This window comes from Pseudomonas sp. MF6751 (genome assembly GCF_016613265.1).
Classification (GTDB): Bacteria; Pseudomonadota; Gammaproteobacteria; order Pseudomonadales; family Pseudomonadaceae; genus Aquipseudomonas; species Aquipseudomonas fluorescens_BV.
On record NZ_JAENSV010000001.1, the window covers coordinates 1 to 229481 of the forward strand.

Genomic DNA, 229481 nt, shown 5'->3' on the forward strand with positions numbered 1-229481 from the left:
CAACTCAAGCCCTGGTCATCATCGCCCGCAAGTTAGCGCGTATCGCCTTTTCGCTCATGAAAAACCAGAGCGAGTACCAATCAAAAGCGGGTTTAGGGGCTTCCCCCCAACCATAGAATCTCCCACATTGGATCGCAGGGCATCAGTTATATCTGTGTCGGCTGCCAGGCCGTCACGGGAGCAAGCTCCCTCGCCACAGATTTAGCGTCGTGCCGAAGTTGTGTAGATACCTATGCTCATCGCAGGCAAGCCAGCTCCCACATTTGAATGCGTTCACACATCAAAATGTGGGCTTGCCTGCGATAGCAATCTCAAGGGCGACGCCAATCACAACTTGGCAATCGACACCTCAGTGGATTTCACGAAGGCAATCACTTCACTGCCGATCACCAGCTCCAACTCCTTGACCGAACGGGTGGTGATTACCGAGGTGACAATGCCGGACGCGGTCTGCACGTCAATTTCCGACAGCACGTCGCCGACCACGATTTCCTTGATGGTGCCTTTGAACTGGTTACGCACGTTGATGGCTTTAATAGTCATGGTGTTTTTCCTGTGTGAGTTATTGAGCCCAACGCAATTGCGTCGGCAGCGGTGAAACAGGTTCGGGTTCCGGTGGGGAACCGGGTAGCGACAGCACGCGGTTGAGCACTTCGGCTTCCAGCGCGGCCAGGCGGTGTGAGCCACGGGCCCGTGGGCGTGGCAGGTCGATGTTCAGGTCGAGGCCGATTTCGCCGTTTTCAATCAGAATCACGCGGTCGGCAATCGCCACGGCTTCGCTGACGTCGTGGGTCACCAGCAACACCGTGAAACCGTGCTTGCGCCACAGGTTTTCGATCAGTTGCTGCATCTCGATGCGGGTCAGGGCATCCAGTGCGCCCAGCGGCTCATCAAGCAGCAACAGGCGCGGCTGATGGATCAACGCCCGTGCGAGTGCCACGCGCTGTTTCTGGCCACCGGACAACGCCGCCGGCCATTCATTGGCGCGCTCGGCCAGGCCAACCGCTTCCAGCGCATCCAGCGCTTTGGGCCGCCAGTCGCCCTTGAGGCCCAGGCCGACGTTATCGATGATCTTCTTCCATGGCAGCAAGCGCGCTTCTTGGAACATCAACCGCGTATCTTCAATCGCTTCGTGCAGTGGCGCGGAGCCGGCCAGCAGCTCGCCGCCACTGGCTTTGTCCAGCCCCGCCAACAGGCGCAGCAAGGTACTTTTGCCGCAACCACTGCGACCGACCACGGCCACGAACTGCCCCGCGGGAATATGCAGGTCAATCTCTTTGAGCACTTGGCGGGTACCAAAGGCCTTGCGCAATTTGCGCACCGCCAGCGGGATACCCTTCAACAGACGCGGAGGTTGTTGAGCCGTCATGCTGCACCTCCTTTGACTTGATACGCCGGGTGCCAGCGCAGCCACACACGCTCCAGCCCGCGGGCTGCCAGGTCGGCCAGTTTGCCGAGGATGGCGTACATGACGATGGCCAGCACCACCACGTCGGTTTGCAGGAATTCACGGGCATTCATCGCCAGGTAACCGATGCCGGAGCTGGCCGAGATGGTTTCCGCCACAATCAGCGTCAGCCACATGAAGCCCAGGGCAAAGCGCACCCCCACCAGGATCGACGGCAGCGCGCCCGGCAGGATCACTTGCCAGAACAGGCTGAAACCGGACAAGCCATAGCTGCGCGACATTTCCACCAGTGCCGGGTCGACATTGCGGATGCCGTGGTAAGTGTTCAGGTAGATCGGGAACAAGGTACCCAGGGCCACCAGGAAAATTTTCGCGGTCTCATCAATGCCGAACCACAGGATCACCAGCGGAATCAGCGCCAGGTGCGGCACGTTGCGGATCATCTGCACCGAGCTGTCGAGCAAGCGTTCGCCCCACTTCGACAAGCCGGTGATAAAGCCCAGGGCCAGACCGATGCTGCCACCGATCACAAAGCCCAGACCGGCGCGCCAGCCGCTGATGGCCAGGTGCGTCCAGATTTCGCCGCTGACCACCAGGTTCACCCCGGCTTCGATCACCGCACTCGGCGCTGGCAGAATGCGCGTCGACAACCAACCCGCCGACACCGACAACTGCCACACCGCCAGCAATAAGATCGGCAGCACCCAAGGCGCCACGCGATGGCTGATTTTTTCTAAGTCCATAACGGCGCCTCAGCTCTGCGACGCAGCTTTGGGAAGGATGTCGTTGGCCACCATCTCGCCAAACGGGCTGACGTAGCCGGCGCTTTTTGGCAGCTCGGGACGTTCGATATCCAGGTGCGGGAACAACAGCTCGGCGACCCGATACGACTCTTCCAGGTGTGGATAACCGGAGAAGATAAAGGTATCGATACCCAGGTCCGCGTACTCCTTGACCCGCGCCGCAACCGTTGGGCCATCGCCCACCAGCGCCGTCCCTGCGCCGCCACGTACCAGGCCGACGCCAGCCCACAGGTTGGGGCTGACTTCCAGGTTGTCACGGCTACCGCCGTGCAAGGCTGCCATGCGTTGCTGGCCCACCGAATCGAAGCGCGCCAAGGACGCCTGGGCGCGGGCGATGGTCTCGTCGTCCAGGTGGGAGATCAGTTTGTCGGCGGCTTTCCAGGCTTCGTCGTTGGTCTCGCGCACGATCACATGCAAACGAATACCAAAGCGCACCGTGCGCCCCAGTTTTGCGGCCTTGGCGCGTACCTGCGCGATCTTTTCCGCCACGGCTGCCGGCGGCTCGCCCCAGGTCAGCACCATCTCGACCTGTTCGGCCGCCAGGTCCTGGGCGGCTTCGGAGGAACCCCCGAAATACAGCGGCGGGCGTGGCTGTTGAATCGGTGGGTAGAGCAATTTTGCGCCTTTGACGCTGATGTGCTCGCCGTCGTAGTCCACGGTCTCGCCTTCCAGCACACGGCGCCAGATGCGGGTGAATTCCACCGACGCCTGGTAGCGCTCTTCATGGCTTAAGAACAATCCGTCGCCAGCCAGTTCTTCCGGATCGCCACCGGTGACCAGGTTGAACAGCGCACGGCCACCAGACAGGCGATCCAGGGTCGCGGCCTGACGCGCGGCCACGGTCGGGGAGATGATCCCAGGGCGCAGGGCAACCAGGAATTTCAAGCGCTGGGTCACGGGGATCAGCGAGGCGGCCACCAACCACGAGTCTTCGCAAGAGCGACCTGTAGGGATCAACACCCCGCCGAAACCCAGGCGGTCGGCAGCCTGGGCCACCTGTTGCAGGTAACCGTGGTCGACAGCGCGGGCGCCTTCGGCGGTACCAAGGTAATGACCGTCGCCGTGGGTGGGCAGGAACCAGAAAATATTGAGGCTCATGGAGTTGTCTCCTGAATGAAGTCGGATTACGGCGCTTTGGCAACCGCGGCGGGTGGCGTCCAGATCACGTCCTTGATGCTCAAGGGCTTGGGGATCAATTTGAGTTGGTAGAAGGTGTCTGCGATTTTCTGCTGGGCGGCGACCACTTCCGGGGTCAGGAACAGCGCGCCGTAGCCCTGGCGTTTCACCGACGTGAGGGTGATATCTGCTGGCAGGCCGAGCAGTGGGGCGACCTGCTCAGTCACTTCCTGCGGGTTGGCCTTGGACCATTCGCCTACCGCACGCACCTCTTCCACCAACGCCTTGATCACTTGCGGGTGCTGTTCGGCGTAGGGTTTGGTGGCCAGGTAAAACTGATGGTTGTCGGCAATCCCGGTGCCGTCTCGCAGGGTGCGCGCTTGTAGTTGCTTCTCGGCGGCGGCCTGGTACGGGTCCCAGATCACCCAGGCGTCCACGCTGCCACGCTCGAACGCAGCACGGGCATCGGCGGGCGGCAGGAACACGGTCTTCACGTCGGTGTAGTTGAGGCCGGCGTCTTCCAAGGCACGCACCAGCAGGTAGTGCACGTTGGAGCCTTTGTTGAGCACGACCTTTTTACCCTTGAGCTCGGCCACCGATTTGATCGGCGAATCCTTGGGCACCAGGATCGCTTCGCTGGCAGGCGCGGGTGGTTCGTAGGCGACGTAGAGCAGATCGGCGCCAGCCGCCTGGGCAAACACCGGTGGGGTTTCGCCAGTAACGCCGAAGTCGATGGAGCCGACGTTCAGGCCCTCGAGCAATTGCGGGCCACCGGGAAACTCGGTCCACTGCACCTGCACGCCTTGGTCGGCCAAGCGCTTTTCCAGGGTGCCCTTGGCCTTGAGCAGCACCAGGGTGCCGTACTTCTGATAACCGATCCGCAAGGTCTCGGCGGCTTGGGCTTGAACGATGGCGCCGAAGGACACAGCCGCAGCAAAGAGTGCGACCAGACCACGACGCAAGATGACAGTGCGCATGGCGCTCTCTCCAACTGTGCGATTAAGGTTTTGGCTGCACCTGCTTGGCCGTTGTCGGCTGAGTAAGGTGAGTGTTTCCAGGTTTCTGGGGTGAGGCTCAAATGCTCCAGCGAGCACTCAACAAACGTTCATTCAATACGTCAGGGTCCAGCGGTTTTGGCCGGCGCGCCATGGCGCTGTAGAGCTGCTCCAGGGCTTCGTGCAGACGCTGTTCGAGTACCGGCACCAACTGCGCCTGGACACTGCCCTCGCCATAGGCGATCTGGCTGTCTTCGGCAAAAATACCGTGGAGCAATTCCTGGGCCTTGAGGGCCGACAGCACCGGCTTCAGGGCGTAGTCCACCGCCAGCATGTGGGCGATGCTGCCGCCGGTCGCCATCGGCAACACCACCTTATGGGCCAGCGCACGCTCCGGCAGCAGGTCCAGTACGGTTTTCAACGCCCCGGAAAACGACGCCTTGTACACCGGCGTGGCGATCACCAGGCCGTCGGCATTGGCGACTTGTTGCAGCAGGTCAATGACCTTGGGGCTGTCGAAGCGTGCGTGCAGCAAGTCTTCAGCCGGGAAGTCCCGTACCTGGTAACTCACTACTTCCACGCCCTGCTGTTGCAGCCACTGACGGGTTTTATCCAGCAAGACCCCGGAGCGGGAACGCTGGCTGGGACTGCCTCCAAGTGTTACGACCAGCATGCAGGAGATTCCTTGAGCAAGTGTCGGCGGTTCGCTGTACGGCGATGGCGCCAAGATGGGATAGACCTTATCAGCAGATTTATATATCTATAAATCTTATTTATTCATTTGTTTATTCCATAAATACATAAGCGTTTAACCAATCGCCAGGCGAAAAAAAAGGCCGTCGAAACGGCCTGAAAACCCCTGCTGTGTGAGACGGTTTGCAACTTGAAGCCTGTGCTGTTCATGAGGCCGCCATCGCGGGCAAGCCCCGCTCCCACAGGGGAATGCGGTCAACTGTGGGAGCCGGGCTTGCCCGCGATGGCGATATAAGCCTTAACGATTGGGTTGTGGGGTAAGACGCAGGTACGGCTTCACCGCGCGATAGCCCTTGGGAAAGCGTTTCTTGATCTCTTCCTCGTCCTTGAGTGACGGCACGATGACCACCTCATCCCCATCCTGCCAGTTGGCCGGTGTTGCCACCTTGTGGTTGTCGGTCAGCTGCAGCGAGTCGATCACCCGCAGGATTTCATGGAAATTACGCCCGGTGCTGGCCGGGTAGGTGATGGTCAGGCGGATCTTCTTGTTCGGGTCGATCACGAACAAGGAGCGCACGGTGAGAGTATCGCTGGCATTCGGGTGGATCAGGTCGTAGAGGTCCGAGACCTTGCGGTCTGCATCGGCCAGGATCGGGAAGTTGACCACGGTGTTCTGGGTCTCGTTGATGTCGTCGATCCACTTGTGATGCGAGTCCACCGGATCTACCGACAGGGCGATGGCCTTGACGCCACGTTTGGCGAATTCATCCTTGAGCTTGGCGGTAAAACCCAGCTCGGTGGTGCACACCGGGGTGAAGTCCGCAGGGTGGGAAAACAGCACACCCCAGCTGTCGCCCAGCCATTCGTGGAAGCGAATCTTGCCGGCGCTGGAATCCTGTTCGAAGTCGGGGGCGATGTCGCCCAGTCTTAGGCTCATGGTGTGGCTCCTGTTGAGTGCTTATGGAGCCCACTGTGCATGGATTTTTTGTGATTTAAAAAGAATAAATATCGATTTATCTAGACGATAAAGGAATATTAAAAATCAGTTCATTGGACTTGGGAACGGCCTGAGGCCAACATCGCCTTCAAGGTTCGAGAAGGCCTTGAGACGCTGCAAAAAAGAGGGATTCAGGAAGGGCTTGCAGGGGTTGAGCCCGACTTGAACAGCAAGACACCTTGCCCGGCATTGCGCCGGGCAAGGTTTTACAGTCTTACAACAGCGGGATCGAGTAGCTGACGATCAAGCGGTTTTCGTCCTGGTTACGCGCGTTGGCGATGTCGCTGCGCCACATAGCGTTTTTCCACGCCACGCCGACGTTCTTCAGCGGACCTTCCGGTACGACGTAGGCGACAGTGATGTCACGCTCCCACTCGGACTGGCCGGTGAACTCGGTACGGTTGCTGGAGACGGTGTCGATATGATCACCTTTCAGGTAAACCACACCGGCGGTCAGGCCAGGTACGCCGACTTTGGCGAAGTCATAGGAGTAGCGAGCTTGCCAGGTACGCTCGCCGGCACGGGCGAACTTCTGGATTTGCATGTCGGTTGTGATGTAAGCCGACGAGCCGTCACCCTGGTTCAGCCAAGGGAAATCGCTGCTACCGTTACTGACCTGATAACCGCCACCAAAGGTGTGACCGGCGACCGAGTACAGGAACAGGCCGCTGTACAGGTTGTTGTCGACTTTGCCACGACCGGAGTTCACGCCGCCGTAGTTGCCCGTCGAGAAGTAAGCGGACTGGTTACCGTTGTTGCCATCGTCGGAGCTGTTGAAGTAGCGCAGGTCAGACTTCAACACGCCAGGGCCGATAGCCCAGTTGTGGGTCAGGCCCAGGAAGTGTTGCTTGTAGAAATCTTCCAGGTTGCCGTAGTAGTACTGGGCGGTCAGATCCTTGGTGATCTTGTAGTCGCCACCGGCGTAGTAGAACTTGTTGCTCGAACGCCAGTTCACACCGCGGCTGTTGGCGCCGGAAATGGACAGGCTTTCGTTGTTGCTGGAGTTACGGCCCTTGGCCTTTTCGATCTGGCCAGCAACCAGGGTCAGGTCCTTGATGTCGCTAGAGGTGATCTGGCCACCTTGGAAGGTTTGCGGCAGCATACGACCATCGTTGGTGACGATGACCGGCAGCTTGGGCTGCAAGGTACCCAACTTCAGTTCGGTTTGAGAGATCTTGGCTTTGGCAGTGAGGCCCAGGCTGGAGTAGTTATCAACGGCTTCGCCATTGGACTTGCTCGGGAAGATCGTGCCGCCGTAGGAGCTGGCAGTCGCGCCGTTGGTGCCACCGCCGGAATCCAGGCGAACACCCAGCAGGCCGATAGCGTCCAGACCGAAGCCGACGGTGCCTTGGGTGTAACCGGAGATGAAACGCAGATCGAAGCCTTGGCCCCACTCTTCGTTCTTGTTCGCACCAGCGCCTTCGCGGTTATCGGTGTTGATGTAGAAGTTACGCAGGCCCAGTGTGGCCTTGCTGTCTTCGATGAAACCGGCAGCGCCTGCTTGCTGGGCGATTGCGCCCAACGTTACAGCCACAGCCAAGGTGGACTTCTTCATGTACCGCTCCTCTCATTTCTAATTTTTGTATTTCTTTGGTCTCGGGTCTGACGCCCTAGATCCACAGATGCGCGATTAGCGCCAGATAGTGACCACCAAGTCAATCGTAACCTTGTGTGTCTACTACCTTCGTCTAATCGCAGTTGATTTGGTCCCTGCAGGGTAATGAGTTTTTCATACACCCAAAAAGAATTATTTCATTCTTTTTCATACGATCCAGGAATAAGGCTTTCCGTGAAGCTGGCCGGTCAGGATAGACGCGCCGCTCCATAAGCTAATTCCTAAAGGGTATTTACTGGTGCTTTTTTAGATCGATTAGTGTGGCCGTACGGTTGCATACGTCACTCACGATCAAAAAGGCGACGCCATCATGGCCAAACGCACATCCTCCCGTCAATTTGTTACAGTTTTTGTATCGCTATTACTTTCTTTTGGTGTCAATGCCGCCGACCTGACGGTGGGCTACCAGACCGGCATTGATCCCAGCAAGGTTCCCCAGGCCGACGGCCTCTACGAAAAAGCCATTGGCGAGAAAATCGCCTGGCGCCGCTTCAACAGCGGGCCGGAGGTGGTCACGGCCATCGCTTCGGGTGATGTACAAATCGGCAACCTCGGCTCCAGCCCGCTCGCGGCGGCGGCCTCGCGCAACCTGCCGATTGTGGCGTTTATCGTATCGGCACAGATCAACGCTTCTGAAGCCCTGGTGGTGCGCAACGGTAGTGGCATCGATAACCCCCAGGACTTGATCGGCAAAACCATCGCCACTCCGTTCGTCTCGACCTCCCATTACAGCCTGCTCGGCGCGCTGAAACACTGGGGTCTGAACACCCAGCAAGTCAAAGTGGTGAACCTGCAACCGGCCGAAATCGCCGCTGCGTGGAAACGCGGCGATATTGATGGGGCTTTTGTGTGGTCCCCGGCCTTGGGCGAAATCCGCAAGAGCGGCAAGACTCTGACAGACGCGGCGCAGGTGGGCCAATGGGGTGCACCCACATTTGAGGTGTGGGTGGCGCGCAAGGATTTTGCGCAAAAACATCCTGACGTAGTGGCCAAGTTCGCCAAAGTTACCCTGGATGCCTTTGCCGACTATGCCGCCCACAAAGACAGCTGGACGGTGGATTCCGAGCCAGTGCAAAAAATCGCCAAACTGACAGGTTCAAATGCCGACGACATTCCGCAGCTCTTGGCCGGTACGACGTTTCCGGATGCGCAGGCACAGCAAACCGCTGCGCTGCTCAAGGGTGGCACGGCGAAGGCGATTGAGGAGACGGCGAAGTTCTTGAAGGAACAGGGGAAGGTGGAGACGGTGCTGCCGGATTATTCGGCCTATGTGACCGACAAATTCATCACACAATAAATACAGTCTTTGGTGGGAGCTGGCTTGCCTGCGATGCCAGCAACTCGGTCCTTCAGATAAACCGAGGCGCCGCTATCGCAGGCAAGCCAGCTCCCACACAGAGCAGTACTCTTTTACAGGGCCTTCTCGAAAATCTTCGAATTGCGCTGATAGTTGTACAGCGACGCGCGCGCCGACGGCAGGCGGTCCACGCTGCTGGGTACAAAGCCGCGTTCGCGGAACCAATGGGCCGTACGCGTGGTGAGTACAAAGAGGGTTTTCAAGCCCTGGGCGCGTGCCCGGGTCTGGATGCGTTCGAGCAACACATCGCCTCGCGCGCCGTGGCGGTACTCCGGGTTCACTGCCAGGCACGCCAACTCCCCCGCATCCGAATCCGCGATCTGATACAGCGCCGCGCAGGCGATGATCATGCCTTCGCGCTCGACCACGCTGAACTGCTCGATCTCACGCTCCAGCACTTCCCGCGAACGGCGCACCAGAATGCCCTGCTCTTCCAGCGGGCTGATCAGGTCCAGCAAGCCGCCGACGTCTTCAATCGCCGCTTCGCGCACCAGTTCGAATTGCTCCTGGGCCACCAGCGTACCGCCACCATCGCGGGTGAACAGTTCGGTAAGCAAAGCACCATCTTCGGCGTAGCTGACGATATGGCTGCGCCCTACTCCACCCCGGCAGGCTTCGGCAGCGGCATCGAGCAGTTCGGCTTGATAGTTGCTGCCCAGGCGTTGCAGGTGCGCGGGTACTTGTTGTGGGCGCAATTCACGCACCAGGCGGCCGTTCTCATCGATCAGACCGGGATCGGCGCCGAACAGCAGCAACTTGTCGGCGCCCAGGTCGATGGCGGCGCGGGTGGCGACGTCTTCGCAGGCCAGGTTGAAGATCTCGCCGGTGGGCGAATACCCCAACGGCGACAGCAGCACGATAGAGCGCTCATCCAACAGACGGTTGATGCCCTTGCGGTCGACCCGGCGCACTTCGCCGGTGTGGTGGTAGTCCACGCCTTCAAGCACGCCGATTGGCCGTGCGGTGACCAGGTTGCCGCTGGCCACACGCAGGCGCGAACCCTGCATCGGCGAGGACGCCATGTCCATGGACAAGCGCGCCTCGATGGCAATGCGCAAATGACCCACCGCGTCGATCACACACTCCAGCGTCGCAGCATCGGTGATGCGCAGGCCTTCGTGGTAAGCCGGGGTAAGGCCGCGTGCTTCAAGGCGGGTTTCGATTTGCGGGCGCGAGCCGTGCACCAGCACCAGGCGAACTCCCAGGCTGTGAAGCAGCACCAGGTCGTGGACGATATTGCCGAAGTTGGGGTGGTCCACACCATCGCCGGGCAGCATGACCACAAAAGTGCAGTCGCGGTGGGCGTTGATGTAGGGCGAAGCGTGACGAAGCCAGTTGACGTATTCGGGCATAACACCTGGGCCTGTAATAAAAAGCAGCCAAATAAAGGATCAATCGTGAAAGCGCACAGCGGCTGATGGTTATCGTCGGAACAGGCTTGGCGACACGCTCACTCTCCTTATGTACGAATGGGCAGGGGTTAATTTATGCAGGTTTCAGGCAGTAGTGTTCGATCAGTTCCCGCAATAGACGCACTGTAGGCGTCAAGCGTGACATTTCAAGGTACTCGCCAGGCTGGTGGGCGCAGGCAATGTCGCCAGGGCCGAGCACCAGGGTTTCGCAACCAAGGCGCTGAAGATAAGGCGCTTCGGTGCCGAACGCTACTGCTTCGGCACGATGACCGGTCAAACGCTCCGCCACCCGCACCAACTCGGCGTCTTCGGGCTGCTCAAAGGGTGGCACTTCGGGGAACAACGGCGCGTAGTCGATCTTGACCTTATGCCGCTCGGCCAGGGGTTCGAGCTTCTGGCGGATCGCGGCGCGCAGCACCTCGGGGTCCATGCCCGGAAGGGGGCGCAGGTCGAACTCCAGGGAGCACTGGCCGCAGATGCGGTTGGGGTTGTCGCCGCCGTGAATGCAGCCGAAGTTCATCGTCGGCTGCGGCACGCTGAATTGCGCGTTGCGGTACTCGCGCTGCCAGGCCAGGCGCAGGCCGCGCAATTCGCCGATGGCGTCATGCATGGCTTCCAGGGCGCTGTGGCCCAGGCTGGGGTCCGACGAGTGGCCACTGCGCCCGAGGATCTCGATGCGTTCCATCATCACGCCCTTGTGCAGGCGGATCGGCTTGAGCCCGGTCGGCTCGCCGATCACAGCTGCACGACCTAATGGGCGCCCCGCCTCGGCCAGCGCACGGGCACCGGACATAGAGCTTTCCTCGTCACAGGTGGCAAGGATCAACAGCGGTTGCTTGAAGGGTTGGTCCAGCAGCGGCAACACCGCGTCGATAACCAGTGCGAAGAACCCCTTCATGTCACAACTGCCCAGCCCTACCCAGCGGCCGTCGACTTCCGTCAGCTTGAGCGGGTCGGTGTTCCACAGCGCCGCGTCATACGGCACGGTATCGCTATGCCCCGCCAACACCAAGCCACCGGGGCCGCTGCCGAAACTGGCCAACAGGTTGAACTTGCCGGGGCTGACTTGTTGGATATCGATGGCAAAGCCCAGGTCGCCCAGCCAAGCGGCGAGCAGGTCAATCACCGGGCGGTTGCTCTGGTCGAGAGACGCCTGGGTGCAGCTCACCGACGGCGCGGCGATCAAGGCGGCGAACTGCTCTTTCATGGACGGTAACGGCATGCGCGGTCTCCCAACTTCCCGGATGAACCTCACTATAGAGGCATCTGCGCAACACAATAAACCGTTGCGGCACGTTGCCGGGCTCACTCCTGTACACTGCACGACCTTGGCAGCCACACTTTTCCCCGGCTGCGCTCCCGATCCTGGATTTTCCGGCCATGCAGAAAGAAACCGAAATCAAGCTACGCGTCAGCCGCGAAACACTCGCCGCGCTGCGTGAGCACCCGTTACTGAAAAAACGCAACAAAAGTGGCTGGGAACGCCGTGAGTTGATGAACCAGTACTTCGACACCCCCGAGCGAGACCTGGCCCAGGCCAAGGTTGCCCTGCGCCTGCGCAAGGACGGTGACGACATCATCCAGACCCTCAAGACCCGCGGCCAAAGCGTCGCCGGCTTGTCGGAACGCAACGAATACAACTGGGACCTGCCCAAAGCCAAGCTCGATGTGAAGAAACTCGATGGCGAGTGCTGGCCCGAGCAACTGGCCGAGCTGGACAAAAAGACCCTCAAGCCGATCTTCACCACCGACTTCGTGCGTGAACGCGCCGAGATCGCCTGGGGCCGTGGCAAGGCCAAGGTGGTGATCGAAGCCGCCCTGGACCTGGGCCACGTGGTAGTCGGCAAGCAGAAAGAAGAAATCTGCGAGCTGGAGCTGGAACTGCGCGAAGGCGAACCGGCGGCCCTGCTGGAGCTGGCCGCCGAGCTGGCCGCAACCCTGGCCCTGATGCCGTGCGACATCAGCAAGGCCGAACGCGGCTATCGCCTGTATGACGCCAGCAGCTACTCCCTGAGCCTGCCGGCGCCACAGATCCACGCCGAAATGCCATTGGACGACGCCTTCGCCGCGATCCTGTGGCACCTGCTGGGCAGCAGCCAGCGCCTGGCCGAGCAATACCGCTTCAATGGCCACTGGCGCCTGCTGCAAGACTGGGTCGAGAACCTCGGTGAATTGCGCGCCCTGATCGGCAGCCTCGGCCAGGCCGCGCCACGCCAATCCACCAGCGAACTGCGCAGCGCCCTGGATGCGTTGCTGGAAGACTGGCGCCCGCTGGTCCAGGCCGGTGACGACGATGAAGACATTCGCAAAGCCGCGCCGGAACAGTTCATCGAAGAGCTGCAAGACGTGCGCTGGGGCCTATTCTCACTCAACCTCTCGCGCTGGCTGCTGGCCCGCGCCTGGACGGCCGAACGTAACGTGCGTGGCAACCGTCAGGGCGCTGCACAAATTACCAACTGGCTGCCACGCCTGCTGGCCGACGACGCCGTCGCCTTGCAATTGCAGCGCTACCAGCAACAGCCGGAAGACCTGGCCGAGCAACTGCCGCGCATCGAACGCATCCAGGCCTGGCTGCACCATGCGCGCCATGTGGTGGACATTCCTGAACTGGACCGTTTGTACGGCGAGCTGAACAAGCTGGCGCACTTGGCAAACCAGCCGATTACCGATGAATCGCTGGATGCGCGTATGCACCAGGCGATTGCGGTTTATCAGAATCGTGCCTGGAAGACCCTTCTGCGCCTGTAATCGCTATCGCGGGCAAGCCCGCTCCCACATTTGCTGTGGGAGCGGGCTTGCCCGCGATGAGGCCCTCCCTGTCAGCGCAATACTGGCAGGCTGGTGGTGGACTTGATCTCCGACAGCGCCACAATCGAGTTGACCTCCTGAATCCCCGGCACCATCGACAACTTCTCAAAGAAAAACCGCTCGTACGCCTCGATATCCGAGGTGACGATACGCAGCAGAAAATCCACCGCCCCCATCAGCACATAGCACTCCAACACTTCCGGGAACCCGCGAATCGCCTCGGTGAACTCGGTGAAATTGGAACGACCGTGGGCGTTGAGTTTGACTTCGGCGAAAATCTGCGTGTTGAGCCCGATTTTCTTGCGGTCCAGCAGGGTGACCTGGCCGCGGATCACGCCCTCCTCCTTGAGCCGCTGAATACGCCGCCAGCATGGCGACTGCGACAGGCCGACCTGTTCGGCAATCTGTGCACTGGAGAGCGAGGCATCCTCTTGCAGCAAGGCCAGGATGCGGCGGTCGTAGGCGTCCAACTCATTGTGCATAAAAGTACCCATGAATAGGCTTATCTTGAATCGTTTTGGTCTATTTATCGCCAAAAAGGCTTATTTTAGATAAGAAATCTCCCGAGGCGAATGTAAAAATTTCTCCAGTCGAAACTGGAGAGTCAGCATGCATGCCGTCGAAACCGCCTACCCCGCCACCCGCGTCGATGCGTGGGCCGCCAATAGCAGCCACTGCCAGGCGCACTATCGCATCGTCGCCGAGGCTGAACCGGACGTGCTGTGCCGGGTACTGAACTACTTCGCGCTGCAATTGCTCACGCCCACCCAGGTCAGCATGAACCGGGAAGCCGACCTGCTGAGCATTGATATCGTGATGACCGGCCTGAGCTGGCACCGCGCCCAGGTGATCGGTGAAAAGATTCGAAACCTGATCAGCGTCTGCACCCTGGAGCTGTGGTCGGCTGATTCCGAGCGGCCTCAAGCGTTGGCAGCGATGGCCCAGTAAAAACCGGCAATACACGCGCCAGCAGGATCTTCAGCAACTGGCTAGCCTGGGATTACCCCCCAAGCCCCAGGAAAACCTGCATGTCCGTCGCCGCTCACGATCACCCCTTGAAACTGCAGCAATTGTTGCCGGCGTTGGTCGAGCAAGGGCTGATCACGGCGCAGGCGGCGCAAAAGGTAGCGCCAGCATCCGGCAGCCAGCATCCCTTGGAATGCATCGCAGCCCAGGGCCCTTGCCTGGAGACCTTGACCCAATGGCTGGCCCGGCAGGTAGGCCAACCTTACCTGCGCATCGACCCGTTGAAGATTGATGTGGCAGCCGTGGTGCCGTTGATGTCCTACGCCTTTGCCCAGCGCCACGGCATTCTTGCAGTCGCCGTCGATACCCACAGCGTGACGATCGCCAGTGCCCAACCCCATGTCACCACCTGGGAAGCCGGACTGTCCCAGGTGCTCAGACGCACGATCAAGCGCGTGGTTGCCAACCCCAGCGATATCCAGCGCTGTATCAACGAGTTTTACCGTTTAGCCAAGTCCGTCAGCGGTGCGGATGAAAAGATGACGACGCCTGGCAATCTCGACTTGCTCAGCCTCGGCGCCAGCGACAAGGAGCCGGATGCCAACGACGCGCATATCGTCAACATCGTCGACTGGCTGCTGCAATACGCCTTTGGCCAACGAGCCAGCGATATCCATATCGAGCCCTGCCGCGACCAGGGCCGGGTGCGCTTTCGCATTGACGGGCTGCTGCATGACGTCTATCAATTTCCCCCACAGGTCACCATGGCCGTGGTCAGCCGCCTGAAAAGCCTGGGGCGAATGAACGTGGCCGAAAAACGCAAACCCCAGGATGGCCGCGTCAAAACCAGGAACCCTGCGGGTGTCGAAGTGGAATTGCGGCTTTCGACCCTGCCCACGGCATTCGGCGAAAAACTGGTGATGCGAATTTTCGACCCACAGGTGCTGCTCAAGGATTTTGACCAGTTGGGTTTGTCCAACGCCGACCAGCAGCGCTGGCACGCCATGACGCGACGCAGCCACGGCATCATCCTCGTCACCGGCCCCACCGGCTCGGGCAAGACAAGCACCCTCTACACCACCCTCAGGCAACTGGCGACCCGGGAGGTCAACCTGTGCACGGTGGAAGACCCGATTGAAATGGTCGAGCCGGCCTTCAACCAGATGCAGGTCCAGCACAACATCGACCTCACGTTCGCCAGCGGCATCCGCGCCCTGCTGCGCCAGGACCCGGACATCATCATGATCGGCGAAATTCGCGACCAGGAGACCGCAGAGATGGCTATCCAGGCCGCGCTGACCGGTCACCTGGTTTTCTCGACCTTGCACACCAACGATGCACCCAGCGCCATCAGCCGCCTGCAGGAATTGGGCGTTGCTCACTATTTGATCAAAGCCACGCTCATAGGTGTGATGGCGCAGCGCCTGGTGCGGCTGCTGTGCAGCCACTGCAAGCGCCCGCTGGGCCAGGCGGACGTTGACGGCTGCGAAGCCGTCGGCTGTGCGCAATGCCGTGACAGCGGTTATCGAGGCAGGGCCGGGCTGTATGAAATCATGCTCATGGACCCGGCACTCCAAGCGCTGGTCACCCCGGGTGCGGACGTACAAGCGCTGCGCCGTGAGGCACTGGCGCAGGGCATGAGCAGCCTGCGCATGGCCGGCGTCGAGAAAGTGAAGGCCGGCCTGACCACGATGACGGAGGTATTGCGGGTCACGCCAGGGGATTCAGAAACAAATCCTTTGTTTGTTGGGCCATGAAACCGTCTTTATCCGTGTCCAGACCGTTACAATCGGCCTAATGTCATTCACTGACACCTTCAGATAGGGAATCGCTATGCAGATCGGAACCGTACTGCTTCTTTTTGTGGGCTTGGCCATCGCCATCCTGTTCATGGGGTTCAAAGTGGTGCCCCAGGGCTACCAATGGACCGTCGAGCGTTTCGGCCGCTACACCAATACTTTAAAACCCGGCCTGAATATCATCATCCCGGTCATGGACCGCATCGGTCGCAAGATCAACGTGATGGAAAGCGTGCTGGATATCCCGCCTCAAGAAGTCATCACCGCCGACAATGCCACCGTGCAGATCGATGCCGTGTGCTTCTTCCAGGTGGTCAACACCGCCCAGGCCGCCTATGAGGTCAACAACCTCGAACATGCTATCCGCAACCTGCTGCAGACCAATATCCGCACCGTGCTCGGCTCCATGGAACTGGACGCCATGCTGAGCCAGCGTGACGGCATCAATGAAAAACTGCTGCGCACCGTGGATGAAGCCACCGCGCCATGGGGCATCAAGATCACTCGTATCGAGATCAAGGACATCAGCCCGCCCGCCGACCTGATGGCCGCCATGTCCGGCCAAATGAAAGCCGAGCGGATCAAACGTGCGCAAATCCTCGAAGCCGAAGGCCTGCGGGCGTCGGCGATCCTGACAGCCGAAGGCAAGAAGCAGGCGCAGATCCTTGAGGCCGAAGGTAGCCGCCAGGCCGCGTTCCTGGAGTCCGAGGCACGCGAGCGTCAGGCCGAAGCCGAAGCACGGGCGACACAAGTGGTGTCCGAAGCCATTGCGTCGGGCAACGTGCAGGCGGTGAACTACTTCGTCGCGCAAAAATACATCGACGCCCTGGGCAAGCTTGCATCGGCCAACAACAGCAAGGTCATCCTGATGCCGCTGGAAGCCAGCCAGGTGATTGGCGCCGTAGGCGGTATCGGCGAAATCGTCAAGGCAACCTTCGGCAACCAGAAAGGCTGAGGCCAACACCATGTGGGACTTTTTGCTGCATTTGTCGTTCTGGGACTGGCTGGCGCTGGGCACCGTGCTGTTGATTCTCGAGGTGTTCGGTGCCGGAGGCTACCTGCTCTGGATGGGCATCGCCGCCGCCGCCGTGGGCGTGATCAAGTTCCTGTTCCCACCGCTGGGGCTGGAATGGCAACTGCTGCTGTTTGCAGTGTTGTCGATACTGACCGCCGTGTACTGGTGGAAACGCCAACGCAGCAGTGCCAAGGCCAGCGATCAACCGGGGTTGAACGAGCGCGGTTCGGAGTTGGTGGGGCGCACTTTCGTGGTGCATCAAGCCATTGTGGATGGCCGCGGCAAAGTCAAAGTCGGCGATGGCGTGTGGATGGTCACCGGTGCAGACGCGCCCGTGGGCGCTCAAGTCCGCGTGGTTGGGCAGGATGGGGTGATTTTAAAGGTTGAAACTGTTTAGTCAGTGATGGAACTGGATCGGGTTAACTACAATCAAAACGTACAGATAACCCACCGGAGTCACCCATCATGCGTCTCAAATATGCTGTCGCAACCCTCGCTGTGCTTTCCCTACCTGTCGGCTCAGCCATGGCCGATAGCTTCTGGCGTAATGTCATCTCGTCGGGCGCCACCACTGGTTCGACTTACCTGACGTTCAAGGACCACAAGCTGGTAGTCGCCGCCCAGGACGACGCGGGCAGCTTCGTCGCCAGCGACGGCGGCATTCGCGGCCCGTATCTGGAAGCGGCCATGCAGAAGGTCCGCGCCGATAACCCTGGCCTCCAAGCCACGGACATGGAACTGGCTAACGCCATCCTGGCGAAGAATGCTGTGACCGAGTAACAACTGCCTTCATAAAAAATGCCGCTTTCTCAAGCGGCATTTTTTTGCCTGCTGCATGACGAATCGTTCATGGATGACAGGCTATATTCAGTCTCGGCGTGCAACCATGCCCTACTGACACGTCTATTTTTCATTGCCTACCTGAAACGGATGCCTTCTTCGTCATGAGCCAACAGCCCTTCCTGCCGTTTTCCAAACCGACCATTGATGAAGCCACCATTTCGGCGGTCGGCGATGTTCTGCGTTCCGGCTGGATCACCAGCGGGCCACAGGTGCAGGCGTTCGAAGCACAGCTGTCGGACTATTTTGGCGGCCGTCCGGTGCGCACCTTCAACTCGGGCACCTGCACCATGGAGATCGCCTTGCGCATCGCCGGGATCGGGCCTGGGGATGAAGTCATCACCACCCCAATTTCCTGGGTTGCCACGGCTAACGTGATTCTCGAAGTCGGCGCCACTCCCGTCTTTGCCGACATCGACCCGGTGACACGCAATATCGACCTGGCCCAGGTAGAAGCTGCCATTACCCCGCGCACCAAGGCGATCATCCCGGTCTACCTGGCCGGCTTGCCCCTGGATATGCCGATGCTCTACGCGCTGGCCAACAAGTACAACCTGCGTATTGTCGAAGATGCTGCCCAGGCCCTGGGGTCCAGCTGGGATGGAGAACGCATCGGCGCAACCGGCGACTTCGTGTCCTTCAGCTTCCAGGCGAACAAGAACATCACGTCGTCCGAAGGCGGCTGCCTGGTGTTGAATAATGCCGAGGAGGCCCGTCTGGCAGAGAAGTACCGCCTGCAAGGCGTCACCCGCAGCGGCTTCGATGGCCTGGATGTGGATGTGCTGGGTGGCAAGTTCAACATGACCGACATTGCCGCCGCCATCGGCCTGGGGCAATTTGCGCACATCGAGAAGATCACCGCCCATCGTCAGAACCTGGCACGGCACTACTTCAAATGCTTTGGCAGCGATTTCGAAGCCCAATACGGTGCGCAACTGCCGCCGGCCGACTTCGAAAACAGCAACTGGCACCTGTTCCAACTGGTATTGCCGGAGCGCCAGGATGGCCTGCCAGCCCGCGCCACGTTCATGGAACAGATGCAGGCCCACGGCGTGGGTATCGGCTATCACTACCCGCCGATCCACCTGCTGAGCCTGTATCGGGCACAGGGTTTCAAGGAAGGCATGTTCCCGGTGGCGGAGCGTGTTGGGCGTTTGATCGTGTCGTTGCCGATGTTCACGGCGATGACAGAGGCGGATGTGGAGCGGGCTGTAGCGGCGGTTAAAGCCGTATTGAAAAGAGCCTGATCACAACCAGCAGACACCCCCCAATCAACTGTGGGAGCTGGCTTGCCTGCGATGCTGGCACCTCGGTGTATCGGTGATACCCGGGTGACCCAATCGCAGGCAAGCCAGCTCCCACATTGATTTGTGTCGTTGTAACTATGGGGTTTATTCGCCGATGGCGGCTTTGTAGCCGGCGGCATCCAGCAGATTGTCCAGCTCGGCCTTGTCGCTTGGCTTGAGCTTGAAGATCCAGGCGCCGTAAGGGTCAGAGTTCAACAGTTCAGGATTGCCACCCAACTCGTCGTTGACAGCAATCACTTCGCCCGCAATCGGCGAGTAGATGTCCGAGGCGGCCTTGACCGACTCCACCACCCCCGCCTGGTCTTCAGCGGCAAACACCTTGCCCACTTCGGTCAGTTCAACAAACACCACATCACCCAAAGCTTCCTGTGCATGGTCGGAGATCCCGACGGTCACGGTGCCGTCAGCTTCCAGACGGGCCCATTCGTGACTTTCGGCAAAACGCAGGTCGGCAGGGATATTGCTCATAGTCTGTGTCCTCAAGATGAAATGTCAGCGGCCATTGGCCTGCCGGAATTGGTTAGATCAGGGTTTTGCCATGACGCACGAAGGTCGGCTTGACCACTCGAACCGGATACCACTTGCCGCGGATTTCCACTTCGGCCCGGTCGGCAGTCGCCGTCGGCACACGCGCCAGCGCAATGGATTTGCTTAGCGTAGGCGAGAAACTACCACTGGTGATCTCTCCTTCGCCAACATTGGCGATACGAACCACCTGATGAGCACGTAGCACGCCACGCTCTTCGAGGACGAGCCCCACCAGTTTGAACTGCACGCCGGCCGCTTTTTCTGCTTCCAGCGCAGCGCGGCCAATGAAATGACGCTCGAGAGGTTCCCAGGCGATGCTCCAGGACATGTTGGCCGCCAGGGGCGAGACGGCCTGGTGAATATCCTGGCCATACAGGTTCATGCCGGCCTCAAGGCGCAAGGTGTCGCGCGCACCGAGGCCGATGGGGGAAATGCCCGCGCCCACCAGATCGTTGAAAAAGCCCGGTGCCTGATCGGCCGGCAACACGATTTCGAGGCCGTCTTCGCCGGTATAGCCGGTGCGGGCGATGAACCAGTCGCCGTCGGCCCGGCCTTCGAACGGTTTGAGCTGATGGATCAGGGTGCCACGGGACTGGGTCACCAGTTCGGCGATTTTCTGCCGGGCGTGTGGGCCTTGGATGGCGAGCATGGCCAACTCTGACCGTTCATGCAGTTGCACTGAGTAGGTGCCCAGTTGCTCCTGCATCCAGGCCATGTCCTGGTCGCGGGTGGCGGCGTTGACCACCAGGCGGTAACCGGCTTCGGTGCGGTAGACGATCATGTCGTCCACTACCCCGCCCTGCTCGTTGAGCATGGCGCTGTATAACGCACGGCCACAGCCGTGCAGTCGGTCGACATCATTGGCCAGCAGGTACTGGAGCCATTCCTTGGCCTGGGGGCCGGTGACATCGATTACGGTCATATGAGATACATCGAAGACCCCGCAGTCGCGCCGCACCTGGTGGTGTTCTTCAACTTGCGAGCCGTAATGCAAAGGCATATCCCAACCGCCAAAATCGACCATTTTCGCGCCGAGGGCGAGATGCAGGTCATACAGAGGCGTACGCTGTCCCATGGGTTTCTCCTTCCGGGCTTGGCGAAGGCGCGCAGAGCTGCCACTTGCGCCGAACACCTTGTACTACAAGGCCCGCAGCCACATACAGCAGGTCGATCCGAAAGACGGAGCGCACCGAATGCCGCGCATTGTAGCCTCAAGCCGTAGGACTGGCACCTAACCGATTTGCCGAGCCGAGCGACGAATCAGCCCGATGACCGGCAACAAGCCAACCAGCACAAGGGTCAGCGCCGGCAAAGACGCCCGCGCCCATTCGCCTTCACTGGTCATTTCAAAGATGCGGACCGCCAGGGTGTCCCAACCAAACGGGCGCATCAGCAAGGTGGCGGGCATTTCCTTGAGCACATCCACAAACACCAGCAGCGCTGCGCTCAACGTGCCCGGCAGCAATAACGGCAGATACACTTTGCAAAACAGTCGTGGGCCGCTCACGCCAAGGCTGCGTGCCGCTTCGGGCAGTGACGGACGGATTCGCGCCAGGCTGTTTTCCAGCGGCCCGTAGGCCACCGCCAGGAACCGCACCAGGTACGCCAGCACCAGTGCCGACAGGCTGCCCAGCAGCAAAGGCTTGCCCGCCCCGCCCAGCCATCCGGAGAGCGGCACCACCAACTCGCGGTCCAGGTAACTGAACGCCAGCATGATCGACACCGCCAGCACCGAGCCTGGCAAGGCATAGCCGACATTGGCCAGGCTGATACCGGAGCGAATCGCCCGGGTGGGCGCCAGACGGTTGGCAAAGGCCAGTATCAGCGCCACGCTGACCGTGATCAGCGCTGCGATACCGCCCAGGTAAAGGGTATGCACGATCAGCCCGGTGTAACGTTCATCCAGGTCGAAGCGGCCACGCTGCCAGAACCACGCCACCAGTTGCAGCATCGGAATCACGAACGCACAGGCGAAGACCAGGCTGCACCAAGCGCTGGCCGCCACGGCTTTGAACCCGCGCAGGTGGTACAACGCCTTGCCCCGTGGGCGCTCATTGCTCGGTCGGCTGGCCCCGCGCGCACGTCGCTCGCCATACAGCACCAGCATCACTACCAGCAGCAGCAGGCTGGCCAGTTGCGCGGCACTGGACAGGCTGAAAAAGCCGTACCAGGTTTTATAGATTGCGGTGGTAAAGGTGTCGAAATTGAACACCGAGACCGCGCCAAAATCCGCGAGCGTCTCCATCAGCGCCAAGGCCACACCGGCACCAATTGCTGGTCGCGCCATTGGCAATGCCACGCGCCAGAACGCTTGCCATGGCGATTGCCCCAGCACCCGCGCCGCTTCCATCAAGCCTTTGCCCTGGGCCAGGAACGCGCTGCGCGCCAGCAGGTAGACATAGGGATAGAACACCAGCACCAACACAATGACCACGCCGCTGGTAGAGCGTACCCGCGGCAAACGCAGCCCGGTGCCGAACCACTCGCGCAGCAGGGTTTGCACCGGGCCGGCGAAATCCAGCAGGCCCACAAACACGAAGGCCAGCACATAGGCAGGGATTGCAAAGGGCAACATCAGTGCCCAATCGAGCCAGCGCCGCCCGGGGAACTCGCACAGGCTGGTCAGCCAGGCCAGGCTGACGCCGAGCAGCGTCACGCCCAGGCCGACACCGAGCACCAGGGTCAAGGTGTTGCCCAGCAAGCGGGGCATCTGAGTGTCCCAAAGGTGCGACCAGATCTGTGGGTCAATGCTTTGCCAGGACAGCAGCAGCACGCTCAGCGGCAACAGCACCAGGGCGGCGACGCTGAAAACCGGTAGGTACCAGCGACGTTGGGCGGGGTGGGCCAAGGAAAAGCTCTCAGAAAAATAAAGATGTTGAAGCGGCCACTAACCAATGTGGGAGCTGGCTTGCCTGCGATACAAGCACCTCGGTGTATCAGTGATACCGAAGTGATGCAATCGCGGGCAAGCCAGCTCCCACAGTTAAGCGGCGCAGCTTCAGTTCCAGCCAGCGCGATCCATCAGGCGAATCGCTTCGGCCTGGCGCTTGCCTGCCACTTCCACTGGCAAGGTATCGGCCACGAACTTGCCCCAGGTCGCCACTTCCGCCGATGGCGGTACCGCTGGGTTGGCAGGGAACTCCTGGTTGACGTCGGCGAAGATCTTCTGTGCCTCAGGCGTGGTCATCCACTCCACCAGCGCCTTGGCCGCTTCCGGGTGCGGTGCGTGCTGGGTCAGGCCGATGCCGGAGAGATTCACATGCACGCCGCGGTCGCCCTGGTTCGGCCAGAACAACTTCACCGCCAGCTCTGGCTTCTGCTTGTGCAGGCGACCGTAGTAATAGGTATTGACGATACCCACGTCGCATTGCCCGGCGTTGATGGCCTCCAGCACGGCGATGTCATCGGAGAACACGTCAGTGGAGAGGTTATTCACCCAACCCTTGATGATTTCTTCGGTCTTGGCCGCGCCATGGGTTTCGATCAACGTGGCGGTCAGCGACTGGTTGTAGACTTTTTTCGCCGTGCGCAGGCACAGGCGGCCTTCCCACTGCTTGTCGGCCAGGGCTTCGTAGGTGGTCAGGTCGCCCGGTTTTACCCGGTCGGTGGAATAGGCGATCGTTCGCGCACGCAGGCTCAAACCGGTCCAGGCGTGGGCCGATGAGCGATATTGCAGAGGAATGTTCTTGTCGATGACAGGAGAGGTGAACGGTTGCAGGATGCCCATCTGCTCGGCCTGCCAGAGGTTACCGGCGTCAACGGTGAGCAGCAGGTCGGCGGTGGCGTTCTCGCCCTCTGCCTTGATGCGCTGCATCAACGGGGCTTCCTTGTCGGTGATGAACTTGACCTGTACGCCGGTCTTTTTGGTATAGGCGTCGAAGACGGGCTTGATCAGTTCGTCGATACGCGAGGAGTAGACCACGACTTCGTCGGCCGCCTGCACGGTGGTGCTGCCGATCAGGGTGAGTGCCAGGGCAGTCAGGAGGCGCTTGGGTGCCAACATGGGTGCGGTCTCTCATTTGCAAATGGAGGGCAAATGATAAGGACTCACATTTGGTAACGCTTGGTTGAGGCGTTACCAGATGTTGCAGGTGCTTTTATTCACCTTTGTGGGAGCGGGCTTGCTCGCGAAAACGGAGTGTCAGTTATAGAAATATCAACTGAACCACTGCATTCGCGAGCAAGCCCGCTCCCACACAAGCCCGAACGGACGCATTTCAGTTCAGGGTTTGGCGAGTTCGGGGAGATCGCCAGTCAATCCCAGTGCCTGGCGCACAAACACGGCTTTGGCTTCGGGCATCTGGTCGACGATTTTCAAACCCGCGTTGCGCAACCAGCGCAGCGGCAGTTGATCGGCCTGGAACAAGCGCTCAAAGCCTTCCATCGCCGCCATCAGCGCCAGGTTATGGGGCATGCGGCGCCGCTCGTAACGGCTCAGCACTTTCACATCGGCCAAGCGCTCGCCGCGCTCGGTCGCCGCCAACAGCACTTCGGCCAGCACGGCTGCATCGAGGAAACCCAGGTTGACGCCCTGCCCCGCCAACGGGTGAATGACGTGGGCGGCGTCGCCGATCAACGCCAGGCCTTCGGCCACATAACGTTTGGCATGGCGCTGGCGCAACGGTACGCACACACGCGGGTCGGCACTGACCACAGTGCCCAAGCGCCCCTCGAAGGCACGTTCCAGTTCCCGACAGAAGCGTTCATCATCCAGCGCCATCAAGCGCTCGGACTCCGCGGGCGTGGTCGACCAGACAATCGAGCACCAGTCTTCCTGCCCATCGCGCACCAGCGGCAGGAACGCCAGCGGGCCGGTGTCGGTGAAACGTTGCCACGCGGTGCGCTGGTGCGGCTGGCTGCTGCGCACGCTGGTGACGATGGCGTTGTGCAGGTAATCCCATTCGCGGGTAGGTGTACCGGTCAGGCGGCGTACAGCGGAGTTGGCACCGTCGGCTGCCACCACCAGCGGCGCGCGCAGCTTGCGGCCGTCGGCCAGGGTCAACAACCAGTCATCGCCGGATCGGCGCATCTGTTCCAGGCGCGCATTGGCCAGCAGGCCGAGGTCGCAGTCATGCAGGCGATCAAGCAAGGCATCCTGCACCACGCGGTTCTCGACGATATGCCCAAGCACCTCCGCATGCACACTGGCCGCCGAGAAGTGGATCTGCCCGGTACCGCTGCCGTCCCATACCTGCATTTCGCCATAGGGGCTGGCACGCCGCTCTACGATGCCGTCCCACACGCCCAGGCGCTCAAGAATGCGCTGGCTGGCCGCCGACAACGCACTCACCCGTGGTTCAAACGCCGCCGCCGGCTCAAACGGCTTGACGCTCAACGGGCTGCCGTCGAGCAGCAGCACCTGCAGGCCACTGCCCTGCAACGCCAGCGCCAGGGCGCTTCCGACCATTCCGGCCCCGACAATCAGCACATCTGCGCGCATGTCCATATTCAAGCCTGTCTCGCTGGCGACTTGCGCCGCACATAAAGGGTTTTGTCGACCCGCGCCACCAGAGTGCCGGAGCCGTCATGAATCTCGACCTTGAGGTGGGGCAGATATTTCTCGCCACCTGCGGTCTGGCGCCGGATTTCATCGAGCAAAGCGTCGTCGATGGAGAATTCGGCATACACCGGGCCTTTGCCCGGCGAGATGAAGTCGATACTCGCGGCCTTGTCCCACACGATGTAGTCGCGCCCCAGGTTCTCCATCAACAGCAACATATAGAACGGATCGACCATCGAATACAGGCTGCCGCCAAATTGCGTACCGACGTAATTGCGGTTGTACCAACCCAGGCCCATGCGCACCTTGGCATGCCGAAAATCGGCACTCAATGCTTGCACCCGCACCCCGGCGCCGAGATACGGCGGGTACAGGGTGAGGAACCAGCGCAACAGGCGCGCCTTGCCCACGCGTTGGGTTAGCCACTTACGCATCGGAACGCGTACCCAGGCCCATGGCCTGGCGGGCGAACCAGCGTTTGGCCGGTGGCAACAGGTCGAGGCCGAGCAAGCCCATATTGCGGCCCAGCGCCACCAACGGTTGGGCACTGCCAAACAGGCGCGTGACCTGGTCGGAGAAGCCTACGGTGAGTTGCTGGTCCAGGCGCTGGCGCTCGCGATAGCCTTGCAAAGTCGCCAGGTCACCCGGCACAGCAGGCCCGGCCAGCAGCGCTTCGGCCAAGGCATTGGCATCGCGCAGAGACAGGTTGAACCCCTGCCCGGCAATCGGGTGCAGGCTATGGGCAGCATTGCCGAGGACCGCCAGGTGCGAGCGCACTTGCTCTTCGGCTTCCACCAGGGTCAACGGGTATAGGTGGCGGGCGCCCACTTGCTTGAGGGTGCCCAGGCGATACCCGAACACACCCTGCAGTTCGCTCAGGAAGCTACGCTCGTCAAGGCTGGCCAGGCGCTGGGCGTCCATGCCGATGCGGGTCCAGACCAGCGCGCAACGGTTGTCCGGCAGCGGCAGCAAGGCCATGGGGCCGTCATCGGTAAAACGCTCGAACGCCTCGCCATTGTGGGCTTCGCTCGGGGTGATGTTGGCGATCAGGGCGCTCTGGTTGTAGGGCCGGGTTTTCACGCCAATGCCCAGTTGCTCACGCAAGCCGGAACGGCCGCCATCGGCCAGTACCGCAAGGTCGCATTCCAGCACGGTTTCATCGTTGAGGGTCAGGCGATAGCCATCGGGCAGCGGCTCCATGCGCGTGACTTCCGCCGGGCAGCGCCAGCTCACCACGTCCTTGTCCAAGCCTTGCCACAGGCATTGGCCGAGCCAGGCGTTTTCTACCACATAACCCAGGGCCGGCACGCCCTCCTCCATCGCAGACAGACGCGCGGTGGAGAAACGCCCACGGTCCGACACGTGGATCTGCTTGATCGGCTCTGCACGTCGGGAAATGGCTTGCCACAGGCCCAGCCGCTGGTAAATCTGGCGCGCGCCAAACGACAGCGCGGAAGAGCGCGCATCGTAGCTCGGTTGGTAGCTGTCGCCCGGTGCAAAGGGCTCGATCAGCACGATCTTCCAACCCCGCGCCTTGGCCCCCGCTTGCAACGCCAGGGCCAGGCTGGCGCCCACCAGGCCACCGCCGATAATCGCCAGGTTGACCCGGCTCATCGGGCAGCCGCCATCAACGCTTCGATCTCGGCAACGGTCTTGGGCACGCCGCCAGTCAGGATTTCACAGCCTTGCTTGGTCACTACCACGTCGTCCTCGATGCGCACGCCAATGCCACGCCATTTTTTTGCCACGTTCTGGTTGTCCGGGGAAATATAGATGCCCGGCTCCACGGTCAAGGCCATGCCCACTTCCAACACGCGCCATTCACCGCCCACTTTGTACTCGCCCACATCATGCACATCCATGCCCAGCCAGTGGCCGGCACGGTGCATGTAGAAGGCGCGGTAGGCTTCGCTGGCGATCAACTCGTCAACGTCACCTTGCAACAACCCCAGCTTCACCAGGCCGGCGGTGATGACCTGCACGGTCGCCTCATGGGCCTGGTTCCAATGCTTGTTCGGTGCGATCTGCTTGAAGGCGGCTTCCTGGGAGGCCAGCACAATCTCGTAGATCGCCTTCTGCTCCGGCGAAAACTTGCCGTTGACCGGCCAGGTACGGGTGATATCGCTGGCGTAGCAATCGATCTCACACCCGGCGTCGATCAGCACCAGATCGCCGTCCTTGAGCACCGCATCATTCTGCTGGTAATGCAGGATGCAGCTGTTGCGCCCAGCAGCGACGATGGAGCCATAGGCCGGCATCTTCGCGCCGCCTTTGCGAAACTCGTAATCCAGCTCGGCTTCCAGGCTGAACTCATGCAGGCCGGCACGGCTGGCCTGCATCGCCCGCACATGGGCCGCACAGGAAATTCGCGCTGCCTCGCGCATCACCTTCACTTCTGCCGCCGATTTATACAGGCGCATATCGTGGAGCAAATGATCCAGGGCAACGAATTCGTTCGGCGGCTGGGCGCCCAGGTGCGCTTTGGAACGGATCACGTTGATCCACTCCATCACGTGCCGGTCGAACTCGGCATTGCTGCCCATGGCCGAGTACACGCGGTCGCGACCTTCGATCAGGCCGGGCAGGATGTCGTCGATATCGGTAATGGGGAAGGCGTCATCCGCGCCAAAGTCGCGAATCGCGCCCTCGGTGCCCGCACGCAGGCCGTCCCACAATTCGCGCTCGGCATTGCGCTCGCGGCAGAACAGCACGTACTCGCCGTGTTGGCGACCGGGCATCAGCACGATCACCGCTTCGGGCTCGGGGAAACCGCTCAGGTACTGGAAATCGCTGTCCTGGCGGTAAACATGCTCGACATCGCGGTTGCGGATGGCCACGGCGGCGGCCGGCAGGATCGCGATGCTGTTGGGTTCCATCTGCGCCATGAGCGCCTTGCGGCGACGGGTGTATTCCGCTTTGGGGATATGAATCATGGGCAGATGGGCTTCCTTTCTCAGTGCAACGACGGCTTGGGAGCAGCGGGCTCAGCGGACTTGCGGGTCTCGGTGAACAGCAGCAACGGCGCGACGCGCAGGTATTCCATGACTTCCATGTAGTCGCCTTCGCCATCTTCGGACTCTTCCAGGGCATCTTGCACCTGTGAGATGGCCGCCAGGTCCTGCAGCACTTCCTTGGCGTCGGTGCTCAGCTCCAGGCCGCCGGCATTCACGCCGAAACCGTGGAGGAAACCCTGGCACCACTGGCCCAGGGCAGCAGCGCGCTCGGTGAGCGGCGCGTCATCGGTCGGCAGCAGCAGGACCACGGTGACGTCGTCACCGGTCAACTCGCCCTTGACCATCTCTTGCAGGCCGATCAACGCATTGCGCACGTTCTCGGTGGGTTCGGTTTCCAGCAGCTCGGCCACATCGGCCAGCCAGTTGTCGGCATCAAAGCCGACACCGGTGCAACTGCGGCCCAACAGCACGCCGTGCAGTTCAGCAGGCGAGCATGGATGGCCGCTGGTGCTCAGCAGTTTGGAAAAAGCATCGTACGGGGAGTTCTGAATGGGCATGGTGAGCTAGGCGCCAGACGGCGCAATGTCTAGAATGGAGCGCTGTATCCTAGCACCGGCAGACGTACCAAGACTATCGAGGGCGTCAGATCGTTTATCCTGCAGTTGCCATTCATCAGACAAATCCAGTGGAACCCAATGGAAGACACCGACCTGCAAGCGCTGATGGCCAGACTCGAACTGCTAATTGATCGGGTCGAGCAACTTAAGAGTCAAAACGGACTCCTATTAGCTCAGGAAAAGACCTGGCGCGAGGAACGCGCTCACCTCATTGAAAAAAACGAAATCGCCCGGCGTAAGGTCGAATCTATGATTTCGCGCCTGAAGGCCCTGGAGCAAGACTCATGAGTTCAAGCAATAGCGTTACCGTGCAGATCCTCGACAAAGAATATTCGATCATCTGCCCCCAGGAAGAACGCAGCAACCTGGTGAGCGCTGCCCGCTACCTGGACGGCAAGATGCGCGAAATCCGCAGCAGCGGCAAAGTGATCGGCGCCGACCGCATCGCTGTGATGGCCGCGCTGAATATCACCCACGACCTGCTGCATAAGCAGGAGCGCCCTGACGTACAGGCAAGTGGCTCGACGCGCGAGCAGGTGCGTGACCTGCTCGATCGCGTGGATCTGGCGCTTTCCACCGATTCAGACACACCCAAGGGCTGATTGCCGAGCGGGTTTAAGGTATACTCGCCCCACTCCCTGGCGTGTTTGCCAGTCGGCGATGTCCCTGAGCCGATTCGCACTACCCTGGAAGTTGCACGTTGGGCTGGTGTGCATGTCCGCTAGACGGAAAGCCTTAAAGCCTACTGCTTCTTCCACCTTGAACTTTCGGGTTCAAGGGCTAAGTCGACAGCGGCTCTGTCGGGGAGCCTGAATTCCCAAACTCAATGCCAGTCCCCGGACTGGCATTGTTTTATGAGCCGAAAATCATGACCGAACCTGCGCCGCTATCTCGTCCGCAACTTCGACGCATGTTGCGCAAGGCCCGCCGCGCCCTCACGCCAAGCGAGCAGCGCCAGGCCGCTCAGGGTCTGTACCGACAACTGGCACAGCACCCGCTGTTTCGCCGGGCCAAACATATCTCTTTATATCTGCCCACGGACGGTGAAATCGATCCGCGCCTGCTGCTGCGTGCGGCCCAGCGCCGCGGCAAAGCCACTTACCTGCCGGTGCTCAGCGCCTGGCCGCGCACCAAGATGGTGTTCCAGCGCGTACGTCCTGGGGATAAGTTGTTGCCCAACCGCTTTCGCATTCTTGAGCCACGGGTCAATGCCCATCACCAGCGCCAGGTCTGGGCGCTGGACCTGGTGTTGTTGCCGTTGGTGGGGTTCGATGATGTGGGCGGGCGCCTGGGCATGGGCGGCGGGTTCTACGATCGCAGCCTGGCTTATCTTGCCCGCCGCCAGAGCTGGCGCAAGCCAACGCTGCTGGGGCTGGCCCATGAATGCCAGAAAGTCGAACGCCTGGCGCAGGCAAGCTGGGATGTGCCGTTGGCGGGTACGGTGACTGATAAGCAGTGGTATGTCGCGCAAACGCCACTGGAAACAGCGGCGCCTTAGTGAATGCTTGAGTTAACGCTTGAACGGTTGTGGCTGCTGCTGAGCCAGTTCAACCGGTGCATCGGTCTTGTTCGACCACAGGCTCTGGGCATAACCGGTGGTCACGACGCCCAGACCAAACAAAATAACCAAAATCCATAGTAAATCCGGCTTACGTTGCATCGATTGCCCCCCTTTCAGGCACCTCGTACACGATGACAACAACGTTCCAAAGTAGTCCGTTGCAGCTGCGTCAAGCTTAAAAGCGCGCATTCTGCGGTAACGTGAACCAACACGCAAACCTTGACGCCAACCGACTGTCGGTTTGTCATGCAATTGCCCGACAACTTGCCCAATGCCTTTTTCAGGAGCCCAACAATGGCCTACTGGCTGATGAAATCCGAGCCCGACGAACTCTCCATCAACGGCCTGGAAAAGCTCGGCGAAGCGCGCTGGGACGGGGTACGCAACTATCAGGCCCGCAACTTTTTGCGTGCCATGGCCGTGGGCGACGAGTTTTTCTTCTATCACTCCAGTTGCCCGGAGCCTGGGATTGCCGGCACCGGCAAAATTATCCGCGCCGCCTACCCGGACCCCACCGCACTGGAACCAGAAAGCCACTATTTCGACGCCAAGGCCACCCCGGAGAAAAACCCGTGGAGCGCGATCGATGTCGCCCATGCGCAGACCTTCCCCAAGGTGCTAAGCCTTGGCTATCTGAAGCAGCAAACTGCACTGGCTGAAATGCCGCTGGTGCAAAAGGGCAGCCGGCTTTCTGTCATGGCAGTCACGCCTGAACAATGGGCGGCCATCCTTTCTCTGCTTTAACTGACCGATATCAACCCCCCCATGGGCTAAACCCATCACACTGGGACGCTAACGCCGCAGGATGCAGCCATGTCTACGAACCACCATACGTCCCGTCTGTTCGCCATCGCCCTGATCGTCCTGTTGCTGGGGGCCGGGGCCTTTGGTTACTGGCGTTCGACCCAGGACCGCCTGCCCGAAGGCTTGAGCATGGGCAATGGGCGCCTGGAATCCACCGAAGTGCAGATCGCCGCCAAGATTCCCGGGCGCCTGGCCGAAGTGCACGTGGATGAAGGCGACAAAGTGCTCAAGGGCCAGTTGCTGGCGCGCATGGACACCCGCACCCTGCAAGCCCAACGCGCCCAGGCCGAAGCAGAGGTGTTGCGCGCCAAGGAAAACTTCGCCGCCGCCCAAGCCAACGTGCAATTGCGCCAAAGCGAGCAACTGCTGGCCAGCCAGGAACTCAAGCGTACCCAAGAGCTGTACCGGCGCGGCTTCGCCAGCAGCCAATTGATCGACCAGCAGCAAGCGCGCCAGAACACCGGCAACGCGGCAGTGATCGCCGCCCAAGCCCAGGTCAACGCGGTGAAGGCCGCCATCGGCGCGGCCCAGGCCCAAGTGGCCCAGCTCACCAGTGAAATCGACGACAGCAGCCTGCGAGCGCCCATCGACGGTATCATCCAATTGCGCCTGGCCGAGCCGGGCGAAGTGCTCGGCGCGGGCGGGCGCGTGTTGCTGCTGATTGACCCCAATGACCAGTACATGAATCTCTACCTGCCCGCCTCCGTTACCGGCCGTCTGACCGTCGGCAGTGAAGCGCGTATCCTGCTCGACGCCCTGCCCCAGCAAGCGCTGCCGGCCAGAATCAGTTTTGTCGCGGCCAAATCCCAGTTCACTCCCAAGGAAGTCGAAACCCGCGATGAGCGGCAGAAACTGGTGTTCCGCGTCAAATTGCGCCTGACTCAGCCAAGCGCCGTGCCACAAGCCAAACCGGGCATGCCCGGCGCGGGCTATGTACGCACGGCCGATGTCGACTGGCCGGCCAACCTGCAATGAGCGGCTTGGCGCTGCACGCCACGGGGATCAACCACCGCTACGGCAAGCAACATGCACTGCTCGACATTGCCTTCAGCCTGCCGGCCGGTACCCGCTGCGGGTTGATCGGCCCGGACGGCGCCGGCAAGTCGAGCCTGCTGGGTTTGATCGCGGGGGTTAAAAAACTGCAGGACGGCCAGTTGCAGGTGCTCGGCGGTTCCATCCAAGACCGTCGCCACCGCAACAGCCTGTACCCGCGCATCGCCTTTATGCCTCAGGGCCTGGGCGGCAACCTATACCCCGAGCTGTCCATCAGCGAGAACATCCGTTTCTTCGCTACTTTGTTCGGCCTGTCGAAAGCCGATTGCGACCAGCGCATGCACAACCTGCTGCTCGCCACCGACCTTGCACGCTTTGCCGAGCGCCCGGCAGGCAAGCTCTCCGGCGGCATGAAACAGAAGCTCGGCCTGTGCTGCGCACTGATCCATGATCCGGACCTGTTGATCCTCGACGAGCCCACCACCGGCGTCGACCCACTGTCACGCAGGCGTTTCTGGGAGCTGGTAGACAGCGTACGCAGTGAGCGCCCGCAACTGACACTGCTGGTGGCCACCGCCTACATGGAAGAGGCCGAGCAATTTGAGCATTGCCTGATGCTCGACCGTGGCAGGTTAATCGCCGATGGGCTGAGCCGCGAACTGGCGACGATCACGCCCAGCGGCAAACTGGATGAAGCCTTCACCCACTTCCAGGGCGACAGTGCCCACAACAACCAACCACTGGTCATTCCACCGCGTACAGGCGGCAACGCCGATATCGCCATCCAAGCCCACAACCTGACCCTGCGCTTTGGCGATTTCACTGCGGTGAACAACGTCAGCTTTGCCATTGGCCGCGGCGAGATCTTCGGCTTCCTCGGTTCCAACGGCTGCGGCAAGACCACCACCATGAAAGTCCTGACCGGGCTGATGCCGGCCACCGAGGGCAATGCAATCCTGCTGGGCAAACCGGTGGACGCCAAGGACCTGGCGACCCGCAAACGCGTAGGCTTCATGTCGCAGAGCTTCTCGCTGTATGGCGAGCTGAGCGTGCGCCAGAACTTGGTGCTGCATGCGCAACTGTTCGACTTGCCCAAGGCCGACAGCGGCCCGCGCATTGATGAACTGATCCAACGTTTCGACCTTGGTGAAGTGGCCGAACAGCCCTCCGGCGAGTTACCCCTTGGCCTGCGCCAGCGTTTGTCCTTGGCGGTTGCGGTGCTGCATCGCCCGGAAGTGCTGATCCTCGATGAACCCACCTCGGGCGTCGACCCTGCGGCGCGGGATGATTTCTGGCGATTGCTGATCGAGTTGTCACGGGAACAGGGCGTGACCATCTTCCTGTCCACCCACTTTATGAACGAAGCCCAGCGCTGCGACCGCATCTCCTTGATGCATGCCGGCAAGGTGTTGGCCTGCGACACGCCCGAGGCGCTGCAACAGCAGTTCCACGGTGACACCCTGGAAGCCGCGTTCGTCACCTGCCTGGAACAGGCACAGGGCGAACCGGAACCCACCACTCCCCCTGCAACCGTCAACGAAACCCACGCGCCGCCCGCGAGCAAACGCGGCTTCAGCCTGGCGCGGTGGTTGGCGGTGGCCAGCCGCGAAGGCAAGGAACTGCTGCGCGATAAGGTACGTATGGCCTTTGCTTTGCTCGGGGCGCTGTTCATGATGGTGATCTTCGGCTACGGCATATCCCTGGACGTGGAAAACCTCGCCTTCGCCGTCTACGACCAGGACCAGACCCCGCAAAGCCGTAGCTACCTGGAAGCGTTTCGCAGTTCGCGCTATTTCGCTGAACGAGCCCCCATCAGCGACGCCAACGAACTGCATCGGCGCCTGCAGCGCTCGGAAATCAAACTGGCCCTGGAGATCCCGCCCGGCTTTGGTCGCGACCTCTACGCCGGCCGCCAGCCCACTGTCGCGGCCTGGCTCGACGGGGGCATGCCGTTTCGCGCTGAAACCAGCCGCAACTACGTGGAGGCCGTGCACCAGAGCAACCTTGCGCAACTGGCTGAACTCAGTAGCCTGCCCTTGAATAACCAGGCGGCCGCCAAACTGGAAACCCGCTTTCGCTACAACCAGGACGTGGTCAGCGTGAACGCTATCGGCCCTGGCGTGATGGCGCTGATCCTGGCGTTCATTCCGGCCATGCTCACCGCCCTCGGCATCGTGCGCGAGAAGGAGCTGGGGTCGATTACCAACTTCTATGCCACGCCGCTGACACGCCTGGAGTTCCTGTTGGGCAAACAGGCGCCCTACCTCGCCGTCAGCCTGATCAACCTGGCGCTGCTGGTGGCGATGAACCGCTGGTTGTTCAGTGTACCGTTCAAAGGCAGCGGCCTGACCCTGGCCTTCGGCGGCCTGTTGTATGTGCTGGCGACGACGAGCATGGGCCTGCTGATCTCGGCGTTCACCCGCACCCAGATCGCAGCGATCCTCGGCACCATGATCATCACCAGCCTGCCGACCATCCAGTTTTCCGGGCTGATCGTGCCACGTTCGTCCCTGGAGGGGGCGGCGGGGCTGATGGGCATGCTGTTTCCGGCCGGGCACTTTCTGGATATTGCGGTGGGCACCTTCACCAAGGCCCTGGACCTGCGTCAGTTGTGGCCTCAATGCCTGGCGTTGTTCGGGTTTTTCGTCGGTTTTACCGGGCTGAGCCTGGTGATGCTCAAGAAGCAGGAGGCTTGATGCACAAGCTCACTCACATCCTGCGCCTGGGGCTCAAGGAACTCACCAGCCTGCGCCACGACAGCGTGTTGCTGCTGTTTCTGTTCTACGCCTTTACCGTGGCGATTTATATGCCCGCAGCCGGCTCGGTAATTGGCGTGCACAACGCCAGCGTGGCCTTTGTCGATGAAGACCACAGCGCGCTCTCGCGGCAAATGGCCCAGGCCCTGCAACCTCCAGAGTTCCAGGCGCCAGCGCCACTGCCTTACGACCAGATGGACAAGGTCATGGACAGCGGCCAATACACCTTCGTGATCAATGTACCGGCGAATTTCCAGGCCGACCTGCTAGCGGGGCGCCAGCCGGGTGTGCAAGTGAACGTCGATGCCACGGCGATGAGCCAGGCATTCATGGGGGCGGGTTACATCGGGCGAATTTTTCAACGCGAGCTGCTGACCTACAGCGGTCAGGCCGACGCTGCTAGCAAAGCCCCGGCCCTGCTGACCACCCGGGCACTGTTCAATACCAACCTGGAAGGCGGCTGGTTCCTGGCGGTGATCCAGATCGTCAACAACATCACCATCCTCGCCATCGTGTTGACCGGCACCGCCCTGTTGCGCGAACGCGAGCACGGCACTCTCGATCACCTGCTGGTGCTGCCTCTGACCGCGCTGGAGATTATGCTGGCGAAAATCTGGAGCAACATGCTGGTGGTGGTGTTGTGTACGTGGCTGTCCCTGGAACTGGTGGTCAAAGGTTTGCTCGGCGTGCCGTTAGCCGGTTCGTTGAGCCTGTTCCTGCTGGTGACGGCGCTGTATCTGTTTGCGAGTACCGCGCTGGGGATCTTCCTCGCCACCCTCGCCCGCTCGACGCCGCAGTTCGGCCTGCTGGCGATCCCGGTGATCATCCCGATGCTGTTGCTCTCTGGCGGCAGCACGCCGCTGGACAGCATGCCCGAATGGTTGCAGTGGGTGATGCAGGGCTCACCATCGACGCATTTTGTGAGCTTGAGTGCAGCGATTCTATTCAGGGATGCAGGGCTGAGCGTAGTGTGGCCAGACTTGCTGGCACTGGCGGGGATTGGCCTGGTATTTTTTGCGGTGGCGTTGGCGCGGTTTCGCAAAAGCCTGGCTTCCTGAGGAAGCCTGGCAGGACCTCGCGAATGGCGCGAAGCGCCGGCTTTACTGGATGATCAGATTGTTGAAGAGCAGGTCTTCGACCATCGGCTTGCCGGTCTCGTCATTCATCACTTGCTGGGTTTGTTTCAGGGCTTCCTGACGCAGCTTTTCCTTGCCTTCGACCGTACTCATGGCCTCGCTGGTCTGCTGGGTAAACAGCGCCACCAGCTGGTTGCGGATCAACGGATCGTTGGCCTTGACCGCCGCGGCTGCTTCGGTGCCGGTCACACGCAGGGCGATGTCGGCCTTGTACACCTTGAGTTTGGCCGTGCCATCCAGGCCGTAATTGCCCACGAACGGCGGGCTCAGGCTGATATAGCTGACCTTCGGCGCCTCGCCCTCTTTGGCCTCTTCGGCCTGGGCTGCCATCGGCAAGGTCAGGGCCAGCATCAACAGGATCCACGCTTTCACAGTTCATTCCTCGAATTCGGTTGCCGGGTAGCATAACGCTAGCAAGGCTGAGCACAAGCTTATGGGGGCTTATCAGGCGCGGGCATGCTCGTTGACCCACGGGCGTACCCTCCTACACTTATCGGCCACGACGCCAAAAGGAATAGTCCGATGAAAGCTGTGCTGTGCAAAGCCTTCGGCCCCGCCGAAACCCTGGTGCTGGAAGAGATCGCCAGCCCGGCGATCAAGAAGAATGAAATCCTGTTGGACGTGCATGCGGCCGGGGTGAATTTCCCGGATACGCTGATCATCGAAGGCAAATACCAGTTCAAGCCGCCCTTTCCGTTCTCACCCGGTGGTGAAGCGGCAGGCGTGGTCTGCGAGGTGGGTGAGAAAGTCAGCCACCTGCAAGTCGGCGACCGTGTGATGGCGTTGACCGGCTGGGGCAGCTTTGCCGAGCAGGTCGCAGTGCCCGGCTATAACGTGCTGCCGATCCCGCCGAGCATGGACTTCAACACCGCCGCCGCCTTCAGCATGACCTACGGCACCTCCATGCACGCGCTGAAACAACGCGCCAACCTGCAACCCGGCGAGACCTTGCTGGTGCTTGGTGCGTCCGGCGGCGTGGGCCTGGCCGCCGTGGAGATCGGCAAGGCCATGGGCGCCCGGGTGATTGCCGCCGCCAGCAGCGCCGACAAGCTCGCAGTAGCCAAGGCGGCCGGCGCCGATGAGTTGATCAACTACAGCGAAGCCAGCCTCAAGGATGAGGTCAAGCGCCTGACCGATGGCAAAGGCGCCGATGTTATCTACGACCCGGTGGGTGGCGACCTGTTTGACCAGGCCATTCGTTCGATCGCCTGGAATGGTCGGCTGCTGGTGGTGGGGTTCGCCAGCGGGCGTATTCCTGAACTGCCGGTGAATCTGGCGCTGCTCAAGGGCGCAGCGGTGGTCGGGGTGTTCTGGGGCTCGTTTGCCCAGCGCCAGCCGCAGGATAACGCGGCGAATTTTCAGCAGTTGTTCACCTGGTATGGCGAGGGCAAGTTGAAGCCGTTGGTGTCACAGGTGTATCCGCTGGAACAGGCAGCACAGGCGATCAATGATCTGGGGCAGCGCAAGGCAGTGGGTAAAATAGTTGTCCAAACCCGATAACACACCTGAAATGCAATCCATGTGGGAGCTGGCTTGCCTGCGACAGCGGTGAGTCAGCTGCTACAGATGAAGCTGAAAGACCGTCATCGCAGGCCAGCCAGCTCCCACAGTAGTTACTTCGCGGTCTTAGGACCTAACCACGACCATCACTTATCTATAGGCGACATGTTCGTAAAAGAACATGCAATTGCTCTCGTTTCCTGTGTTTGCAGATAAGAGGCGATGCTATTTTCGGTAACGAAACTGTAACATTCGCATCCGCAGTCAAAACAAGAAATTTGGAGCTCTTGAATGTTTGCTTTCTTTCGTCCTGCCGCACACCAGGCGCCCCTGCCTGAAGAAAAAATAGACAGTACCTACCGACGGCTGCGCTGGCAGATCTTCGCGGGTATTTTCTTTGGTTACGCCGGTTACTACCTGCTGCGTAAAAACTTCTCCCTGGCCATGCCCTACCTGATCGACGAGGGTTACACCCGCGGTGAACTGGGCCTGGCGATGTCGGCGATCGCGATTGCCTACGGCTTGTCCAAATTCCTGATGGGCCTGGTGTCAGACCGCTCTAACCCACGCTACTTCCTGCCCTTCGGCCTGCTGGTTTCGGCGGGGGTGATGTTCATTTTCGGTTTCGCGCCTTGGGCAACGTCCAGCGTGACCATGATGTTCATTTTGCTGTTCATCAACGGCTGGGCCCAGGGCATGGGTTGGCCGCCAAGTGGGCGGACCATGGTGCACTGGTGGTCGCAGAAAGAGCGCGGCGGCGTGGTGTCCGTATGGAACGTGGCGCATAACGTCGGCGGTGGCTTGATCGGCCCGCTGTTCCTGCTGGGCATGGCGTGGTTCAACGACTGGCATGCGGCGTTCTATGTACCGGCCACCGTGGCCCTGGCGGTGGCGGCGTTTGCCTTCATCACCATGCGCGACACCCCGCAATCGGTGGGCCTGCCGCCTATCGAGAAGTACAAGAACGACTATCCGGAAGGCTACGACGCCAGCCACGAAGACGAATTCAGCGCCAAGGAAATCTTCGTCAAGTACGTGCTGCGCAACAAAATGCTCTGGTACATCGCCTTCGCCAACGTGTTTGTCTATCTGCTGCGCTACGGCGTACTGGACTGGGCGCCGACCTACTTGAAAGAAGCCAAGCACTTCACGGTCGATAAGTCGTCCTGGGCGTACTTCTTCTACGAATGGGCAGGTATTCCGGGCACGCTGCTGTGCGGCTGGATGTCGGACAAGATCTTCCGTGGCAACCGCGGCCTGACCGGTATCGTGTTCATGGCTCTGGTGACAGTGGCCACCCTGGTTTACTGGCTCAACCCGCCGGGCAACCCGATGATCGACATGATTGCGCTGTTCTCCATCGGCTTCCTGATCTACGGCCCGGTGATGCTGATCGGCCTGCAGGCACTGGAACTGGCTCCGAAGAAGGCCGCCGGCACCGCAGCGGGCTTCACCGGTCTGTTCGGTTATCTGGGCGGTTCGGTAGCGGCAAGTGCGGCCATGGGCTACACGGTTGACCATTTCGGCTGGGACGGTGGTTTCGTGCTGCTGATCAGCGCCTGTGTACTGGCGATCGCGTTCCTGATCCCTACGCTGTGGCACACCAACAGCGTCAGCTCGGCGCGTTAATCGCCCGGGCAACCCTTGGCACAACGCTTGAGCCGCGCCTCCAGGTTTTTATCTGGCATGGCGTGGCTACGCAGGGCGTTCACGGTCTGCTCGACATAATCGCGAGTGGTACCGTAACGCCCGCAAGCGCTTTGCAGTACATGGTTAAGCACGATATCGGGCAAGTTGCCGGCATAGCTGGGCAAATGCCGCTCCAACACAAACCCCAACGCCTGCACGGTACTGCCATCCTGTAACCGACAGCTGAGCCAGTGCGGCCGGTAAGAGGGGTAAGGCATTTCGCGCTGCCACAGGGCGTAAAGCGAAGCCTCCAGCTGATCTTCCGGCAAGCGGTAGGCGAATCCGCTGCAGGAACCACCGCGATCCAGGCCGAACACCAACCCCGGCAACTCCGGCGTACCCCGATGCTCATGGGACCACAGGTACAAGCCCCGGTGATAACCGTGGACCCGCGCCCGTACGCGTTCGGTGGATGAACATTCAGGGCGCCAGATCAGTGAACCATAAGCAAATAGCCACACCGGCCCGCCCTTATGCCGCGCCATGGTGGCTTGCATCGAGCTCATTAACTGTTCGTGTGTGAGTTGCGGCCCAAGATCGAGGCGCGGAGGGTAAGCCAATTGCAGAAGATCGGTTTCAATGGCGGTCATGGCGAAATGCGGTGCGCCTCCTGAGTGTTACCAGTTGTGAGCGACTTTACCGTAATAAAACGCAGCGCTGTAACCGTACGGCGAAAAAGCTCCACTGGGCATTAATCAACGCCGCCACTCGTCAGGATCTGGACGGTTAATCCCGCTACTGTCAGCCCCGGTTCAGCCTGGGCGGGCGCCATGCCGTCAAACTAGCGCGCACATAACGACCCACTTAGCCGTTCATTACATCGACTATCGAGGTCGCCCCATGAAAAAATTTAGATTGCCTGGGCTGTTGTTCCTGGCCCAAGCCACCACCGCGCTGGCGGGCGAAACCCCACCCGCCAACGACGACAAAGGCTTCTGGTACGCCCAGACCAGCGTCTACACCCGGCACTTCGCCCCCGACCCCGAGCACAACAACAAGCAGGACTTGATCGGCCTGGAACGCAACGAGGCGTCGGGCCTGTTGTACGGCGGGGTGACTTTTCGCAACTCGTTCCGCCAGCGCTCGTACTACGCCTATGCGGGCAAGCGCTATGACCTGGCCGAGTATCCGGTGTATGCAAAATTGACCGGCGGGCTGCTTCAGGGCTATCGCGGCGAGTACCGCGACAAGATCCCGTTGAACCGATTCGGTGTGGCGCCGGTGATCATTCCGTCGGTGGGCGCGCATTACGGGCCGGTGGCGGCGGAGTTGGTGTTGCTCGGGTTCAACGCGGCAATGGTGACAACTGGCGTGCGCTTCTGACACGACACTGTCCCCTGTGAGAGCTGACTTGCCTGCTCCTACATTATTCAGCGCAAGGCTTCAGGGCCTTGGGGCGTAGGCGAAGACGTCGGCGCGCATCCGGTGCGCATCCATGCCGGCGTTGACCAGTGCGTCCAGCGTGCCGTAGATCATCGCCGGCGAACCGCTGGCGTAAACGTGCACGCTATTGAGGTCGGCAATGTCTTCGCACACTGCCTCATGCAGCAAACCACAGCGCCCTTCCCAGCCACACAGGTCGCTGACGACTTTGTGCAGGAACAGGTTGGGTAATTGCCGCCATTGATCCCAATGCTCGATTTCGTAGAAATCTTCCGGCAGACGCACGCCCCAATACAGATGCACCGGGTGCTTGAAGCCTGAAGCGCGGCAATGCTCGATCAGGCTGTTCATCTGCGCCATGCCGGTGCCAGCGGCCATCAGTACCAGTGGTCCGTCTGGCAGTTCAGCCAGATGAGTGTCGCCAAACGGCAGCTCGACGCGCGCCATCTGGTTACGCTGCAACTGCTCGATGAGGCTGCGCGCACTGGCTTCCCGCGCCAGTACATGCAACTCCAACTCACGCCCGGCATGGGGCGCCGAGGCCAGGGAAAACGCTGACTTTTCGCCGTTGTCCCGCTCGATCATCAGGTATTGCCCGGCGTGGTAACGCACCGCCTTGCCAGCCGGGGCGCGCAGGCGCACACGCCACACATCGCCACCCACTTGCACACACTCGATCAATTGGCACGACAATTTGCGCAACGGCAACTCTCCCGGCGCCAGAACGCCATCCCACAGCACCACACAATCCTCCAGGGGCTCGGCGATACAGGTGTAGAACTCACCATGATCGCGCACTTCCCCGGCTTGCTGTACGCGGCCCTCCACCAGCAACGCCGCGCAGACATGGCACACGCCATTGCGACAGGCTTGGGGGCACTCATAGCCCAGGCGGCGTGCGCCTTCAAGGATTCGCTCGCCAGGAGCCAGCTCCAGCACAGCACCGGAAGGTTGCAGGGTTACACGCATCAATCTATTCCCAATTCTTTCCAGATCGCATCGACCCGCGCAGTGACGGCTTCATCCTTGACGATCACCCGGCCCCACTCACGCGTGGTTTCGCCCGGCCATTTATGCGTGGCATCCAGGCCCATCTTTGAGCCAAGGCCCGATACCGGCGACGCGAAGTCGAGGTAGTCGATGGGCGTGTTGTCGATCATCACCGTATCGCGCTTGGGGTCCATGCGCGTGGTGATGGCCCAGATCACGTCGTTCCAGTCCCGGGCATTGATGTCGTCGTCGGTGACGATAACGAACTTGGTGTACATGAACTGTCGCAAAAACGACCACACACCGAGCATTACCCGCTTGGCATGCCCCGGATACGACTTCTTCATGGTCACGATGGCCATGCGGTACGAACAGCCCTCGGGCGGCAGGTAGAAGTCGGTGATTTCCGGGAATTGCTTTTGCAGGATCGGCACGAACACTTCGTTGAGCGCCACGCCGAGGATGGCGGGCTCATCGGGCGGACGACCCGTGTAGGTGCTGTGGTAGATAGGCTTGACCCGATGGGTGATGCGCTCGACGGTGAACACCGGGAAGCTGTCGACTTCGTTGTAGTAACCGGTGTGGTCGCCGTAGGGGCCTTCATCGGCCATTTCACCTGGGTGAATCACGCCTTCAAGGATGATTTCGGCGGTGGCCGGCACTTGCAGGTCATTACCGCGGCACTTCACCAGCTCCGTGCGATTACCGCGCAACAAACCGGCGAAAGCGTACTCGGAGAGGCTGTCAGGTACGGGCGTGACCGCGCCGAGGATGGTCGCCGGGTCGGCACCCAGGGCCACGGATACCGGGAACGGCTTGCCGGGATGCTTTTCGCACCACTCACGGAAGTCGAGGGCGCCGCCACGGTGGCTCAGCCAGCGCATGATCACTTTGTTACGGCCAATGACTTGCTGACGGTAGATACCGAGGTTCTGGCGGTCCTTGTTCGGGCCTTTGGTGACGGTCAGGCCCCAGGTGATCAACGGGCCGACGTCGCCGGGCCAGCAGGTTTGCACCGGGAGCATGGCCAGGTCGACATCATCGCCCTCAATGACCACTTCCTGGCACACCGCGTCCTTGACCACCTTAGGGGCCATGGCAATGATCTTGCGGAAGATCGGCAGCTTGGACCAGGCGTCCTTCAAGCCCTTGGGCGGCTCGGGCTCCTTGAGAAAAGCCAGCAGCTTGCCGATCTCGCGCAGTTCGCTGACGGACTCGGCGCCCATGCCAAAGGCCACGCGCTCGGGAGTGCCGAACAGGTTGCCCAGCACCGGAATATCGAAGCCGGTCGGGTTTTCGAACAACAGCGCCGGGCCCTTGTTGCGCAAGGTGCGGTCGCAAATCTCAGTCATTTCCAGCACCGGAGAAATCGGCATCTGGATACGTTTCAACTCTCCGCGCTGCTCAAGTTGCTGCACGAAATCCCGAAGATCCTTGAATTTCATTAACCATGCCACCCGTAAAATAGGCGTACATCCTACCTGCTCTGAGGGCGGCTGGCAGCTTAATTGGCCGTCAATCCGCGTGATTGCAACGAACTGAACAACGGCTCCAGGAAGGCTTCGATGTGTCGCGCGCCGACGTCTGAAAGGTGGTTATCGTCGGTATACAGCGCTCGGCCATTGAGTTCGACCCGGCATAGACCGTCGGTGCCACACAGCAAAGGTGCAGGGTCCAGCACCGCGACACCGCTGTCGGCCGCCGCCAACTCATCAAACAAGTGCGTGATAAAAGCCTGGCGCTTTACATGCTCGGCCACGGCGAGCCCTTCACCGTCCACGGGGCGGTTCATCATGGCCAGGCGGCTGAGACGGTAAGGTACGATGATTTCCTGCAGCGGCACTTCCTTGACCAGCCAGACCTTGTGCCCGGCAGCGCGCAAGCCCTGGATGCGCTCGCGCAGGCCCTGGGCAAAGCGTTGTTCGGCGACGGCACGCACATACTGGCCGGTGCCCGGGTCTTTGAGCGCATGCTCCTTGTCGCCGGACATTTGCCCGTACACATACAGGCTCCAGCGGGCGGCCAACACCACATCGCTGAAAGTCTGCTCGGACATGGCCTTCTCGACGCGACGATTGAAATGCGCGCAGCGGGCAATATTCTCCAGGCCATCGAGGGGAATACAGCCGGCAAAACTGGCTTCGACCAGGCTGATATCGTGGCGATCAGCGCCCTCTTTAAGTGCAGGTATCAGCGCAGTGGCGTGACTGTCGCCCCATACCAGCGCTGAAACAGATTGGCCTTTCGGGCCGAAATGGCAGAACAAGCGTTCATCGGGCGTATCTTTGTCGGCCATGCACGCCAGCAGGTCAGGGCTCCACTTCTTGGCCTGGGCAAAACGCAACGCCTGTTCGGACAAGCGCGAAGGCACGCCGTCAGCTTCGCGTATCGCAAGGCCAGTGAAGCCCAGCCCCAGAATGCCGACCATGGCTGACGCCAGAATCGCCTTACGCGAAGCCAGCAAACGCTTTTCCCGGAACGGCGTTTCCACGAAGCGCCAGGACAGATAGCCCAGCACCAGCGAAAGCAGCATCAGCCCCGCCAGCTCCAGCGCGCTCAAGCCATCTACCGCGGCATAGTTGGCGTACACGAACACCGGCCAGTGCCAGAGGTACCAGGAATAAGAGATCAGCCCGATACCCACCATGATCCGTGTGCCCAACAGGCGAGCGACCCAGGTCTGTTGCTGACCGTTGGCCCAGATCAACCCGACCACCCCCAGCACGGGCAACAACGCGGTCGCACCTGGGAACGGCGTTTTCGCGTCGTAGCCCAGCACAGCGATGAGGATCAATGCCAGGGAAGCCAGGCTGACCCCTTGAGCCAAGGCCGGCGAGGCGCGCCATTCACGCTTGGGCTGCACCGCCAGCATTGCACCGGCCAGTAGTTCCCAGGCCCGCAGGTGCAACAGGAAGAAGGCTTTCTGCGGCTCATGCTGAACCGCCCAGACGCTCATGCCAAACGACACCAACAGTACCGCGAACAATGCCAGGCGCCAGTGCTTCAACCGACTGGAAAGCAACGTCAGCAGCAATGGGAAGAAAATATAGAACTGCTCTTCTACTGCAAGCGACCAGGTATGCAGCAAGGGCTTGATGTCGGATGAGGCATCAAAGTAGCCATGCTGACGCGAGAACAACAGGTTCGACGTAAAGGTCACCTGATAGTGCGCAGACCGCCCTAACTCCTCATAGTCCTTGGGCGCCAACAGAAACCAACCCACTGCCAGTGTCGCGGCGATCATCACAAACAGGGCCGGCAAGATACGCCGGGCTCGACGAGCCCAGAAGTCGATGAAGCTGAAGCGCCCAGCTTGACGCTCACGCCAGATAATTGACGTGATCAGGAAACCTGAGATGACGAAGAAGACGTCAACGCCAACAAAACCGCCAGTAATGCCAGGGACACCAAAGTGGAACAACACGACTGCAAGGACAGCAATGGCACGCAGGCCATCGATGTCTCTGCGGTAAGCAAGGGTGGTCATAAGAATGTGGTCAGTCTGCGACGAAAGGGATGAGCGAAGTCACGCGTCAATTTTTGTTACTTAACGGATACTTATGCCACAAAAATCGCAGAATCTCGACGCAAAAAAAATGGCGCCCCATTAAGGACGCCATTTTTTTGGACCTGAAACGCTGTATTACTTGCGTTTCATCGACAGGAAGAACTCGTCGTTGGTCTTGGTGGTTTTCAGCTTGTCGATCAGAAACTCGATGGCCGCGACTTCGTCCATCGGGTGCAGCAGCTTGCGCAGGATCCACATACGCTGCAGTTCGTCGTCTGCGGTCAGCAACTCTTCGCGGCGGGTGCCGGAGCGGTTGATGTTGATCGCCGGGAACACACGCTTTTCAGCGATGCGGCGGTCCAAAGGCAGTTCCATGTTGCCGGTACCCTTGAACTCTTCGTAGATCACTTCGTCCATCTTCGAGCCGGTTTCAACCAGCGCGGTGGCGATAATGGTCAGCGAGCCGCCTTCTTCGATGTTCCGCGCAGCGCCGAAGAAACGCTTTGGTTTCTCCAGGGCGTGGGCATCGACACCACCGGTCAGCACCTTGCCGGAGCTCGGGATCACGGTGTTGTAGGCACGGGCCAGACGCGTGATGGAATCGAGCAGGATCACCACGTCTTTCTTGTGCTCGACCAGGCGCTTGGCCTTTTCGATCACCATTTCGGCAACCTGCACGTGGCGGGTTGGCGGCTCATCGAACGTCGAGGCAACCACTTCGCCGCGCACGGTGCGCTGCATTTCGGTCACTTCTTCCGGACGCTCATCGATCAACAGCACGATCAGATGAACTTCAGGGTTGTTACGTGCAATGTTCGCGGCGATGTTCTGCAGCATGATGGTCTTGCCGGCTTTCGGCGGTGCGACGATCAGGCCACGCTGGCCTTTGCCGATCGGAGCGCAGAGATCGATCACACGACCGGTCAAGTCTTCGGTGGAGCCGTTACCGGCTTCCATCTTCATGCGCACAGTCGGGAACAGCGGGGTCAGGTTCTCGAAGAGAATCTTGTTTTTCGCGTTCTCTGGGCGGTCGAAGTTGATCGTGTCGACCTTGAGCAGGGCGAAGTAACGCTCGCCTTCCTTCGGAGGACGGATCTTGCCAACGATGGTGTCACCAGTGCGCAAGTTGAAGCGACGGATCTGGCTCGGCGAGACGTAGATATCGTCTGGGCCGGCGAGATAGGACGCGTCTGCAGAGCGGAGGAAGCCGAAGCCGTCCTGGAGGATCTCCAGCACGCCATCACCGGAGATTTCCTCGCCGCTTTTCGCGTGCTTCTTGAGCAGGGAGAAAATCACGTCCTGCTTGCGCGAACGGGCCATATTTTCTATGCCCATTTCTTCGGCCAATTGGAGCAGGTCGGTAATCGGCTTTTGCTTGAGTTCAGTCAGATTCATATAGGAATGACGTAATCATTTATGGAGGGGGGAAATTAAGCTTTTGGCTTAATGAGGCCGCGCCGCAGAGAAGGCGACAGGATCGCGTACTAATCGAAAAGGAATGCGTCGGCGACGGCTTGCAGGGGGCAGTGGAGAAACCACTGCGGGGCCGAATGTACCACCTGGATTTCGGAGCGTCTAGCCCTGCTTTACGAAAAAGCCCCGCTATTTGCGGGGCTTTTTTGACGACGCTTAGATGTTCGCGTCGAGGAAAGCTTGCAACTGGGACTTCGACAGCGCGCCCACTTTAGTCGCTTCAACATTGCCGTTCTTGAACAGCATCAGCGTAGGAATACCACGTACGCCATGCTTGGCCGGAGTTTCCTGGTTGTCGTCGATGTTCAGCTTGGCAACGGTCAGCTTGCCTTCGTAGGTGGTTGCAATGTCGTCCAGGACCGGAGCGATCATTTTGCAAGGGCCGCACCATTCAGCCCAGTAGTCAACCAGCACCGGGCCGGCAGCCTTGAGTACTTCGGCCTCAAAGGTCGCGTCGGTGACGTGCTTGATAAGATCGTTGCTCATGGATGTCTCCGGATTGTAAGCAAAAAAAACGTTGCCCATCATAGCCGCCCTTCCCCTGTTCAGGAAGCCGCGTCTGATTGAGTCTTGCTATGAAGTTGAATGAGTGTGGGTATGACCCCACTCACGACGTAACGGGCGTCACGAACGCAATGCCCGTGCGCAACGCAGCATTACGTATATGTTCCTGCATGGTTTTCTGCGCCGTCGTACTGTTGCGGCGGGCCAGGGCACGCAGGATCCTGCGATGTTCCTGCCAGGTTTCCATGGCCCGCTCCGGCCGGATGAACGGTAGTTTCTGACTCTCCAAAAACACCTCGGCACTGGCACTGAGGATACTCACCATTGCCTGGTTACCGCTGGCCAGCAGAATGCACTGGTGAAATTCGAAGTCCAGGCGAGCGGCCGCTTCGAAGTCACCCGCCTTGAGCACTCTGTGCATGGCTTCGACATTATCCTCCAGGCTGTCCAGCGCCTCGATGGTCAGTGTCATTGCTGCCAACCCCGCCGCAAACCCCTCCAATGCGTAGCGCAGTTGGAAGATATCCGGCGGCGTAACCTGCGCCGCGAAGGGCCAGGCAAACCCTGGCGCTTCTTGCACGTCCTGCACGAACACGCCCTTGCCCGGCTGCACACTGACCACGCCCAAGGCGCTAAGCGATGACAGCGCCTCACGCAACGAAGCCCGGCTCACCCCCAATTGCAGGGCCAGGTCGCGCTGGGACGGTAACGCATCGCCCGGCCCGAAGCCTTGCTCCTTGATGAGTTTGCGGATGGCCTGCAAGGCCGCTTCCGGTACGGCTTGGGCAATGGAATTCATAAAAAGCACAGGTTCCCGATAGCTGCGTGACCCGTTGTAAAACTATTTATGGCCGGCTGCAAGCCACGCCCCAAAGGGGCTCGCAGCTTTTTGTCAGCGCTCGAAAAGGGTGCGAAAACCCTGGTAACTGTTCAGACCAGTAAGACCTGTGCATCTCAATAAACATCAGCCTTGCAGACGATCCGAACGGTGCTGGCATGGGCTGTGCACTGGGCAAACTCAGAAAATTCCTTCGCCTTTTTCGGAGAGTTGCCATGACCAAGCGCTACAGCGCCCTGCTCACTGCCCTGTTTGCCAGCCTGATGCTGAGCCAGGCACCCGCCCAGGCGAATGGTCTGGATGACATCGTCGCTCGTGGCACCCTGAAGGTTGCCGTCCCCCAGGACTTTCCGCCGTTTGGCTCGGTCGGCCCTGACATGCAACCCCGTGGCCTGGACATCGACACCGCAAAGCTGCTGGCCGACCAACTCAAGGTCAAGCTGGAACTGACCCCGGTGAACAGCACCAACCGCATCCCGTTCCTCACCACCGGCAAGGTCGACCTGGTGATTTCCAGCCTGGGCAAGAACCCCGAGCGCGCAAAGGTCATCGACTTCTCCAACGCCTACGCGCCGTTCTACCTAGCCGTGTTTGGGCCGCCTGACTCCGCCATCACCAGCCTCGACGACCTCAAGGGCAAGACCATCAGCGTGACCCGTGGCGCCATCGAGGACATCGAGCTTACAGCGGTCGCGCCCAAGGAAGCCACGATCAAGCGCTTTGAAGACAACAATTCCACCATCGCCGCCTACCTGGCCGGCCAGGTCGACCTGATCGCCAGCGGCAACGTGGTCATGGTGGCCATCAGCGAACGCAACCCCAAACGCGTACCCGCGCTGAAGGTGAAGCTCAAGGACTCGCCGGTGTACGTGGGCGTGAACAAGAACGAGCCGGCGCTGTTGGAAAAGGTCAACCAGATCCTGGTCGCGGCCAAGGCTGACGGTAGCCTGGAGAAAAACGCCATGCAGTGGCTCAAAGAACCGCTGCCTGCCGACCTCTGACGCGGAGCTCAACGATGGCCTATCAATTCGACTTTGTGCCGGTGCTGGCCAATACCGACCTGCTCCTGCGTGGCGCGCTGTTCACCCTTGAGCTGACGGCCATTGGCGCCCTCCTCGGCGTGGCACTGGGAACCGTCGGCGCCGTGGTAAGGGCGTGGAAGATCCAGCCGTTCGCGTGGCTCTTTGGTGTGTATGTCGAGTTGATCCGCAACACGCCGTTCCTGGTGCAACTGTTCTTTATCTTCTTCGGTCTACCGTCCCTGGGGTTGAAAATCACTGAATGGCAAGCCGCCGTGCTGGCGATGGTGATCAACCTGGGGGCGTACTCCACCGAGATCATCCGTGCGGGTATCCAGGCCATCCCTCGAGGGCAACTGGAGGCGGCCGCGGCGCTGGCAATGACGCGCTTTGAAGCGTTTCGCCATGTGGTGCTGCTGCCGGCCCTGGGCAAGGTGTGGCCAGCCCTGAGCAGCCAGATCATCATCGTGATGCTCGGCTCGGCGGTGTGTTCGCAGATCGCGACTGAAGAGCTGAGCTTTGCCGCCAACTTTATCCAGTCGCGTAATTTCCGTGCCTTTGAAACCTATGCCCTGACCACCCTGGTGTACCTGTGCATGGCGCTGATGATTCGCCAGTTGCTCAACTGGATCGGCCGACGGTTTGTCATGAGGAACAGCCGATGAGTGATTTTTCGTTCTGGGACATCGTGCGCAACCTGCTTACCGGCCTGCAATGGACGCTGCTGCTGTCGCTAGTGGCGTTTGTGGGCGGCGGCCTGATCGGCTTACTGGTGATGACCCTGCGCATCAGCCGCAAAGCGTTCCCACGCAACATTGCCCGCACCTATATCGAACTGTTCCAGGGCACGCCACTGCTGATGCAGCTGTTCCTGGTGTTTTTCGGCGTTGCCCTGCTCGGCGTGGACATATCGCCCTGGCTGGCAGCGGCGATTGCGTTGACCCTGTTTACCAGCGCTTACCTGGCTGAAATATGGCGCGGCTGCGTCGACTCAATTGCCCACGGCCAATGGGAAGCCTCGGCCAGCCTGGCCCTCAACCCGCTTGAACAACTGCGCTACGTGATCTTGCCCCAGGCGCTACGTATTGCTGTCGCGCCGACAGTGGGCTTCTCGGTGCAGGTGGTCAAAGGCACCGCCGTGACCTCGATCATCGGCTTCACCGAACTGACCAAGACGGGCGGCATGCTCGCCAACGCCACCTTCGAACCCTTCATGGTCTATGGCCTGGTGGCCCTCGGTTACTTCCTGCTTTGCTACCCCTTGTCCCTCAGTGCGCGCTACCTGGAAAGGAGACTGCATGCCTCTGCTTAGAATTTCCGCCCTACATAAGTATTACGGCGATCACCACGTGCTCAAGGGCATCGACCTGACGGTGGACGAAGGCCAGGTGGTGGCAATCATCGGCCGCAGCGGCTCGGGCAAGTCCACCTTGCTGCGCACCCTCAATGGTCTGGAGTCGATCAACGACGGCGTCATCGAAGTCGATGGTGAATACCTCGACGCGGCCCGCGCCGACCTGCGCAGCCTGCGGCAGAAGGTCGGCATGGTGTTCCAGCAATTCAATCTGTTCCCGCACCTGACCGTGGGCGAGAACGTGATGCTGGCGCCGCAAGTGGTGCAGAAGGTGCCAAAGGCCAAAGCGGTGGAGTTGGCAAAGCAGATGCTGGAACGGGTAGGCCTGGGCGAGAAGTTCGACGCTTTCCCTGATCGACTGTCCGGTGGCCAGCAACAGCGAGTCGCCATTGCCCGCGCACTGGCCATGTCACCCAAAGTGCTGCTGTGCGATGAAATCACATCGGCCCTGGACCCGGAGTTGGTCAATGAAGTGCTCAGCGTGGTGCGCCAACTGGCTAAAGACGGCATGACCCTGATCATGGTGACCCACGAAATGCGTTTTGCCCGGGAGGTTGGGGATAAGCTGGTGTTCATGCACCAGGGTAAGGTGCATGAAGTGGGCGATCCGAAAGTGCTGTTTGCACATCCGCAATCTGCCGAGCTGGCAAACTTCATCGGCAGCCATGGATCACCTGCCTGAGGACTCAGCCACCGGACACCAGCTCGAAACGCCCATTGCCCTCGTATGTGGTTTTATTGCCAACAGCAGTGGCTGCGCTCGATAGCCAGGTGTCTACTTGCACCTGCGCCGAAAAAGCGTGGCCTCTGGCAGGAACTCCGCCGACCAGCACTACCAGAGATTGGCCTGGGCGTAGCTGGGCGTCCCGTTCGGTAGGGTTGTGCCATTGCGCTAACTCGATGGGTTTACCGTCGAGTTGAGGATGCTGAAGCGTCAGGTTGAAAAAACCCTGGCGGCCAAACCTGTAGCCAGTCTCATTGGCCGGCACGCCTTGAAAACGTAGCGCAATCACCGCAGCCTCCACGCAGATCACGTTCAGACGTACCATACGCTTTCCCAGCGAAGCACCCCGATTTTCGAGCTGTTCGCCTGGGCGAAGCAGGCCGTAATCGATGATGGGCTGGCTCAGGGACAGGCGGCAGTTCGCAGCACTTGCCGGCGCTGCCAGTAAAAGGCAGCTCAACAACAGCCCCAAGCCTTTGAGACACCCGATACGCCACTCGTTCATGCGGGCCATCTCACCGACAGACCGCCGAAGCGGTTTCGTAGAATTTGCCATTATAGGTTTGCTCCGGAAGGTCGAGTTGCAGCGCGCAGGACACTGTGCTGGAAGAGACTTTAAGGGCCTGGGGCGCGTCGACGTTGCTGAGAAAAATCATCCCATCCCCAACCACCGTGGTCAGCAATGCATTTTCTGGCCCCAGCACGGCAGCGCCCTGAGGCAATGGTTTGCCGTGTATATCCGTAGCGCGCAGCAGTACCCGGCGCACATTGATTACTTCGAAATCGACCCTGTTGAAGGACCCACGGCCCGCTTCCAGGACCTTGGTACCGTTCTTGATATCCATCTGGCGAGGTAGGCTTTTGCCTTCCAACTCCAACACACTCGACTGATAAGCCGGCAAACTGGCGATCACAGCCTTACCCCACGGGTCGGTCCACACCGGCCCTTGAGGTGTGGTAAGACGAGCACCGGCAACCTCGCCCACCGAGACCACGCCAAACGTGTCCTCAACCCGATACGGCGACAATGTGAAACCTTCAGAATGGGCGACCACCGCCCCTTGCAATTGCCCGGAGTAACTGGTGCTGGACGAGTCACGATTCAGCCCCAGCCCCACTTGCGCGTAACGAGAAGACGCGTTGAGCGTGCCGCCCAGGGTGTGCTCACGATGCCCTGCGAAGTCTCTGTCGCTGCGTATCTGGTAGTTCAGCGTCTCGTCGACACGCTCATCATAGGCAGTGCCGATACTGGAGCGCTCTCCCTGACGTCGAGCGAATGCGCTGAGGCTCCGATCACGGCCCAAGGGAACACTGACCTGCAATCGAATACCCAGTCCGTCATCGTTCCGGTCATCGGCACTGTTGGACTGGCCAATCTGAGAGTCCACGGTCACACCGACGCTGGCATATCTGAAGCTCTTGTTCCACGTGCCGTAGATATTCTGGGTAATCCGGCTCTTGAAATCGGCCCCCCGGTTATAACCGATTGAGAAGCCACCCAACTGAGGGTCCGCCCAACTGAATCCTACGGTGTAGTGGTTCTTGAATCGCGAGCCATCCACATCGTTTACATGAGGCGTCACTGTATCGATGACGTCACGATAGCCCGGTGTCTGCGCAGTGGCACTCAAGGACATCTGTACATTCGCAGGCAGGCCGACGCTCACAGACACACTGTTGCGCGCGCCTTGTACGTTTGTTGAATGATCCCGGGACAAGTTGTTACGCACCCCCAGAGAAAAGCGCTGGGAAAAGCTGCTGTCCAGGGCAAGCCCTACCGCATTGTAGCTATCGGTACTTTGTACCCCTGCGCTGACCGCGCTGTCCTTGCCCACAGCCCACGTACCACTGGCCATGGCCAGCAGGGGCTCTTTGGCCCCACTCCCCTCCACCTCGCGGACCTTGCCCAAAGAAGCTGTATATCCAGACTTCACGGGGACCACTGCGCGGAACGTAGCAGCCGGCACGACAAAACTGCGCTGCCCGCCCTGAGTCTCTATCACCGTGACCTGAAGGTCGCTGGTGCCGTTGAGCAAGGGCAGATTGGTCAGCGTAAAAGGCCCCTCAGGAACGACCGTGGTATAGATCAACGCGCCGGATTGCCGTACTTCCACCCGTGATTGGCTCAGGGCTCGCCCCTCGACTACCACGCCATTGTGACTGCCACCACTTTCAATACCATCGGGGAAAATCTGCGCGCCCGTCAGTTGTACTCCCCCAAACACCGGGTTATTGCTCGATATCTGACCGACCTGGAAGGTCGAAGCCAAAGGCAAGAAATCCCGTTGTGCATAGGCGAAAAGGTGTTCGGCCGTTGTGCGGCGATCGTTGGAAATATAAAGCTGGCGGCTGCGGGCAATCCAATCGCCAAAATTGAAGCCCACCTCTGTGGAGGCTGAAAGATACCGATAGGTATCCGCCCTGGAATGACTGTTGATTGCCTGGACGTCGTAATTGAGTAGCGCTGCCGTGCCTCCGCGCGCATAGCTGCCGGAGTCTCGCTGAACGTCTCGCAGCGCTTGCGTAGGCACCACCAACGACACCTCTTCGTTGCCAGGGCGCAATGTCGTTACTGTCTCAGGGTATTCGGCTTTGAAGTCATGACAGGCTTGCTCGGGGGGGACACTTTTGTCGATCACCGAGGAAGGTACCCGCAAGCTGCCACGATCAAGCAAACTACGGGTAAAGCATAGCTCACCTTCTTTATCGAACCGAGCATCCGTCAAGCCTATCCGCTCACCGTTGACGTGCAGGTCCACGACCCTCACACCCTCACTGAAACGTGGCGCATGACGAAAATAGTGGGCAACCGAAGGGCTGATACCCCGCGCCTGCAGCGTTTCCAAGTCGAACCCGGAGATGCTCGATACACGGGCGGCAGAAGCATCCGTGACCACCACCGCCATCATTGCCATGCACACCGACAGGCTCAGCCCGCTTCGCCTGAAAAGCGCCTCACGCTTTTGTACATGATTCAAGTCGTCGGGAACTGCACCGAAATTGCCATTGGTTGTGTTCATGAACGGTCACGGCGCATTCGTGATGAGCAGCGCATCGTAGCTATCGACAGCGAAGCCGTAGACGGTCGCGGGTTCGAGGGTGACCGAGGTCGCACCGGGTACAGGCTTGTCCAAGGCCACCTGCAACACTTCGCCAGGCAGCACGTAGGTACGAGCAAGGCTGGCCGTCACTCGTTGCGGATTAAGACGGACGTCTGCCGCCAAGCGAACTACGTAGGGGCTGTCGTTGCGCACACTCAAGACGTTGGCCTGAAGATGCCAGGTCAGTAGTTCCCAAGGCGCATCGTTTTTTGGCAAGCCTTTGGGATGCAGGATCAGCGGAAGGTTCTGCCGAAGGCTGATACCAATGGTCGCACCGGAACCAGGTTGTGCCTGAGGAATTCCTTCGAAGGACACACGCTTCAGGCGCTGGGTCTTGAGTGGTTCGGTGCCTATTGAAAGAAACCGCACCATCTGACGCTCTCCTGCATCCACGCGTGTGACCGGTGGGGTGACAACAATCAGTTGCTCGGTATCTTCCGGGACATCCTCGATAACCGAGTGCAGCAGTGCCGGACTGCTATCCGTATTGGTGACGTTAATGCTGACTTCACCTTCTGCCTCATGTAGCACAATGACGGTGGTATCAGGACGCATACCGTCGGCGAACAGCACCGCCGGCAAGAAAAAACCTATTAACAAGCATGATTTAAGAAATCTTTTAACCATCACTTCACTACCCACTTGTGCGCACAGGCTTTGCGAAAGAAATATTGGCCGACACAAAGCCCGCTTAATAAAGCGTGGCTCTGCTCGGCCCCTTTCCGCACCTAGTTATAGATAGCGCAGTTCTAAAGTAGCCTGACCGTCCAGATTAATCTGATTACTCATATTTAACTCTGACGTTTTATTGATAACAGGCAACACTTCAATTTGGCCTGCCACTGTATTAAGCTTGATAGGTGCGTAGACATTGCCTGCCCGCCAAGCCGTAAGGTTGGAGGTATGGCCGACGGCTTGGGTGCTATTCGTATGCCAATATCCGCCATTATTCTCGGAACCAACAATCCCCACCGCTACACCGTCCGCCACAGAATTACGTAGGTGGATCAGATACCCACCAATCTTTTGCCCCTGGGACGTAGCACCCAATCCGAAGTTATAAATATCTTTATAATTACTGCCAAAAAGACTGAGCATCATGCCGGGAATTCGAGAGCTTGCACGATTGTCCGACGCCCTGATCGCCACCGTTGTCTTGACATTGCTGGCACACTTGATCGAATAAGGCGTTGTCTTTTTAGCCAACTGTGTATAACGCGTCGGACTCAGGGAATTCGGGTCAATTCTTCCGTAGTCAAAAACCGAATTGGTTATCGTGAAACTGCAGCTGACGGGGGCAATCGTTCCTTTCACACTCAGGTCAGCAGCTTGAGCATGAAAACCAAGGGACGCCAAGCACGCGACACTCATTACAAACATCGTCTTATTCATTTTTAGCACTCTCAACATAACGATAAATATCAGATCAAACCCGATGACTATTAGGCCTGCGCTATCCCCCACACACCGATGCGAATTATCTGATCAAGGAAGTACGAATAGGAGCCTAGAGGTAACGAAGCTCCAAGGTTGCGTGACCGTCCAACTCGATTTTACTGCCCACATCGAGCGCGGACTTTTTATTAATAAAGGTGATAATCTGAATATTCCCCGATACCGAATTAACCTTAAGTGGTGTTTGCGCTCCTGAACCACCCCACCAGGCAATGACATCGCCGCCTTGACCCAACGCGTTGCTTCGATAGTTCGTCCATGTATTGCCATTGTCTGCGGAAGTCAATGTACGGACGGTTCGCCCATCAGCAATAGAGTTTTGAACATGTACGGCATAACCCCCTATTTTTTGTCCTTTGGACGACACACCCAATCCATAGTTGTAGTTATCAGTGTAGCCTTGGTCTATTGAGCTAACGATACCTGGCACTTTGCTGGATGAACGATTATCCACTGCCTTGAGCCCAACCGCAGTGAGTGCAGTTCCCTCGCATTTAACAGCGAACGGCGTAGACTTCGCCGTCAAACGCGTATACTGAGTTTCGCTTAGGCTCGACGGCCGGATATCACCATAATCGAAAACAGCATTAGTCATTGTAAAACTGCAACTGGCAGGAACAATGGCCCCCTTTACGCGCAACTCTGAGGCCTGAGCACTCAGACTAGCCACCGAAAGCACCATACCTGCCACCAAAACAAACTTTACTTTCATGATCTTACATCCTGCATAGACATAGAAATGGATTCGCTAGCAAAAAACCAATATCGCTCATCACTAAAACTGCCGACACAACAACTATCGGAAATAACACAGCTCTAGCGCAGGCTGCTTGCCATCGAACTCATAGTGTTAAACTGCAACGGGCGGAGCCATTAATACCCTTCACTCGTAGATTGGCTGCTTCGACGCTTAAATCTACAGCAGCCAGAAGCAGTCCCGCCGGCACTGACACTTTGCTCTTCATCTGAGCGCCTTAATTTCCTGAATATGTAAAAACAGCACCTATAGTCAGCGATGTGAGGTGTTCACTTGTTTAACCCCACACGCATAACTACCCCCTTGCACAAGCCCTGAGCGACAAATAATTACCGCCACGGCTTAATTGCCGACCGGCAGTATCGGCGCCACACATAAATAATTAAGCCGGAAAAATACCTCAATCAACGTAAGACAGCTCTGCGAAAACGGCTCACATTTAGATTGTTTACTGTAGGAGCAAACACAAAAAACCAAGACAAATATGCATACACATGTAGGACTAAGTTGACCATCCAGAAATTACGCACACTGCAAGTTATGAACTACAGCGACTCCTGACCCAATAACACAGCTATCGCAACCACCTCCTACAAGCGGCATTCACAATTTCTGATGAGTGATTGGGGAAAATTCCTCTGGCACTACGCGTTGGCGCCAGCCGTCGATCGTGGCACGATGGCGAGGTTATCGACCGAGACCCCCAAACCATGCCGCAATCCCAAGCCAAGAATCTGTCCTTGATCGCCGCCATCGACCTGGGCTCCAACAGCTTTCATATGGTCGTGGCCAAGGCCCAGAACGGCGAGATCCGCATCCTTGAGCGGCTCGGCGAGAAGGTGCAACTGGCCGCCGGGATCGACGACGAGCGCAAGCTCAATGAAGAATCCATGCAGCGCGGGCTCGATTGCCTCAAGCGTTTCGCGCAACTGATCAACGGCATGCCCCCTGGCGCGGTGCGTATCGTTGGTACCAACGCCTTGCGCGAAGCGCGCAACCGCAACGAATTCATCCATCGCGCCGAGGAAATCCTCGGGCATCCGGTGGAAGTCATCTCGGGCCGTGAAGAGGCACGCCTGATCTACCTCGGCGTGTCCCACACCCTTGCCGACACGCCCGGCAAACGCCTGGTGGCGGACATTGGCGGTGGCAGCACCGAGTTCATCATCGGCCAGCGTTTCGAACCGCTACTGCGTGAAAGCCTGCAGATGGGATGCGTGAGCTTCACCCAGCGTTATTTCAAGGATGGCAAGATCACCCCGGCGCGTTATGCCCAGGCCTACACCGCAGCGCGCCTGGAAATCATGAGCATTGAACATGCCTTGCACCGCCTGACCTGGGATGAAGCCATCGGCTCGTCCGGCACCATCCGTGCCATTGGCCTGGCCTTGAAGGCCGGTGGCCATGGCACCGGTGAGGTGAACGCCGAAGGCCTGGCGTGGCTCAAGCGCAAGCTGTTCAAGCTGGGGGATGCAGAGAAAATCGACTTCGACGGCATCAAGCCCGACCGTCGCGCCATTTTCCCTGCGGGCCTGGCGATTCTCGAAGCCATCTTTGACGCCCTCGAACTGCAACGCATGGACCACTGTGACGGCGCCCTGCGCGAAGGTGTGCTCTACGACCTGCTGGGCCGGCACCACCATGAAGACGTGCGAGAGCGCACCCTCAGCTCGCTGATGGAGCGTTATCACGTCGACCTGGAGCAAGCCGCCCGCGTCGAGCGCAAAGCCTTGCACGCCTTCGACCAGGTGGCCGAGGACTGGGACCTGGAGGACGGCGTCTGGCGCGAGTTACTCGGCTGGGCAGCCAAGGTGCATGAAGTCGGCCTGGACATCGCCCACTACCATTATCACAAGCACGGCGCGTACCTGATCGAACACTCGGACCTGGCCGGTTTCTCCCGGGAAGACCAACAGATGCTCGCGCTGCTGGTACGCGGCCATCGTCGCAATATTCCCAAGGACAAGTTTGCCGAGTTCGGTAAAGACGGCATCAAGCTGATCCGCCTGTGTGCGCTGCTGCGCTTTGCAATCCTGTTCCACCACATCCGCGGCACCCAGGAAATGCCCCAGGTCAAACTGCACGCCGATGGCGATAGCCTGGAAGTGATGTTCCCCAAAGGCTGGCTGGATGAAAACCAGCTGACCCAGGCGGACTTCGCCCAGGAAGCGGAATGGCTGACGCGGGTAGGGTTCAGCCTGAACCTGCGCTAAGCAAATCTAAAAGCATTCTGCAAAACAAATGTGGGAGCGGGCTTGCCCGCTCCCACATGGAATTGCGTATGCCTGGGCTAGTTCACCGTCAGAATCGGGCTACCCAACTTCTCCAGCAACGTCGCCTGCGCGCTGCGCGGGTTCTGGTTGCCGGTCGGGGTGTTACGCACGTAGCGCCCATCCGACTGCAGGCTCCAGCTATGGGTGTTGTCGGTCAGGTAGCTTTCCAGCTCCTTCTTGACCCGCATGATCAGCTTCTTGCCTTCCACCGGGAAGCAGGTCTCCACGCGCTTGTCGAGGTTGCGCTCCATCCAGTCGGCACTGGAGAGGAACATCTGCTCTTCGCCGCCGTTGAGGAAGTAGAACACGCGTGTGTGCTCCAGGAAGCGGCCGATGATCGAGCGCACGTGGATGTTATGCGACACGCCCACAATGCCGGGGCGCAGGCAGCACATGCCACGCACCACCAGGTCGATGCGCACACCGGACTGGCTGGCCTTGTACAGCGCGCGGATGATCTTCGGGTCGGTCAGCGAGTTGAACTTGGCGATGATGTGCGCCGGTTTACCGTCGAGAGCGAACTGGGTCTCGCGGGCAATCATGTCGAGCATGCCCTTCTTGAGGGTGAACGGCGCGTGCAACAGCTTCTTCATGCGCAGAGTCTTGCCCATGCCGATCAACTGGCTGAACAACTTGCCGACGTCTTCGCACAGCGCGTCGTCGGACGTCAGCAAGCTGTAATCGGTGTAGAGCTTGGCGTTGCCGGCGTGATAGTTGCCGGTACCCAAGTGGGCGTAGCGCACGATCTCACCGGCTTCACGGCGCAGGATCAGCATCATCTTGGCATGGGTCTTGAAGCCGACCACGCCGTAGATCACCACCGCACCGGCCGCTTGCAGGCGGCTGGCCAGTTGCAGGTTGGACTCTTCGTCGAAACGCGCACGCAACTCGATCACCGCGGTGACTTCCTTGCCATTACGCGCCGCATCCACCAGCGCATCGACGATTTCCGAGTTGGCACCGCTGCGGTACAGAGTCTGGCGCACGGCCAGGACATGCGGGTCTTTGGCGGCCTGGCGCAACAGGTCGACCACCGGGGTGAACGACTCGAAGGGGTGCAGCAGCAGGATGTCCTGCTTGCTCACCACGCTGAAGATGTTCTCGCTGTTTTGCAAAAGTTTCGGGATCTGCGGGGTGAACGGCTTGTATTGCAGTTCAGGATGGCTGTCCAAGCCGGTGATGCTGAACAGGCGCGTCAGGTTCACAGGGCCGTTGACCTGGTACAGCTCCGACTCGGCCAGGTTGAACTGCTTGAGCAGGTAGTCCGACAGATGTTTCGGGCAGGTGTCCGCCACTTCCAGGCGCACCGCATCGCCATAGCGCCGCGAGAACAGTTCGCCGCGCAGGGCACGGGCCAAGTCTTCGACGTCTTCGGAGTCCAACGCCAGGTCGGCGTTACGAGTCAGGCGGAACTGGTAGCAGCCCTTGACCTTCATGCCCTGGAACAGGTCATCGGCGTGCGCGTGGATCATCGACGACAGGAATACATAGTTGTCGCCAGCGCCCCCTACCTCTTCCGGTACCTTGATGATCCGAGGCAACAGACGCGGCGCTGGAATGATCGCCAGGCCCGAATCGCGGCCGAAAGCGTCGATACCTTCGAGTTCGACGATGAAGTTGAGGCTCTTGTTCACCAGCAAGGGGAACGGGTGCGTCGGGTCGAGGCCGATAGGCGTGATGATCGGCGAAATCTCGTCCCGGAAGTAACGGCGCACCCAGGTCTTGATCTTGGCGGTCCAGTGACGACGACGAATGAAGCGGACCTGATGCTTTTCCAGCTCCGGCAGCAGGATGTCATTGAGGATCGCGTACTGGCGGTCCACATGGCCGTGTACCAGCTCACTGATGCGCGCCAGGGCCTGGTGCGGTTGCAGGCCGTCGGCACCGGCTTGTTCACGGGCGAAGGTGATCTGCTTCTTGAGGCCGGCAACACGGATCTCGAAGAACTCGTCCAGGTTGCTGGAGAAAATCAGCAGGAATTTCAGCCGTTCCAGCAAGGGGTAGGACTCATCCAGCGCCTGCTCGAGCACGCGGATGTTGAATTGCAGTTGTGACAACTCGCGGTGGATGTACAGGCTGCTGTCATCCAGGTTGGTGACCACTGGCACTGGCGCCGGCGCAGGTGCTTCGGCCACCACCGCAGGCGGTGCAGGCTCCAGCTCCGGCGGGGTCTGGGCGACTTGTTCAACCACCGGGTGAGCGTCTTTTACGGCAACTTCTGAGAGTCCTTCGGTATTCATCGAGTGTTCCTGTGAGGGCTATTGTTGCTCTCTAAGCAATTGGGCGGCGCGGGCGGCGAAGTAGGTCAGAATGCCATCAGCGCCGGCACGTTTAAAGGCAGTCAGGGATTCGAGGATCACCCCTTCACTCAACCAACCATTCTGGATTGCCGCCATGTGCATGGCGTATTCACCGCTGACCTGATAGACAAAGGTCGGCACTTTGAATTCCTCTTTGACCCGGTAAAGAATGTCCAGGTAAGGCATCCCCGGCTTGACCATCACCATATCGGCGCCTTCGGCCAGGTCGGCGGCCACTTCGTGCAGGGCTTCCTGGCTGTTGGCCGGGTCCATCTGGTACGAGGCCTTGTTGGCCTTGCCCAGGTTCAGCGCCGAGCCTACCGCATCGCGGAATGGGCCGTAGTAGGCGCTGGCGTATTTGGCCGAGTAGGCCATGATCCGCACATTGACGTGACCGGCCAGCTCAAGGGCTTCGCGAATCGCCTGGATGCGCCCGTCCATCATGTCCGACGGTGCAACCACCTGGGCGCCCGCAGCCGCGTGGGACAACGCCTGCTTAACCAGTGCATCGACGGTGATGTCGTTCTGAACATAACCGTCTTCGTCAAGAATGCCATCCTGGCCGTGGGTGGTGAAAGGGTCCAGGGCCACGTCGGTGATCACGCCCAGCTCCGGGAAACGCTCGCGCAGGGCACGGGTGGCACGCTGGGCAATCCCCTGGGGGTTCCAGGCTTCGGCGGCGTCCAGGGTCTTGAGTTCGGCCGGGGTCACCGGGAACAGCGCCAGCGCCGGGATGCCCAATTCGACCCACTTCGCCGCCTCTTCAAGCAACAGGTCAATGGTCAGACGCTCCACACCCGGCATCGACGCCACCGCTTCCCGGCGATTTTCACCGTCGAGCACGAAAACCGGCAGGATCAGATCATTCGTGGTCAGTACATTTTCACGTACCAGGCGACGAGAAAAATCATCACGACGATTGCGACGCAGACGGGTGGCGGGGAACAGGCGATTGGCAGGGGTAAAGCTCACGACAGACTCCTGAGCCCGTGTTTACGGGCGAGCGTTGCAGTTATAAGCGGCCATTATGACGAATGAATGACAGTTGTGCTTATCGACACGACCTGTAGTCCCATTCGTCATTTGCGTAGGAATTGTTCACTTCGTGACACATCTCGATACTTTCATGAATCTTCGTGAAGGCGTAGGCTGCGCGTTCATTTCGCCAGCACCCTAGACCATGCTTCAACAATTTCTGCATGACTTCGGCTACTTTGCCCTCTTTCTCGGCACGTTCTTTGAAGGCGAGACCATCCTTGTACTCGCAGGCTTCCTGGCGTTCCGTGGCTACATGGATATCAACCTGGTGGTGGTCGTTGCCTTTTTTGGCAGCTACGCCGGCGACCAGCTCTGGTACTACATGGGGCGCAAGCACGGCCGCAAGTTGCTGGCGCGCAAACCGCGCTGGCAACTGATGGGCGACAAGGCACTGGAACATATCCGCAAGCATCCGGATATCTGGGTATTGAGTTTCCGCTTCGTATACGGCTTGCGCACGGTGATGCCCGTGGCGATTGGCCTGTCCGGCTACCCACCGTTGCGCTACCTGGTTCTGAACGGTATTGGCGCGGCGATCTGGGCCGCGGCACTGGGGGCGGCAGCCTATCACTTCGGCGCGGTGCTGGAAGGGATGCTCGGCAGCGTCAAGAAATACGAGTTGTGGGTATTGGGCGCCTTGCTGGTGCTGGGCTTTGGCCTGTGGCTGCGCCGTCGCTTCAAGAATGCCCGCATCGCCCGCCAAGCCTGTGCCGAGGCCAAGGCTCGGCTGGCTAACGAGCCAGCCTCGGTCGAAACGCCTAAGACACCAGCCGAGTAAGCCGGCTTCTGCAACAGTAGAGGCCGATGATGCTGAGCAGGCTGTAACTCGCCAGGCCCAGCCAGCCCAGGTTGCTGGCGGGCCACAACCCCACCAGCGGCGCCAGCCATACCAACGGAACATTCAGCGCCAGGCGCGCCAGCTCGGCCTTCAGCGCCCATGGGCGATTCTCCAGCGCCACGCCCAGGGTAAACAACCCCAGCGCCATCGTGCCCCAGCCAAGGACCAGCGCCGTGGAGGGCAAGCCCTCACCGAAATTCATCAGATAACTGCCAAACCCTACATAGGCCGCAAACTGCAAGGCGATGTAGACCTGTTGGCGCACATCCAGCGGGACCTCGAATTTGCGGAACTGACTCAGGTCCGGCTTGGCCATCGGGTACTTGGCCTTGACGTCCGCCGGGCGCCAGCCGGTGCGCATGAACCAGATACGCAGCTTGTCCCACCAACGCTCAGTACGCCGGGCGTCACTCCAGAGTTGCGCATAAAACTGCAGGTTGGCCCACAGCGGGTTCCAGCTGGCCAGGGGTGTGGTCACACCGAAAATCACCGGTTCGTTGTCGTCTTCCTCCTGGAAGGTGCCGAACAGTCGGTCCCAAATAATGAACACCCCGCCGTAGTTGCGATCCATGTAGAGAGCGTTCTGCGCATGGTGGGCCCGATGATTGGACGGTGTGACGAAAAACCATTCGAACCAGCCAAGCTTGGGAACATGGCGTGTATGGACCCAGAATTGATAAAGCAGGTTGAGCGACGCCACGCTGATAAACACCACCAGCGGCACACCAACCACCGCCAGGGGCAAGTAGAAGATCCAGCTCAGCAGGAAACCGGTGCTGGTCTGGCGCAAAGCGGTGCTGAGGTTGTAGTCCTCGCTCTGGTGATGCACCGAATGCGCGGCCCACAGGATGTTGCGCTCATGACCCATGCGGTGCAGCCAGTAGTAGCAGAAGTCATAGAACACAAAGGCAAACACCCAGGTCCAGGCACTCTGGGCCGACAATTCGAACAGCGCCAGGTGCTTGAGGGCGAACGCGTATGTCAGCAGGCCCACGCCCTTGGTGAGCAAGCCTGTGGTGGTGGACAGCACTCCGGTGCTAAGGCTGTTGATGGCATCCGCCACTCGGTAGTTGCGCACGCCACGCCAACGGTCGGCCAGCAACTCCACCACGATCAGGGCAATAAAAAACGGTACTGCGTAAGGCACAAAGTCCATGGGCTAGTCCGGTCTATTTTTGTTACATCAAGATTAGGTGCAGCGACGTGAGTTCCCATTGGCAAGAGGTTACAAATTAGTAGACATTTAACGCCATGAATCAGGAGAAATGCCCATGAGCAAAAAGATTGCAGTGATCCTTTCCGGCTGTGGCGTGTACGACGGCGCAGAGATCCATGAAAGCGTGATCACCCTGCTGCGCCTGGACCAGCGCGGCGCTCAAGTGGAATGCTTTGCACCCGACGTAGCGCAGTTGCACGTGATCAACCACCTCACGGGCGAGGAAATGCCCGAATCGCGCAATGTGCTGGTGGAATCCGCGCGCATCGCTCGAGGCGCCGTGAAGGATATTGGCCAAGCCAACGCCGCAGACTTTGACGCGCTGATCGTGCCGGGCGGTTTTGGCGCGGCCAAGAACCTGTCGAACTTTGCCGTGGAAGGCGCCGGCTGCAGCATCAACCCCCAGGTACTGGCACTGGCTGAAGCCTTTGCCGAAGCGGGCAAGCCGGTGGGTTTGATCTGCATTTCGCCGGCCCTGGCCGCCAAGATCTACGGCCCTGGCGTGACCTGCACCATCGGCAACGATGCCAGCACCGCCGCAGCCCTGGACAAGATGGGCGCCACCCACGTCGAATGCACCGTGGAGGACATCGTCGAGGACCAGGCGCGCAAGCTGGTGAGTACACCGGCCTACATGCTGGGCAAGAACATCAGCGAGGTGGCGTCCGGCATCAACAAGCTGGTGGATCGGGTGCTGGAGTTGACCCACGAGAACGACTGATGGGGATGCGGCTGTGGCGAGGGAGCTTGCTCCCGCTGGGTGGCGAAGCCACCCCATCTAAGCTGACGCGGTGATTCAGATAAAACACTGACGACGGCTTTGGGGCTGCTACGCAGCCCAGCGGGAGCAAGCTCCCTCGCCACAGGTCAGGCTGGCTTCATCAAGCGGGTAAGGATTCGGTCCAGCGCATTGGCAAACGCCTGCTTGTCCTTTTCGCTGTGGGGCGGCGGGCCGCCGCCCATCTGGCCTTGCTCGCGCAGGTCGGTAAACAGGTTACGCACCGCCAACCGCTCGCTCATGTTCGCCGGGCTGAATTCCTTGCCACGCGGGTCAAGGGCCGTCACGCCCTTCTTCACCAGGCGGTCGGCCAAGGGCACGTCGCTGCAAATCACCAGTTCGCCAGGCACGGCGTGCTCCACCAGGTAATCATCTGCGGCATCCGGCCCGCTGGGCACTACGATCAACTTCACACAGGCAAAGCTCGGTTTGATCTGGCTTTGCCCTGCCACCAGTACCACCTCAAACTGGCGCTTGAGAGCGAACTTCACCACTTGGTCCTTGGCCGCCCGAGGGCAGGCGTCGGCGTCGATCCACACGCGCATGCTACGCCGCCGCCCGGCGCTTTTCGGTCAGGCGGCTACGGCCATACAACACCACAATCGCCAGGATCGCCACGGCCTGTGCCCCCAACGAGTACGCATCGGCGTGGATGCCCAGCCAGTCGAAGTCAAAGAACGCCACCGGCCGCGTGCCGAAAATGCCCGCTTCCTGCAAGGCTTTCACACCGTGCCCGGCGAACACCACCGACAGCGCACACAGCAACGCGGCGTTGATGCCGAAGAACAGCGCCAGGGGCAACTTCGCCGAACCGCGCAGGATCACCCAGGCCAGGCCCACCAGCAGCACCAGCGCCGTGGCACCACCGGCCAGCACCGCGTTGTGCCCGGCAGGGCCGGCCTGCAGCCACAGGGTTTCGTAAAACAGGATCACTTCGAACAGCTCGCGATACACCGAGAAGAACGCCAGCACGGCAAAACCGAAACGCCCACCGCCGCCTACCAGGCTGCTCTTGATGTAGTCCTGCCAAGCCGCCGCGTGACGCCGGTCGTGCATCCACACGCCGAGCCATAGCACCATCACACTGGCAAACAACGCCGTGCAGCCCTCAAGCAACTCACGCTGGGCGCCGCTGACGTCAATGACATAGGCCGCCAAGGCCCAGGTACCCAAACCTGCCAACAGCGCCAGGCCCCAGCCGACGTTGACGCTGCGCACCGCCGATTGCTGGCCGGTGTTACGCAGGAAGGCGAGGATCGCGGCCAGCACCAGAATCGCTTCCAGGCCTTCACGCAGCAGGATCAGCAAGCCGGAGATATAGCTCAACGACCAGCTCAGGCCATCGCCGCCCAGCAAACCAGCCGATTCAGTGAGTTTGCCTTTGGCTGCATCCAAGCGCTGCTGCACCTGCTCGATAGGCAAGCCGTCCTGCAACGATTGCCGATAGGCCATCAGGGCCTTCTCGGTGTCTTTGCGCACATTGGCATCGACGTTATCCAGGGAGCTTTCCACCAGCTCGAAGCCTTCCAGGTAGGCAGCGACGGATAGATCGTAAGCCTGCTCGTGGTCGCCGTTGCGGAACGCCGCGAGGCTCTTGTCCAGGGTGGCGGCAGTGTAGTCGAGCAACTGCGCGGGGCCACGCTGAACCTGCGGCGGCTGTGCACGCTGGGCGCGGAACGTCGCCGCAGCGCCAGGGCCGTCAGCGGCGAGCACTTCATTGGGGGTCTGGCGCGCCAGGTCGGCAAGGTTGAACGTCTGCTCGCCTTTGGCAGCGGCCGGGTCGGCCGTGAAGCCGGCGATATAGGTTGCCAGGTCCCAACGCTGGCGGTCGTCCAGTTGGTCAGCGAACGACGGCATGTCGGTGCCTTCAACGCCCAGGCCGAGGGTGTTGTAGATCGCGTAGAGGCTCAGGCGGTCCAGGCGCGTTGCATCGCGCAGGTTAGCGGGGGGCGGCGTCATGCCCATGCCTGCCGGGCCATCGCCGGCGCCCGCTGTGCCGTGGCACACGGAACAATGCTGGGCGTAGAGCGGCGCGCCGCGCGTCGGGTCCGGCGTGATGGCCGGCGCCTGGCTGACTTCATACGCCACGGCCAGCTTGGCACCCAATTGACGAGCCTGGCGGGCAACGCTCGCGCCGTCCTGGTGGGCAGTGACCGCGGCCAGCAGTTCATCAACGCCCTTTATCAGCTCGGCGCGCTCGGGTTTGTCTGGCAAATCAGCCACCAGCCCCTGCAACACCCCGAGAAACTCCACTTGTTCACGGTATTCAGAGTCATCCACCACCTTGCCCGCCTCTACCGTCGGTGGGTAGTCGGCGCCAATGTAGTCGAGCAAATGCAGGGCTTGCGGCGCGCCCTCGGCGGTCGCGGCCGACAGATTGAGGCTGCACGACAGCAATGCCGGCAACAGCAGCCAGGCGAGAAAGCGGAAAGGGGCGGTCATGAATGAATCTCAAGTGGAAATACGAAGTAACACTATTGTTGAGCTTTAATGGATTCGACTCAAGGTGTTATTTCATATCACCCTAAAACCAATATGGGAGCGGGCTTGCTCGCGAATGCGGTGCTTCAGTCACTATTTTCTTTGACTGATATACCGTATTCGCGAGCAAGCCCGCTCCCACATTTTTGAGCCAGTCGCTTGGTCAGGCCGTGGCGCGATGCAGGCTGGCAAGGAAACCGGCAGCGCCGACAAACAAGCCAGCAAAGGTGCGGTTTACACGTTTCTGTTGTTTAGGCGTACGCAACAGGCGCAAGACTTTCGAGGCCAAACCTGTGTAGCCCGCCATCACGATCATATCGACGCTGATCATGGTTGCACCGAGAATCAGGTACTGGACCAACAACGGCGCCTGCGGGTTCACGAACTGCGGCAGCACCGCCAGCATGAATACCAGCGCCTTGGGGTTGCTGGCGTTGACCAGAAAGCCGCGGAACATCATCGCCATCGGTTTGCCTATCGGGCGTACGGCGGCGTCATCGGTCATGTCCATGGGCAACGCGCGCCATTGCTTGATGGCCAGGTACACAAGGTAGGCCACGCCGAACCATTTGATCGCATAGAACGCAGTAGACGAGGCCGCCAGAATGGCCCCCAAACCACCGGCGACCACAGCAATCTGCATCGCCAGGCCAAGTTGCAGGCCGATGGCGTTCCAGTAGCCACGCACAAAACCGTACTGTAGGCCGCTAGACATCGAGGCGATGGCACCGGCGCCAGGAGAAAGGGAGATGATCCAACTGGCCAGGAAAAAGGCCAGCCATGTATCGAGAGCCATTGCACACCTCGTAAGGGAGTTAGCGGTTGTGCCTTAAGCTAACTCCAGCGACCAAAGGCTGGCTATAGATATTTACAAGATGTAAACGCTAGCGGTCGCCCGGAAATACGTGGGTTCCCGGCCAACGTCGCACCGAACGCTGGAAGAACAGACTATTGGGCACCTGCACCATCGCGCTGTTGGTCCCGGCTTCCTCGACTTCGATCAGCGTGGTGTAGAGCAAGTTGATCGCCACGACTCGGCCCTTCACGCCCGGCTTGTCGACGGTGTCCACCAACTCGACGATATCACCCAGGCGAAACGGCCCGACGGTAAAGATCAGGATCGCGCACAGCAAGTTGGACAGCACCGACCACATGGCGAAGAACGCCACGGCCGCCACCGCGACAAAGCCGGACAGGGCCGTCCACAACACCGTGGCCGACACACCCAGGCGGCCCAATACAAAGATCAGTGCACTGCCCATGATCAGCCAGCGCAAGCCACCGCGCAGGGGCATCAACAATTGCGGCGGAAACGGGTAGCGCTCACCCAGGCGTGTCAGGCCTTTGGCGACAAAGCGCTGGGCCAGGTAGCCGGCCAGCAGGATCAGCAGGATTTGCACGCCAATCCAGATGGGCTCGATCCATTGCACCGGTACTGGCAATTGCAACGCTTCCATCAGGACAGCGCCTCCAGCTCCGCTTGCAGGGTTTCGAGCAATTCGAGGGCCTCCATCCAGGTTTCCTCCAATTGCCCCTCGCGCACCTTGAGCTTGGCCTGTTCGGCCAGCAGGTCACGCAGCTCGTCCTTGCGCGCCGCCTCGTACACGGCGCTGTCGCCCAGGCTGGCTTCGATCTTGGCCAGGCGCTCATGCACCTTGCCCAGTTCGGCTTCCAGCTTGTCGGCCTCACGCTTGTGCGGCGCCAACTGCTGGCGCAGCGCGGCGGCGGCCTGGCGCTGGGCTTTCTTGTCGGTCTTGTCCGGGTTGACCGGCGTGTTGCTGGCCGGCGCATTGCGCAGACGGTATTCCGTCAGCCAGCGCGCGTAGTCGTCCAGGTCGCCGTCGAACTCTTCGACCTTGCCGTCGGCCACCAGCAGGAAATTGTCGGTAGTGCTCTTGAGCAGGTGACGGTCGTGAGACACCACCAATACCGCACCGCTGAATTCCTGCAGGGCCATGGTCAGCGCCAGGCGCATTTCCAGGTCCAAGTGGTTGGTCGGTTCGTCGAGCAGCAACAGGTTCGGGCGATCCCACGCGATCAGGGCCAGGGCCAGTCGGGCTTTTTCGCCACCGGAGAAATTCAGCACAGGTTCGTCAATGCGCGCGCCACGGAAGTCGAAACCGCCGAGGAAGTCGCGCAGGGTTTGCTCGCGCTCTGTCGGCGCCAGGCGTTGCAGGTGCAACAGTGGGCTTGCCTTGGCGTCCAGGGAGTCCAGTTGGTGCTGGGCGAAGTAACCCACCACCGTGTTCTCGCCACGGGTCAGGCGGCCGGCCAGCGGCTCAAGCTCACCCGAAAGGTTCTTGATCAGTGTCGACTTGCCTGCGCCGTTCGGGCCGAGCAAACCGATGCGTGCGCCCGGCGTAAGCTGCAGCTTGACCTTCTCCAGGATGGTTTTGTCGCCATAGCCCAGGCGAGCATCCGAGAGGTCCAACAGCGGGCTGGAGATCTTCACCGACTCACGGAAGACAAAGTCGAACGGCGAATCGACGTGGGCCGCCGACAGCTCTTCCATGCGCTCCAGGGCCTTGATCCGGCTCTGGGCCTGGCGGGCCTTGGTGGCCTGGGCCTTGAACCTTGCGATGTAGCTTTCCATGTGCGCACGTTGCGCCTGTTGCTTTTCAAAGGCCTGTTGCTGCTGGGCCAGGCGTTCGGCGCGAGCGCGTTCGAACGCGGTATAGCCGCCACGGTACAGAGTGATTTTCTTCTGTTCGACATGGGCGATGTTATCGACCACGGCGTCGAGGAAATCCCGGTCGTGGGAAATCAGCAGCAAGGTGCCCTGGTAACTCTTGAGGAAGTCTTCCAGCCACAGGATCGCATCGAGATCCAAGTGGTTGGTCGGCTCGTCGAGCAGCAACAGGTCCGAGGGGCACATCAGCGCTTGGGCCAGGTTCAGACGCATACGCCAGCCACCGGAGAAGTCGGCGACCGGACGGTCCATCTGTTCGTTGGTAAACCCAAGGCCAGCGAGCATCTTGCGAGCACGGGCGTCGGCGGTATAGCCGTCGGCGCTGTCCAGCTCCGAGTGCAGGCGCGCCTGTGCGGCACCGTCCTGGGCTTTTTCGGCCTCAGCCAGATCGTGCTGCACCTGGCGCAGGCGCAGGTCGCCATCGAGCACGTAGTCGATGGCGATACGGTCCAGGGTGTCGATCTCCTGGCGCATATGGGCAATGCGCCAGTCGGCCGGCAGCAGGCAGTCCCCCGAATCCGGGGTCAGCTCACCCAGCAACAAGGCGAACAACGTGGATTTGCCGGCGCCGTTGGCACCGATCAGGCCGGCTTTGTGACCGGCGTGCAGGGTCAGCTCGGCGTCTTCAAGAAGACGTTGCGGGCCACGCTGTAATGTTAGGCTTTGAAGTCGGATCATAATGGCGGCGGAGTCTACCAGCTTCGTTGGCCGCTGGCTTGGGTGTGAATATGTGCGCTGACCTGTGGAGCTTTGCCCTTTCGACCTATGCCCGCCCGGGCGTGGAGGCCGCTTGCCTGCGCGTGCAGGAGCAAGGGGCAGACGTGTGCCTGTTGTTGTGTGGTGCGTGGCTGGAATGGCGAGGTGTGGCATATAAGCCCGGACGCGTTCAGGCACTGCAACAGATTGCCCAGCCGTGGCGGGTGCAGGTTGTCGAACCCTTGCGACAAATGCGCGTGCAATGGCGGGCCTTGGCCCAGCAGGATGCGCAATTGGCATTGCTACGAGAGCAGGTCAAGACACTGGAACTGGAGGCCGAAAGAACGCTGCTGGCGCGCTTGGAAGCGCTGGCGCAGGCATGGCCGATCAATGAGGTGCCGGGTCAGCAAGAATGGCTTGAAGGCCTGGCGACCGAAGCCGCCAACCTTGACCACGACGCGCTGCTGCAATTGCGCGCCATGGCCACCAACACTTAGGAAGCGCTGGTTGGGTTGGTGCTTGGCGCTACCGGTGCAGGGGTGCTGCTGGCCGATGCAGTTGGAGCGGAGGCTGCTGCCGGAGTGGCAGTGGGTGCTGCTGGAGTAGCTGGCATTGCGGGCGCTGGCTTGGCAGCGGGCTTCGCGGCCGGTTTGGCGGCAGCAGGTTTAGCAACTGGCTTCGCGGCTGGTTTGGCGGCAGCAGGTTTAGCAGCTGGCTTAGCGGCTGGTTTGGCAGCAGCGGGTTTAGCAGCTGGCTTTGCAGCCGGTTTGGCAGCAGCAGGTTTAGCGGCCGGTTTGGCAACTGCCGTTTTAGCGACTGGCTTGGCAGCTGGTTTGGCAGCAGCAGTTTTAGCAGCTGGCTTCGCGGCTGGCTTGGCAGCAGCAGTTTTAGCGGCTGGCTTAGCGGCTGGCTTGGCAGCAGCAGTTTTAGCGGCTGGCTTAGCGGCTGGTTTGGCAGCAGCAGTTTTAGCAGCTGGCTTAGCGGCTGGTTTGGCAGCAGCAGTTTTAGCAGCTGGCTTAGCGGCTGGTTTGGCAGCAGCAGTTTTAGCAGCTGGCTTAGCGGCTGGTTTGGCAGCAGCAGTTTTAGCAGCTGGCTTGGCGGCTGGTTTGGCAGCAGCAGTTTTAGCAACCGGCTTCGCGGCTGGTTTCGCAGCAGCGGTTTTAGCGACTGGCTTAGCGGCTACTTTTGCAGGCGTACGAGCGCCCAGTGCCTTAGCTACGGCTTCCTTCACACGGCCAACGCCTTGGGCCAGTTTCAGGCTTTCTTGAGCGTCTTTTTTGAGTTGGGAAATGTAGCTGCGGGTTTCGGCTTGGCGATCCTTGAGAGCATCCAGCAGCTCTTCAAGTTCTTTGACCGCGCCTTTGGCTTTGGCTTGCGCCTTGGACTTGCCGGCAGTGGCGGCGTCTTGCAGTTTGGTGCGGGACTTGTGCAGTTTTTCTTGCGCTTTACCGCGTTGCTTTTCCAGTTTGGCGAGCAGTTTTTCTGCATCAGCCAAGGCTTGGGAGCACGCGCTTTCCAGATGTTCGAGCAGGCTGCCCGAAAGTTGTTGGAGCAAGTGCAACGGGGTATTTACAGGCTTCTGTTTGGCCGACATGGTTTACCTCCTGGCTGACGTGGGTGCGGCTCATACTAGCCCTCTGCTCTTACCGCCGCTAGGGCATCTTGACAGTATCGTTTGCGTTGCGTTGCAACGTGCGAAAATTCTTATCGATATAACGGAAAACCACGTCACTTTTTACGCAGCCGCACTGGCATAATCCGTCGCACTTTCGCCGGGAGAATGCCCATGTCGCGTTACCTTTTTCTAGTGTTCGGCTTGGCGATCTGCGTGGCCGAAGCAAGCGAGCAACCCTCTTCAAACACCACCGCCGCAACCCCGCACGATCTTGCCTATAGCCTGGGCGCAAGCCTTGGCGAACGGTTGCGCCAGGAAGTCCCCGACCTGCAGATACAGGCCCTGCTCGACGGACTCAAGCAAGCCTACCAAGGCAAGCCACTGGCGCTGGATAACGCGCGCATCGAACAGATCCTCGCGCAGCACGAAGCGCATAACGCCGCCGACGCCCAACGACCTCAAAGCGAAAAAGCACTCGCTGCCGAGCAGCAATTTCTCTCAAAGGAAAAAGCCACCGTCGGCGTTCGTCAGTTGGCCGATGGGATCCTGCTCACCGAGCTGGCACCGGGCACTGGCAACAAGCCGTTGGCCAGCGATGAAGTGCAGGTGAAATACGTGGGCCGACTGCCTGACGGAACTGTCTTCGACAAAAGTACGCAACCGCAATGGTTTCGCCTCAACAGCGTGATCAGCGGTTGGAGCAGTGCATTGCAACAGATGCCGGTGGGTGCGAAATGGCGGCTGGTGATTCCTTCAGCCCAGGCCTATGGCGCAGACGGCGCAGGTGAGTTGATCCCCCCCTACACGCCGCTGGTGTTCGAAATTGAACTGCTCGGTACTCGCCACTGACCCATAAAAAAACGGTGCGACATGCGCACCGTTTTTTATCTCGCCGCCAAGGGTCAGGCCTGGACAGCAGCCTTTTGTTTGTGGGCCGTGTGCAACACTTCGATCAGGCAATCTTCCAACTCGAAACGCTCATGGAGCAGACCGCCGAGCTCCTTGAATTTTTCAGCAACACACTTGCCTTCATCACACAGATCATTGAAGGCCAGCAGCTTCTCGGTGATCACATCAATGCGCGGGTAAAGGGTTTCGGCCAATTCCAATCCGCGCTTGTCATTGAAGGCTTTCGCTTCGCCGGTCAGTTGCTCATAAACCTCAAAATGACCCGCAGACACGTAGTCCACCAAAGACCCGCAGAATTCTTGCAGAGGCTTTTGCTTCTCAGCCAATGCATCGGGATGGGCACCAAGAGTGTCATAGGCCTGAATCAGTTCGTGGCGCTCCAACAGCCATCTATCGATCAGCTTATGCACCCCACCCCAGCGTTCCTGAGCATTCTGACAACTTTCCAACATGATGATCTCTCTTCCCTATTGGGGCGCCGCAGCTCTGTACCTGCGCAACACTTCAAGGATGAAGCAGCAGACGGACAAGGCCGCGTCTGACAAGCGGTTTGGATAACGCGTGCGGGCCAGATTATGCCCGCATGACTATGGCTTCAAGGTACGCAGGAGAGAATGTTCATACAAGTGTTTAATCCGCTCCTACAACCTGAGTCTAGTTTTCAAGGCGTTGCGAGGCGCAAATGCCTGCCGAACAACAACCGTGACACCTGCATGAACCCCAGGATCAGCATCGCCACGAAGAACAACAGGCTCCACTCAGGCAGGCTCAGGTCAAACAGCGTCCAGTTGATTTCGACACAATCGACCGTGCCATTGAACACCGAGCGCATTGCCTGCCAGACAGACAGGTTTTCAAGCATATGCTGCAGGCTGGGCCAGCAATCCCCGACCTGACTTGCCGGCCTGTTCTGCAACAGCACTTGCCTGCCTGCGGTGATGGCGCCCAGCGACGCACAGGCCATGCTCGCCAGCCCGTAGAGGCAATGGCCGGAACGCCCAGGTCTGTGAAGCGCGGCAATCAGGTTGATCAAGGCAAAAGACGCGAGGAACAGGCGCTGTACCTGGCATAGAAAACAAGGTCGTAGCAGCGCGCCGTATTGAAGGTAGAAAGACGCGCCCAACGTCAGCGCACCCGCCATGAACGCCAGGAAAAACAAAGAGCGTAAAGGGGCCAAAGACATTGTTTATCCGCACTGCAAGAGATAGGTCGCTACGGTAGAGGAAAGGCCCGACCCCTTTCAATACGCCCTAGAGCAGACATTTCCTCGAAAACATAAAGACATCCCGCCACGGGCCCGAGGAAATTCAGTTACAACAAGTAGGAATTAGTAACAAGGCCAGTTAAACCGAGTGTTTTCAAGCTTTGAAGGAGCGGGTGTCGGATCGGTCCGAGCCAATCCACTCACCCTTTCCTACTTCAAGCTCGCGCAGGCACCGGCAGCGGCGAAGACAGCAGGCGATTGTCGAGCAACCCCAAGCCTTCCTGAAACAGCTGGTTGCTGCGCTCGGTGTCGCCCAATTGGGCAAGCAGGCGAGCCAATTCGGCGCAGGCTTCGGGATTGCGCTGCACTTGCAGGCTGCTTTCCAGATAATCCCGCGCCTTGCCCCACAGACTGTTTTGCAGGCACAGACGGCCCAGCGTCAGCAACAGGCTGGCATCGCCTGGGTGGTCCTTGAGCCAGCCTTCGGCAAACTTCAATTGGCGCGCAGGATCACTGCCGCGCAACAGGCCGTACAACCGGATCAAGTGGCTGTCATAACCGCGCTTGAGAGCACCACGCAGCACTTCTTCGGCCTTGGCATCCGCGCCCAATCGACGCAGTTGGTCGGCATACGCCAACACCAGTTGTGGCTGTTGGCGCTGGGCAGCGGTCAGTTGCTCCCATGCGCGTTCCAAGGACTGCAACCCGGCTTCGCCTTGCTCTTCACGCTGGGCCGCCAGGCTCAGGTTCTCGCCCCAGGCGCGACGCTCCAGCTCGGCCAGTTCATTGGCGGGCAAGACTTTGTCCTTGCGCAGCTCAGGCAGCAGGCGAATCACAGACGACCAATCGCCACGCTGCTGATGCAGGCGTTGCAGTTGTCGCAGCACTTGCGCGTTATGCGGGTGACGCTCATGCATCGCCTGAAGAGTGACCAGCGCGCCTTCCGTATCACCTCGATCCATCTGCAATTGCGCGTGGCTCAAGGCAATGGCCAGTTCGGCCTGGGGCTGGCGCTCCAGAGCGCGCTCCAGCAAGCCGTCGGATTCCTCATAACGGCCCTGTTCATTAGCCGCACGGGCGGCACCGATGTAATACAGCAGCGGCTGACGCTCTGCTTCGGCGGCGCGGTGCAAGTGGCGCTCCGCACTGGCCCAACGTCCCTCGGCGAGGTCCATCTGGCCTTGCTCGATAGCGATCTGAACACGGCGGCTGCGATTGCGCCGTGACCAGGGGTTGACCACGCCACCGGATGTGGTGACCAGGCCCCACAACACGCGGACCAGATAAATCGCCAGGCCGATGGCAAACACCGCCACCAATGTCGCCCACAGGCTTGATTCGTAATGCAGCAGGTGAGGATAGGTAATCAACACGTAGCCGGTGTGCTTCGAAATGCCTACACCCAGGGCCAGGGCGAGCGCAATTGCGAGCACCAGGATCACATAGAAACGCTTCATCAGCTCTACTCCTGGGTCGCCGGTTTGCCAGCCGCGGCCTTGGCTTCGTCGGCCGACAGATGACGACGCTCAAGGTACGCCTGCACAGCGGCCAGGCTCGCGGCCAGGTCAGGCGTGACCACGGACACGGCCTTGGGCTCAAGCTCGGCAATGCGCGCCAGCATCGCCTTGCTCTGCGGGTTGTCCTGGTTGAAGTTGTCCTGCAACACGCTGCGCGCTTCCCCCAACGAGCGGCTGTAGACGGCCGCCTCGCCGTTAAGCGCAGCCCATTGGGCTTGCTCCAGTGCCAGGCTCAAGGCCAGGCGCACTTGGTTCAGGCCTTGGCCTGCCAGCAAGGGACGGATGTTGTCATCCGGGTTGAAGTCGATGCGGAAATAACGGGAGATCTGCTCCCACCACTGGCTCAACTGGTTCTGCGTATCGCTGGTGGGGCGCCCCTGGGAAGCAGGCTCCGTGAGCTGATACTCCGGGGCAATCGCCGCCAGTTGCACCACCTGGTCACGCAAGGCAGCCAATTGCAGGTACAGGCCGGTACGGTCCGGTTGCTCGGTGCTGCGCAGCGCGGCCAGGCTCTTGGCCAATTGCTCCCGTGCGGCGAAAGCCCCTGGGTCGCTCTGTTCGCGAAGAATCTCGTCGGCACCCTGGACCAGCGACTGGGCGCTGTTGATGTCTTGCAAGGCGGACAAACGCAAGCTGGCCAGACGGATCAGATGCTCGGCCTCGGCCAGGCGCCAGTCCTTGCGGCTGGCACCCAACACGGTTTCCAGACGCTGGTTGAGGCGCTGCTGATCTCCCTGCAACTGCGTGACCAGGCGGCGACGCTCTTCCAGCTCATCCGCACCCGGCAATTGCGCCAGGCGGGCGGCCAGCTGTTGCTGGCCTTGCTTGAGGCTCTGGGACTGGTCATCCAGGGTCTGCACCTGGCCCAGCTGGTGCTGGCTGCTGGCTTGCAGGGCACGGACCTGCCAGATCCCCCAGCCGCCGGCGGCTACGCCCGCAGCGCCCAACAGCAAGGCGACGACTGCCAGGCCATTGCCACGGCGTGGCGCGCTGACCGGTGTCTCGACCGGCGCATCAAGCGCGGGCTGAGCTTCATCTTTAGGCAAGGCTGTTTCGCTCACGTATCCGTCCTTTGCGTATCAGAGAGTGGGAACGGGATAGCTCCCTAACGCCACTAACAAAGCCGCGGCACTCGCGCCGCGACAATCCACAACTTTTTCTGCACCCGCGGCCCGCGCCATTTCACATACACGCGGGCTGGGCACGAACAACGGCAGCTGTGCCACCTCTGGCCAATCGGGGCCGGCTGACGCGTGCAGGTGTAAAAAACCCTGCCCACTGCTGACCACCAGGCCGTTCAAGCGTTCCAACTGGATGCGTTGCATCAACGCGCCCTTCTCATACACCGGAAGAAAACGCCGATACAATTCCAGGTAATCGACACTAGCACCTTGCTCGCGTAAACGCTCTGCCAGCAACTCACGCCCGCCCTCGCCGCGCAGGATCAACACCCGGCCGCCAGGCTGTGCAATAGCCTCGCGCAAGGCGGGCAGTTCAAGCAAGGCCTCGCTGTCGTCGCCAGTGGCGGGATAGTGAACCTTGAGGCCATGATCGGCCAGTATCTGTGCCGTCGCCGCGCCGACACTGAACCAGGGCATTGGCGGCACCCAGCCCCCCAACCGCTGCAACGCCAGGCGTGCAGCCGGCTTGCTCACCACGATGACGGCGCAATAGCGCGGCAGCGCGCCGAACACCGCGCGTTGCTCAGCGGTCACCGGCAACGCTTCGGTCTCCAGCAAAGGCAGGCAGCAGCTGTGAATGCCGCTCTTGGCCAATAACGCCGCCACGGCCGTCGACTCCTCGGCGGGCCGCGTCAGCAGCACTCGCCATTTGGTCACTGCGGGCCGGCCTCGCCATAGACTTTTTGCAAAATGGCACCCGCGCCTTTTTCCAGCAGTTCCTCGGCGACCTGAATCCCCAGGGCCGTGGCATCACGCTGCGGCCCACGCACCTCGGCGGTCAGCAGATTACCGCCGTCCGGATCACCGACCAGGCCACGCAGCCACAGGTTCTCACCTTCGAGTACGGCATAGCAGGCGATGGGCACTTGGCAGCCACCGTTGAGGTGTTTGTTCAAGGCACGCTCGGCGGTAACACGCACTTCGGTGTCCGCGTGATCGAGAGGCTTGAGCAGTGCGTGAATTTCGCTGTCGGCGGTGCGACATTCGATGCCGACTGCGCCCTGCCCGCCAGCGGGCAGGCTGTCTTCGACGCTGATGGCCGAGGTGATGCGGTCTTCGAAGCCCAGGCGGATCAGGCCGGCAGCGGCGAGGATGATCGCGTCGTATTCCCCGGCGTCCAGCTTGGCCAGGCGCGTGTTGACGTTGCCACGCAAAAAGCGGATCTGCAGGTCGGGACGCCGCGTCAGCAATTGGGCCTGGCGACGCAGGCTGGAGGTGCCGACGATACTGCCCAGCGGCAGCTCGTCCAGGGACGCGAAGGTGTTGGAAACGAAGGCGTCGCGCGGGTCTTCGCGCTCGCAGATACAAAAAAGGCCCAGGCCTTCAGGGAAGTCCATGGGCACGTCTTTCATCGAATGCACGGCGATGTCGGCTTCGTTGTCCAGCAGCGCAGTTTCCAATTCCTTGACGAACAGGCCCTTGCCGCCGATTTTCGACAGTGGCGAGTCCAGCAGCTTGTCGCCGCGACTGACCATGGGCACCAGGGAGACCTTGAGGCCGGGATGGGCCTGCTCAAGGCGTGCTTTGACGTATTCGGCCTGCCACAAGGCCAAGGCGCTTTTACGGGTGGCGATGCGGATTTCGCGAGAGGACATGGATCAATCCGTACTGAATAGATACGGCGGATAATAACAGCTCAGGCAAATACGCTTTGATTTGAATCAGCAAGTGCGGGGCCTCCCTGGCCACGTCGCACCGGCATAAGGAATGCAGACCGCGCCGCAGCCCTTGGGCTAAAGCTGCTGCATCATTTTGCGCACGCCAGCGACATGGCGTCGGCTGACAATCAACGCATCGCCATTGAGCCCCTTCAGGAATAGCTGAAAGTGCCCCAGGGGCGTGCGCTGCAGGCGCTCGATGCGTTCACGGGCGACCAGCGCGTTGCGATGAATGCGCACGAAACGCTCGCCAAACTCGTCTTCAAGCGCCTTGAGCGGCTCATCGAGCAACACCTCACCGGTCTCGTGGCGCAAGGTCACGTATTTGTGATCGGCAATAAAGTAGACCACCTGGCCGAGTGGGATCAGTTCGATGCCCTTGCGGGTACGCGCGCTGATATGGCTGCGTGGCCCGTTACCACTTTGCGCAGCCGGTTGCGTCAAGGCAGCCAGTTGGGCGCGGCTGGGACGCTCGGCTTTTTTCAAGGCTTTGAGCAAGGCTTCGGCAGTGGCCGGTTTGACGAGAAAACTGACACCGCTGTCTTCCAGCGCCTGTGCAGAAAACTCATCCTGCGCCGCACACAACACCACGGCAGGCGGCGATTCGCGTTCGCTCAAGCGGGCGGCGACCTGCAGGCCATCAAAGCCCGGCATGCGGATATCGAGCAGCACTACATCGGGCTTGTGGCTGTCGATCAGCGTCAACGCCTCCTCGCCGCTGGTGGCACTCGGTTCAAGGACTGTATAACCCTCGAGTTCACTGACCAGACGGCTCAGTCGCTCGCGGGCTTGGGGTTCGTCATCAACGATCAGGACATTCATATTGCGCTGGATTCCTGCGTGAGTCTCGCACAAGGATAGCGTAGACAGGTGCGGTGACTGACGTCACAGCGATCCACGCTAAGACTAGCGCGAGCGGCAAAAAGTGCCCTGAGAATGGCACCCAAATTTACCCGGACCTGTTCAATAGCGCCCAAGACCCGCTGCATTCGGGCATCGTCGTAGGGTTCACTGATAAACAATCCGAATACCCCCCTGTTTAATGGATAGTCTGGTTATGACCGCATCACCCGACTTTGGTGCATTCACACACTATCAGTCCAACTGTAGACGCTCACTGAGGCGACATTGCTCAATCGTCAAATATCGTTTCAATAAGTACCTGTCACCAGTCTCGTCCCGGATGCGATCGGCGGCAAGGCACTTAGCCATCTCTTACACAAATAAAATTGCCGACCACCCGCAGCACCGCCTCCACGGGCAACCCTGTTATGATCGCCGGCACACCTTCATGCCTCTTTTAAGCAGATCACGAGCGAATCCATGAGCACCGACAAGACCAACCAGTCCTGGGGCGGCCGCTTCAGTGAACCCGTCGACGCCTTCGTCGCGCGCTTCACCGCCTCCGTCACCTTCGATCAACGCCTGTACCGCCACGACATCATGGGCTCCATAGCCCACGCCACGATGCTGGCCAAGGTCGGCGTACTGACCGACGCCGAGCGTGACAGCATCATCGACGGCCTGACCACCATCCGCGGTGAGATCGAGGCAGGGACGTTCGACTGGCGCGTCGACCTCGAAGACGTGCACATGAACATCGAGGCACGTCTCACTGATCGCATCGGCGTGACCGGCAAAAAACTGCACACCGGCCGTAGCCGTAACGACCAGGTCGCCACCGATATCCGCCTGTGGCTGCGCGATGAGATCGACCTGATCCTGGGCGAAATCACCCGCCTGCAAAAAGGCTTGCTGGAGCAGGCCGAGCGTGAATCGGACACCATCATGCCCGGCTTCACCCACCTGCAGACCGCACAACCCGTGACCTTCGGCCACCACCTGCTGGCCTGGTTCGAAATGCTCAGCCGCGACTACGAACGCCTGGTCGATTGCCGCAAGCGCGCCAACCGCATGCCGCTGGGCAGCGCTGCACTGGCCGGCACCACCTACCCGATCGACCGTGAGTACACCGCACAACTGCTGGGCTTTGACGCCGTGGGCGGCAATTCTTTGGACGGCGTGTCGGACCGTGACTTCGCCATTGAATTCTGCGCCGCCGCCAGCATCGCGATGATGCACCTGTCGCGCTTCTCCGAAGAGCTGGTGCTATGGACCAGCGCGCAATTCCAGTTCATCGACCTGCCGGACCGCTTCTGCACCGGCAGCTCGATCATGCCGCAAAAGAAAAACCCCGACGTGCCAGAACTGGTGCGTGGCAAGAGCGGCCGTGTGTTTGGCGCGCTGATGGGCCTGCTGACCCTGATGAAAGGTCAACCACTGGCCTACAACAAGGACAACCAGGAAGACAAGGAACCGCTCTTCGACGCCGCCGACACCCTGCGCGACTCGCTGCGCGCCTTTGCCGACATGATCCCGGCGATCAAGCCCAAGCACGCGATCATGCGTGAAGCAGCACTGCGCGGGTTCTCCACCGCGACCGACCTGGCGGATTACCTGGTGCGCCGTGGCCTGCCGTTCCGTGACTGCCACGAAATCGTTGGCCACGCCGTGAAGTACGGCGTGGACACCGGCAAGGACCTTGCGGAAATGAGCCTGGAAGAACTGCGCCAGTTCAGCGACCAGATCGAGCAGGATGTGTTTGCCGTGCTGACCCTGGAAGGCTCGGTGAATGCCCGTAACCATGTGGGTGGCACTGCGCCGGCACAGGTCAAGGCGGCGGTCGTGCGCGGCAAAGAATTGCTCGCCAGCCGCTAAAAGCATCGCAGGCAAGCCAGCTCCCACACTTGATTGGGTTCACACATCAAAATGTGGGAGCGGGCTTGCCCGCGATGGCGCCCTTACAGATGCCAAAGGTTTATTTCTTGGCCGCAATCATCGCCATGAACGCCGGCATCGCCGCCTGCCTGTCCGCCTCTACCTTCTGCGCATTGGGCATCTCATTCAGGCGTGCCAACAATGCCTTCGCCTTCGGCAACTGCTCCAGCAGGTCCAGCCCAAACAGCTTCTCGCCCACACCGCAGGCCAGGTTCAGGCTGTACATGAAATACAGGTCCGCGAGGGTAAAGCTCTCCCCTCCCACATAAGGCGCAAACTTACCGTGCCGGCCTAACGTACCAATCCCAAGCAACAGCTCGGCCCTGGATTTTTCCTTGATCGCCTCCGGCACCGTCATGCCGAAAAAAGCCTCGGCGAAACACGCCCGCGCAGGCAGTTCGATGTACAGCTCGATCTCACGGCACAACGCCAACACCTGAGCCCGCGCAAACGGGTCGGCGGGCAACAGCGCCGGGCCTTCCTGGCTCTGCTCGAGGTATTCGAGGATGACGCTGGTTTCGTTGATGAACCCCTGCTTCACACCCAGCACCGGCACTTTGCCGCGGGGGCTTACCGCCAAAGCTTCGGGGGTTTGACCGGCATAAAAAGGCACCTCTTCGAAGGGCAGTCCTTTCTCCAACAGCGCCAGCTTGACCATGTTGTAGTAGTTGCTGACCGAAAATCCGTAAAGCTTGAGCATCACAAAGCCTCCAGGCCGGGTGTGGGGTTGGCTGCAAGAGTTATAGATCCTTGAGGTCACCCTGACCAGCAGCATCACCCACCTGAATGGGGGTAGACTGACGCCCTTTCCTTGAGGAGCCTGCCATGAGCGAGCCGACCGATATCGACAACGACGAAGAAGAATTCACCGAGACCACGCTGATCGAAGCCATCGAGAACCAGATAGAGAGCGATAACCCGCCAGCGGCCAAGGCTACGTTCAACAAACTGACCCTGGTGGGTTACGAGCGCGAAGATATCCTGAATCTGATGGCTCACGTGCTGGCGTTCGAGATCGATGCCATGCTCGAAGATGACCGCGCCTTCAATACCGAGTGGTATGAAACGGCACTGCGGGCACTGCCCGAGCTGCCGCCGGAAAAGGAATAACCCCGGCACGCAGCAACACGCTGGACAGTTCGGCAAAGTGCGTTCACCTTATGGCCTGCTAGCCTCTAATAAATTTTAGAAAGTCTGGAGTCCTTATGTCGTATACCCCTGAGTTGGTTGCCGAACTGGAAATCCTTGTACTCTTTCCCTTGGACAGCACCAAGGAAGGCTTGAAAGTCCATCAGACTGCCGCCCCTACTGCCATCGCCGCTGCCAAGCGCCTCCATGCCAAAGGGCTGATCGACCAACCGGACGGGGGCTACCTGACGAGCCTTGGCCGGGACGCTGCCGAGCAAGCCCAAACCCTGCTGACCATCCTCACCACTGCCAGCACCAAAGAAGCCGCCTGATACCTGATACGGCCCATGGAGTCCGCCGCCTGCGGATTCCGCGGGCATTGCTGTGCGGCATACAGAATTCTGACGCCAAAAAGCCATTTCCCTCTAAAACTCCTACGCTACTGTCTGTAAACTCCTGCATGGCCGCCCGCGTCGGGCCCTGCGAGCCAACGAGTTCGACATGACCCCCACCCATGAAATCCGCCCCGATCTGGACGAAGGCATCGACCGCAAGGTGCTGACCCAACTGCGCGCGCGTTTCATGACCCTCAATCAAGGCCGCATGTCCCGGGCCGTCGAGGGGCTGACGCCACGTCAGCAAAGCGTGCTGGCCTTGTTGCCGCTGTTTTTCCACGTCAATCACCCGCTCTTGCCGGGCTATGTCTCTAGCAGCACGCCGGCCGGGCTGTCGAATTTCGAACCGGACGCCCAGGCCCTGGCCGATGCCCAGCGCCTGACCCGTTCGTTCTCCTATAAACCGCGCCACGGCAACCCGCCTACGCCGATCCACGGCTTATTCCTGATGGGCAGCCTTGGCACCCTGGCCCAGGCCGATCAAAGCGATATGGACGTGTGGGTGTGCCACGCTCCCGACCTGAGCGAAACCGAGCTGGCCGAGCTGCGCAAAAAGTGCCAACTGCTGGAAACCTGGGCCTTGGGCATGGGCGCCGAAGCGCATTTCTTCCTGATCGACCCGACGCGCTTTGTGTTGGGTGATCGCGATACGCAACTGAGTTCCGACGACTGCGGCACCACCCAGCACTACCTGTTGTTGGATGAGTTCTATCGCACCGCGATCTGGCTGGCCGGACGCACGCCCATCTGGTGGCTGGTGCCGGTCTACGAAGAAAGCCGCTACGCCGAATTTACTCACACCCTGGTGTCCAAGCGTTTTATCCGCACCGATGAAACCCTCGACCTCGGCCATCTGGCTCATATTCCTCCGGGGGAGTTTATTGGTGCCGGGCTGTGGCAACTGTTCAAGGGCATCGAGTCGCCCTACAAGTCGGTGCTCAAGCTGCTGCTGACCGAGGTCTATGCCAGCGAACACCCGAACGTGCACTGCCTGAGCCTGCGCTTCAAACAGGCGGTGTTCAGCCATCAGGTAGACCTGGATGAGCTGGACCCGTACATCATGGTCTACCGCCGTATCGAGGAGTACCTCAAGGCCCGCAACGAGCTGGAGCGCCTGGAATTGGTGCGGCGCAGCCTGTACCTGAAGGTCAACCGCAAGCTCAGCGCCGGCCAGCGCACCGCCGGTTGGCAACGGCAGCTGCTGGAACGCCTGGCGCATGAGTGGGGCTGGGACACGCGTCAACTGGCCCTGCTGGACAGCCGCAGCCAATGGAAAGTGCGCCAGGTCGCCTCCGAGCGCCGTGCTCTGGTCAATGAGTTGAACTACAGCTACCGCTTCCTCACCCAGTTCACCCGCAGCGAACAGACCGCCAGCGCGGTCAATAAGCGCGAACTCAATGTACTGGGCCGCCGCTTGTACGCGGCGTTCGAGCGCAAGGCCGGCAAGGTCGAGTTCATCAACCCTGGCATCGCCCCTGACCTGGCCGAAGATACCTTGACTCTGGTGCAGTCGCCCAACCGCAAGGAGCCGGGCCAACACCATTGGGGCCTGTATAACGGCAACCTTACCGCTCTCGAATGGGAACACTTTGCACCGATCAAACGCAGCCGCGACCTGCTGGAAATGCTCACCTGGTGCCATCGCAACGGCGTGATCGACAGCAGCACCCGCCTGGCGCTGCACCCCGGCACCAGTGACATGACCGAGTTCGAGCTGTTCAACCTGCTGGGCAGCCTGCAACAGACCATCACCCTGCCCCTGGCCAGTGTCGACGAGGTCCGCTTGCTGCGCCCGGCAGTGCCAGAAGAGGTGCTGCTGCTGATCAACGTCGGGGTTGACCCGCTCAAGCATCATCGCGACCTGAATATCCTGATGACCACGGAGCGCACCGACTCCCTGAGCTATGCCGGCGTGCGCGACAACCTGGTGCTGACTCTGGACCAAGTCACACTCAACAGTTGGAACGAAGTAATGGTCAGCCGCTATGACGGCCCGCACGCCCTGCTCGACTGCCTGCGCGACTACCTCAACCAACTGCCATCGAACCATCTGCCACGCCTGCGAGTGCGTTGTTTTTGCCACAACCGGGCACAGTTCATTGCCCAGCGGGTGGAAGAGGTATTCGACACCGCGCAACATCTGTTGCTCGGCCAGGGCAATCATCGTTACCTGCTCCAGGTGCAGCAGCATTATCACGTCATGGAACTGGTACCGGGCCAAGCCACCCATGTATCACTGCCGAGTCAGGACGCGCTGATCGCTTACCTTAGCGAGGAGCTGGCCAGCTACAGCCCGTGGCACCTGGACGCCATGGCCTTGGAAGACCACGACCTGGCGCTGCTGCTGCCCATGGGCCAAGCCGAGTGTGTGCAGGTGTTCTACCGGGTCAATGAAGGCTTCGCCGACGTCTATGTGCTCGACGAATTCAACGCGCTCTGGCAACAGCGCTTGCCGTTTCATGATGAGCAAAGCCTCTTGGCCCCACTGCAACGCTTTTTACAATCGATCCTGTACCGCCGGGAAGCGCTATCGCACCTGGACACCCAGCAACCCGCGAGCGAGGTACAGATCCTGTACTACCAACTGTTGCCATCGGGCAACGGCCGGGCGCGGGGCGTGGAGCCACGACCGACCCCGCAAGACCCGGCCAACAAGGCGTTTTATGACGTGCAGGCCATCATCGGTAAGGGCGCGCCAGGCCAGGTAGGGATCACCCTGTACTGCAATCAGCGGGAGTTTTCCGAACTGGAATTTGGCGACCAGCTGTTTGCGGTGGTCGCCCGGGAGATCGTCGGGCAACGTCGGGAAACCGAGCGTTACCGCGGCTATATCACTGACCTGGATCTGTCGGGACTGCTCGGTGATGTACAAAGCCCAAGCAATCTGTACCTGCGCTATAAAGCCGAACTGGAACAGTCACTCAATGCGGCCTTGGATCAGGTTTAGAGCGGGAAGGCGCCGCCATCTTTGGGCTGGCCTTCGACGTTGAGCAATTCCAGCTTGAGGGTCTTGCCGCCTGGCGCCGGCCAGTCGATGTGCTGGCCCACTTGCAGGCCAAGCAATGCGCTGCCCACGGGCGCCATGATCGAAATCTTGCCTTCGTCGGCGTTCGCGTGCTTGGGGTAGACCAGCGTCAGGTGATAGTCATTGCCGCTGCTTTGTTCACGGCAATGCACGCTGGAATTCATGGTCACGACACCCGCAGGCACTTCATCGTGACCAACCACGTCTTCGGCGCGGTCGAGTTCGGCTTGCAACGCTTCGACGCCGGGAAACTCGTCGCCCAAGCGGTCGATCAGTTGCTCCAGACGCTGCACGTCAAGACGGGTAAGAATGATGGACGGTGCGGTGGTCATGATTCAGGCAGACTCCTTTTTTCTGCACAAAAAAGCAAAACCCCGCCAGGAAAAGGCGGGGTTCTCACGGACCTCGATGAATGGAGGTGTATCCGGACACTACCACAGCGACACAAATAAACAAGACGCCGTCAGGCGCTCGCCTTGCGCTGCTCGGCCTCGGCGCAGATCACCCGGCGCCGCGCATCGTCGGCAGAGCGCCATTCCCGGATGTCTTCCACATGGCGAAAGCAGCCAAGGCAGACTTTCCGCTCGTCCAGGCGACACAAACTGATACAAGGTGACGGCACCGCCGGGCTGACATTGCTGAACAGCGGCTTGGGCGGGCGTACGGCTACAGGCTCACTCACCATCAGATCTCGTCGAAATCCAGCTCGACGCCGGTGTATTCCTGAACCAGGCGCATAAGCATCTCACCCAGCAACTCTTCACTCTTGTCGCACTGCCATTTGCCGCTTTCTTCATCGTAGTCGAAGTGAACGCCACCGGAGCGCGCCGCCAGCCACAACTGACGCAGCGGCTCCTGGCGACTGAAGATCAATTGCTGGCCGCTCTCAAACTTGACCGTCAGCACACCGGCCGAGCTTTCCAGGTCCACGTCCAGGCCGCTGTCGTCGAAAATATCTTCCAGCTTCTCTTGGGTGGCATCCACCAGGTCGTGAAAACGGGCTTCGGTCAAACTCATTGTGGCAACCTCAAAAGTGTCTGGTTTTGCTCAAGCGCCGCACGATACGGGCGAGCTTCGCCGATTGCAAAGGATACTGATTTCATCACGGATGACGGTACGAAATATCCCCAGGCATCGTAGCGTGCTTCCCTACTGTCTCGGCAAACCCCCGCCGGACGGGTGGTGCGGCGCATAGGCAAGCTGGCGGGTGGTCGGTATACTCGGGCGCAATTAATGCATATTCAAGGATTTCGCCATGAAGCGCCTGATCTCTTCCCTTGCTGCGCTCGTCGCGGTCGCTTGCCTCGTTAGTGCCTGTGGCCAGAAAGGCCCGTTGTACCTGCCGGATGACAGCAAAGATCCAAACGAACAGGCGCAATCGTCGCAAAAGCCGTCAAAAGCCCATAAGCACGACACCTACTAAGTTAAGGGAAACTTATGGACGCTTTTAACTACCGGGACGGCGAGCTGTTCGCGGAAGGCGTGGCCTTGTCCGCGATTGCCCAGCGCTTCGGCACCCCGACCTATGTGTACTCGCGTGCGCATATCGAAGCTCAATACCGCTCGTTCACCGACGCTCTCGACGGCGTGCCGCACCTGGTGTGCTACGCAGTCAAGGCCAACTCCAACCTGGGTGTACTCAATGTCCTGGCGCGTCTTGGCGCTGGTTTTGACATCGTGTCCCGTGGCGAGCTGGAACGCGTACTGGCCGCCGGCGGCCAGGCGGACAAAATTGTCTTCTCTGGCGTCGGCAAGAGCCGCGAAGACATGCGCCGCGCCCTGGAAGTCGGCGTGCATTGCTTCAACGTCGAATCCACCGACGAGCTGGAGCGCCTGCAAATGGTCGCCGCCGAGATGGGTGTGCGTGCGCCGATCTCCCTGCGCGTCAATCCGGATGTCGACGCCGGCACCCACCCGTACATCTCCACCGGTCTCAAAGAAAACAAGTTCGGCATTGCCATCGCCGACGCCGAGGACGTGTACATCCGCGCCGCCCAACTGCCGAACCTGGAAGTGCTGGGTGTCGACTGCCATATCGGCTCGCAACTGACTACCCTGCCACCGTTCCTGGATGCCCTCGACCGCCTGCTGGCCTTGATCGACCGTCTGGGCGAGTGCGGCATCTACCTGCACCACATCGACCTCGGTGGTGGCGTGGGCGTGCGTTATCGCGATGAAGAGCCGCCGCTGATTGCCGACTATATCCAGGCCGTGCGCGAACGCATCGAAGGCCGCGACCTCACGCTGATGTTCGAGCCAGGCCGCTACATCGTCGCCAACGCAGGCGTGCTGCTGACCCAGGTCGAGTACCTCAAGCACACCGAGCACAAGGATTTTGCCATCGTCGATGCGGCGATGAACGACCTGATCCGCCCAGCGCTGTACCAAGCCTGGATGGATGTCACCGCCGTGAAGCCGCGTAAAAGCGACGCCCGCGCCTATGACATCGTCGGGCCCATCTGCGAGACCGGCGACTTCCTGGCCAAGGATCGTGAGTTGGCGCTTGAAGAGGGTGATTTGCTGGCCGTGCATTCGGCCGGTGCCTACGGGTTTGTCATGAGTTCCAACTACAACACCCGCGGGCGCACCGCCGAGGTGCTGGTGGACGGTGATCAAGCATTTGAAGTGCGTCGCCGCGAGACGGTAGCCGAGTTGTATGCTGGCGAAAGCCTGCTGCCGGAGTAAGCCATGCTGCTGCGTTTTACCAAGATGCACGGGCTGGGTAATGATTTCATGGTCCTCGACCTGGTCAGCCAGCACGCGCACATCCTGCCCAAGCACGCCAAACAGTGGGGCGACCGCCACACCGGGATCGGTTTCGACCAGTTGCTGCTGGTCGAGGCGCCGAGCAACCCGGAGGTGGATTTCCGTTACCGGATCTTCAACTCCGACGGTTCCGAAGTGGAACAGTGCGGCAACGGCGCTCGCTGCTTTGCGCGCTTTGTGCTCGACAAACGCCTGACTGCCAAACGCCAGATTCGCGTCGAAACCAAGGGCGGCGTGATCGAACTGGACATCCGTAATGATGGCCAGATCAGCGTCAACATGGGCGCGCCACGCCTGGTGCCGGCGGATATTCCGTTCCAGGCCACCGAGCAGGCCCTCAGTTACCCACTGGACGTGGATGGCAAAACCGTGGAGGTCGCCGCTGTGTCCATGGGCAACCCCCATGCGGTGCTGCGAGTCACCGACATCAATAACGCCCCCGTGCATGAACTGGGGCCGAAGATCGAACATCACCCGCGCTTTCCGGCACGGGTCAATGTGGGCTTCCTGCAGGTGATCGACCGTAACCGTGCGCAATTGCGCGTATGGGAACGCGGCGCCGGCGAAACCCAGGCTTGCGGCACCGGTGCTTGCGCCGCTGCCGTGGCCGCGATCAGCCAGGGGTGGATGGATTCGCCACTGTTGATCGACCTGCCCGGCGGACGTTTGTCCATCGAATGGGCAGGCCCTGGCCACCCGGTGATGATGACCGGGCCAGCCACGCGTGTATACGAAGGACAGGTCCGTCTATGAGTGAGCCAAGCTAATGACCGATAAGCCTCAAGTACCCGCACACGCTACCCCGAGTGAAAGCCTGGAGGCCGCTGCTGTCGCGGCATACCTTGAGGCTAACCCGGACTTCTTCGTCGAGCACGAAGAACTGCTGCCGGCCTTGCGCATTCCCCACCAGCGCGGCGATACCGTGTCGCTGGTGGAGCGGCAGATGAAGATCCTGCGCGAGCGCAACATTGAAATGCGCCACCGGCTCTCTCATCTGATGGACGTGGCCCGCGACAACGACCGCTTGTTCGACAAGACCCGCCGCCTGATTCTGGCCCTGATGGACGCAGCCAGCCTGGAAGAAACGGTGATCGCCGTGGAAGACAGCCTGCGCGAGGATTTCCAGGTGCCCTTCGTCAGCCTGATCCTGTTCAGCGATAACCCGATGCCGGTGGGGCGCTGGGTCACAGGTGGCGAAGCGCAGACGGCCATCGGTGGCCTGCTGTCCGAAGGCAAGACCGTCAGCGGCACCTTGCGCGAGCATGAGCTGGACTTCCTGTTTGGCGCCGAACAGCGCAAGCAGATCGGCTCTACGGCCGTTATCGCCCTCAGCCATCAAGGCTTGCACGGGGTATTGGCCATCGCCAGCCGCGACCCGGCGCACTACAAAAGCTCGGTGGGCACGTTGTTCCTGACCTATATCGCCGAAGTGCTGGGCCGCGTCCTGCCACGCCACACCACCACCCTGCGCGCGGTGCGCTGATCATGGAGCGGCAACTGGACGCTTACTGCGCTCACCTGCGCAATGAGCGCCAGGTGTCGTCCCACACGCTGGAAGCTTATCGGCGGGACTTGAACAAGGTCCTGGCCTATTGCGAAAAACAGCACGTCAGCAGTTGGAAGGCCCTGGATATCCAGGCCCTGCGCAGCCTGATCGCCCGGTTGCACCAACAGGGCCAATCCTCCCGCAGCCTGTCTCGCCTGCTATCGGCGGTGCGCGGCCTCTATCACTACCTCAATCGCGAAGGCCTGTGCGACCACGACCCGGCCAATGGCCTGTCACCGCCCAAAGGCGAACGGCGCCTGCCCAAGACCCTGGACACAGACCGCGCCCTGCAATTGCTCGACGGTGCCGTCGAGGATGACTTCCTGGCTCATCGCGACCAGGCAATCCTCGAGCTGTTCTATTCCTCGGGCCTGCGCCTGTCGGAGCTGACGGGGCTGAACCTCGATCAGCTGGACCTCGCCGATGGCCTGGTGCAAGTGCTCGGCAAAGGCAGCAAGACGCGCGTACTGCCCGTGGGCAGGAAAGCCCGCGAAGCCTTGCAGCTATGGCTGCCGCTACGTCTCTTGACCAACCCGGCAGACGATGCCGTGTTTGTCAGCCAGCAAGGCCGGCGCCTGGGGCCGCGGGCGATTCAACTGCGGGTCAAGGCTGCCGGCGAGCGCGAGCTGGGGCAGAATCTGCACCCGCACATGTTGCGTCATTCCTTTGCCAGCCACCTGCTCGAATCCTCCCAGGACCTGCGCGCCGTGCAGGAGCTGCTCGGGCACTCGGATATCAAGACCACGCAAATCTACACCCACCTCGACTTCCAGCACCTGGCAACGGTGTACGACAGCGCCCATCCACGGGCCAAACGCATCAAGGGCGGCGACTCATGAGTATCAAGCTGATCACCTTCGACCTGGACGACACCCTCTGGGACAACGTACCCGTCATCATCAGCGCCGAAGCGTCGATGCGCGACTGGCTGGCGACCCACGCGTCCAAGGTCGGCGAGCTGCCCCTTGAGCATTTTGCCAGCCTGCGCCAGCAGGTGCTGCAGCGTCATCCCGAACTCAAACACCGTATCAGCCTGCTGCGTCATCGCGTGTTGATCCATGCGTTCGAGGAGGCCGGTTATCCCCAGCCTGAGGCCACAGAGATGGCGGATGTCTGCTTCGAAGCGTTCATCCACGCACGCCACCAACTCACCGTGTTTCCGGAAGCCGAGCCGATGCTCAAGGCGCTGCGCCAGCACTTCCTGCTCGGCGTGATCACCAATGGCAATGCCGATGTGCAGCGTGTGGGTCTAGCGGACTACTTTCACTTTGCCCTGCGCGCTGAAGATATCGGCATCGCCAAGCCGGATGCACGGCTGTTTCATGAAGCACTGCAGCGTGGCGGTGTGGACGCCAGCGCGGCAGTGCATGTGGGCGATCATCCTGGGGATGACATCGCCGGCGCGCAGCAGGCGGGACTGCGGGCAGTGTGGTTCAACCCCACGGGCAAGGCCTGGGAGGGTGACAAGCGCCCGGATGCGCAAATTCGCAGCCTGACGGAGTTACCGCCACTGCTGAGTCGCTGGAGCTAACACTGACCCCAATGTGGGAGCTGGCTTGCCTGCGATAGCGGTGGATCAGTCAACACAGGGCTCTCAGATAGACCGCTATCGCAGGCAAGCCAGCTCCCACAGGGTATTGCAGCAAACCGGTAAATTGCTCCAGGCATGAAAAAGCCCGCAGCGACGGCGGGCTTTTTCTTACAAGCAGGAGGCAGACCTCAGATAGGTCGGCTGCCGTACTTGTTATCCGGCTTCTTCGGTGGATCAGCCACCACGTTGGCCTCGACTTCCTGCACTTTGCCGCCTTTAGCGAGGAACTCTTCCATCGCACGCGCCAGGGCATCGCGCTCTTTGTTCTTGGCTTCAACGCTCGGCAACTCGTCTACCGACACAGCCGCCTTGGCTTTGCCTTTGGCTTTGGGAGCCGCGTCATCGCCAACACTGTCATCGACGTCCTCAGCAACGTCTTCGGCCGCAACTTCAAGACCGTCTTCGGTGTCGTCTTCATCACCTACTTCGAGGTCGTCTTGTTCCAGATCATCGTCGCTCATGTTCTACCTCATGACTTGCGAAAAGCAGATTAGTTATAGCCCAGCTTCACCCTCTGTCGAGGTTGCCGGAAAAAAATCAACATCCACTGGATCACCAGTGGCTTACGCCCCTTCACCATGCAAGGTGGCGAGGACTTTACGAGCACCGCCATGATCACGGTGCTCGCCCAGATAAACACCTTGCCAGGTCCCTATCGCCAAGCGGCCGGCCTTGACCGGCAAACTCAGCTGGCAACCCAGCAGACTGGCCTTGAAGTGCGCCGGCAGATCATCCGGACCTTCGTCGTTATGTTCAAACCCTGCGCGACCTTGTGGCACCAGCAGGTTGAAAAAACGCTCGAAGTCACGGCGAACCGCCGGGTCGGCATTCTCGTTGACGGTCAACGAGGCCGAGGTGTGCTGCAGCCACAGATGCAACAGGCCCACACGGCACGCCCTCAATTCAGGCAAGCCGGCAAGCAACTCGTCCGTTACCAAGTGAAAGCCCCGGGGCTTGGCCCGCAGGGTAATCATGGTCTGTTGCCACATACAGTTCTCCGCCCATCGGCGCGCATTCTAGCGCGCTCTGGGAAAAAACAAAGTGCCTAATACGCCTTCATGCCTGTAAGACATTTGCACCCTTAAAAGTGCAGTGTGGATCCCATCACAAAGTCGATAAAAAACCCATGCACCTTTAGCCACAGACAAACGCCGGGCAAAAAAATGCCCGGCAAGCCGGGCATGTTTTTTTCGCGTAGTTACAAGTTGTAGCCGCGCTCGTTGTGTTGCGCCAGGTCGAGGCCGACCGCCTCTTCTTCTTCGGTGACACGCAGGCCCATGACCATGTCGAGCACCTTGAGGATGACGTAGGTCACAATCGCCGTGTAGATCACGGTGAAGCCCACGCCTTTGCACTGGATCCAGACCTGGGCCGCGATGTCGGTCACGGTGCCGAAGCCGCCCAGAGCAGGAGCTGCGAACACACCGGTGAGGATCGCACCGACGATACCGCCAATACCGTGCACGCCGAAGGCGTCCAGGGAGTCGTCATAACCCAGCTTGCGCTTGAGGCTGGTCGCGCAGAAGAAGCACACCACACCGGCGACCAGACCAATCACCAGGGCGCCCATCGGGCCCACGGTGCCAGCCGCTGGTGTCACGGCGACGAGGCCGGCGACCACGCCCGAGGCGATACCCAGTGCGCTTGGCTTGCCGTGGGTGATCCACTCGGCAAACATCCAGCCCAGGGCCGCAGCTGCGGTAGCGATTTGAGTTACCAGCATCGCCATGCCCGCGGTGCCGTTGGCCGCCGCAGCGGAACCGGCGTTGAAGCCAAACCAGCCGATCCACAGCATGGCCGCGCCCACCAGGGTATAGCCCAGGTTATGCGGGGCCATCGGGGTGGTGGGGAAGCCTTTGCGCTTGCCGAGCACGATGCACGCCACCAGGCCAGCCACACCTGCGTTGATGTGCACAACGGTGCCGCCAGCGAAGTCCAGCACGCCCCAGTCCCACATCAGGCCGCCATTGCCGCTCCAGACCATGTGCGCAATCGGCGCATAGACCAGGGTGAACCAGATAGCCATGAAGATCAGCATCGCGGAGAACTTCATACGCTCAGCGAAAGCACCGACGATCAGCGCAGGAGTAATGATGGCAAAGGTCATCTGGAAGGTGATGAACACGGCTTCCGGAAACAGCGCCGCCGGCCCGGTGATGCTGGCCGGGGTGACACCCGCCAGGAACGCCTTGCCCATGCCGCCGAAGAAGGAATTGAAGTTGACCACACCTTGTTCCATACCGGTGGTATCGAACGCGATGCTGTAGCCGTAGACGACCCACAGGATGCTGATCAGGCCAGTGATGGCGAAACACTGCATCATCACCGACAGAATATTCTTGGAGCGGACCATGCCGCCGTAGAACAGCGCCAGGCCAGGGATGGTCATGAACAGCACCAGCGCGGTGGCGGTAAGCATCCAGGCGGTGTCGCCGGAATTGAGGACTGGAGCAGCCACTTCATCTGCCGCCATGGCCAGGCTTGGCATTACGATGGACAGCAGGGCTCCGAGCCCTGCGAATTTACGCAGAGTCATATTGTTTTCTCCTGGGGCGTTGGGGTTTGGCGGCTTAGATTGCGTCGGTATCGGTTTCGCCGGTACGGATGCGAATAGCCTGTTCCAGATTGACCACGAAGATCTTGCCGTCACCGATCTTGCCGGTGTTGGCCGCCTTGGTTATCGCCTCGATAACCCGGTCAAGATCCTTGTCGTCAATGGCGACATCGATCTTCACCTTCGGCAGGAAATCGACCACGTATTCCGCGCCGCGATACAGCTCGGTATGACCCTTCTGCCGACCGAAGCCCTTGACCTCAGTAACGGTAATGCCCTGCACGCCGATCTCGGACAGTGACTCGCGTACATCGTCCAACTTGAACGGCTTGATGATGGCAGTGACTAGCTTCATGAAAACTCTCTCCCGAATTTGGTGGACTTGCCCCAGGAAAACAAACCCGTCTCAAGTCTAAGCGCAGTGCCTGGCTTTGTAACGCATCGTCGCCTCGGCATTTGCCGTCGCGACGCCAGCGAACCACTGGTGACGAGCCCTGTACCCCGGATCCGTCGGCGCACTGCATTCGTCACAGCGACTGCATCAGTGCATGGGTCATGATCGTCTAAGCAGAAACCTTGCCAGCTCCGTAAAAACCAACGAAATCAATCCTTTGCCCGCTTATGCCCACCTACGGGGCGCCTGCGCGGCCGCAATGCGCATCAAAACAGTGCGCAGCCGCCCGCCCCAATGCGCGAAAACCGTGCGCAGCGGGGCGTGAAAATGACTATAGACGCTGCGTGGTACACTGCCGGCCAACTGTTTTCCGGAATATGTCCAATGCTCGCGCCCAAAGACTTCCTCGACGCCCTGAGCGGCCACGCCTCTCGCCTGTTCAGCGGCGACACCCCGCTGCCCCGCAATGAAATCGAAAGCCAGTTCAAGGCTTTGCTACAGAGTGGTTTCAGCAAGCTCGACCTGGTCAGCCGGGAAGAGTTTGACAGCCAGATGGTGGTGCTGGCCCGCACACGTGCGCGGCTGGAGAGCCTGGAGGCGAAGGTGGCTGAACTTGAAGCACGGTTGGCGCCACCTTCTGCTGAGTGAACGCGATTGTTGTGGGAGCTGGCTTGCCTGCTCCCACACTTGTTTTGCGCTGCCGCCCGGATACGTTCTGTAAAACCTCCCCGCCCCGCTCCATCCCACCTCGTCTACCCTTGAAAAAACCGCAGGAAGCGGCCCTCCCATTCAAGGAACGAGCATGTCCCTCGCCATCGTCCACAGCCGCGCTCAGGTGGGTGTAGAAGCCCCCGCCGTCACCGTCGAGGTGCACATGGCCAATGGCCTGCCGTCTCTCACTCTGGTGGGTTTGCCCGAAACTGCAGTGAAGGAAAGCAAGGATCGCGTGCGCAGCGCCATCCTCAACTCGGCGCTGCAATATCCGGCCCGCCGCATCACACTCAATCTCGCGCCTGCCGACCTGCCCAAGGACGGCGGGCGTTTTGATCTGGCGATCGCCCTGGGCATCCTGGCAGCCAGTGTGCAAGTGCCGGCGTTGATGCTCGATGACGTGGAATGCCTTGGGGAATTGGCGCTGTCCGGCGAGGTGCGCGCGGTGAAGGGGGTGTTGCCGGCCGCGCTGGCGGCGCGCAAGGCCGGGCGCACCGTGATAGTGCCGCGCGCCAATGCCGAGGAGGCGTGCCTGGCGTCGGGGTTGAAGGTGATTGCGGTGGATCACTTGCTGCAAGTGGTGGCGCACCTGAATGGGCATGTACCGATTGAGCCCTACGCGTCCGACGGTTTGCTGTACCTGAACAAACCTTACCCGGACCTGAGTGAAGTACAGGGCCAACTCGCGGCCAAGCGAGCATTGCTGATCGCGGCGGCGGGCGCGCATAACCTGTTGTTCAGCGGACCACCGGGCACCGGCAAGACTTTACTGGCCAGCCGGCTACCGGGCTTGCTGCCGCCGTTGAGCGAGCAGGAAGCGCTGGAAGTGGCCGCAATCCAATCCGTGGTCAGCCTGGCACCGCTGAGCCATTGGCCAAACCGCCCGTTTCGCCAGCCGCACCACTCGGCATCCGGGCCGGCGCTGGTGGGTGGCGGCTCGAAGCCACAACCGGGTGAAATCACCCTGGCTCATCACGGGGTGTTGTTCCTGGATGAACTGCCAGAGTTCGATCGCAAGGTACTGGAGGTGCTGCGCGAGCCATTGGAGTCGGGGCACATCGTGATCTCCCGAGCCCGTGACCGGGTGAGCTTCCCGGCGCGCTTTCAACTGGTCGCGGCAATGAACCCCTGCCCTTGCGGCTACATGGGCGAACCCAGTGGGCGTTGCCGGTGTACGCCGGAACAGATCCAGCGCTATCGCAACAAGCTCTCCGGGCCGCTGCTGGACCGGATTGATTTGCACCTGACAGTCGCGCGAGAAGTCACTGCGCTGAGCCCCGCCCAACAAGCCGGTGATACCACCGCGCAAGCGTCCGCTCAGGTGGCGCAAGCCCGGGAACGCCAGCACCAACGCCAGGGTTGCGCCAATGCATTCCTCGATCTGCCCCGGCTGCGCGAACACTGCCAGTTGGCCAAAGCCGATGAAAGCTGGCTGGAAAGCGCGTGTGAGCGGCTGACATTATCACTGCGCGCAGCCCATCGATTGCTCAAGGTGGCTCGCACCCTGGCGGACCTTGAGCAAGTGGAAGGCATCGCCCGCCATCATTTGGCGGAGGCCTTGCAGTACCGACCAGCCGCAAATGGCTAGCACTTGTCAGGCAAAATCCAGCAGCAGCCTCGCCACTTCCAACACTTCTTGCAGCACCGCTTCTGCGGACTCTGCGGAAGGCTTGAGCATCAGGTCATCGGCATAGCCCATCGCCAGGGCGAAGATCTGCCGTGCAGCGCGTTGAGACGACTCGCAGCGAAAGACGCCATCGGCAACGCCCCGCTCGATCACCTCGGCAAGCATGCTTTGCCATTGGGCGTTGATCACCAGATAAGCCTGAGCCATTTGCGCGTCGTGCATAGCCTCGTCCCAGGCGTCGAGCCACAGCGCCCAGCCGGCATCAGCAGTGCTGGGCAGGCAGTCGCGCAAAAAACCCACGAACGCCTCCAGCGGTGGCGCATCGGCCAACGGCTCGCGCACTTCATCCAGTTGCTCATTGGCAAAGCGTACGAAGGCTTCGCGGCGCAGTTCATTCCAGTCGCTGAAGTAGTGATAGACATGACTGCGCGACAAGCCGGCATGTTCGGCGAGGTCACGGGTGGATACATCGGCGAAACCCTTGCTGCGAAACAGCTCCAGGGCGGCGGCGATGATCTGGTCTTTACGGTCGGTACGCGACATGGCAATTCCTTCGAGCACAAGCAGATAAGCGGGGCTTGCTTTTTGAGCGATCGCTCAAGGATACTTGAGCAGTCGCTCAATAATAGCGTCTATTACTCCTCTGGTGCACCCATGACATCCGTCACCCCACAAGTTCTGATAGAAGAAAGCAAGAAAATCGGCCAGCAGTCTGCCAGCCAAACCCTCAAGGCTATTGCCAGAGCCTATCCCGGCAAGCTGTCTTGCACCTTGTCGCTGGTGGCGCTGGAGAACGCACTGTTGTTGGCCTACCCGCTGTTTGCCGGGTTCGCGGTGGATTCGATTATCCGCGGCGATGCCACCAGTGCGTTGTTCTATGCCGCCGTGGTCATGGCGTTCTGGGCCGTTGGGGCGGCGCGACGGGCGCTGGACACCCGTACGTTCACGCGCATCTACGCGGACCTTGCGGTGCCGGTCATTCTCAACCAGCGCCAACAGAACCACAGCACCTCGAAATCGGCGGCACGGGTAGTACTTGCTAGGGAGTTTGTCGACTTCTTTGAAAAGCACGTGCCTATCATCGCCACGGCGTTGGTGTCGATTGTGGGCGCGGCAGTGATGCTGATCGTGATTGAGCCGTGGGTAGGTATGGCCTGCCTGGCCGCGCTGCTGCTGTGCATCACCTTGTTGCCACGCTTTGCACGGCGCAATCAGGAACTACACGAGCGCCTGAATAATCGCCTGGAGAAAGAAATTGGTCTGGTCGAAAAAGTCGGCGCGCCGACCCTGCGACGTCACTACCAGTTGCTGTCACGCCTGCGCATCTGGCTTTCAGACCGCGAGGCTGCGGCGTTCCTGTTTATCGGCATGACCGCGGCCTTACTGTTCGTGGTTGCGATCAGCCAATTGGCCATGTCCCCAGCGGTGAAGGCCGGCCACATCTACGCCGTCATGACCTATCTGTGGACCTTCGTCACCAGCCTGGACGAAGCGCCAGGCATGGTCGACCAACTGGCGCGGCTCAAGGACATTGGCAAGCGCGTAGACCCAGGGCTTGGGGAGGCCTGAGCCTCAACGAAACCGATCCACCTCATGACGCAAGCCTGCCGCCAAGGTCTCCAGTTCCTTGGCGGTAACTGCCAGGTTGGACACCACTTCACGCTGCTCGCTGTTGGCCAGCGCAATGCTCTGCAGGTTGCTGCTGAGCAAGGTCGCGGTGCTGCTCTGTTCCTGGGTGGCGGTGGTGATCGCAGCAAATTGCTGGCCGGCCGAGCGGCTTTGCTCGTCGATACGCGCCAGGGCCGAGGCCACGTCGGCGTTGCGCGACAGGCCTTCCTGCATCAGCGCATTGCCGTGCTCCATGGTGCTGATGGCGTTGCCGGTTTCCTGCTGGATGCTCTGGATCATGCCGGAGATTTCATCGGTGGCCTGGCGGGTGCGCGAAGCCAGGTTGCGCACTTCGTCGGCGACCACGGCGAAGCCACGGCCTTGCTCGCCGGCGCGCGCAGCCTCGATGGCGGCGTTGAGCGCCAGCAGGTTGGTCTGTTCGGCGATGGCGGTAATCACGCCGACGATCCCGCCGATTTCCTGGGAACGCTGGCCCAGGGTGTTGATCACGGCAGCGGTGCTGTTCAGCGCAGTGGCGATATGTTCCAGGGACGATGACGCCTCTTGCATCGAGCTGCGGCCGATACGGGTTTGCTGGGCATTCTCTTGGGCCAGGCGCTCGGTGTTGCCCATGTTGTCGGCAATGTTCAGCGAGGTAGCACTGAACTCTTCCACCGCACCGGCCATGCTGGTGATCTCGCCGGACTGCTGCTCCATGCCTTCATAGGCACCGCCGGACAAGCCCGACAGCGCCTGGGCGCGGCTGTTGACCTGTTCGGCGGCGGTACGGATATGCGACACCATGGTCGACAGCGCCTCACCCATCTGGTTGAAACTACGCGCCAGCTGGCCGATTTCGTCATGGCTGGACACATTGAGCCGCGCACTCAAATCGCCCGCGCCCAGGGCCTGGGCCTGGCGCACCAGCTCGCTCAATGGCGCCAGCTTGCTGCGCAACAGCCACACCGTGGCGCCCACTGCCAGCAACATCGCCAGCACACTGCCGACCACCAGGCGGATGCCGACTTCCCAGGTCACTGCGCGAATCTCAGCCTTGGGCATGCTCGCTACCACCGCCCAAGGGCCGCCTTCGAACGGCACCGAGACGCTATAGAAATCTTCGTTCTTGTCGCTCCAGAAACGGCCAGCACCCGGCTTTTTCGCCAGGTCGAGCATCACGGCAATCGCCTGATCCGGCGCTTGCACGCCAGCCGGCGGCACCAGCCAGTGCTTTTGCTCATCCAGCAGCGCGAGGGAGCCGGTCTGGCCGATACGGAAGCGCTTGAGGTTTTCAAACTGGGCGTTCTGGGCATCGGTGTAATCGAAACCGATGAACAGCACGGCGATGACCTGCCCACTGCTGTCACGTACAGGGCTGTATTGGGTCATGTAGGAGCGGTCGAACAACACGGCACGGCCGATGTAGGTCTGGCCGCTCACAACGCGCTGGTAGGCCGCGCCCTGACGGTCGAGCACGGTGCCAATGGCGCGATTGCCGTCCTGCTTGGTCAGGGAGGTGCTTACACGGATAAAGTCGTCGCCGCTGCGCACGAACACCGTGGCCACGCCACCGGACATCTGCTTGAACTCATCCACCTCTTCGAAGTTATTGTTCAGCACCTCATTGCCCAGGTAGAGGCTCGGCGTCTGCACGCCGGCCACGGCCACGGGCTGGTCCGCACGCACACTCAAGCCGGCGCCGAAGCGCTTTTCAAACAGCCCGCTCAAACGCTGGGTGCTTTCACGCAAGGTGCTGTGGAAGGTGTTGAGTTGGTCGGCGAGCAAACGCGCCTCGCTGGCCAAGTGTTCCTCGCGGGTGGCGAGGTTGGCGGAGTCGAGGGTACGAAGGGCGAAGACCGTACTGCCGCTGATCACGACAGCCAGAATCACGGCGAGTGCAAGGCCTAACTGGGAGGCAATCCGGGCACGAGGTTGAGACATGACAGCTCCTGGCCGAGGCCAGGATCATCCTGATCTCATAGCGCTGCTCGGCAAATTATCTAGTGGGAAACGGTAGTGCACGAGGGTTCCAACACCTTTCTTCGGCGGCATTTGGCAATACTTGAGCGAATCACAGGGGTATCCCGCAAACGATTGCACAAACGGTCCGGCCCTACTCAATCGAGGCGTTCAACCTGAGGCAACTCCATTGCCTTGACTTCACCTTGAAGAAATTCCGCCAACCGTCGCAAACGTTCGCCACCCGGACGGGTTTTCGGCCACACCAGGTAGTAGCTTTCCCCACTGGCGACCGCCGTAGGCCACGGCAGGCTCAAGCGTCCCTGCGCCACGTCTTCGGCCACCATCAACAAATCACCCATGGAGACGCCATAGCCTCGGGCGGCGGCTATCATGCCCAGTTCAAGCGTGTCGAACACCTGCCCACCCTTGAGTGAAACGTGAGATGACAACCCCATGCGCTGCAGCCAGTAACGCCAGTCGCGGCGGTCAGGCGTCGGGTGCAGCAGTTCGGCGGTTGCCAGCCGCGTCACGTCCCAGGGACCGTCGTCCAAAAGATTGGGGGCTCCCACCGGGATAAGCATTTCCGCAAACAGATAACTGGCCTCCCAGTCCGCCGGAAAGTGCCCGTTGCTGAGCAACACCGCGCAGTCGAATGGCTCTTGGTTGAAGTCCACTTCATCAATGCTCATCCACGCACTGGTGAGTTGCACCTCATTGCCTGGCTGCAATGCGCGGAAGCGACTCAACCGCGCCAGCAGCCAGCGCATGGTCAAGGTTGACGGCGCCTTCATACGCAGGATGTCATCTTCGGCATTCAAGGTATGGCAAGCACGCTCCAGGGCAGCGAAGCCTTCCCGTACGCCAGGCAGCAACAAACGCGCTGCTTCCGTGAGCTGCAACGTGCGACCGCTGCGCTGGAACAATCGGCAGGCGAAATAATCTTCGAGCGTACGGATATGCCGGCTGATCGCGCTTTGGGTAATCGACAATTCCTCAGCCGCGCGGGTAAACGAGTGGTGGCGGGAGGCGGCTTCAAATGCCCGCAAGGCATAAAGAGGAGGAAGACGACGAGACATGCTGAAAGCTCCGACTGCGCAATCTGGAAACCCTACCAGAATCGCTCATACATGAGTTTTAATCATGCTAACGATCGCTTTTATCCTTTTGTGCAATGCGCTGAATGCGCCGAGAATCAACCCTTCCCCACCTTCCTGACCATTCGAGTGTGATGATCATGCAACATCCGGCACGTACCGAACTCTGGGCCATTCTGCGGCTATCGGGGCCGTTGATTGCCTCACAGTTGGCGCACATGCTGATGGTGCTGACCGATACCTTGATGATGGCGCGCTTGAGCCCCGAGGCACTGGCCGGCGGAGGCCTGGGCGCGGCGAGCTATTCGTTCGTGGCGATCTTCTGCATCGGCGTGATCGCAGCCGTGGGCACCCTGGTCGCCATTCGCCATGGCGCGGGCGATATCGACGGCGCTACTCGCCTGACCCAGGCCGGGCTGTGGCTGGCGTGGTTGATGGCCCTGGCGGCGGCGTTGCTGTTATGGAACTTGAAGCCGGTGCTGCTGATGTTCGGCCAGACCGAAACCAACGTGCATGCGGCCGGGCAATTCCTGACGATCCTGCCCTTTGCCCTGCCCGGCTACCTGAGCTTCATGGCCCTGCGCGGCTTTACCAGCGCCATCGGCAAGGCCACCCCGGTGATGGTGATCAGCCTGTGCGGCACCGTGGTCAATTACCTGCTCAATCATGCACTGATCGAAGGCATGTTCGGCCTGCCGAAACTGGGCCTGATGGGCATCGGCCTGGTGACCGCCATCGTCGCCAATGGCATGGCGCTGGCACTGATGTGGTACATCCGCAGCAACCGCGCCTACGCCGCCTACCCGCTGGGCACCGGCCTGCTGCGCCTGAATACCCACTACCTGCGCGAGCTGTGGCGCCTGGGCCTGCCGATTGGCGGCACCTATGCGGTAGAGGTCGGGTTGTTTGCCTTTGCGGCGTTGTGCATGGGCACCATGGGCAGCACGCAGTTGGCGGCGCACCAGATCGCCCTGCAGATTGTCTCGGTGGCCTTCATGGTGCCGGCGGGGATGTCCTACGCGGTGACCATGCGCATCGGCCAGCATTACGGCGCCGGGCAGTTGCTGCAGGCACGCCTGGCCGGACGAGTGGGCATAGGATTCGGCGCCATGGTGATGTTGGGGTTTGCGGCGGTACTGTGGCTGTTTTCCGACCCACTGATCGGATTGTTCCTCGACCATGACGACCCGGCGTTCCATGACGTCATCGTGCTGGCAGTGAGCCTGCTGGCCGTCGCCGCCTGGTTTGAATTGTTCGATGGCGTGCAGACCATCGCCATGGGTTGTATCCGTGGCTTGAAGGACGCCAAGACCACCTTCCTGGTGGGCCTGGGTTGCTATTGGCTGATTGGCGCACCGTCAGCCTGGTTGATGGCGTTCACCCTGGGCTGGGGGCCAACAGGCGTCTGGTGGGGCCTGGCACTGGGCCTGGCGTGTGCGGCGGTGAGCCTGACCTGGGCGTTTGAGGCGAAGATGAAGCGGATGATTCGGCAGGAGCCGGATGCTCCTGTTGGATTCCGAGCGGCCGTGCCGGACTAGCGAGTGCACGCGGCCCATGTGGGAGCTGGCTTGCCTGCGATAGCGGTGTGTCAGGCTAATCATTATTAGCTGAACGACCGCTATCGCAGGCAAGCCAGCTCCCTCATTTGAACCACTTTGAAGGCTTAACCCAACAGCGCCTGCTGGCTTTGCCCGAACATCAGGTATTCCACCAGTTCTGGCAGCGGCAACGGCTTGCTGATCAGGTAACCCTGGACCTGATCGCACCCAAACAAGCGCAAAAGCTCAAGCTGCTCAGGGGTTTCCACGCCTTCGGCGACCACTTCCAGGTTGAGGTTGTGGGCCAGGTTGATCATGGCGTGCACGAGCTTGCGGTTTTCTTCGCGCTCTTCCATGCCGCCGACAAAGCTCTTGTCGATCTTCAACAAGGCAATCGGCAGGCTGTTGAGGTGCACAAACGACGAAAAACCGGTGCCAAAATCATCCAGGGAAAACCGCACGCCCAGCCGGCCAAGGGCGTCCATGGTCTGCTTGACCAGGTCGCTGCGGCGCATCACGGCGGTTTCGGTCAATTCGAACTCCAGCCATTGCGCTTCCACGCCGCGCTCGGCAATCAGGCGGCTGAGGGTAGACAGCAACTGACTGTCCTGGAACTGGCGAAACGACAGGTTGACCGCCATGTGCAGCGGCGGCAGGCCGCGTTCACGCAGGTCTTGCATGTCGCGCAGGGCTCGGGAGATCACCCAGTAGCCCAATGGCACGATCAGACCACTCTGTTCGGCCAGCGGCACGAATTCGCTAGGCGGCAACAAGCCGCGCTCACCGTGGCGCCAGCGCACCAGAGCTTCGAGGCCAACGATATGACCGTCGTCCAGGTCCAGTCGCGGCTGGTAATGCAACTCCAACTCATCACGACGCAAGGCCCGGCGCAGTTCACTTTCCAAGTCGGCCAGGCTGCGCGCGTTGCGGTTGATGCGTTCATTGAAGATATGAAAGGTACAGCCCTGGGTGCTTTTAGCCTGCTGCATGGCGATATGGGCATGCCACATCAACGGGTCGGCGCCAGCGCGGGCTCGAGCATGGGCCATGCCCAGGCTGCAACCAATCAACAGGCTTTCGCCATCCACCCAATAGGGTTCGGCCATCACTTCGGTGATGCGCTCGGCCATCCATTCGGCGCGCTGGGGCGCCCGGCGGGTATCGATCAACAAGGCAAACTCATCGCTGCCCAGGCGCGCCAGTTGGTCCCCGGCTTCGAGCTGGCTCTTGAGCCGCGACACCACTTGCAGGATCAAACGGTCGCCCGCCTGATGGCCGAGGGCATCGTTGGCATGACGAAAATTGTCCAGGTCCAGATGACCGAGGGCCAGGCCACGGCCTTCGTTTTCTGCCAGCCGGGCGGCCAGCAAGGTCTGGAAGCCCTGGCGGTTGGCAATACCGGTGAGCGGGTCTTGCTCGGCCAGGCGCTGCAAAGTGTTTTCCAGCACGCCGCGCTCGCGCACATGGCGCAGGCAGCGGCGCAATGTGTCGGCGTCCAATGCATCCAACACCAACCAATCGCTGACACCCAGCGGCGACACCAGTGGCTCCTGCTCCAGCAGCAATACACACGGCAGGCTGCACCGGCCGGGGCCGGGCTGCAGGCTGGGCGTGGTCAATAACACAGCACCCTGGTCGTCATCGAACAGGCGGCTTACCGAGTCCCAGTTGGGCGCGCTGATCAGCACAGCCCCTTCGCCCATCGGCGCCAGGCACTCGCGCAACAACGCCGCCCACTCGGGCTCATCGGCCAGCAGCAGCAAACGCAAGGGTTCGACAGGCGTAGACACGCTAACTCCCTAGACTCTGCAAAATTTCATTAGCGGTGCCATTATGACGTGCGGCCTGACAATGACAAAGAATGACAAATGATAGGTGTTATCAAACACGTAGACTGTAAATATTAGTCTCGAATAATCCTTAACATCCTGCGGCAAAGTAGCAAAACCGGCAAATTTAGATCGAGTGGTACGTCACACCGTCGTTCTATGGCAGCAGAATCTTTCCAGCCTGTTAAAATGCCCGCCCTTTTGAACAACGACCCCTGAAATTCCGTATGTCCCGACTCAATCCCCGGCAGCAAGAAGCCGTGAACTACGTCGGCGGCCCTCTATTGGTGCTCGCCGGTGCAGGCTCCGGCAAGACCAGCGTGATCACGCGCAAGATCGCGCACTTGATCCAGAACTGCGGCATCCGCGCCCAGTACATCGTCGCCATGACCTTCACCAACAAGGCGGCGCGGGAAATGAAAGAGCGGGTCGGCACCCTGCTCAAGGGTGGCGAAGGCCGTGGCCTCACCGTGTGCACCTTCCACAACCTGGGCCTGAACATCATCCGCAAGGAGCATGTGCGACTGGGCTACAAGCCGGGCTTCTCGATCTTTGACGAGACCGACGTCAAGGCCCTGATGACCGACATCATGCAGAAGGAATACGCGGGCGACGACGGCGTCGACGAAATCAAGAACATGATCGGCTCGTGGAAAAACGACCTGATCCTGCCCGCCGAAGCCCTGGAAGCTGCGCGCAACCCCAAGGAGCAGACCGCTGCCATCGTCTACACCCACTACCAGCGCACGCTCAAGGCGTTCAACGCCGTGGACTTCGACGACCTGATCCTGCTGCCAGTCAAGCTGTTCCAGGAGCACAAGGACATCCTGGAGAAGTGGCAGAACAAGGTGCGCTACCTGCTGGTGGACGAATACCAGGACACCAACGCCAGCCAATACCTGCTGGTGAAGTTGCTGATCGGCACGCGCAACCAGTTCACCGTGGTGGGCGACGACGACCAGTCGATCTACGCCTGGCGCGGCGCCCGCCCGGAAAACCTGATGCTGCTCAAGGAAGACTACCCCTCCTTGAAAGTGGTGATGCTGGAGCAGAACTACCGCTCCACTAGCCGCATCCTGCGTTGCGCCAACGTGCTGATCTCCAACAACCCCCACGAGTTTGAAAAACAACTGTGGAGCGAGATGGGCCATGGCGACGAGATCCGTGTGATCCGCTGCCGCAACGAAGACGCCGAAGCCGAGCGCGTCGCCGTGGAAATCCTCAGCCTGCACTTGCGCACCGACCGGCCCTACAGCGACTTTGCGATCCTGTATCGCGGCAACTACCAGGCCAAGCTGATCGAGCTGAAACTGCAGCATCATCAGGTGCCGTATCGCCTGTCGGGCGGCAACAGCTTTTTCGGACGCCAGGAAGTCAAAGACCTGATGGCCTACTTCCGGCTGATCGTGAACCCGGACGACGACAACGCCTTCCTGCGCGTGATCAACGTGCCACGCCGGGAAATCGGCTCCACCACCCTGGAAAAGCTCGGCAACTACGCCACCGAACGCAAGATCTCGATGTACGCCGCCACCGACGAAATCGGCCTGGGCGAACACCTGGACACGCGCTTCACTGATCGCCTGTCACGCTTCAAGCGCTTCATGGACAAGGTCCGCGAGCAGTGCGCCGGCGAAGACCCGATCAGCGCCCTGCGCAGCATGGTCATGGACATCGACTATGAAAACTGGCTGCGCACCAACAGTTCCAGCGACAAGGCCGCCGATTACCGCATGGGCAACGTCTGGTTCCTGATCGAGGCGTTGAAGAACACCCTGGAAAAAGACGGAGACGGCGAGATGACCGTCGAGGACGCCATCGGCAAGCTGGTGTTGCGCGACATGCTCGAGCGCCAGCAAGAAGAGGAAGACGGTGCCGAAGGCGTGCAGATGATGACCTTGCATGCGTCCAAGGGCCTGGAATTTCCCTACGTGTTCATCATGGGCATGGAAGAGGAAATCCTCCCGCACCGCTCCAGCATCGAAGCCGACACCATCGAAGAAGAACGCCGCCTGGCCTACGTGGGCATTACCCGCGCACGTCAGACCCTAGCCTTCACCTTTGCCGCCAAGCGCAAGCAATACGGTGAAATCATCGATTGTGCCCCCAGCCGGTTCCTGGATGAACTGCCGCCGGACGACCTGGCCTGGGAAGGTAATGACGACACTCCCACCGAGGTGAAGGCCGTTCGCGGCAACACCGCCTTGGCGGATATACGCGCGATGTTAAAGCGCTAGAATCGACTACTTTTTAATCTACTTTCGGCACACAACGCGCCATTAGAGGAAGCTTTCCGTGGAAGCACTGCACAAGAAAATTCGCGAAGAAGGCATCGTGCTTTCCGATCAGGTCCTCAAGGTTGACGCCTTTCTGAACCACCAGATCGACCCGGCACTGATGAAACTGATCGGCGACGAGTTCGCCGCACTGTTCAAGGATTCGGGCATCACCAAGATCGTCACCATCGAAGCGTCGGGCATTGCCCCGGCGATCATGACCGGGCTGAACCTGGGTGTGCCGGTGATCTTCGCCCGCAAGCAGCAATCCTTGACGCTCACGGAAAACCTGCTGTCGGCCACGGTGTATTCCTTCACCAAGAAAACCGAAAGCACCGTGGCGATCTCCCCGCGGCACCTGACCAGCAGCGACCGCGTGTTGGTGATCGATGACTTTTTGGCCAACGGCAAGGCGTCCCAGGCGCTGATCTCGATCATCAAGCAGGCCGGCGCGACCGTAGCCGGCTTGGGCATTGTGATCGAGAAGTCGTTCCAGGGTGGGCGTGCAGAACTGGATGCCCAAGGTTATCGGGTTGAGTCGCTGGCGCGGGTGAAGTCGCTGGCCGGTGGTGTCGTGACCTTTATCGAGTAATCACTGTGTGGGAGCTGGCTTGCCTGCGATAGCGGTGTGTCAGTCGACAGAGATGTCGGCTGACAGGCCCTCATCGCAGGCAAGCCAGCTCCCACATTAGGTTTTGCGTTGCGCTGTCAGTGGGCGGTTGCCTGCAGTCCGGCCAGCAGCAAGCGTTGATACAGGTCTTCCTTGATGCCCTCCGGCTTATCCAAGCGCATCCGCTTCAAATGCTCGGGAAACGCCTCCGGCTCCGGCGCGTCGAGTGCTGCCTTGCCCAACTCCAGAATTTCCGTGAGCTTGAATTTGCTCTTGAGCCAGTTCAGCGCCCGCAACAAGTCCCGCTCCTCATCCGTGAAGTCACTGCCCAGGGGGTATTCGGGAAACAAGCGACGATGCCTGGCCTGAATCGCCTGGAGCCGCTGCGGCGTGTTGTCGGCGAAACGCGGATCCAACTGGAAATCCTTGGGCAATTTGCCGGCCTTTTGCGCCTGCTCAATCAAGTCGTGCTGGAACCTTGAGTCAGTGATGTTCAGCAACGCTTCGATCACCTTGGCATCCGTCTGACCGCGCAAGTCGGCAATACCGTATTCGGTAATGACGATATCCCGCAGGTGCCGGGGAATGGTGCAGTGGCCGTACTCCCAGACGATATTGGAACTGACCTCACCCGCCGACTCGCGCCAGCTGCGCAAAATCAGGATTGAGCGTGCACCTTCCAGCGCATGCCCCTGGGCCACGAAATTGTATTGCCCGCCCACACCACTGAGCACGCGACCGTCTTCCAACTGATCAGCCACGCCAGCACCGAGCAAGGTGACCATGATGGCGCTGTTGATAAACCGCGCATCCAGGCGCTGCAGGCGCTTGAGTTCTTCCTGCCCGTACAGCTCGTTGATATAGCTGATGCGGGTCATGTTGAATGCCTGGCGCTTGGCGTGGGTCATTTCCTGCAGACGCTGGTAAAAGCTGCGCGGCCCCAGGAAGAAACCGCCATGGATCGACACGCCATCGGGTTGCGCCGCGTCGTCCAGGGTGCCCGCGTTGGCCTGCATCTGGGTCGCCACGTCCGGGTAGACCTTGCGCCGCACGATCCCGGCATCGGCCAATACCAGCAGGCCGTTGACGAACATCTCGCTGCAACCGTAAAGGCCACGGGCAAACGGCTCAACGCCGCCTTCGCGGCTGATCAACGGCGCCCACTGATACACATCCAAGTCGGTGAGCAACAGGCGATAGGCTTCGTTGTCGGCCTGGCGCGCCAGCAAGGCAGCCGTCAGTGCATCGCCCATGGAGCCGATGCCAATCTGCAACGTACCGCCATCACGCACCAGAGTGCTGGCATGCAGGCCGATAAAATGATCCTGAAAGCCCACCGGCATGTTCGGGGTGGAGAACAGCGTGGTGCTGTCTTTTTCATCCAGCAGGTAGTCGAACTCATCCATGCCCAACTCGGCATCGCCAGGCATGTAGGGCAAATCGCTATGGACCTGGCCGACGACCAGGATGGTCTCCCCGGCCGCGCGGCGCTTGGCGATCATGGGCATCAGGTCGAGGGTGATATCCGGGTTGCAGCTCAGGCTCAGGCGGTCGGGATGCTCGCTGCTACTGGCAACCAATTGCGCCACCAGGTTCAGGCCGGCGGCATTGATGTCGCGGGCCGCATGGCTGTAGTTGCTGCTGACGTAATCCTGCTGCGCCGCGGCGCTGTGGAGCAAGCTGCCGGGCTGCATGAAGAATTGCTGCACACGGATATTCTTCGGCAGGCTGCCCTTGTGCAGGTCCGCGAGGAAATCCAGCTCGGGGTAGTCACCAAACACCCGCTCGATGAAGGGTTCGAGAAAGCGTTTCTGTAGACCGTCACCCTGCGTAGGCCGTCCCAGGCTCAGGGCGGTATAAAGCGTCAGCGCCCGTTCAGGCAACTGCGCGATGCGCCGGTACAGCGCGTTGACGAACAGGTTGGGCTTGCCCAGCCCCAGCGGCATGCCCATATGGATATGCGCCGGCAGGCGCTCCAGTACGTCGTCAACTGCTTGCTCGATTGAACACAACTGCACCATCCGACTGCTCCCGAACATTCCATGAATTAGGGGTTGGACCGAGCTTGCCGGGTCTTTGCTGCAATGAACAGCCTGAATACCAAATCGCGGGCACAAAAAAGCCGCTGGTAAGCGGCATTTTTGACGAAGATCGGCCGATTACAGCCCGGACATCTTCTTGATCGCACCCTTGAGGTCGTCATCCGAACAATCAGCGCAGGTGCCTTTGGGCGGCATGGCGTTGATACCGGTGATGGCCTTGGCCAGGATGCCATCGAGGCCACCTTGATGGTCGGCGCGTTCTTTCCATGCGGCGGTGTCGCCAATTTTTGGCGCACCCAAAAGGCCGCTGCCGTGGCACGCATTACAGTGCTTGGCGATGATCTCATCGGGGGTTTTCGCGCCGCCGCCGCCGGCTGCCACGGCAACTTCCATGCCCTTGCATTCCTGGCCCTGGACGCAAACCTGGCCCACAGGCTCCAGGCGCTTGGCAATGTCATCATTGGTCGCAGCTTGAGCGCTGACAGCCCATAGGGCCAGTACGGTTGCTGGTGCAGCCAGCATTTTCATAATTAGGTTCACGCGTTCACCCTCAATGGTGGCTATTCACGCCTGCGGCCACGGTTTCGCAGGCGGCGAAAGTATAACGGTTAGCCCGCCTGGCCGAAACAACCCTATTAAATAAAGGGAGATTCGGCCTCACGGTGTACAGCTGCGGGAACCTCTGCAACGCTGGCAGGGCGCCTCTATTCTTAAAAGTTCGCGGGTGTGGCTGCGCTGATTAGTCGCGCCGGCACGTCGAACGGATTGCGAAAACGATGAGGCCTGGTGCTTTCAAAGTAGTAGCTATCGCCCGCTTCGAGCACAAAAGTTTCAAGACCGACCACCAACTCCAGGCGCCCTTCCACCAGAATTCCGGTTTCTTCGCCTTCATGGGTGAGCATTTCTTCGCCCGTGTCGGCACCTGGAGGGTAGATTTCATTGAGAAATGCGATGGCCCGGCTTGGGCGCGCCCGGCCCACCAGTTTCATGGTGACGGCACCGTCAGAGATGTCGATCAGCTCATTGGCTTTATAGACGATCTGCGTCGGTATTTCCTGGAGCACTTCTTCGGAGAAGAACTCGACCATGGACATGGGGATACCGCCCAACACCTTGCGCAGGGAGCTGATCGAGGGGCTGACGCTGTTTTTCTCGATCATCGAAATGGTGCTGTTGGTGACGCCCGCACGCTTGGCGAGCTCACGCTGGGAAAGACCTTTGAGTTTACGGATGGATTGCAGTCGTTCGCCGACGTCCAATGCAGGAGCCTCCTAGGATTCAGGCTTTGTTGTAATTGAGCGTTATCATGGCGACAGCGTTCAGTATTTACAACACTTGGGCCTAAATCCCGGTGTACTCGGTTCGTTGCCGGCGGCTAAGCGCCGCTATAGAGCCTTGGCACTCGGCGCAGATTGCAGAAAATCTGATAGGGGATGGTCTCGGCGGCCACGGCAACATCACTGGCGAGGATGTGCTTGCCCCACAACTCTACGGTGGAACCAAGGCCCGCCTGGGGCAAGTCGGTGAGGTCGACACACAGCATGTCCATGGACACGCGCCCCAGCAGCCGGCTGCGCTGGCCAGCGACCAGCACCGGTGTGCCGGTGGGCGCATGACGTGGGTAACCGTCGGCATAACCCATGGCAACCACACCGATGCGCATCGGCTTGGGCGTGACGAACCTGGCGCCATAGCCCACCGGCTCACCGGCCGGCAACTCGCGCACGCAGATCACTTTGGATTCCAGGGTCATCACCGGCTGCAAGCGCGCGGCGAGGGCCTGGTCTTCGCCAAAGGGCGTTGCGCCGTAAAGCATGATACCGGGGCGCACCCAGTCGCTGGCCACGCTCGGCCAGCCCAATACAGACGGTGAGTTGCGCAGGCTGACCTCAGCCGCCAGCCCCTGGCGCGCCGCCTCAAACACCGTTACTTGTTCGTTGCTGCTGACGCAATCGAGCTCATCGGCGCGGGCAAAATGGCTCATCAACACGATTTTCGCCACTTTGCCACTCGCCAGCAGGCGCTGATACGCTTCCTGGTAATCCTTGGGGTGCAGGCCCACACGGTGCATGCCCGAGTCCAGCTTCAGCCAAACTGTCAGCGGCTTGCTCAAACGAGCTTGCTCGATGGCTTCCAACTGCCACAGCGAATGCACCACGCACCACAAATCCTGCTCGATGATCAGCGGCAACTCGTCGGCTTCGAAAAAACCTTCCAGCAGCAACACCGGCGCACGAATGCCGGCGGCGCGCAGTTCCAGCGCTTCCTCGATGCACGCCACCGCGAACCCGTCGGCTTGCGCCTCCAGTGCCTGGGCCACGGGCACCGCGCCATGGCCGTAGGCATCGGCCTTGATCACGGCGAGGGCCTTGGCCCCGGTGACTTCTCGGGCCAATTGGTAGTTATGGCGCAGGGCTTGGAGATCGATCAGGGCACGGGCTGGACGCATGGCGGCAGGCTTCTAGGCAGCAAAGTCAATAAAAAACCGGTGCCGACCAACAACGTCGGCACCGGGAGAGGGATCATTGTTAAGGCAGCGCAGCCACGACAGACAGCTCTACCAGAATCTCGGGTTCGCACAGCTTGGCTTGGACCGTGGCGCGGGCCGGGGCGAGGCCTTTAGGCAGCCATTTGTCCCATACCGCGTTCATCAAAGCGAAGTCGGCGTCGATGTCCTTCAGGTAGATCGTTACCGACAGCAACCTGGACTTGTCGGTACCGGCAAGGTCCAGCAAGCGCTCGATATTGACCAGGGTTTCACGGGTCTGCTGCTCAATCCCGGCGCTCATGTCGTCGCCAACTTGCCCTGCCAGGTACACGGTACCGCTGTGGACAACGATCTGGCTCATGCGCTCATTGGTGAGCTGGCGCTGGATTGACATGTTGTGCGGACTCCTGGGGGTTGCCATAACGGGAAATATCGAGGCCTGCGGCGCTGATCTGCGGCGTTTTCTTCGCCATCAGGTCGGCCAGCAAGCGACCCGAACCACAGGCCATGGTCCAACCGAGGGTACCGTGGCCTGTATTCAGGAACAGGTTCTTGAACGGCGTGGCACCCACAATCGGTGTACCGTCCGGGGTGGTCGGGCGCAGGCCGGTCCAGAAACTGGCCTGGGCCAGATCGCCGCCCTGAGGATAAAGGTCGTTGACGATCATCTCCAGGGTTTCACGTCGCCGCGGGTTCAGCGACAGGTCAAAACCGGCTATTTCAGCCATGCCACCGACGCGAATACGATTGTCGAAACGGGTGATCGCGACTTTGTAGGTTTCATCGAGAATGGTCGAGGTCGGCGCCATTGCCGGGTTAGTGATCGGCACAGTCAGCGAATAACCCTTGAGCGGGTACACCGGCGCCTTGATCCCCAATGGCTTGAGCAACTTGGGCGAGTAACTGCCGAGGGCCAGTACATAGCGATCGGCAGTTTCCAGCTTGCCGTCGATCAGCACACCGTTGATGCGGTCGCCCGCGTAGTCCAGGCGCTGGATGTCTTGTTCGAAGCGGAATTCCACGCCCAATTGTTTGCACATTTCGACCAGGCGCGTGGTGAACATCTGGCAATCGCCCGTCTGGTCGTTGGGCAGACGCAAGGCACCCGCGAGGATATCGGTGACGCTGGCCAGGGCCGGTTCAACCCGGGCAATGCCGGCTCGGTCGAGCAATTCGAATGGCACGCCGGACTCTTTCAGCACGGCGATGTCCTTGGCGGCGCCATCGAGCTGGGCCTGGGTGCGGAACAGTTGGGTGGTACCGAGGCTGCGCCCTTCGTAGGCAATCCCGGTCTCGGCGCGCAATTCGTCGAGGCAGTCGCGGCTGTACTCGGACAGGCGCACCATGCGTTCCTTGTTCACCGCGTAGCGGCTGGCCGTGCAGTTGCGCAGCATCTGCGCCATCCACAGGTATTGGTCGATATCGACAGTGGCCTTGATCGCCAGCGGCGCGTGGCGCTGAAGCAGCCATTTGATGGCCTTGAGCGGCACACCCGGCGCGGCCCATGGCGAGGCGTAGCCAGGGGACACCTGACCGGCGTTGGCGAAACTGGTTTCCATGGCAGCGGCAGGCTGACGATCAACCACCACAACGTCGAAGCCGGCCCGCGCCAAATAGTAGGCACTGGTCACCCCAATGACGCCGCTACCCAAGACCAGAACGCGCATTTTTATATCCTCATCGCGGGCTCAGCCGCTGACGTGTGTTATTCGAGCAATGATGGGCGCAGTGTAAAAAACAATCGGCAGTGCATTTCACTATATAAATGCCTATATTTGGCGACAATTCTTGGCAAAAACCCTTTTGACAGAGGCGTATCCCCTATGCGTACCAACACCCAGACCAAGCGGGAGCTGGACAAGATCGACCGCAATATCCTGCGCATCCTGCAAACCGACGGGCGCATCTCGTTCACGGAGCTGGGGGAAAAGGTCGGGCTGTCCACCACGCCCTGCACCGAGCGCGTGCGGCGCCTGGAGCGCGAAGGGATCATCATGGGCTACAACGCACGGCTCAATCCCCAGCATTTGAAGGGAAGTTTGCTGGTATTTGTCGAGATCAGCCTGGATTACAAGTCGGGTGACACCTTTGAAGAATTTCGCCGAGCCGTGCTGAAACTGCCTCACGTGCTGGAGTGCCATCTGGTGTCGGGTGATTTCGACTACCTGGTGAAAGCGCGAATCTCGGAGATGGCTTCGTACCGCAAATTGCTGGGCGATATCCTGCTCAAACTCCCTCATGTGCGGGAATCCAAGAGCTATATCGTGATGGAAGAGGTGAAAGAGAGCCTGAACCTGCCGATCCCTGACTGACCCACTGACACAACACGGTCAAATGTGGGAGCAGGCAAGCCAGCTCCCACAGTTTTAACCGAGTACATCCGCTAGACCAGCACCTGCCGGGTACTCGCCATGTACTCATGAATCTGCTTCTCCACCCGCGGATGAATCAGCTCCACTGGCCGGCGGCCATTAGGGCACGGCAAGGTCTTGGTGGTGCCGAACAGGCGACAGATCAGCGGCCGCTCATCATACACGGTGCAACCCTTGGGCCCCAGGTGCACGCAGTTCAGCTCGTCCATCGCCGCCTCTTGCTCGGCAGCGGTCTTGCGCGGCAGACGCGACATTTCCTCGGGCGAGGTGGTCACCGGCCCACAGCAGTCGTGGCAACCGGGGACGCACTCGAACGAAGGAATCTGGCGACGCAGCGCGCTGATTTTCTGACTGTTGCAACTCATCGAAACCCATACCGAACGGCGAATAGACGTGGATTCTGACGCAAAACGCCCCGCGCAGACAGCGTCGTGCGACCACTGTATCCTGCGTCAAATTTTCCAGACAGGGAGGTTCCCCATGACCGCCAGCGCCCGGCACACCGCTTCCTACTACGCCGCCAGCAGCGTGCCGCAACCGGATTACCCGACGCTGACGGGTGAGGTGAACGCCGATGTCTGTGTGATCGGCGGGGGTTTCTCCGGGCTCAACACCGCCCTGGAATTGGCCGAGCGCGGCTTTCACGTGGTGTTGCTGGAGGCGCGCAAGATCGGCTGGGGCGCCAGCGGACGCAATGGCGGCCAGTTGATTCGCGGTGTCGGCCACGGGCTGGATCAGTTCACCCAGGTGATCGGCAGCGACGGCGTGCGCCAGATGAAGCTGATGGGCCTGGAAGCCGTGGAGATCGTGCGCGAGCGTGTGGAGCGCTTCCAGATCCCCTGTGACCTGACCTGGGGCTACTGCGACCTGGCCAACAAACCCCGCGATCTACAGGGCCTGGCCGAGGATGCCGAAGAGCTGCACAGTCTGGGTTACCGCCACGAAGTGCGCCTGCTGCAAGCCAGCGAGATGGGCACGGTAATCGGCTCTGATCGCTATGTAGGCGGCATGATCGATATGGGTTCCGGCCATCTGCACCCGCTGAACCTGGCACTGGGTGAGGCTGCCATTGCCCAGCAGTTGGGCGTGGCGCTGTACGAGCAATCCCAAGTGACCCGTATCGACTATGGCCCTGAGGTCAAGGTGCATACCGCCCAAGGCACTGTGCGCGCCAAGACCCTGGTACTGGCCTGCAACGCCTACCTGAACGGGCTCAACCCGCAACTGAGCGGCAAGGTGTTGCCCGCCGGCAGCTACATCATTGCCACCGAGTCCTTGAGCGACGCGCAAGCCACCCGCCTGTTGCCGCAGAACATGGCCGTGTGTGACCAGCGCGTGACGGTGGACTACTTCCGCCTGTCCGCCGACCGCCGCCTGTTGTTCGGCGGCGCCTGCCACTACTCCGGTCGAGACCCCAAGGACATCGGCGCCTACATGCGACCGAAGATGCTGCAGGTATTCCCCCAATTGGCAGACGTGAAAATCGACTACCAATGGGGCGGCATGATCGGCATCGGCGCCAACCGCCTGCCGCAGATTGGCCGCCTGGCCGATCAACCCAACGTGTATTACGCCCAGGCCTATGCCGGCCATGGCCTCAACGCCACGCACCTGGCGGGCAAGCTGCTGGCCGAGGCCATCAGCGGCCAGCAACAGGGGCGTTTCGATCTGTTCGCTCAGGTGCCACACATCACCTTCCCCGGCGGTAAACACCTGCGTTCGCCGCTGCTGGCACTGGGGATGCTCTGGCACCGCCTCAAAGAACTGCTCTGATCAATCGCGCCAGAAGGGTTTCAAACCCTCACGGCGCGCCTGCTCGGCGGTCAGCCCGATGTCGCGTAACTGCTCGCGGCTCAGGTCCAGCAGGGCCTTGCGCGTATGGCGACGGCGCCAGAACAGATTCCAGCGGCCAGGCGCCGAGGCAGTGATCACCTGCTCCTGCGCCACGTCCAGTTCCTGACTGCGTAACGCCAGCCGTACATCGCTCATGCCGCTCATTTGACTGCCCCTCATTGGCCTGTTGTCTTGAGTGATCAGCATGCGCGGGCGGCCAGAACCATTACAGATTCAGCCAACTTTTAATAAATACATACAGATGCTGCCTCTGCGTGGCTGAATCCTGTATTTTCCCCCTATCTGTACTGGTCCCTCGGGAGCGACCACCATGACCCTTTACGTCAACCTAGCCGAATTGCTCGGCACCCGTATTGAACAGGGCTTCTATCGTCCGGGCGATCGACTGCCCTCGGTGCGGGCCTTGAGTGTGGAACATGGGGTGAGCCTGAGCACCGTGCAGCAGGCGTATCGGTTGCTCGAAGACAACGGCCTGGCGATGCCCAAGCCCAAGTCGGGCTATTTTGTTCCGGTGGGCCGTGAACTGCCGGCACTGCCCGAGATAGGCCGCCCGGCCCAACGACCAGTGGAAATCTCCCAATGGGACCTGGTGCTGGAACTGATTCGTGCGGTGCCGCGCAAAGACGTCATACAGATGGGCCGAGGCATGCCGGATGTATTGTCGCCTACCTTGAAGCCGCTGCTGCGTAGCCTCGCCCGTGTCAGCCGGCGCCAAGACCTGCCGGGGCTGTATTACGACAATATCCTCGGCTGTATGGAACTGCGTGAGCAAATCGCCCGGCTGTCATTGGACTCCGGCTGCCAACTGAGCGCCGAAGACATCGTGATCACCACCGGTTGCCACGAAGCCCTCTCCGCCAGCATTCACGCGATTTGTGAGCCCGGCGATATCGTCGCGGTGGATTCGCCCAGCTTCCACGGCGCCATGCAGACCCTCAAGGGCCTGGGCATGAAAGCCCTGGAAATCCCCACCGACCCGCTCACCGGCATCAGCCTGGAGGCCTTGGAACTGGCGCTGGAACAGTGGCCGATCAAAGTCATCCAGCTCACCCCAAACTGCAACAACCCCTTGGGCTACATCATGCCGGAAGCCCGTAAACGCGCCTTGCTGACCCTGGCCCAGCGCTTTGACGTGGCGATTATCGAAGACGATGTGTATGGCGAGCTGGCCTACAGCTACCCACGCCCGCGCACCATCAAATCCTTCGATGAAGACGGCCGTGTGCTGCTGTGCAGCTCGTTCTCCAAAACCCTGGCGCCCGGCCTGCGCATTGGTTGGGTCGCACCGGGACGCTATCTGGAGCGGGTGCTGCACATGAAATACATCAGCACCGGTTCTACGGCCACACAGCCGCAGATTGCTATTGCCGAATTCCTCAAAGGCGGTCATTTCGAACCTCATTTACGTAGGATGCGCACCCAATACCAGCGTAATCGCGACTTGATGCTCGATTGGGTCAGCCGTTATTTCCCCGCTGGCACGCGCGCCAGCCGGCCCCAAGGCAGCTTCATGCTATGGATTGAGCTGCCGGAGGGCTTCGACACCTTGAAGCTCAACCGCGTGCTGGTGGAACAAGGTGTACAGGTGGCGGTAGGCAGCATCTTCTCCGCCTCCGGCAAGTACCGTAACTGCTTGCGCATGAACTACGCTGCCAAGCCAACGCCGCAGATTGAAGAGGCCGTACGCAAGGTAGGTGCTGCCGCTGGCAAGATGCTGCAAGAGACGGCGGACTGACCTTTCCCGAGCAAATGCCGTCATATGCCACAACCGCCCTGACCTGGAAGCAGTTTCCTTGATGATTCGACGGCTTTTACCGTTTTGCCTGCTGGGCGCCCTGGCCCTGGGCGGCTGTGCCACGGTCGACACCCCGCGCATCCCCAGCGATGCCCTGCCGGCGAAGGACTCCTCGTTCGGTCGCTCGATCCAGGCCCAGGCCGCCCCCTACCAAGGACGCTCGGGCTTCCGCTTGCTGCCCAACAGCAGTGAGGCTTTCATGGCTCGGGCCGAGTTGATTCGCAACGCCCAGACCAGCCTCGACTTGCAGTACTACATCGTGCACGACGGCATCAGCACACGCATGCTTGTGGACGAACTGCTCAAGGCCGCCGACCGCGGGGTGCGCGTGCGGATTCTGCTGGACGACACCACCAGTGATGGCCTCGACCAGATCATCGCCACCCTCGCCGCCCATCCCAAGGTGCAGATACGCCTGTTCAACCCGCTGCATCTGGGCCGTAGCACCGGCGTCACGCGCGCCATGGGCCGTGTATTCAACCTGTCACTGCAACACCGGCGCATGCATAACAAGCTGTGGCTGGCCGATAACAGCGTGGCCATCGTTGGCGGGCGCAATCTGGGCGACGAGTATTTCGACGCCGAACCGAACCTGAATTTCACCGATATCGACATGCTCAGCGTCGGGCCGGTGGCCGAGCAATTGGGTCACAGCTTCGACCAGTACTGGAACAGCGCCTTGAGCAAGCCTATCGATGACTTCGTCTCGAACAAACCCTCCAAAGTCGACCTCGCCGTCGCCCGCGGGCGCCTTGAAGCCTCCCTGGCTCAGTCCCGTCAGCAGAACCACACGCTGTATAACCGCCTGCGCACTTACCAGACCCAGCCCCGCATGGACCTCTGGCGCCGCGAGTTGATCTGGGCCTGGAACCAGGCGCTGTGGGACGCACCGAGCAAGGTACTGGCCAAGGCCGACCCCGACCCACGACTGCTGCTGACCACTCAGCTGGCGCCAGAGCTGGCGGGTGTCAGCCATGAGCTGATCATGATTTCGGCTTACTTCGTACCGGGCCAACCTGGGCTGGTCTACCTCACAGGGCGTGCCGATGCGGGTGTTTCGGTGCGCCTGCTGACCAACGCCCTCGAAGCCACCGACGTACCGGCCGTGCACGGCGGTTATGCGCCGTATCGCAAGGCGCTGCTGGAGCACGGGGTAAAGCTCTATGAGCTACGCCGGCAACCGGGCGACCCCAGCGCAAGCAGCGGCCCGCACCTGTTTCGGCATGGCAGCTGGCGCGGCTCGGACTCCAGCCTGCACAGCAAGGCGATGATCTTCGACCGAGAAAAGTCGTTTATCGGCTCGTTCAATTTCGACCCTCGCTCAGTGCTGTGGAACACCGAAGTCGGCGTACTGGTGGACAGCCCCGAGCTGGCTGAACACGTGCGCAACTTGGCCCTGGAAGGCATGGCGCCGGCGTTGAGCTATGAGGCCAAACTGCAGGACGGCCAGGTGGTGTGGGTGACAGAAGACAACGGCCAGATGCACACCCTGACCCGCGAACCGGGCAGTTGGTGGCGACGGTTCAATGCCTGGTTCGCCACCCGCGTTGGCCTGGAACGCATGCTCTAAAAAACACTGCAAATCACCTGTGGGAGCCGGGCTTGCCCGCGATTACGGTGTGCCAGACAACAAATCAGCTGGCTGACAAACCGTAATCGCAGGCAAGCCAGCTCCCACAATTGATTGCATTTCGAGGTCAGGCCGGCTGCGTAGCGCCGAAAGCCCCCTGGCGCAGCAACAGCACCACCAACCCCAGCGCCCCGGCAGCCATCAACAGCGCCAGCGCATGCCCACTGATCCACTGGCTGCCCGCCCCCGCCACCAGCGGCCCGATCAGGCAGCCAATGCCCCACAGCTGCGCCACGTGAGCGTTGGCACGCACCAACGCATCGTCGCGGTAGCGCTCGCCAATCAAAATCAGCGACAAGGTGAACAACCCGCCGGCACTGGCGCCGAACAGCACCCACACCGGCCAGATCAGCAACGTGTGCATCAATAACGGCACCGCCAGGCTCGACGCCAGCAACAGCAGTGCACAGGCCAGAAACAGGGTACGTCGCGGCAGATAGTCGGCCAGCGCGCCAATGGGCAATTGCAGCAACGCATCGCCCACCACCACCGTGCTGACCATCGCCAAGGCGATCTCGGCGGTAAAACCCTGTTGCAGGCAGTACACCGGCAACAGCGTCAGGATCATCGCTTCAAACGCAGCAAACAACGCCACGGCCCAGGCAATCGCCGGCAGGCCCAGGCAAAAGCGCCACAGGTCGCCAAAGGTCACGCTGAACGAATCCGCCGTCGGCGCCCCGGTACGTCCCAGCAACAGCAGCGGCGCCAGCACCAAAAGGCCCGCGCCGACCCAGAAGCCGTAGTCATGGTCGGTGCCAATCAGGCCCAACAGCAACGGCCCCGACAACTGACTCAAGGCATAGCTACAGCCGTAGAGCGCCACCAGCCGGCCACGCCACTGCTCGACCACCAATTGGTTGATCCAGCTTTCACCCAGGATAAATACGATGGTCAGGATCACCCCGATCATCAGCCTGAGCACCAACCACACCGGGTAGCTGGGCAGGATCGCCAGCAAGCCGATGGACACCGCACCGGCCCACAGGCACAGGCGCATCAGGTTGGCAGTGCCGAGCCAGGACGCCATACGGCTGGAGACCTTGGCTCCCAGCAGCACGCCGAATGCCGGCATCGCCGCCATCACGCCAATGGCGAAACTGCCATAACCCCAGCCTTCAAGACGCAGGGATACCAACGGCATGCTGACACCCAGGGCCAGGCCAACGCTGAGTACCGACGCCAGCACGGCGAAATAAGTCGCCCAACGCATTGCCACGCTCCTGTGGATAATTCTGGTTCGCAAAACGACTGTAGGAGCGAGCTTGCTCGCGAAAAACGTTAACGATGACGCGTTCATGCTGGATAAACGCGGCGCCTTCAGGTTCTTCGCGAGCAAGCTCGCTCCTACAGGGGGATCAGCCGTGTTGCTTAGAGCTTGATCCAGGTCGCCTTCAGCTCGGTGTACTTGTCGAATGCATGCAGCGACTTGTCGCGGCCATTACCCGACTGCTTGAAACCACCGAACGGTGCAGTCATATCGCCGCCGTCGTACTGGTTAACCCACACGCTGCCGGCGCGCAGAGCCTTGGCCGTCAGGTGTGCCTTGGAGATGTCTGCCGTCCACACCGCCGCAGCCAGGCCGTATTGGGTGTCGTTGGCGATGGCGATGGCTTCTTCGGCGCTGTCGAAAGTGATCACCGACAGGACGGGGCCAAAGATCTCTTCCTGGGCGATCTTCATGGCATTGGTCACGCCGTCGAAAATCGTCGGCTCGACGTAGGTGCCGCCGGACTCTTCCAAGGTGCGCTTGCCACCCGCGACCAGCTTGGCGCCATCGGCGTGGCCAGCTTCAATGTACGAAAGCACGGTGTTCATCTGCTGCGTATCCACCAGTGCACCCACAGTGGTGGCTGGGTCCAGTGGGTTGCCGGGTTTCCAGCCCTTGAGGGCCTCGATCACCAGCGGCAGGAAGGTGTCCTTGATCGAACGCTCGACCAGCAGGCGCGAGCCGGCAGTGCAGACTTCGCCCTGGTTGAAGGCAATCGCACTGGCGGCAGATTCGGCCGCCGCTTGCAGGTTCGGCGCGTCGGCAAACACGATGTTCGGGCTCTTGCCGCCAGCCTCCAGCCAGACACGCTTCATGTTCGATTCGCCGGAGCGGATCAACAGTTGCTTGGCGATCTTGGTCGAGCCCGTGAACACCAGGGTATCGACGTCCATATGCACCGCCAGAGCATTACCTACCGTGTGGCCATAGCCAGGCAGCACGTTGAACACGCCTTTTGGAATACCAGCCTCAACGGCCAACGCGGCGATGCGGATGGCGGTGAGCGGCGATTTTTCGGACGGCTTCAGGATGACAGAGTTGCCGGTGGACAGCGCCGGACCGAGCTTCCAGCAGGCCATCATCAACGGGAAGTTCCACGGCACGATGGCGCCAACGACACCGACGGGCTCGCGGGTCACCAGGCCCAGTTGATCGTGGGGCGTGGCGGCGACTTCGTCGTAGATCTTGTCGATAGCCTCGCCGCTCCAGCTCAGGGCTTGCGCCGCGCCGGGGACGTCGATGTTCAGGGAATCGCTGATGGGTTTGCCCATGTCCAGGGTTTCGAGCAGCGCCAGCTCTTCAGCGTTAGCCTTGAGCAGCGCGGCGAAACGGATCATGACGGACTTGCGCTTGGCCGGCGCCAGGCGCGACCACACACCGGAATTGAAGGTGGCACGCGCATTTTCCACGGCGCGCTGGGCGTCGCTGGCATCACAGCTGGCGACAGTGGCTAGCAAGCACCCATCCACCGGGCTGATGCATTCGAAGGTGTCACCGGAAACGGCGGCGGTGTATTCGCCATTGATATAGGCGCGGCCTTCGATTTTCAGAGCCTTGGCGCGTTGTTCCCAGTCGGCACGGGTCAGGGTGGTCATGCGAGTGTCCTCCTCTTATTGAATACAAGGGCCTGGGAGGTTTATCCCGGCGCCATCACGAATGCTTGCCCGGCCAGCCTGCTGTTCGGCTCAAGGCAGCTGCCACCCTAAACCAGCGGCTGGGGATGTTTCAATATATTTGACAGAACGGCGGCAAACGCCCTTGCGATGTTCATTTTAATAAACATAGACTTTGGGCTCTCCAACCGCAGGCCAGACGGGAAATGCACATGAGCATCCAGGACATCGTCGATTTCAGCCAAGCCAACACCGCTCCCGAACGCTACCGCCCTGCCGCCGAGAAAATCCTCAAGGGCGATCCCGAGCAGACACTCTACAACCACTACAACAGCCCATGCGGCCAGATGAACGCGGGCGTCTGGGAAGGTGACGTGGGCCAGTGGAAGGTCAATTACACCGAGCATGAGTACTGCGAGATCGTGCAAGGCGTGTCGGTGTTGCGCGATGCCGAGGGGAATGCCAAGACCCTGCGCGCCGGCGACCGCTTTGTGGTCCCTGCCGGTTTCAGCGGTACCTGGGAAGTGCTGGAAGCGTGCCGCAAGATCTACGTGGTGTTTGAAGAGAAAGCCTGATCACCAAACCCCAGGCAAAAAAAAGCCCGCATCGTGAGATACGGGCTTTTTTTCACAAGGAAGAAAATCAATTACTTGATTTTGCCTTCTTTGTAGATCACGTGCTTGCGAACGCGCGGGTCGAACATTTTCTTTTCGAGCTTGTCCGGGGTAGTACGCTTGTTCTTGTCGGTAGTGTAGAAGTGACCAGTACCGGCGCTAGAGATCATTCGAATCAATTCACGCATGATAGAGCTCCTTAGATCTTGCCAGCGGCGCGGATTTCGGCCAGCACGACAGTGATGCCACGCTTGTCGATAATACGCATGCCTTTAGCAGATACACGCAGGCGAACAAAACGTTTCTCTTCTTCAACCCAGAAGCGGTGATGCTGCAGGTTCGGCAGGAAACGACGACGGGTTTTGTTATTTGCGTGGGAAATGTTATTCCCAGTCACCGGACCCTTACCGGTAACTTGACAGACTCTCGACATGCCTCAGCCCTCTAAAACCACATGCCCAACCCGGCATGGGTTGGCCGCTTAATCTCTCAGTCATTTGGCGCCAGGCGCCGCGTTTCTTTAGGGTCTTACCGGCTACACCTACAGTGAAGGAACCGGGCCCCTAGAAAAGAGCGCTGCTTTATACCAGAAAGACCCCAGTGCAACAACAACCTGTGTACTTTTAGCAGCGTAAATCTTGGCCACAAGTGCCTGAACCGCTGCCAGGAGGGGCCGCTGTAACAGCCGACCGCTCGTCGCACAGAATGATTTACAACGCCTGCGGTCACAGGGAAGTGCACGGCGAAACACGCTGAGGCGCCATCAAAACAGCATTTTGGCCAAAAGCACAGGCAAAAATGGGCTAGTCATTTATCAATCAGACCTCTACGGTAGGCTTTTTCCAGACTGCACTCGCAGATGGGCCTTCGATCTGCACAGGAAACCGAATATGCGCCTCGCTGCCCTACCGCTATTGCTTGCCCCTCTCTTTATTGCGCCGATGGCCGTTGCGGCCACCAACTTGAGCGTATGCACCGAGGCCAGCCCCGAAGGGTTCGATGTGGTGCAGTACAACTCACTGACCACCACCAACGCCTCGGCCGACGTGCTGATGAACCGTTTGGTGGAATTCGACGCGGCCAGTGGCAAGTTGGTACCGAGCCTTGCAGATAGCTGGGAAGTGTCGCCCGATGGGCTGACGTACACCTTCAAACTGCACCCCGATGTGAAATTCCATCGCACCAGCTATTTCAGCCCAAGCCGCACCCTGACCGCCGAAGATGTACGCTTCAGCTTCGAGCGCATGCTCGACCCGGCCAACCCGTGGCACAAGATCGCCCAGAGCGGCTTTCCTCACGCCCAGTCCCTGCAATTGCCGGCACTGGTCAAGAAAATCGACGCCCTTGACCCACTGACCGTACGCTTCACCCTCGACCATGCCGATTCCACCTTCCTCCCAGCACTGAGCATGGGCTTTGCGTCGATCTATCCGGCTGAATATGCCGATAAATTGCTCAAGGCCGGCACACCCGAGAAGCTCAACAGCCAGCCAATCGGCACCGGCCCGTTTGTGTTCGTGCGTTTCCAGAAAGATGCCGTGGTGCGTTACAAGGCCAACCCGGACTACTTCGCCGGCAAACCGGCGGTGGACAACCTGATTTTCGCCATCACCCCGGACGCCAACGTACGCCTGCAGAAGCTGCACCGCGATGAATGCCAGATCGCCCTGTCACCCAAGCCCCTGGATGTGGGCGAGGCCGAAAAAGACGCGGCGCTGAAGGTGGAAAAAACCGCCGCCTTCATGACCGCGTTCGTCGCCATCAACAGCCAGCACCCACCGCTGGACAAGCCCGAAGTGCGCCAGGCGATCAACCTGGCCTTTGATAAGGGCAGCTACCTCAAGGCCGTGTTCGAAGGCACCGCCGAAGCGGCCAACGGTGTCTACCCGCCGAACACCTGGAGCTATGCCAAAGAGTTGCCAGGCTACCCGCAGGACCTCGCCAAAGCCAAGGCCTTGCTGGGCCGCGCCGGGCTCAAGGACGGTTTCAAAACCACGATATGGACCCGCCCTACCGGCAGCCTGCTGAACCCCAACCCGAACCTCGGCGCCCAACTGTTGCAGGCCGACCTGGCCAAGGTTGGCATCCAGGCCGAGATTCGCGTGATCGAATGGGGCGAGTTGATCCGCCGCGCCAAGGCCGGCGAGCACGACTTGCTGTTCATGGGCTGGGCTGGGGACAACGGCGACCCGGATAACTTCCTGACGCCGCAGTTCTCCTGCGCCGCGGTGAAGTCCGGCACCAACTTTGCCCGCTATTGCGACCCCACCCTGGATAAGTTGATCAGTGCAGGCAAAACCACCAGCGAGCAAGGTGTGCGCAGCAAGCTATATCAGCAGGCCCAGGCGCAGATCCAGCAACAGGCGCTGTGGCTGCCACTGGCGCATCCGACGGCGTTTGCCTTGACCCGCAAGAACATCCAGGGGTACCAGGTAAGCCCGTTCGGGCGCCAGGACTATTCGAAAGTCAGCCTCAAGCCCTAAGGCACAACCCCCCACCTGTAGGAGCGAGCTTGCTCGCGAAAATCGTCAACGATGACGCGGAAAAACCTGACACCCCACGGGGCCCTCTGGTTTTTCGCGAGCAAGCTCGCTCCTACAGAGGCAGGGCCGTTACAGCCAACCGTATTCAGCCATCGACAGCGGGTCACCATCCCCCACGATGATGTGGTCCAGCACCCGCACATCCACCACGTCCAGCGCCTTTTGCAGCAGCTTGGTCAATTTTCGATCAGCCGCGCTGGGTTCTGTGCTTCCCGACGGATGGTTATGACACAGGATCAATGCCGCCGAGTTGTACGCCAAGGCGCGCTTGACCACCTGTCGCGGGTAGACAATCGCAGCGTCGATCGTGCCTTGGGACATGACCTCGAACCCTAGCACCCGATGCTTGGAGTCCAGGAACAGGCAGCCGAAGATCTCATGGGGCTCATGGCGCAGCAGTGCCTTGAGGTACTCGCGCACGGCCAGCGGGCTTTCCAGTACAGAGTCAGTCCGCAAGCGCTCGGCCAGGTGGCGCCGGGACATCTCAAGCACCGCCTGCAACTGGGCAAACTTCGCCGGCCCCAGCCCCAGATGCTGGCTGAACAGCGTCTGGCTGGCCTCCAGTAACGGGCGCAGGCCACCGAATTGCGCCAACAGATGGCGCGCCAGATCCACCGCACTTCGGCCGGCCACCCCCGTACGCAGGAAGATCGCCAACAGCTCGGCATCGGACAGGCTCGCCGCGCCGCCTTCCAATAACTTCTCCCGTGGACGCTCTGCCACGGGCCAATCACGAATACTCATCCCACCTCCCTGTATCTGCTCCGCTGTTGCCCGGCGGGCGCTGTGTTATCGTAGGGCCCTCTTTTTTGCCTGCGATTTCACCTGGGGAGGGGTCATCGCAGGTGTCATTGAACTGGCATCACTGAACTGGAAAGGCAAACCAATGCAGCGTCTGTATCGGAAACGCATCGTTCTCGGCGTCGGCGGCGGCATTGCCGCCTACAAGAGCGCAGAGTTGGTTCGCAGGCTCCTGGACCAGGGCGCCGAGGTGCGCGTGGTCATGACCCGTGGTGGCAGTGAGTTCATCACCCCGCTGACCATGCAAGCGTTGTCCGGCCACCCGGTTCACCTCGACCTGCTGGACCCGGCCGCCGAAGCCGCCATGGGCCATATCGAACTGGCCAAATGGGCCGACCTGGTGCTGATAGCCCCGGCCACTGCCGACCTGATCGCCCGCCTGGCCCAGGGCATTGCCGATGACCTGCTCACCACCCTGGTATTGGCCACCGACGCCACCGTCGCTATCGCACCGGCCATGAACCAGGCCATGTGGCGCGATCCGGCCACCCAGGCCAATACCCAACTCCTGCAAACCCGCGGCCTCAAGGTGTTCGGCCCGGCTTCCGGCAGCCAGGCCTGCGGCGACGTCGGCCTGGGCCGCATGCTCGAAGCCACGGACCTGGCGCAGTGCGCCGCCGAGTGCTTCCAGCATCTGGCCCTGACCGGCAAGCACGTGCTGATCACCGCCGGCCCGACCCAGGAAAACATCGACCCGGTGCGCTACATCACCAACCATAGCTCAGGAAAAATGGGCTTCGCGTTGGCAGAAGCCGCGGTCGAGGCAGGCGCACGGGTCACACTGATCACCGGCCCGGTACATTTGCCGACCCCTGATCGCGTTACGCGGATCGACGTAGTCAGCGCCCGGGACATGTTGGCGGCCTGCGAAGCCGCCATTCCCTGCGACCTGTTTATCGCCTCGGCAGCGGTTGCGGATTACCGACCCGAGGTCGTGGCCCCGCAGAAGCTCAAGAAAGACCCTACGAGCGGCGACGGCCTGCTCCTGCAAATGGTGCGTAACCCGGACATTCTGGCCACCATCGCTACCCGTGCGGACCGTCCGTTCAGCGTCGGCTTCGCTGCCGAGACCGAGCACCTGCTGGACTACGCCGCACGCAAACTGAAAGACAAAAACCTCGACCTGATCGTTGCCAATGATGTCGCCAACCCGAGCATCGGCTTCAACAGCGAGGAAAATGCGTGCAGCGTGATCGACCGTGAACTGCACGCCACCCTTTTCGCCCAGACCAGCAAGGGCAAGATTGCCCGCCAACTGATCTCTTTTATCGCCCAACGGCTGAACCAGGTTTAATGTCCATGCACGCTTTGCAAGCCAAGATTCTCGACCCACGCCTCGGCAACGACTTTCCGCTGCCGGCCTACGCCACGCCGGGCTCCGCCGGCCTGGACCTGCGCGCCATGCTCAAGCAAGACACCGTCCTTGAGCCGGGCCAGACCATCCTGATTCCCACTGGCCTGTCGATCTATGTCGGCGATCCTGGCCTGGCGGCGCTGATCCTGCCGCGCTCCGGCCTGGGTCACAAACATGGCATCGTGCTCGGCAACCTGGTCGGCCTGATCGACTCCGACTACCAGGGCGAGTTGATGGTGTCGTGCTGGAACCGTGGCCAGACTGCTTTCAACATCGCCGTCGGCGAGCGCATTGCCCAGTTGGTATTGGTGCCGGTGGTGCAGGCGCATTTCGAATTGGTACAGGAATTCGACGAAACCCAACGTGGTGCAGGCGGTTTTGGGCATTCCGGCAGTCACTGACTAAGCTGAACGTGGCCGGGCGCAATCGCCCGGCCACGCACCGCCGCCCGGCCTTTCAGGATAAAGAATGCGCGGAAATGATCATCGAGATTTCTATAATGAAATCAAAGGATTACGTAAAAATAATGCCGAGACCGAAGCGCCGATGGCATTTTTACACCACGAACTCTCTGCCGAAAACGCCGTCATACCCTTCAGTTTGAGCCTGCCGGCCAGCCACATCAGGCCCGCCTTGCCCCCTTTCAGATGGAGTTTCCCCCGCGATGAGTACCGCAGCCCGCGTAGCCCCGACCTTTCCCGACAGCATTTTTCGCGCCTATGACATCCGTGGTGTGGTCCCCAAGACCCTGACCGCCGAAACCGCCTACTGGATCGGCCGCGCCATCGGCTCCCAGAGCCTGGCCCAAGGCGAACCCAACGTCTCGGTAGGCCGTGACGGCCGCTTGTCCGGCCCGGAATTGGTCGAGCAACTGATCCAGGGCCTGGCTGACAGCGGCTGCCATGTCAGCGACGTCGGCCTGGTGCCAACCCCCGCGCTGTACTACGCCGCCAACGTACTGGCGGGCAAATCCGGGGTCATGCTCACGGGCAGCCACAACCCATCGGATTACAACGGCTTCAAGATCGTCATCGCTGGCGACACCCTGGCCAATGAACAGATCCAGGCCCTGCACACCCGCCTGAAGACAAACGACCTAACCAGCGGCACCGGCAGCATCACCAAGGTCGATATCCTCCAGCGCTACTCCGATGAAATCACCCGTGACGTCAAGCTCGCCCGCCGCTTGAAAGTCGTGGTGGATTGCGGCAACGGCGCAGCGGGTGTGATTGCCCCGCAATTGCTTGAAGCCCTGAACTGCGAAGTGATCCCACTGTTCTGCGAAGTGGACGGCAACTTCCCCAACCATCACCCGGACCCAGGCAAGCCGGAAAACCTGGTAGACCTGATTGCCAAGGTCAAGGAAGTGGGCGCCGACGTCGGCCTGGCCTTCGATGGCGACGGCGACCGTGTGGGCGTGGTGACCGAAACCGGCGAGATCGTGTTCCCGGACCGCCTGTTGATGCTGTTTGCTCGAGACGTGGTTGCGCGCAATGCCAACGCCGAGATCATCTTCGATGTGAAATGCACTCGTCGCCTGACGCCATTGATCAAGGAATACGGTGGTCGCCCGCTAATGTGGAAGACCGGTCACTCGTTGATCAAAAAGAAAATGAAGGAAACCGGCGCGCTGTTGGCCGGTGAAATGAGCGGTCACGTGTTCTTCAAAGAACGTTGGTTCGGGTTTGACGATGGTATCTACAGTGCCGCTCGCCTGCTGGAGATCCTCAGCAAGGAGAAATCCACGGCCGAAGAGCTGTTTCAGACCTTCCCGAATGATATTTCTACACCAGAGATCAATATCCATGTGACCGAGGAGAGCAAATTCAGCATCATTGACGCATTGCACGATGCGCAATGGGGTGAAGGCGCCAACCTGACCACCATTGATGGTGTGCGAGTCGATTACGCCAAAGGCTGGGGCCTGGTTCGCGCGTCCAACACCACACCGGTGCTGGTCCTGCGTTTCGAGGCGGATACCGAGGCTGAGTTGCAGCGCATCAAGGACGTGTTCCACGCCCAGTTGAAACGTGTTGCCCCTGATCTCCAATTACCGTTCTGATTTTTGCCCGGAGCCCTGAATGACCCTCGAACGCGAAGCCGCTGCCAACACCGCCAAGGTCCTGTCCGAAGCGTTGCCTTACATTCGACGCTACGTCGGCAAGACGCTGGTGATCAAGTACGGCGGCAATGCCATGGAAAGCGATGAGCTGAAAACCGGCTTTGCCCGCGACATCGTGCTGATGAAGGCTGTGGGGATCAACCCCGTGGTCGTCCACGGCGGCGGCCCGCAAATTGGCGACCTGCTCAAGCGTTTGTCGATCGAGAGTCACTTCATCGATGGCATGCGTGTCACTGACGCGCAAACCATGGACGTGGTGGAAATGGTCCTCGGCGGCCAGGTCAACAAAGACATCGTCAACCTGATCAACCGCCACGGCGGCAGCGCCATCGGCCTGACCGGCAAGGATGCCGAGCTGATCCGCGCGAAAAAGCTCACCGTTACCCGTAAGACACCCGAAATGACCCAGCCGGAAATCATCGATATCGGCCAGGTGGGCGAAGTCATCGGCATCAACACCGATTTGCTCAACCTGCTGGTCAAGGGCGACTTCATCCCGGTAATTGCGCCGATCGGCGTGGGTGCTAATGGCGAGTCCTATAACATCAACGCCGATCTGGTAGCCGGTAAGGTGGCGGAAGCACTGAAGGCTGAAAAGCTGATGCTGCTGACCAACATCGCCGGCTTGATGGACAAGGAAGGCAAGGTACTGACCGGCTTGACTACCCAGCAGGTAGACGACCTGATCGCCGACGGCACCATCTACGGCGGCATGTTGCCGAAGATCCGTTGCGCACTGGAAGCGGTGCAGGGCGGCGTCGGCAGCTCGCTGATCCTGGATGGCCGCGTGCCAAATGCAATCCTGTTGGAAATCTTCACCGATACCGGTGTGGGCACGCTGATCAGTAACCGCAAGCGTCCTTGATCGCTGCAAAGCAAAAGGCCCCGCTCAATTGAATTGAGCGGGGCCTTTTGTTTGTAAACAGTTCACATGTGGGAGCTGGCTTGCCTGCGATGACGGCAGTACATGCAAAAATGCACCGCCTGACACACCGCTATCGCGGGCAAGCCCGCTCCCACAGGATTCAGTGTCAGACGCCGAACTGCTCGCGGTATGCACGCACAGCCGGCAAATGTTGCTTGAGCTGCGAGTCATCTTCCAGGAACTGCAACACCTGGTTCAACGACACGATGCTCACCACCGGAATGCCGAAGTCACGCTCCACTTCCTGGATCGCCGACAACTCACCGTTGCCACGCTCCTGGCGGTTCAAGGCGATCAGCACACCGGCAGCCTTGGCGCCGTCCTGGGAAGCGATGATCTGCATCACTTCACGGATAGCAGTACCCGCGGTAATCACGTCATCGATGATCAGTACATCGCCGGTCAATGGCGCGCCGACCAGGCTGCCACCTTCACCATGGGCCTTGGCTTCCTTACGGTTGAAACACCACGGCAAGTCCTGCCCGTGATGCTCCGCCAGGGCTACCGCCGTCGCCGCTGCCAGGGGAATACCCTTGTAGGCCGGGCCAAAGAGTACGTCGAAGGAAATACCGCTCTCAACGATGGCTGCCGCATAGAAACGGCCCAGCTGAGCCAGGGCCGAACCTGAGTTGAACAGGCCCGCATTGAAGAAGTACGGGCTGGTGCGCCCGGACTTGAGGGTGAACTCACCGAAGCGTAAAACGCCGCGATCGATGGCAAAACGAATGAAATCGCGCTGATACGCCTGCATGAAAAAAGCCTCAGATACCACGGATTTAGCTAATTGGGTGGACGGCGTGTATCATACACGCACGCGATTTTTGGGGCCATTTATGCGGATCATCAGTGTGAACGTTAATGGTATTCAGGCTGCAGTCGAGCGCGGTTTGCTCAGTTGGCTGCAAGCACAGAATGCCGACGTCATCTGCCTGCAGGACACCCGTGCCTCCGCCTTTGAACTGGACGACCCAGCCTTCCAACTGGATGGCTACTTCCTTTATGCCTGCGATGCCGAAGTGCCCACCCAAGGTGGCGTGGCTTTGTACTCGCGGTTGCAACCCAAGGCGGTCATCAGCGGCCTCGGCTTCGAGACAGCCGACCGCTACGGGCGTTACCTGCAAGCCGATTTCGACAAGGTCAGCATCGCGACCTTGCTGCTTCCTTCCGGGCAGAACGGCGATGAAGACTTGAACCAGAAATTCAAGCTAATGGACGATTTCGCCCGTTACCTGGATAAACAGCGACGCAAACGTCGCGAGTACATTTATTGTGGCTCGCTGTACGTGGCGCAACAGAAGCTGGATATCAAGAACTGGCGCGACAGCCAACAATCCCCGGGCTTCCTGGCGCCAGAACGCGCCTGGATGGACGAGATTGTCGGCAACATGGGCTATGTCGATGCTCTGCGTGAAGTCAGCCGCGAAGGCGACCAGTACAGCTGGTGGCCAGATAACGAACAGGCTGAGATGCTCAACCTGGGCTGGCGTTTCGACTACCAGCTGCTGACCCCAGGTCTGCGCCGGTTCGTGCGCAGTGCACGCCTGCCGCGCCAGCCGCGCTTCTCGCAGCACGCGCCGCTGATCGTGGACTACGACTGGACATTGACCATCTGAGGTCTTTTTCCAGGCACAAAAAAACCGACAGCAATGTCGGTTTTTTTGTGGCCGCTCGGTTACTTGACCAGGCGCCAGGTCCACGGATAGCGATAGGCAATGCCTTTGTTGGCCTTGATACCGGCGATGATCGTCAGTATCAACGCCCCGATCACCAGCACGGTCATCAGCAAGAAGCCAACGACCACGAAGCCCAGCAACAGGCACACCAGCCAGGCGATCGCCACGGTGATCTGGAAATTCAGCGCCTCCTTGCCCTGGTCATCGATGAGCGGGTCCATGTCCTTCTTGAACTGCCACAGGATCAACGGCCCGAGCAAGCTGCCGAAGGGGAATACCAACCCCAGAAATGCCGCAAAATGACACAACATTGCCCACTGGCGTACTTCCTTGGACGGTGCCGGAACCGGCAACTGGCTGTCATTCATGGCGTTTCTCCTTGGGCCGGCTCAGTCAGCCAGCGCGGCGTTCTGCAATTCAAAAATTTCGGTCATGCCTTTCTGGGCCAAGGCCAGCATGGCGTTCAGCTCAGCCGGCTGGAATGGCGCGCCTTCGGCAGTGCCCTGCACTTCGATGAAACCACCGGTGCTGGTCATGACCACGTTGAGGTCGGTCTCGGCGGCCGAGTCTTCCAGGTAGTCCAGGTCCAGCACAGGCTCGCCCTGGTACATGCCAACAGACACAGCGGCGATCATCTGCTTGAGCGGGTCACCCGCTTTCAGGCCGCCACGCTTCTTGATCACTTTCAGCGCGTCGACCAGGGCCACCATGGCGCCGGTGATGGACGCCGTGCGGGTACCGCCGTCAGCCTGGATCACGTCGCAGTCGACGTAGAGGGTGACGTCACCCAGCTTGGACATATCCAGAGCGGCACGCAGGGAACGGCCGATCAGGCGCTGGATTTCCAGGGTACGCCCGCCTTGCTTGCCACGGCTGGCTTCACGCTGGTTACGCTCGCCAGTGGCGCGCGGCAGCATGCCGTATTCAGCGGTCAACCAACCCTGGCCCTGGCCCTTGAGGAAGCGCGGCACGCCGTTTTCGACGCTGACAGTGCAGATGACCTTGGTATCGCCAAACTCGACCAGTACGGATCCCTCGGCGTGTTTGGTGTAGTTGCGGGTGATGCGGATCGAGCGGAGCTGATCGGCAGCGCGACCACTTGGACGTTTCATAGGGGATACCTGTACTGAGGACGAAAAACTGCCGAGCATTATAGAGCCGCAAGCCGGTTCGAGGCACTTCTAAAAAATTCGGTTACGAATGGTCAGGCGCTCGGCCATTGTTTTGGCGCACCCGCCCCACTGCGCTACACTCCTGCGCCTTCGCAGCCTGTCGGCTTCAATTTACCCATCAGCCCGTATTTGCGGGACTGCATCGCGAGGTACCTCCATGGTGCACAGCATGACCGCCTTCGCCCGTGTCGAAAAAGCCGGGGTTCAAGGCACCCTCAGCTGGGAACTGCGCTCGGTCAACAGCCGTTACCTGGAGCCGCACCTGCGCCTGCCAGAGTCATTCCGCGACCTTGAAGGCGCGGTTCGTGAAGCGCTGCGCCAGGGCATTTCCCGTGGCAAGCTGGAATGCACTCTGCGCTTTACCGAAGAAACCACCGGCAAGCCGCTGCAGGTCGACCGCGACCGCGCCGCCCAACTGGTGGCCGCGGCCGAAACCATCGCCGGCCTGATCAAACAGCCAGCCGCATTGAACCCTCTGGAAGTATTGGCCTGGCCCGGCGTGCTGGTGGCCGACGCGGCAGACCCACAGGCCTTGAATGCCGAAGCCCTCGCCCTGTTCAACCAGGGCCTGAAGGAGCTCAAGGCCGGCCGTGAACGCGAAGGCGCCGAACTGGCGCGCCTGATCAACGAGCGGCTGACCTCGATCGAAGCCGACGTAGTGACCCTGCGCGAATTGGTACCGCAGATGCTCGCCACCCAGCGCCAGAAGGTCCTCGACCGCTTCACCGACATGAAGGCCGACCTCGATCCGACGCGCCTGGAACAGGAAATGGTCCTGCTCGCGCAGAAGAGCGACGTGGCCGAAGAGCTCGACCGCCTGAGCACCCATATCCTTGAAGTGCGCCGCGTGCTCAAGTCCGGCGGTGCCGCCGGTCGGCGCCTGGACTTCCTGATGCAGGAACTCAACCGCGAAGCCAATACACTGGGCTCCAAGGCGTTCGACCCGCGCAGCACCACGGCGGCGGTCAACCTCAAAGTGTTGATCGAGCAAATGCGCGAACAAGTACAGAATATTGAGTAAGGCACCCTCCATGACCCACAGCACCGGCACCCTTTACATCATTTCCGCCCCTTCGGGCGCGGGCAAGAGCAGCCTGGTCAAGGCCTTGACCGACGCTGACGAGCAGATCCGCATTTCGGTCTCGCACACCACCCGCGCCATGCGCCCGGGCGAAGTGGACGGCGTGCACTATCACTTCGTCGAGCGTACCGAGTTCGTCAAGATGATCGAACACGGTGACTTCCTGGAGCGCGCCGAAGTGTTCGGCAACCTCTACGGCACCTCGCAGAGCCACCTGCAACAGACCCTGGACGAAGGCCACGACCTGATTCTGGAGATCGACTGGCAGGGCGCCGAGCAAGTGCGCCAGCTGATGCCCAAGGCGCGCTCCATCTTCATCCTGCCGCCATCGCTCCAAGCCCTGCACCAACGCCTGACCAACCGCGGCCAGGACAGCGATGAGATCATCGAGGGCCGCATGCGTGAAGCCGTCAGCGAAATGAGCCACTACGTCGACTACGACTACCTGATCATCAATGACGACTTTACCCACGCCCTGGATGATTTGAAGGCGATTTTCCGCGCCAACCAACTGCAGCAAAAGCGCCAACAGCAGCGTTTCGGCAAATTACTCGCCGAATTGCTCGGCTGATTGACTCTTCCCAAAACAGCTGCAAGGGCCTTACATTGGCACTTGTAGCGGTTTTGCGAAGGCCTGCGAAAAATCAGCGCTTCCCTAAACGCTGGTGATTTTTTAAACTGCTCAGTCCGCTCGCCCAACCGGGCAGCGCGCATCTTGCATTCGCTCCGAGGAATACCATGGCCCGCGTAACCGTTGAAGACTGCCTAGAACACGTGGATAACCGCTTTGAGCTGGTCATGCTCTCTACCAAGCGTGCCCGTCAACTGGCCACTGGCGGCAAAGAGCCTCTGGTCCAGTGGGAAAACGACAAGCCTACCGTTGTAGCCCTGCGTGAAATCGCTGAAGGCCTGATGAGCTACGAGTTCATCGCCAACGCCGAAATCGTTGAAGACGAACCGCTGTTTGCAGCGTTCGAAGGCGAGTCCAACGAGGACGTCTAAGCCTATGCCTGGTCGACGTAGCACGGCGCGGGGTCACAGCCATCGGCAGGAGTTCACACTTTGCCGAGCATAGACGCCCTCGCCGATCGCTTATCGGCCTACCTCGGCGCAGACCAGGTCAACCTGGTTCGCCGAGCGTATTTCTACGCCGAACAAGCCCACGACGGCCAACGCCGACGTAGCGGCGAGGCGTATGTCACCCATCCTCTTGCGGTGGCCAATATTCTTGCCGACATGCACATGGACCATCAGAGCCTGATGGCCGCGATGCTGCATGACGTGATCGAAGACACCGGCATTGCCAAGGAAGCGCTTAGTGCGCAATTTGGCGAAACCGTGGCCGAACTGGTCGATGGGGTCAGCAAGCTGACCCAGATGAACTTCGAGACCAAGGCCGAAGCCCAGGCGGAAAACTTCCAGAAGATGGCCATGGCCATGGCCCGAGACATTCGGGTGATCCTGGTCAAGCTGGCCGACCGGCTGCACAACATGCGCACGCTGGAAGTGCTGTCCGGCGAAAAGCGTCGGCGCATCGCCAAGGAAACCCTGGAAATCTATGCGCCCATCGCCAACCGGCTGGGCATGCACGCCATTCGTATCGAATTCGAAGACCTGGGCTTTAAAGCCATGCACCCCATGCGTTCGGCGCGCATCTACCAGGCGGTGAAGCGCGCACGGGGCAACCGCAAGGAAATCGTCAACAAGATCGAAGAGTCCCTGAGCCATTGCCTGGCGATTGACGAAATCGAGGGCGAGGTCAGCGGTCGGCAGAAGCACATCTACGGCATCTATAAAAAGATGCGCGGCAAGCGTCGGGCCTTCAACGAGATCATGGACGTCTATGCGTTCCGGATCATCGTCGACAAAGTCGATACCTGCTACCGCGTACTGGGCGCTGTACATAATTTGTACAAGCCCCTGCCGGGCCGCTTCAAGGACTACATCGCAATTCCCAAGGCCAACGGCTACCAGTCGCTGCATACCACCCTGTTTGGCATGCACGGCGTGCCGATCGAGATCCAGATCCGCACCCGCGAAATGGAAGAGATGGCCAACAACGGCATCGCCGCCCACTGGCTGTACAAGTCCAGCGGCGACGAGCAGCCCAAAGGCACCCATGCTCGCGCGCGCCAATGGGTCAAGGGCGTGCTGGAAATGCAGCAACGTGCCGGCAACTCCCTGGAATTTATCGAAAGCGTGAAGATCGACCTGTTCCCGGACGAGGTCTACGTATTCACGCCCAAAGGCCGGATCATGGAGCTGCCCAAAGGCTCCACGGCGGTCGACTTTGCCTACGCGGTGCACACCGATGTCGGTAACAGCTGCATCGCCTGTCGCATCAACCGGCGCCTGGCCCCGCTGTCCGAACCGCTGCAAAGCGGTTCAACGGTAGAGATCGTCAGCGCACCGGGCGCTCGCCCGAACCCGGCCTGGCTCAACTTTGTGGTCACCGGCAAGGCGCGTACGCATATTCGCCACGCACTGAAATTGCAGCGCCGCTCCGAGTCCATCAGCCTGGGCGAACGCCTGCTGAACAAGGTGCTCAACGGCTTCGACAGCGCCCTGGACAAGATCCCGCAAGAGCGCGTGCAAGCGATGCTCCACGAGTACCGCCAGGAAACCATCGAAGACCTGTTGGAAGATATCGGCCTGGGCAACCGCATGGCCTACGTGGTTGCGCGCCGCCTGCTGGGCGAAGGCGAACAGTTGCCGAGCCCCGAAGGCCCACTGGCGATTCGCGGCACCGAGGGCCTGGTGCTCAGCTACGCCAAATGTTGCACGCCGATCCCGGGCGACCCGATTGTTGGCCACTTGTCCGCAGGCAAAGGCATGGTGGTGCACCTGGACAACTGCCGCAACATCACCGAAATCCGCCACAACCCGGAAAAATGCATCCAGCTCTCGTGGGCCAAAGATGTCACCGGCGAATTCAACGTCGAACTGCGGGTTGAGCTGGAACACCAGCGCGGCCTCATCGCCCTGCTGGCCAGCAGTGTCAACGCCGCCGACGGCAATATCGAGAAAATCAGCATGGACGAACGCGATGGTCGCATCAGCGTGGTCCAACTGGTGGTCAGCGTGCACGACCGCGTGCACCTGGCCCGCGTGATCAAAAAGTTGCGCGCCTTGACCGGTGTGATCCGCATCACCCGCATGCGTGCATAACCGATCCATTACAAGGAGTCATTCATGACCAAGACAGTTATCACCAGCGATAAAGCTCCAGCCGCCATCGGCACTTATTCCCAGGCGATCAAGGCGGGCAACACCGTCTACATGTCCGGCCAGATCCCGTTGGACCCAAAGACCATGGAACTGGTTGAAGGCTTCGAAGCCCAGACCGTGCAGGTCTTTGAAAACCTCAAGTCCGTGGCTGAAGCTGCCGGTGGTTCGTTCAAGGACATCGTCAAGCTGAACATCTTCCTCACCGACCTCAGCCACTTTGCCAAGGTCAACGAGATCATGGGCAAGTACTTCGAACAACCTTACCCAGCCCGCGCCGCCATCGGCGTCGCCGCCCTGCCAAAGGGCGCACAGGTTGAGATGGACGCCATTCTGGTCATCGAGTAAAACACCCGGCGCAGCCCAAACAGGCTGCGCCGACTTCGTTTCAGAAGGATTTCGTAATGCGCAAAGCGCTTGTAGCCTCCTCGTTGCTCGCCCTGTTGCTCGGCGGCTGTGCCAGCAACCCCGCCGACCTGGATGTAAGCGGTACCTGGATCAACCAGGCCGCCATCGACGCGGCAGCCAAGGGCGGCCCTTTGCGTGAAGCCCTGCAGTCCTATGGCCCCAACCTCGAGTGGGAGGTCAACACCAAGGCCTTGCAGGCGCGCTACTACAACGGTTTTGAAGTGGCGGAAGGCAAGTTGTCGGGTGAAAAACCCGGCGCGTGGAGCGTGGACTTCTATGGCAGCTCAGCCACCGAACTCAAGCGCAAAGGCAGGCAACTGCTGCAAGTGGCCAACGACAATGAGCCCGAACAGCTGTTTGCTCGCGCCAAAGAACCCGCACCGGAAGGCGCGCCACTGGGCGCCACCTTCGAGCGCGCGCTGTATGCGGCCTATATGGGCGGCGACTGGAAGATCAGCGACGGCACCGGCAGCGGTGCCACGGTGCAGTTCCAGGCAGACGGCAAGGTCGCCGGCCTGCCGGGGGTTGATCGCTATTCACTCTGCCTGGCAGGCGATTGCGCCTCCATGAGCGGCGGCTACGACAGCATCTGGCTGCAACTGGACGGCCAGGGCAACCCATGGATCTTCACGCGCAAGGGTAAACAACTGGAGATCTTCCAGGCGATCAATACCGCGCAGGCCGATGAAGTACCTTCGTTTACGCCAGGCCCTCGCCAATGGTTGCTTGAGAAGTAATAAAAGCCTCGCCCAAATCCAAATGTGGGAGCTGGCTTGCCTGCGATGACGGTATTACATCCAACAAAGATGTGATTGATATACCGCTATCGCAGGCAAGCCAGCCCCCACATTTTTTGCCGCGCTTCAGCCTTTCAGAATCGCCGCATAGCCTTCCCGGTAAGTCGGGTATGTCGGCGTCCAGCCAAGCGCCTTGATACGTGCATTACTGCACTGCTTGCTCCCCGCACGCCGCACACTGGCGTCCTCGGCCCATTCGGTCACACCCAGGTACTCGCGCAACCAGGCCACCACCTCGGCCAGGGGTGCCGGTGCATCGTCAACGCCGATATAGACCTTGTCCAGCGAACCGCCCTTTTCCACATGTCGCAGCAAGAAGGCGAGCAGGCCCGCGGCGTCATCGGCGTGGATACGGTTGCCATACAACGGCGGGTCAACCGCTACGCGATAGCCTTGGCGAACTTGAGTGAGCAGCCATTCCCGACCCGGGCCGTAAATCCCGGTCAGTCGCACGATAGTCGCTGGAATACCGCTGTTGAGCGCCACCTGTTCAGCTTCCAGCATCACCTGCCCGGAATAGCCCTTCGCTTGCGTCTCGGACGTTTCGTCGACCCACTCGCCGTTTTGCTGCCCATACACACTGCTGCTGGAGACAAACAGCAAATGCTTGGGCGTCTGGCCGTAGTCTTCCAACCACTCCAACACATGCTGCAACCCTTGCACGTAGGCGGCGCGATAGCCGGCCTCGTCGTGGTCGGTGGCAGCGGCGCAGTACACCAGATAATCCACCCCGCCGATCGGCCAGGTGTCCGGGCAGTCCTTTTTGAACAGATCGCCGGCAATGCCGATCACGCCGTCGGGCAAGCGTGAAATATCGCGGCGCAGGCCGTGGACCTCCCATTCCGAGGCCAGCAATTGGCTAGCCAGCCGACTACCCACATCACCGCAACCGGCAATCACAACAGAAGGCGCAGACATCATAAAACTCCATTCTCAAAGGCGCAGATTAGCCGCGCGAGTGGATCAACGGCCAGTAAAAAGCGAAATAAAGTAACAGTGCCACTTTAGTTAACAAGAATTACTTGCAATAATAACCGCCCATTTGTCCTCGACCCTAAATGGTCTGGAAGGACGATCACCCATTTTTTCTCTCAGGTCCGGCCAGCATGACACGTCTTACAACCCCCGCTTCGCCAACCAAGCTTCACAGCCCCTCCCGCGCCTGGCGTGCGATTGCTGCGATGCTGTTCAGCGTACTGCTGGCACCGACCGCCGCATTCGCTGACGCCACTGCCCCAGCCGCTCCGGCAGCTGCCGAGCAAAATGCCGCTACTGCGGCAACGCCTGCCGTCGCGCCAGTGGCCACCGACCCGGCCCAGGCCGCCGGCGCCGCCGCACCTGCCGACGAAACCGGCGTGGTGCTGGAAGAAGACAACACCCTGGGCATGGCCCACGACTTGTCGCCATGGGGCATGTACCAGAATGCTGACGTGGTGGTGAAAGCCGTAATGATCGGCCTGGCCATTGCCTCGATCATCACCTGGACCATCTGGATTGCCAAAGGCTTCGAGCTGTTGGGCGCCAAGCGTCGTCTGCGCGCTGAAATCGTCCATCTGAAAAAAGCCACCACCCTCAAGGAAGCGAGCGAAACCGCGACCAAGAAGGGCACCCTGGCCAACCTGCTGGTGCACGACGCACTGGAAGAAATGCGCCTGTCGGCCAACACCCGTGAAAAAGAAGGCATCAAGGAGCGCGTCAGCTTCCGCCTTGAGCGCCTGGTAGCCGCCTGTGGCCGTAACATGAGCAGCGGCACCGGCGTACTCGCTACCATCGGTTCCACCGCACCCTTCGTCGGCCTGTTCGGTACCGTGTGGGGCATCATGAACAGCTTCATCGGCATCGCCAAAACCCAGACCACCAACCTCGCCGTCGTTGCCCCCGGCATCGCCGAAGCCCTGCTGGCTACCGCCCTGGGCCTGGTTGCCGCAATTCCTGCGGTGGTCATCTACAACGTCTTCGCCCGTTCGATTGCCGGCTACAAGGCCCAGGTGTCGGATGCGTCGGCAGAAGTCCTGTTGCTCGTCAGCCGTGACCTCGATCACCTGCCTACCGAGCGCAGCTCGCAACCGCACATGGTGAAAGTGGGGTAATCGGCCATGGGCCTGCATTTGAATCAAGGCGACGACGAACTCGTCGAGAACCACGAAATCAACGTCACGCCGTTTATCGACGTGATGCTGGTGCTGCTGATCATCTTCATGGTGGCGGCACCGCTAGCGACCGTGGACATCAAAGTGGACCTGCCCGCGTCCAGCGCCAAGCCGGCGCCGCGGCCGGAGAAGCCGATTTTCCTCAGCGTCAAGGCGGACCAACGCCTGTTCCTGGGCGAAGAAGAGGTCAAAGCCGAAACCCTGGGCCCGGTGCTGGATGCCAAGACCCAAGGCAAGAAAGACACGACCATCTTCTTCCAGGCCGACAAAGGCGTGGACTATGGCGACCTGATGAGCGTGATGGATGCCCTGCGGGCAGCCGGCTACCTCAAGGTAGGCCTGGTCGGACTTGAGACGGCAGCCAAGAAATGATCACGACGCGCCACAAACTGACGCGTTATGGCACCAGCCTCGCCGTCGTGCTGGGCGTGCATGCCGTCGCGATCATCATCGCGCTCCAATGGTCCGCGCCGCAGGCGATCCAGCTGCCACCCGCCGCCATGGTCATCGACCTGGCGCCGCTGCCAGCACCGCCGCCGCCTCCAGCACCGCCCAAGGTCGTTGCGCCGCCGCCACCACCGGTCGAAGAGCTGCCCCTGCCGAAGCTGGCCGAGGCGCCCAAGCCAACGATCCAGGTGCCCAAGCCGATCAAGCCCAAACCCAAGCCACAACCGCCAAAGCCGGTGGAGAAGAAGCCCGAGCCACCCAAGGAGAAACCTTCCGAGGAGCCGCCGAGCGAAACGCCGCCGAGCAACGCACCTGCGCAGAAGTCCGCCCAGCCTACGCCAGGCCCGTCGGCACAGCAGCTGGCCGCCCAGGCATCCTGGCAAAGCACGTTGTTGGCGCATCTGCAGAAGTACAAGAAGTACCCGCCCGGCGCCCAACGCAGTGGCAAGGAAGGTATGAACCGCTTGCGCTTCGTGGTCGATGGCGAAGGTAATGTGCTGTCCTACGAACTGGAAGGCCGCTCCGGCAACGCCGACCTGGACCGTGCAACCCTGGAGATGATCCGCAAGGCTCAGCCGCTACCCAAGCCACCCGCCGATCTGCTGAAAAACGGCAGCGTCGAACTGGTCGCGCCGTTCGTTTACAACATCGACAAGCGTCGCCGCTGACAGAGCACTGTGGGAGGGACTGGTGCCCTCCCACATTCGCTTTATTACTTCAGTAAAATTCCGACACTCCCCACTCAATCCCCAGCAAAGTTCTGATAACGTGCGTCTATCGATTGCAGCCGGTATGCTTGGCCCGCAACCTCATGGACGCCCGCTATGACTCTTACAGAATTACGCTACATCGTGACCCTCGCCCAAGAACAGCACTTCGGCCATGCAGCCGAGCGTTGCCACGTCAGCCAGCCGACGCTGTCGGTGGGTGTGAAAAAGCTTGAAGACGAACTCGGTGTGCTGATTTTCGAGCGCAGCAAGAGCGCCGTGCGCCTCACCCCGGTGGGCGAAGGCATCGTTGCCCAGGCCCAGAAGGTCCTGGAACAGGCGCAAAGCATTCGCGAACTGGCCCAGGCCGGCAAGAACCAGCTGACCGCGCCGCTCAAGGTCGGCGCGATCTACACGGTCGGCCCCTACCTGTTCCCGCACCTGATCCCGCAACTGCATCGCGTCGCACCGCAGATGCCGCTGTATATCGAAGAAAACTTCACCCACGTGCTGCGCGATAAACTGCGCAACGGCGAGCTGGACGCGATCATCATCGCCCTGCCCTTCAACGAAGCTGACGTGCTGACCCTGCCGCTCTACGACGAGCCGTTCTACGTGCTGATGCCAGCCTCCCACCCGTGGACCAAGAAGGACACCATCGACGCCGGCCTGCTCAATGACAAGAGCCTGCTGCTGCTCGGTGAAGGCCACTGCTTCCGCGACCAGGTGCTGGAAGCCTGCCCGACCCTGACCAAGGGCAACGACGGCGCCAAGCACACCACGGTGGAATCCAGCTCCCTGGAAACCATTCGCCATATGGTCGCTTCCGGCCTGGGTATCTCGATCCTGCCGCTGTCTGCGGTAGACAGCCATCACTACGCCCAGGGCGTGATCGAAGTTCGCCCACTCACGCCGCCGGTGCCATTCCGTACCGTAGCGATTGCCTGGCGCGCCAGCTTCCCGCGCCCCAAAGCGATTGAGATCCTCGCGGACTCGATCCGCCTGTGTTCGGTGGCCAAGCCGCCCGTTGCGAGCTAAGCCACGGTATGACTGAGCTGTCGCAGGTGTCGGTGACGGCACTCAAGGGTGTCGGTGAGGCCATGGCCGAGAAGCTGGCCAAGGTCGGCCTGGAGAACCTTCAGGACGTGCTGTTCCACCTGCCCCTGCGCTACCAGGACCGCACCCGCGTGGTGCCCATCGGCCATTTGCGCCCTGGGCAAGACGCGGTGATCGAAGGCACCGTCAGTGGCGCCGACGTGGTGATGGGCAAGCGCCGCAGCCTGGTGGTGCGCCTGCAGGACGGCACTGGCGGCTTGAGCCTGCGCTTCTACCACTTCAGCAACGCGCAGAAGGAAGGCCTCAAGCGTGGCACCCGCGTGCGCTGCTACGGCGAGGCACGCCCTGGCGCATCGGGCCTGGAAATCTACCACCCGGAATACCGCGCCATTACCGGCGATGAGCCTCCACCGGTGGACACCACGCTCACGCCGATCTACCCGCTGACCGAGGGCCTGACCCAGCAACGCCTGCGCCAGTTGTGCATGCAAACCCTGACGATGCTCTGCCCGCAAAGCCTGCCCGATTGGCTGCCCCTGGAGTTGGCCCGCGATTATCAGCTGGCGCCCCTGGCCGATGCGATTCGGTATTTGCATCACCCACCCGCCGATGCCGATGTGGACGAACTCGCCCTCGGTCATCATTGGGCCCAACATCGCCTGGCCTTTGAAGAACTGCTCACGCACCAGCTGTCCCAGCAACGCCTGCGCGAAAGCATGCGTTCCCTGCGCGCCCCGGCGATGCCCAGGGCCACGCGGCTGCCCGCACAATACCTGGCCAACCTCGGCTTTGCGCCCACCGGCGCGCAACAGCGCGTGGGCAATGAGATCGCCTACGACCTCAGCCAGCAAGAACCGATGCTGCGGTTGATCCAGGGTGACGTAGGGGCAGGCAAAACCGTGGTCGCTGCCCTGGCCGCCCTGCAAGCCCTGGAAGCTGGCTATCAAGTGGCGCTGATGGCACCGACGGAAATCCTCGCCGAACAACACTTCATCACCTTCAAGCGCTGGCTCGAACCGCTGGGCCTGGAGGTGGCGTGGCTGGCTGGCAAGCTCAAAGGCAAGAACCGCGTGGCCGCCCTGGAGCAGATCGCCGCCGGCGCACCGATGGTGGTGGGCACCCATGCGCTGTTCCAGGACGAAGTGCAGTTCAAGAACCTTGCGCTAGTGATCATCGACGAACAGCACCGATTTGGCGTGCAACAGCGCCTGGCCCTGCGCCAGAAAGGCGTGGGCGGGCGCATGAACCCGCACCAGTTGATCATGACCGCCACGCCGATCCCACGCACCCTGGCCATGAGCGCCTACGCCGACCTCGACACCTCGATCCTCGACGAACTGCCGCCGGGGCGTACCCCGGTCAACACCGTGCTGGTCACCGACACCCGGCGCGTCGAAGTGATCGAGCGCGTGCGCGGTGCCTGCGCCGAAGGCCGCCAGGCGTACTGGGTGTGCACCCTGATCGAAGAGTCCGAAGAACTGACCTGCCAGGCCGCCGAAACCACTTATGAAGACCTCACCAGTGCCTTGGGTGAGCTCAAGGTGGGGTTGATCCATGGCCGTATGAAACCGGCGGAAAAAGCCGCGGTAATGGCCGAGTTCAAGGCCGGCAACCTGCAATTGCTGGTGGCTACCACCGTGATTGAAGTGGGCGTGGACGTCCCCAACGCCAGCCTGATGATCATCGAAAACCCCGAGCGCCTGGGCCTGGCGCAACTGCACCAGTTGCGCGGGCGGGTTGGCCGGGGCAGTGCAGCCAGCCACTGCGTGCTGCTCTATCATCCGCCGCTGTCGCAGATCGGTCGACAGCGCCTGGGCATCATGCGCGAAACCAACGACGGTTTTGTCATTGCCGAAAAAGACCTCGAACTGCGCGGCCCCGGTGAAATGCTCGGCACCCGCCAGACCGGCCTGCTGCAATTCAAGGTCGCCGACCTGATGCGCGATGCCGACCTGCTGCCCGCCGTGCGCGATGCTGCGCAAGCATTGCTCGAACGTTGGCCCGATCACGTCAGCCCCTTGCTCAACCGCTGGCTGCGCCACGGCCAGCAATACGGCCAAGTGTGACGCCTGACGCACTTATCCGACCAACACCCGTATCAAGCTGGTTATACTCCAATGAATGTAAGAAATTGGATCAGGCCATGTCAGAAGTTGCCCTCGCCACAGCCCCACTGACCGCCCCGCCGGTCATTCGGGCGCTGCTCGCAAAGCTCGCCATCCCCTACACGGAAGTTATCGAACAGCCTGGCCTGAACCCTGCCCGAAAGGTCCAGGCGGTGTTGCTTGAAGATGCGGTTGGCGCGCTCATGGTGCTGTTTCCCCAAAGCCAATTGCTGGACCTCAACCGCCTCGCCGAACTCACCGGTCGCCGCCTCACGGCCGTCGCCCCCGAGCGGGTCGAGCGCATGCTGGGCAAGCATGACCTGAGCCTGCTGCCGGGCTTGCCGCCACTGACCAGTTCGCCGTGCCTGTACGAAGGCCGTTTGCTCAATGAGCCGAGCCTGCTGGTGCATTCGGGCGAAGCCGGGCTGTTGCTGGAAATCCCCACCGACGCCTTCAAGAGCCTGCTCACCAAGGCCAGCGCCGCGCAGTTCGGTGAGCCCTTGAGCAACATCCGTCCGAACCTCGACCGCCCCAATGATGACCGCGAGGAAATCACCCAGGCGATGCAAGCCTTCACCGCTCGCCGTATCCAGCAACGCCTGGAAGCGACCATCGAAATTCCGCCGCTGGCCGACACGGCGCAGAAGATCATCAAGCTGCGCGTGGATCCCAACGCCACCATCGACGACATTACTGGCGTGGTGGAAACCGACCCGGCCCTTGCCGCCCAGGTCGTAAGCTGGGCCGCGTCGCCCTACTACGCCTCGCCGGGCAAGATCCGCTCAGTCGAAGACGCCATCGTGCGCGTGTTGGGCTTTGATCTTGTGATCAACCTGGCGCTGGGCCTGGCCCTGGGCAAAACCCTGAGCCTGCCCAAGGACCGCCCGCACCTGTCCACGCCGTACTGGCACCAGTCGATCTACACCGCCGCCGTGATCGAGGGCCTGACCCGCGCCATGCCCCGCGCCCAACGCCCGGAAGCCGGCCTGACCTACCTGGCAGGTTTGCTGCACAACTTCGGCTACCTGCTGCTGGCCCACGTGTTTCCGCCGCACTTCTCGCTGATCTGCCGCCACCTGGAGGTCAACCCGCACCTGTGCCACAGCTACGTCGAGCAACATTTGCTGGGTATCAGCCGCGAACAGATCGGCGCCTGGCTGATGCGCTACTGGGACATGCCGGACGAACTGTGCACCGCCCTGCGCTTCCAGCACGACCCCACGTATGACGGGCAATACGCCGAGTACCCAAACCTGGTGTGCCTGGCGGTGCGCCTGTTGCGCAGCCGGGGGATCGGCTCCGGGCCGGATGAATCCATTCCGGACGCATTGCTGGAGCGCCTGGGCCTGAGCCGCGAGAAGGCCGAGGACGTGGTGGGTAAAGTGCTGGATGCCGAAGTGCTGTTGCGCGAATTGGCTTCGCAGTTCAGCCAGGGGTAAGCCCACCGCCTGTTACACCGCTATCGCAGGCAAGCCAGCTCCCACAGTGACCGCGTTCCAACGTTGAAATACGGTCACTGTGGGAGCTGGCTTGCCTGCGATGAAGTCAACTCGGTCTACCTGACCACCTACTTCTTTTTCTTCGGCTTCAAATACTTGGTCAGGCCCTGGAACCAGATCACCAGTGCCGGGTTGCCCTTGATCTGGATCGACTTGTCCTGAATCCCCGTCATGAACGCCAGTTGCTTGTTCTTTGCCTGCATCGTGGCGAAGCCGTAGGCGGCATCCTTGAAGGCAATCGCGAAGGCCGGCGCCGGGTGGACACCTGAGCGGCTGGTGATGCGCTGGTCTTTGACGATGAAGTGACGGGCAACCTTGCCGTCGAGGGTCTGCAGCTGGAAGGCCAGGTCTTTGTCACCCAGTTGCTGCTGGAAGGCGGGGTTGGTGCGGCTGGCTTTGCCCATCATCAGGCCCAGCACCCACAGGAGAAGACGAAATTTCATGCACACGGCCTCGGTGTATTTATTGGAGTGGCCGCAGCAGTGTAACGATTTGCAAAAGGAACGCCACCGATCTCGCGCTTTAGGCGCAGATCGGTTGGCGTTTAACGCTTATAGCAACAAGTACTTAAACGTTAGGGCAAGGCACTGGCGCCCAGTCGGCCAGGTTTGGATTGCGGCAGGTTGCTTCGATCTGGGTCTTGCCCGCACTGGCGACCTGCTTGCTTTCAGCTTGCTTGGCCTGCACGGTCTGGATGCTACGTTCGGTGGTTACCGCTTCTTTCGGCACTGTCGGCAGCACCGGCTTCTTGGCTGGCTTGACGGCTTTCTTGCCCTTGGCCGGAGCGACCACTGGCGTGGTATCGGCGGTGGCCACGGTCACCACATCGCTGCGCTGTACGCCGACCTGTTGCAGGTCTTTCTCGTAGGCCTGGGTGTAGTTGTTCAGGTCTTCGCTGGCTTTGCCGTTGACCGTCACGATCAGGTCATTGGACTCCTTCAGGCCCGCGACGATTTCCGCCAGGCGCTTGCGGCCTTCGGTGTCGTTGACGGTCTTGGCCTTGCGATCAGCCACCAGCTTGGTGAATGCGCTCTGGTAGCACTGCTGCGAGGCCTTGGCATAGGCGGTGCTGCGGTCGATGTCCGAGGCGCTTTTGTTGAAGTCAGTGGAGTAGGACGCGATGCGCTGGTTGTCATCGGTGATCTGCTTCTGGCGCTCGGTGTAGTAACCCGCCGCACCGCCAGCCAGGGCGCCGCCTGCGGCACCGATCGCGGCATTGCGGCCACGGCTGTCCTTGTCGCCGGTCAGCGCGCCCAGCAGGGCACCGCCGGCCGCGCCGATCGCGGCACCGGTGACGACCGACTTGGTCATGTCCGAATCGGTGGCGCGCAGGTGCTGCACCGGCTCGTAGCAGTTGGGGTAGTACTCGACCTTGGTGCTCGACGCCACCTTGGACGCAGGCGACGTAGCGCAACCAGTCAACACGGTGCTGAAACCAGCTGCGATCAGCAGCAGGTGACGCTTGGAAACCGCCTTACGGGAAAAAAGCATAGATGTGATCTCTGTTAAGTTTGACTTGCCCAGCACGGCCCACCGCCGCCTGAGTCCCTTCCAAGCTCGCTAGACAGCCAACGATCAAGACCGCTGACCGCTCGCTGCGAGCAATTCCTTCAAGATCGTTGCCGGGTCGGCCCGCTGTTGCTTGCGGTAGTTGCCGACATGGCGAACGAACAGTGTCGCGCGCGTCACCAGGCTCTTACCGAGCACTGGCTTGCGATCCAACTCTTCCTTGATCCGTTGAAACTGCGCCTGGATCACCGCATCGGTGTAGCGCGTGCCGGTGGCCAGGTTGTCGATGTAAATCGCCACCGCGCCATCCAACGCGCTGCGTCCATTGGTGATGGCCATGTCGAACAGCTGCGTGCTGGCCTCGTCCTTGCTGTCCACCGCCTGCTGGCGACTCTTCCGCAGGTTGGCCAGGCGGATGTTGTAGTTGCTGATGGTCTCGGCCACCAACGCCGCCGACTGGATCAAATTGCCCGCCGCTTCTTCGCGTTGCTGGGCGATCAGCGACACGTTGCGCTTGAGCTCTTCGTTGACCAGGCCCAGTTCGGCTTGCAGCTTGGGATCGACACTAGCGGCGATGATGCTGTCCAGGCGTTTGGTCGGGTCCTGGGCGTCGTCGATGGCATCGGTCAGCGCGGCCAGGCGGCCCTCCTTCTGCCACTGGGCGAACAGCTCCTTGTAGCGCGAGCGCGGCGCCGACAACGCGCCAATCGCCACGCGAAAACCGGTGGTCTCGTTGCTTTGCTCGGTGCCATCAGCAGCAAACAGCGGGTATTCGCGGCGCATGCCGGTGAACAACGTGCCCTCGCCTTCCAGGTAGTTGCCGCCCTTGACCACAAAGCCGCCGTAGGTGCCCTGGCGGCGGCCGGCGTGTACCAGTTGGAAGGATTCCTGGACCATTTCCGCGGCGTTGCCGATCACGTCGAACATGCCGATGGGGTTAGGCAATTTGGTGCCGATGGGCATCAATCGCGCCGCCTGGCCGGTGCCGCCGGCCACTTGGTTGAACACCGCGTAATCGGCCAGCGGGCCATCGCTTTCACTGCCCTCGGCGCGCCGTGGATACAGCCGGCCTTCCAGGTCCTGGCGGCTCACCGCCTGGCCGCCGCGCGCGGCGTACTCCCACTCCACTTCGGTGGGCAGGCGCACAAAGCCCAGGCCACCGTCTTCGGCCGACGCACCGCGCCCGCTCACCGGCAGCAGTTCGCGGTGGTATTTCATCAGCCAGGCGCTGTACACCGCCGAGAAACGCTCGGCTTCAAAGCGCGACAGTTTCACCTTGGGCAAACGTCCGGCCATACCGGTGGGCGCCTCACACGCCGGCGCCGGTTCGCCGCTGGCCAGGGATTGCGCCTGGGCCATCACCTGGGCGTACTGGCGCGCAGTCACTTCGTATTTGCCGATGAAGTACAGCATGGGCTTGAGCGGGGTCTTGGCGTCGGTCTTCGGCATCTGCGGCGCGATGACCTTGCTCCAGTCTTTGGGCAAGTCTTTGAGGGTGAACTGGCCGTTGATGAAGTCGCGGCGGTAGCCGGAAATAAACGACTGCTGATAACCCGCCTCGCCTTCGGCAAAGGGGTAGCCCAGGTTGATTTCACGGTCATCCAGGGTGCCCTGGGCCAGAATGTAGGCGTAGCGGAATACCATGTTACCTTCGCAGGGCAGCGGCAGGCTCACGTCGTCCGGCAACGGCTTGGGGTTGTCGAGCTTGTCACTTGCTTCATCAGCCCAGGCCAGCGAGGCCAGGCTCAGCGCCACGCAGGCGCCCAGTAATTTATACATCTCTGATTCCTTCAGAAGCCTGGATACGGGCCACCCGCCAACCACCACAGGCGGCCGCCACGGCGCTGACGCCGAGCACCGCCACCAAGGCCAGGCCGTAATGGCACGCCAACAGATGGCTGGCGTACTCGCCTGGCACCTGCACAAAAAGCTTGTTCAACGCCGCCTCAGCCAGGCCATACAGCCCAACGCTGAGCACAGCGGCAAAACCCGCGCTGTATAGCGCTTGCAGCAGCACAAACAGCAACAACGCGGCGGTGGAAAACCCCAGCAGGCGCAACACCGAGAGTTCACGGTGCTTGCGCGCCACCGCCGCCAGGGTGCCCGCGAAAATCGCCGCAAACGCCCCGGCCAACGCCAACCCGGCGATGATCCAGAACACAATCGACAGGTTGCGGCTCAACGATTGCACTTGAGCGATGGTGTGCGCCTGGGTTGAAACCAACAGGTTCTGCCCGGCGAAATACACCCGCAACGGTTCCACATCACTGAGGCTGCGCGCATACAGGCGAAACGCCGGGTAGATACGCTGTTCACTCACACTCGCCGCTTCACCGGCCCAACCCAACGCCGGCACCGCACGGCCATCGCGGTAATCTTCCGCTGCCTCCAGCAACGCCAGATCGGCAAACAGACCCTCGCGAGCGAACGCCTCCAGCGGCAACACCGCCAGCACCTGCAACCGCGTGCGCTGGGCCTCGACGCGCCCCGCCACTTGCCGCGCAAAGCTAGTTTCCAGCCAGTCACCGGGCCTTGCCGCGAGCTTTTCGGCGGCGGTATGGCTGAGCACGATCTGGTCCAGGCCGTGGGGCATCGGCAAGCCTGCCAACAACGGGTCGCCTGCGGCAGTCGGCAGCATTTCCAGGGTCAAGGTGCCCACCTGCGCCGTGGCCGCAATCTGCCGTGTGCGCGGCACAGCAAACGCCACATCGCTGCGCTCACCCAGTTGCGCGATAAACGTCGCCCTGAATCGACCACCGCCCAACGGGATGATTTCACGGCTGGCGGGGTCGGTCTCCAAGCGTTCGGTCAAACTGCTAACCAGTCCAAATTTCAGCCCGAATAACACCAGCAATGGCGCGATAACCGCCACCAATGCCAACACCGAGCAGGCCGACAGCCACCCATCGTTGCGGTAGTCCTGCCACGCAAGCGAAGCAACCAGGCCGATGCGCATCAGCACGCCTCCCCGAGGGTTGCGGTGACGCCACCGTCTGGATCGCGCTGGCAACTGATACGTCGTACCTGCAAGCCACTGGCGCGGGCCAGCGGTTCGTCATGGGTGGCGATCACACAGGCCGTACGGTGTTCGCGGGCCTGGGCCAGCAGCGCCTGCATCACGCGCTCGGCGTTGAGCGGGTCCAGGGACGCCGTCGGCTCATCGGCCAGCACCAGTTGCGGCCCATGGGCCAGAGCCCGCGCACAACTGACCCGCTGGCGTTGGCCCACCGACAATGCGGTCGGGCGCTTGGCCAACTGATCGCTGATCTGCAACTGCTCAGCCAGGCGCGCCACGCGGCCGTCGTCCTGCAAGCCCAGTAGTTGGCGCGACAGCGCGATATTGCCGCGCACATCCAGAAACCCCAGCAACCCCCCAGTCTGCGGCACATAGCCCAGATGCTGGCTGCGCAACGCGGCCAGCGCCGATTGCCGGTCGGCACGCCACAGCGCGCCGATGTCGTGTTGGTTGAATGCAAACTGCCCCACCTGATCCGGCGCCAACACCAGCGCCAGCAGGTCGAGCAAGGTGCTCTTGCCGCAACCACTGGGGCCGACAATTGCCAGTTGTTCACCCGCGCCCAGCTGCAACGCAGGGATCACCAGGCTGTAGCGCTGGCTACCGACGCCTCGGCTCTTGTGCACCGCACTCAGGTTCAGCATTACGGCAGCGTCGACAGTGGCACGCGGTACAACGCATCGCCCGGTTCGGCATCGCCGAAACGGACCCAGTTGGCCACGTCGTTATGGAAGGTTTCATACAGGCGGATTTTCGAATCCAGCTCATCGATAAAGTCTTCCTGCTCGGCCACGCTCAATGACAACCACAGGTCCTGGGTCATGTTCAGCGACTTGCTGCGGTACGGCAGGCCCTCCAGGTATTCACCGAGCAGGCCGCCGTCAGCCAGGTTGCCGCCCTTGCGCAGGGCCTGCGGGTCGCGGCTCATATAGGCCGAGGCGCTGGCGATCTCCTGGAAGAAATCCTTGGGCGAGCTTTGGGTCTTGCGCGCCGCATCCACGATCAACTTCAACGATTGTTGCAGGTCGTTGAGTTGCAGCTTGGTCAGCATCACGCACACCTGGAACGCTGGCAGCGCCGGGTTGGTCAGGTCGCGGTCCGCCGTCCAGGCGCTGACCAATTGCGGTGCCTGACTCGCGGTCCTGCGCCCGAGAAAGTCCATGTGCATGGCATAGCCGACGGCGGTGGACTTGTCCGCCAGACTCGGCGCGGCACTGAGCAACGGCACTGGCTGCGGCGTATTGCTGCGCACCTGGTGCACCAGGTTGGCGAACACCGTGCCGATCTCATCGACGCGCTCACCCAGCTTGCGCACATCGCCCCCTGGCACTGGCGTATACAGGTCGCCGATCTGCGGGTTGGCGTCGGCGGTGAGAACGCGATACTGGCTCTCGGCGCCGGCATGGGTTTTCTTGCCAGCGTCGGTGCGCAGGTGCAGCGCGTAGATTTTGATCTGCTTGCCCAGCGCCGCCTGGCGCACTTCGGCTTCGTTCATCTGGGTGGCGGCGAACGGGTCGTTCTTGCGCAGCGCGCCGGCATCGGAGACCAGCAGGATGATGCGCCCGCCGTAGCCGGACCAATCCATGCCGTCCACTGCCTGCATCACCCCGGCAAACGCATCTTCGTTGAACGAGTGGCTGGACACCGTCGACGCTTTGACCTGGCGCGCCATATCCAGAAAGCGCTGCGGGTCGCGGCCTTGGTCGAGGCTGATCAGGGTCTTGGCGACATACTCAAGGCCCGGGGTTTTCTGGATGCTGCTGCGAAAGCCGACCATGCCGAAGCTGACGCTGTCCAACTCGCCGCGCTCGGCAATGCGGGTTTGTAGCTCATGCACCACGTCGCGAATCTGGTCGATGTAGGGCTGCATCGACACGGTGGTGTCCACCACCAGCACCACCGCCGTGCGGAACGCGTCGGCATTGGCGCTGAGCGTCGGGCTGACCGGTTTGGCAGCGGCGCGGCTGCCTGGGTCGATGGAGGCCACGTTGAGCAACTGCACCGGCTGGCCGTTGTCGTCGAAGCTCTCCTTGGAATCGAAGATCGGCAACAGGTAGAACTGGTTCTGCGGCACCGCGCTGGCAGTGGGTTCCAGGGCCAGAACTTGCTGGTTGTCTTCACGGTTGTTCTGCGCCTTGGCCAAGGCGCTTTTCGCTGCGGCAGGGTCGGCCAGCAGTTTTTCCACCTCACCGGGCTGGCGCAGGAACATCACGGGCGCCCGGCCTGAGCGCTCGGTGAACTTGAGCACCAGGCTTTGTTTCCAGTCGCTGACCTGGGAGGCCGGCAGCCAACCGTCGCTGCGACCATCGGTAGCGGCGCCGACGCGTACCCACTGGCTGCCATCGACCTCTTTGCGCTGATACACGTAGAGCACGGAAAACGCCGGCAGCGCTTTACCCGGCGGGCTCCCAGCGTCCACTGAAAGCTGGGCGCCGGGTTTGCTGAGTACACGCTGGAACAAGGTTTTCTTGCCTGCCATCAGCAACGGGCGCTGACCGCCATCCACTTCAGCGACAGCCACGGGCGGCGTCACCTTGGGCGCCACGGCGGCTGGCGGCTGGGCCGGTTCATCGCCGCCGTTCAACCACCAGTAGCTGGCGCCGCCAATGGCCAACGCGACGGCGACCGCCACGGCGGCCAAGGCCAATACCGGCCCACGGCGCTGCTCGGACGGAGCATTGTGCTGCGTCGGCGTGACCACCGGTTGACGCACTATTGGCTGCGGCTGCGGTTTATCCGTCGGGATATCGATGGTGACAGGCGTGATGCCCGCCAGATCAACGCTCAATGGAATCGGCAGCGGCCGTACCAGCGTGGCATCCGATTCATCAGCCGGCAGTTGATCCAGCGCCAACAACAACGCTGCCGCATCCGGATAACGCTCCGCCGGGTCCTTGGCCAACAACTTGCGCAGCACACCCTGGTAGCGCCCGTGATGCACCGGCAATTCCGGCAAGGGTTCAGTCAAGTGCGCCAGAGCGGTGGAAAGCGCATCGGTGCCGTTGTAAGGCAGCTTGCCGACGAGGATTTCATACAGCACCACGCCCAGCGCGTAGAGGTCGGCGCGGCCATCAATCTCCTGGCCCCGCGCCTGCTCGGGGCTCATGTAGCTCGGCGTGCCCACGGCAAACCCGGCCTGGGTGAATTGGGTGCGATCGTCCAGCGACTTGGCAATCCCGAAGTCCGACAACACCGCCGTGCCATCGGCCCGGAACAGAATGTTCGCCGGCTTGACGTCGCGGTGCACCAGCCCTTGGGCATGGGCATAGCCCAGGGCCGAGGCAATCTGGCGGATGAGCGTCACGCCCTGCTCCGGGGTCAGCCCAGCAGCAATGCGCTCCTTGAGCGTGCCGTTGGGCAGGTATTCCATGGCCATGTAATACAGCTCACCGACGTTGCCGATGTCATGGATGGTCACCGTGTGCGGGTGTGACAAGCGCGCCAGGGTCTTGCCCTCGCGCAGGAAGCGTTCGCAGAAACTCGGGTCGGCCGCCAGCGCCGCCGCCATCACCTTCAGCGCCACCTTGCGCTCCAGCGAGCGCTGGGTCGCCAGGTACACGCTGGCCATGGCGCCTTCGCCAATCTCGCCTTCGATGTCATAACCCGGAATGACGATGTTCATGACGAGACCTTCACAACGAGGGTGGTGATGTTGTCCGGTGCGCCTCGGTTGAGGCCCAGGTGCACCAGGCTGCGCACGATTTCATCCGGCGCGTCATGGCTGAGCACGTCGCGGATTTCGTGGTCTTCGACGGTTTTGTTGAGGCCATCACTGCACAGCAAATAGCTGTCGCCGGGAGCGATCAACAGGTCCACTGAGGCGACGTCTAACTGGGCCTCCACGCCAATAGCGCGGGTGACGATATTGGAGCGCGGGTGTGTCCGGGCGTCGGCTTCGCTGAGCAGGCCGCTGTCTTGCAGGTCTTGTACGTAGCTGTGGTCGCGGGAAATGCTTTCCAGCACGCCGTCGCGCAAGCGATACAGGCGACTGTCGCCGGCCCACAGGCACACCCCGCGCAAGCCGCGCGCGGCGAACACCACCACGGTGCTGCCCATCATAGTCACGCCACGGTTGGCGGTTTCTTCGCGCACGGCCGCGTTGATGCGCAGCAGGTCATTGCGCAGCGCCGCCGAGTATTCGTCCAGGGAGCGGCCCAGCGGCACATGGCGCAGGCTATCGACGATCAAGCTGCTGACATAGTCCCCCGCCGCGTGCCCGCCCATACCATCGGCCACCACCCACAGGCGGTTTTCCGGCAGATCCAGAAAGGCATCTTCGTTGACTTGGCGAACCATGCCCACATGGCTTTTGCTCGCGGATTCGTACGTCACGCCCATCTACACCACACCTTCTTGTCCGAGCAAAAACTGCGCAAAATCGCTGGCGGCAGGCAGGCCCTGGCACCGTAATAAACCGGGGGAGATACGCTGCGAACCTCGCCCCCACCACAGGCTTGCGCCCTCGCACGCCTGTTCGGCCAGCGCGGTCATACGCTGGTGCGGCACGGTGGCTGCCACCCTTTGCAGGCCGGCGAAACGGCTGTCCACCGCCCGCGGCTCGCTGGCCGGCACGCCCAACTCGTCGAGCCCGGCGTTGAAGCTTTCGAAGGTCGCGCCGCTGTCGAGGGTGCTGAGCAACAAGGTTTCAGCCTGCTCGAACCAGGCGTCCGAACCGCCCACCAGCGACGCCGGGTCGGTGTCGTGATCCAGCAAGGTCACCACCGCCAGCGGAAAATACCGCCCAACCCGGTCAATGCTCGGCATCACCACGCCCGCCGCCGCATCCGGCCCGCACACGCCCGGCGCCAGCACAAAGCGCCACAACGGGCTGACCAGGTACGCATTCAGCCAGTCAGCGCCGAGGCTGTTCTGGCTGGCGAGCAAACCCGCTGCCAGCCAGTTGTCCCACGGGCCGATAAAGCTCTGGGGCAAGGCGCGGCTGACGAAGTCCCCGCGGCTGGCCAACTTGCCGTAGAAACCCAGGGCCGTCATAGCCGCTCCGGCAGGCTGAAGCCGCTGAGCACGCGGCTCTTGAATGGGTTGAACGCACTGTTGGCGCGCAACTCGTAGGCGATGCTCGCACCATCGACCCGCAGGCGCAGGTTGAAACGGTCCGGCGAGTTGCCTGCCGTGAGGTCTGATTGCTCCAGCAGACGGAACCAGGCCCACGGGCCGTCCAGGGTGATACCGGAGCGACCACTGGCCGACGGCGGCATGATAGAAATACGCACCACGCCAATGCTGCCGGGGTTCGGCCATTGCATCGCTACCGGGCGGCTCGGGCCGTGGTCGTAGCTCAATTGCTGGCCGTCCAGGTCAAGCAGGAACTGGGTGATGGTGGGGTCCATCGACACCGGCTTGAGTTCGAAACGCACGATGGGTTGGGTGCCACCGGAGCGGAAGAACGCGTCCCGAATCGTCGCCGCCCGCTGGAAGGTTTGCAGCACGCCAGGAGCAATCCCCAGCTTCTGCGCCGCCCCCGGTTGCCAGCGCCAGGTCTGTGCCGACGTGTCCACATAGGGCTGCAGGTATTTGCGGAAGTAGTTGTCCATCACCCCGCCCACACCGAAAAACTGGCCGAAGTCATCCAGGGTGGCGTCCCGCGCACTGCCCGGCGACATCGGGTAGCGCCCGGCCAACGACTGGCGATACACGTTGACCACTTCACTGACCCAGGCCGCGTTCAGCTGGTTACGCACCCCGCCCATCATGCTGTTGGTGGTGGAATTGACCACCGACTTGACCATGCCCTGCACCAGCGGCGGCTGGCGCTCGGCGTTCAGGCTGACCCGCGTGGCGGCAGCCGCCGCCTGGTTCTTGGCCTCGCCGAGCAAGGCATCGCCGCTGGCACCGACCATGGCGCTAACCTGCACATACAGCGCATTCATGTCCGACAGCAGGCCGTCGATGGCCGCCGGTTCGCCTTCGTTTTTGCTGACGATGCTGTTGAGTTCGGCAAAGTGCGCGGTCACAGGATCATCCGCCGGTGCCGGGGCATTCGCCGTCGGTTGCGCCTCGCCCAGCAAGCTGCCGAGGCGCTCCTTGAGCTTGTCCACGCCGCCTTCCACCGGCACGCCTTTGGCGGCCAGTTGGCGTTCTTCGGCTTGCAGGTCGGTTTCCCTGGCGACCGCCACCAACAGTTTTTTCAGCGGCGAGGTGGGACCGGAAATCACCCGCAGCACATCGGCGGCCTGTGCCACGCTGGTGATCGGCACAAAGTCGATGTCGGCGAGCAACGCGTCCCACTGGCGCTGGTAATCCTGGAAGTACAAGCGGCGCACGTCGGCGGCCAGGCTCACCACGTTCTGCTGGTCGGCCTGTTCATGGCCCAGCACCCATTGCTCTTCGGCCAGGGTGCCGGCCTGGTTCAGGCTGCTGAGCAAGAACGCCTGGCGATAGCCCTTGGCAGTGAAGAAACCACTCAACGGCTCGCCCAACGGCTTGCCGCTCTTGCGGCTGAACACCAGTGCGGCATCGCGACCGGCGGCCTCATTGAGACGAAAGTCTGGGATACCCTCGGGCAGCTTCTGGCGCTTGACGCGGTCGTACACGCGCTGGGCTACCGGCAATTGCTGCAATTGGCGACGCAGGTCGTCGATCAGGCGTGGGTCCAGGCGCGCGCTCGGCGGGTGGCGTTCGAACAGCGCTTGCAAGTGCCCGGCCAGGGCCTGACGCTGGTCGGCCGGCAGGTCGCGGGGCAGGTTGCGGTCCCAGTCCAGGGCGATCCAGGCCTTGATGAAGTCCGGGTCGTAATGCTCGGTGTCGGCGAGCATCAGGTAAGCCTTGAGGCCCTCATAGAGAAAGTCCGAGTTGCCGCCGCCGTGCAGCTGCTCTTCGATACGCGTCACCAGGCGTGGCGCGAACACGGCGATCAAGAGTTTGCGGTACACGCTGGCGGACTCGGCTTCGAGCATATCGCCCTGGTACAGCCCCAGCCCTTCGGACCAGCTCGGTGAGTCCCCCGCCAGGTTCTTCACCGCGTTGAGCAACGGCAGCACGGCGAGCACTTCCCGTTGTGCCGGGCTCAGGTTCTGTACGGTCTGGCCCAGTGGCGCGACCTTCTGATCGACCTGGGCGATATACGCTTGGTTGGCGCGATAGCTCACCCACCACAGGCCGCTGACCACCACCACCAGGGCGACGGTGGCCGCCAGTACGCCACGCGCAATCCACTTGCGACGCCGTTCGACCTTCGGGTTCACACCCACCAAACCACGCTCGGCAAAGGCCACGGCGGTGAAGAGTCTTTCGATGAAGTAACTGCGCCCGGTGCCGCTCTGGCGCGCCAGGTGCTGGCGGTCCAGGTTCATGCTCTGGGCCATGGCACCGATCAGGCGGTCAATCGGGCTGCCTTCCTGGGTGCCGCTGGTGAAGTACACGCCACGCAGCAACACGCGCTCTTCAAAGGCATTGGGTTTGAACACGCCTTCGAGAAAGCTTTGCAGGCAATCTTTCAGCGCGCCGAACTGCTGCGGGAAGCCGTAGATCAGATCACGTCGTGCCGGGTCGCGTTCCTGTTGCAAGCGCTCGACCAGGCGTTCGTTGAGACGCTGCTCCAAGCCCGCGAACTCGGTTTGCAGGTGCGCCAGCGGGCTGTCGCTGTTTTTGCCGTCGTCCAGGGCAAAGGTCATGCCCCACACCTGGGCGCGCTCTTCCTTGCTCAGGTTGTCGAAGAACTCCATGAAGCCCGGCACCAGGTCGAGCTTGGTGAGCATCAGGTAGATGGGGAAACGCACGCCCAACTGCGTATACAACTCCTGGATGCGCAGGCGAATCGCGGCGGCATGGGCTGCGCGCTCGGCGTCGGTGCCCAGCAGCAGATCCGAGAGGCTGATGGCGATAAACGCCCCGTCGATCGGACGGCGCGAACGCTGCTTTTTCAGCAAGTCGAGAAAGCCCAGCCAGGCGGCTTTGTCCACCGTGGAGTTGCTGTCCTGGGTGGTATAGCGGCCAGCGGTGTCGAGCAATACAGCCTGGTCGGTAAACCACCAGTCGCAGTTGCGCGTACCACCCACGCCCCGCACCGCACCGGCACCCAATTGCGCCGCCAGCGGGAAATGCAGCCCGGAATTGACCAACGCGGTAGTCTTGCCCGAGCCCGGCGGGCCGATGATCACGTACCACGGCAACTCGTAGAGGTTGCGGCGCTCATCGCCGCCCAGCTTGGCCTTTTTCAGCAGTGCCAGGGCTTCGTCCATGCGCTGGCGCAGCGTGGACAGCTCTTCGGCGGTCGCAACGCTGTTGGGGTCGACCGGGGTTTCTGCGGCCAGGCTGCGCATCACTTCGGCGGCCTGGCGACGGGCCTGGATAATGCGGAACACGCGGTAGGCCACCCACAGCGCAAACACCAGCACGATCAGCGCCCAACGGCGCCCTTCGGGCACCAGCACGTCCAGCAGCGGGCCAACAAACCAGATGATCAGGCTCAGGGCAATCAGGCCCAGCACGGGGATCACCCAGCGAATCATGAAACTGAAAAACGCCTTCACTCGACGCCCTCCGCCAATACGGTGATTTCAACCCGACGATTGCGGGCACGACCTTCGGCAGTACTGTTGGTGGCCAACGGCTCGGTGTCGCTGCGGCCTTCGGCACTGAAGCGCTCGGCCTGGCCGGTCTTGGCCGCGAGAATTTCCAGCACTGACTTGGCCCGGGCTTCGGACAACGCCCAGTTGGACGGGAAGCGCAACGTGGCAATCGGGCGATTGTCGCTGTGCCCGGTGACACGCACCTGGCCCTTGACCTTGCGAATGGCTTCAGCGATGCGCAGCATCAGCGGCTGGTAGTCATCGACGATGCTGGAGCTGGCCGAGGCGAACAGCTCATCGCCACGAATGGTCACCACAGAGCGGTCAACCTTGTCTTCCACCGCCACGCGGCCGGCCTTGATGTCATCGGCCAGGAACCCGGCCAGGCGCGGGCGCTCAATCACTTTGGGCTGCGCCACCGGACGGTCGATGGCCTGCACCGGGATCTCGCCCAGGGCATGAATATTCTTGAACACCGGCTCGGCGTCCGAGGCCAGCTTCATGCGCAGGCCGAACAGCAACGCCAACAGCAGCGCCAAGCCAATCGCCACGGCAATCCATGGCGGCATGAATTGCGCCAGGCGATCACGGGCCACGGTCACACCGCGCCAGTGCGGCGACAGCTCACGCTCGTGCTCGCCACGGGCGCTGCGTATCGCTGCGGCGGTGCGTTCACGCAAGGCTTCCAACTGGCTGCGCCCGTCGGTCATCACGCGGTAACGCCCTTCAAAACCCAGGCACATGCACAGGTACAACAGCTCCAGCAGGTACAGGCGTTCCCGTGGGCTTTGCAGACAGTGGTCAAGCAACTGGAAAACCTTTTCGCCACCCCAGGCTTCGTTGTGCACGGTGATCAGCAGGCTCTGCTTACCCCAGTCACTGGTGCTGCCCCACGGCGTGCTCAGCACCGCTTCATCCAAGGCAGTGCACAGCGCGTAACGGGCCAACAGCACTTCATTGCGTGCCACACCGGCGGCTTCGGCGCGTTCTTCGAACTGGCGCAGGTACGCCAGCAACTGCGCACGCAGGCTGGCCGGCGCGGGATGGGCGATGGTGTTGCGCAACCGCGTCAACAACGCCAGCAACGGGCCGGCGGCACTTTCCAGCGGGTTGAGGCCCTGGCTCTTGCCGGTAAGGATCGGCGCAGCCGGCATCGACAGCGGCGCAGGTTCGGCACGCGCGGGTGCAGGCTCTCGGCCACCCGGGCGCGGCATGAACTGGGTGCGGTCATCATCATTGGGATGCATCGCCAATTATCCTCGGATCGCCCAGAAGGCCAGGTTCAAGCCCGGGAACTGCCCGGCGATATGGAAGGCGAAACCGCCGGAATTATTCAGCTGCTGCCAGTGCTCGCTGCCACGGTCCAGCTCGTAGTAGGTGCTGCCGGCGTGGTAAGGCAATTGGCGCGGCGCCACCGGCAACGGCAGCAGGCCGATGCCCGGCAGTTGCAGGTTGACCATGTCGCGGATGTGCTCCACCGAGCCGACCTTGCTCTGCTGGCCGAAACGCGCACGCAGGGTTTCGCCGGGCACATCGGCGCGTACCACGAGGATGAAACTGGCGTTGTCGAGCAGGGTCTTGTCGGCCAACATCGCCACATGGATGCCGTAGGCTTTCTCCACAATCGGGATCGGCGTGGCCTTGCTGTCGATGAGCATCGACAGCGCCTCACGCAAGGCCGCCATCACCGGCATGAAGCTCAGGGCCAGGTCATCGTGCTGGTACTGCGGGTATTCCTGGGGGCGACGGCTGGAGGTTGAGAAGGTGGAAAACTCACCGGCCAGGCTGACCAGTTCGCTGAAGAAGCGCTCCGGGTGCAACGGGCTCAACTGGCTGAAGTGCTGGATCAGCGGCTGGGCGCGGTTGACCAGTTGCAGCAGCATGAAGTCGGCGATCTCCGAGGCACCACCGGCGCCCGAGGCCACCACGCGGCCGGCCAGGGCTTCGCCACGCTGGTGCAACAGGCCCAGCAGTTCACTGCGAAAGGCCGTCAGCGGTTTGCTCGCGGCCACGTCCAGCACGGGCGGGATGTAAGTATCATCGAGCACCAACGCACGGTCGGCACGCTTTTCCTTGATGCGTACCAGGCCGATGGCGGCGTAGTCGCTGATGCCGTCCTGCGCCGTCAGCAGGCGCAACGCCCGCGACCCCACGGCCACCGGTGCACGGTTTTCGAACGGGGCGTTGTCGTCGCGCACTTCACGCACCTGGCTCACGTAGCGCGCGGCTTCCAGGGCCTCGCCCTCGTCCACCGTGTCACGGGCGCCGGCACGCTTGAGCGGCAGGGCCAGGTAAACCAGGCCGTCGCGCAGGTTGTCGTCGATATTCAACGGGCTCGGTGCCAGGTCGTCCTGGGGAATATTGAACGGCGTGCCATCGGGCAACAGGCCGCGGGCCGACACGATCGCCAGCTTGCCCTGGGCCAGCAGGCCCTGGTCGATCAGCAGCTCGGAGAATCCCCAGGCACCCGCCGACAACGGGCGGCTGCGGGCATCGATCAGGTTTTCCAGGTAACGGTCATGCTGCTGGAAGTGCTGCGTTCCGATGAACATGCCTTCCGACCAGACCACGCGATTGTTCCAGGACATGGGGGCTCCGATTGCTTGTTATTGGGCTGGGCTGGATGGGGAAACCACGACGTCGGCGCGCACGGCATGCACGTCGAGGCTGATCTGGTATTCGCTGTATTGGCGCGGCGGCACGTTGATGACCGTGCGCCATTGCGCACGGTCCAACTCGCGGTAGCCCACCAGCAAGCCGATCTGGCGCGTGGACGGGTCGAGATCGCGCTGCAGGCTCAGCTGCTGGCCGGGCTGCACCATCACTTCGTCCTGGTCCAGCAGGTCGAGGCCGAGGGTGGATTGCGCACGGTCAGCCAGGGCGAAGTAATCGGAGCGTGAAAAGGTCGCGGCGTTTTTCAATTCGAAAATGCGCACCCGCACCGGCGCGGCCTGGCCGTTGGCACCGGGGTTAAGCCCGGCAATCGCGTGAAAATGCAGCTCAACGGCGGCCGTGTCAGCTTCGGCCTCGGCAGCCGCCTGGGGTTTGGCAGTGTCGTTGGCACACGCCGTCAGCAGCAGCACGGTGGCGGCTGCGAGTAAAAACCTGGGAATCATCCTGCGTCCTCAATGACGTATTTAGCTATCCGTTTTATCCATTGGTGCGAGGCGTTTTCAGCGTCGCTGTCGTGCACTGTGTTCTTCGTAGGCCCGGCTGAATTCACGACCGAACAAGTCCTGGAAATCGTCCTGGGCCTCGCGGGAAATGTTGCTGTAGAGCTCGGTGAACTGCTGCCAGTACTGGGCCTGGCGCGAACCGTTGAACAGACTGGAGAGGCCGCCGGGTTTGCCCATGCGCTCCTCCAATTGCGCCGGTTCAAACCGCGTGAGCAGGTGCTTGATCGCCGCTTCCACGCCAGCCATCACGGCCAACTGGTGGGCGCGCAGGTCGTCGAAACTGTCACGTACGGCAAGGTCCGGCGCCATGAACGCCTGGTTGCCATGACGCAGCAACAGCAGTAACGCTTCATCGGCATTCGGGGCGAATTTCAATGGGTTGTTTTCGGCGGGGCGGATCATCGTCTGCTGCATGCGGAACTCGCCCTTGAGGCTGGCACGGGCGCGCAATACGTCGATCAGGCCCTCGACCATCAGCCGGTAGCTGCGGCCGATGCTTTCCATCTGCGCGCAGGCGTCGGCTTTGTCCAGGCGCAACTGATCCAGGCCCGCACCGCGCAGGAAGGCTTGCAGGAGGTCCGGTGGTGGCTCGGCATTGGCCACGGGGAGCGCAACAGGCTCGACCACGGGCGGCGGCGGGATGATCGGTGCTGGGGCGGGCGCAGCATTGACGACGGGTGCGGGCGCGTCGCTGAACAGGTCCCAGTCTTCGGGAATCACCGAGCCTTGCACCAATGGCTTTTCGGGCGCCGGCACGGCCACTGGAGCCGGGGGGCGAAAATCGTGTTGCTCGGACGGCACATGGTCCGCCACGGTGGGCGGCGGCACGGCGGTGGGGCTGAGGAAGTCGAATAGGTCTGGCAAGGTTTCCATGGACGAGGCGCCCTGGAACTGCGGCGCGATCATCGGCGTGGGCACAGGTTGGCTCGCCACGGCGCCCATCAGCGCTTCAAAGCTGTTGGGTGAGTCACCGGCAAATGGTTGGCTGTCGATGGCCTGCACGTTGAAGTCGATGCGCGCCTGGATTTCGTAATCGCCGATGCGGATCAACTCGCCATCTTGCAACGGCTCGCTGTTACCCCGACGCATACGAATACCCGCCTTGACCAACTCCACACCATTGGTGCTGTTATCGGTCAAATAATAACGGCCATCTTTGTATTGAATAACGCAATGTTGCGAAGAGACGAGACGCTCAGGATCGGGCAATACCCAGTCATTGTCAGAACTACGGCCAATAGCCATCACGCCCTGATCCATGGACTTTTCGGGGCATTGCCCAGGGGTGATCTTGTGATAACTAGTGATAGTCAAACACAGCGACATCTTGCCTCCTTGCTGATACATCGCGCGCAGTCTACCCAGGAGGCAGCACCGCCCTGGAGAGTCCCGTCCTGTCGTACAAACGACCGCCAAAATCTGCTTTTACCAGCATGATCGCTGATCTTAACTGGCTTCCATGACAAAAATCCGCTCTGGGCGCGCCTTTCGACTCGCCAGTCGCGCAGGTTGTTAAACACCGCACATCTGTCACAGAGGGCGAATAGCTTACCTTGACAAGCCATAAGTACTACACCAAAAATGCACAACTTCTTGAACATCAGTGATGGCACAGTAGTGGCGCGCTGAGTGTATGACCAAGAAAACATGCAAAGTTCATTACGCAACTAGTGCATGAATTGCCCGCCATCCAGCGGGCCGATAAGGAGATCGAATTCAGTGGATGTGCCGTTGCTGCTCACCGCCGTTTCCGCGACGTCGCCCTGTGGCGAGGACATGGAATATGACGCGCAATTTCTGCAGTTGGAACGTGATGCCAAGGGCCAACCCGAACGCAGCATGGGCGACTCGATCCTGCCCGCTGAGCCGCCCGAGTGGCGCAGCATCCAGCAGCAAAGCCTCGACCTGTTGCAGCGCAGCAAAGACCTGCGCATCACCCACTTTCTGCTGCAAAGCACCCTCGCCCTCCAGGGTGTGGCCGGGCTGGCCGAAGTCCTCACGCTGATCGACGCCTTGCTGCGCCAATACTGGGCCGATCTGCACCCGCGCCTGGATGCCGACGATGACAACGACCCCACCGTGCGCATCAACGCCCTTACCGGCCTGACCTGCGACACCAATATTCGTCTGCTGCGCGAAAGCATCCTGACGCGCTCGCGCACCTTCGGGCCCGTGACCCTGCGCGCCGCGCTCAACGCCAGCGGCCTGCAGAGTTTTGCCGATGAGCAGTTGGGCAACCAGCAACTCAACGCCGCGTTCCTGGACAGCGACCCCGAACAACTGCAAGCCACCCGTGATGCCTTGAGCGCGGCGCGTGCGGCGTGCGAGGCCATTGAGCAACAGGTCAATGACCAAGTCGGTTCCGCCCAGGGCGTGGACCTCAGCGCCTTGAAGCAGCCGCTCAAACAGGCCCTGCAACTTCTCAATCAAGCGGTGCCAGGCACCGACAGCAGCAGCGATCCCGAGGCCGTCAGTGAAGACAATGCCCCCTCGGTCGACGCCGCCGCGCCCGCAGCCCCTCGCCCGACGGGCGACATCGCCACCCGCGACGATGTGCTGCGCAGCCTCGACAAAATCCTCGCGTACTACACCCGCCACGAGCCTTCGAGCCCGCTGCCGGTGCTGTTGAACCGAGCCAAGAATCTGGTACATGCCGACTTTGCGGCCATCGTTCGCAATCTGATTCCCGATGGCATGTCCCAATTTGAAAACCTGCGCGGCCCCGACAGCGAGTAAGCCGCCGGACCGTGCAGTAACAACATCGTCGCTCAAGCGACCAGGAGCAGCAACGTGGCGAAGCAAAGTTCTCAGAAATTCATCGCGCGCAACCGTGCGCCTCGAGTGCAGATCGAGTACGACGTCGAGCTTTACGGCGCCGAGAAAAAGGTCCAGTTGCCCTTCGTGATGGGCGTGATGGCCGACCTCGCCGGCAAGCCTGCCGAGCCGCTGGCACCCGTGGCCGACCGCAAGTTCCTTGAGGTGGACGTCGACAACTTCGACTCACGCCTCAAGGCCATGCAGCCACGCGTCGCGTTCCACGTACCCAATGAGCTGACAGGCGAAGGCAACCTGAGCCTGGACATCACCTTCGAAAGCATGGACGACTTCAGCCCGGCCGCCGTGGCCCGCAAGGTCGACTCGCTGAACCAGCTGCTCGAAGCCCGCACCCAATTGGCCAACCTGCTGACCTACATGGACGGCAAGACTGGCGCTGAAGAAATCATCATGAAGGCGATCAAGGACCCGGCATTGCTTCAGGCACTTGCCAGCGCGCCCAAGCCTGCAGGGGAGCAGTAATCATGACGGACAATACCGCCCGCGAAGGCAGCCAGATCCTGGGTACCACCGAAGAAGCCAGCGAGTTCGCGAACCTGCTGCTGCAAGAATTCAAGCCCAAGACCGAGCGTGCCCGCGAAGCCGTTGAAACCGCGGTGCGCACCCTGGCTGAACAGGCCCTGGCGCAAACCGACCTGGTGTCCAACGACGCGATCAAGTCGATCGAATCGATCATCGCCGCCATCGACGCCAAGCTCACCGCCCAGGTCAACCAGATCATCCACCACCAGGATTTCCAACAACTGGAAAGCGCCTGGCGTGGCCTGCATTACCTGGTCAATAACACCGAGAGCGATGAGCAACTGAAGATTCGCGTGCTCAACATCTCCAAGCCAGACCTGCACAAGACCCTGAAGAAATTCAAGGGCACCGCGTGGGACCAGAGCCCGATCTTCAAGAAGATGTACGAAGAAGAATACGGCCAGTTCGGTGGCGAACCTTACGGCTGCCTGGTGGGTGACTACTACTTCGACCAGTCGCCGCCCGACGTGGAACTGCTGGGCGAGCTGTCGAAAGTCTGCGCCGCCATGCACTCGCCTTTCATCGCTGCGGCCTCGCCGACCGTGATGGGCATGGGTTCGTGGCAGGAACTGTCGAACCCACGCGACCTGACCAAAATCTTCACCACCCCGGAATACGCCGGCTGGCGCTCGCTGCGTGAATCGGAAGACTCGCGCTACATCGGCCTGACCATGCCGCGCTTCCTGGCACGCCTGCCGTACGGCGCCAAGACCGATCCGGTGGAAGCCTTCGCTTTCGAAGAAAACACCGACGGCGCCGACAGCTCCAAGTACACCTGGGCCAACGCCGCCTACGCCATGGCGGTGAACATCAACCGTTCGTTCAAGCACTACGGCTGGTGCTCGCGCATCCGCGGCATCGAGTCTGGTGGTGAAGTAGAAAACCTGCCGGCCCACACGTTCCCTACCGATGACGGTGGCGTGGACATGAAGTGCCCGACCGAAATCGCCATCAGTGACCGCCGTGAAGCGGAACTGGCGAAGAACGGTTTCATGCCGCTGCTGCACAAGAAAAATACCGACTTCGCCGCGTTCATCGGCGCCCAGTCGCTGCAGAAACCTGCCGAATACGACGACCCGGACGCCACCGCCAACGCCAACCTGGCCGCACGCCTGCCGTACCTGTTCGCCACCTGCCGTTTCGCCCACTACTTGAAGTGCATCGTGCGCGACAAGGTCGGCTCCTTCAAAGAGAAGGACGAAATGCAGCGCTGGTTGCAGGACTGGATCCTCAACTACGTCGACGGCGACCCGGCGCACTCCACCGAAACCACCAAGGCCCAGCACCCGTTGGCGGCGGCCGAAGTGATCGTGGAAGAAGTCGAAGGCAACCCGGGGTATTACAACTCCAAGTTCTACCTGCGCCCGCACTATCAGCTTGAAGGGCTGACGGTGTCGTTGCGCCTGGTATCGAAACTGCCTTCGGCAAAAAGCGCATAAGTAACGATTGAGCTAGCTCTTCTGTGGGAGCCGGGCTTGCCCGCGATGCAGGCGATGCGGTCTGCCAGTCAGACCGCGTTGATGCAATCGCAGGCAAGCCAGCTCCCACAGAAAAGCACTGCCCTTTGGGCATAACCCATTCAGTGGCCTGAGCCACACAGGGAGAAAACATGGCTGTTGATATTTTCATCAAGATCGGCGACATCAAGGGCGAGTCCATGGACAAGGCCCACAAGGACGAAATCGATGTGTTGAACTGGAGCTGGGGCATGTCCCAGTCCGGCAACATGCACGTCGGCGGTGGCGGTGGCGCGGGCAAGGTGAATATCCAGGACCTGTCGCTGACCAAGTACGTCGACAAGGCTTCGCCCAACCTGATGATGCACTGCGCCAGCGGCAAGCACATCGACAAGGTCAAGCTGACCGTGCGCAAGGCCGGTGGCGAGAGCCAGGTCGAGTACATGGTGATCAACCTGGAAGAAGTGCTGGTCACCTCCTTGAGCACTGGCGGTTCGGGCAGCGATGATCGCCTGACCGAAAACGTCACCCTGAACTTCGCCCAAGTGATGGTCGACTACCAACCGCAGAAAGCCGACGGCACCAAAGACGGCGGCGCCATCAAGTTTGGCTGGAACATCCGCTCCAACACCAAACGCTGATAGCCCTTGTGGCCGTGGCCCGGTGCCACGGCCATTGTGTCCCTCTCGCAACCCGTCCGTGGAGCTGCTTTGGTGGTAACTGAAATCGCTTCCCGCGACCGTCTGCAACCGTCCCTGCTGGACCGGTTGACCGACGACGACCCGACCAACCCCAAGGAAAGCGCCGACAAACGCGTGCTGTCCCTGACCCAATTGAAGGCCTCGGTGCTGCGTGACCTGGCGTGGTTGCTTAACACCACCTCGTTACTCGATACCGATGCCACGCTGCACACCCCGGCCGGCACTTCGGTGGTCAATTACGGCCTGCCGGCACTGGCGGGCAACAGCGCTTCGAGCGTCGATATCAAAGCCCTGGAAGCCTTGATTTACCAAGCTATCGCCACCTTCGAGCCGCGTATTTTGCGCCACACATTGCGGGTCAAGGCGCGCATGGGCCATGGCGAGATGAATCACAACGCCCTGAGTTTCGAGATTGAAGGCGACCTGTGGGCACAACCGGTGCCGTTGCGTTTGCTGTTGCAGACCGACGTGGACCTGGAGTCCGGCCATGTGCGCGTGCTCAATGCCGACCAGCGGAGACGCCCATGAACCCGCGCCTGCTGGAGCTGTACAACCAGGAACTGCACCACGTGCGCGAAAGCGCCGCCGAGTTCGCCAAGGAATACCCGAAGATCGCCAGTCGGCTGACCCTGTCCGGTATGGACTGCGCCGACCCTTACGTCGAACGTTTGCTTGAAGGCTTCGCCTATCTCACGGCCCGCGTGCAGCTCAAGCTCGACGCCGAGTACCCGACCTTCACCCACAACTTGCTGGAAATCGCCTACCCGCACTACCTGGCACCGACGCCGTCGATGACCGTAGTGCAACTGCAGACCGACCCCGATGAAGGCTCCCTGGCCGGCGGTTTCCCGCTGCCCCGTGACACGGTGCTGCGTGCCGCCCTGGGCCGTGAAACCCAAACCTGCTGCGAGTACCGCACCGCGCACCCGGTGACGCTGTGGCCGTTGCAGGTCAGCAACGCCGAATATTTCGGCAACCCCGCCGCCGTGCTCGGGCGCCTGGCCGCCAGCGAACCGAAGGCCAAGGCCGGCCTGCGCCTGACCCTGCGCACCGGTGCCGAGCTGCCGTTCAACAGCCTCGACCTGGATACCTTGCCGCTGTACCTGAGCGGCGCTGATGAACAACCGTTTCGCCTTTACGAACAACTACTGGGCAACGCCTGCGCGGTGTTTGCGCGCCAGCCCGGTGGCGATTGGGTCGAGCGCCTGCCCCAGGACGCCTTGCGCTCGCGGGGGTTCGATGATGCCGATGCGGCCATGCCGGTGGTGGCACGGGCGTTCCAGGGCTATCGCCTGTTGCAGGAGTACTTCGCCCAGCCCCATCGCTTCCTGTTCGTTGAGTTCGCCGAGTTGAGCCGTGCGGTCAAACGGTGTGACGGCCAGGAGCTGGAACTGATCGTGCTGTTCGACCGCCACGAACCGAGCCTGGAAGGCAGTGTCGGCGCGGCACAGTTTTTGCCGTTCTGCACGCCCGCCATCAACCTGTTCCCCAAGCGCGTGGACCGCATCCACTTGTCCGACCGGGTCAATGAACACCATGTGATCGCCGACCGTACGCGGCCGATGGATTTCGAGATTCACTCCTTGAGCGGCATTACTGGCCATGGCACCGGACCGGAGCAGCCGTTCTTGCCGTTCTATGCGGTGCGCGATCCGTCGCGCTATGGCCGCGACCAGGCGTATTACAGCGTGCGCCGCGAGCCGCGGGTGCTGTCCAGCGATCAGCGCCGCAATGGCCCGCGCTCCACTTATGTAGGCAGTGAAACCTTCGTCAGCCTGGTGGACAGCCGCCAGGCACCGTATCGCCATGACCTGCGCCAACTGGGCGTGACGGCGCTGTGCACCAACCGCGACCTGCCGCTGTTCATGAGCGTGGGCAACGGCAAGACCGACTTCACCCTGGCCGACAGTGCGCCGGTACTGGCCGTGCGGTGCGTCGCCGGGCCAAGCCGCCCGCGTGCCAGCCATGCGCATGACGCCAAGGCCTGGCGCCTGATCAGTCAGTTGTCGCTCAACTACCTCTCCTTGAGCGAACAGGGCCAGGGCGCCGGCGCCTTGCGCGAACTGCTGCGCCTGTACGGCGACAGCAATGACGCCGCCCTGCAATTGCAGATCGAAGGCCTGCGCGAAGTCAGCAGTAAGGCGGTGACCCGACGCCTGCCGATGCCTGGCCCGATTGTGTTTGGCCGCGGCCTGGAAATCACCTTGGAGTTCGATGAAAACGCGTTTCGCGGCACCGGCGTGTTCCTGCTCGGTGCAGTGCTGGAGCGCTTCCTGGCACGCTACGTGTCGATCAACAGCTTTACCGAGACGGTGATCCGTACCACCGAACGCGGCGAGATCATGCGATGGAAAGCCAAGCCCGGACGGCGTCCGACCCTGTGAGAACCCTGGACGCGATGCACCAGGAGCCCTGGGAATATGACTTCTTCCAGGCATTGCGGCGCATCGAGTGCGAAACGCCCGAGCTGCCACGCCTGGGCCATTCCCTGCGCCTGGCCGATGACCCGCTGCGCCTGGGGCAGCAGGCCGATTGCACCTTCGCACCCGCCACCCTCGCCTCGGTCGACCCCGGTGGCGACGGCAAGCCGGCGCGGTTGGAGCAGTTCTTTTTCGGCCTCGGCGGCCCCAACGGGCCGCTGCCGCTGCACATCACCGAGTACGTGCGCGAGCGCCAACGCAACAACGCCGACAGCACCAGCAAGCAGTTCCTGGATGTGTTCCACCATCGCCTGCTGACCCTGTTCTATCGGGCCTGGGCCGAGGCGCGGCCAACGGTCAGCCACGACCGCCCGGACGATGACTACTGGTCCGCCCGCCTCGCCGCCCTGAGTGGCCGTGGGATGCCGAGCCTGCTCAATCAAGGGCTGATCCCCGATACCGCGAAGCTGCATTACAGCGGCCATCTGTCGGCGCAAACCCGCTACCCGGATGGTTTGAAAGCGATCCTCAGCGAGTACTTCGGCCTGCCGGTAGAGATCGAGGAATACGTCGGCCAATGGCTGGAGCTGCCCGAACGCAGCCGCGTGGGGGTCAGCGCCAATCAGTTGGGCGTGGACTTCTGCCTGGGCAGCCACGTGTGGGACCGCCAGCACAAATTCCGCATCCGCCTGGGCCCGCTCACGCTGGATGACTACATGGGCATGCTGCCCGGCCAACAGCCGTTCAACGAGCTGGTGGCCTGGGTGGCCGAGTACCTGGGCCATGAATTGGACTGGGACTTGAACCTGGTTTTGCAACAACCCGAAGTTCCGGCGCTGCAACTCAACGGCCAGTTCCGCCTGGGCTTCAACACCTGGCTCGGCCAACCTGCGCATGACGCCAACGACCTAATCCTGGCCCGGCATTACGCCGACCACGCCACCACCTCAAGGAATCCAGAGCATGGGTGAAATCAGTCGCGCCGCACTGTTCGGCAAACTCAACAGCGTGGCCTACAAAGCCATCGAAGCCGCCACCGTGTTCTGCAAGTTGCGGGGCAATCCGTATGTGGAACTGGCCCACTGGTTTCACCAGTTGCTGCAACTGCAGGACTCGGACCTGCACCGCATCATCCGCCAGTTCAACGTGGAGCCGGCGCGCCTGGCCCGCGACCTCACCGAAGCCCTGGATCGCCTGCCGCGTGGCTCGACGTCGATCACCGACCTGTCGTCCCACGTGGAAGAAGCCGTAGAACGCGGCTGGGTGTATGGCAGCCTGATGTTCGGCGAAAGCCAGGTTCGCACCGGTTATCTGGTGCTGGGCATCTTGAAGACACCGAGCCTGCGCCATGCGCTGCTGGGTTTGTCCGGCGAGTTCGACAAGATCAAGGCCGAGGCCCTGAGCGAGCGCTTTGATGAATACGTCGGTGACTCGCCGGAAAATGCCTTGAGCGCCAGCGATGGCTTCAATGCCGGCGTCCCTGGCGAGGCCAGCGGTGCCATGGCGCCCAGCGCGATGGGCAAGCAGGAAGCGCTCAAGCGCTTCACTGTGGACCTGACCGAACAGGCCCGCAGCGGCAAGCTCGACCCAATCGTGGGCCGTGACGAGGAGATTCGCCAACTGGTGGATATCCTCATGCGTCGGCGCCAGAACAACCCGATCCTCACTGGTGAGGCTGGGGTGGGCAAGACCGCCGTGGTCGAAGGTTTCGCCCTGCGTATCGTCGCCGGTGACGTACCGCCTGCGCTCAAGGACGTGGAGCTGCGCAGCCTCGACGTGGGCCTGTTGCAAGCCGGCGCCAGCATGAAAGGCGAGTTCGAACAGCGCCTGCGCCAGGTCATCGAAGACGTGCAGGCTTCACCCAAGCCGATAATCCTGTTTATCGACGAAGCCCATACCCTGGTAGGTGCCGGTGGCGCTGCCGGCACCGGTGACGCGGCCAACCTGCTCAAGCCTGCCCTGGCCCGTGGCACCTTGCGTACCGTGGCTGCCACCACCTGGGCCGAGTACAAAAAGCACATCGAGAAAGACCCGGCCCTGACCCGCCGCTTCCAAGTGGTGCAGGTTGCCGAACCGTCGGAAGACAAGGCCCTGCTGATGATGCGCGGCGTGGCGTCCACCATGGAGAAACACCACCAGGTGCAGATCCTCGATGAAGCCCTGGAAGCCTCGGTGAAGCTCTCCCACCGCTACATTCCGGCGCGCCAGTTGCCGGACAAGTCCGTGAGCCTGCTGGACACCGCCTGCGCGCGCGTCGCCATCAGCCTGCACGCGGTCCCCGCGGAAGTGGACGACAGCCGTCGCCGTATCGAAGCCCTGGAAACCGAGCTGCAAATCATCGCCCGTGAGCATGCGATCGGCATTGCCATTGGAGCGCGTCAAACCCATAGCGAAGCGCTGCTGACCGCCGAACGTGAGCGTCTGGCCACGCTGGAAAGCCGTTGGGCTGAAGAGAAAGCCTTGGTGGATGAACTGCTCGCCACCCGCGCAACCTTGCGGGAAAAAGCCGGTGTGGTGGACAGCGGTAACGATGAGTTGCGTGCGCAATTGGTCGACCTGCAACAGCGCCTCACCGCTCTGCAAGGCGAAACCCCGTTGATCCTGCCGACCGTGGATTACCAGGCCGTGGCCTCGGTGGTCGCCGACTGGACCGGCATCCCGGTGGGCCGCATGGCCCGCAACGAACTGGAAACCGTGCTCAACCTCGACCAGCACCTGAAGAAACGCATCATCGGCCAGGACCATGCCCTGCAAATGATCGCCAAGCGCATCCAGACCTCCCGCGCCGGCCTCGACAACCCGAGCAAGCCGATTGGCGTGTTCATGCTGGCCGGCACCTCGGGTGTGGGCAAGACCGAAACTGCCCTGGCCCTGGCCGAAGCCATGTACGGCGGTGAGCAGAACGTCATCACCATCAACATGAGCGAGTTCCAGGAAGCCCACACCGTGTCCACACTCAAGGGCGCGCCGCCGGGCTATATCGGCTACGGCGAAGGCGGTGTGCTGACCGAAGCGGTACGGCGCAAACCCTACAGCGTGGTGCTGCTCGATGAGGTGGAGAAAGCTCACCCGGACGTGCACGAGATTTTCTTCCAGGTGTTCGACAAGGGCGTGATGGAAGATGGCGAAGGCCGGGTGATCGACTTCAAGAACACCCTGATCCTGCTGACCACCAATGCCGGTACCGAACTGATCTCCCACGTCTGCAAAGACCCGGCGAACATCCCCGAGCCCGAGGAAATCGCCAAGGCCCTGCGCCAGCCGCTGCTGGAGATTTTCCCACCGGCCTTGCTCGGCCGCCTGGTGACCATCCCGTACTACCCGCTGAGCGACGAGATGCTCAAGGCGATCACGCGCCTGCAACTGGGCCGGATCAAGAAGCGTGTGGAGAACACCCATAAAGTCGCGTTCGAGTATGACGACGCAGTGGTCGACCTGATCGTCTCGCGCTGCACCGAGACTGAAAGCGGCGGGCGCATGATCGATACCATCCTCACCAACAGCCTGCTGCCGGACATGAGCCGCGAATTCCTCACGCGCATGTTGGAAGGCAAGGCACTGGCGGGGGTGCGGATCAGCAGTCGGGATAATGAATTGCACTACCAGTTCAACGATTGACCTGAAGAAACACGATCAAAACTGTGGGAGCTGGCTTGCCTGCGATAGCGGTCTGACATTCAACATCCATGTTGACTGATCCACTGCCATCGCAGGCAAGCCAGCTCCCACACTGAATTCGGTTTCTTCAGTTATTACGACACTCACGGGTTAACCGATGCTATTCAACCAAGCCTCACGCCTGGCCAAGATCAACAGCCCCCTCGGGCCGGATGTGCTGCTGCTCAACGAAATGGGCGGCGGTGAAGAGCTGGGCCGGCTGTTCAACTATGAGCTGCAACTGACGTCCCTGGACGCCAACATCGACCTTAACCAATTGCTGGGTAAACCGATGAGCGTCGGCCTGCAACTGGCGGACGGCGGCGAGCGGCATTTCCACGGGATCGTTGCGCGGTGCAGCCAGAACATCGACAAAGGCCAGTTCGCCAGTTACCAAGTCACCCTGCGCCCTTGGCTGTGGTTGCTCAGCCGTACCTCCGACTGCCGTATCTTCCAGAACCTGAGCATCCCGCAGATCATCAAGCAGGTGTTCCGTGACCTGGGTTTTTCCGACTTCGAAGACGCCCTCAGCCGGCCGTATCGCGAGTGGGAGTACTGCGTGCAGTACCGCGAGACCAGCTTCGATTTCGTCAGCCGCCTGATGGAGCAGGAAGGCATCTACTACTTCTTCCGCCATGAACAGGACCGCCATGTGCTGGTGCTGGCCGACGCCTATGGCGCCCACACCAGCGTGCCCGGCTACGCGTCGATCCCCTACTACCCCAAGGACGAGCAGCAGCGCGAACGCGACCATATGCACAATTGGCATTTGGCGCAGGAGGTGCAGCCGGGCTCACTGGAGCTCAACGACTACGACTTCCAGCGCCCCAGCGCGAGCATCGACGTGCGCTCGGCCATGCCGCGCCCGCACACCGCCGGCGACTACCCGCTGTACGACTACCCCGGTACCTACGTGCAAAGCGCCGACGGCGAACACTATGCGCGCACCCGCATCGAGGCCCTGCAAACCCTGCATGAACAGATCGAGTTCAGCGGCAATGCGCGCGGCCTGGGCTCGGGCCATCTGTTCAGCCTCACCGGCTTCAGCCGCCAGGACCAGAACCGCGAGTACCTGATCGTCGGTTGCCGTTACTTCGTCGTGCAGGAAAGCCTGGAAAGCGGTGGCGGTTCAGGCTCGGCGCAGTTCGAAAGCAGCCTGACCTGCATCGACGCCCAACAGAGTTTCCGCCCGCTGGCCAACACTCACCGCCCCATTGTCAAAGGCCCGCAGACCGCGCTGGTGGTAGGCCCCAAGGGCGAGGAAATCTGGACCGACCAGTACGGCCGCGTGAAGGTGCATTTCTACTGGGACCGCCACGACCAATCCAACGAAAACAGCTCGTGCTGGATTCGTGTGTCGCAATCCTGGGCTGGCAAGAACTGGGGCTCGATGCAGATTCCACGCATCGGCCAAGAGGTGATCGTCAGCTTCCTCGAAGGCGACCCCGACCGACCGATCATCACCGGGCGGGTGTACAACGCTGAGCAGACGGTGCCCTACGACTTGCCGGAGAACGCCACCCAAAGCGGCATGAAAAGCCGCTCCAGCAAGGGCGGAACGCCGGCCAACTTCAATGAAATCCGCATGGAGGACAAGAAGGGGTTGGAGCAGTTGTATATCCATGCCGAGCGTAACCAGGACATCGTGGTGGAGGTGGATGAAAGCCACTCGGTGGGGCATGACCGCAATAAAAGCATTGGGCATAACGAGACGGTGACCATCGGCAGCAATCGCCTGCGGGTTGTACGCAACAACGACACGGTGATCGTGGGCGGTGCCAAGTCCGACAGCGCCGCCACGCACTACACCATCGAGGCCGGCGAGAGTCTTCGCCTGGTGTGCGGCGACAGCGTGATCGAGCTCAAGGCAGGCGGCGACATCAACTTGACCTGTGGCTCGTTCAACCTGTTTTCCAGCGGCAGCAGCAAAATCCAGACGAAGGGCAAACTGGACATCAACCTGGGCAGCGACAAAGGCACTTCGCCGGGTGCCCAGGGCGTGCAAAGCACGATCAAGTCCGCCGTCGAGTCAAAATTCCCCGGTAAGCCCGGCGCTGGTCAATAACGAGATTTCTTCACATGAATTACCTGATCAACGAAGCCCAATTCACCCTGCCTGATGCCGAGGTACAGGACACTTCGATCAATATCCTCAAGTTCGCCAAGCTGGGCACTACCTTGGTGGTGAGCCGCAGCCCCTTGGCCGATGGCGAAAGCCTGCAAAGCAATTTCGAAGGCCAGTTGAAAAAACTCGAACAGCAGGTCCAGGACCTTCGCTATTCCCCGGCGCAAGCGGTCAAGGTCGGTCCAGCGCAGGACATCGACGCGTTTGAAGTACAGAACCACTTCAGCAAAGGCAGCGACAACATTTACCAATATCAGCTGGCCATGCAGATACCGGGCACACGTCGCTTGATCGCCCTCAGTTACGTCAAGGCCCAGCCCCTGGGCCCGGCCGAGGCGGCGCACTGGGCAACGCTGAAAAGCACACTCAACTTCCTTGCCACGCCTTGAGTCGAGCCTGAGCAATGAGTGAGGACCTTTGGGCCGCCCGCGAAGGCGACGCACTGCTGCACACCTCGGTGATGGCCGACATTCTCGGCGGTGTGCTGGAAGTGGCCGCCTATGCGGCGATCACTACCGTGGGCTGCCTGGCCGTTGCCGGGGCAGTGTTCCTCGCGACCGGTGCGACCATCGCCACCGGAGGTGTGGCCCTGGTGTTGGTGGTGGGCGCGGTCGTCGGCATCACCGCTGGGCTCACGGGGGCTGACTTGAAAATATCCAGTTGGTGCGAGTCCGCCGCAAACTGGGTGTTCCCGCCGGTGATCGATGCGTTCATCACCAGCGGCTCGCACAACGTGTTTATCAATGGCAAAAAGGCCGCCCGCGCAGCCGGTAAGATGACCGCTGTACCGGTCGCGCCCAGCGAGCCGGCAGCACCAAGCTTCCTGGATATGGCCGGGGAGTTTTTCTCGCAGATGTGGCGCCCGACCGTCGCCTCGCCCGCCCCCGGTACCGAGCCGTGCCCGCTGGACACCGTAGCATGCAACAAGCATCCGCCCATGCCCCTGCAGTTTATTGCCGAAGGTTCCAGCTCGGTGTTCATCAACGGGCAGCCTGCCGCGCGCAGCGGGGATCGTAGTACCTGTGACGCCAAGATCGGCACCGCCCAGGGCCTGATTTCGCCGGATGTGCGCATTGGTGGTGAGACCATTGTGGTGCAGGAGATTCGTAGCGGGAAAACGCCGGGGGTGGGGCTGGCGATTACTGCCTTGTTGATGCTACGCGGCAATGTGAAGTGCTTTTGGAGCAAACTGCCCTGCCTGTTCGGCAGTGTGGTGGTAGGGGCTGGAGTTTCCTATGGCACCAGCAAGATAACCTCTGCGCTTAAGAGCGCCATGAACGGCTCCCCCAACCCCGTACACAGTGCGACCGGCGCCAAAATTCTAGGTGATGAGGATGAACTGGATTTCGTGCTTCCGGGCCTGTTTCCCATCGATTGGCAGCGGTTCTACAGCAGTCTCGACACACGGATCGACGGTCTATTTGGGGCGGGCTGGAGCGTTGCCTATGAGGTATCGGTCGAGATCGATAAAGACGAAAACTTGTTTTATATCGATGAACAGGGACGGCGCCTGGAGATCGGCTACATCCCTGCGTCCGGAGGAGCATTCGACCCAGTCGAAGGTCTTGCGGTCAGGCGCAGTGGTGACGCAGCGGTCTTGATCGAGAGTACCGACGGCCTGTATCGGCTCTTCGAATTTGACCCGCAGAACCGCTCTCGAATGCGTCTGCAACTGCTGGGGGATCGCAATGAAGGGCGGATCTTCCTCGATTACGACAATCAGGGACGGCTGCATCGCCTGCGCGACACCCATGATTTGATGCACGTAGAACTGAACTACTCGGTCGAACACCCTCGGCGTGTAGCCAACATCGAGCGGCGTTACCTGCGCCCAGAGCATTTCGAGGCCCGCAGTGATGTACTCGTCAGTTACCGCTACGACAGTAACGGCGACCTCATTGAAGTTTTGGACGGGCAAGGTATAACCGCTCGGCGCTTTGTTTATGACAATGCTCGGCGAATGGTCGAACACCAATTGCCGAGTGGCCTGCGCTGCTTCTACCAATGGGCCGCTGTGTCTGGGCCATACGGTGAGGAGTGGCGTGTGAGCCGCCACTGGACAGATGGTGGTGATGAATACAGCTTTGACTACGATCTGGATGCTGGCATTACCCGTGTGACCGATGGACTGATGCGAGTCAGTACACGGCATTGGAACCCGCAATACCAAATCACTCGTTACGTCGATAACTTAGGCCATGCCTGGCAATTCGAATGGAATCAAGATCGCCAACTGTTCGGCGCCATTGATCCTCACGAGGGTCAGTGGTGCTTTAGTTATGACGAGTCCGGAAACCTGAGTAACGTGACCGATCCACTAGCTCGGAGCCGCAACACACAATGGCTCGAACACTGGGCGTTGCCGCAGGTGGAAACCGACCCGGCGGGCAATAGCTGGCATTACCGCTACGACCAGCGTGGCAACTGTATCGAGGAAGTCGACCCACTGGGTAACCGTACTTGTTACGTCTATGACGGTTTTGGTCAGCCCGTAGAAGTCATCGATGCAACCGGAAAAACCAGAACGTTGCATTGGAACGTGTGGAGCCAACTGGTCGAAGAAGTAGATTGCTCGGGTTATCCGACCCGTTATCAATACGACGAGTTTGGAAATCTGGTGGTGCAGACCAATGCCGAAGGTGAATCGGTACGCTACCGGTACGGTCCTCAGGGGCTACTAATGGAATGCCAGCTTCCAGATGGCCGCGTCGAACTGTTCCAGCGTAGCGCAAATGGTTATCTGACTGCCCATGTTGACCCTGCCGGCAGCACCACACGCTATGACTATGACGTTCGCGGCTTGGTCAAACAACGTTGGGATGCGCATAACCGTTCGGTGATGTTCGATCATGATGCCTACGGACGACTACGCAAGCTGACCAACGAGAATGGCGAGAGCTATCGCTTTGAGTGGGACGCAGCCGACCGCATGGTGCAGCAGCAGGATCTGGATCAAAGCCGGCGCTGCTACACCTACGATTCACTGGACGATATTGTTGCCGTGGACTATCTACCGGGAACAGAGGGCGAGCCGGTAGCGCCGTTGTCGCACCAGTTTCAGCGCGATCCTGTTGGCCGCCTGGTCAGTAAAACCACCGCCGACGGCACCACGGTCTATGAACATGACCTGAACGACCAGTTGGTCGGTGTCACCTTCACCGCCCTTGATGGCCGTCAACAGCTACTCGGTTTCAGCTATGACGCGCTAGGGCAACTGCTTGAGGAGCAAAGCTCGGCAGGGTCTGTGCAGCATCGTTACGACGAGCTGGGAAACCTGGTCCAAACCGGCTTGCCCGACGGTCGATGGTTGAACAGGCTGTACTACGGTAGCGGCCACCTGCATCAGTTGAACATCGATGGAAAAGTCATTAGCGACTTTGATCGTGATCGCTTGCATCGCGAAGTACAGCGTACCCAGGGCCAACTCAAAACGAGTACCGCATACGACCGAAGTGGCAGGGTTCGCTCACGACAGCGTCGCAGCATTGACCAGCCTTGGCAGTTGCCTCCCCTGGTCGAGACGGACTATAGCTTCGACCCCAGTGACAACCTGATCGGGCGACGTCGTATAAACCACCAACATGATCATCAAGAACATCTGGGTTACGACAGCACCGACCGAATCCTTTTAAGCCACCAGGTTGGCCGGACCGAAACATATGCCTATGACGCTGCCGCCAATCTGCTGGACCGCCCAAATCAAGGTGGTCTCATACGACATAATCGCCTGCTCGTCTATCAAGACAAACGGTATGCCTATGATGCTTTAGGACGAATGATCGAAAAGCGCAGCTCTGCTCGTGGCTTGCAGCGCTTTGCCTACGATGCGGAAAGCCGGCTGGTTGAAGTGCGAAATGAGAGCGGCCACGTGGTCAGGATGACCTATGACCCCCTAGGGCGGCGGATCGAAAAAACCGAGCATGATTACAATGGCCGCCCGTTGGGCCAGACGAGTTTCATCTGGGATGGTTTACGTCTGTTGCAGGAGTTCAAACACAGCCAGACCAGTCTGTATCTATACGAAGGTGAAAGCTACGTGCCCCTGGCCCGGATCGACGGCATCGGCCCCCTGCAAAAAACCCGCTACTACCACAATGATCTTAACGGACTGCCGGAGCGACTGACCGAGGCCGATGGGCAAATGACCTGGCGTGCGACTTATCAGGTGTGGGGCAATACCTTGGAAGAGGTGCGGGAGCCACATTACATTGAAGAGCAAAATCTACGATTCCAAGGGCAGTATCTGGATCGAGAGACGGGGCTGCATTTTAATACATTCCGGTTTTATGATCCCGACGTGGGGCGCTTTACAACGCCGGACCCTGTCGGGCTAGCAGGAGGTTTTAACCTCTATCAGTATTCTCCTAACCCCTCGGGATGGATCGATCCGTTGGGATGGGCACCTTGTGGCTCAACTACTGCTAAGCTTCAAGCCCACGCCAATGCGGCGAAGAAGGCTGTCTACAGTAACCCCCAAAGGTCGTTGACCCCGAGACAAAGAGCAGCGGTGAAACGAGCCTATGATCGAGGCGATCTCGGACAAGCACGCTCTCGCTATCGCCGTTACGTAGGGCAGAGAATTGATGCAAACTTCAAAACCAGAGTAAAAAATGATCCATCATTGGGACACTTGGAGGTATCGAAATCAGGGCAACGTCTTCCCGATGTGTATGAAACTAAAACTAAAACCTGGTGGGACCTCACGACTAAGGCTGATTGGAAAAGAGGCACGCATCAGCGGCGTTATGGGGACTGGGGCAATGGTTATGAAGGAATATTATGGTGAATGACAAAATACCATCATTCGTGCTGTCCGGCATACAGCAGGACGGGCTCGTGTTACCTAAAAAAACGCGTTTTGAAAAAGAGCGGATTATCGATTGTAAATTAAAAGATGCGAATCTCTCCGATCCGATTTTCGATCAATGTATATTGGAGAGCTGCAGCTTTGAGAAAAGTGATTTCTCCGGTTCAAGATTTTTCAATAAGACCTTATTAGCCCATTGTCACTTCAAGACGGTTGACTTTCAGGCTTCAGGCTTCAGCAACAGCAAATTCGAGAACTGCACTTTCATAAAGTGCAATTTTCGAGAAGCGTCTTTGAAAGATTGCGAATTCAGCAACTGCCTATTTACCCAGTGCAAGATCATTGACAACTCGTTCAATGCCAGCAAAATAAAAAACCTCAAGTTTTCGGGAAAATTACAAGAGGTAAGTTTCATATCCGAACCGCCCAACACCCCCCTTCTTGTTGATTTTGAATTGTGCAAATTGGATTGGGTAACATTTCAAAACTGTGACCTTACGCAGATTACCCCCCCCGCAGATATCCAGCACGTTTTTTTCAAAGACGTGTCAGATCGCGCCCGTAAAGCGCTTGCATCAATTACCTCTGAGCCAGACAACCAGATCAATAAGCTATTGAAACGCCGCCTGCAAAAACTCACAACGCAACGAGGCGCGCTCTTCAATATCAAGAATCTTGAAGAATACGAAGGGCCTGAGTTCACCAAACAGTTTATTGCGCTTCTTCAGGCAACTTAAGAAACGTTAGGGCAGCTCTGAATTAAAATTCCTGATGATCGGGATCCCAGTTTATTAAAAACTGCAAAAGGTGGGCAGATTATTTAATTTAAATCGATCAAATAAATCCGTCACCTTTAACCATTCCAACTGGGTCGCAACAGAAAAATCTAAACCATCACGTTTCGGAAAATGTGGCTAAGGAGTCAAAAATGGGCGCCTGGAATTACAACCCTTGGGAAAACGATGAAGCCGCGGACTGGTTTCAGGAGTTCTGAAAACAACAAAATTTCGCGGTCTTGATCAACGAAATCAGCCAGTTTGATCCCGCTGAAGAACGTTATGACGCCTTTAGGGCTGCCTGTTATCTATTACAAACCCTAGGCAACCCCTATATATGGCCAGCTGAATATCTGGCACAACTCAAACCCCTGATCGAGCAGGCTATTTCAATACTGACCCAACTGATTGATCCGCCCAATGACGAATGGGGGTTTCTTGATATGTGGGGCGACAGCGCCGATGTTATCAACGCAGTGGAGGAACAAATCGACGCTCTGAAAATGCGATTAGGCGAGCTGGCTTAATCTGGCATACGCATCAGCACCCAACAAAAAATGGGCACCCGACCCAGTCGGCGTGCCCATTTTCTTTACCGCCCCGCCTCCCTTCGAGACGGTACCGCTTAACTTACGGGTTGACGCTGTCTTTGAGCGACTTGCCCGGCTTGAACGCTACGGTGTTGCTCGCCTTGATTTTCACTGGCTCACCGGTTTGCGGGTTTTTGCCGGTGCGGGCGCCGCGGTGGCGTTGCAGGAAAGTGCCGAAGCCGACCAGGGTGACGCTGTCCTTGCGGTGCAGGGCGCCGGTGATTTCTTCGAGGACGGCGTTGAGGACGCGGTTGGCCTGTTCTTTGGTGAGATCGGCTTTTTCAGCGATGGCGGCTGCGAGATCTGGTTTACGCATATGTGAAGCCTCTTTGACGGTTTTTTGTTGTTATGTCCGTGCTGCTCTCTGGTGGAGCAGCGCCAAGGCGCCGCAGGCTCTACTCTGCGGCAGACGGGAGTGAGGATGGCATGCCCTCGGGCGCCGCGCCAGTCTCGCGGCGGCCTTTCTCGGAGTATGAACGTGATGTTTGCGACAGAACGGGTGGTATTTACGCCAGTAACGGCGGAAGTTCTTTGTTCAGCGCCAGTTTTTCCATGACAGCACTGCCGGTCAGTGCGTAACCCAGCAGGCGGCCGCTGGCATCGCGGCACAGGGCCTTGATGTCGGCACCCTGCCCTTCGACACTCCAGACGCCTTCAGTGCCTCGTGGTGCAGGTGAGACCACCAGCGGGCACACCGGGGTTTTCACGGTGATGGGCATCGGCCCATAGCTCACCGCCGTGGCGTTGCCGGCCAGGGTTTGCGCCAGGGCACGGGCGCAGCTCATCAGCGGCATCACGTACAACAGGTTCAGGCCATCGACCTCGGCGCAGTCGCCCAGGGCGTAGATATTGGCGTGGGAGGTCTTGAGATGGCGGTCCACCATGATCCCGCGGTTGATTTGCAGGCCGGCCGCTGCGGCCAGGTCTACACGCGGGCGCAGGCCAATGGCAGACACCACCAGGTCACAGTGGATCACTTCACCGTCCGACAGGTGCGCTTCAAGGCCATCAGCCGTGCGTTGCAGGCGATTGAGCACCGGGCCCAGGTGGAAACGCGCGCCGATGCCTTCCAGCCCGGCTTGCACCGCTGCGGCTGCCGCCGGGTGCAGCAGGGTCGGCATGACTTGCTCACACGGCGCGACCAGGTCGATTTCATAGCCGCCCAGGATCAGATCATTGGCAAACTCACAGCCGATCAGGCCAGCGCCAAGCAGCAGCACGCGCCGTTTGCCGGCAGCGGCAGCGCGAAAGCGCGCGTAGTCTTCCAGGTCGTTGATCGGGAAAATCAGCTCAGCCGCATCGCCTTCGACCGGTACGCGCACGGTTTCTGCGCCCCAGGCCAGGACCAGGTCGCGGTAGGTCACCGCTTCCTCGCCGATCCACAGGCGCTTGTGGCCTGGGTCGATGCCGCTGATGCGCGTATGGGTGCGCACCTGGGCCTTGAGTTGCTCGGCCATGGCGCCAGGTTCGGCCATGCTCAGGCCATCGGCTTCCTTGTTCTTGCCAAAGCCGGTGGAGAGCATGGGCTTGGAGTAGGAGCGTCCGTCATCGGCAGTGATCAGCAGCAACGGGGTCTCGCTGTCGAGCTTGCGAAACTCCCGGGCGACGTTGTAACCGGCCAATCCTGTGCCGATGATCACGACAGGTGCGTTCATTCCTTTCTCCTTGTAGTACGTTTCTTAAATTCGGGATTACGCGATTTCGATCATTTCGAAGTCCGACTTACCCACGCCGCAGTCCGGGCACAGCCAGTCTTCCGGGACGTCCTGCCACAGAGTGCCTGGTGCAATACCGTCATCCGGCCAGCCGTCCGCTTCGTTATAGATAAGGCCACAGACGATACATTGCCACTTCTTCATTACATGCTTCCTCAGGTTCAGGCGTGTTGGCCGGCGGTCGATGGATCCAGCGTTGCCGCGCGGCTCAGGGCGTTTTGTACTGATCGGGGCCGGCAGATGCAAGCATGTTCGACGCAAACGACGGGTTTGGCACGGCAAAAGCCCAGGGTGCCATGGTAAGCTCGCCGCCTCTTTTGCTGCCAATACTGACTCACCGTGCCGCACTCAATCGCCCTTCCCGATGCTTGCCAATGGCTGACCCAGAGCCTTCTGAGCCCCTTGCCCACGCCCTTGACCCTCAACTGGCTGTTTGACGAAGGCTCGCTGACGCGACGGCTGACGTGGCTGTCCAACGAGGGTTTCAGCGTGACGCCGCTGTTCGAAGGCTGGCAACCGTTGCGCGACGACGAATGCGCCGCTCTGGACCTGCCACCGGCCAGTATCGGTTGGGTACGCGAGGTGTATTTGCGCGGTCGCGGCCAGCCTTGGGTGTTCGCCCGCAGCGTGGCGGCCCGCAGTGCCTTGCAGGGCGATGGGCTGCACATGGACGAGCTGGGCAGCCGCTCGCTGGGCGAGTTGCTGTTCTGCGACCGCGCCTTTACCCGCCAGGCCATCGAAGTGTGTCACTACCCTCGTGCCTGGCTGCCGACAGCGGACCAGGCCGATAATCTGTGGGCGCGCCGCTCGCGCTTCGACCGCGGGGCGCTGAGCGTGCTGGTGGTGGAAGTCTTCCTGCCGAGTTTCTGGCACGCGCTGCATGATCATCCGGAGAACTGCTGATGTACCAACGTCTGCTCAAGTCCTTGAACCGCCTGAACCCCAGGGCCTGGGATTTCATTCAGTTGACGCGCATGGACAAGCCCATCGGCATCTACCTGCTGCTGTGGCCGACACTGTGGGCCCTGTGGATCGCCGGCAAGGGTTCGCCGTCGCTGATCAATATCGTGATTTTCGTGCTGGGCGTGGTACTCACCCGGGCCGGCGGCTGCGTGATCAATGACTGGGCCGACCGCAAGGTCGATGGCCATGTGAAACGCACCGAGCAACGACCGCTGGTGAGCGGCAAGATCAGTTCGAAGGAAGCGCTGGTGTTTTTTGCCGTGCTGATGGGCATCAGTTTCCTGCTGGTGCTGCTGACCAATGCCAGCACCATCCTGCTGTCCCTGGGCGGCCTCGCACTGGCGGCAAGCTACCCGTTCATGAAGCGCTACACCTATTACCCCCAAGTGGTGCTGGGCGCAGCGTTTTCCTGGGGCATGCCGATGGCGTTTACCGCCGAGACCGGCCATTTGCCTGCCACCGCGTGGCTGCTGTACATCGCCAACCTGTTGTGGACGGTGGGCTACGACACCTATTACGCCATGACCGACCGCGATGACGATTTGAAGATCGGGGTGAAATCCACCGCCATTCTGTTCGGTGACGCTGACCGCGTGATCATCCTCACCCTGCAAGGCCTGGCGCTGGCGTGCCTGTTGCTGGCCGGCGCACGGTTCGAGCTGGGCGGGTGGTTCCACCTCGGGTTGCTGGCGGCAGCGGGCTGTTTTGTCTGGGAGTTCTGGTACACACGAGACAGGGACCGCATGAAGTGCTTCAAGGCGTTCTTGCATAATCACTGGGCGGGGTTGGCGATTTTTGTCGGGATCGTGGTGGATTACGCTGTTCGCTGAGGATTCTGTGGTGACGCCTTCGCGAGCAAGCCCGCTCCCACATTTGACTGTATTCGCAAATCAAAAGTGGGAGCGGGCTTGCTCGCGAAGGCCTCAAAGCCGCCGCTTAGTCAGGGCTTGATGATGTGCCAGACGCTACCTTTGCCATCACCGGTCTTGTCACCGGCTTTCTTGTCGTCCTTGTAGGTGTAGACAGGCTTGCCTTTGTAGGCCCACTGGCTGGTCTGGTCGTCGCGGGTGATTACCGTCCAATCGCCGGTCTTGGTGTCGGTGGACTCTGCTTTCAGCGGTGGCCAGTTGGTCGCGCACTGGTCCTTGCACACTGATTTGCCATCAGCGTCCTTGTCGAAGGTGTAGAGCGTCATTCCCTTGTGATCCACCAACATCCCGTCTTGGGTCATCGCCGGCTCTGCCGCAAACGCCAGCCCTGGCAGCGCCAACACCGCAGATACCAGCAGGGTTTTCCAGGAAACAGTGCTGTAAGTCATCGGAACCTTCCTTTTGTGGTTGTCAGGATTCGGACCCAAAGGGTAGTCCAGAGTGCCGTTAATTGCCCAAGCGACTAAATTACTGTCACACGACTGCAATAATTCCGTTATCTAATGCGGCGCAAGACAGTTAAATGACAAGAGGATTGAGCATGGTTGGCAGGAGCATTCTGATCGTTGACGACGAAGCGCCCATTCGCGAAATGATCGCCGTCGCGTTGGAAATGGCCGGCTATGACTGCCTGGAGGCGGAGAACTCCCAGCAGGCCCACGCCATTATCGTCGACCGCAAGCCGGACCTGATCCTGCTCGACTGGATGCTGCCCGGCACCTCGGGCATCGAATTGGCCCGCCGTCTCAAGCGTGACGAGCTGACCGGGGATATCCCGATCATCATGCTCACCGCCAAGGGCGAAGAGGACAACAAGATCCAGGGCCTGGAAGTCGGTGCCGATGACTACATCACCAAGCCGTTTTCCCCACGGGAACTGGTGGCGCGCCTCAAAGCCGTGCTGCGCCGCGCCGGCCCGACCGATGGCGAAGCGCCTATCGAAGTCGACGGCTTGATCCTGGACCCGATCAGCCACCGCGTGACCATCGACGGCAAGCCTGCGGAGATGGGGCCGACCGAATACCGCTTGCTGCAATTCTTCATGACCCACCAGGAGCGCGCCTACACCCGCGGCCAACTGCTCGACCAGGTATGGGGCGGCAACGTCTATGTGGAAGAGCGCACTGTGGATGTGCATATCCGCCGCCTGCGCAAAGCCTTGGGCGATGCGTACGAGAATCTGGTACAAACCGTGCGCGGTACCGGCTATCGGTTTTCTACCAAAGGCTGAGCCAGTCCCTTTCCTCCCTTAACAGCTGACAAGGACGCATGTTTAAGTGAACCAGAACTGGCATGGCACCCTGATCCGCCACATGCTTCTGTTGATCACTGCCTGCCTGCTGGTCGGGCTGATCAGTGGCTATTACGGCTGGAGCCTGGCCGCCGGCATCGCGTTGTACCTGGGCTGGACCCTCAAACAATTGCTGCGCCTGCATGAATGGCTGCGCCAGCACAAACCCGATGAAGCACCCCCCGATGGCTATGGCCTGTGGGGCGAGGTGTTCGACAGCATCTACCACCTGCAGCGCCGCGACCAACGGGTACGCGGGCGCCTGCAAGCGGTGATCGACCGGGTGCAGGAGTCCACCGCCGCGCTCAAGGACGCGGTGATCATGCTCGACAGCGACGGCAACCTGGAATGGTGGAACCGTGCCGCCGAGACCCTGCTGGGCCTCAAGACGCCCCAGGACAGCGGCCAGCCGGTGACCAACCTGGTGCGTCACCCACGCTTCAAGGAATACTTCGAGCAGGACAACTACGAAGAAGCCCTGGAAATCCCCTCGCCCACCAACGACCGCGTGCGCATCCAGCTGTACCTGACTCGCTACGGCAACAACGAGCACTTGATGCTGGTACGTGATGTGACCCGTATCCACCAGCTGGAACAGATGCGCAAAGACTTCGTCGCCAACGTTTCCCATGAACTGCGCACGCCCTTGACGGTGATCTGCGGCTACCTGGAGACGTTGCTGGACAATGTCGATGAGATCAACCCGCGTTGGAGCCGCGCCCTGCAGCAGATGCAGGTGCAAGGCTCGCGCATGCAAACCCTGCTTAACGACCTGCTGTTGCTGGCCAAGCTTGAAGCCACGGACTACCCCTCGGACAACCACCCCGTGGCGGTGCAGAGCCTGTTGCAGACGATCAAGAACGATGCCCAGGCCCTCTCGGGCGAACGCGGGCAGCAGATCACGCTGGAGGCCGACCCAACCGTATTGCTCAAGGGCAGTGAAGGCGAATTGCGCAGTGCATTCTCCAACCTGGTGTTCAACGCGGTGAAGTACACCCAGGACAAGGGCAATATCCACATTCGCTGGTGGGCCGACGAGCACGGCGCGCACCTGAGTGTGCAGGACTCGGGTATCGGTATCGACGCCAAGCACCTGCCGCGCCTGACCGAGCGCTTCTACCGTGTCGACTCCAGCCGCAACTCCAACACCGGCGGCACCGGGCTGGGCCTGGCCATCGTCAAGCATGTGCTGCTGCGCCATCGGGCCCGCCTGGAAATCAGCAGCGTGCTGGGGCATGGCAGTACCTTTACCTGTCATTTTCCGCCGGCGCAGGTGACCCGTTCGCGAGCGGTCGAGGCCGATGATTAAGTTGAAGTGAGCACGGCCCACTGTGGGAGCTGGCTTGCCTGCGATGGCGGCGGGTCAGCCAAATTATCGGTAGCAGGCAGACCGCCATCGCAGGCAAGCCAGCTCCCACACGGGTTCTGCGACACGACTTTGCAGCCCCGCCCGGCAGCGGGCACTAGGCAAGCGCCCCGTCAGCCGCTACATTGGCCGACTTGCGCCTGCCTTTCAGGCCCACCTGTCACCCCTATTGAACACACGGAACCTGCAAAACCCCATCATGGACCCTTCCCCTGGCATTACCCTCGCTACACTCTTCGCCGATTTCGGCATGATTCTTTTTGCACTGATCCTGGTACTGCTCAACGGTTTCTTCGTTGCTGCGGAATTTGCCATGGTCAAACTGCGCGCCACCCGCGTCGAGGCCATCGCCCATAAGAACGGCTGGCGCGGGCAGATCCTGCGTACCGTGCACAGCCAGCTCGACGCCTACCTGTCGGCTTGCCAGTTGGGTATCACCCTGGCGTCCCTGGGCCTGGGCTGGGTCGGTGAACCGGCCTTTGCGCACATCCTCGAGCCGATGCTGGGCGCGGTCGGCGTGCAGTCGCCTGAAGTGATCAAGGGCGTGTCGTTCTTTGCCGCCTTCTTCGTGATTTCCTACCTGCACATCGTGGTCGGTGAGTTGGCCCCAAAATCCTGGGCGATTCGCAAACCCGAGCTGCTGTCGCTGTGGACGGCCGTGCCGCTGTACCTGTTCTACTGGGCGATGTACCCGGCCATCTACCTGCTCAACGCCAGTGCCAACGCCATCCTGCGTATCGCTGGCCAAGGCGAGCCTGGCCCCCACCATGAGCACCATTACAGCCGCGAAGAACTCAAGCTGATCCTGCACTCCAGCCGTGGCCAGGACCCCAGCGACCAAGGCATGCGCGTACTGGCCTCCGCCGTGGAAATGGGCGAGCTGGAAGTGGTGGACTGGGCCAACTCCCGGGAAGACCTGGTGACCCTGGACTTCAACGCCCCGCTCAAGGAAATCCTCGCGCTGTTCCGTCGCCATAAATTCAGCCGTTACCCGGTGTATGACGCGGTGCGCAACGAGTTTGTCGGCTTGCTGCACATCAAGGATTTGCTGCTGGAACTGGCGGCCCTGGACCATATCCCCGAATCGTTCAACCTGGCCGAATTGACCCGCCCGCTAGAACGCGTATCGCGGCATATGCCGTTGTCGCAACTGCTGGAGCAGTTCCGCAAAGGCGGCGCGCACTTCGCCCTGGTGGAGGAAGCTGACGGCAAGATCATCGGCTACCTGACCATGGAAGACGTGCTGGAAGTGCTGGTGGGCGATATCCAAGACGAACACCGCAAGGCCGAGCGCGGCATCCTCGCTTACCAGCCCGGCAAACTGCTGGTGCGGGGTGACACGCCGTTGTTCAAGGTGGAGCGCCTGCTGGGCGTCGACCTGGACCACATCGAAGCCGAAACCCTGGCCGGCCTGATCTACGACACGCTCAAGCGCGTGCCGGAAGAAGAAGAAGTGCTGGAAGTTGAAGGCTTGCGGATCATCATCAAGAAGATGAAAGGGCCGAAGATCGTGTTGGCCAAGGTGTTGTTGCTGGACTGACTGCAAGCGCAGTGCTGTGTGTGGGAGCGGGCTTGCCCGCGATAGCGGTGGGTCAGCCAGCGCATTGTTGACTGATAGATTGCTATCGCGGGCAAGCCCGCTCCCACATGGACTAAGCGTCGCCTTGAAGGGTCACGCACCCGGCACGAAATGCTTCTGCGCCGTGCCACGGGCGATCAGGCGGGATATGTAGTCCAGCTTCTGCGCATCCTGGTCGATAAAGCGGAAAGTCAGTTGCAACCAGTCGCTGTCGGGCTTGGGCTCGTAGGCGACGATGGCGTGCAGGTAGCCGTTGAGCCGTGCGACTTCGGCGTTGTCGCCCTGTTCAAGGTCGAGCACGGCGCTTTCCAGTACTTGTGGCAGGACCTCGCCACGCTTTACCACCAGCAACGCTTCCTTGATGCTCAGGGCCTTGATCACGCATTGCTGGGTGCCGCTTGCGAGGCGCAACTGGCCCTGACCGCGACTGCCTGCCGGCGCCGCTGCTGCGGGGGCCTTGACTGGCGGTGTATTGAGCAAACCTTTGCTGGGCGCCGCCACCGGGGCCGGCTTGACCGCTTCGGGTTTGCCGCCGGTCAGGGCGCTCAGGGAGTCGTTGCCAAAGGCTGAGTTCATCTTGGTCGGCGCGCTGGCAATCAGCGCATCGAGGCGACCGATCTTGTGCAGGGCCTGCTTGACCTTGTTGAGCAACTGCTCGTTGGTGAACGGCTTGCTGACGTAGCCGGAAACCCCCGCCTGAATCGCCTGCACCACGTTTTCCTTGTCGCCACGGCTGGTCACCATCACGAACGGCATGGCCTTCAGGTGCGCTTGCTCGCGGCACCAGGTCAACAGCTCAATGCCAGACATTTCCGGCATTTCCCAGTCACACAGCACCAGGTCGAAGGTTTCGCGCATGAGGATGGATTGCGCCTTTTTGCCGTTCACCGCATCTTCGATCTTGATCCCGGGGAAGTAATTACGCAGGCACTTCTTCACCAGGTCGCGAATAAACGAGGCGTCATCCACCACCAACACACTGACTTTACTCATCGACCCTTCATCCTATAAAAACGTCTGCAAAACGCCTGACTGATGGCATTTTGCCAAAACTCGCGGGTCACAGAAGGACTTTATGGCGCCTGCTGTGCAAAAAATTCAGATGCCGCAAACAAAAACGCCCGGCCAGAGGCCGGGCGTTAATTTCTCGGGCAACCTTACTTATCGTCAGATTCGCCCGGAACATTAGGGATTAGATCAGCAGTGCCTTCAACTTCGGCCTTCATGCGCTTTAGGCCCATGTGCCGGACGTCGGTGCCGCGCACCAGATAAATCACCAATTCCGAGATATTGCGCGCGTGGTCGCCGATACGCTCCAGGGAGCGCAGCACCCAGATAATGTTCAAGACCCGCGAGATCGAACGCGGATCTTCCATCATGTAGGTGGCCAACTCGCGCAGCGCAGTCTTGTATTCGCGGTCGATGATCTTGTCGTACTGTGCCACCGACAACGCCAGTTCGGCATCAAAGCGGGCGAAGGCGTCGAGGGCATCGCGCACCATGTTGCGCACCTGATCGCCGATATGGCGCACTTCCACGTAGCCACGGGGGGCTTCACCCTCTTCGCACAGCTGGATGGCGCGGCGGGCAATCTTGGTGGCTTCATCGCCGATGCGCTCCAGGTCGATCACCGACTTGGAAATGCTGATGATCAAACGCAGGTCCGAGGCCGCTGGCTGGCGGCGGGCAAGAATGCGCAGGCACTCTTCGTCGATATTGCGTTCCATCTGGTTGATCTGCTCGTCAATCTCACGCACTTGCTGAGCCAGGCCCGAGTCGGCCTCGATCAGCGCGGTGACCGCATCATTGACTTGCTTCTCCACCAGCCCGCCCATCGCCAGGAGGTGGCTGCGCACTTCCTCAAGCTCGGCATTGAACTGCGCGGAGATGTGGTGGGTAAGGCCTTCTTTGCTAATCATGTTGGCGTCCTTGGAGCGTCCGGTAAGGTGCGGAGAACCGCAGCGTCAGTGCAATCAGAACCACAGCTTCCTAGCCGTAGCGACCGGTGATGTAATCTTCGGTCTGCTTCTTCGCCGGATTGGTGAACAGGGTGTCGGTGTCGCCGAACTCCACCAGCTTGCCCATGTACATGAACGCGGTGTAGTCGGAAACCCGCGCCGCCTGTTGCATGTTGTGGGTCACGATGACGATGGTGAACTTGGACTTGAGCTCGTAGATCAGCTCTTCGACTTTCAAGGTGGAAATCGGGTCGAGCGCCGAGCACGGTTCGTCGAGCAGCAACACTTCCGGCTCTACGGCGATGGTACGGGCAATCACCAGGCGCTGCTGCTGGCCGCCGGACAAGCCGAGTGCCGATTCGTGCAGGCGGTCCTTGACCTCGTCCCACAATGCCGCGCCCTTGAGCGCCCACTCAACCGCTTCGTCGAGGATGCGTTTCTTGTTGATGCCCTGGATACGCAGGCCGTAGACCACGTTTTCGTAGATGGTCTTGGGGAACGGGTTGGGCTTCTGGAACACCATGCCCACGCGGCGACGCAGCTCGGCCACGTCTTCGCCCTTGCGGTAGATATTGGTGCCGTAGAGGTTGATTGCACCTTCTACACGGCAACCGTCCACCAGGTCATTCATGCGGTTGAAGGTACGCAGCAACGTGGACTTGCCGCAGCCCGACGGGCCGATGAAGGCGGTCACGCGTTGCTTGGGGATGTTCATGCTGACATCGAACAGCGCCTGCTTGTCGCCGTAGTACAGGCTCAGGCCGGGGACTTCGATGGCCACGGTTTCCTGGGCCAGGCTCAGGCTCTGCTTGTCGCGACCCAGGGCAGACATGTTGATGCCGTGGGATTGGGTTTCGTGTTGCATGGGATGCTCCCTGTGCTACCAATTCATTTCGTTGAACCGCCGGGGCGGCTTACTCAAATTCTGTGCCTGACGCCGAGCCCTGTGGGAGCTGGCTTGCCTGCGATGCGGGCGGCGCGGTATTGCAGTAACACCGCGGTGATGCCATCGCAGGCAAGCCAGCTCCCACATTGGATCGCATTAGCTGTCCAGCGCTTTGTATTTTTCGCGCAGGTGGTTACGAATCCACACTGCCGACAGGTTGAGCGTGGCGATCACCAGTACCAGCAGCAAGGCGGTGGCGTACACCAACGGCCGTGCGGCCTCGACGTTGGGGCTCTGGAAGCCGACGTCATAAATATGGAAGCCCAGGTGCATGATCTTCTGATCCAGGTGCAGGTATGGGTAGTTGCCATCCAGTGGCAGCGACGGCGCCAGCTTCACTACACCCACCAGCATCAGCGGTGCCACCTCACCCGCGGCGCGCGCCACGGCGAGGATCATGCCTGTCATCATTGCCGGGCTGGCCATCGGCAGCACGATCTTCCACAGCGTTTCCGCCTTGGTCGCGCCGAGTGCCAGGGAGCCTTCACGCACGGTGCGAGGAATCCGCGCCAAGCCTTCTTCGGTGGCCACGATCACCACAGGCACCGCCAGCAGCGCCAGGGTCAGCGAAGCCCAGAGCAACCCCGGCGTACCGAAGGTCGGCGCAGGCAGCGCTTCAGCGAAGAACAGACGGTCGACCGAGCCCCCCAGTACATACACGAAGAAGCCCAGGCCGAACACGCCGTAGACGATGGCCGGTACGCCGGCCAGGTTGTTCACGGCGATACGGATGATGCGGGTCAAGGTGTTCTGCTTGGCGTATTCACGCAGGTACACCGCGGCCAGTACGCCAAACGGGGTCACGATCATTGCCATGATCAGGGTCATCATCACGGTGCCGAAGATGGCCGGGAAGATCCCGCCTTCGGTGTTGGCCTCCCGTGGGTCATCGCTGAGGAACTCCCAGACCTTGCTGAAGTAGAAGCCGATTTTGGTCATCGTGCCCATGGCGTTCGGCTGGTAGGCGTGCACCACTTTGCCGATGCCGATTTCCACTTCCTTGCCGTTGCCGTCACGCGCCGTCAGGGCGTCGCGGTTGAACTGTGCATGCAGGTCGGCCAGGCGCGCTTCGATGTCCTGGTAGCGGGCGTTCAGCTCGGCGCGGTCGGCGTCCATGTCGGCCTGGGCGGCAGCGTCGAGCTTGCCTTCCAGTTCCAGTTTGCGACCGTGCAGGCGGATGCGCTCCAGCCCGGCGTTGATCGCGCCGATATCGGATTTTTCCAAGGTCTTGAGCTGAGCGGCCAGCTTGTTCACGCGGTCCACGCGGGCTTGCAGCTCAGGCCACGCGGCCTCGCCTTCGGCAATCACCTTGCCGTCCTGCTTGACGTTGACCAGGGTGCCGTAGAAGTTGCCCCACTCACGACGCTCGATGGCCATCAGGTTCGCAGGCTTGGTCTGGTCCTTCAGCCACTCACCGACAATCCAGGTGAAGTCGTTGCCGTTCAGGTCGCGGTTGCCGACCTTGATCAGCTCACGAGTCATGAATTCCGGGCCTTGGTCCGGCACCGGCAGGCCCGCGCTTTTCAGGCGCTCACGCGGCACTTCTTCTTTCTGCACCACTTCGCCGATCACGATGTGGTTGGCCTGGCCTGGCACGTTGTAGTTGGCCTGGATCAGGTCGGCCGGCCAGAAATGGCCCAGGCCCCGCACCGCAATCACAGCCAGCAAACCAATGGTCATGATGACCGCGATGGACACCGCGCCACCGCTGATCCAGACGCCGGGGGCGCCGCTCTTGAACCATCCATTCAGGGAGTTCTGTTTCACAGACTTCTACCTTTCTTAAAGCGACGAGTATTTCTTGCGCAGACGCTGACGAATCAGCTCGGCGAGGGTGTTCATGATGAAGGTGAACAACAGCAGCACCAGCGCCGAGAGGAACAGCACGCGGTAATGACTGCCGCCCACTTCCGACTCGGGCATCTCCACCGCAACGTTGGCCGCCAGGGTGCGCAGGCCCTCGAACAGGTTCATCTCCATCACCGGGGTGTTACCGGTGGCCATCAGTACGATCATGGTCTCGCCCACGGCGCGGCCCATGCCGATCATCAGCGCCGAGAAGATGCCCGGGCTGGCGGTGAGGATGACCACGCGGGTCATGGTCTGCCACGGCGTGGCGCCCAGGGCCAGGGAACCCAGAGTCAGGCCGCGTGGCACGCTGAACACGGCATCTTCGGCGATGGAGTAGATGTTCGGGATCACCGCAAAACCCATGGCCAGGCCGACCACCAACGCGTTGCGCTGGTCGTAGGTAATGCCCAGATCGTGGGAGATCCACATGCGCATGTCACCGCCGAAGAACCAGGTTTCCAGGTACGGGCTCATGTATAGCGAGAGCCAGCCCACCAACAGGATCACCGGAATCAGGATCGCGCTTTCCCAACCATCGGGAACGCGCAGGCGGATCGACTCAGGCAAGCGGCTGAAGACAAAGCCGGCGACCAGGATGCCAATCGGCAACAGCATCAACAGGCTGAAAATGCCCGGCAGGTGCCCTTCCACATACGGCGCCAGGAACAGGCCGGCGAAGAATCCGAGGATCACCGTCGGCATGGCTTCCATCAGCTCGATCACCGGCTTGACCTTGCGGCGCAGGCTCGGCGCCATGAAGTAAGCGGTGTAGATCGCTGCAGCAACCGCCAGTGGCGCCGCCAGCAACATGGCGTAGAACGCGGCCTTCAAGGTACCGAAGGTCAGCGGGGCCAGGCTCATCTTGGGTTCGAAGTCAGTGTTGGCGGCCGTGGATTGCCAGACGTATTTAGGCTCGTCGTAGTTCTCGTACCAGACCTTGCTCCACAACGCGCTCCACGACACTTCCGGGTGCGGGTTGTCGAGCAACAACGGTTGCAGCTTGCCACCCGCCTCGACGATCACACGGTTGGCCCGTGGCGACATGCCGAACAGGCCCTGGCCATCGACCACCGGGTCCACCAGCAAGGTGCGATGGGCGGTGCTGTGGAACACGCCGAACTGGCCAGCAGCATCCAGGGCGGTGAAGCCTTTGCGGCGCTCTTCAGCGCTGATTTCGACGATGGGCGCGGTGCCCATCTGGAAGGTGCGGATCTGCTTCAGGCGCTGTTCGCCATCGGGGTCGCGGGCCATGAACCACTGGGCCAGGCCGCCTTTGGAGTTACCCAGGATCAGCGAGATGCCGCCGACCAACTGGGTGCTGGCGGTGATTTCCGTGTCGGCGTCTTCCAGCAGTTTGTAGCGACCGTTGAGGCTCTTGTCGCGCAGGCTGAACACGTCGGCCAGGGCACGGCCGTTGATCACATACAACCACTGCTGGCGTGGGTCGATGAAGATCGCCTTCACCGGCTCGGTCATCTGCGGCAGCTCGACGCGCTTCTGCTCGCTGGTGACTTCACCGGTCATCATGTTTTCTTCGCGGCTCAGGGTCAGCACGTTCAAGTGCGAACCGGCGGAACCTGCCACCACCAGGGAGGTGTCGGTGGCGTTGAGCGCAACGTGTTCCAGCGGGCGACCGGCGTCATCCAGTACGATCGGCGTTTCGCCGTAGGGGTACTCGATAGCTGGGGTGATGGTTTTGTTGCCGTCCGGGTACGACACCTTATAGGTGTGGCGGAACACCAAAGACTGGCCATTGGACAAACCGAGAATCACCAGCGGGCTGCCCGGCTGATCTTCACCAATGGAAGCAACGCTGGTACCGGCCGGAATCGGCAGGTCGACACGCTTGAGCTCGGCACCGGTGTCCACGGCAAAGAACAGCGCCTGGCCCTTGTCGGAAACCCGCATGGCGACCTGGTTCTGTTCTTCGAGGGAGATCATCAACGGCTTGCCGGCGTCCTGCATCCAAGCGGGCGTCAACGCGTCTTCCTTGCTCAACGAGGCGCCCTGGAACAATGGCGCAACCACATAGGCGAGGAAGAAGAAGATCAGGGTAATGGCGGCCAGCACGGCGAGGCCGCCGACCAGCACATACCAACGGGTGAAGCGATCCTTGAGCGCGCGGATGCGGCGCTTGCGTTGCAGCTCAGGCGTATTGAAATCAATGCGCTTGGGAGGGGAAGTCGTCGTCATGGTGGAATTGGCCAGATCATTCATGCGCACACCCTAGCGATCCTGTATGACAGAAAGATGACAGTGCAGTGACGCAACAAATCCGCCGCGAAGCAGGGCTGGCAGCGGATAAAAAATTAGGGATGCAGACTGCTTATGTGGGAGCGGGCTTGCCCGCGATGGCATCAACACGATTTCAACGCTAAACCGCGTCGCCAGCATCGCGGGCAAGCCCGCTCCCACAGAAAAGCATGCGTCTACATCAGGTATCGCAGGCTTAGTTGCCTTCTTTCAGACCCAGGTCAGCCAGGGCCTTGGCGGCGACTTTGGCTGGCAGCGGGATGTAGCCGTCTTTGACCACTACTTCCTGGCCCTGCTTGGACAGCACCAGTTTCACGAACTCAGCTTCCAGCGGCGCCAGTGGCTTGTTCGGGGCTTTGTTGACATACACGTAGAGGAAACGCGACAGCGGATACTTGCCGTTCAGGGCGTTTTCTTCGGAGTCTTCGATGTAGTCAGTGCTGCCTTTCTTGGCCAATGGCACGGTCTTCACGCTGGCGGTCTTGTAGCCGATGCCCGAGTAACCGATGCCGTTCAGCGACGAGCTGATCGACTGCACGACCGAAGCCGAGCCCGGTTGTTCGTTCACGTTTGGCTTGTAGTCGCCTTTGCACAGGGCTTCTTCCTTGAAGTAGCCGTAGGTGCCAGATACCGAGTTACGCCCGAACAGTTGCACTGGCTTGTTGGCCAGGTCGCCGGTCACGCCCAGGTCACCCCAGGTTTTCACATCGGCTTTGGCGCCGCACAGACGCGTCGAGGAGAAGATCGCATCGACCTGTTCCATGGTCAGGTGCTGGATCGGGTTGTCCTTGTGCACAAATACCGCCAGGGCATCCACCGCAACCGGGATAGCGGTTGGCTTGTAGCCGTACTTCTGCTCGAAGGCAGCCAGTTCGGTGTCCTTCATCTTGCGGCTCATCGGGCCCAGGTTGGAGGTGCCTTCAGTCAACGCAGGTGGCGCAGTGGCAGAGCCGGCAGCTTGAATCTGGATGTTGACGTTCGGGTATTCCTTTTTGTAACCCTCGGCCCACAGGGTCATCAGGTTAGCCAGGGTATCGGAGCCGACGCTGGACAGGTTGCCCGACACACCAGTGGTCTTGACGTAAGCCGGGATTGCCGGATCAACACCAGCGGCCACCGCGTTGGCGGTCGCAACGCCAGCAGCGACAAAAGTCATTGCCGCCATCAAACGTTTCAGTTTCATGCCTTGCTCCTAGCAGATAGGGATAGTTGGATCGGGGCCAAGTATCAGGAGGCCGTGTGAACACTCTATGTCTGGAATGTGACAGTTAGATGAAAGGCCACTATCGGGTGAGGTTGGCATTTACGAAGAACTTTCAGAAATACAGGCTTGAGCGGGAAGATAAACGTGATATGGCTCTGGCTTGAAACGATGCTGCACTTGCTGATCGGAGATTTCCCACAGCTTTTTAGGGTTGTCGCTCGGAACGGGCCTTAATAACCTCCTCCTGCCGCTGCAAATTCAGCGACCGGGACTGCAAGCCCGCCGAAACTATGTTGGGAGTTCATAAGCGCCTCTATAATCAGAGCGCTTTTTATGGCCGTCGCTTTATGGCGGCTGTGTGCGGGAGACCTTCGGGTCTGCCGGGATGCTCCTAACCTCGGTCTTGCAGACCCGCGCACAGCTGCCACCCATCATCTGCAAGTGATGCTGGCCGCTCCCATTTCGTTAGGAGCTTTTACGATGATCAAAGATAGCCCCAATCCCCCGCTCAATTCGGCTCCACTGCACGCAGACGCTCGCAGAGCCATCAATCCCAATCCGAAACGTTCTGCCGAATGCGCCCTATCTGCTGATAGGCTTTTTACCGTGCGTACAGATCTGGATGCCGAGACCCTGCTGGCAAACGCGTCCCAGGATCTCGCTTCGGTTCAAGTCTTGGCTGCAAATTTGGCGTTCGAGGTCGACGGTGCCGCGCGAGACGTGACCCTGGGAATATGCCGGATGCTTGAGGGAATTCAGTTACTTGTAGACCGGACGCTGGATCAATTTGAAACTCAAAACCCGATGGCAAAATTTTGAAATTCTCTCCGGTCCAAAACCTGGTTAAAGTTTGAGCGATTCACGGTGAACCTTAGGTTGACAAAACAAAAACAAAGCATAGCCTTGTCAACCTAAGGAGACCTCACATGATCAATGACCGAATTCGCCGCGCAAGGTTGTTGCGCGGCATGTCGCTAGAAGCACTGGCACTGCGTCTCGGTGACATAACCAAGCAAGGCTTGAGCAAATATGAAAAAGGGCTGATTACCCCAAACTCTCAGCGCCTTTTGCAATTAGCAAAGGCACTCGAGGTGAGTCCAGAGTATTTTTTCCGTACTCAGGCACTGCCACTCGCGCCGCTGGAGTTCCGTAAGCTTGCGAAGATGCCTCAGTACCGTCAGGTCCAAGTCGAGGAACAGATTCGAGAGCATCTGGAACGCTATATATCTCTTGAAGAGTGTTTCGACCCAGAAGATATCAAGACTGCCGAAACCCCGGCGCAAATACTCCCTGTATCCTCCTTAGAAGAAGCGGAACGAGCGGCGGATGAGCTCCGTAAGTATTGGGATATAGGCGAAGACCCTATTGCTCACCTGACTGAGCAGTTGGAAGAACACGGCATCAAAGTGGTGATGCTGGATGGTCCTGATGATTTTGATGGCGCTTGCGCAGCCACCAATGACGGCGAACATGTGCTGATCGCTCTAAATGCTCAGAGAGCAGGTGAACGAATTCGCTTCACCGCTGCTCACGAACTGGGTCACTGGGTGATGAAATTGCCTGATGATATGCCCGAGCGCGATAAAGAAAACTGCTGTCACCGCTTCGCAGGAGCTTTCCTTTATCCAGCTAAAAGCGTAACCGGAGATTTTGGGAATCATCAGCGCTCCCGTGTCCACCCTAGAGAACTATTAATTGCTAAGCGCCAATATGGGCTCTCAATGCATGCAGCGCTCCGTCGATTGAAGGACCTTAAACTGTTAGGCGAAGGCGGCTTCAAGTCCCTGACTATTCAGTTCAGTAGCAATGGCTGGCGCAAAGCAGAACCTGAACCATTACCTTGCAAGCCACCTCAGCGTTTTGAGTCACTCGTTTTCTGGGGGTTAGCGGAAGGCCTTATCACCAAATCACGAGCGGCCGAGTTGCTGCGTCGCCCGGTGAGAGCTCTAGATCCCAATTTTCTAGGCTCATTGGAGAGTGCATGAGCCTCATCTATATCAGCGACACCAACATCTGGATTGATTTCAGGAATGCGGGATTGTTAGAGCATATGTTCAGGCTGCCACTCACTTTCTGCTGCACCGACTTTGTCATGCACGAGCTTGAGGATTTCCCCCATGATGAACTACTCGCCCAAGGGTTGGTTGTCGAATCATTTGACGAGGGAGGCGTGCAAAAACTCTTAGGACTTAAGGTCGAACACAACAATAGTTCATTAGCCGATGTTTCTTGCTACCTACTAGCACAAACAACCGGAAGACCGTTACTCACTGGCGATGGGAAACTACGTCGTCAGGCAATTCGGGACGGACTGCAGGTACACGGTGCACTTTGGCTGCTCGACCTAATGGTCGAGCATCAAGTCCTCAACGCTATTGACGCAGCAACGGCGTTGGAGCATATGCTAACTGATGGCGCCCGCTTACCAGCATCAGAATGTCAAATAAGACTCTTAGGCTGGAGAACTATATAAAGCTCAACTCGGATACTGAATATCCATCCAGCGCTTGTAAACATCACCATACTCATCTTCCAAAGCAGAGAAATTACTCTCAAAAAGTTTCATGGCTTTGATTGCGTCAGCTGACGGGTAACTTATAAAGCGATACCCCGTCATTACCCTAAATTTGAAATACCCGAATCCATCGGAAATTATCCGACTGAGATGAGCCAGATGAATTGAATCCCTTTCATCAGCATTTCGCAAGTCACGTTCCATCGGCATTCCAATCCCAATGCAGTCAGCATGATGTATATGACTAGCGTTCGAGTACTCATGTAGCAATGCTGTAAAACCTTTAAATAATGGATCTCCGCTATTCGTTAGACCGGCAATCAAGCCAGTGAATCCCCATCTGCGTTCAAGCTCTTGACGATTTTTTCTATCATATCGCTGATTAACTTCAGCTCTTTTTTCTGGCGATACCAAAAGATCCTTGATGGGTTTCCACTCTCGGTCATCAGGATTCGTCACAGCGCTCAAAAGTTCTTGAGCCTTACTATCGTTTTTCAATAATGAAATTTCAAAGAGGTCAGTATCAAACTCTTCAACTCACCGTCTAAAACTCTCACGCGACTGGAGTATATACAGTACCTTCAGCGTACCCTCGCACACAGAGCGCATGATTACATCCGCATCCCAGAGTTGACCGTAAGCAGACAATAAAAATGCACTTTCGGTAGATCGCGCTGTCGCCGATAAAAGCTCACCGAGGACCTGCCGTTCTCGCTTATTGAATTCAGAAAAAGCTGACACTGGAGCCATTAGTGGCAGCAACTCCCTCATTAACAAAACCGCTTTTTCGGACCACTCTTTCTGAATTTTAATGAGTACTTCCGTGTACATAGCCTACTCCTGAACAGATTACCGCCTGTGTTTCCACAGATACCCACCCACCAACATCCCCATCACACACAGGACGGCCACATAGTAAGCCGGGCCCATCGGGCTCTCCTTCATCAGCAGCGACACCGCCAAGGGCGTCAACCCGCCGAACACGGCATAAGCAACGTTGTAGGAGAACGACAGACCGCTGAAGCGCACCACCGGCGGGAAGGCTTTGACCATCACGTAGGGCACCACGCCGATGGTGCCGACAAACAGACCCGTCAAGGCATACAACGGGAACAGCCAGTCCGGGTGGGCCATCAGGCTGTGATACAGCGTCCAGGAAGTCGCCAGCAGCAGTGCGCAACCTGTGACCAGCACGCGACCGGCACCAAAACGGTCGGCCAGCGCACCCGAGGCAATGCAACCCAGGCTCAGGGTCACGATGGCCAGGCTATTGGCCTGCAGTGCCACCGTGGGGCTGAAGTGATAGATAGTTTGCAGCACGGTCGGGGTCATCAGGATGACTACCACCACGCCGGCCGACAATAGCCAGGTCAGCAGCATCGACAGCACAATGGCGCCACGGTGATCGCGCAACACGGCGCGCAAGGGCAGTTCAGCGGCCAGGCTCTTGCGTTGCTGCATCTCGGCGAAGATCGGGGTTTCATGCAGCCAACGACGCAGGTACACCGACAGCAGGCCGAATACGCCGCCGAGCAGGAAAGGAATCCGCCAGGCGTAATCAGAGACCTGTTCCGGTGTATAGGCGCTATTGATGGCGGTAGCCACCAACGAGCCCAGCAGAATACCGGCGGTGAGGCCGCTGGTCAGGGTGCCGCAGGCGTAGCCGATGTGGCGCGGCGGGACGTGCTCGGAGACGAACACCCAGGCGCCCGGTACTTCGCCGCCAATCGCCGCGCCCTGGATGATGCGCATCAGTAGCAACAGGACCGGCGCCCACAGGCCGATCTGCGCGTAGGTGGGCAGCAGCCCCATGATCAGGGTGGGTACGGCCATCATGAAAATGCTCAGGGTGAACATCTTCTTGCGCCCCAGCAGGTCACCAAAGTGCGCCATGATGATGCCGCCCAAGGGGCGCGCCAGGTAGCCGGCGGCGAAGATGCCGAAGGTCTGCATCATGCGCAGCCATTCGGGCATGTCCACAGGGAAGAACAGTTTCCCGACCACGGTGGCGAAAAACACAAAGATGATGAAGTCGTAGAACTCCAGCGCTCCACCCAGGGCAGACAGCGACAGGGTTTTGTAGTCGTTGCGGGTCAGCGGGCGCGAGGGTTGCGCACTGCTTGCAGGCACGGAGGACATGGCAAGGCTTCTCTTATAGTAATCATCGTAAAGGACAGCACGCCCGTGACTTGCGGCGGGTTTGGCAAGATAGCAAATCGCCTGAAAAAGCACAGCGCCAGGAGCACAGTTGCGCGCAAAAGCCCCGATACAGCGTCTATTTACCGACCAAATGAACGTCGGGAGGTCGTCGTGGCGCCAGGGTCTCGATATACTCGCCGGTGCAAGCGCCAGACCCGCTGTCTTGAGGGGCTGCTGTGCCAAAACGTTGTTGGGTGCCATCCAGCCGGTTTGGCAGAGTTTCCCTTTAGTTCGCCTTACGAGAAACGCATCGAGCGGTGTATGTTGGTGCTGAAACGTTTTTCTAAGAAGACGGCTATCCACTTGAAATACCCATGAAGCGTCACGGGTCAGAGGCACCCTCGGCATGATCGAACTCGAACAAGAAGATCCTATCCCGCAAGGCGATCTCGCCCTGCAAATCACCGCGCTCCCGCGTGAAACCAACGGTTTTGGCGATATCTTCGGCGGCTGGCTGGTCGCGCAGATGGACCTCGCCGGTACGGCAATGGCCAGCAAGGTCGCCGGTGGGCGCGTGGCCACCGTGGCCATTGATCGCATGGCGTTTCTGGTGCCGGTGGCCGTGGGTGCGCAGCTTTCCTTCTATACCCAGGCCCTGGAAATCGGCCGCAGCTCGATCCAGATGATGGTCGAAGTGTGGAGCGACGATCCGTTGTCCAGCGAATGGCGCAAGGTGACCGAAGCCGTATTCGTGTTCGTCGCCATCGATGGCAGCGGCCGCACGCGCTCGGTACCGTCACGGGCGCGTTAAACCTCGCCGGGTTTTAACGGTCAATTGCCCCATTGCCTGCCACTAAGAGAGCTTTGTTATGCCTACGCCCCACGTTGAGACGGTAAAAATCGACGAGCTGGACTGCTGGCGCATCCGCCACAACGGCGCCGAGCTGATGGTGGCCCAACAGGGTGCGCATATCTTCAGTTACCAGCGCGAGGGCGAACAGCCACTGATCTGGCCGAACCCTGAGGCAGTGTTCAAGCAGGGCAAAGGCATTCGTACTGGCGTACCGGTGTGCTGGCCGTGGTTCGGGGTGTTCGACCGCAACCCGCAAAGCGTCAAAGCCATGCGCCAGAGTGATCAGCCTGCCGGCGCCCACGGTTTTGTGCGCACCGCCCGCTGGGAACTGGCCACCACCGAACTCGACGGCCAGACGCTGCGAGTGGACCTGGTATTGCCGGTGCCGGCTGGCGGCTTTCCAGGCTGGCCCCATCAGGTAGACCTGACGCTGAGTCTGCTGTTGGATGACCAACTGCACATCCGCCTGACCAGCCACAACCGCGGCGCCGACACCGTGACCCTCAGCCAGGCATTGCACACCTACTTCGCCGTGAGCGATGTGCGCAAGGTGCAGGTCGAGGGCCTCGATGGCGTGGCCTACATCGACACCGCCGACGGGTGGGCCGAGAAACAGCAAGCCGGGCTGCTGCACTTCAGCGCCGAAACAGACCGCATTTACCTGAATACGCCCGCCCAGTTGAACATCGTCGATAACGATTGGCAGCGCTGTATCCAGCTCACCAGCGAAGGCTCGAAATCCACCGTGGTCTGGAACCCCTGGACCGAACGCGCCAAGGCTTTCGACGATATGGCCGATGACGGCTGGCAGGGTATGTTGTGCATCGAGACGGCCAACGTGCTGGACGATGTGGTGAGCCTGGCGCCCGGCGAAAGCCACACTCTAGGCGTGAGCATCACGGCTTTGGCCTTGTAAACCCAATCAAATGTAGGAGCTGGCTTGCCTGCGATGCAGGCAACTGGGTGTATCAGGAACACCGAGGCGCTGCTATCGCAGGCAAGCCAGCTCCCACAGGGGTTATGCTTTGGGCTTTAGAGATCAGACTCCTTCACCACCCGCACCTTCCCGGCCTCCAGCGCATACGCGGCGTCTGCCAAGTCGTTATTGACCTTCTCCACCTTCAACGTGCCCGTGACCCACAGCGGCGTGTAGATATCATCCAGCTTCAACCCCTTGGGATAGCGCACCAGCACCAGTTGATTAGGCGGCGGTGGCGGCACATGTATGCAGGCGCCCGGGTAAGGCACCAGGAAGAACAACGTGCTGCGGCCCTTGGCGTCCGTTTCAAGCGGCACCGGATAGCCGCCAATGCGGATATTCTTGCCGTTCATGGCCGCTACGGTCTTGGTGGAATACATCACCGCAGGCAGGCCCTTGCTCTGCTTCAAGCCACCCTTTTCGGTGAACGTGCCTTGAGCTTCGGGGGAGTTGTGGTCGATCTCGGGCATGGCTTCGAGAGCTTTCTGATCCGACAGCGGCATCAGGTCGAGCCAGTCGGTTTCCGGCAGTTCGCCAGCGTGCGCCAGGCCAGAGCCCAGCAGAAGAAGCGTTAACAGAAGACGGCGCATGGAGAGGCTCGGCAAATACAAGTGCCGAGCATTCTAGCCCTCTGCGCCTGCGCAGCGCAGAGGACTTTGTCGGCTGATTACTTCTTTTTGATCAGGCCGTAGATCACCAGCAACACGATGGCACCCACCAGCGCGCCGATGAAACCTGCGCCCTGGCCTGCCTGGTAGATCCCCAGGGCCTGACCGCCGTAGGTCGCGGCCAGGGAACCGGCGATACCCAGCAGGATGGTCATGATCCAGCCCATGCTGTCGTCGCCAGGCTTGAGGAAGCGCGCCAGCAGGCCGACGATCAAGCCGATAAAGATGGTTCCGATGATACCCATGGCATTTCCCTCTGAATTGGTATGAGTCATGCCAAAGCCTAGTCAGGCTTTGGCATCCTGCAATCAGAGAGACGGCGAGCCCTAATGGTTCCCGCCGTGGCCAGGCTTATTGTTCGGCGATCAGTGCTTCAACCTTGAGAATCTGCGCCTGCAGCGTCGCACGGTCCTTGCAACGCAGGTTGGCGTGGCCGACCTTTCGCCCGGCCTTGAAGGCCTTGCCATAGTGATGCACGTGGCAATCGTCGATCGCCATCACACGCTCCACCGGCGGTACAGAGCCGATGAAGTTGAGCATGGCGCTCTCGCCGACCTTGGCCGTGGAGCCCAACGGCAAGCCCGCCACAGCCCGCAGGTGGTTTTCGAATTGGCTGCACTCGGCGCCTTCGGTGGTCCAGTGCCCGGAGTTGTGCACACGTGGGGCGATTTCGTTGGCCTTGAGGCCACCGTCGACTTCAAAGAACTCGAACGCCATCACGCCGACATAATCCAGTTGCTTGAGGACGCGGCTGGAATAATCTTCGGCCAGGGCCTGCAACGGGTGGTCGGTGCTAGCCACGGAGAGCTTGAGGATGCCGCTGTCGTGGGTGTTGTGCACCAACGGGTAGAAGCGGGTTTCACCGTCACGGGCACGCACGGCGATCAGCGAGACTTCACCGGTGAACGGCACGAAGCCTTCCAGCAGGCAGGCGACGCTGCCCAGCTCGGCAAAGGTACCGACTACATCGTCGGCGGTGCGCAGGACTTTCTGGCCCTTGCCGTCGTAGCCCAGGGTGCGGGTTTTCAACACCGCCGGCAGGCCGATGCTGGCGACCGCAGCGTCCAGATCCGCCTGGGACTGGATATCGGCGAAGGCCGGGGTCGGAATGCCCAGGTCCTTGAACATGCTCTTTTCGAACCAGCGGTCGCGAGCGATGCGCAAGGCTTCGGCGCTCGGGTACACCGGCACGAACTGCGACAGGAAGGCCACGGTTTCGGCCGGGACGCTTTCGAATTCGAAGGTCACCAGGTCGACTTCATCGGCCAGTTGGCGCAGGTGGTCCGGGTCGCTGTAGTCAGCGCGCAGGTGTTCACCCAGGGCCGCAGCGCAGGCGTCCGGCGCCGGGTCCAGGAAAGCGAAGTTCATCCCCAGCGGCGTACCCGCCAAAGCCAGCATGCGGCCCAGTTGGCCGCCACCGATTACACCGATTTTCATCGTCAACAACCTCAGGCGATGCGTGGGTCTGGATTGTCCAGCACGCTGTCTGTCTGCTCAGCACGGAATTTTTTCAGCACCGCATGAAACTGCGGGTGCTTGGCGCCCAGGATGCTGGCGGACAGCAAGGCTGCGTTGATCGCGCCGGCCTTGCCGATTGCCAGGGTTGCCACCGGAATGCCAGCCGGCATCTGCACGATGGACAACAGCGAATCCACGCCCGAGAGCATCGACGACTGCACCGGCACGCCAAGCACGGGCAGGTGAGTCTTGGCCGCACACATGCCAGGCAAGTGCGCCGCGCCGCCGGCACCGGCGATGATCACCTCGATGCCACGGGATTCTGCTTCATCGGCATACTGGAACAGCAAATCCGGGGTGCGGTGGGCGGAGACCACCTTCACTTCGTACGGAATGCCGAGTTTTTCCAGCATATCGGCGGTGTGGCTAAGGGTGGACCAATCGGACTTGGAGCCCATGATCACGCCAACCAATGCACTCATCGTCGTGCCTCTTCTCTCTGGGCGCCCGCAGGCGCGTCAAAAAACAACAAGCCACGCGGGAAATCCAGCGTGGCTTGGTGTACGAATTAAGGCCGGTTTGGACCGGCCGAAGGCCGCGCAGTATACCGTAATAATCCAGATAAACAGCCCCTGGGATGACCATCTGTCTAGCGGCGCAAAGTGGCGGTTTTATTGACTTAAGAGTCAGCGAATACACCACGAAATCCTGTGGGAGCTGGCTTGCCTGCGATAGCAGTAGATCAGTGCAAAATAGGTTGGCTGACACACCGCCGCGCTGGGCTCAAGCGCCTTGCGCGGCCCCACCTTCCAGCTTGCGCCACAACAACCGCACATTCGCCTTGCGCACCAACGCGCAGCGATACAAGCGAATCTCCAGCGGCACATGCCATTGCGGCCCGCCGCACACCACCAGTTCGCCGCGCGCCAACTCCGCACGTACGCTCAACTGCGGTACCCAGGCGATCCCCAAGCCTTCGAGCGCCATGCTCTTGAGGCTGTCGGCCATGGCGGTTTCATAGATGGTAGTAAAGCGCAGAGCCCTCTGGCGCAGCAGCAAATTCACCGAGCGGCCCAGGAACGCGCCGGCGCTGTAGGCCAGCAGCGGCACGCTGCCCTCGCCCTCCAGGTCGAACAGCGGCTTGCCCTCGGCATCGGCGGCGCACACCGGGAGCATTTCGGTGTTGCCCAGATGCAGCGACGGGAAAATCTCGGCGTCCATTTGCATCGCCGCGTCCGGGTCGTAGAACGCCAGCATCAGGTCGCAACCGCCTTCGCGCAGGGCGTGCACGGCGTCGCCGACGTTGGTGGCGACCAGCCGCGTGGCGATATTCAAGCCCTCGTTGCGCAACTGCGCGATCCAGCGCGGGAAGAACCCCAAGGCCAGGGAGTGGGCGGCCGCCACTTGCATGACTTCGCCCTGCCCGCCTTCCAGGTGATGCAAATGGCGCAGGACTTCACCGAGCTGTTCGACCACGGTGCGCGCCGTCACCAGGAACAACTGCCCCGCCGCCGTCAACTCCACCGGTGTACGCGAACGGTTGACCAACGTCAGCCCCAACGCGGCTTCCAGGCTGCGGATACGCCGACTGAACGCAGGCTGGGTGACAAAGCGCCGCTCAGCCGCCTGGGAAAAACTACGCGTCGCCGCCAGGGCGCTGAAGTCTTCCAACCACTTGCTCTCAAGGTTCATCACTGCCTCCCACGGAATGCACCATTTTGGCACACACGCCCGCCAAGATAACCGGGTCACATCCACATTATGCCGTTTGTGCATAGGCCAGTGTTTAACAGCATTGGCCCAAAAAGTTCTACAAGCCTAGGATTCGCAGCGTTCCGGCCAGTTCCGGGTCCATATTGAGATGATTTCCGTCATGTCCTCTGCTGCATCATTCCGTACCGAAAAAGACCTGCTTGGCGTACTCGAAGTACCGGCTCAAGCGTATTACGGCATCCAGACCCTGCGAGCGGTGAATAACTTCCGCCTCTCGGGCGTTCCGATTTCGCATTACCCGAAATTGGTGGTCGGTCTGGCAATGGTCAAGCAAGCGGCCGCTGACGCCAACCGCGAGTTGGGCCAGCTCAGCGAAGCCAAGCACGCTGCCATCAGCGAAGCCTGTGCTCGTCTGATCCGCGGCGATTTCCACGAAGAGTTCGTGGTGGACATGATTCAAGGCGGCGCCGGCACTTCAACCAACATGAATGCCAACGAAGTCATCGCCAACATCGCGCTGGAGGCCATGGGTCACCAGAAGGGCGAATACCAGTACCTGCACCCCAACAACGACGTGAACATGGCGCAGTCGACCAACGATGCCTACCCGACCGCGATCCGCCTGGGTCTGCTGCTGGGCCATGACGCGCTGCTGGCCAGCCTCGACAGCCTGATCCAGGCGTTCGCCGCCAAAGGCGCCGAGTTCAGCCATGTGTTGAAAATGGGCCGCACCCAGTTGCAAGACGCCGTGCCGATGACCCTCGGCCAGGAATTCCGCGCCTTCGCCACTACCCTGGGTGAAGACCTGGCCCGCCTGAAAACCCTGGCGCCAGAGCTGCTGACCGAAGTAAACCTGGGCGGCACCGCGATCGGTACCGGCATCAACGCCGACCCGCGCTACCAGGCCCTGGCCGTACAACGCCTGGCCACCATCAGCGGCCAGCCGCTGGTACCGGCGGCCGACTTGATCGAAGCCACCTCCGACATGGGCGCCTTTGTACTGTTCTCCGGCATGCTCAAGCGTACCGCCGTGAAGCTGTCGAAGATCTGCAACGACCTGCGCCTGCTGTCCAGCGGCCCACGCACCGGCATCAACGAGATCAACCTGCCGGCTCGCCAGCCAGGCAGCTCGATCATGCCCGGCAAGGTCAACCCGGTGATTCCGGAAGCGGTTAACCAGGTGGCATTCCAGGTCATCGGTAACGACCTGGCCCTGACCATGGCAGCCGAAGGCGGCCAACTGCAGTTGAACGTGATGGAACCGCTGATCGCTTTCAAGATCTTCGACTCGATCCGCCTGCTGCAACGCGCCATGGACATGCTGCGCGAGCACTGCATCGTCGGCATCACCGCCAACGAAGCGCGCTGCCGCGAACTGGTGGAACACTCCATCGGCCTGGTCACCGCGCTGAACCCGTACATCGGCTATGAAAACGCCACCCGCATTGCGCGTATCGCTCTTGAAAGCGGCCGCGGCGTGCTGGAACTGGTGCGTGAAGAAGGCTTGCTCGACGACGCCATGCTCGACGACATCCTGCGCCCGGAAAACATGATCGCTCCACGCTTGGTCCCGCTGAAGGCCTAAGCGTTTGTTGCACCGCTCACCAGGTTGAGGGACTAGACACCTCTCACCTTTTGAGGGCCTGAAGGCTCGTTCTTCAGGCCCTTTTTTTTGCCTTGAGGTTGCTCCATGACGCCCATAAAAAATCTAATATCGCACCGCAAACCTTCCTCCCCTTCCGCGAGCGCGCTGAAACCTTTAATCGCCCCGTGCAGACGGATCACGCTCGCCTAGGTATAGTGCCGCCCCTCTTCGCGTCTGCGGCTGTCGGTAACGAGGCCCGGGAACCACGCGAAAGCGCATGAATAACAACACCCGCAAAAGGATGGGGATCGAGCGTCGTGCACTGCCTGGTGCCGAGCGATGCGTCGGACCGTCCTGCGTTTGCCATCAGAAAAATCAGCGAGGAACACTCCATGCTCGAAGTCATCAACGACTTCCTCTCAGGGAAAGTACTGATCGTGCTCATAGTCGGGCTCGGCGGTTATTTCACGATCCGCTCGCGTTTCGTTCAATTGCGTCACTTTTTCCACATGTTCTCGGTGTTTAAAGACAGCCTCAAGAGCAGCGCCGGCCAACTCAGCTCGTTCCAGGCGCTGATGCTCAGCCTGGCTGGCCGCGTGGGTGCCGGTAATATCGCCGGTGTCGGCATTGCCGTGACGTTGGGTGGCCCGGGTGCCGTGTTCTGGATGTGGGTCACCGCGCTGGTGGGCATGTCTTCGAGCTTTATCGAGTGCTCCCTCGGCCAGTTGTACAAGCGCACCGACGCGGAAGGCACCTACCGTGGCGGCCCGGCGTATTACATCCAGCACGGCCTGCACAAGCGCTGGCTGGGGATGGTCATGGCGTTCCTGCTGCTGGTGACCTTCGGCTTTGCCTTCAACGGCCTGCAAGCCCACGCTGTCACCCACTCGCTGAACAACGCCTTCGGCCTCGACACCACTTACACCGGCCTCGCGCTGGCGGTGTTGCTGGGCCTGGTGTTCATCGGCGGGATCAAGCGTATTGCCTCGATCGCCGACCTGCTGGTGCCGGTCAAGACCCTGGTCTACATCGCCGTGACCCTGTACGTGATCGTGCTGCAATTCGACCACGTACCGGCCATGCTGGCGACCATCGTCAAGAGCGCGTTCGGCCTCGACCAAGCCTTCGGCGGCCTGGTGGGCAGCGCGATCATCATGGGTGTAAAGCGCGGCGTGTTCGCCAACGAAGCAGGCCTGGGCAGTGCGCCTAACGTGGCGGCAGTGGCGTCGGTAGAGCACCCTATCGCCCAAGGCGTGGTGCAAGCGTTCAGCGTGTTCCTCGACACCTTCGTGATCTGCACCTGTACTGCGTTGCTGATCCTGCTTTCCGGTTTCTACACCCCAGGTTTTGAAGGCGACGGCATTGCCCTGACCCAGAACTCCCTGGCGGCGGTAGTGGGTGACTGGGGCCGCATGTTCATCTCGGTGGCCCTGGCGTTGTTCGTGTTCACGTCGATCATGTACAACTACTACCTGGGCGAGAGCAACCTGCGCTTCCTGGTCGGCAACAACCGCAAGGTGCTGATGGGTTATCGCGCTTTGGTGCTGGTGCTGATTTTCTGGGGCTCCATCGAGAACCTGAGCACGGTGTTCGCCTTCGCCGACATCACCATGACCATGCTCGCGTTCGTCAACCTGTTCGCCCTGGCGTTCCTGTTCAAGATTGCCATGCGCATCCTCAACGACTACGACAACCAGCGCGCGGCGGGTATCAAGACCCCGGTGTTCGATTCCAGTCAGTTCCCCGACCTGGACCTGGACCGCAAGGCCTGGCCGGCCAACCCGGTGAAAACCGAAGCGGCCCCGGCAGCGGAACTGAGCGCTCAAGCGCAACGTTAATCACGGCTAGATGACACGCCGCCCGGCCTTGGGCATGCTCTGGGCCCGGCGGCGTTTTTCGTTCAGGAGATTTTCGATGCAATCAGCTAATAACGTGATGGTGCTCTATACCGGCGGCACCATTGGCATGCAGGCCAGCGCCAATGGCCTGGCGCCCGCGTCTGGTTTTGAAGTGCGTATGCGTGAACAATTTGCCGACGCAGACCTGCCCGCGTGGCGCTTTCGGGAAATGTCACCACTGATCGACAGCGCCAACATGAACCCTGCCTACTGGCAGCGCCTGCGTACCGCCGTGGTTGAAGCAGTGGACGACGGCTGCGATGCGGTGCTGATCCTGCACGGCACTGACACCCTGGCCTACAGCGCGGCGGCCATGAGCTTCCAGCTGCTGGGCCTGCCGGTGCCGGTGGTGTTCACCGGCTCGATGTTGCCAGCCGGTGTGCCCGACAGCGATGCCTGGGAAAACGTCAGCGGGGCGTTGACGGCCTTGGGCGAGGGGTTGAAGCCGGGGGTGCACCTGTACTTCCACGGCGCGCTGATGGCGCCGACCCGCTGCGCGAAGATTCGCAGTTTTGGGCGCAACCCGTTTGCAGCCTTGCAACGCCAGGACGACTTCGCCCGCGCCCAAACCCTGCCGGCAGCGCTGGATTACCGTCAGCCCAAAGCCTTGGCGAACGTCGGCGTACTGCCGCTGATACCCGGTTTCGAGGCTGCACAGCTGGACGCAATCATCGGCAGCGGCATTCAAGGCTTGGTGCTGGAGTGCTTCGGCAGCGGCACCGGGCCGAGCGATAACCCGCAATTTCTTGCCAGCTTGCAGCGTGCGCAGGATCAAGGTGTGGTGGTGGTCGCCATCACTCAGTGCCATGAAGGCGGTGTAGAGCTGGATGTCTACGAGGCCGGCAGCCGTTTGCGGGGCGCCGGCGTGTTGTCCGGCGGTGGGATGACCCGCGAAGCCGCGTTCGGCAAGTTGCACGCCTTGCTGGGTGCCGGCCTTGCCGTGGATGAAGTGCGACGCCTGGTAGAGCTGGACCTGCATACCCAGCCAGCTTGAACGCCCAAGACAGCCCTACATAAGCACTGCAATTCCCTGCTTGCCGATACCTAACATGGAAAACCCGAGCCTGCGCTCGGCTTTTCCATTGATCGGCAAGACAGGGATGCCCGCATGACGACCTCCAGTTCCACACCCTCGCAGCAAACGCCTCCAGACACTGAAACACACAAACTGACCACTCAACTGTCCGTCGGACCTTCGTTCCGGGAAGCGGCTCGCGAACTGCTGCGCCAGTCTTTGCTGGAGAAATACCCCGACCTGGACATCGACCCGGCCATGACACTGATGGGCACTCCCACCTGGGAGCTCATCGATGACCAGATCGTGCCAGGGCCAACACGCTATGAAACCTTGAGCAGTATCCTGGCCCGGCAGGCCATCCTCAAGGTGCCGACGCTGTGCGTCGAGGGCAATCACTTCCTGACCCTGAAGCCGTTGACCACCTCCCCGCTTCATTTGCCCGTGCGTATTGTCGAAATCGCCAATCTGATCAATACCCTGGCGCCGGTGGTCTACCGGGCCTTTCAGGAACAGTTGGTAACGTTCTGGAACCAGAGCAACGGCAACGGTCCTCGCTGGCAAACACTCACCCAGAGCCTGCGCGGGGCCTGGAATGTGCAACACGTCGATGCCTGGACCGACGAAGACTGCACGATGGCCCGAACGCTGTTTCATGCACCCACCCGCTCCGCTCGCCAAGACAATAACCCTTATGGCAGCCGCGCTTATCTGATTGATGCCGACCTGGTCAAAGGTTCCAAGACGCAGCACACCGACCAAGTATTCATGACCGTGCTCGAGGGCAAACTCGAAGACAAAACCCTGATCCTCTGTTACTCACCCTTCAAGGGATACGAGAAATACGACACCTACCAACAGCTAGGCGATTCGTTGAAGGATCACCTGGAGCAACCGGAGGCTTTTGATCGCCTGGAGTGGCGCCTTTATGAACCTGACGGCGATTTTTTCGAGCACGCTGCCTGCAAGCTGATCGCCCTGCAACTTGAGGCTGTGGAAAGCCTCAAAACCGGGGAGTACAAACAGCCCGGCACGAAACACCCGCCCCTGCAAACACTCCCGATGCCTGCCGAAAAAGCCATCGCCAAAGGGCCGGGCCCAGGCTGGTATCAAACCCAACTGCCGGACTGGCTGACCGATGCCTCTGCCAGCGATCAGTCGCTTTATTCACGCCACCTCAAGGACTTGGCCTCGCTCAATAGCCTGAATGCCGGCAAGACCTACGATGACGGTATTCCAAGCATTCATCAGTTCGCCTTGGACCAGTTGAAAATCGAGCTGCTCAAGGACCACCCGACGCTGCATTACCTGAAGCTCGACAAGCTGAAAATCCAGGTCAAGAGCCTGGTGGTATGGGGCCTTTTCACCGTGCCCGGGCAGTTCGAAACCACCACGCTCAGCCTTGCCGAACTGGCGCTGCAAAACCTGATTGCACTGCCCACCGGTAATAAAACGTTGCTGAGCGACATCCGCCAATCCATACCGGATCCGATAACCGTGGCTTACCTCGAAACACTGATCAGCCGCTGTAATATCGGTGTCACCTACCCAGCACTGATCCGCAGCAAACTGCTGGATGACCCGGCCGAGGCGTCACGTCGCAAAAAACTGTACCGCGATCACCTGCGAGTCCAATTGCCGATGCTGGCCTTACAGCACAAGATTCGCCGCATGGGCGGGATTGACGAGCGCGGCTACCGCTACGTTGTGGCTGTGATGCAGCCTGAAAGCGGCGACCATTACGTCGACGGCAAAGCCATCATGATGCGACGCCTGAGCTTCAACCCCAAGCGCCGGCTCATCAACGGCAACGATGACGTCACCAATATGTACATCATCGGCCCAGAAAATGCTCAAGACGGCCCTTGCCTGCTATACCGCCCGTTGTTTGAACCCGCGTTGCTGCAATACCCATCACCGGCAAACTTGCTGTATGCCATCAGCCAGTCGCGCACGTTGCGCGATTCGGTGATTAGCTGGCTACCGGACGCGGTGCGTAACCACTACGCCAATTATGTCTTTACCAGTCATTGGCCGTCGCCGTGGGTCATCGCCGACTTTCTGGTAAACCCCATCGAGCTATGGACCTATAGCGGTCCCGTGAGTCTTGGTGAGGAGAGCCTCAACGGGGATATGTTCAAGACGCTGTTCGAAAGCAACGCCAAAGCGCTGATTGAACTGGCGGACCGCCAATCGGTATCGAATGCCGAAAGCCGCTGGGACACGCTAAAGCAGGCCGGTTGGGTGCTCTTCAATGCCGCACTGCCCTTTATGGGGCGCGTCGCAAGCACTAGTGCGTGGATCTGGCAAATCGTCGAACAGCTGGAAACTTTTGCCCAGGCCCATGAGGAGGGCGACAAGCCTGCACAATGGTCTGCGCTGACCGATGTGCTGCTTAACCTGGGTATGGCGATCACCTTACACAGCGCACAGCGCAGCAGACCTAAGTTCGAACCGGCCAGGATCGAGCCCACCAAAGTCAAGACGACCGAGCTTGCGCCTGAAACGCCGGGCCCCTCCAGCACGATAAGCTTCACCGTCGAGCAACTGCCTGAGCGAACCTCGCTGGCCCCGCCTCCCGATCACGAGATCGCGCTGAACACGAGCGGCGCAATCAACCGCACGCCAGCGCTGGAAACCTCGATGCTTGAAAGCTTTAAAACAGAAAAGCCCGCTGACCTCGGCGCCGTCATAGACCAGCCGGCTGCTGACCGATACCTGTATCAGTTAGGAGAGCAACACTACGCTCCGGTCGGCGAAAACTGGTTCATGGTAAAAGTGGACGACGATAAAAACATTGTTGTCATTGACCCCAACCAGGCCAACCGCATCGGCCCCATACTGATTCACAACGCTCAGGGCGAATGGTCCGTCGACCACCGGGTGCGCCTGCGCAAACCCAGTACCGATCGGTTGAAAAATACCGCCAAGGACCTTGCGATCACCGAAGCTGACGCATCGCGCAGTAAATTGAAAGCGTTTGAAAGCGCGAAGAAAACCCAGCAGCGCCTACTGCAAGAAACCCGCAAAGCAATGGACGAGGCCCCCAGTACCAGTGCCCAAGCCAAACGCCAGGCCTACCTGGACACGCTCGATGGCCAATCGGAAGACTACGAACAAGCAAGGCAACACCTGATGACCATCGCCGTCTTCACCTCGGAGCCTGAATTCCAAGTAAAAGCCATTGGCTATCTACAGGCCCAACTGGCGCTCAATGAAGCAGGGGTAAACGAAGAACTTGTCCCCTTTACTTCAAAACTTTCGCCCGTTCTGGACCAGCTCCCAACCCATGCACCGCCACCTCATACCAGCGATATCGCGTACTACCAACAGATCGTCGATATGAGCGACAACATGATCAAGCGCCTGGATTACGCTCAGTCACGCTTCACCGAACTACGTAAATTCGGCCCGGCCGGATTCGACATAATCAGGGAGAGCAAGCTCAAACTGCCCCGCTATACGAGCGACGATCTCAGGGCCCTGCAGGTGACGTTGGCGCGTCACTTGTGCCTGGCCCCTGAATCCCTCGCAACCGAACCCCACGCCTGGGAGTTGCTCAACGACACGCTCGACAGTGCCGACGTCGCGGTACAGACCCTACGTGACACCCTGGATGAGCGAAGCGAATATCGCCTGGACGAGCGTATTGATGCCTTGAGCAATCTAGTGGAGCAGTTCAAGTTCATCGATGAGCGCTTGAAGGACTTTTCTCAAGAGTTCTCCGAGCAGATCCGGACCCAACCCCTGGAACGCCTGAGTCGATCGCTGCAAGGGTTCGCCAACCGCGCCAAGGCGGAACTTGTCCCGCTGCACGAGGAACAGAAACTGAAGCGAATCAAGCCCACCCCTCCCCCTGCGCCACCCAGGCCGCTGAAGAAATTTATCCAGACACGCTACAACGGCGTGTTGATTGGCGAACCCCGCTTGGACCCCATAGGGACCGTATCAAGGTTCGTTGATATCAAGACCCCAATAACCGGTCAGGTCCTGGCCACCTTTCATGAGAAGACTCCGGGTATGTGGGTCGAGCACATCGAAACGCCCCCGACACAGGCCACATCCACAACGCTCACGCTCCACGACGCCACCACCGCGGGCGAGAAACTACTCGCCCAATTGCCGAAGTTTCAAGAACGCGCCAGCCAACAAGCCAACGATACCTCGCGCACGGCCATCGGCATCGAGTACATGTTTCACCAGCACGCCTGGTTGCTCGAGCGCAGCGAGCAAGATATTGACGAGGCATTGATCAAAGCCAAAGTCACGGCACAAACCAAGCAATCCAGCGCAGACCTGCGCAAACGACTCAAGGCTGCCACAAAAGCACTTTACGCACGAGCCACTGAAACCGTGGCAAAGCTGATCAAGCAACAGCCACCCACCATTGCCCATGTCGACTGGCTCATTAACCACCGCGAAATTGCGATCAAAAAGGTCACGACCCGCCAGCCTCTCAAGGGCGCCACTTGGAGCTATCAAGATGAGTATGCCGTCATTGATCTGTCTACCAGCAAACCCCTCTGGTATGCACATTTCCAATACTCGAGCGCCCACGCTTCACTTAACAGATTTCTCCATGCACGGTTGAAAACACCAGCAGAAGAACAGCTCAAAGAGGTGGCTGACACGATCACCGACTTGAACGCAGAGGAACAGATCAACTACTACCGCAGCTCCATCAACCTGACGCAAGCCCAGCGCTTGTTTTTCCCGCCAGAGGTCTATTGACCTCCCCCTCGCGCAACGGCACATAACTTGCTCCAGCCTGGCAAACCCAGGCTGGAACCCATCATGCTGCATTCACACCTGACCACCCTCAATGCGGTCTCGCTGATACTGGAGACGTTCAAGCCTGACGGCATACCCAGCCAAACCCTTCTGGCCGGCAGTGGCATCAGCAGTGCCGACCTGGGCCGCGCCGATACGCGTATTACCACTCATCAGGAAATGCGCGTATGCGCCAACGCCGTGGCGTTGCGCCGGGGTATCGGTTTGGAACTGGGCCGGCGCATGCATGTGTCATCCTACGGCATGCTCGGTTATGCACTGCTCACCAGTGCCACCTTCGGTGACGCTTTGCGCCTGGCCCTGCGCTACCCGGCGCTGTTGGGAACACTTTTTGAACTGAGCCTGGAGGAGGACGGCCAGCGTGTCTGGTTCAGCGCCAGTGACTATCGCGAAGATCCAGCCCTGCACGCCTTCAATGTCGAGTTCTGCCTGCTCTCGCTGAAAGTCATCGGCGACGATCTGCTCGGCCAACCACTGCCATTACTCGGCGCGCGCTTCGAATACCCAGCGCCCGACTATCGAGCACGCTACGCCGAACGCTTCGACTGCCCGCTGCAATTTGGCGCCTCCAGCAATGCCTTTGCGTTCGACCGTGACTGGCTCGATCAACCCCTGCCGCTGGCCGACGCCGTCACCCACTGCGCCATGGTGGAACGCTGCCGGCGGCAGAATGCCGAGTTCACCGGTCGCCAGGCCTGGCTGGGGCGTGTGCGCCTGTTACTGGCCGCGCAACTGAATGCCGCTCCGGGCCTGGAGGGACTGGCAGGGCAGATGAACTGTTCAGCACGTACCCTGCGCCGGCATTTGCATGATTTGGGCTGCAGCTATCAGGAGTTGCTCGACGAACTACGCTTCGAACGCGCCAAACAGTTGCTGGGGGAGGATGAACTGCCGATCTACCGGATCGCCGAGCAACTGGGCTTCAGCGAGACCGCGAGCTTCAGGCATGCGTTCGTGCGCTGGAGCGGTGTGGCACCGAGTCAGTTCAGGCCTTAGCAAGGGGCGAATAGCGGACAGACACATTGGCCATATCGATCCCCTTTTGGCCGCTCCTGCCGTTCTCCAAAACCCGGCGTCTGGCAACACTGCAAGGCATACCCCAGAGCCTTCGGAGAACAACAACATGCTGACGATCTACTCGGACGATCATCATTTGCACCATGGCCGCTGTGAACTGATGGACGGGCAACTGATGCCCTGCTTCGAAATGCCCTCGCGCGCCGACCATGTGCTGCAACGGGTCAAGGCGCGGGACCTGGGGCCCGTGCAAGCGCCGCTGGATTTCGGCCTGGCACCGCTGCAACGTATTCACAGCCGCGACTACCTCGACTTCTTCAAAGGCGCCTGGCAGCGCTGGACCGAATACGGCCAGGACGGCGATCTGTTGCCCTACACCTGGCCTGCGCGCACGTTGCGCCGCGTGATGCCCACCAGCCTGCACGGCCAGTTGGGCTATTACAGCTTCGACGGTGGTGCGCCGATCACTTCCGGCACCTGGCAAGCGGCCTACAGCGCAGCACAAGTTGCCCTCACCGCCCAGGCCGCTATCGCCCGAGGTGCCCACAGTGCCTTCGCGCTGTGCCGCCCGCCGGGGCATCACGCCGCCAGCGATTTGATGGGCGGTTATTGCTACCTCAACAACGCGGCCATCGCAGCCCAGGCATTCCTTGATCATGGCTGCAAAAAGGTCGCGATCCTCGACGTGGACTACCACCACGGTAACGGCACGCAGTCGATTTTTTATGCGCGCAGCGACGTGCTGTTCACCTCGATTCACGGCCATCCGGAGGCAGAGTTTCCGTTCTTCCTCGGTTATGCCGATGAGCACGGCGAAGGCGAAGGCGCGGGTTTCAATTTCAACTATCCGTTGCCGGCCGGGTCCGGCTGGCAGGCCTGGAGCGCCGCGCTGGAACAGGCCTGCGCCGAAATCGAGCGCTACGCCGCCGACATCATCGTGGTGTCCCTGGGCGTGGACACGTTCAAGGACGACCCTATCTCGCAGTTCAAGCTCGACAGCCCGGACTACCTGACCATGGGCGCACGCATTGCCCGCCTGGGCAAACCCACGCTGTTCGTGATGGAGGGCGGCTACGCGGTGGAAGAAATCGGCATCAACGCCGTCAACGTGCTGGAAGGTTTCGAGGAAGCAGCCCAATGAACATGCTCAAGTCGCTCGCCCTGTGCGCCGTGGTTGTCAGCGGCGCAGCCCAGGCCGAAGAAAAAACCCTGAAGGTCTACAACTGGTTCGACTACATCACGCCCAAGGCGCTGGAAGACTTCAAGGCCCAGCACCCGTCGATCAAGCTGGTCTACGACATCTTCGACACCAACGAAGCCCTGGAAGCCAAACTGCTCACCGGCAACTCCGGCTATGACGTGGTGGTGCCGTCCAACGTGTTCCTGGCCAAACAGATCGAAGCCGGCGTGTTCCAGCCCCTGGACCGCAGCCAGTTGCCGAACTGGAACCATCTTGACCCCAAACTGATGAAGCTGATCGAAGCCAACGACCCCGGCAATCAATACGCCGTGCCCTACATGTACGGCACCATCCTGATCGGCTTCAACCCAGCCAAGGTCAAGGCGGCCCTGGGCGACAACGCCCCCGTGGACAGCTGGGACCTGATCTTCAAGGAAGAGAACATCAGCAAGCTCAAGCAATGCGGCGTCGCACTGCTGGACTCGCCCTCGGAGATCCTGCCCCTGGCGTTGCAGCACCTGGGCCTGGACCCCAACAGCAGCAACCCCAAGGACTACGACAAGGCCGAAGCGCTGTTGATGAAGATCCGCCCGTACATCACCTACTTTCACTCTTCCAAATACATGGCGGACATCGCCAATGGCGACATCTGTGTCGCGGTGGGTTATTCCGGCAGTTTCTCCCAGGCCGCCAACCGTGCCAAAGAGGCAAAAAACGGCGTCACCGTGGACATGCGCCTGCCCAAAGAGGGCGCGCCGATCTGGTTCGACATGCTCGCCATCCCCAAGGGCGCGCAAAACCCACAGGACGCCTATACCTTTATCAACTACTTGCTACAGCCCGAGGTCATTGCGCCCATCAGCGATTTTGTCGGCTATCCCAACCCTAACAAGGATGCGACCGAACGGGTCGATCCGACCATTCGCAACAACCCCAACCTTTACCCGACCGAAGCGGCGATGGCGACGCTGTATACGTTAAAGCCTCTGGGGCGTGATGCGGAGCGCGCCAGGACCAGAGCCTGGACCAAGATCAAATCCGGCACGTGAAACACTGGCGGGCGTAGATGCGCCTCGACGTATCTACCGCCCTCGACGCAACACAGCTCGCTACTTTGCTCATTTGCGAAGCCCGTCCGGGCCATCGAATGCAGAGGAGCTGCACATGCCCAATGACACCGCTAATAACCAACGTCCGCCCAGTACCTATGAACTGCTTACCCAGTTAACCACTGGCCCCACCGCCCGGGAAGTTGCCGCCACCACCCTGCGCTCTGCACTCAAAGAGTTGTATCCCAACCTGAATATCGACCCCGATCTGGCCGTGGTAGTCAGCCCTCAATGGGAGGTGGTCGGTAACGCCGTCGAGCGCGCGCCGGCTGCTGTGGAATCGCTCACCTCAGTGCTTGCTCATCAGGCACTGTCCAGCGACAGGGTGACCTACCTCGACGGTCAACACTTCCTCACGCTACAACCCAACGCTACGGCTCCTGTACACCTCGCGGTGAAAATCGATGCCATTGCACGTCTGATCAACGAGTTATCCGACCTGCTGTTCGCCGCGTTCCAGGAGCAGCAGCTGGACTTCTGGAACGCGTCCAACGGCGCCGCCGGCCCACGCTGGCAGGCCTTCTCCAGCGCGTTGAGAAACGTGTGGAACATCACCGAAGAGCAAGGTCTGGATGAGCACGAATGCGCCATGGCCCGCACGGTTTTTCAGGAGCCCGACCGAGCCAGGCGTTCGCTGAAAGACCCCTATAAAAGCCATGCCTACCTGGTTGACGTGGATATTCTTGAAGATGGCCAATCTACCCACCTCTACTTCCTGGACCTTTCCGTATTGGTGGGCGAACACAAGAACCGCCCGATAGTGCTGACGCACTCGCTTGTGAGCGGGTATGAGACGTTCGAGTCATTGGACCAGTTCGGTGCTTCGCTGCCGGCAAGGCTGAATGCACCAGAGCAGGACGCTACCTTGCAATGGCGCTTGTACGAGCCTGATGGCAACTTCTTCGATGCGCTGGCCTGCACACTGATCTCGCTGCAAATCCAGGTCATTGGCAGCCTCGGCGGGGCCGGCCTGCAGGATCAGCCGCGCGCCCCAACGGTCGCCCGCATCGTGCCGAGCATCGAAGAGATGAGCGATCACCAGTTGTCGAATATTCGCCAGATTCACCAACAACTCCCGGACTGGCTGACCTCGGCGACCCACTCCGATACCGCCGCCTACAGCCGCTATATGATCGACCTGGCCCGACTGCACACCCATTACCACGGCGAAACATTCCAAGACGGCATTCCGTCTATTCGTGACTATGCCCGGACTCAGTTGCAAAGCCATATCCGCGTCCCGGAAAAGGGCGTGCGTCTGAATCTGGATAAGGTCGAGGTTGTGATTGAAAGCCCGGTTCTGTGGGGCACATTTGTCATTCCGGGTGCCGTCGACATCACTCGTCGTAACCTGATCGACCTCGCCCTGGAAAACCTTACCGGCTTGCCTACCGGCAACGCGACCGTGCACTACAACGGCAAGGACAACGGTGTACCCACATGGCTGACTTACCGCTTTCTGAAAGACGTCATAGAAGACATTGATATAGGCCAGAACTACCCAGCTCTGGTCAAACAAAAACTGCTCGATGATCCACAGCAATCGCGCCATCGGCAGCAGATCTACACCCGCCACCTTCAGGTGCAACTGCCACTGCTGGCCTTGCAGATGAAAATCCGCGGCCAGGGCGGCATCGATGAACGCGGTTACCGCTACATCGCCGCGGTGATGCACAACGAAGAGCAGGAGCGCAAAGTAGATGGGCAGCCCATTGTCATTCGCTGCCTGGCCTTTGTGCCCACCTTGCGCCCCGGCCATGAGCAAGACGTGGTCGCCAATATGTTCGTGATCGGCCCGAGGCATTCCGACGCCGGCCCCTGCGTGCTTTATCGGCCCCTGCTCGAACCGACGCTGATGCAATTTGCATCGCGGCAAAACCTGCTGTACGCCATCAAACATGACCGTACCTTGCGCGAGTCAGTGCTGGCCTGGCTGCCCGACGCGCAACGCTTCAACTATGCACAATATGTGTTCCCCGACACCCTTCCCTCGCCCTGGACCGTGGTGCGCGCACTGGTCGAGCCGCTTACCGTGCTGTACATGAGCGGCCCCGTGACGCTGACCAACGAAGAAATAGGCAATGACGCGTTAGCGACGCTGTTCAAGGCCAATGCCAATGCCATGGTCGAATTGGCAACACGCCAGTCGGTATCCAACGTACAGAAACGGTGGGCGACCTTTCGACATGCAGGTTGGCAAATATTCAGTGCCGCGCTGCCGTTCATGGGCCGCACCCTGGGAGTCGCCGCCTGGATCTGGCAAATCATGGACGACCTGCAAGCTGCCGAGGAGGCCGTGAACAAGGATGACCACTCAACGGCCTGGACTGCGTTGGTGGATGTATTCCTCAACCTGGGAATGGCGCTGACTCTGCATATAGCCCTGCGCCATCCGCGACCTCGAAAGCAGTTCGATGCGGCCAGGATTGAGCCTGAATCCGAACAAACGACAATCGAAACGGTGAGCAAACCGCCGGTTGCCGAGAAAAAATATACCTGCGTGCAGCAACCGGATATTCCCGACAATCAACTACCTGCCAAGCATGAAGGTGCCGTACACACGCGCGGCGCCCTGAGCCATAGTCGCCTGGGACTGGCCAGAACACTCGACAGTTTTAATGTTGCCAAACCCGATAAGCTTGGCGAGCAAAATAAAACCCCCGGCCGCCACCTCAATCTCTATCCACTCGCGGATCGGTGGTTTGCACCCGTTGGTGAGCGCTGGTTCGAAGTCATCGTGGATGACAACGACAGTGTCATTATCATCGACTCCAAATCTCCCTTACGTACAGGCCCGCCGCTGATCGGCAACCTGGCGGGCCAGTGGTTTGTCGACATCCGCCTGCGACTGCGCGGCGGCGGTCTTAGAAACCGCCGGCGGGCGGTCAAGGTCGATCAGCCTGCGCGCATTGCAGCACTCAAGAGCCAGCTCAACGCCTTTGACGCCGTCGCCGCCAGTCAACAATTGGACGTGCTTGAATCAAAGCCCGCGCTGGACGCTACCCCGGGGCCGTCCACAGACCTGCAGCGTACAGCGTTCATCGATAAGGTCGACAGACGGCTGGCGGCGTACGACGAAGCGATCAGCCAGCTGAAGTCCTTGAGCATCATCGACACGGTACCCACCTACCAGAGCAACATGAGCGGTTACCTGAAACAACAGGTGCAACTGACACAGATAGCCATGGAGCAACAGGTGAAGAGCTACGAGAAAGCCTTGAAGGCGTCGTTGCCGGTTCTTGATGCCGAGGTAGACATTGACTATAAAAACCAGGCAAAAATCGCAAAAACCCTGTCCACTCAGAACCTTGGCATCATCAGGCGGCTGGAATTCATCAACGACCGCTTCAACGAACTTAAAACCCTGGGAGATGAAGGCGCGGCTATCATTCGTAAAACCATGCGAGAGTTGCCGCAGCTCACGCTCATTGAACTCAAATCTCTCGAGATTGGCTTGGGCCGTTACTTGTGTATCGATGAGACGCAAAGCCAGGTTCCAGCCACCGTGCGTGAGCGAATGGGCCAGATCGTCGATTCAGCCGAAATCAACGTTGAAAGTTTCAGTGAGATTATTGAACGCGGTAATGGCGCCTCGCTGGATAATCGTATCGAGGTGCTCAACAGCCTCGTTGAGCAATTTTCCAGCGCCGACCAACGCCTGCTGGATCTGCATGCCGATTACCCGCAGCACTTGCTCAAACCCCGCCTCGAACGTTTTCGCCTGCAAATAAGCGAGTTCAGCCAACGGGCCATCCACGACCTGGCCTACCTCCTGCGAGAGAAAAAAGCCCAGCAGCCCAAGCCCGGCAGCTCCAGGGCCGAGCCCGCCCCAAGGCGTAAAGTGATCAAGACACGTCATCACGGCTTGGTGATGGGTGAGCCCCGCCAAGCAGACAGTTCGTTGGTCGACGTCAAGGCACACATGACCGGCAAGGTGCTCGCCACGTTTCATGAGAAGGCACCGGGAGTCTGGGTTAAACGGCAGAAAGCCCCATCGCAGCCAAGCGCACCGGTAGCTGTGGATCTGGACACCAGCATCAACGCGGGGCAAGCGCTATTGGATGGCGAACAAGCTGAAACCCGTAAATACCAGGGTTTCTCCAGGAAACCCTGGCATGCGCCGCAGGATATTCAAGACATGTTCGATGATCATGCAAAGGCGCTGGAAAAAGCCTCAAACGATATCGAAGAAGCCCTGACCGAGCGCAATCTTACTGAAAGCGATCACGCCTCTGCCGCCTCAACCAAGCGCCAGCTCAACGACGCGGCGCAACGCCTCTATCGGCTGGGTAAAAAACACTACATCGACATGATCAAGCATCAAGCGCCAACCGCCGAACGGGTTGACTGGCTCAACAGCCAAGGGTTGATCCGCATCGTCAAGGTCATCAGCCGCCGCCCCCTCAAGGGGCCCAAAAAGGACTATCTGGACGAGTACGAGATTCGCGACAAAGAAAACGGCACTGTGCTGTGGTACGCGCACTTTCACTATGAAACAAAAGATGCCGCGCTGGAAAACTTCACCAAGGATCACCTCAAGACCCGCGAGCAACAACGTCTAGGCGGTGCCTATCAGCGCACCGGCCCCAGTGACTGGGACATGATTGAAATCCATCGCAGCAGCATCGGCGCCCAACTGGCCCAGTCGCTGTTCTTCAACACCTGATCGGCTTATGGCAGCCAAGCCAGACGCAAACGCTCCAGCGCCTGCGCAATGCCCGACTCAGGCACGGCAGCAAACCCCAGCACCAGGCCGGCGCGTTGGTCCGGCGGTGTGCTGGAGTCTGGCAGCCAATAGGTGCTCAAGCCGTTGATCTCTACACCGACTGCATGAGCTTGCTTTAGCAATTGTTGCTCTCGGTACACGCTGTCGACACGCACCGTCAAGTGCAGTCCCGCTGCAACGTTGGGCAATGGGCCAACACCGGGCAATGCCTCTGGCCATCCCGCCAACAAGGCATTGCGACGGCTCAACGCAGCACGGCGCATCCGGCGAATGTGGCGCTGGAAGTGCCCTGCCGCCATGAACTCGGCCATCACCGCCTGGGTGCTGACTTCGGAGTGACGCACGTCCACCGCGCGGCGACGGGTGAAGGCTTGCACCAGGCCCGGTGGCAACACCAGGTAACCCAGGCGCAACGCCGGGAACGCCACCTTGCCGAAGGTGCCCACGTACAGCACGCGGCCACTGCGGTCCAGCGCAGCCAACGGTGACAGCGGCGCTCCGCTGTAGCGGTACTCGCCGTCGTAATCGTCCTCCACGATCCAGCCGCCTGAACGCTCGGCCCAGGCCAGCAATTCCAGGCGGCGTGCCAGGCTCATCACCACGCCCAGCGGATACTGATGGGAAGGCGTGACATACGCCACGCGGCAATCATTGAGGGTACTGAGCACCTGGCAGTCCATGCCCTCACCGTCAACCGGCACGCCGTGCAGTCGCCCCCCGGCCAAAGCGAATGCATGGCCGGCCGCGCGATAGCCAGGGTTTTCCACCGCCACACCATCCCCAGGCTCCACCAGCAACTGTGCACAAAGACTGATGGCCTGCTGTGCGCCGCTGGTGATCACAATTTGTTCAGCCGTGCATTGCATGCCGCGCGAGCTGCGCAGGTACGCGGCGATCAAACCGCGCAGGCGACCGTCACCGGCCGGGTCGCCATAGCACAGCTGTTCCAGGTCGGGTTTGCGCCAGAACGCCCCATTCAGCTTGGCCCATACCTCAAACGGGAACAGATCGAAGGCGGGTACGCCCACGCGAAATGCCCGAGGCGGCCCCGAAGGCGGCTGAGGCAGGTGGTGGTCTTTTACCCGCGCCAACCCGGCACTGTGGATAACTTCGTCATCCAAATCCTCGGGTAAATTTGCCCATTTTGTGGATAACCCTGGGGATAAGCCTGTTGGCAACCCTGTGGATACTTTTGTGGATAGTTTTTGGGGCATCGGCAATTGGGCAACATAGGTGCCATCACCCACCCGGCTCTCGATAAACCCTTCGGCATACAACTGGTCGTAGGCGCGCACCACGCTGTTGCGGGAAATCGACAAGGCTGTCGCCAAATCTCGGGTTGCGGGCAACCGCGTGCCGCTGACCAATCGCCCATCCAATACCCGCTGACGCAGGGCCTCATAAAGCTGGCGCGTGAGGCCCTGGCGGCGGTCCAGCTCGATACCGGCGGGGTTGAAGGACAGCGGTGGCGAAACAGGCAGCATATTGGACCTATGAAAATAGCGCTAGATGGCTCTTACAACGAACCAATAGCCTGCCTAGGATGCAGGCATTCGCCAAGGAAAATCTCCATGTACACACCCCGCGCCTTTGCTCTCGATGACTTGCCCGAAATCCAGCAACTGATCCAGCATACCCGTCTGGCGCAGTTGGTAACCGTGGGTGAAAACGGCCTGCAAGCCAGCCACTTGCCCTTGCTGCTCAACCCCGATGAAGGGCCCAACGGCACGCTGTACGGTCACTTGGCCAAGGCCAACCCGCAATGGCGCGAGCTGCAAAATGGCGGTGAAGCGCTGGTGATCTTCGCCGGTGCCGACGCTT

At 60.5% G+C, this 229481-nt stretch carries 208 protein-coding genes, 1 other RNA gene and 3 pseudogenes (1 of these 212 running past the window's edge); 100 read left to right on the forward strand and 112 right to left on the reverse strand.

The genetic code is table 11. The annotated features are described in order from the left end of the window. Nucleotides 1-116, forward strand: a pseudogene (locus JJD66_RS27935) (IS110 family transposase); the annotation flags it as partial. 211 nt (nt 117-327) lie between these two features. Here the strand turns inward: JJD66_RS27935 and JJD66_RS00005 are convergent. From JJD66_RS00005 to JJD66_RS00040, 8 genes are all read right to left on the reverse strand, one after another. Continuing rightward, nucleotides 328-543: a TOBE domain-containing protein gene (locus JJD66_RS00005; RefSeq protein ID WP_003176783.1), complete on the reverse strand. Its 216-nt coding sequence runs from the start codon at nt 541-543 to the stop codon at nt 328-330. A 19-nt stretch (nt 544-562) separates the two neighbouring features. Further along, nucleotides 563-1369, reverse strand: a complete 807-nt coding sequence (gene ssuB / locus JJD66_RS00010; protein ID WP_014720389.1) for an aliphatic sulfonates ABC transporter ATP-binding protein — start codon at nt 1367-1369, stop codon at nt 563-565. Next, a complete protein-coding gene (gene ssuC, locus JJD66_RS00015; protein WP_003195258.1) occupies nt 1366-2151 on the reverse strand; it encodes an aliphatic sulfonate ABC transporter permease SsuC in 786 nt (261 codons plus the stop codon). The genes ssuB and ssuC overlap by 4 nt, the downstream gene beginning before the upstream one ends. A gap of 9 nt (nt 2152-2160) precedes the next feature. After that, entirely contained in the window at nt 2161-3309 is a 1149-nt protein-coding gene (gene ssuD, locus JJD66_RS00020) for an FMNH2-dependent alkanesulfonate monooxygenase (RefSeq protein ID WP_003195260.1), read from the reverse strand. Nucleotides 3310-3335: 26 nt separating this feature from the next. Further along, complete coding sequence (locus JJD66_RS00025; protein ID WP_200647385.1) at nt 3336-4304, reverse strand: sulfonate ABC transporter substrate-binding protein; 969 nt, start codon at nt 4302-4304, stop codon at nt 3336-3338. A gap of 97 nt (nt 4305-4401) precedes the next feature. Continuing rightward, the gene (ssuE, locus tag JJD66_RS00030) at nt 4402-4995 is read right to left on the reverse strand and encodes an NADPH-dependent FMN reductase (protein WP_014720392.1); all 594 of its coding nucleotides are present in this window, start codon (nt 4993-4995) and stop codon (nt 4402-4404) included. Between the two features lie 318 nt (nt 4996-5313). Next, on the reverse strand, nt 5314-5952 hold the full coding sequence (locus tag JJD66_RS00035) for a peroxiredoxin (RefSeq protein WP_098950086.1): 639 nt from the start codon (nt 5950-5952) through the stop codon (nt 5314-5316). 274 nt (nt 5953-6226) lie between these two features. Further along, the gene (locus JJD66_RS00040) at nt 6227-7567 is read right to left on the reverse strand and encodes an OprD family porin (protein WP_105228905.1); all 1341 of its coding nucleotides are present in this window, start codon (nt 7565-7567) and stop codon (nt 6227-6229) included. A gap of 370 nt (nt 7568-7937) precedes the next feature. Here JJD66_RS00040 and tauA point away from each other — a divergent pair, with 370 nt between their 5' ends. Next, complete coding sequence (tauA, locus tag JJD66_RS00045) at nt 7938-8924, forward strand: taurine ABC transporter substrate-binding protein (protein ID WP_198715822.1); 987 nt, start codon at nt 7938-7940, stop codon at nt 8922-8924. A 113-nt stretch (nt 8925-9037) separates the two neighbouring features. Here the strand turns inward: tauA and argA are convergent, their stop codons facing one another. Together argA and argE are read right to left on the reverse strand one after the other, a co-directional pair. After that, a complete protein-coding gene (gene argA / locus JJD66_RS00050) occupies nt 9038-10336 on the reverse strand; it encodes an amino-acid N-acetyltransferase (protein WP_003195273.1) in 1299 nt (432 codons plus the stop codon). Between the two features lie 133 nt (nt 10337-10469). Next, on the reverse strand, nt 10470-11618 hold the full coding sequence (gene argE, locus JJD66_RS00055; RefSeq protein ID WP_096144046.1) for an acetylornithine deacetylase: 1149 nt from the start codon (nt 11616-11618) through the stop codon (nt 10470-10472). Between the two features lie 158 nt (nt 11619-11776). Here argE and JJD66_RS00060 point away from each other — a divergent pair, with 158 nt between their 5' ends. Then, nucleotides 11777-13144 (forward strand): CYTH domain-containing protein, encoded by a 1368-nt coding sequence (locus JJD66_RS00060; RefSeq protein WP_200647386.1) that lies wholly within the window; start codon nt 11777-11779, stop codon nt 13142-13144. Nucleotides 13145-13215: 71 nt separating this feature from the next. On the opposite strand, the gene JJD66_RS00065 is transcribed toward JJD66_RS00060, so the two are convergent. After that, nucleotides 13216-13686 (reverse strand): Lrp/AsnC family transcriptional regulator, encoded by a 471-nt coding sequence (locus JJD66_RS00065; protein ID WP_054896032.1) that lies wholly within the window; start codon nt 13684-13686, stop codon nt 13216-13218. Nucleotides 13687-13813: 127 nt separating this feature from the next. Here JJD66_RS00065 and JJD66_RS00070 point away from each other — a divergent pair, with 127 nt between their 5' ends. From JJD66_RS00070 to JJD66_RS00095, 6 genes are all read left to right on the forward strand, one after another. Beyond that, complete coding sequence (locus JJD66_RS00070) at nt 13814-14152, forward strand: hypothetical protein (protein ID WP_014720398.1); 339 nt, start codon at nt 13814-13816, stop codon at nt 14150-14152. Between the two features lie 80 nt (nt 14153-14232). After that, complete coding sequence (locus JJD66_RS00075) at nt 14233-15927, forward strand: GspE/PulE family protein (protein ID WP_200647387.1); 1695 nt, start codon at nt 14233-14235, stop codon at nt 15925-15927. 76 nt (nt 15928-16003) lie between these two features. Then, nucleotides 16004-16924: an SPFH domain-containing protein gene (locus JJD66_RS00080; RefSeq protein ID WP_003195285.1), complete on the forward strand. Its 921-nt coding sequence runs from the start codon at nt 16004-16006 to the stop codon at nt 16922-16924. A gap of 10 nt (nt 16925-16934) precedes the next feature. Further along, nucleotides 16935-17381 carry an NfeD family protein gene (locus tag JJD66_RS00085; RefSeq protein ID WP_014720400.1) on the forward strand — a complete coding sequence of 149 codons (447 nt, stop codon included), beginning with the start codon at nt 16935-16937 and terminating at the stop codon, nt 17379-17381. Between the two features lie 68 nt (nt 17382-17449). Next, nucleotides 17450-17764 carry a DUF2388 domain-containing protein gene (locus tag JJD66_RS00090; protein ID WP_003176799.1) on the forward strand — a complete coding sequence of 105 codons (315 nt, stop codon included), beginning with the start codon at nt 17450-17452 and terminating at the stop codon, nt 17762-17764. Nucleotides 17765-17928: 164 nt separating this feature from the next. Further along, complete coding sequence (locus tag JJD66_RS00095; protein WP_105228909.1) at nt 17929-19071, forward strand: DegT/DnrJ/EryC1/StrS family aminotransferase; 1143 nt, start codon at nt 17929-17931, stop codon at nt 19069-19071. A 144-nt stretch (nt 19072-19215) separates the two neighbouring features. On the opposite strand, the gene gcvH is transcribed toward JJD66_RS00095, so the two are convergent. From gcvH to JJD66_RS00140, 9 genes are all read right to left on the reverse strand, one after another. Then, nucleotides 19216-19599, reverse strand: coding sequence for a glycine cleavage system protein GcvH (gcvH, locus tag JJD66_RS00100; RefSeq protein ID WP_200647388.1), 384 nt, complete (start codon nt 19597-19599; stop codon nt 19216-19218). A gap of 52 nt (nt 19600-19651) precedes the next feature. Next, nucleotides 19652-20734 carry a glycine cleavage system aminomethyltransferase GcvT gene (gene gcvT, locus JJD66_RS00105; protein WP_200647389.1) on the reverse strand — a complete coding sequence of 361 codons (1083 nt, stop codon included), beginning with the start codon at nt 20732-20734 and terminating at the stop codon, nt 19652-19654. Nucleotides 20735-20890: 156 nt separating this feature from the next. Beyond that, the gene (locus tag JJD66_RS00110) at nt 20891-22507 is read right to left on the reverse strand and encodes an ABC transporter permease (RefSeq protein WP_020301817.1); all 1617 of its coding nucleotides are present in this window, start codon (nt 22505-22507) and stop codon (nt 20891-20893) included. Nucleotides 22508-22657: 150 nt separating this feature from the next. Further along, nucleotides 22658-23662 (reverse strand): extracellular solute-binding protein, encoded by a 1005-nt coding sequence (locus tag JJD66_RS00115; protein WP_057975325.1) that lies wholly within the window; start codon nt 23660-23662, stop codon nt 22658-22660. 219 nt (nt 23663-23881) lie between these two features. Beyond that, a complete protein-coding gene (locus JJD66_RS00120; RefSeq protein WP_168220205.1) occupies nt 23882-25099 on the reverse strand; it encodes a 2-octaprenyl-3-methyl-6-methoxy-1,4-benzoquinol hydroxylase in 1218 nt (405 codons plus the stop codon). A gap of 8 nt (nt 25100-25107) precedes the next feature. After that, nucleotides 25108-25593: a DUF4442 domain-containing protein gene (locus tag JJD66_RS00125; protein WP_198715828.1), complete on the reverse strand. Its 486-nt coding sequence runs from the start codon at nt 25591-25593 to the stop codon at nt 25108-25110. After that, entirely contained in the window at nt 25586-26773 is a 1188-nt protein-coding gene (gene ubiH / locus JJD66_RS00130) for a 2-octaprenyl-6-methoxyphenyl hydroxylase (protein WP_105228914.1), read from the reverse strand. The genes JJD66_RS00125 and ubiH overlap by 8 nt, the downstream gene beginning before the upstream one ends. Further along, nucleotides 26770-28092 (reverse strand): Xaa-Pro aminopeptidase, encoded by a 1323-nt coding sequence (gene pepP / locus JJD66_RS00135; RefSeq protein WP_034129009.1) that lies wholly within the window; start codon nt 28090-28092, stop codon nt 26770-26772. Before pepP ends, ubiH begins: the two co-directional genes overlap by 4 nt. Before the next feature lie 20 nt (nt 28093-28112). Next, nucleotides 28113-28670: a YecA/YgfB family protein gene (locus JJD66_RS00140; protein WP_076951965.1), complete on the reverse strand. Its 558-nt coding sequence runs from the start codon at nt 28668-28670 to the stop codon at nt 28113-28115. Nucleotides 28671-28808: 138 nt separating this feature from the next. Between JJD66_RS00140 and JJD66_RS00145 the strand changes: the two genes are divergently transcribed. The 4 genes from JJD66_RS00145 to JJD66_RS00160 all read left to right on the forward strand — a co-directional run bounded on the left by JJD66_RS00145 (nt 28809) and on the right by JJD66_RS00160 (nt 30228). Beyond that, nucleotides 28809-29018: a TIGR02449 family protein gene (locus JJD66_RS00145; RefSeq protein WP_003177365.1), complete on the forward strand. Its 210-nt coding sequence runs from the start codon at nt 28809-28811 to the stop codon at nt 29016-29018. Further along, on the forward strand, nt 29015-29332 hold the full coding sequence (locus JJD66_RS00150; RefSeq protein ID WP_054895993.1) for a cell division protein ZapA: 318 nt from the start codon (nt 29015-29017) through the stop codon (nt 29330-29332). The genes JJD66_RS00145 and JJD66_RS00150 overlap by 4 nt, the downstream gene beginning before the upstream one ends. A gap of 30 nt (nt 29333-29362) precedes the next feature. Further along, nucleotides 29363-29541: non-coding RNA, 6S RNA (ssrS, locus tag JJD66_RS00155), on the forward strand. Between the two features lie 57 nt (nt 29542-29598). After that, nucleotides 29599-30228: a 5-formyltetrahydrofolate cyclo-ligase gene (locus JJD66_RS00160; RefSeq protein WP_105228915.1), complete on the forward strand. Its 630-nt coding sequence runs from the start codon at nt 29599-29601 to the stop codon at nt 30226-30228. Nucleotides 30229-30240: 12 nt separating this feature from the next. On the opposite strand, the gene JJD66_RS00165 is transcribed toward JJD66_RS00160, so the two are convergent. Then, nucleotides 30241-30390 (reverse strand): hypothetical protein, encoded by a 150-nt coding sequence (locus JJD66_RS00165; RefSeq protein ID WP_010207387.1) that lies wholly within the window; start codon nt 30388-30390, stop codon nt 30241-30243. Between the two features lie 195 nt (nt 30391-30585). Here JJD66_RS00165 and JJD66_RS00170 point away from each other — a divergent pair, with 195 nt between their 5' ends. From JJD66_RS00170 to JJD66_RS00185, 4 genes are all read left to right on the forward strand, one after another. Beyond that, complete coding sequence (locus JJD66_RS00170) at nt 30586-31035, forward strand: EVE domain-containing protein (protein ID WP_105228916.1); 450 nt, start codon at nt 30586-30588, stop codon at nt 31033-31035. A 69-nt stretch (nt 31036-31104) separates the two neighbouring features. Then, complete coding sequence (locus tag JJD66_RS00175) at nt 31105-32070, forward strand: HlyD family secretion protein (RefSeq protein WP_105228917.1); 966 nt, start codon at nt 31105-31107, stop codon at nt 32068-32070. After that, on the forward strand, nt 32067-34784 hold the full coding sequence (gene rbbA / locus JJD66_RS00180; protein WP_200647390.1) for a ribosome-associated ATPase/putative transporter RbbA: 2718 nt from the start codon (nt 32067-32069) through the stop codon (nt 34782-34784). Before JJD66_RS00175 ends, rbbA begins: the two co-directional genes overlap by 4 nt. Then, nucleotides 34784-35902: an ABC transporter permease gene (locus tag JJD66_RS00185; protein WP_198715832.1), complete on the forward strand. Its 1119-nt coding sequence runs from the start codon at nt 34784-34786 to the stop codon at nt 35900-35902. The genes rbbA and JJD66_RS00185 overlap by 1 nt, the downstream gene beginning before the upstream one ends. A 42-nt stretch (nt 35903-35944) precedes the next feature. Here JJD66_RS00185 and JJD66_RS00190 read toward each other — a convergent pair whose 3' ends face one another. Then, entirely contained in the window at nt 35945-36352 is a 408-nt protein-coding gene (locus JJD66_RS00190; protein ID WP_105228920.1) for a flagellar basal body-associated protein FliL, read from the reverse strand. Nucleotides 36353-36502: 150 nt separating this feature from the next. Between JJD66_RS00190 and JJD66_RS00195 the strand changes: the two genes are divergently transcribed. Further along, nucleotides 36503-37480, forward strand: coding sequence for an NADPH:quinone oxidoreductase family protein (locus JJD66_RS00195; protein ID WP_198715834.1), 978 nt, complete (start codon nt 36503-36505; stop codon nt 37478-37480). Nucleotides 37481-37771: 291 nt separating this feature from the next. Then, the gene (glpT, locus tag JJD66_RS00200; RefSeq protein ID WP_032894604.1) at nt 37772-39109 is read left to right on the forward strand and encodes a glycerol-3-phosphate transporter; all 1338 of its coding nucleotides are present in this window, start codon (nt 37772-37774) and stop codon (nt 39107-39109) included. Here the strand turns inward: glpT and JJD66_RS00205 are convergent. Further along, entirely contained in the window at nt 39106-39759 is a 654-nt protein-coding gene (locus JJD66_RS00205) for a gamma-glutamylcyclotransferase (protein ID WP_054895996.1), read from the reverse strand. The genes glpT and JJD66_RS00205 overlap by 4 nt on opposite strands. Nucleotides 39760-40009: 250 nt before the next feature. Between JJD66_RS00205 and JJD66_RS00210 the strand changes: the two genes are divergently transcribed. After that, nucleotides 40010-40492: a sn-glycerol-3-phosphate transporter gene (locus JJD66_RS00210; RefSeq protein WP_200647391.1), complete on the forward strand. Its 483-nt coding sequence runs from the start codon at nt 40010-40012 to the stop codon at nt 40490-40492. A gap of 60 nt (nt 40493-40552) precedes the next feature. On the opposite strand, the gene JJD66_RS00215 is transcribed toward JJD66_RS00210, so the two are convergent. The 6 genes from JJD66_RS00215 to JJD66_RS00240 form a co-directional block, all read right to left on the reverse strand. Further along, nucleotides 40553-41521 carry a CDP-6-deoxy-delta-3,4-glucoseen reductase gene (locus JJD66_RS00215; protein WP_200647392.1) on the reverse strand — a complete coding sequence of 323 codons (969 nt, stop codon included), beginning with the start codon at nt 41519-41521 and terminating at the stop codon, nt 40553-40555. Continuing rightward, the gene (gene ubiD / locus JJD66_RS00220; RefSeq protein ID WP_003195329.1) at nt 41521-42987 is read right to left on the reverse strand and encodes a 4-hydroxy-3-polyprenylbenzoate decarboxylase; all 1467 of its coding nucleotides are present in this window, start codon (nt 42985-42987) and stop codon (nt 41521-41523) included. Before ubiD ends, JJD66_RS00215 begins: the two co-directional genes overlap by 1 nt. A 59-nt stretch (nt 42988-43046) precedes the next feature. Further along, nucleotides 43047-45029 (reverse strand): acyltransferase family protein, encoded by a 1983-nt coding sequence (locus JJD66_RS00225; protein WP_198715836.1) that lies wholly within the window; start codon nt 45027-45029, stop codon nt 43047-43049. Nucleotides 45030-45185: 156 nt separating this feature from the next. Then, a complete protein-coding gene (rho, locus tag JJD66_RS00230; RefSeq protein WP_003176825.1) occupies nt 45186-46445 on the reverse strand; it encodes a transcription termination factor Rho in 1260 nt (419 codons plus the stop codon). A 234-nt stretch (nt 46446-46679) separates the two neighbouring features. Then, nucleotides 46680-47009, reverse strand: coding sequence for a thioredoxin TrxA (gene trxA, locus JJD66_RS00235; protein ID WP_034129019.1), 330 nt, complete (start codon nt 47007-47009; stop codon nt 46680-46682). A gap of 121 nt (nt 47010-47130) precedes the next feature. Then, nucleotides 47131-47826, reverse strand: a complete 696-nt coding sequence (locus tag JJD66_RS00240; protein WP_105228926.1) for a FadR/GntR family transcriptional regulator — start codon at nt 47824-47826, stop codon at nt 47131-47133. Between the two features lie 254 nt (nt 47827-48080). Here JJD66_RS00240 and JJD66_RS00245 point away from each other — a divergent pair, with 254 nt between their 5' ends. From JJD66_RS00245 to JJD66_RS00260, 4 genes are read left to right on the forward strand one after another with little or no spacing between them, the layout of a single operon-like run. Next, on the forward strand, nt 48081-48866 hold the full coding sequence (locus tag JJD66_RS00245; protein ID WP_198715837.1) for a transporter substrate-binding domain-containing protein: 786 nt from the start codon (nt 48081-48083) through the stop codon (nt 48864-48866). A gap of 14 nt (nt 48867-48880) precedes the next feature. Further along, entirely contained in the window at nt 48881-49549 is a 669-nt protein-coding gene (locus tag JJD66_RS00250) for an amino acid ABC transporter permease (protein ID WP_054896001.1), read from the forward strand. Then, nucleotides 49546-50196, forward strand: a complete 651-nt coding sequence (locus JJD66_RS00255) for an amino acid ABC transporter permease (protein WP_073526089.1) — start codon at nt 49546-49548, stop codon at nt 50194-50196. The genes JJD66_RS00250 and JJD66_RS00255 overlap by 4 nt, the downstream gene beginning before the upstream one ends. Beyond that, the gene (locus tag JJD66_RS00260; RefSeq protein ID WP_200647393.1) at nt 50183-50920 is read left to right on the forward strand and encodes an amino acid ABC transporter ATP-binding protein; all 738 of its coding nucleotides are present in this window, start codon (nt 50183-50185) and stop codon (nt 50918-50920) included. The genes JJD66_RS00255 and JJD66_RS00260 overlap by 14 nt, the downstream gene beginning before the upstream one ends. Nucleotides 50921-50924: 4 nt before the next feature. Here the strand turns inward: JJD66_RS00260 and JJD66_RS00265 are convergent, their stop codons facing one another. The 5 genes from JJD66_RS00265 to JJD66_RS00285 all read right to left on the reverse strand — a co-directional run bounded on the left by JJD66_RS00265 (nt 50925) and on the right by JJD66_RS00285 (nt 56230). After that, nucleotides 50925-51287 carry a hypothetical protein gene (locus tag JJD66_RS00265; protein ID WP_152612753.1) on the reverse strand — a complete coding sequence of 121 codons (363 nt, stop codon included), beginning with the start codon at nt 51285-51287 and terminating at the stop codon, nt 50925-50927. A gap of 190 nt (nt 51288-51477) precedes the next feature. After that, nucleotides 51478-53982 carry a fimbria/pilus outer membrane usher protein gene (locus JJD66_RS00270; RefSeq protein WP_267911467.1) on the reverse strand — a complete coding sequence of 835 codons (2505 nt, stop codon included), beginning with the start codon at nt 53980-53982 and terminating at the stop codon, nt 51478-51480. 6 nt (nt 53983-53988) lie between these two features. Next, complete coding sequence (locus JJD66_RS00275) at nt 53989-54690, reverse strand: fimbria/pilus chaperone family protein (protein ID WP_081095710.1); 702 nt, start codon at nt 54688-54690, stop codon at nt 53989-53991. 105 nt (nt 54691-54795) lie between these two features. Then, nucleotides 54796-55455 (reverse strand): DUF1120 domain-containing protein, encoded by a 660-nt coding sequence (locus JJD66_RS00280; RefSeq protein WP_157717968.1) that lies wholly within the window; start codon nt 55453-55455, stop codon nt 54796-54798. Nucleotides 55456-55570: 115 nt separating this feature from the next. Next, complete coding sequence (locus JJD66_RS00285) at nt 55571-56230, reverse strand: DUF1120 domain-containing protein (protein ID WP_200647394.1); 660 nt, start codon at nt 56228-56230, stop codon at nt 55571-55573. 755 nt (nt 56231-56985) lie between these two features. Here JJD66_RS00285 and ppx point away from each other — a divergent pair. After that, nucleotides 56986-58488, forward strand: coding sequence for an exopolyphosphatase (gene ppx / locus JJD66_RS00290; RefSeq protein ID WP_003195352.1), 1503 nt, complete (start codon nt 56986-56988; stop codon nt 58486-58488). 77 nt (nt 58489-58565) lie between these two features. Here ppx and ppk1 read toward each other — a convergent pair whose 3' ends face one another. After that, entirely contained in the window at nt 58566-60788 is a 2223-nt protein-coding gene (ppk1, locus tag JJD66_RS00295; RefSeq protein WP_054896006.1) for a polyphosphate kinase 1, read from the reverse strand. Nucleotides 60789-60806: 18 nt separating this feature from the next. Then, entirely contained in the window at nt 60807-61820 is a 1014-nt protein-coding gene (gene hemB / locus JJD66_RS00300) for a porphobilinogen synthase (RefSeq protein ID WP_057975313.1), read from the reverse strand. A 208-nt stretch (nt 61821-62028) separates the two neighbouring features. Between hemB and JJD66_RS00305 the strand changes: the two genes are divergently transcribed. Next, complete coding sequence (locus JJD66_RS00305) at nt 62029-62664, forward strand: DedA family protein (RefSeq protein ID WP_105228929.1); 636 nt, start codon at nt 62029-62031, stop codon at nt 62662-62664. Here JJD66_RS00305 and JJD66_RS00310 read toward each other — a convergent pair. Next, nucleotides 62645-63880 (reverse strand): sterol desaturase family protein, encoded by a 1236-nt coding sequence (locus tag JJD66_RS00310; protein WP_198715841.1) that lies wholly within the window; start codon nt 63878-63880, stop codon nt 62645-62647. The two genes, JJD66_RS00305 and JJD66_RS00310, sit on opposite strands and share 20 nt — an antisense overlap. A 115-nt stretch (nt 63881-63995) precedes the next feature. Between JJD66_RS00310 and elbB the strand changes: the two genes are divergently transcribed. After that, nucleotides 63996-64661 carry an isoprenoid biosynthesis glyoxalase ElbB gene (elbB, locus tag JJD66_RS00315; protein WP_034129031.1) on the forward strand — a complete coding sequence of 222 codons (666 nt, stop codon included), beginning with the start codon at nt 63996-63998 and terminating at the stop codon, nt 64659-64661. A gap of 146 nt (nt 64662-64807) precedes the next feature. Here the strand turns inward: elbB and JJD66_RS00320 are convergent, their stop codons facing one another. The 5 genes from JJD66_RS00320 to abc-f all read right to left on the reverse strand — a co-directional run bounded on the left by JJD66_RS00320 (nt 64808) and on the right by abc-f (nt 70566). Beyond that, entirely contained in the window at nt 64808-65263 is a 456-nt protein-coding gene (locus JJD66_RS00320; RefSeq protein ID WP_105228932.1) for a YaiI/YqxD family protein, read from the reverse strand. Between the two features lies 1 nt (nt 65264). Continuing rightward, nucleotides 65265-67160 carry an FTR1 family protein gene (locus JJD66_RS00325; protein ID WP_200647395.1) on the reverse strand — a complete coding sequence of 632 codons (1896 nt, stop codon included), beginning with the start codon at nt 67158-67160 and terminating at the stop codon, nt 65265-65267. 202 nt (nt 67161-67362) lie between these two features. Beyond that, nucleotides 67363-67995 (reverse strand): LysE family transporter, encoded by a 633-nt coding sequence (locus JJD66_RS00330; protein WP_003195369.1) that lies wholly within the window; start codon nt 67993-67995, stop codon nt 67363-67365. An 88-nt stretch (nt 67996-68083) separates the two neighbouring features. Then, complete coding sequence (locus JJD66_RS00335) at nt 68084-68656, reverse strand: mechanosensitive ion channel family protein (protein WP_105228934.1); 573 nt, start codon at nt 68654-68656, stop codon at nt 68084-68086. After that, nucleotides 68656-70566 carry a ribosomal protection-like ABC-F family protein gene (abc-f, locus tag JJD66_RS00340; protein ID WP_014720438.1) on the reverse strand — a complete coding sequence of 637 codons (1911 nt, stop codon included), beginning with the start codon at nt 70564-70566 and terminating at the stop codon, nt 68656-68658. The genes JJD66_RS00335 and abc-f overlap by 1 nt, the downstream gene beginning before the upstream one ends. Before the next feature lie 50 nt (nt 70567-70616). On the opposite strand from abc-f, the gene JJD66_RS00345 reads away from it, so the two are divergent. Next, nucleotides 70617-71081 carry a TIGR02444 family protein gene (locus tag JJD66_RS00345; RefSeq protein ID WP_198715844.1) on the forward strand — a complete coding sequence of 155 codons (465 nt, stop codon included), beginning with the start codon at nt 70617-70619 and terminating at the stop codon, nt 71079-71081. On the opposite strand, the gene JJD66_RS00350 is transcribed toward JJD66_RS00345, so the two are convergent. Then, nucleotides 71078-72178, reverse strand: a complete 1101-nt coding sequence (locus JJD66_RS00350; protein ID WP_200647396.1) for an AlgP family protein — start codon at nt 72176-72178, stop codon at nt 71078-71080. The two genes, JJD66_RS00345 and JJD66_RS00350, sit on opposite strands and share 4 nt — an antisense overlap. 192 nt (nt 72179-72370) lie before the next feature. Here JJD66_RS00350 and JJD66_RS00355 point away from each other — a divergent pair, with 192 nt between their 5' ends. After that, complete coding sequence (locus JJD66_RS00355; RefSeq protein WP_200647397.1) at nt 72371-73048, forward strand: FKBP-type peptidyl-prolyl cis-trans isomerase; 678 nt, start codon at nt 72371-72373, stop codon at nt 73046-73048. A 53-nt stretch (nt 73049-73101) separates the two neighbouring features. Here JJD66_RS00355 and JJD66_RS00360 read toward each other — a convergent pair whose 3' ends face one another. The 7 genes from JJD66_RS00360 to JJD66_RS00385 form a co-directional block, all read right to left on the reverse strand. Next, the gene (locus tag JJD66_RS00360) at nt 73102-73560 is read right to left on the reverse strand and encodes an Rsd/AlgQ family anti-sigma factor (RefSeq protein ID WP_034129039.1); all 459 of its coding nucleotides are present in this window, start codon (nt 73558-73560) and stop codon (nt 73102-73104) included. 209 nt (nt 73561-73769) lie between these two features. Continuing rightward, nucleotides 73770-74291 carry a disulfide bond formation protein B gene (locus JJD66_RS00365; protein ID WP_105228938.1) on the reverse strand — a complete coding sequence of 174 codons (522 nt, stop codon included), beginning with the start codon at nt 74289-74291 and terminating at the stop codon, nt 73770-73772. Nucleotides 74292-74527: 236 nt separating this feature from the next. Then, a complete protein-coding gene (locus JJD66_RS00370) occupies nt 74528-75769 on the reverse strand; it encodes a heme biosynthesis protein HemY (protein ID WP_198715845.1) in 1242 nt (413 codons plus the stop codon). A gap of 5 nt (nt 75770-75774) precedes the next feature. Beyond that, nucleotides 75775-76890, reverse strand: coding sequence for a uroporphyrinogen-III C-methyltransferase (locus JJD66_RS27940; protein ID WP_034129042.1), 1116 nt, complete (start codon nt 76888-76890; stop codon nt 75775-75777). Between the two features lie 18 nt (nt 76891-76908). Continuing rightward, nucleotides 76909-77667 carry a uroporphyrinogen-III synthase gene (locus tag JJD66_RS27945; protein WP_325167068.1) on the reverse strand — a complete coding sequence of 253 codons (759 nt, stop codon included), beginning with the start codon at nt 77665-77667 and terminating at the stop codon, nt 76909-76911. Beyond that, nucleotides 77664-78605, reverse strand: a complete 942-nt coding sequence (gene hemC / locus JJD66_RS00380; RefSeq protein ID WP_060766321.1) for a hydroxymethylbilane synthase — start codon at nt 78603-78605, stop codon at nt 77664-77666. Before hemC ends, JJD66_RS27945 begins: the two co-directional genes overlap by 4 nt. Nucleotides 78606-78743: 138 nt before the next feature. Next, nucleotides 78744-79490, reverse strand: a complete 747-nt coding sequence (locus JJD66_RS00385; protein WP_003195394.1) for a LytR/AlgR family response regulator transcription factor — start codon at nt 79488-79490, stop codon at nt 78744-78746. A 501-nt stretch (nt 79491-79991) separates the two neighbouring features. Between JJD66_RS00385 and argH the strand changes: the two genes are divergently transcribed. Further along, nucleotides 79992-81386 carry an argininosuccinate lyase gene (gene argH / locus JJD66_RS00390; RefSeq protein ID WP_003195396.1) on the forward strand — a complete coding sequence of 465 codons (1395 nt, stop codon included), beginning with the start codon at nt 79992-79994 and terminating at the stop codon, nt 81384-81386. Nucleotides 81387-81486: 100 nt separating this feature from the next. Here the strand turns inward: argH and JJD66_RS00395 are convergent, their stop codons facing one another. Beyond that, nucleotides 81487-82146 (reverse strand): glutathione S-transferase family protein, encoded by a 660-nt coding sequence (locus tag JJD66_RS00395; protein WP_200647398.1) that lies wholly within the window; start codon nt 82144-82146, stop codon nt 81487-81489. A gap of 125 nt (nt 82147-82271) precedes the next feature. Between JJD66_RS00395 and JJD66_RS00400 the strand changes: the two genes are divergently transcribed. From JJD66_RS00400 to JJD66_RS00410, 3 genes are all read left to right on the forward strand, one after another. Then, a complete protein-coding gene (locus tag JJD66_RS00400; protein ID WP_014720450.1) occupies nt 82272-82556 on the forward strand; it encodes a hypothetical protein in 285 nt (94 codons plus the stop codon). 95 nt (nt 82557-82651) lie between these two features. Continuing rightward, entirely contained in the window at nt 82652-82906 is a 255-nt protein-coding gene (locus tag JJD66_RS00405) for a TIGR02647 family protein (protein WP_003195403.1), read from the forward strand. Between the two features lie 169 nt (nt 82907-83075). Continuing rightward, the gene (locus JJD66_RS00410) at nt 83076-85916 is read left to right on the forward strand and encodes a class I adenylate cyclase (protein WP_200647399.1); all 2841 of its coding nucleotides are present in this window, start codon (nt 83076-83078) and stop codon (nt 85914-85916) included. On the opposite strand, the gene rnk is transcribed toward JJD66_RS00410, so the two are convergent. The 3 genes from rnk to cyaY form a co-directional block, all read right to left on the reverse strand. After that, nucleotides 85913-86326, reverse strand: a complete 414-nt coding sequence (gene rnk, locus JJD66_RS00415; RefSeq protein WP_200647400.1) for a nucleoside diphosphate kinase regulator — start codon at nt 86324-86326, stop codon at nt 85913-85915. The genes JJD66_RS00410 and rnk overlap by 4 nt on opposite strands. 131 nt (nt 86327-86457) lie before the next feature. Then, a complete protein-coding gene (locus JJD66_RS00420) occupies nt 86458-86679 on the reverse strand; it encodes a DUF1289 domain-containing protein (RefSeq protein WP_215908744.1) in 222 nt (73 codons plus the stop codon). Next, nucleotides 86679-87011 (reverse strand): iron donor protein CyaY, encoded by a 333-nt coding sequence (cyaY, locus tag JJD66_RS00425; protein ID WP_034129050.1) that lies wholly within the window; start codon nt 87009-87011, stop codon nt 86679-86681. The genes JJD66_RS00420 and cyaY overlap by 1 nt, the downstream gene beginning before the upstream one ends. Nucleotides 87012-87249: 238 nt before the next feature. On the opposite strand from cyaY, the gene lptM reads away from it, so the two are divergent. From lptM to JJD66_RS00455, 6 genes are read left to right on the forward strand one after another with little or no spacing between them, the layout of a single operon-like run. After that, nucleotides 87250-87417, forward strand: a complete 168-nt coding sequence (gene lptM / locus JJD66_RS00430; RefSeq protein ID WP_003195417.1) for an LPS translocon maturation chaperone LptM — start codon at nt 87250-87252, stop codon at nt 87415-87417. A 14-nt stretch (nt 87418-87431) separates the two neighbouring features. Next, nucleotides 87432-88679, forward strand: coding sequence for a diaminopimelate decarboxylase (gene lysA / locus JJD66_RS00435; protein ID WP_198715850.1), 1248 nt, complete (start codon nt 87432-87434; stop codon nt 88677-88679). Nucleotides 88680-88682: 3 nt separating this feature from the next. After that, on the forward strand, nt 88683-89513 hold the full coding sequence (gene dapF / locus JJD66_RS00440) for a diaminopimelate epimerase (RefSeq protein WP_060766884.1): 831 nt from the start codon (nt 88683-88685) through the stop codon (nt 89511-89513). Between the two features lie 13 nt (nt 89514-89526). After that, nucleotides 89527-90243: a DUF484 family protein gene (locus JJD66_RS00445; protein WP_054896015.1), complete on the forward strand. Its 717-nt coding sequence runs from the start codon at nt 89527-89529 to the stop codon at nt 90241-90243. 2 nt (nt 90244-90245) lie between these two features. Then, on the forward strand, nt 90246-91145 hold the full coding sequence (gene xerC / locus JJD66_RS00450; RefSeq protein ID WP_014720459.1) for a tyrosine recombinase XerC: 900 nt from the start codon (nt 90246-90248) through the stop codon (nt 91143-91145). Continuing rightward, a complete protein-coding gene (locus JJD66_RS00455) occupies nt 91142-91837 on the forward strand; it encodes an HAD family hydrolase (protein ID WP_198715851.1) in 696 nt (231 codons plus the stop codon). Before xerC ends, JJD66_RS00455 begins: the two co-directional genes overlap by 4 nt. 188 nt (nt 91838-92025) lie before the next feature. Here JJD66_RS00455 and sutA read toward each other — a convergent pair whose 3' ends face one another. The 4 genes from sutA to glnK form a co-directional block, all read right to left on the reverse strand. Then, complete coding sequence (gene sutA / locus JJD66_RS00460) at nt 92026-92358, reverse strand: transcriptional regulator SutA (RefSeq protein ID WP_014720461.1); 333 nt, start codon at nt 92356-92358, stop codon at nt 92026-92028. A 102-nt stretch (nt 92359-92460) separates the two neighbouring features. Continuing rightward, nucleotides 92461-92886, reverse strand: a complete 426-nt coding sequence (locus tag JJD66_RS00465; RefSeq protein WP_200647401.1) for a secondary thiamine-phosphate synthase enzyme YjbQ — start codon at nt 92884-92886, stop codon at nt 92461-92463. Nucleotides 92887-93095: 209 nt separating this feature from the next. After that, nucleotides 93096-94433, reverse strand: a complete 1338-nt coding sequence (locus JJD66_RS00470; RefSeq protein WP_020302863.1) for an ammonium transporter — start codon at nt 94431-94433, stop codon at nt 93096-93098. A gap of 34 nt (nt 94434-94467) precedes the next feature. After that, nucleotides 94468-94806 (reverse strand): P-II family nitrogen regulator, encoded by a 339-nt coding sequence (gene glnK, locus JJD66_RS00475; protein ID WP_002555808.1) that lies wholly within the window; start codon nt 94804-94806, stop codon nt 94468-94470. Nucleotides 94807-95229: 423 nt separating this feature from the next. On the opposite strand from glnK, the gene JJD66_RS00480 reads away from it, so the two are divergent. Together JJD66_RS00480 and JJD66_RS00485 are read left to right on the forward strand one after the other, a co-directional pair. Continuing rightward, a complete protein-coding gene (locus JJD66_RS00480) occupies nt 95230-95493 on the forward strand; it encodes an accessory factor UbiK family protein (RefSeq protein WP_034129057.1) in 264 nt (87 codons plus the stop codon). Nucleotides 95494-95647: 154 nt separating this feature from the next. Continuing rightward, entirely contained in the window at nt 95648-97144 is a 1497-nt protein-coding gene (locus tag JJD66_RS00485; protein ID WP_200647402.1) for a YifB family Mg chelatase-like AAA ATPase, read from the forward strand. Nucleotides 97145-97150: 6 nt separating this feature from the next. Here the strand turns inward: JJD66_RS00485 and JJD66_RS00490 are convergent, their stop codons facing one another. Continuing rightward, nucleotides 97151-97726 carry a TetR/AcrR family transcriptional regulator gene (locus JJD66_RS00490; protein WP_200647403.1) on the reverse strand — a complete coding sequence of 192 codons (576 nt, stop codon included), beginning with the start codon at nt 97724-97726 and terminating at the stop codon, nt 97151-97153. 111 nt (nt 97727-97837) lie between these two features. On the opposite strand from JJD66_RS00490, the gene JJD66_RS00495 reads away from it, so the two are divergent. After that, the gene (locus tag JJD66_RS00495; protein WP_200647404.1) at nt 97838-98752 is read left to right on the forward strand and encodes an ABC transporter six-transmembrane domain-containing protein; all 915 of its coding nucleotides are present in this window, start codon (nt 97838-97840) and stop codon (nt 98750-98752) included. 3 nt (nt 98753-98755) lie between these two features. On the opposite strand, the gene JJD66_RS28355 is transcribed toward JJD66_RS00495, so the two are convergent. The 3 genes and pseudogenes from JJD66_RS28355 to JJD66_RS00505 form a co-directional block, all read right to left on the reverse strand. Beyond that, complete coding sequence (locus tag JJD66_RS28355) at nt 98756-99616, reverse strand: methyl-accepting chemotaxis protein (protein ID WP_430459260.1); 861 nt, start codon at nt 99614-99616, stop codon at nt 98756-98758. 42 nt (nt 99617-99658) lie between these two features. Beyond that, nucleotides 99659-100732 (reverse strand): annotated as a pseudogene (locus JJD66_RS28360) (Cache 3/Cache 2 fusion domain-containing protein); the annotation flags it as partial. 176 nt (nt 100733-100908) lie between these two features. Continuing rightward, nucleotides 100909-101829: a LysR substrate-binding domain-containing protein gene (locus tag JJD66_RS00505; protein ID WP_014720465.1), complete on the reverse strand. Its 921-nt coding sequence runs from the start codon at nt 101827-101829 to the stop codon at nt 100909-100911. A 152-nt stretch (nt 101830-101981) separates the two neighbouring features. Between JJD66_RS00505 and JJD66_RS00510 the strand changes: the two genes are divergently transcribed. Beyond that, a complete protein-coding gene (locus tag JJD66_RS00510) occupies nt 101982-103385 on the forward strand; it encodes a NorM family multidrug efflux MATE transporter (protein ID WP_200647405.1) in 1404 nt (467 codons plus the stop codon). Between the two features lie 125 nt (nt 103386-103510). Here JJD66_RS00510 and JJD66_RS00515 read toward each other — a convergent pair whose 3' ends face one another. Next, nucleotides 103511-105175, reverse strand: coding sequence for a putative bifunctional diguanylate cyclase/phosphodiesterase (locus JJD66_RS00515; RefSeq protein WP_057975303.1), 1665 nt, complete (start codon nt 105173-105175; stop codon nt 103511-103513). Nucleotides 105176-105441: 266 nt separating this feature from the next. On the opposite strand from JJD66_RS00515, the gene rep reads away from it, so the two are divergent. Both rep and JJD66_RS00525 read left to right on the forward strand, forming a co-directional pair. After that, nucleotides 105442-107451, forward strand: coding sequence for a DNA helicase Rep (rep, locus tag JJD66_RS00520; protein ID WP_200647406.1), 2010 nt, complete (start codon nt 105442-105444; stop codon nt 107449-107451). 58 nt (nt 107452-107509) lie between these two features. After that, the gene (locus tag JJD66_RS00525; protein ID WP_003195447.1) at nt 107510-108082 is read left to right on the forward strand and encodes a xanthine phosphoribosyltransferase; all 573 of its coding nucleotides are present in this window, start codon (nt 107510-107512) and stop codon (nt 108080-108082) included. Nucleotides 108083-108198: 116 nt separating this feature from the next. Here the strand turns inward: JJD66_RS00525 and JJD66_RS00530 are convergent, their stop codons facing one another. The 6 genes from JJD66_RS00530 to dadA form a co-directional block, all read right to left on the reverse strand. Beyond that, on the reverse strand, nt 108199-110121 hold the full coding sequence (locus tag JJD66_RS00530; protein ID WP_200647407.1) for an acetyl-CoA hydrolase/transferase family protein: 1923 nt from the start codon (nt 110119-110121) through the stop codon (nt 108199-108201). Nucleotides 110122-110259: 138 nt separating this feature from the next. Beyond that, nucleotides 110260-110670, reverse strand: coding sequence for a c-type cytochrome (locus tag JJD66_RS00535; RefSeq protein WP_034129081.1), 411 nt, complete (start codon nt 110668-110670; stop codon nt 110260-110262). 182 nt (nt 110671-110852) lie between these two features. After that, nucleotides 110853-111401, reverse strand: a complete 549-nt coding sequence (locus JJD66_RS00540) for a cupin domain-containing protein (RefSeq protein WP_014720470.1) — start codon at nt 111399-111401, stop codon at nt 110853-110855. A 116-nt stretch (nt 111402-111517) separates the two neighbouring features. Then, nucleotides 111518-112591, reverse strand: a complete 1074-nt coding sequence (alr, locus tag JJD66_RS00545; RefSeq protein WP_105228954.1) for an alanine racemase — start codon at nt 112589-112591, stop codon at nt 111518-111520. Nucleotides 112592-112670: 79 nt separating this feature from the next. Continuing rightward, nucleotides 112671-113024 carry a RidA family protein gene (locus JJD66_RS00550; RefSeq protein WP_200647408.1) on the reverse strand — a complete coding sequence of 118 codons (354 nt, stop codon included), beginning with the start codon at nt 113022-113024 and terminating at the stop codon, nt 112671-112673. After that, entirely contained in the window at nt 112996-114297 is a 1302-nt protein-coding gene (gene dadA, locus JJD66_RS00555; protein WP_200647409.1) for a D-amino acid dehydrogenase, read from the reverse strand. Before dadA ends, JJD66_RS00550 begins: the two co-directional genes overlap by 29 nt. Before the next feature lie 156 nt (nt 114298-114453). Here dadA and JJD66_RS00560 point away from each other — a divergent pair, with 156 nt between their 5' ends. Next, the gene (locus JJD66_RS00560; protein WP_003176896.1) at nt 114454-114942 is read left to right on the forward strand and encodes an Lrp/AsnC ligand binding domain-containing protein; all 489 of its coding nucleotides are present in this window, start codon (nt 114454-114456) and stop codon (nt 114940-114942) included. Between the two features lie 71 nt (nt 114943-115013). Here the strand turns inward: JJD66_RS00560 and JJD66_RS00565 are convergent, their stop codons facing one another. Beyond that, nucleotides 115014-115367, reverse strand: a complete 354-nt coding sequence (locus JJD66_RS00565) for a YkgJ family cysteine cluster protein (RefSeq protein WP_003195461.1) — start codon at nt 115365-115367, stop codon at nt 115014-115016. 115 nt (nt 115368-115482) lie between these two features. On the opposite strand from JJD66_RS00565, the gene JJD66_RS00570 reads away from it, so the two are divergent. After that, on the forward strand, nt 115483-116775 hold the full coding sequence (locus JJD66_RS00570) for an NAD(P)/FAD-dependent oxidoreductase (RefSeq protein ID WP_200647410.1): 1293 nt from the start codon (nt 115483-115485) through the stop codon (nt 116773-116775). Here JJD66_RS00570 and JJD66_RS00575 read toward each other — a convergent pair whose 3' ends face one another. Further along, nucleotides 116776-117000 carry a DUF1127 domain-containing protein gene (locus JJD66_RS00575; RefSeq protein ID WP_034129086.1) on the reverse strand — a complete coding sequence of 75 codons (225 nt, stop codon included), beginning with the start codon at nt 116998-117000 and terminating at the stop codon, nt 116776-116778. A gap of 166 nt (nt 117001-117166) precedes the next feature. Here JJD66_RS00575 and JJD66_RS00580 point away from each other — a divergent pair, with 166 nt between their 5' ends. Together JJD66_RS00580 and JJD66_RS00585 are read left to right on the forward strand one after the other, a co-directional pair. Then, the gene (locus JJD66_RS00580) at nt 117167-118591 is read left to right on the forward strand and encodes an aminotransferase-like domain-containing protein (RefSeq protein WP_198715859.1); all 1425 of its coding nucleotides are present in this window, start codon (nt 117167-117169) and stop codon (nt 118589-118591) included. A gap of 61 nt (nt 118592-118652) precedes the next feature. Next, nucleotides 118653-120221, forward strand: coding sequence for a phospholipase D family protein (locus JJD66_RS00585; RefSeq protein WP_198715860.1), 1569 nt, complete (start codon nt 118653-118655; stop codon nt 120219-120221). 127 nt (nt 120222-120348) lie between these two features. On the opposite strand, the gene JJD66_RS00590 is transcribed toward JJD66_RS00585, so the two are convergent. Further along, complete coding sequence (locus tag JJD66_RS00590; RefSeq protein WP_198715861.1) at nt 120349-121491, reverse strand: MFS transporter; 1143 nt, start codon at nt 121489-121491, stop codon at nt 120349-120351. A gap of 158 nt (nt 121492-121649) precedes the next feature. After that, complete coding sequence (locus JJD66_RS00595) at nt 121650-123143, reverse strand: aldehyde dehydrogenase (protein WP_200647411.1); 1494 nt, start codon at nt 123141-123143, stop codon at nt 121650-121652. A gap of 230 nt (nt 123144-123373) precedes the next feature. Here JJD66_RS00595 and JJD66_RS00600 point away from each other — a divergent pair, with 230 nt between their 5' ends. Beyond that, the gene (locus tag JJD66_RS00600) at nt 123374-123736 is read left to right on the forward strand and encodes a cupin domain-containing protein (protein WP_105228960.1); all 363 of its coding nucleotides are present in this window, start codon (nt 123374-123376) and stop codon (nt 123734-123736) included. Nucleotides 123737-123807: 71 nt separating this feature from the next. On the opposite strand, the gene rpmG is transcribed toward JJD66_RS00600, so the two are convergent. Further along, nucleotides 123808-123963 carry a 50S ribosomal protein L33 gene (rpmG, locus tag JJD66_RS00605; protein ID WP_003176906.1) on the reverse strand — a complete coding sequence of 52 codons (156 nt, stop codon included), beginning with the start codon at nt 123961-123963 and terminating at the stop codon, nt 123808-123810. A gap of 11 nt (nt 123964-123974) precedes the next feature. Next, nucleotides 123975-124208: a 50S ribosomal protein L28 gene (gene rpmB / locus JJD66_RS00610; protein ID WP_003176907.1), complete on the reverse strand. Its 234-nt coding sequence runs from the start codon at nt 124206-124208 to the stop codon at nt 123975-123977. A 457-nt stretch (nt 124209-124665) separates the two neighbouring features. On the opposite strand from rpmB, the gene JJD66_RS00615 reads away from it, so the two are divergent. After that, complete coding sequence (locus JJD66_RS00615) at nt 124666-126258, forward strand: ABC transporter substrate-binding protein (protein ID WP_089041524.1); 1593 nt, start codon at nt 124666-124668, stop codon at nt 126256-126258. A gap of 129 nt (nt 126259-126387) precedes the next feature. Here the strand turns inward: JJD66_RS00615 and radC are convergent, their stop codons facing one another. Continuing rightward, nucleotides 126388-127062 carry a RadC family protein gene (gene radC / locus JJD66_RS00620; protein WP_034129091.1) on the reverse strand — a complete coding sequence of 225 codons (675 nt, stop codon included), beginning with the start codon at nt 127060-127062 and terminating at the stop codon, nt 126388-126390. 142 nt (nt 127063-127204) lie between these two features. Between radC and coaBC the strand changes: the two genes are divergently transcribed. The 4 genes and pseudogenes from coaBC to argB all read left to right on the forward strand — a co-directional run bounded on the left by coaBC (nt 127205) and on the right by argB (nt 131460). Then, the gene (gene coaBC / locus JJD66_RS00625) at nt 127205-128413 is read left to right on the forward strand and encodes a bifunctional phosphopantothenoylcysteine decarboxylase/phosphopantothenate--cysteine ligase CoaBC (protein ID WP_054919730.1); all 1209 of its coding nucleotides are present in this window, start codon (nt 127205-127207) and stop codon (nt 128411-128413) included. A gap of 5 nt (nt 128414-128418) precedes the next feature. After that, entirely contained in the window at nt 128419-128874 is a 456-nt protein-coding gene (gene dut / locus JJD66_RS00630; protein WP_054919777.1) for a dUTP diphosphatase, read from the forward strand. A 254-nt stretch (nt 128875-129128) separates the two neighbouring features. Then, nucleotides 129129-130535: pseudogene (locus JJD66_RS00635) on the forward strand (phosphomannomutase/phosphoglucomutase); the annotation flags it as partial. Nucleotides 130536-130554: 19 nt separating this feature from the next. Further along, the gene (argB, locus tag JJD66_RS00640; protein WP_003213275.1) at nt 130555-131460 is read left to right on the forward strand and encodes an acetylglutamate kinase; all 906 of its coding nucleotides are present in this window, start codon (nt 130555-130557) and stop codon (nt 131458-131460) included. Nucleotides 131461-131626: 166 nt separating this feature from the next. On the opposite strand, the gene pyrE is transcribed toward argB, so the two are convergent. Beyond that, nucleotides 131627-132271, reverse strand: a complete 645-nt coding sequence (gene pyrE / locus JJD66_RS00645; RefSeq protein WP_057975296.1) for an orotate phosphoribosyltransferase — start codon at nt 132269-132271, stop codon at nt 131627-131629. An 82-nt stretch (nt 132272-132353) separates the two neighbouring features. Between pyrE and JJD66_RS00650 the strand changes: the two genes are divergently transcribed. Continuing rightward, entirely contained in the window at nt 132354-133133 is a 780-nt protein-coding gene (locus JJD66_RS00650) for an exodeoxyribonuclease III (protein ID WP_003195493.1), read from the forward strand. Nucleotides 133134-133192: 59 nt separating this feature from the next. On the opposite strand, the gene JJD66_RS00655 is transcribed toward JJD66_RS00650, so the two are convergent. Both JJD66_RS00655 and rph read right to left on the reverse strand, forming a co-directional pair. Continuing rightward, a complete protein-coding gene (locus JJD66_RS00655; RefSeq protein ID WP_003195495.1) occupies nt 133193-133561 on the reverse strand; it encodes a DUF4870 domain-containing protein in 369 nt (122 codons plus the stop codon). Between the two features lie 21 nt (nt 133562-133582). Then, on the reverse strand, nt 133583-134305 hold the full coding sequence (rph, locus tag JJD66_RS00660) for a ribonuclease PH (RefSeq protein WP_003195497.1): 723 nt from the start codon (nt 134303-134305) through the stop codon (nt 133583-133585). Nucleotides 134306-134522: 217 nt separating this feature from the next. Here rph and JJD66_RS00665 point away from each other — a divergent pair, with 217 nt between their 5' ends. From JJD66_RS00665 to JJD66_RS00690, 6 genes are all read left to right on the forward strand, one after another. Beyond that, entirely contained in the window at nt 134523-135386 is an 864-nt protein-coding gene (locus JJD66_RS00665; RefSeq protein WP_105228964.1) for a YicC/YloC family endoribonuclease, read from the forward strand. A gap of 10 nt (nt 135387-135396) precedes the next feature. After that, on the forward strand, nt 135397-136017 hold the full coding sequence (gmk, locus tag JJD66_RS00670) for a guanylate kinase (protein WP_019818119.1): 621 nt from the start codon (nt 135397-135399) through the stop codon (nt 136015-136017). Nucleotides 136018-136184: 167 nt separating this feature from the next. After that, nucleotides 136185-136448, forward strand: a complete 264-nt coding sequence (rpoZ, locus tag JJD66_RS00675; RefSeq protein WP_003195508.1) for a DNA-directed RNA polymerase subunit omega — start codon at nt 136185-136187, stop codon at nt 136446-136448. 60 nt (nt 136449-136508) lie between these two features. Then, the gene (gene spoT, locus JJD66_RS00680; RefSeq protein ID WP_003195510.1) at nt 136509-138614 is read left to right on the forward strand and encodes a bifunctional GTP diphosphokinase/guanosine-3',5'-bis pyrophosphate 3'-pyrophosphohydrolase; all 2106 of its coding nucleotides are present in this window, start codon (nt 136509-136511) and stop codon (nt 138612-138614) included. Nucleotides 138615-138638: 24 nt separating this feature from the next. After that, the gene (locus JJD66_RS00685; RefSeq protein ID WP_003176922.1) at nt 138639-139019 is read left to right on the forward strand and encodes a RidA family protein; all 381 of its coding nucleotides are present in this window, start codon (nt 138639-138641) and stop codon (nt 139017-139019) included. Between the two features lie 56 nt (nt 139020-139075). Beyond that, nucleotides 139076-139816 (forward strand): hypothetical protein, encoded by a 741-nt coding sequence (locus JJD66_RS00690; protein WP_105228965.1) that lies wholly within the window; start codon nt 139076-139078, stop codon nt 139814-139816. A gap of 126 nt (nt 139817-139942) precedes the next feature. Here the strand turns inward: JJD66_RS00690 and JJD66_RS00695 are convergent, their stop codons facing one another. Continuing rightward, the gene (locus tag JJD66_RS00695) at nt 139943-140794 is read right to left on the reverse strand and encodes an SDR family oxidoreductase (protein WP_060763898.1); all 852 of its coding nucleotides are present in this window, start codon (nt 140792-140794) and stop codon (nt 139943-139945) included. Between the two features lie 188 nt (nt 140795-140982). Between JJD66_RS00695 and exbB the strand changes: the two genes are divergently transcribed. From exbB to JJD66_RS00725, 6 genes are all read left to right on the forward strand, one after another. After that, nucleotides 140983-141966: a tonB-system energizer ExbB gene (gene exbB / locus JJD66_RS00700; protein ID WP_105228966.1), complete on the forward strand. Its 984-nt coding sequence runs from the start codon at nt 140983-140985 to the stop codon at nt 141964-141966. Between the two features lie 6 nt (nt 141967-141972). Continuing rightward, nucleotides 141973-142398 (forward strand): TonB system transport protein ExbD, encoded by a 426-nt coding sequence (exbD, locus tag JJD66_RS00705; RefSeq protein ID WP_003195519.1) that lies wholly within the window; start codon nt 141973-141975, stop codon nt 142396-142398. Next, nucleotides 142395-143141: an energy transducer TonB family protein gene (locus JJD66_RS00710; RefSeq protein WP_200647412.1), complete on the forward strand. Its 747-nt coding sequence runs from the start codon at nt 142395-142397 to the stop codon at nt 143139-143141. Before exbD ends, JJD66_RS00710 begins: the two co-directional genes overlap by 4 nt. A gap of 156 nt (nt 143142-143297) precedes the next feature. Further along, nucleotides 143298-144218 carry a hydrogen peroxide-inducible genes activator gene (locus JJD66_RS00715; RefSeq protein WP_003195523.1) on the forward strand — a complete coding sequence of 307 codons (921 nt, stop codon included), beginning with the start codon at nt 143298-143300 and terminating at the stop codon, nt 144216-144218. An 8-nt stretch (nt 144219-144226) separates the two neighbouring features. Then, nucleotides 144227-146302 (forward strand): ATP-dependent DNA helicase RecG, encoded by a 2076-nt coding sequence (gene recG, locus JJD66_RS00720; protein WP_200647413.1) that lies wholly within the window; start codon nt 144227-144229, stop codon nt 146300-146302. Nucleotides 146303-146379: 77 nt separating this feature from the next. Continuing rightward, a complete protein-coding gene (locus tag JJD66_RS00725) occupies nt 146380-147780 on the forward strand; it encodes an aminoacyl-tRNA deacylase and HDOD domain-containing protein (RefSeq protein WP_032894530.1) in 1401 nt (466 codons plus the stop codon). 128 nt (nt 147781-147908) lie between these two features. On the opposite strand, the gene JJD66_RS00730 is transcribed toward JJD66_RS00725, so the two are convergent. The 13 genes from JJD66_RS00730 to tagH form a co-directional block, all read right to left on the reverse strand. Further along, on the reverse strand, nt 147909-148283 hold the full coding sequence (locus JJD66_RS00730; protein ID WP_003195530.1) for a hypothetical protein: 375 nt from the start codon (nt 148281-148283) through the stop codon (nt 147909-147911). Nucleotides 148284-148407: 124 nt separating this feature from the next. Further along, a complete protein-coding gene (gene tagQ / locus JJD66_RS00735; protein ID WP_003195532.1) occupies nt 148408-149331 on the reverse strand; it encodes a type VI secretion system-associated lipoprotein TagQ in 924 nt (307 codons plus the stop codon). 84 nt (nt 149332-149415) lie between these two features. Beyond that, nucleotides 149416-151128: a formylglycine-generating enzyme family protein gene (locus JJD66_RS00740; protein ID WP_200647414.1), complete on the reverse strand. Its 1713-nt coding sequence runs from the start codon at nt 151126-151128 to the stop codon at nt 149416-149418. Continuing rightward, a complete protein-coding gene (locus JJD66_RS00745; RefSeq protein WP_200647415.1) occupies nt 151121-152305 on the reverse strand; it encodes an ABC transporter permease in 1185 nt (394 codons plus the stop codon). The genes JJD66_RS00740 and JJD66_RS00745 overlap by 8 nt, the downstream gene beginning before the upstream one ends. Beyond that, nucleotides 152305-153009: an ABC transporter ATP-binding protein gene (locus tag JJD66_RS00750; protein WP_198715880.1), complete on the reverse strand. Its 705-nt coding sequence runs from the start codon at nt 153007-153009 to the stop codon at nt 152305-152307. Before JJD66_RS00750 ends, JJD66_RS00745 begins: the two co-directional genes overlap by 1 nt. After that, nucleotides 153009-155987 carry a serine/threonine-protein kinase gene (locus JJD66_RS00755; protein ID WP_200647416.1) on the reverse strand — a complete coding sequence of 993 codons (2979 nt, stop codon included), beginning with the start codon at nt 155985-155987 and terminating at the stop codon, nt 153009-153011. The genes JJD66_RS00750 and JJD66_RS00755 overlap by 1 nt, the downstream gene beginning before the upstream one ends. Then, nucleotides 155984-156703: a PP2C family protein-serine/threonine phosphatase gene (locus tag JJD66_RS00760; RefSeq protein ID WP_034129104.1), complete on the reverse strand. Its 720-nt coding sequence runs from the start codon at nt 156701-156703 to the stop codon at nt 155984-155986. The genes JJD66_RS00755 and JJD66_RS00760 overlap by 4 nt, the downstream gene beginning before the upstream one ends. Then, nucleotides 156704-157357, reverse strand: a complete 654-nt coding sequence (gene tagF, locus JJD66_RS00765) for a type VI secretion system-associated protein TagF (RefSeq protein WP_200647417.1) — start codon at nt 157355-157357, stop codon at nt 156704-156706. It lies immediately after the preceding gene. After that, nucleotides 157354-160854 (reverse strand): type VI secretion system membrane subunit TssM, encoded by a 3501-nt coding sequence (gene tssM / locus JJD66_RS00770; protein WP_200647418.1) that lies wholly within the window; start codon nt 160852-160854, stop codon nt 157354-157356. The genes tagF and tssM overlap by 4 nt, the downstream gene beginning before the upstream one ends. Next, nucleotides 160851-162140: a DotU family type VI secretion system protein gene (locus JJD66_RS00775; protein ID WP_200647419.1), complete on the reverse strand. Its 1290-nt coding sequence runs from the start codon at nt 162138-162140 to the stop codon at nt 160851-160853. The genes tssM and JJD66_RS00775 overlap by 4 nt, the downstream gene beginning before the upstream one ends. Nucleotides 162141-162146: 6 nt before the next feature. Continuing rightward, nucleotides 162147-163481 (reverse strand): type VI secretion system baseplate subunit TssK, encoded by a 1335-nt coding sequence (gene tssK / locus JJD66_RS00780; protein ID WP_003195550.1) that lies wholly within the window; start codon nt 163479-163481, stop codon nt 162147-162149. A gap of 18 nt (nt 163482-163499) precedes the next feature. Next, nucleotides 163500-164009 carry a type VI secretion system lipoprotein TssJ gene (tssJ, locus tag JJD66_RS00785; RefSeq protein ID WP_200647420.1) on the reverse strand — a complete coding sequence of 170 codons (510 nt, stop codon included), beginning with the start codon at nt 164007-164009 and terminating at the stop codon, nt 163500-163502. A 57-nt stretch (nt 164010-164066) separates the two neighbouring features. Next, complete coding sequence (gene tagH / locus JJD66_RS00790) at nt 164067-165395, reverse strand: type VI secretion system-associated FHA domain protein TagH (protein WP_198715871.1); 1329 nt, start codon at nt 165393-165395, stop codon at nt 164067-164069. Between the two features lie 393 nt (nt 165396-165788). Between tagH and tssA the strand changes: the two genes are divergently transcribed. The 13 genes from tssA (at nt 165789) to JJD66_RS00855 (ending at nt 183896) form a co-directional block, all read left to right on the forward strand. Continuing rightward, on the forward strand, nt 165789-166805 hold the full coding sequence (tssA, locus tag JJD66_RS00795) for a type VI secretion system protein TssA (RefSeq protein WP_105228975.1): 1017 nt from the start codon (nt 165789-165791) through the stop codon (nt 166803-166805). A 54-nt stretch (nt 166806-166859) separates the two neighbouring features. After that, complete coding sequence (gene tssB, locus JJD66_RS00800; protein ID WP_003195557.1) at nt 166860-167366, forward strand: type VI secretion system contractile sheath small subunit; 507 nt, start codon at nt 166860-166862, stop codon at nt 167364-167366. Between the two features lie 2 nt (nt 167367-167368). After that, the gene (gene tssC, locus JJD66_RS00805) at nt 167369-168865 is read left to right on the forward strand and encodes a type VI secretion system contractile sheath large subunit (RefSeq protein ID WP_003195559.1); all 1497 of its coding nucleotides are present in this window, start codon (nt 167369-167371) and stop codon (nt 168863-168865) included. Between the two features lie 170 nt (nt 168866-169035). Continuing rightward, nucleotides 169036-169524 (forward strand): Hcp family type VI secretion system effector, encoded by a 489-nt coding sequence (locus JJD66_RS00810; protein ID WP_003195562.1) that lies wholly within the window; start codon nt 169036-169038, stop codon nt 169522-169524. A gap of 72 nt (nt 169525-169596) precedes the next feature. Beyond that, on the forward strand, nt 169597-170112 hold the full coding sequence (gene tssE, locus JJD66_RS00815; protein WP_003195563.1) for a type VI secretion system baseplate subunit TssE: 516 nt from the start codon (nt 169597-169599) through the stop codon (nt 170110-170112). Then, complete coding sequence (gene tssF / locus JJD66_RS00820; RefSeq protein ID WP_200647421.1) at nt 170109-171968, forward strand: type VI secretion system baseplate subunit TssF; 1860 nt, start codon at nt 170109-170111, stop codon at nt 171966-171968. The genes tssE and tssF overlap by 4 nt, the downstream gene beginning before the upstream one ends. Then, nucleotides 171932-172975, forward strand: a complete 1044-nt coding sequence (gene tssG, locus JJD66_RS00825) for a type VI secretion system baseplate subunit TssG (protein WP_034129114.1) — start codon at nt 171932-171934, stop codon at nt 172973-172975. The genes tssF and tssG overlap by 37 nt, the downstream gene beginning before the upstream one ends. Further along, nucleotides 172968-175622, forward strand: a complete 2655-nt coding sequence (tssH, locus tag JJD66_RS00830; RefSeq protein ID WP_200647422.1) for a type VI secretion system ATPase TssH — start codon at nt 172968-172970, stop codon at nt 175620-175622. The genes tssG and tssH overlap by 8 nt, the downstream gene beginning before the upstream one ends. A 157-nt stretch (nt 175623-175779) precedes the next feature. Continuing rightward, the gene (locus JJD66_RS00835) at nt 175780-177726 is read left to right on the forward strand and encodes a type VI secretion system Vgr family protein (protein ID WP_198715875.1); all 1947 of its coding nucleotides are present in this window, start codon (nt 175780-175782) and stop codon (nt 177724-177726) included. A 14-nt stretch (nt 177727-177740) separates the two neighbouring features. Next, nucleotides 177741-178175 (forward strand): DcrB-related protein, encoded by a 435-nt coding sequence (locus JJD66_RS00840; protein ID WP_094774012.1) that lies wholly within the window; start codon nt 177741-177743, stop codon nt 178173-178175. Nucleotides 178176-178189: 14 nt separating this feature from the next. Next, nucleotides 178190-182572 (forward strand): RHS repeat-associated core domain-containing protein, encoded by a 4383-nt coding sequence (locus JJD66_RS00845; protein ID WP_200647423.1) that lies wholly within the window; start codon nt 178190-178192, stop codon nt 182570-182572. Then, complete coding sequence (locus JJD66_RS00850) at nt 182569-183330, forward strand: pentapeptide repeat-containing protein (protein ID WP_200647424.1); 762 nt, start codon at nt 182569-182571, stop codon at nt 183328-183330. The genes JJD66_RS00845 and JJD66_RS00850 overlap by 4 nt, the downstream gene beginning before the upstream one ends. 278 nt (nt 183331-183608) lie before the next feature. After that, on the forward strand, nt 183609-183896 hold the full coding sequence (locus tag JJD66_RS00855) for a hypothetical protein (protein ID WP_200647425.1): 288 nt from the start codon (nt 183609-183611) through the stop codon (nt 183894-183896). A gap of 103 nt (nt 183897-183999) precedes the next feature. Here JJD66_RS00855 and JJD66_RS00860 read toward each other — a convergent pair whose 3' ends face one another. The 3 genes from JJD66_RS00860 to JJD66_RS00870 all read right to left on the reverse strand — a co-directional run bounded on the left by JJD66_RS00860 (nt 184000) and on the right by JJD66_RS00870 (nt 185818). Next, the gene (locus JJD66_RS00860; RefSeq protein ID WP_003195589.1) at nt 184000-184275 is read right to left on the reverse strand and encodes an HU family DNA-binding protein; all 276 of its coding nucleotides are present in this window, start codon (nt 184273-184275) and stop codon (nt 184000-184002) included. A gap of 190 nt (nt 184276-184465) precedes the next feature. Next, nucleotides 184466-185614, reverse strand: coding sequence for an NAD(P)/FAD-dependent oxidoreductase (locus tag JJD66_RS00865; RefSeq protein ID WP_003195591.1), 1149 nt, complete (start codon nt 185612-185614; stop codon nt 184466-184468). Between the two features lie 36 nt (nt 185615-185650). Beyond that, nucleotides 185651-185818, reverse strand: a complete 168-nt coding sequence (locus tag JJD66_RS00870) for a rubredoxin (RefSeq protein ID WP_014720509.1) — start codon at nt 185816-185818, stop codon at nt 185651-185653. 195 nt (nt 185819-186013) lie between these two features. Between JJD66_RS00870 and JJD66_RS00875 the strand changes: the two genes are divergently transcribed. After that, the gene (locus JJD66_RS00875) at nt 186014-186577 is read left to right on the forward strand and encodes a chorismate--pyruvate lyase family protein (protein ID WP_198714621.1); all 564 of its coding nucleotides are present in this window, start codon (nt 186014-186016) and stop codon (nt 186575-186577) included. Further along, complete coding sequence (gene ubiA / locus JJD66_RS00880; RefSeq protein ID WP_014720511.1) at nt 186577-187467, forward strand: 4-hydroxybenzoate octaprenyltransferase; 891 nt, start codon at nt 186577-186579, stop codon at nt 187465-187467. Before JJD66_RS00875 ends, ubiA begins: the two co-directional genes overlap by 1 nt. Before the next feature lie 110 nt (nt 187468-187577). On the opposite strand, the gene JJD66_RS00885 is transcribed toward ubiA, so the two are convergent. Then, nucleotides 187578-187955, reverse strand: coding sequence for a COG4315 family predicted lipoprotein (locus tag JJD66_RS00885; protein WP_089041539.1), 378 nt, complete (start codon nt 187953-187955; stop codon nt 187578-187580). Between the two features lie 152 nt (nt 187956-188107). On the opposite strand from JJD66_RS00885, the gene phoB reads away from it, so the two are divergent. The 3 genes from phoB (at nt 188108) to JJD66_RS00900 (ending at nt 191763) form a co-directional block, all read left to right on the forward strand. Next, a complete protein-coding gene (phoB, locus tag JJD66_RS00890) occupies nt 188108-188797 on the forward strand; it encodes a phosphate regulon transcriptional regulator PhoB (RefSeq protein ID WP_003195617.1) in 690 nt (229 codons plus the stop codon). Nucleotides 188798-188879: 82 nt separating this feature from the next. Then, entirely contained in the window at nt 188880-190166 is a 1287-nt protein-coding gene (gene phoR / locus JJD66_RS00895) for a phosphate regulon sensor histidine kinase PhoR (protein WP_234452142.1), read from the forward strand. 256 nt (nt 190167-190422) lie between these two features. Continuing rightward, nucleotides 190423-191763, forward strand: coding sequence for a hemolysin family protein (locus JJD66_RS00900; protein WP_003195620.1), 1341 nt, complete (start codon nt 190423-190425; stop codon nt 191761-191763). 132 nt (nt 191764-191895) lie between these two features. Here the strand turns inward: JJD66_RS00900 and JJD66_RS00905 are convergent, their stop codons facing one another. From JJD66_RS00905 to JJD66_RS00930, 6 genes are all read right to left on the reverse strand, one after another. After that, nucleotides 191896-192795: a response regulator gene (locus JJD66_RS00905; RefSeq protein ID WP_014720514.1), complete on the reverse strand. Its 900-nt coding sequence runs from the start codon at nt 192793-192795 to the stop codon at nt 191896-191898. A 164-nt stretch (nt 192796-192959) separates the two neighbouring features. Further along, nucleotides 192960-193721, reverse strand: a complete 762-nt coding sequence (gene phoU, locus JJD66_RS00910; protein ID WP_034129125.1) for a phosphate signaling complex protein PhoU — start codon at nt 193719-193721, stop codon at nt 192960-192962. Nucleotides 193722-193791: 70 nt separating this feature from the next. Then, nucleotides 193792-194625, reverse strand: a complete 834-nt coding sequence (pstB, locus tag JJD66_RS00915) for a phosphate ABC transporter ATP-binding protein PstB (protein WP_003195626.1) — start codon at nt 194623-194625, stop codon at nt 193792-193794. A gap of 177 nt (nt 194626-194802) precedes the next feature. Continuing rightward, nucleotides 194803-196473: a phosphate ABC transporter permease PstA gene (gene pstA, locus JJD66_RS00920; RefSeq protein WP_078466300.1), complete on the reverse strand. Its 1671-nt coding sequence runs from the start codon at nt 196471-196473 to the stop codon at nt 194803-194805. Between the two features lie 15 nt (nt 196474-196488). After that, on the reverse strand, nt 196489-198522 hold the full coding sequence (locus tag JJD66_RS00925) for an ABC transporter permease subunit (protein WP_177430957.1): 2034 nt from the start codon (nt 198520-198522) through the stop codon (nt 196489-196491). A 484-nt stretch (nt 198523-199006) separates the two neighbouring features. Continuing rightward, nucleotides 199007-199993, reverse strand: a complete 987-nt coding sequence (locus JJD66_RS00930; RefSeq protein WP_003195633.1) for a phosphate ABC transporter substrate-binding protein PstS — start codon at nt 199991-199993, stop codon at nt 199007-199009. Between the two features lie 501 nt (nt 199994-200494). Here JJD66_RS00930 and JJD66_RS00935 point away from each other — a divergent pair. The 3 genes from JJD66_RS00935 (at nt 200495) to JJD66_RS00945 (ending at nt 202487) form a co-directional block, all read left to right on the forward strand. Continuing rightward, a complete protein-coding gene (locus JJD66_RS00935) occupies nt 200495-200833 on the forward strand; it encodes a DUF6124 family protein (protein WP_105228987.1) in 339 nt (112 codons plus the stop codon). A gap of 107 nt (nt 200834-200940) precedes the next feature. Continuing rightward, the gene (locus tag JJD66_RS00940; protein WP_105228988.1) at nt 200941-201999 is read left to right on the forward strand and encodes a helix-turn-helix domain-containing protein; all 1059 of its coding nucleotides are present in this window, start codon (nt 200941-200943) and stop codon (nt 201997-201999) included. Further along, nucleotides 201996-202487 carry a nucleotide-binding protein gene (locus tag JJD66_RS00945; RefSeq protein WP_105228989.1) on the forward strand — a complete coding sequence of 164 codons (492 nt, stop codon included), beginning with the start codon at nt 201996-201998 and terminating at the stop codon, nt 202485-202487. Before JJD66_RS00940 ends, JJD66_RS00945 begins: the two co-directional genes overlap by 4 nt. 3 nt (nt 202488-202490) lie before the next feature. Here the strand turns inward: JJD66_RS00945 and JJD66_RS00950 are convergent, their stop codons facing one another. Genes JJD66_RS00950 through JJD66_RS00960 form a run of 3 tightly spaced genes read right to left on the reverse strand, consistent with a single transcriptional unit; the run spans nt 202491 to nt 204668 of the window. After that, entirely contained in the window at nt 202491-203027 is a 537-nt protein-coding gene (locus tag JJD66_RS00950) for a hypothetical protein (protein ID WP_200647427.1), read from the reverse strand. 39 nt (nt 203028-203066) lie between these two features. Then, nucleotides 203067-203360, reverse strand: coding sequence for a hypothetical protein (locus tag JJD66_RS00955; protein ID WP_200647428.1), 294 nt, complete (start codon nt 203358-203360; stop codon nt 203067-203069). Nucleotides 203361-203378: 18 nt separating this feature from the next. Then, the gene (locus JJD66_RS00960; protein ID WP_105228991.1) at nt 203379-204668 is read right to left on the reverse strand and encodes an MFS transporter; all 1290 of its coding nucleotides are present in this window, start codon (nt 204666-204668) and stop codon (nt 203379-203381) included. Nucleotides 204669-205074: 406 nt separating this feature from the next. Here JJD66_RS00960 and JJD66_RS00965 point away from each other — a divergent pair, with 406 nt between their 5' ends. Both JJD66_RS00965 and JJD66_RS00970 read left to right on the forward strand, forming a co-directional pair. Continuing rightward, on the forward strand, nt 205075-205479 hold the full coding sequence (locus JJD66_RS00965; RefSeq protein ID WP_003176975.1) for an acyl-CoA thioesterase: 405 nt from the start codon (nt 205075-205077) through the stop codon (nt 205477-205479). Between the two features lie 58 nt (nt 205480-205537). Then, the gene (locus tag JJD66_RS00970) at nt 205538-206437 is read left to right on the forward strand and encodes a D-hexose-6-phosphate mutarotase (protein WP_200647429.1); all 900 of its coding nucleotides are present in this window, start codon (nt 205538-205540) and stop codon (nt 206435-206437) included. A 116-nt stretch (nt 206438-206553) separates the two neighbouring features. Here the strand turns inward: JJD66_RS00970 and JJD66_RS00975 are convergent, their stop codons facing one another. From JJD66_RS00975 to JJD66_RS00995, 5 genes are all read right to left on the reverse strand, one after another. Further along, nucleotides 206554-207090, reverse strand: coding sequence for a DUF3299 domain-containing protein (locus JJD66_RS00975; protein ID WP_003195640.1), 537 nt, complete (start codon nt 207088-207090; stop codon nt 206554-206556). A gap of 77 nt (nt 207091-207167) precedes the next feature. Beyond that, entirely contained in the window at nt 207168-207413 is a 246-nt protein-coding gene (locus tag JJD66_RS00980) for a GlsB/YeaQ/YmgE family stress response membrane protein (RefSeq protein ID WP_005792540.1), read from the reverse strand. A 106-nt stretch (nt 207414-207519) separates the two neighbouring features. Then, nucleotides 207520-208605 (reverse strand): 5-(carboxyamino)imidazole ribonucleotide synthase, encoded by a 1086-nt coding sequence (locus tag JJD66_RS00985; protein ID WP_105228993.1) that lies wholly within the window; start codon nt 208603-208605, stop codon nt 207520-207522. An 11-nt stretch (nt 208606-208616) separates the two neighbouring features. Next, complete coding sequence (gene purE / locus JJD66_RS00990; RefSeq protein ID WP_003195648.1) at nt 208617-209108, reverse strand: 5-(carboxyamino)imidazole ribonucleotide mutase; 492 nt, start codon at nt 209106-209108, stop codon at nt 208617-208619. Between the two features lie 301 nt (nt 209109-209409). Continuing rightward, nucleotides 209410-210318 (reverse strand): LysR substrate-binding domain-containing protein, encoded by a 909-nt coding sequence (locus JJD66_RS00995; RefSeq protein ID WP_161903649.1) that lies wholly within the window; start codon nt 210316-210318, stop codon nt 209410-209412. Nucleotides 210319-210499: 181 nt separating this feature from the next. Between JJD66_RS00995 and aspA the strand changes: the two genes are divergently transcribed. From aspA to JJD66_RS01035, 8 genes are all read left to right on the forward strand, one after another. Continuing rightward, on the forward strand, nt 210500-211924 hold the full coding sequence (aspA, locus tag JJD66_RS01000) for an aspartate ammonia-lyase (RefSeq protein ID WP_003195657.1): 1425 nt from the start codon (nt 210500-210502) through the stop codon (nt 211922-211924). A 392-nt stretch (nt 211925-212316) separates the two neighbouring features. Then, nucleotides 212317-213762 (forward strand): alanine/glycine:cation symporter family protein, encoded by a 1446-nt coding sequence (locus tag JJD66_RS01005; RefSeq protein WP_034129133.1) that lies wholly within the window; start codon nt 212317-212319, stop codon nt 213760-213762. A gap of 76 nt (nt 213763-213838) precedes the next feature. Beyond that, nucleotides 213839-214816, forward strand: coding sequence for an asparaginase (locus tag JJD66_RS01010; RefSeq protein ID WP_200647430.1), 978 nt, complete (start codon nt 213839-213841; stop codon nt 214814-214816). Nucleotides 214817-215206: 390 nt separating this feature from the next. Then, a complete protein-coding gene (locus tag JJD66_RS01015) occupies nt 215207-219568 on the forward strand; it encodes a DUF6543 domain-containing protein (RefSeq protein ID WP_200647431.1) in 4362 nt (1453 codons plus the stop codon). A 63-nt stretch (nt 219569-219631) separates the two neighbouring features. Then, on the forward strand, nt 219632-220624 hold the full coding sequence (locus JJD66_RS01020) for an AraC family transcriptional regulator (protein WP_198714613.1): 993 nt from the start codon (nt 219632-219634) through the stop codon (nt 220622-220624). Nucleotides 220625-220751: 127 nt separating this feature from the next. Further along, nucleotides 220752-221786, forward strand: coding sequence for a histone deacetylase family protein (locus tag JJD66_RS01025; protein ID WP_200647432.1), 1035 nt, complete (start codon nt 220752-220754; stop codon nt 221784-221786). Continuing rightward, nucleotides 221783-222874: a polyamine ABC transporter substrate-binding protein gene (locus tag JJD66_RS01030; protein ID WP_200647433.1), complete on the forward strand. Its 1092-nt coding sequence runs from the start codon at nt 221783-221785 to the stop codon at nt 222872-222874. The genes JJD66_RS01025 and JJD66_RS01030 overlap by 4 nt, the downstream gene beginning before the upstream one ends. Before the next feature lie 115 nt (nt 222875-222989). Further along, nucleotides 222990-227600, forward strand: coding sequence for a dermonecrotic toxin domain-containing protein (locus JJD66_RS01035; protein WP_200647434.1), 4611 nt, complete (start codon nt 222990-222992; stop codon nt 227598-227600). A 5-nt stretch (nt 227601-227605) separates the two neighbouring features. Here JJD66_RS01035 and pdxR read toward each other — a convergent pair whose 3' ends face one another. Next, on the reverse strand, nt 227606-229144 hold the full coding sequence (gene pdxR / locus JJD66_RS01040) for a MocR-like pyridoxine biosynthesis transcription factor PdxR (RefSeq protein ID WP_200647435.1): 1539 nt from the start codon (nt 229142-229144) through the stop codon (nt 227606-227608). 87 nt (nt 229145-229231) lie between these two features. On the opposite strand from pdxR, the gene JJD66_RS01045 reads away from it, so the two are divergent. After that, nucleotides 229232-229481: the 5' end (the start) of an FMN-binding negative transcriptional regulator gene (locus JJD66_RS01045; RefSeq protein WP_200647436.1), read on the forward strand. It continues 389 nt past the right edge of the window; only the first 250 of its 639 coding nucleotides appear in the window; its start codon is at nt 229232-229234; its stop codon lies off the right edge, out of view.

Coding starts and splice junctions, on each gene's coding strand:
- JJD66_RS00005 (WP_003176783.1), bottom strand. CDS start 543: ATGACTATTAAAGCCATCAACGTGCGTAACCAGTTCAAAGGCACCATC.
- ssuB (WP_014720389.1), bottom strand. CDS start 1,369: ATGACGGCTCAACAACCTCCGCGTCTGTTGAAGGGTATCCCGCTGGCG.
- ssuC (WP_003195258.1), bottom strand. CDS start 2,151: ATGGACTTAGAAAAAATCAGCCATCGCGTGGCGCCTTGGGTGCTGCCG.
- ssuD (WP_003195260.1), bottom strand. CDS start 3,309: ATGAGCCTCAATATTTTCTGGTTCCTGCCCACCCACGGCGACGGTCAT.
- JJD66_RS00025 (WP_200647385.1), bottom strand. CDS start 4,304: ATGCGCACTGTCATCTTGCGTCGTGGTCTGGTCGCACTCTTTGCTGCG.
- ssuE (WP_014720392.1), bottom strand. CDS start 4,995: ATGCTGGTCGTAACACTTGGAGGCAGTCCCAGCCAGCGTTCCCGCTCC.
- JJD66_RS00035 (WP_098950086.1), bottom strand. CDS start 5,952: ATGAGCCTAAGACTGGGCGACATCGCCCCCGACTTCGAACAGGATTCC.
- JJD66_RS00040 (WP_105228905.1), bottom strand. CDS start 7,567: ATGAAGAAGTCCACCTTGGCTGTGGCTGTAACGTTGGGCGCAATCGCC.
- tauA (WP_198715822.1), top strand. CDS start 7,938: ATGGCCAAACGCACATCCTCCCGTCAATTTGTTACAGTTTTTGTATCG.
- argA (WP_003195273.1), bottom strand. CDS start 10,336: ATGCCCGAATACGTCAACTGGCTTCGTCACGCTTCGCCCTACATCAAC.
- argE (WP_096144046.1), bottom strand. CDS start 11,618: ATGCCGTTACCGTCCATGAAAGAGCAGTTCGCCGCCTTGATCGCCGCG.
- JJD66_RS00060 (WP_200647386.1), top strand. CDS start 11,777: ATGCAGAAAGAAACCGAAATCAAGCTACGCGTCAGCCGCGAAACACTC.
- JJD66_RS00065 (WP_054896032.1), bottom strand. CDS start 13,686: ATGCACAATGAGTTGGACGCCTACGACCGCCGCATCCTGGCCTTGCTG.
- JJD66_RS00070 (WP_014720398.1), top strand. CDS start 13,814: ATGCATGCCGTCGAAACCGCCTACCCCGCCACCCGCGTCGATGCGTGG.
- JJD66_RS00075 (WP_200647387.1), top strand. CDS start 14,233: ATGTCCGTCGCCGCTCACGATCACCCCTTGAAACTGCAGCAATTGTTG.
- JJD66_RS00080 (WP_003195285.1), top strand. CDS start 16,004: ATGCAGATCGGAACCGTACTGCTTCTTTTTGTGGGCTTGGCCATCGCC.
- JJD66_RS00085 (WP_014720400.1), top strand. CDS start 16,935: ATGTGGGACTTTTTGCTGCATTTGTCGTTCTGGGACTGGCTGGCGCTG.
- JJD66_RS00090 (WP_003176799.1), top strand. CDS start 17,450: ATGCGTCTCAAATATGCTGTCGCAACCCTCGCTGTGCTTTCCCTACCT.
- JJD66_RS00095 (WP_105228909.1), top strand. CDS start 17,929: ATGAGCCAACAGCCCTTCCTGCCGTTTTCCAAACCGACCATTGATGAA.
- gcvH (WP_200647388.1), bottom strand. CDS start 19,599: ATGAGCAATATCCCTGCCGACCTGCGTTTTGCCGAAAGTCACGAATGG.
- gcvT (WP_200647389.1), bottom strand. CDS start 20,734: ATGGGACAGCGTACGCCTCTGTATGACCTGCATCTCGCCCTCGGCGCG.
- JJD66_RS00115 (WP_057975325.1), bottom strand. CDS start 23,662: ATGTTGGCACCCAAGCGCCTCCTGACTGCCCTGGCACTCACCCTGATC.
- JJD66_RS00120 (WP_168220205.1), bottom strand. CDS start 25,099: ATGCGCGCAGATGTGCTGATTGTCGGGGCCGGAATGGTCGGAAGCGCC.
- JJD66_RS00125 (WP_198715828.1), bottom strand. CDS start 25,593: ATGCGTAAGTGGCTAACCCAACGCGTGGGCAAGGCGCGCCTGTTGCGC.
- ubiH (WP_105228914.1), bottom strand. CDS start 26,773: ATGAGCCGGGTCAACCTGGCGATTATCGGCGGTGGCCTGGTGGGCGCC.
- pepP (WP_034129009.1), bottom strand. CDS start 28,092: ATGATTCATATCCCCAAAGCGGAATACACCCGTCGCCGCAAGGCGCTC.
- JJD66_RS00140 (WP_076951965.1), bottom strand. CDS start 28,670: ATGCCCATTCAGAACTCCCCGTACGATGCTTTTTCCAAACTGCTGAGC.
- JJD66_RS00145 (WP_003177365.1), top strand. CDS start 28,809: ATGGAAGACACCGACCTGCAAGCGCTGATGGCCAGACTCGAACTGCTA.
- JJD66_RS00150 (WP_054895993.1), top strand. CDS start 29,015: ATGAGTTCAAGCAATAGCGTTACCGTGCAGATCCTCGACAAAGAATAT.
- JJD66_RS00160 (WP_105228915.1), top strand. CDS start 29,599: ATGACCGAACCTGCGCCGCTATCTCGTCCGCAACTTCGACGCATGTTG.
- JJD66_RS00165 (WP_010207387.1), bottom strand. CDS start 30,390: ATGCAACGTAAGCCGGATTTACTATGGATTTTGGTTATTTTGTTTGGT.
- JJD66_RS00170 (WP_105228916.1), top strand. CDS start 30,586: ATGGCCTACTGGCTGATGAAATCCGAGCCCGACGAACTCTCCATCAAC.
- JJD66_RS00175 (WP_105228917.1), top strand. CDS start 31,105: ATGTCTACGAACCACCATACGTCCCGTCTGTTCGCCATCGCCCTGATC.
- rbbA (WP_200647390.1), top strand. CDS start 32,067: ATGAGCGGCTTGGCGCTGCACGCCACGGGGATCAACCACCGCTACGGC.
- JJD66_RS00185 (WP_198715832.1), top strand. CDS start 34,784: ATGCACAAGCTCACTCACATCCTGCGCCTGGGGCTCAAGGAACTCACC.
- JJD66_RS00195 (WP_198715834.1), top strand. CDS start 36,503: ATGAAAGCTGTGCTGTGCAAAGCCTTCGGCCCCGCCGAAACCCTGGTG.
- glpT (WP_032894604.1), top strand. CDS start 37,772: ATGTTTGCTTTCTTTCGTCCTGCCGCACACCAGGCGCCCCTGCCTGAA.
- JJD66_RS00205 (WP_054895996.1), bottom strand. CDS start 39,759: ATGACCGCCATTGAAACCGATCTTCTGCAATTGGCTTACCCTCCGCGC.
- JJD66_RS00210 (WP_200647391.1), top strand. CDS start 40,010: ATGAAAAAATTTAGATTGCCTGGGCTGTTGTTCCTGGCCCAAGCCACC.
- JJD66_RS00215 (WP_200647392.1), bottom strand. CDS start 41,521: ATGCGTGTAACCCTGCAACCTTCCGGTGCTGTGCTGGAGCTGGCTCCT.
- ubiD (WP_003195329.1), bottom strand. CDS start 42,987: ATGAAATTCAAGGATCTTCGGGATTTCGTGCAGCAACTTGAGCAGCGC.
- JJD66_RS00225 (WP_198715836.1), bottom strand. CDS start 45,029: ATGACCACCCTTGCTTACCGCAGAGACATCGATGGCCTGCGTGCCATT.
- rho (WP_003176825.1), bottom strand. CDS start 46,445: ATGAATCTGACTGAACTCAAGCAAAAGCCGATTACCGACCTGCTCCAA.
- trxA (WP_034129019.1), bottom strand. CDS start 47,009: ATGAGCAACGATCTTATCAAGCACGTCACCGACGCGACCTTTGAGGCC.
- JJD66_RS00240 (WP_105228926.1), bottom strand. CDS start 47,826: ATGAATTCCATTGCCCAAGCCGTACCGGAAGCGGCCTTGCAGGCCATC.
- JJD66_RS00245 (WP_198715837.1), top strand. CDS start 48,081: ATGACCAAGCGCTACAGCGCCCTGCTCACTGCCCTGTTTGCCAGCCTG.
- JJD66_RS00250 (WP_054896001.1), top strand. CDS start 48,881: ATGGCCTATCAATTCGACTTTGTGCCGGTGCTGGCCAATACCGACCTG.
- JJD66_RS00255 (WP_073526089.1), top strand. CDS start 49,546: ATGAGTGATTTTTCGTTCTGGGACATCGTGCGCAACCTGCTTACCGGC.
- JJD66_RS00260 (WP_200647393.1), top strand. CDS start 50,183: ATGCCTCTGCTTAGAATTTCCGCCCTACATAAGTATTACGGCGATCAC.
- JJD66_RS00265 (WP_152612753.1), bottom strand. CDS start 51,287: ATGGTACGTCTGAACGTGATCTGCGTGGAGGCTGCGGTGATTGCGCTA.
- JJD66_RS00270 (WP_267911467.1), bottom strand. CDS start 53,982: ATGAACACAACCAATGGCAATTTCGGTGCAGTTCCCGACGACTTGAAT.
- JJD66_RS00275 (WP_081095710.1), bottom strand. CDS start 54,690: ATGGTTAAAAGATTTCTTAAATCATGCTTGTTAATAGGTTTTTTCTTG.
- JJD66_RS00280 (WP_157717968.1), bottom strand. CDS start 55,455: ATGAATAAGACGATGTTTGTAATGAGTGTCGCGTGCTTGGCGTCCCTT.
- JJD66_RS00285 (WP_200647394.1), bottom strand. CDS start 56,230: ATGAAAGTAAAGTTTGTTTTGGTGGCAGGTATGGTGCTTTCGGTGGCT.
- ppx (WP_003195352.1), top strand. CDS start 56,986: ATGCCGCAATCCCAAGCCAAGAATCTGTCCTTGATCGCCGCCATCGAC.
- ppk1 (WP_054896006.1), bottom strand. CDS start 60,788: ATGAATACCGAAGGACTCTCAGAAGTTGCCGTAAAAGACGCTCACCCG.
- JJD66_RS00305 (WP_105228929.1), top strand. CDS start 62,029: ATGCTTCAACAATTTCTGCATGACTTCGGCTACTTTGCCCTCTTTCTC.
- JJD66_RS00310 (WP_198715841.1), bottom strand. CDS start 63,880: ATGGACTTTGTGCCTTACGCAGTACCGTTTTTTATTGCCCTGATCGTG.
- elbB (WP_034129031.1), top strand. CDS start 63,996: ATGAGCAAAAAGATTGCAGTGATCCTTTCCGGCTGTGGCGTGTACGAC.
- JJD66_RS00320 (WP_105228932.1), bottom strand. CDS start 65,263: ATGCGCGTGTGGATCGACGCCGACGCCTGCCCTCGGGCGGCCAAGGAC.
- JJD66_RS00325 (WP_200647395.1), bottom strand. CDS start 67,160: ATGACCGCCCCTTTCCGCTTTCTCGCCTGGCTGCTGTTGCCGGCATTG.
- JJD66_RS00330 (WP_003195369.1), bottom strand. CDS start 67,995: ATGGCTCTCGATACATGGCTGGCCTTTTTCCTGGCCAGTTGGATCATC.
- JJD66_RS00335 (WP_105228934.1), bottom strand. CDS start 68,656: ATGGAAGCGTTGCAATTGCCAGTACCGGTGCAATGGATCGAGCCCATC.
- abc-f (WP_014720438.1), bottom strand. CDS start 70,566: ATGATCCGACTTCAAAGCCTAACATTACAGCGTGGCCCGCAACGTCTT.
- JJD66_RS00345 (WP_198715844.1), top strand. CDS start 70,617: ATGTGCGCTGACCTGTGGAGCTTTGCCCTTTCGACCTATGCCCGCCCG.
- JJD66_RS00350 (WP_200647396.1), bottom strand. CDS start 72,178: ATGTCGGCCAAACAGAAGCCTGTAAATACCCCGTTGCACTTGCTCCAA.
- JJD66_RS00355 (WP_200647397.1), top strand. CDS start 72,371: ATGTCGCGTTACCTTTTTCTAGTGTTCGGCTTGGCGATCTGCGTGGCC.
- JJD66_RS00360 (WP_034129039.1), bottom strand. CDS start 73,560: ATGTTGGAAAGTTGTCAGAATGCTCAGGAACGCTGGGGTGGGGTGCAT.
- JJD66_RS00365 (WP_105228938.1), bottom strand. CDS start 74,291: ATGTCTTTGGCCCCTTTACGCTCTTTGTTTTTCCTGGCGTTCATGGCG.
- JJD66_RS00370 (WP_198715845.1), bottom strand. CDS start 75,769: ATGAAGCGTTTCTATGTGATCCTGGTGCTCGCAATTGCGCTCGCCCTG.
- hemC (WP_060766321.1), bottom strand. CDS start 78,605: ATGTCCTCTCGCGAAATCCGCATCGCCACCCGTAAAAGCGCCTTGGCC.
- JJD66_RS00385 (WP_003195394.1), bottom strand. CDS start 79,490: ATGAATGTCCTGATCGTTGATGACGAACCCCAAGCCCGCGAGCGACTG.
- argH (WP_003195396.1), top strand. CDS start 79,992: ATGAGCACCGACAAGACCAACCAGTCCTGGGGCGGCCGCTTCAGTGAA.
- JJD66_RS00395 (WP_200647398.1), bottom strand. CDS start 82,146: ATGCTCAAGCTTTACGGATTTTCGGTCAGCAACTACTACAACATGGTC.
- JJD66_RS00400 (WP_014720450.1), top strand. CDS start 82,272: ATGAGCGAGCCGACCGATATCGACAACGACGAAGAAGAATTCACCGAG.
- JJD66_RS00405 (WP_003195403.1), top strand. CDS start 82,652: ATGTCGTATACCCCTGAGTTGGTTGCCGAACTGGAAATCCTTGTACTC.
- JJD66_RS00410 (WP_200647399.1), top strand. CDS start 83,076: ATGACCCCCACCCATGAAATCCGCCCCGATCTGGACGAAGGCATCGAC.
- rnk (WP_200647400.1), bottom strand. CDS start 86,326: ATGACCACCGCACCGTCCATCATTCTTACCCGTCTTGACGTGCAGCGT.
- JJD66_RS00420 (WP_215908744.1), bottom strand. CDS start 86,679: ATGGTGAGTGAGCCTGTAGCCGTACGCCCGCCCAAGCCGCTGTTCAGC.
- cyaY (WP_034129050.1), bottom strand. CDS start 87,011: ATGAGTTTGACCGAAGCCCGTTTTCACGACCTGGTGGATGCCACCCAA.
- lptM (WP_003195417.1), top strand. CDS start 87,250: ATGAAGCGCCTGATCTCTTCCCTTGCTGCGCTCGTCGCGGTCGCTTGC.
- lysA (WP_198715850.1), top strand. CDS start 87,432: ATGGACGCTTTTAACTACCGGGACGGCGAGCTGTTCGCGGAAGGCGTG.
- dapF (WP_060766884.1), top strand. CDS start 88,683: ATGCTGCTGCGTTTTACCAAGATGCACGGGCTGGGTAATGATTTCATG.
- JJD66_RS00445 (WP_054896015.1), top strand. CDS start 89,527: ATGACCGATAAGCCTCAAGTACCCGCACACGCTACCCCGAGTGAAAGC.
- xerC (WP_014720459.1), top strand. CDS start 90,246: ATGGAGCGGCAACTGGACGCTTACTGCGCTCACCTGCGCAATGAGCGC.
- JJD66_RS00455 (WP_198715851.1), top strand. CDS start 91,142: ATGAGTATCAAGCTGATCACCTTCGACCTGGACGACACCCTCTGGGAC.
- sutA (WP_014720461.1), bottom strand. CDS start 92,358: ATGAGCGACGATGATCTGGAACAAGACGACCTCGAAGTAGGTGATGAA.
- JJD66_RS00465 (WP_200647401.1), bottom strand. CDS start 92,886: ATGTGGCAACAGACCATGATTACCCTGCGGGCCAAGCCCCGGGGCTTT.
- JJD66_RS00470 (WP_020302863.1), bottom strand. CDS start 94,433: ATGACTCTGCGTAAATTCGCAGGGCTCGGAGCCCTGCTGTCCATCGTA.
- glnK (WP_002555808.1), bottom strand. CDS start 94,806: ATGAAGCTAGTCACTGCCATCATCAAGCCGTTCAAGTTGGACGATGTA.
- JJD66_RS00480 (WP_034129057.1), top strand. CDS start 95,230: ATGCTCGCGCCCAAAGACTTCCTCGACGCCCTGAGCGGCCACGCCTCT.
- JJD66_RS00485 (WP_200647402.1), top strand. CDS start 95,648: ATGTCCCTCGCCATCGTCCACAGCCGCGCTCAGGTGGGTGTAGAAGCC.
- JJD66_RS00490 (WP_200647403.1), bottom strand. CDS start 97,726: ATGTCGCGTACCGACCGTAAAGACCAGATCATCGCCGCCGCCCTGGAG.
- JJD66_RS00495 (WP_200647404.1), top strand. CDS start 97,838: ATGACATCCGTCACCCCACAAGTTCTGATAGAAGAAAGCAAGAAAATC.
- JJD66_RS28355 (WP_430459260.1), bottom strand. CDS start 99,616: ATGGGTGAGGCGCTGTCGACCATGGTGTCGCATATCCGTACCGCCGCC.
- JJD66_RS00505 (WP_014720465.1), bottom strand. CDS start 101,829: ATGTCTCGTCGTCTTCCTCCTCTTTATGCCTTGCGGGCATTTGAAGCC.
- JJD66_RS00510 (WP_200647405.1), top strand. CDS start 101,982: ATGATCATGCAACATCCGGCACGTACCGAACTCTGGGCCATTCTGCGG.
- rep (WP_200647406.1), top strand. CDS start 105,442: ATGTCCCGACTCAATCCCCGGCAGCAAGAAGCCGTGAACTACGTCGGC.
- JJD66_RS00530 (WP_200647407.1), bottom strand. CDS start 110,121: ATGGTGCAGTTGTGTTCAATCGAGCAAGCAGTTGACGACGTACTGGAG.
- JJD66_RS00535 (WP_034129081.1), bottom strand. CDS start 110,670: ATGAAAATGCTGGCTGCACCAGCAACCGTACTGGCCCTATGGGCTGTC.
- alr (WP_105228954.1), bottom strand. CDS start 112,591: ATGCGTCCAGCCCGTGCCCTGATCGATCTCCAAGCCCTGCGCCATAAC.
- JJD66_RS00550 (WP_200647408.1), bottom strand. CDS start 113,024: ATGTCAATCCAGCGCCAGCTCACCAATGAGCGCATGAGCCAGATCGTT.
- dadA (WP_200647409.1), bottom strand. CDS start 114,297: ATGCGCGTTCTGGTCTTGGGTAGCGGCGTCATTGGGGTGACCAGTGCC.
- JJD66_RS00560 (WP_003176896.1), top strand. CDS start 114,454: ATGCGTACCAACACCCAGACCAAGCGGGAGCTGGACAAGATCGACCGC.
- JJD66_RS00565 (WP_003195461.1), bottom strand. CDS start 115,367: ATGAGTTGCAACAGTCAGAAAATCAGCGCGCTGCGTCGCCAGATTCCT.
- JJD66_RS00570 (WP_200647410.1), top strand. CDS start 115,483: ATGACCGCCAGCGCCCGGCACACCGCTTCCTACTACGCCGCCAGCAGC.
- JJD66_RS00575 (WP_034129086.1), bottom strand. CDS start 117,000: ATGAGCGGCATGAGCGATGTACGGCTGGCGTTACGCAGTCAGGAACTG.
- JJD66_RS00580 (WP_198715859.1), top strand. CDS start 117,167: ATGACCCTTTACGTCAACCTAGCCGAATTGCTCGGCACCCGTATTGAA.
- JJD66_RS00585 (WP_198715860.1), top strand. CDS start 118,653: ATGATTCGACGGCTTTTACCGTTTTGCCTGCTGGGCGCCCTGGCCCTG.
- JJD66_RS00590 (WP_198715861.1), bottom strand. CDS start 121,491: ATGCGTTGGGCGACTTATTTCGCCGTGCTGGCGTCGGTACTCAGCGTT.
- JJD66_RS00595 (WP_200647411.1), bottom strand. CDS start 123,143: ATGACCACCCTGACCCGTGCCGACTGGGAACAACGCGCCAAGGCTCTG.
- JJD66_RS00600 (WP_105228960.1), top strand. CDS start 123,374: ATGAGCATCCAGGACATCGTCGATTTCAGCCAAGCCAACACCGCTCCC.
- rpmG (WP_003176906.1), bottom strand. CDS start 123,963: ATGCGTGAATTGATTCGAATGATCTCTAGCGCCGGTACTGGTCACTTC.
- rpmB (WP_003176907.1), bottom strand. CDS start 124,208: ATGTCGAGAGTCTGTCAAGTTACCGGTAAGGGTCCGGTGACTGGGAAT.
- JJD66_RS00615 (WP_089041524.1), top strand. CDS start 124,666: ATGCGCCTCGCTGCCCTACCGCTATTGCTTGCCCCTCTCTTTATTGCG.
- radC (WP_034129091.1), bottom strand. CDS start 127,062: ATGAGTATTCGTGATTGGCCCGTGGCAGAGCGTCCACGGGAGAAGTTA.
- coaBC (WP_054919730.1), top strand. CDS start 127,205: ATGCAGCGTCTGTATCGGAAACGCATCGTTCTCGGCGTCGGCGGCGGC.
- dut (WP_054919777.1), top strand. CDS start 128,419: ATGCACGCTTTGCAAGCCAAGATTCTCGACCCACGCCTCGGCAACGAC.
- argB (WP_003213275.1), top strand. CDS start 130,555: ATGACCCTCGAACGCGAAGCCGCTGCCAACACCGCCAAGGTCCTGTCC.
- pyrE (WP_057975296.1), bottom strand. CDS start 132,271: ATGCAGGCGTATCAGCGCGATTTCATTCGTTTTGCCATCGATCGCGGC.
- JJD66_RS00650 (WP_003195493.1), top strand. CDS start 132,354: ATGCGGATCATCAGTGTGAACGTTAATGGTATTCAGGCTGCAGTCGAG.
- JJD66_RS00655 (WP_003195495.1), bottom strand. CDS start 133,561: ATGAATGACAGCCAGTTGCCGGTTCCGGCACCGTCCAAGGAAGTACGC.
- rph (WP_003195497.1), bottom strand. CDS start 134,305: ATGAAACGTCCAAGTGGTCGCGCTGCCGATCAGCTCCGCTCGATCCGC.
- JJD66_RS00665 (WP_105228964.1), top strand. CDS start 134,523: ATGGTGCACAGCATGACCGCCTTCGCCCGTGTCGAAAAAGCCGGGGTT.
- gmk (WP_019818119.1), top strand. CDS start 135,397: ATGACCCACAGCACCGGCACCCTTTACATCATTTCCGCCCCTTCGGGC.
- rpoZ (WP_003195508.1), top strand. CDS start 136,185: ATGGCCCGCGTAACCGTTGAAGACTGCCTAGAACACGTGGATAACCGC.
- JJD66_RS00685 (WP_003176922.1), top strand. CDS start 138,639: ATGACCAAGACAGTTATCACCAGCGATAAAGCTCCAGCCGCCATCGGC.
- JJD66_RS00690 (WP_105228965.1), top strand. CDS start 139,076: ATGCGCAAAGCGCTTGTAGCCTCCTCGTTGCTCGCCCTGTTGCTCGGC.
- JJD66_RS00695 (WP_060763898.1), bottom strand. CDS start 140,794: ATGTCTGCGCCTTCTGTTGTGATTGCCGGTTGCGGTGATGTGGGTAGT.
- exbB (WP_105228966.1), top strand. CDS start 140,983: ATGACACGTCTTACAACCCCCGCTTCGCCAACCAAGCTTCACAGCCCC.
- exbD (WP_003195519.1), top strand. CDS start 141,973: ATGGGCCTGCATTTGAATCAAGGCGACGACGAACTCGTCGAGAACCAC.
- JJD66_RS00710 (WP_200647412.1), top strand. CDS start 142,395: ATGATCACGACGCGCCACAAACTGACGCGTTATGGCACCAGCCTCGCC.
- JJD66_RS00715 (WP_003195523.1), top strand. CDS start 143,298: ATGACTCTTACAGAATTACGCTACATCGTGACCCTCGCCCAAGAACAG.
- recG (WP_200647413.1), top strand. CDS start 144,227: ATGACTGAGCTGTCGCAGGTGTCGGTGACGGCACTCAAGGGTGTCGGT.
- JJD66_RS00725 (WP_032894530.1), top strand. CDS start 146,380: ATGTCAGAAGTTGCCCTCGCCACAGCCCCACTGACCGCCCCGCCGGTC.
- JJD66_RS00730 (WP_003195530.1), bottom strand. CDS start 148,283: ATGAAATTTCGTCTTCTCCTGTGGGTGCTGGGCCTGATGATGGGCAAA.
- tagQ (WP_003195532.1), bottom strand. CDS start 149,331: ATGCTTTTTTCCCGTAAGGCGGTTTCCAAGCGTCACCTGCTGCTGATC.
- JJD66_RS00740 (WP_200647414.1), bottom strand. CDS start 151,128: ATGTATAAATTACTGGGCGCCTGCGTGGCGCTGAGCCTGGCCTCGCTG.
- JJD66_RS00745 (WP_200647415.1), bottom strand. CDS start 152,305: ATGCGCATCGGCCTGGTTGCTTCGCTTGCGTGGCAGGACTACCGCAAC.
- JJD66_RS00750 (WP_198715880.1), bottom strand. CDS start 153,009: ATGCTGAACCTGAGTGCGGTGCACAAGAGCCGAGGCGTCGGTAGCCAG.
- JJD66_RS00755 (WP_200647416.1), bottom strand. CDS start 155,987: ATGAACATCGTCATTCCGGGTTATGACATCGAAGGCGAGATTGGCGAA.
- JJD66_RS00760 (WP_034129104.1), bottom strand. CDS start 156,703: ATGGGCGTGACGTACGAATCCGCGAGCAAAAGCCATGTGGGCATGGTT.
- tagF (WP_200647417.1), bottom strand. CDS start 157,357: ATGACGGCCCTGGGTTTCTACGGCAAGTTGGCCAGCCGCGGGGACTTC.
- JJD66_RS00775 (WP_200647419.1), bottom strand. CDS start 162,140: ATGCATCCCAATGATGATGACCGCACCCAGTTCATGCCGCGCCCGGGT.
- tssK (WP_003195550.1), bottom strand. CDS start 163,481: ATGTCCTGGAACAATCGCGTGGTCTGGTCGGAAGGCATGTTCATCGGA.
- tssJ (WP_200647420.1), bottom strand. CDS start 164,009: ATGATTCCCAGGTTTTTACTCGCAGCCGCCACCGTGCTGCTGCTGACG.
- tagH (WP_198715871.1), bottom strand. CDS start 165,395: ATGTCGCTGTGTTTGACTATCACTAGTTATCACAAGATCACCCCTGGG.
- tssC (WP_003195559.1), top strand. CDS start 167,369: ATGACGGACAATACCGCCCGCGAAGGCAGCCAGATCCTGGGTACCACC.
- JJD66_RS00810 (WP_003195562.1), top strand. CDS start 169,036: ATGGCTGTTGATATTTTCATCAAGATCGGCGACATCAAGGGCGAGTCC.
- tssF (WP_200647421.1), top strand. CDS start 170,109: ATGAACCCGCGCCTGCTGGAGCTGTACAACCAGGAACTGCACCACGTG.
- tssG (WP_034129114.1), top strand. CDS start 171,932: ATGGAAAGCCAAGCCCGGACGGCGTCCGACCCTGTGAGAACCCTGGAC.
- tssH (WP_200647422.1), top strand. CDS start 172,968: ATGGGTGAAATCAGTCGCGCCGCACTGTTCGGCAAACTCAACAGCGTG.
- JJD66_RS00835 (WP_198715875.1), top strand. CDS start 175,780: ATGCTATTCAACCAAGCCTCACGCCTGGCCAAGATCAACAGCCCCCTC.
- JJD66_RS00840 (WP_094774012.1), top strand. CDS start 177,741: ATGAATTACCTGATCAACGAAGCCCAATTCACCCTGCCTGATGCCGAG.
- JJD66_RS00845 (WP_200647423.1), top strand. CDS start 178,190: ATGAGTGAGGACCTTTGGGCCGCCCGCGAAGGCGACGCACTGCTGCAC.
- JJD66_RS00860 (WP_003195589.1), bottom strand. CDS start 184,275: ATGCGTAAACCAGATCTCGCAGCCGCCATCGCTGAAAAAGCCGATCTC.
- JJD66_RS00865 (WP_003195591.1), bottom strand. CDS start 185,614: ATGAACGCACCTGTCGTGATCATCGGCACAGGATTGGCCGGTTACAAC.
- JJD66_RS00870 (WP_014720509.1), bottom strand. CDS start 185,818: ATGAAGAAGTGGCAATGTATCGTCTGTGGCCTTATCTATAACGAAGCG.
- ubiA (WP_014720511.1), top strand. CDS start 186,577: ATGTACCAACGTCTGCTCAAGTCCTTGAACCGCCTGAACCCCAGGGCC.
- JJD66_RS00885 (WP_089041539.1), bottom strand. CDS start 187,955: ATGACTTACAGCACTGTTTCCTGGAAAACCCTGCTGGTATCTGCGGTG.
- phoB (WP_003195617.1), top strand. CDS start 188,108: ATGGTTGGCAGGAGCATTCTGATCGTTGACGACGAAGCGCCCATTCGC.
- phoR (WP_234452142.1), top strand. CDS start 188,880: ATGCTTCTGTTGATCACTGCCTGCCTGCTGGTCGGGCTGATCAGTGGC.
- JJD66_RS00900 (WP_003195620.1), top strand. CDS start 190,423: ATGGACCCTTCCCCTGGCATTACCCTCGCTACACTCTTCGCCGATTTC.
- JJD66_RS00905 (WP_014720514.1), bottom strand. CDS start 192,795: ATGAGTAAAGTCAGTGTGTTGGTGGTGGATGACGCCTCGTTTATTCGC.
- phoU (WP_034129125.1), bottom strand. CDS start 193,721: ATGATTAGCAAAGAAGGCCTTACCCACCACATCTCCGCGCAGTTCAAT.
- pstB (WP_003195626.1), bottom strand. CDS start 194,625: ATGCAACACGAAACCCAATCCCACGGCATCAACATGTCTGCCCTGGGT.
- JJD66_RS00925 (WP_177430957.1), bottom strand. CDS start 198,522: ATGCAGGACGCCGGCAAGCCGTTGATGATCTCCCTCGAAGAACAGAAC.
- JJD66_RS00930 (WP_003195633.1), bottom strand. CDS start 199,993: ATGAAACTGAAACGTTTGATGGCGGCAATGACTTTTGTCGCTGCTGGC.
- JJD66_RS00935 (WP_105228987.1), top strand. CDS start 200,495: ATGATCAAAGATAGCCCCAATCCCCCGCTCAATTCGGCTCCACTGCAC.
- JJD66_RS00940 (WP_105228988.1), top strand. CDS start 200,941: ATGATCAATGACCGAATTCGCCGCGCAAGGTTGTTGCGCGGCATGTCG.
- JJD66_RS00945 (WP_105228989.1), top strand. CDS start 201,996: ATGAGCCTCATCTATATCAGCGACACCAACATCTGGATTGATTTCAGG.
- JJD66_RS00955 (WP_200647428.1), bottom strand. CDS start 203,360: ATGTACACGGAAGTACTCATTAAAATTCAGAAAGAGTGGTCCGAAAAA.
- JJD66_RS00960 (WP_105228991.1), bottom strand. CDS start 204,668: ATGTCCTCCGTGCCTGCAAGCAGTGCGCAACCCTCGCGCCCGCTGACC.
- JJD66_RS00965 (WP_003176975.1), top strand. CDS start 205,075: ATGATCGAACTCGAACAAGAAGATCCTATCCCGCAAGGCGATCTCGCC.
- JJD66_RS00970 (WP_200647429.1), top strand. CDS start 205,538: ATGCCTACGCCCCACGTTGAGACGGTAAAAATCGACGAGCTGGACTGC.
- JJD66_RS00975 (WP_003195640.1), bottom strand. CDS start 207,090: ATGCGCCGTCTTCTGTTAACGCTTCTTCTGCTGGGCTCTGGCCTGGCG.
- JJD66_RS00980 (WP_005792540.1), bottom strand. CDS start 207,413: ATGGGTATCATCGGAACCATCTTTATCGGCTTGATCGTCGGCCTGCTG.
- JJD66_RS00985 (WP_105228993.1), bottom strand. CDS start 208,605: ATGAAAATCGGTGTAATCGGTGGCGGCCAACTGGGCCGCATGCTGGCT.
- purE (WP_003195648.1), bottom strand. CDS start 209,108: ATGAGTGCATTGGTTGGCGTGATCATGGGCTCCAAGTCCGATTGGTCC.
- JJD66_RS00995 (WP_161903649.1), bottom strand. CDS start 210,318: ATGAACCTTGAGAGCAAGTGGTTGGAAGACTTCAGCGCCCTGGCGGCG.
- aspA (WP_003195657.1), top strand. CDS start 210,500: ATGTCCTCTGCTGCATCATTCCGTACCGAAAAAGACCTGCTTGGCGTA.
- JJD66_RS01005 (WP_034129133.1), top strand. CDS start 212,317: ATGCTCGAAGTCATCAACGACTTCCTCTCAGGGAAAGTACTGATCGTG.
- JJD66_RS01010 (WP_200647430.1), top strand. CDS start 213,839: ATGCAATCAGCTAATAACGTGATGGTGCTCTATACCGGCGGCACCATT.
- JJD66_RS01020 (WP_198714613.1), top strand. CDS start 219,632: ATGCTGCATTCACACCTGACCACCCTCAATGCGGTCTCGCTGATACTG.
- JJD66_RS01025 (WP_200647432.1), top strand. CDS start 220,752: ATGCTGACGATCTACTCGGACGATCATCATTTGCACCATGGCCGCTGT.
- JJD66_RS01030 (WP_200647433.1), top strand. CDS start 221,783: ATGAACATGCTCAAGTCGCTCGCCCTGTGCGCCGTGGTTGTCAGCGGC.
- JJD66_RS01035 (WP_200647434.1), top strand. CDS start 222,990: ATGCCCAATGACACCGCTAATAACCAACGTCCGCCCAGTACCTATGAA.
- pdxR (WP_200647435.1), bottom strand. CDS start 229,144: ATGCTGCCTGTTTCGCCACCGCTGTCCTTCAACCCCGCCGGTATCGAG.